At 73.1% G+C, this 172050-nt stretch carries 154 protein-coding genes, 1 tRNA gene, 3 pseudogenes and 1 riboswitch (1 of these 159 only partly in view); of the genes and pseudogenes, 91 read left to right on the plus strand and 67 right to left on the minus strand.

The genetic code is table 11. The features are described 5' to 3' along the window. A protein-coding gene (locus ACFC1X_RS02705) for a bifunctional sugar phosphate isomerase/epimerase/4-hydroxyphenylpyruvate dioxygenase family protein (RefSeq protein ID WP_376348125.1) crosses the window boundary here: on the plus strand, window positions 1-678 show its 3' end. Its footprint begins 1128 nt before the window's first position; only the last 678 of its 1806 coding nucleotides appear in the window; the start codon falls outside the window, past its left edge; it ends in the stop codon at window positions 676-678. Here the strand turns inward: ACFC1X_RS02705 and ACFC1X_RS02710 are convergent. The 7 genes from ACFC1X_RS02710 to tkt are packed head-to-tail and all read right to left on the minus strand — an operon-like array spanning window position 665 to window position 10722. Beyond that, a complete protein-coding gene (locus ACFC1X_RS02710; RefSeq protein WP_376348127.1) occupies window positions 665-2125 on the minus strand; it encodes a membrane-associated oxidoreductase in 1461 nt (486 codons plus the stop codon). The genes ACFC1X_RS02705 and ACFC1X_RS02710 overlap by 14 nt on opposite strands. A gap of 57 nt (window positions 2126-2182) precedes the next feature. Further along, window positions 2183-3064 carry a phosphogluconate dehydrogenase (NAD(+)-dependent, decarboxylating) gene (gnd, locus tag ACFC1X_RS02715; RefSeq protein WP_376348129.1) on the minus strand — a complete coding sequence of 294 codons (882 nt, stop codon included), beginning with the start codon at window positions 3062-3064 and terminating at the stop codon, window positions 2183-2185. 1 nt (window position 3065) lies between these two features. Then, complete coding sequence (gene pgi / locus ACFC1X_RS02720; protein WP_376348130.1) at window positions 3066-4754, minus strand: glucose-6-phosphate isomerase; 1689 nt, start codon at window positions 4752-4754, stop codon at window positions 3066-3068. After that, window positions 4747-5682 carry a glucose-6-phosphate dehydrogenase assembly protein OpcA gene (gene opcA, locus ACFC1X_RS02725; RefSeq protein ID WP_376348131.1) on the minus strand — a complete coding sequence of 312 codons (936 nt, stop codon included), beginning with the start codon at window positions 5680-5682 and terminating at the stop codon, window positions 4747-4749. The genes pgi and opcA overlap by 8 nt, the downstream gene beginning before the upstream one ends. Beyond that, window positions 5679-7457, minus strand: coding sequence for a glucose-6-phosphate dehydrogenase (zwf, locus tag ACFC1X_RS02730; RefSeq protein WP_376348132.1), 1779 nt, complete (start codon window positions 7455-7457; stop codon window positions 5679-5681). The genes opcA and zwf overlap by 4 nt, the downstream gene beginning before the upstream one ends. Then, on the minus strand, window positions 7454-8599 hold the full coding sequence (gene tal, locus ACFC1X_RS02735) for a transaldolase (RefSeq protein WP_376348133.1): 1146 nt from the start codon (window positions 8597-8599) through the stop codon (window positions 7454-7456). The genes zwf and tal overlap by 4 nt, the downstream gene beginning before the upstream one ends. Before the next feature lie 38 nt (window positions 8600-8637). Further along, entirely contained in the window at window positions 8638-10722 is a 2085-nt protein-coding gene (gene tkt, locus ACFC1X_RS02740; RefSeq protein ID WP_376348135.1) for a transketolase, read from the minus strand. Between the two features lie 157 nt (window positions 10723-10879). Here tkt and ACFC1X_RS02745 point away from each other — a divergent pair, with 157 nt between their 5' ends. Beyond that, window positions 10880-11797, plus strand: a complete 918-nt coding sequence (locus ACFC1X_RS02745; RefSeq protein ID WP_376348137.1) for an AraC family transcriptional regulator — start codon at window positions 10880-10882, stop codon at window positions 11795-11797. A 121-nt stretch (window positions 11798-11918) separates the two neighbouring features. Here ACFC1X_RS02745 and ACFC1X_RS02750 read toward each other — a convergent pair whose 3' ends face one another. Next, window positions 11919-12746, minus strand: coding sequence for an IclR family transcriptional regulator (locus ACFC1X_RS02750; protein ID WP_376348139.1), 828 nt, complete (start codon window positions 12744-12746; stop codon window positions 11919-11921). Between the two features lie 277 nt (window positions 12747-13023). On the opposite strand from ACFC1X_RS02750, the pseudogene ACFC1X_RS02755 reads away from it, so the two are divergent. Beyond that, window positions 13024-13339 (plus strand): annotated as a pseudogene (locus ACFC1X_RS02755) (6-phospho-beta-glucosidase); the annotation flags it as partial. Here ACFC1X_RS02755 and ACFC1X_RS02760 read toward each other — a convergent pair. Further along, entirely contained in the window at window positions 13336-14499 is a 1164-nt protein-coding gene (locus ACFC1X_RS02760; RefSeq protein WP_376348141.1) for an ATP-grasp domain-containing protein, read from the minus strand. The pseudogene ACFC1X_RS02755 and the gene ACFC1X_RS02760 sit on opposite strands and share 4 nt — an antisense overlap. Window positions 14500-14749: 250 nt before the next feature. Between ACFC1X_RS02760 and ACFC1X_RS02765 the strand changes: the two genes are divergently transcribed. After that, window positions 14750-15619, plus strand: a complete 870-nt coding sequence (locus ACFC1X_RS02765) for a metallophosphoesterase family protein (RefSeq protein ID WP_376348142.1) — start codon at window positions 14750-14752, stop codon at window positions 15617-15619. An 8-nt stretch (window positions 15620-15627) separates the two neighbouring features. Beyond that, entirely contained in the window at window positions 15628-16308 is a 681-nt protein-coding gene (locus ACFC1X_RS02770) for a 4'-phosphopantetheinyl transferase (protein ID WP_376348530.1), read from the plus strand. A 7-nt stretch (window positions 16309-16315) separates the two neighbouring features. On the opposite strand, the gene ACFC1X_RS02775 is transcribed toward ACFC1X_RS02770, so the two are convergent. The 3 genes from ACFC1X_RS02775 to ACFC1X_RS02785 form a co-directional block, all read right to left on the minus strand. Then, a complete protein-coding gene (locus tag ACFC1X_RS02775; protein WP_376348143.1) occupies window positions 16316-16555 on the minus strand; it encodes a hypothetical protein in 240 nt (79 codons plus the stop codon). A 138-nt stretch (window positions 16556-16693) separates the two neighbouring features. Further along, window positions 16694-17233, minus strand: a complete 540-nt coding sequence (locus ACFC1X_RS02780; RefSeq protein WP_376348532.1) for a toxin-antitoxin system, toxin component — start codon at window positions 17231-17233, stop codon at window positions 16694-16696. A gap of 43 nt (window positions 17234-17276) precedes the next feature. Beyond that, on the minus strand, window positions 17277-17933 hold the full coding sequence (locus tag ACFC1X_RS02785) for a helix-turn-helix domain-containing protein (protein WP_376348533.1): 657 nt from the start codon (window positions 17931-17933) through the stop codon (window positions 17277-17279). Window positions 17934-18164: 231 nt separating this feature from the next. On the opposite strand from ACFC1X_RS02785, the gene ACFC1X_RS02790 reads away from it, so the two are divergent. The 7 genes from ACFC1X_RS02790 (at window position 18165) to ACFC1X_RS02820 (ending at window position 24335) form a co-directional block, all read left to right on the plus strand. Further along, complete coding sequence (locus ACFC1X_RS02790) at window positions 18165-18827, plus strand: hypothetical protein (protein ID WP_376348145.1); 663 nt, start codon at window positions 18165-18167, stop codon at window positions 18825-18827. A 62-nt stretch (window positions 18828-18889) separates the two neighbouring features. Next, window positions 18890-20041, plus strand: coding sequence for an NAD(P)/FAD-dependent oxidoreductase (locus ACFC1X_RS02795; protein ID WP_376348146.1), 1152 nt, complete (start codon window positions 18890-18892; stop codon window positions 20039-20041). After that, window positions 20038-20337 carry a (2Fe-2S)-binding protein gene (locus tag ACFC1X_RS02800; protein WP_376348148.1) on the plus strand — a complete coding sequence of 100 codons (300 nt, stop codon included), beginning with the start codon at window positions 20038-20040 and terminating at the stop codon, window positions 20335-20337. The genes ACFC1X_RS02795 and ACFC1X_RS02800 overlap by 4 nt, the downstream gene beginning before the upstream one ends. Then, window positions 20327-21751 carry an FAD-dependent oxidoreductase gene (locus ACFC1X_RS02805; RefSeq protein WP_376348150.1) on the plus strand — a complete coding sequence of 475 codons (1425 nt, stop codon included), beginning with the start codon at window positions 20327-20329 and terminating at the stop codon, window positions 21749-21751. Before ACFC1X_RS02800 ends, ACFC1X_RS02805 begins: the two co-directional genes overlap by 11 nt. Beyond that, on the plus strand, window positions 21748-22638 hold the full coding sequence (locus ACFC1X_RS02810; protein ID WP_376348152.1) for a dihydrodipicolinate synthase family protein: 891 nt from the start codon (window positions 21748-21750) through the stop codon (window positions 22636-22638). The genes ACFC1X_RS02805 and ACFC1X_RS02810 overlap by 4 nt, the downstream gene beginning before the upstream one ends. Window positions 22639-22662: 24 nt before the next feature. After that, window positions 22663-23664 (plus strand): proline racemase family protein, encoded by a 1002-nt coding sequence (locus tag ACFC1X_RS02815; protein WP_376348154.1) that lies wholly within the window; start codon window positions 22663-22665, stop codon window positions 23662-23664. After that, window positions 23661-24335 carry a GntR family transcriptional regulator gene (locus ACFC1X_RS02820; protein ID WP_376348156.1) on the plus strand — a complete coding sequence of 225 codons (675 nt, stop codon included), beginning with the start codon at window positions 23661-23663 and terminating at the stop codon, window positions 24333-24335. The genes ACFC1X_RS02815 and ACFC1X_RS02820 overlap by 4 nt, the downstream gene beginning before the upstream one ends. On the opposite strand, the gene ACFC1X_RS02825 is transcribed toward ACFC1X_RS02820, so the two are convergent. From ACFC1X_RS02825 to ACFC1X_RS02840, 4 genes are read right to left on the minus strand one after another with little or no spacing between them, the layout of a single operon-like run. Continuing rightward, on the minus strand, window positions 24329-25135 hold the full coding sequence (locus ACFC1X_RS02825; RefSeq protein WP_376348157.1) for an ABC transporter ATP-binding protein: 807 nt from the start codon (window positions 25133-25135) through the stop codon (window positions 24329-24331). The two genes, ACFC1X_RS02820 and ACFC1X_RS02825, sit on opposite strands and share 7 nt — an antisense overlap. A 21-nt stretch (window positions 25136-25156) precedes the next feature. After that, window positions 25157-25936 (minus strand): ABC transporter permease, encoded by a 780-nt coding sequence (locus tag ACFC1X_RS02830; RefSeq protein WP_376348159.1) that lies wholly within the window; start codon window positions 25934-25936, stop codon window positions 25157-25159. Beyond that, window positions 25933-26706 (minus strand): ABC transporter permease, encoded by a 774-nt coding sequence (locus tag ACFC1X_RS02835; protein WP_376348161.1) that lies wholly within the window; start codon window positions 26704-26706, stop codon window positions 25933-25935. Before ACFC1X_RS02835 ends, ACFC1X_RS02830 begins: the two co-directional genes overlap by 4 nt. Then, window positions 26703-27674: an ABC transporter substrate-binding protein gene (locus tag ACFC1X_RS02840; RefSeq protein WP_376348163.1), complete on the minus strand. Its 972-nt coding sequence runs from the start codon at window positions 27672-27674 to the stop codon at window positions 26703-26705. The genes ACFC1X_RS02835 and ACFC1X_RS02840 overlap by 4 nt, the downstream gene beginning before the upstream one ends. A 247-nt stretch (window positions 27675-27921) precedes the next feature. On the opposite strand from ACFC1X_RS02840, the gene ACFC1X_RS02845 reads away from it, so the two are divergent. Further along, window positions 27922-28740: an IclR family transcriptional regulator C-terminal domain-containing protein gene (locus ACFC1X_RS02845; RefSeq protein WP_376348164.1), complete on the plus strand. Its 819-nt coding sequence runs from the start codon at window positions 27922-27924 to the stop codon at window positions 28738-28740. Here the strand turns inward: ACFC1X_RS02845 and ACFC1X_RS02850 are convergent. Genes ACFC1X_RS02850 through ACFC1X_RS02860 form a run of 3 tightly spaced genes read right to left on the minus strand, consistent with a single transcriptional unit; the run spans window position 28691 to window position 30863 of the window. Beyond that, window positions 28691-29629 (minus strand): PDR/VanB family oxidoreductase, encoded by a 939-nt coding sequence (locus ACFC1X_RS02850; protein ID WP_376348165.1) that lies wholly within the window; start codon window positions 29627-29629, stop codon window positions 28691-28693. The two genes, ACFC1X_RS02845 and ACFC1X_RS02850, sit on opposite strands and share 50 nt — an antisense overlap. Then, the gene (locus ACFC1X_RS02855) at window positions 29626-29796 is read right to left on the minus strand and encodes a hypothetical protein (RefSeq protein ID WP_376348167.1); all 171 of its coding nucleotides are present in this window, start codon (window positions 29794-29796) and stop codon (window positions 29626-29628) included. Before ACFC1X_RS02855 ends, ACFC1X_RS02850 begins: the two co-directional genes overlap by 4 nt. Then, complete coding sequence (locus ACFC1X_RS02860) at window positions 29793-30863, minus strand: Rieske 2Fe-2S domain-containing protein (protein ID WP_376348168.1); 1071 nt, start codon at window positions 30861-30863, stop codon at window positions 29793-29795. Before ACFC1X_RS02860 ends, ACFC1X_RS02855 begins: the two co-directional genes overlap by 4 nt. Window positions 30864-31085: 222 nt before the next feature. On the opposite strand from ACFC1X_RS02860, the gene lanKC reads away from it, so the two are divergent. The 4 genes from lanKC to ACFC1X_RS02880 all read left to right on the plus strand — a co-directional run bounded on the left by lanKC (window position 31086) and on the right by ACFC1X_RS02880 (window position 37692). Next, on the plus strand, window positions 31086-33695 hold the full coding sequence (gene lanKC / locus ACFC1X_RS02865; RefSeq protein WP_376348169.1) for a class III lanthionine synthetase LanKC: 2610 nt from the start codon (window positions 31086-31088) through the stop codon (window positions 33693-33695). A 34-nt stretch (window positions 33696-33729) separates the two neighbouring features. Beyond that, window positions 33730-33861, plus strand: a complete 132-nt coding sequence (locus tag ACFC1X_RS02870) for a SapB/AmfS family lanthipeptide (RefSeq protein ID WP_122620605.1) — start codon at window positions 33730-33732, stop codon at window positions 33859-33861. 160 nt (window positions 33862-34021) lie between these two features. Continuing rightward, a complete protein-coding gene (locus ACFC1X_RS02875; protein ID WP_376348172.1) occupies window positions 34022-35875 on the plus strand; it encodes an ABC transporter ATP-binding protein in 1854 nt (617 codons plus the stop codon). Continuing rightward, window positions 35875-37692 carry an ATP-binding cassette domain-containing protein gene (locus ACFC1X_RS02880; protein ID WP_376348173.1) on the plus strand — a complete coding sequence of 606 codons (1818 nt, stop codon included), beginning with the start codon at window positions 35875-35877 and terminating at the stop codon, window positions 37690-37692. The genes ACFC1X_RS02875 and ACFC1X_RS02880 overlap by 1 nt, the downstream gene beginning before the upstream one ends. A gap of 46 nt (window positions 37693-37738) precedes the next feature. On the opposite strand, the gene ACFC1X_RS02885 is transcribed toward ACFC1X_RS02880, so the two are convergent. Further along, window positions 37739-38344 (minus strand): LuxR C-terminal-related transcriptional regulator, encoded by a 606-nt coding sequence (locus tag ACFC1X_RS02885; RefSeq protein ID WP_376348174.1) that lies wholly within the window; start codon window positions 38342-38344, stop codon window positions 37739-37741. Between the two features lie 560 nt (window positions 38345-38904). Here ACFC1X_RS02885 and ACFC1X_RS02890 point away from each other — a divergent pair. After that, window positions 38905-39786, plus strand: a complete 882-nt coding sequence (locus ACFC1X_RS02890; RefSeq protein WP_376348176.1) for a DUF4132 domain-containing protein — start codon at window positions 38905-38907, stop codon at window positions 39784-39786. An 840-nt stretch (window positions 39787-40626) separates the two neighbouring features. Here the strand turns inward: ACFC1X_RS02890 and ACFC1X_RS02895 are convergent. After that, complete coding sequence (locus ACFC1X_RS02895) at window positions 40627-40968, minus strand: hypothetical protein (protein ID WP_376348177.1); 342 nt, start codon at window positions 40966-40968, stop codon at window positions 40627-40629. Between the two features lie 1193 nt (window positions 40969-42161). Here ACFC1X_RS02895 and ACFC1X_RS02900 point away from each other — a divergent pair. Further along, window positions 42162-44828 (plus strand): hypothetical protein, encoded by a 2667-nt coding sequence (locus tag ACFC1X_RS02900; protein WP_376348179.1) that lies wholly within the window; start codon window positions 42162-42164, stop codon window positions 44826-44828. Between the two features lie 39 nt (window positions 44829-44867). Here the strand turns inward: ACFC1X_RS02900 and ACFC1X_RS02905 are convergent, their stop codons facing one another. Beyond that, window positions 44868-46163, minus strand: coding sequence for an MFS transporter (locus ACFC1X_RS02905; protein WP_376348181.1), 1296 nt, complete (start codon window positions 46161-46163; stop codon window positions 44868-44870). A gap of 172 nt (window positions 46164-46335) precedes the next feature. Here ACFC1X_RS02905 and ACFC1X_RS02910 point away from each other — a divergent pair, with 172 nt between their 5' ends. Next, window positions 46336-48390, plus strand: a complete 2055-nt coding sequence (locus tag ACFC1X_RS02910) for a phosphocholine-specific phospholipase C (protein WP_376348182.1) — start codon at window positions 46336-46338, stop codon at window positions 48388-48390. Between the two features lie 154 nt (window positions 48391-48544). Here ACFC1X_RS02910 and ACFC1X_RS02915 read toward each other — a convergent pair whose 3' ends face one another. Together ACFC1X_RS02915 and ACFC1X_RS02920 are read right to left on the minus strand one after the other, a co-directional pair. Next, window positions 48545-49468 carry a hypothetical protein gene (locus ACFC1X_RS02915; RefSeq protein ID WP_376348183.1) on the minus strand — a complete coding sequence of 308 codons (924 nt, stop codon included), beginning with the start codon at window positions 49466-49468 and terminating at the stop codon, window positions 48545-48547. Then, on the minus strand, window positions 49465-50283 hold the full coding sequence (locus tag ACFC1X_RS02920; protein WP_376348184.1) for a phosphatase PAP2 family protein: 819 nt from the start codon (window positions 50281-50283) through the stop codon (window positions 49465-49467). The genes ACFC1X_RS02915 and ACFC1X_RS02920 overlap by 4 nt, the downstream gene beginning before the upstream one ends. A 130-nt stretch (window positions 50284-50413) precedes the next feature. Here ACFC1X_RS02920 and ACFC1X_RS02925 point away from each other — a divergent pair, with 130 nt between their 5' ends. Continuing rightward, entirely contained in the window at window positions 50414-51025 is a 612-nt protein-coding gene (locus ACFC1X_RS02925; protein ID WP_376348186.1) for a TetR/AcrR family transcriptional regulator, read from the plus strand. A 152-nt stretch (window positions 51026-51177) separates the two neighbouring features. On the opposite strand, the gene ACFC1X_RS02930 is transcribed toward ACFC1X_RS02925, so the two are convergent. After that, a complete protein-coding gene (locus tag ACFC1X_RS02930; protein ID WP_376348188.1) occupies window positions 51178-52191 on the minus strand; it encodes a DUF2510 domain-containing protein in 1014 nt (337 codons plus the stop codon). Window positions 52192-52477: 286 nt separating this feature from the next. Here ACFC1X_RS02930 and ACFC1X_RS02935 point away from each other — a divergent pair, with 286 nt between their 5' ends. Further along, window positions 52478-55156, plus strand: coding sequence for an AAA family ATPase (locus tag ACFC1X_RS02935; protein ID WP_376348190.1), 2679 nt, complete (start codon window positions 52478-52480; stop codon window positions 55154-55156). Between the two features lie 22 nt (window positions 55157-55178). Here ACFC1X_RS02935 and pcaD read toward each other — a convergent pair whose 3' ends face one another. Genes pcaD through ACFC1X_RS02970 form a run of 7 tightly spaced genes read right to left on the minus strand, consistent with a single transcriptional unit; the run spans window position 55179 to window position 61665 of the window. Then, window positions 55179-56294: a 3-oxoadipate enol-lactonase gene (pcaD, locus tag ACFC1X_RS02940; RefSeq protein ID WP_376348191.1), complete on the minus strand. Its 1116-nt coding sequence runs from the start codon at window positions 56292-56294 to the stop codon at window positions 55179-55181. 2 nt (window positions 56295-56296) lie between these two features. Further along, on the minus strand, window positions 56297-57643 hold the full coding sequence (gene pcaB, locus ACFC1X_RS02945) for a 3-carboxy-cis,cis-muconate cycloisomerase (protein ID WP_376348193.1): 1347 nt from the start codon (window positions 57641-57643) through the stop codon (window positions 56297-56299). Beyond that, a complete protein-coding gene (pcaG, locus tag ACFC1X_RS02950) occupies window positions 57640-58245 on the minus strand; it encodes a protocatechuate 3,4-dioxygenase subunit alpha (RefSeq protein ID WP_376348194.1) in 606 nt (201 codons plus the stop codon). The genes pcaB and pcaG overlap by 4 nt, the downstream gene beginning before the upstream one ends. Before the next feature lie 5 nt (window positions 58246-58250). Beyond that, window positions 58251-59024 carry a protocatechuate 3,4-dioxygenase subunit beta gene (pcaH, locus tag ACFC1X_RS02955; protein ID WP_376348195.1) on the minus strand — a complete coding sequence of 258 codons (774 nt, stop codon included), beginning with the start codon at window positions 59022-59024 and terminating at the stop codon, window positions 58251-58253. Between the two features lie 24 nt (window positions 59025-59048). Beyond that, entirely contained in the window at window positions 59049-60251 is a 1203-nt protein-coding gene (locus ACFC1X_RS02960; RefSeq protein ID WP_376348197.1) for a thiolase family protein, read from the minus strand. After that, on the minus strand, window positions 60248-60910 hold the full coding sequence (locus ACFC1X_RS02965; RefSeq protein ID WP_376348199.1) for a CoA transferase subunit B: 663 nt from the start codon (window positions 60908-60910) through the stop codon (window positions 60248-60250). Before ACFC1X_RS02965 ends, ACFC1X_RS02960 begins: the two co-directional genes overlap by 4 nt. Beyond that, the gene (locus tag ACFC1X_RS02970; RefSeq protein ID WP_352155944.1) at window positions 60910-61665 is read right to left on the minus strand and encodes a CoA transferase subunit A; all 756 of its coding nucleotides are present in this window, start codon (window positions 61663-61665) and stop codon (window positions 60910-60912) included. Before ACFC1X_RS02970 ends, ACFC1X_RS02965 begins: the two co-directional genes overlap by 1 nt. Before the next feature lie 195 nt (window positions 61666-61860). Between ACFC1X_RS02970 and ACFC1X_RS02975 the strand changes: the two genes are divergently transcribed. Then, a complete protein-coding gene (locus tag ACFC1X_RS02975; protein ID WP_125489850.1) occupies window positions 61861-62322 on the plus strand; it encodes a MarR family winged helix-turn-helix transcriptional regulator in 462 nt (153 codons plus the stop codon). A gap of 15 nt (window positions 62323-62337) precedes the next feature. Here ACFC1X_RS02975 and ACFC1X_RS02980 read toward each other — a convergent pair whose 3' ends face one another. Further along, window positions 62338-63366 carry a DUF3048 domain-containing protein gene (locus ACFC1X_RS02980; protein WP_376348201.1) on the minus strand — a complete coding sequence of 343 codons (1029 nt, stop codon included), beginning with the start codon at window positions 63364-63366 and terminating at the stop codon, window positions 62338-62340. Window positions 63367-63576: 210 nt separating this feature from the next. On the opposite strand from ACFC1X_RS02980, the gene ACFC1X_RS02985 reads away from it, so the two are divergent. Next, window positions 63577-64767, plus strand: coding sequence for a zinc-dependent alcohol dehydrogenase (locus tag ACFC1X_RS02985; protein WP_376348203.1), 1191 nt, complete (start codon window positions 63577-63579; stop codon window positions 64765-64767). 24 nt (window positions 64768-64791) lie between these two features. Here the strand turns inward: ACFC1X_RS02985 and ACFC1X_RS02990 are convergent, their stop codons facing one another. Then, window positions 64792-65859 carry an ATP-dependent DNA ligase gene (locus ACFC1X_RS02990; RefSeq protein ID WP_376348205.1) on the minus strand — a complete coding sequence of 356 codons (1068 nt, stop codon included), beginning with the start codon at window positions 65857-65859 and terminating at the stop codon, window positions 64792-64794. Window positions 65860-65933: 74 nt separating this feature from the next. Here ACFC1X_RS02990 and ligD point away from each other — a divergent pair, with 74 nt between their 5' ends. After that, window positions 65934-66974 (plus strand): non-homologous end-joining DNA ligase, encoded by a 1041-nt coding sequence (gene ligD / locus ACFC1X_RS02995; protein WP_376348207.1) that lies wholly within the window; start codon window positions 65934-65936, stop codon window positions 66972-66974. On the opposite strand, the gene ACFC1X_RS03000 is transcribed toward ligD, so the two are convergent. Beyond that, window positions 66961-69150, minus strand: coding sequence for an OmpL47-type beta-barrel domain-containing protein (locus tag ACFC1X_RS03000; RefSeq protein ID WP_376348535.1), 2190 nt, complete (start codon window positions 69148-69150; stop codon window positions 66961-66963). The genes ligD and ACFC1X_RS03000 overlap by 14 nt on opposite strands. 14 nt (window positions 69151-69164) lie before the next feature. After that, window positions 69165-71642, minus strand: coding sequence for a ThuA domain-containing protein (locus ACFC1X_RS03005; protein ID WP_376348210.1), 2478 nt, complete (start codon window positions 71640-71642; stop codon window positions 69165-69167). Between the two features lie 199 nt (window positions 71643-71841). On the opposite strand from ACFC1X_RS03005, the gene ACFC1X_RS03010 reads away from it, so the two are divergent. Both ACFC1X_RS03010 and ACFC1X_RS03015 read left to right on the plus strand, forming a co-directional pair. Continuing rightward, window positions 71842-72849, plus strand: a complete 1008-nt coding sequence (locus tag ACFC1X_RS03010; RefSeq protein ID WP_376348212.1) for a multicopper oxidase domain-containing protein — start codon at window positions 71842-71844, stop codon at window positions 72847-72849. 77 nt (window positions 72850-72926) lie between these two features. Then, the gene (locus ACFC1X_RS03015; protein WP_376348214.1) at window positions 72927-73973 is read left to right on the plus strand and encodes a LacI family DNA-binding transcriptional regulator; all 1047 of its coding nucleotides are present in this window, start codon (window positions 72927-72929) and stop codon (window positions 73971-73973) included. 270 nt (window positions 73974-74243) lie between these two features. Here the strand turns inward: ACFC1X_RS03015 and ACFC1X_RS03020 are convergent, their stop codons facing one another. After that, entirely contained in the window at window positions 74244-75029 is a 786-nt protein-coding gene (locus ACFC1X_RS03020) for a VOC family protein (RefSeq protein WP_376348216.1), read from the minus strand. Window positions 75030-75218: 189 nt separating this feature from the next. Between ACFC1X_RS03020 and ACFC1X_RS03025 the strand changes: the two genes are divergently transcribed. The 3 genes from ACFC1X_RS03025 (at window position 75219) to ACFC1X_RS03035 (ending at window position 78903) form a co-directional block, all read left to right on the plus strand. Next, window positions 75219-75464 (plus strand): WhiB family transcriptional regulator, encoded by a 246-nt coding sequence (locus ACFC1X_RS03025; protein WP_122620628.1) that lies wholly within the window; start codon window positions 75219-75221, stop codon window positions 75462-75464. Between the two features lie 74 nt (window positions 75465-75538). Next, window positions 75539-78577, plus strand: a complete 3039-nt coding sequence (locus tag ACFC1X_RS03030) for a hypothetical protein (protein ID WP_376348218.1) — start codon at window positions 75539-75541, stop codon at window positions 78575-78577. Then, window positions 78535-78903 (plus strand): hypothetical protein, encoded by a 369-nt coding sequence (locus ACFC1X_RS03035; RefSeq protein WP_376348220.1) that lies wholly within the window; start codon window positions 78535-78537, stop codon window positions 78901-78903. The genes ACFC1X_RS03030 and ACFC1X_RS03035 overlap by 43 nt, the downstream gene beginning before the upstream one ends. 48 nt (window positions 78904-78951) lie before the next feature. Here ACFC1X_RS03035 and ACFC1X_RS03040 read toward each other — a convergent pair whose 3' ends face one another. The 4 genes from ACFC1X_RS03040 to ACFC1X_RS03055 all read right to left on the minus strand — a co-directional run bounded on the left by ACFC1X_RS03040 (window position 78952) and on the right by ACFC1X_RS03055 (window position 84901). Then, complete coding sequence (locus ACFC1X_RS03040; protein ID WP_376348221.1) at window positions 78952-79926, minus strand: acyl-ACP desaturase; 975 nt, start codon at window positions 79924-79926, stop codon at window positions 78952-78954. Between the two features lie 207 nt (window positions 79927-80133). After that, window positions 80134-80910: a dimethylargininase gene (ddaH, locus tag ACFC1X_RS03045; protein ID WP_376348223.1), complete on the minus strand. Its 777-nt coding sequence runs from the start codon at window positions 80908-80910 to the stop codon at window positions 80134-80136. A gap of 96 nt (window positions 80911-81006) precedes the next feature. Then, on the minus strand, window positions 81007-83265 hold the full coding sequence (locus tag ACFC1X_RS03050) for an ATP-binding cassette domain-containing protein (RefSeq protein ID WP_376348225.1): 2259 nt from the start codon (window positions 83263-83265) through the stop codon (window positions 81007-81009). 10 nt (window positions 83266-83275) lie between these two features. Further along, window positions 83276-84901, minus strand: a complete 1626-nt coding sequence (locus tag ACFC1X_RS03055) for an ABC-F family ATP-binding cassette domain-containing protein (protein ID WP_376348226.1) — start codon at window positions 84899-84901, stop codon at window positions 83276-83278. Window positions 84902-85227: 326 nt separating this feature from the next. Here ACFC1X_RS03055 and ACFC1X_RS03060 point away from each other — a divergent pair, with 326 nt between their 5' ends. Next, window positions 85228-85911, plus strand: a complete 684-nt coding sequence (locus ACFC1X_RS03060; RefSeq protein ID WP_376348227.1) for a GPP34 family phosphoprotein — start codon at window positions 85228-85230, stop codon at window positions 85909-85911. A 36-nt stretch (window positions 85912-85947) separates the two neighbouring features. Here ACFC1X_RS03060 and ACFC1X_RS03065 read toward each other — a convergent pair whose 3' ends face one another. Continuing rightward, entirely contained in the window at window positions 85948-86364 is a 417-nt protein-coding gene (locus ACFC1X_RS03065; protein WP_161327022.1) for an SsgA family sporulation/cell division regulator, read from the minus strand. Between the two features lie 234 nt (window positions 86365-86598). On the opposite strand from ACFC1X_RS03065, the gene ACFC1X_RS03070 reads away from it, so the two are divergent. Together ACFC1X_RS03070 and ACFC1X_RS03075 are read left to right on the plus strand one after the other, a co-directional pair. Next, on the plus strand, window positions 86599-87735 hold the full coding sequence (locus ACFC1X_RS03070; RefSeq protein ID WP_376348229.1) for a WD40/YVTN/BNR-like repeat-containing protein: 1137 nt from the start codon (window positions 86599-86601) through the stop codon (window positions 87733-87735). A gap of 73 nt (window positions 87736-87808) precedes the next feature. Beyond that, window positions 87809-88138: a plasmid stabilization protein gene (locus tag ACFC1X_RS03075; RefSeq protein WP_376348231.1), complete on the plus strand. Its 330-nt coding sequence runs from the start codon at window positions 87809-87811 to the stop codon at window positions 88136-88138. 22 nt (window positions 88139-88160) lie between these two features. Here ACFC1X_RS03075 and ACFC1X_RS03080 read toward each other — a convergent pair whose 3' ends face one another. Then, window positions 88161-88457 carry a YciI family protein gene (locus ACFC1X_RS03080; RefSeq protein ID WP_376348232.1) on the minus strand — a complete coding sequence of 99 codons (297 nt, stop codon included), beginning with the start codon at window positions 88455-88457 and terminating at the stop codon, window positions 88161-88163. 42 nt (window positions 88458-88499) lie between these two features. Here ACFC1X_RS03080 and ACFC1X_RS03085 point away from each other — a divergent pair, with 42 nt between their 5' ends. Continuing rightward, window positions 88500-89201: an endonuclease V gene (locus tag ACFC1X_RS03085; RefSeq protein ID WP_376348234.1), complete on the plus strand. Its 702-nt coding sequence runs from the start codon at window positions 88500-88502 to the stop codon at window positions 89199-89201. Here ACFC1X_RS03085 and ACFC1X_RS03090 read toward each other — a convergent pair. Continuing rightward, a complete protein-coding gene (locus ACFC1X_RS03090) occupies window positions 89189-89383 on the minus strand; it encodes a hypothetical protein (protein ID WP_376348236.1) in 195 nt (64 codons plus the stop codon). The genes ACFC1X_RS03085 and ACFC1X_RS03090 overlap by 13 nt on opposite strands. 179 nt (window positions 89384-89562) lie before the next feature. On the opposite strand from ACFC1X_RS03090, the gene mmpA reads away from it, so the two are divergent. After that, on the plus strand, window positions 89563-89709 hold the full coding sequence (gene mmpA, locus ACFC1X_RS03095) for a morphogenic membrane protein MmpA (protein ID WP_376348238.1): 147 nt from the start codon (window positions 89563-89565) through the stop codon (window positions 89707-89709). A 28-nt stretch (window positions 89710-89737) separates the two neighbouring features. Here the strand turns inward: mmpA and ACFC1X_RS03100 are convergent, their stop codons facing one another. Next, complete coding sequence (locus ACFC1X_RS03100) at window positions 89738-90916, minus strand: saccharopine dehydrogenase family protein (RefSeq protein ID WP_376348240.1); 1179 nt, start codon at window positions 90914-90916, stop codon at window positions 89738-89740. Between the two features lie 112 nt (window positions 90917-91028). On the opposite strand from ACFC1X_RS03100, the gene ACFC1X_RS03105 reads away from it, so the two are divergent. From ACFC1X_RS03105 to ACFC1X_RS03120, 4 genes are all read left to right on the plus strand, one after another. Further along, a complete protein-coding gene (locus ACFC1X_RS03105) occupies window positions 91029-91415 on the plus strand; it encodes an MmcQ/YjbR family DNA-binding protein (protein ID WP_376348242.1) in 387 nt (128 codons plus the stop codon). A gap of 96 nt (window positions 91416-91511) precedes the next feature. Further along, on the plus strand, window positions 91512-92696 hold the full coding sequence (locus ACFC1X_RS03110) for a CaiB/BaiF CoA transferase family protein (RefSeq protein ID WP_376348243.1): 1185 nt from the start codon (window positions 91512-91514) through the stop codon (window positions 92694-92696). A gap of 11 nt (window positions 92697-92707) precedes the next feature. Beyond that, entirely contained in the window at window positions 92708-93922 is a 1215-nt protein-coding gene (locus tag ACFC1X_RS03115) for an acetyl-CoA C-acetyltransferase (protein ID WP_376348245.1), read from the plus strand. Between the two features lie 43 nt (window positions 93923-93965). Then, window positions 93966-96146 (plus strand): 3-hydroxyacyl-CoA dehydrogenase NAD-binding domain-containing protein, encoded by a 2181-nt coding sequence (locus ACFC1X_RS03120; protein WP_376348247.1) that lies wholly within the window; start codon window positions 93966-93968, stop codon window positions 96144-96146. An 8-nt stretch (window positions 96147-96154) separates the two neighbouring features. Here ACFC1X_RS03120 and ACFC1X_RS03125 read toward each other — a convergent pair whose 3' ends face one another. Then, window positions 96155-96895, minus strand: coding sequence for a MerR family transcriptional regulator (locus ACFC1X_RS03125; protein ID WP_376348248.1), 741 nt, complete (start codon window positions 96893-96895; stop codon window positions 96155-96157). A 237-nt stretch (window positions 96896-97132) separates the two neighbouring features. Here ACFC1X_RS03125 and ACFC1X_RS03130 point away from each other — a divergent pair, with 237 nt between their 5' ends. From ACFC1X_RS03130 to ACFC1X_RS03140, 3 genes and pseudogenes are all read left to right on the plus strand, one after another. Next, entirely contained in the window at window positions 97133-98605 is a 1473-nt protein-coding gene (locus ACFC1X_RS03130) for an amino acid permease (protein WP_376348249.1), read from the plus strand. Window positions 98606-98657: 52 nt separating this feature from the next. Continuing rightward, window positions 98658-98807 (plus strand): annotated as a pseudogene (locus tag ACFC1X_RS03135) (Appr-1-p processing protein); the annotation flags it as partial. 174 nt (window positions 98808-98981) lie between these two features. Then, window positions 98982-99317 (plus strand): annotated as a pseudogene (locus ACFC1X_RS03140) (Appr-1-p processing protein); the annotation flags it as partial. A gap of 43 nt (window positions 99318-99360) precedes the next feature. Here the strand turns inward: ACFC1X_RS03140 and ACFC1X_RS03145 are convergent. Further along, window positions 99361-100854: a M1 family metallopeptidase gene (locus tag ACFC1X_RS03145; RefSeq protein WP_376348251.1), complete on the minus strand. Its 1494-nt coding sequence runs from the start codon at window positions 100852-100854 to the stop codon at window positions 99361-99363. Window positions 100855-101017: 163 nt separating this feature from the next. Between ACFC1X_RS03145 and ACFC1X_RS03150 the strand changes: the two genes are divergently transcribed. The 3 genes from ACFC1X_RS03150 to ACFC1X_RS03160 all read left to right on the plus strand — a co-directional run bounded on the left by ACFC1X_RS03150 (window position 101018) and on the right by ACFC1X_RS03160 (window position 106070). After that, window positions 101018-102979, plus strand: a complete 1962-nt coding sequence (locus ACFC1X_RS03150; protein ID WP_376348253.1) for a Xaa-Pro dipeptidyl-peptidase — start codon at window positions 101018-101020, stop codon at window positions 102977-102979. Further along, window positions 102976-104259, plus strand: a complete 1284-nt coding sequence (locus ACFC1X_RS03155; RefSeq protein ID WP_376348254.1) for a M14 family metallocarboxypeptidase — start codon at window positions 102976-102978, stop codon at window positions 104257-104259. Before ACFC1X_RS03150 ends, ACFC1X_RS03155 begins: the two co-directional genes overlap by 4 nt. An 80-nt stretch (window positions 104260-104339) precedes the next feature. Continuing rightward, entirely contained in the window at window positions 104340-106070 is a 1731-nt protein-coding gene (locus tag ACFC1X_RS03160; RefSeq protein ID WP_376348255.1) for a BCCT family transporter, read from the plus strand. 51 nt (window positions 106071-106121) lie between these two features. Here ACFC1X_RS03160 and ACFC1X_RS03165 read toward each other — a convergent pair whose 3' ends face one another. Beyond that, window positions 106122-107075 carry an FAD-dependent oxidoreductase gene (locus tag ACFC1X_RS03165; protein WP_376348257.1) on the minus strand — a complete coding sequence of 318 codons (954 nt, stop codon included), beginning with the start codon at window positions 107073-107075 and terminating at the stop codon, window positions 106122-106124. 66 nt (window positions 107076-107141) lie between these two features. Here ACFC1X_RS03165 and ACFC1X_RS03170 point away from each other — a divergent pair, with 66 nt between their 5' ends. Both ACFC1X_RS03170 and ACFC1X_RS03175 read left to right on the plus strand, forming a co-directional pair. Beyond that, window positions 107142-108173: an oxidoreductase gene (locus ACFC1X_RS03170; protein WP_376348259.1), complete on the plus strand. Its 1032-nt coding sequence runs from the start codon at window positions 107142-107144 to the stop codon at window positions 108171-108173. A 35-nt stretch (window positions 108174-108208) separates the two neighbouring features. Then, a complete protein-coding gene (locus tag ACFC1X_RS03175; RefSeq protein ID WP_376348261.1) occupies window positions 108209-109855 on the plus strand; it encodes an ABC-F family ATP-binding cassette domain-containing protein in 1647 nt (548 codons plus the stop codon). 30 nt (window positions 109856-109885) lie between these two features. Here the strand turns inward: ACFC1X_RS03175 and ACFC1X_RS03180 are convergent, their stop codons facing one another. The 3 genes from ACFC1X_RS03180 to ACFC1X_RS03190 all read right to left on the minus strand — a co-directional run bounded on the left by ACFC1X_RS03180 (window position 109886) and on the right by ACFC1X_RS03190 (window position 113466). Further along, on the minus strand, window positions 109886-112228 hold the full coding sequence (locus ACFC1X_RS03180) for a Tex family protein (RefSeq protein WP_376348263.1): 2343 nt from the start codon (window positions 112226-112228) through the stop codon (window positions 109886-109888). A 143-nt stretch (window positions 112229-112371) separates the two neighbouring features. Further along, window positions 112372-112503 (minus strand): LPFR motif small protein, encoded by a 132-nt coding sequence (locus tag ACFC1X_RS03185; protein WP_277343337.1) that lies wholly within the window; start codon window positions 112501-112503, stop codon window positions 112372-112374. A 93-nt stretch (window positions 112504-112596) separates the two neighbouring features. Further along, a complete protein-coding gene (locus ACFC1X_RS03190; protein WP_376348265.1) occupies window positions 112597-113466 on the minus strand; it encodes a hypothetical protein in 870 nt (289 codons plus the stop codon). 112 nt (window positions 113467-113578) lie between these two features. Between ACFC1X_RS03190 and ACFC1X_RS03195 the strand changes: the two genes are divergently transcribed. Together ACFC1X_RS03195 and ACFC1X_RS03200 are read left to right on the plus strand one after the other, a co-directional pair. Then, window positions 113579-114538, plus strand: coding sequence for a GlxA family transcriptional regulator (locus ACFC1X_RS03195; protein ID WP_376348267.1), 960 nt, complete (start codon window positions 113579-113581; stop codon window positions 114536-114538). 50 nt (window positions 114539-114588) lie between these two features. Further along, window positions 114589-115224 carry a DJ-1/PfpI family protein gene (locus tag ACFC1X_RS03200; RefSeq protein WP_376348269.1) on the plus strand — a complete coding sequence of 212 codons (636 nt, stop codon included), beginning with the start codon at window positions 114589-114591 and terminating at the stop codon, window positions 115222-115224. On the opposite strand, the gene ACFC1X_RS03205 is transcribed toward ACFC1X_RS03200, so the two are convergent. Further along, window positions 115211-115966 (minus strand): enoyl-CoA hydratase/isomerase family protein, encoded by a 756-nt coding sequence (locus ACFC1X_RS03205; protein WP_376348271.1) that lies wholly within the window; start codon window positions 115964-115966, stop codon window positions 115211-115213. The genes ACFC1X_RS03200 and ACFC1X_RS03205 overlap by 14 nt on opposite strands. Window positions 115967-116171: 205 nt before the next feature. On the opposite strand from ACFC1X_RS03205, the gene ACFC1X_RS03210 reads away from it, so the two are divergent. Further along, a complete protein-coding gene (locus ACFC1X_RS03210; RefSeq protein WP_355831685.1) occupies window positions 116172-116624 on the plus strand; it encodes an ATP-binding protein in 453 nt (150 codons plus the stop codon). 3 nt (window positions 116625-116627) lie between these two features. Here ACFC1X_RS03210 and idi read toward each other — a convergent pair whose 3' ends face one another. Both idi and ACFC1X_RS03220 read right to left on the minus strand, forming a co-directional pair. Then, window positions 116628-117221, minus strand: a complete 594-nt coding sequence (gene idi / locus ACFC1X_RS03215) for an isopentenyl-diphosphate Delta-isomerase (RefSeq protein ID WP_376348273.1) — start codon at window positions 117219-117221, stop codon at window positions 116628-116630. Window positions 117222-117485: 264 nt separating this feature from the next. Then, entirely contained in the window at window positions 117486-118424 is a 939-nt protein-coding gene (locus ACFC1X_RS03220; RefSeq protein WP_376348275.1) for a cation diffusion facilitator family transporter, read from the minus strand. A gap of 477 nt (window positions 118425-118901) precedes the next feature. Here ACFC1X_RS03220 and ACFC1X_RS03225 point away from each other — a divergent pair, with 477 nt between their 5' ends. From ACFC1X_RS03225 to ACFC1X_RS03320, 20 genes are all read left to right on the plus strand, one after another. Continuing rightward, window positions 118902-120725 (plus strand): DUF5941 domain-containing protein, encoded by a 1824-nt coding sequence (locus ACFC1X_RS03225; protein ID WP_376348276.1) that lies wholly within the window; start codon window positions 118902-118904, stop codon window positions 120723-120725. After that, a complete protein-coding gene (locus ACFC1X_RS03230; RefSeq protein ID WP_122620666.1) occupies window positions 120722-121474 on the plus strand; it encodes a sugar phosphate nucleotidyltransferase in 753 nt (250 codons plus the stop codon). The genes ACFC1X_RS03225 and ACFC1X_RS03230 overlap by 4 nt, the downstream gene beginning before the upstream one ends. After that, window positions 121462-122523, plus strand: coding sequence for an iron-containing alcohol dehydrogenase family protein (locus ACFC1X_RS03235; RefSeq protein WP_376348278.1), 1062 nt, complete (start codon window positions 121462-121464; stop codon window positions 122521-122523). Before ACFC1X_RS03230 ends, ACFC1X_RS03235 begins: the two co-directional genes overlap by 13 nt. Then, window positions 122501-123280, plus strand: coding sequence for a CDP-alcohol phosphatidyltransferase family protein (locus tag ACFC1X_RS03240; RefSeq protein ID WP_376348279.1), 780 nt, complete (start codon window positions 122501-122503; stop codon window positions 123278-123280). The genes ACFC1X_RS03235 and ACFC1X_RS03240 overlap by 23 nt, the downstream gene beginning before the upstream one ends. A gap of 8 nt (window positions 123281-123288) precedes the next feature. Then, complete coding sequence (locus tag ACFC1X_RS03245) at window positions 123289-124161, plus strand: glycosyltransferase family 2 protein (protein WP_376348538.1); 873 nt, start codon at window positions 123289-123291, stop codon at window positions 124159-124161. 97 nt (window positions 124162-124258) lie between these two features. After that, window positions 124259-125188, plus strand: a complete 930-nt coding sequence (locus tag ACFC1X_RS03250) for an ABC transporter permease (RefSeq protein WP_376348280.1) — start codon at window positions 124259-124261, stop codon at window positions 125186-125188. Beyond that, on the plus strand, window positions 125181-125960 hold the full coding sequence (locus ACFC1X_RS03255; protein ID WP_376348282.1) for an ABC transporter ATP-binding protein: 780 nt from the start codon (window positions 125181-125183) through the stop codon (window positions 125958-125960). The genes ACFC1X_RS03250 and ACFC1X_RS03255 overlap by 8 nt, the downstream gene beginning before the upstream one ends. Window positions 125961-126218: 258 nt before the next feature. Further along, entirely contained in the window at window positions 126219-127133 is a 915-nt protein-coding gene (hpnC, locus tag ACFC1X_RS03260) for a squalene synthase HpnC (RefSeq protein WP_376348284.1), read from the plus strand. Further along, a complete protein-coding gene (hpnD, locus tag ACFC1X_RS03265) occupies window positions 127130-128080 on the plus strand; it encodes a presqualene diphosphate synthase HpnD (RefSeq protein WP_376348285.1) in 951 nt (316 codons plus the stop codon). The genes hpnC and hpnD overlap by 4 nt, the downstream gene beginning before the upstream one ends. Further along, window positions 128080-128238, plus strand: a complete 159-nt coding sequence (locus tag ACFC1X_RS03270; RefSeq protein ID WP_352155896.1) for a DUF6380 family protein — start codon at window positions 128080-128082, stop codon at window positions 128236-128238. The genes hpnD and ACFC1X_RS03270 overlap by 1 nt, the downstream gene beginning before the upstream one ends. Further along, window positions 128235-129671 carry a hydroxysqualene dehydroxylase HpnE gene (hpnE, locus tag ACFC1X_RS03275; RefSeq protein WP_376348287.1) on the plus strand — a complete coding sequence of 479 codons (1437 nt, stop codon included), beginning with the start codon at window positions 128235-128237 and terminating at the stop codon, window positions 129669-129671. The genes ACFC1X_RS03270 and hpnE overlap by 4 nt, the downstream gene beginning before the upstream one ends. After that, window positions 129668-130804, plus strand: a complete 1137-nt coding sequence (locus ACFC1X_RS03280) for a polyprenyl synthetase family protein (protein ID WP_376348289.1) — start codon at window positions 129668-129670, stop codon at window positions 130802-130804. The genes hpnE and ACFC1X_RS03280 overlap by 4 nt, the downstream gene beginning before the upstream one ends. Before the next feature lie 116 nt (window positions 130805-130920). Continuing rightward, complete coding sequence (shc, locus tag ACFC1X_RS03285; RefSeq protein ID WP_376348291.1) at window positions 130921-132978, plus strand: squalene--hopene cyclase; 2058 nt, start codon at window positions 130921-130923, stop codon at window positions 132976-132978. Beyond that, a complete protein-coding gene (locus tag ACFC1X_RS03290) occupies window positions 132978-133622 on the plus strand; it encodes a 1-hydroxy-2-methyl-2-butenyl 4-diphosphate reductase (protein ID WP_376348292.1) in 645 nt (214 codons plus the stop codon). Before shc ends, ACFC1X_RS03290 begins: the two co-directional genes overlap by 1 nt. Before the next feature lie 6 nt (window positions 133623-133628). After that, window positions 133629-134651, plus strand: coding sequence for an adenosyl-hopene transferase HpnH (gene hpnH, locus ACFC1X_RS03295; protein WP_376348293.1), 1023 nt, complete (start codon window positions 133629-133631; stop codon window positions 134649-134651). Between the two features lie 4 nt (window positions 134652-134655). Then, a complete protein-coding gene (gene ispG, locus ACFC1X_RS03300) occupies window positions 134656-135810 on the plus strand; it encodes a flavodoxin-dependent (E)-4-hydroxy-3-methylbut-2-enyl-diphosphate synthase (RefSeq protein WP_376348295.1) in 1155 nt (384 codons plus the stop codon). A gap of 27 nt (window positions 135811-135837) precedes the next feature. After that, complete coding sequence (gene dxs / locus ACFC1X_RS03305; protein WP_376348297.1) at window positions 135838-137766, plus strand: 1-deoxy-D-xylulose-5-phosphate synthase; 1929 nt, start codon at window positions 135838-135840, stop codon at window positions 137764-137766. After that, window positions 137767-139152, plus strand: a complete 1386-nt coding sequence (locus tag ACFC1X_RS03310) for an aspartate aminotransferase family protein (RefSeq protein ID WP_376348298.1) — start codon at window positions 137767-137769, stop codon at window positions 139150-139152. A 67-nt stretch (window positions 139153-139219) separates the two neighbouring features. Next, entirely contained in the window at window positions 139220-139837 is a 618-nt protein-coding gene (locus tag ACFC1X_RS03315) for a helix-turn-helix domain-containing protein (RefSeq protein ID WP_376348300.1), read from the plus strand. Then, on the plus strand, window positions 139834-139956 hold the full coding sequence (locus ACFC1X_RS03320) for a DUF6126 family protein (protein ID WP_376348302.1): 123 nt from the start codon (window positions 139834-139836) through the stop codon (window positions 139954-139956). The genes ACFC1X_RS03315 and ACFC1X_RS03320 overlap by 4 nt, the downstream gene beginning before the upstream one ends. Window positions 139957-140000: 44 nt before the next feature. Here ACFC1X_RS03320 and ACFC1X_RS03325 read toward each other — a convergent pair whose 3' ends face one another. Next, on the minus strand, window positions 140001-140798 hold the full coding sequence (locus ACFC1X_RS03325) for a tyrosine-protein phosphatase (RefSeq protein WP_376348304.1): 798 nt from the start codon (window positions 140796-140798) through the stop codon (window positions 140001-140003). Window positions 140799-141224: 426 nt separating this feature from the next. After that, a riboswitch (cyclic di-AMP (ydaO/yuaA leader) is annotated at window positions 141225-141381 on the plus strand. Between the two features lie 4 nt (window positions 141382-141385). On the opposite strand from ACFC1X_RS03325, the gene ACFC1X_RS03330 reads away from it, so the two are divergent. Next, window positions 141386-142330 (plus strand): peptidoglycan DD-metalloendopeptidase family protein, encoded by a 945-nt coding sequence (locus ACFC1X_RS03330; RefSeq protein ID WP_376348306.1) that lies wholly within the window; start codon window positions 141386-141388, stop codon window positions 142328-142330. Between the two features lie 205 nt (window positions 142331-142535). Beyond that, window positions 142536-143321 (plus strand): SGNH/GDSL hydrolase family protein, encoded by a 786-nt coding sequence (locus ACFC1X_RS03335; protein WP_376348540.1) that lies wholly within the window; start codon window positions 142536-142538, stop codon window positions 143319-143321. 55 nt (window positions 143322-143376) lie between these two features. Here the strand turns inward: ACFC1X_RS03335 and ACFC1X_RS03340 are convergent, their stop codons facing one another. Further along, window positions 143377-143997 (minus strand): TetR/AcrR family transcriptional regulator, encoded by a 621-nt coding sequence (locus ACFC1X_RS03340; RefSeq protein WP_376348308.1) that lies wholly within the window; start codon window positions 143995-143997, stop codon window positions 143377-143379. Between the two features lie 90 nt (window positions 143998-144087). On the opposite strand from ACFC1X_RS03340, the gene ACFC1X_RS03345 reads away from it, so the two are divergent. From ACFC1X_RS03345 to ACFC1X_RS03355, 3 genes are all read left to right on the plus strand, one after another. Next, on the plus strand, window positions 144088-145281 hold the full coding sequence (locus ACFC1X_RS03345) for an MBL fold metallo-hydrolase (RefSeq protein ID WP_376348310.1): 1194 nt from the start codon (window positions 144088-144090) through the stop codon (window positions 145279-145281). Window positions 145282-145470: 189 nt separating this feature from the next. Then, entirely contained in the window at window positions 145471-146982 is a 1512-nt protein-coding gene (locus ACFC1X_RS03350) for a SpoIIE family protein phosphatase (RefSeq protein ID WP_376348312.1), read from the plus strand. Then, window positions 146982-147527, plus strand: coding sequence for a DUF4240 domain-containing protein (locus ACFC1X_RS03355; RefSeq protein ID WP_376348314.1), 546 nt, complete (start codon window positions 146982-146984; stop codon window positions 147525-147527). The genes ACFC1X_RS03350 and ACFC1X_RS03355 overlap by 1 nt, the downstream gene beginning before the upstream one ends. Before the next feature lie 63 nt (window positions 147528-147590). Here ACFC1X_RS03355 and ACFC1X_RS03360 read toward each other — a convergent pair whose 3' ends face one another. Genes ACFC1X_RS03360 through ACFC1X_RS03370 form a run of 3 tightly spaced genes read right to left on the minus strand, consistent with a single transcriptional unit; the run spans window position 147591 to window position 149065 of the window. After that, window positions 147591-148223 carry a dihydrofolate reductase family protein gene (locus ACFC1X_RS03360; protein WP_376348316.1) on the minus strand — a complete coding sequence of 211 codons (633 nt, stop codon included), beginning with the start codon at window positions 148221-148223 and terminating at the stop codon, window positions 147591-147593. Continuing rightward, window positions 148223-148720 carry an SRPBCC family protein gene (locus tag ACFC1X_RS03365; protein ID WP_376348317.1) on the minus strand — a complete coding sequence of 166 codons (498 nt, stop codon included), beginning with the start codon at window positions 148718-148720 and terminating at the stop codon, window positions 148223-148225. Before ACFC1X_RS03365 ends, ACFC1X_RS03360 begins: the two co-directional genes overlap by 1 nt. A gap of 3 nt (window positions 148721-148723) precedes the next feature. Beyond that, entirely contained in the window at window positions 148724-149065 is a 342-nt protein-coding gene (locus tag ACFC1X_RS03370) for an ArsR/SmtB family transcription factor (protein WP_376348319.1), read from the minus strand. A 391-nt stretch (window positions 149066-149456) separates the two neighbouring features. Between ACFC1X_RS03370 and ACFC1X_RS03375 the strand changes: the two genes are divergently transcribed. The 13 genes from ACFC1X_RS03375 to ACFC1X_RS03435 all read left to right on the plus strand — a co-directional run bounded on the left by ACFC1X_RS03375 (window position 149457) and on the right by ACFC1X_RS03435 (window position 159903). Further along, a complete protein-coding gene (locus tag ACFC1X_RS03375; RefSeq protein ID WP_376348321.1) occupies window positions 149457-151343 on the plus strand; it encodes a sensor histidine kinase in 1887 nt (628 codons plus the stop codon). Window positions 151344-151384: 41 nt separating this feature from the next. Further along, complete coding sequence (locus ACFC1X_RS03380; RefSeq protein WP_122616453.1) at window positions 151385-151819, plus strand: roadblock/LC7 domain-containing protein; 435 nt, start codon at window positions 151385-151387, stop codon at window positions 151817-151819. A gap of 2 nt (window positions 151820-151821) precedes the next feature. Next, window positions 151822-152196: a DUF742 domain-containing protein gene (locus tag ACFC1X_RS03385; RefSeq protein WP_161332607.1), complete on the plus strand. Its 375-nt coding sequence runs from the start codon at window positions 151822-151824 to the stop codon at window positions 152194-152196. Beyond that, complete coding sequence (locus ACFC1X_RS03390; RefSeq protein WP_163015835.1) at window positions 152174-152803, plus strand: ATP/GTP-binding protein; 630 nt, start codon at window positions 152174-152176, stop codon at window positions 152801-152803. Before ACFC1X_RS03385 ends, ACFC1X_RS03390 begins: the two co-directional genes overlap by 23 nt. Further along, window positions 152800-153375 carry a GAF domain-containing protein gene (locus ACFC1X_RS03395; protein WP_365644345.1) on the plus strand — a complete coding sequence of 192 codons (576 nt, stop codon included), beginning with the start codon at window positions 152800-152802 and terminating at the stop codon, window positions 153373-153375. The genes ACFC1X_RS03390 and ACFC1X_RS03395 overlap by 4 nt, the downstream gene beginning before the upstream one ends. Before the next feature lie 176 nt (window positions 153376-153551). Next, window positions 153552-154580, plus strand: coding sequence for an L-threonine 3-dehydrogenase (gene tdh, locus ACFC1X_RS03400; RefSeq protein ID WP_376348323.1), 1029 nt, complete (start codon window positions 153552-153554; stop codon window positions 154578-154580). A gap of 41 nt (window positions 154581-154621) precedes the next feature. Beyond that, the gene (locus tag ACFC1X_RS03405; RefSeq protein WP_376348325.1) at window positions 154622-155815 is read left to right on the plus strand and encodes a glycine C-acetyltransferase; all 1194 of its coding nucleotides are present in this window, start codon (window positions 154622-154624) and stop codon (window positions 155813-155815) included. Between the two features lie 28 nt (window positions 155816-155843). Then, a complete protein-coding gene (locus tag ACFC1X_RS03410) occupies window positions 155844-156746 on the plus strand; it encodes a LysR family transcriptional regulator (protein ID WP_234960399.1) in 903 nt (300 codons plus the stop codon). 46 nt (window positions 156747-156792) lie between these two features. Beyond that, complete coding sequence (locus ACFC1X_RS03415) at window positions 156793-157371, plus strand: helix-turn-helix domain-containing protein (RefSeq protein WP_376348326.1); 579 nt, start codon at window positions 156793-156795, stop codon at window positions 157369-157371. Continuing rightward, window positions 157368-157901: a GNAT family N-acetyltransferase gene (locus ACFC1X_RS03420; protein ID WP_376348328.1), complete on the plus strand. Its 534-nt coding sequence runs from the start codon at window positions 157368-157370 to the stop codon at window positions 157899-157901. Before ACFC1X_RS03415 ends, ACFC1X_RS03420 begins: the two co-directional genes overlap by 4 nt. Before the next feature lie 30 nt (window positions 157902-157931). Further along, the gene (locus tag ACFC1X_RS03425) at window positions 157932-158291 is read left to right on the plus strand and encodes an MmcQ/YjbR family DNA-binding protein (protein ID WP_376348330.1); all 360 of its coding nucleotides are present in this window, start codon (window positions 157932-157934) and stop codon (window positions 158289-158291) included. A 119-nt stretch (window positions 158292-158410) separates the two neighbouring features. Further along, window positions 158411-159727: an MFS transporter gene (locus tag ACFC1X_RS03430; protein WP_376348332.1), complete on the plus strand. Its 1317-nt coding sequence runs from the start codon at window positions 158411-158413 to the stop codon at window positions 159725-159727. 102 nt (window positions 159728-159829) lie between these two features. After that, window positions 159830-159903 (plus strand) — tRNA-Pro (locus ACFC1X_RS03435). A gap of 87 nt (window positions 159904-159990) precedes the next feature. Here the strand turns inward: ACFC1X_RS03435 and ACFC1X_RS03440 are convergent. The 7 genes from ACFC1X_RS03440 to ACFC1X_RS03470 all read right to left on the minus strand — a co-directional run bounded on the left by ACFC1X_RS03440 (window position 159991) and on the right by ACFC1X_RS03470 (window position 166163). Continuing rightward, entirely contained in the window at window positions 159991-160518 is a 528-nt protein-coding gene (locus tag ACFC1X_RS03440; protein WP_007389077.1) for an NUDIX hydrolase family protein, read from the minus strand. 80 nt (window positions 160519-160598) lie between these two features. Then, a complete protein-coding gene (locus tag ACFC1X_RS03445) occupies window positions 160599-161744 on the minus strand; it encodes an amidohydrolase family protein (RefSeq protein WP_376348333.1) in 1146 nt (381 codons plus the stop codon). A gap of 1 nt (window position 161745) precedes the next feature. Beyond that, entirely contained in the window at window positions 161746-163146 is a 1401-nt protein-coding gene (locus ACFC1X_RS03450; protein ID WP_376348335.1) for a glutamine synthetase, read from the minus strand. Between the two features lie 165 nt (window positions 163147-163311). Continuing rightward, window positions 163312-164169 carry a hypothetical protein gene (locus ACFC1X_RS03455; protein ID WP_376348336.1) on the minus strand — a complete coding sequence of 286 codons (858 nt, stop codon included), beginning with the start codon at window positions 164167-164169 and terminating at the stop codon, window positions 163312-163314. A gap of 112 nt (window positions 164170-164281) precedes the next feature. Further along, window positions 164282-164932 carry an endonuclease gene (locus tag ACFC1X_RS03460; protein WP_376348338.1) on the minus strand — a complete coding sequence of 217 codons (651 nt, stop codon included), beginning with the start codon at window positions 164930-164932 and terminating at the stop codon, window positions 164282-164284. 2 nt (window positions 164933-164934) lie between these two features. Beyond that, window positions 164935-165267 (minus strand): DUF3140 domain-containing protein, encoded by a 333-nt coding sequence (locus ACFC1X_RS03465; protein WP_376348340.1) that lies wholly within the window; start codon window positions 165265-165267, stop codon window positions 164935-164937. A gap of 86 nt (window positions 165268-165353) precedes the next feature. Continuing rightward, on the minus strand, window positions 165354-166163 hold the full coding sequence (locus tag ACFC1X_RS03470; protein WP_376348542.1) for an alpha/beta hydrolase: 810 nt from the start codon (window positions 166161-166163) through the stop codon (window positions 165354-165356). A gap of 162 nt (window positions 166164-166325) precedes the next feature. Here ACFC1X_RS03470 and ACFC1X_RS03475 point away from each other — a divergent pair, with 162 nt between their 5' ends. The 3 genes from ACFC1X_RS03475 (at window position 166326) to ACFC1X_RS03485 (ending at window position 169960) form a co-directional block, all read left to right on the plus strand. Beyond that, the gene (locus ACFC1X_RS03475) at window positions 166326-167513 is read left to right on the plus strand and encodes a thiolase family protein (protein ID WP_376348341.1); all 1188 of its coding nucleotides are present in this window, start codon (window positions 166326-166328) and stop codon (window positions 167511-167513) included. Window positions 167514-167569: 56 nt separating this feature from the next. Beyond that, window positions 167570-169108 carry a long-chain fatty acid--CoA ligase gene (locus tag ACFC1X_RS03480; protein ID WP_376348342.1) on the plus strand — a complete coding sequence of 513 codons (1539 nt, stop codon included), beginning with the start codon at window positions 167570-167572 and terminating at the stop codon, window positions 169106-169108. Window positions 169109-169171: 63 nt separating this feature from the next. Continuing rightward, on the plus strand, window positions 169172-169960 hold the full coding sequence (locus tag ACFC1X_RS03485; RefSeq protein ID WP_376348344.1) for a sulfite exporter TauE/SafE family protein: 789 nt from the start codon (window positions 169172-169174) through the stop codon (window positions 169958-169960). Here ACFC1X_RS03485 and ACFC1X_RS03490 read toward each other — a convergent pair. Further along, on the minus strand, window positions 169887-171908 hold the full coding sequence (locus ACFC1X_RS03490; protein WP_376348345.1) for an MDR family MFS transporter: 2022 nt from the start codon (window positions 171906-171908) through the stop codon (window positions 169887-169889). The genes ACFC1X_RS03485 and ACFC1X_RS03490 overlap by 74 nt on opposite strands. Between the last annotated feature and the right edge of the window lie 142 nt (window positions 171909-172050).

Consider the following 172050-nt stretch of genomic DNA (forward strand, 5'->3'; position numbering starts at 1 on the left):
GCCCCGCTGGAGGCGGTGGCCGCGCCCGACGGCACGGAGCTGTTCTTCTGCGCCACCGGGCGCCCCGGGCTGCCCGACTGGCGGGCGGACTTCGAGGACACCGGGGCCGTGGCCGGGGCCGACGCCGCCTGGCGGGTCGACCACCTCTCCCTCACCCAGCCCTGGCACCAGTTCGACGAGGCGGCGCTCTTCCACCGCGGCGTCCTCGGACTGCGCCCGCAGGAGAGCGTGGACGTCGCCGACCCCTACGGACTGCTGCGCAGCCGCGCCGTCAGCACGGACGACGGCGCCGTCCGGATCGTCCTGACGGTCGGCGCGGCACCCGTCGACGACACCGCGCACGCCCAGCACATCGCCCTGGCCACCGACGACGTGGTCGCCGCCGCCCGCGCCTTCCGCGCCGCCGGCGGCTCGCTGCTGCCGATCCCCGCCAACTACTACGACGACCTCGCGGCCCGCTTCGAGTTCGCCGACGGCGAGCTGGAGACGTACCGGGAACTGGGCATCCTCTACGACCGCGACGCCCACGGGGAGTTCCGGCACTGCTACACCCGCACCGTCGGCCGGGTCTTCTTCGAACTCGTCCAGCGCGACGGCGGCCACCGCGGCTACGGCGCGGCCAACGCGCCGGTGCGGCTGGCCGCCCAGCACGCGGCGCGGGGCCTCACTGGCGGCTGACGGTGCGGGTCAGGCCGGTGATCACCGTCGTGGCCAGGATCCAGCCCGTGATGATCAGGACGTAGGACAGGGTCTGGTACCCGTTCTCGGGCGAGAAGGCGTTCTCCTGGCCGAAGGAGATCACCGGGAGCAGCAGGTCGAGCGTGTAGAACACCGGGTTGAAGTCGGGGGCCTCCTGCGGCTTGAGCGGCGGCGGGTGGTGCAGCCCGTACGCGACCGAGCCGACCGCCAGCAGCGACAGCAGCCAGCCGCCCGCGCGCAGCGGCCGGAAGCCGTAGCCGACCGTGACGTCCTGGAGGTGCCCCCACAGGCGGCCGTACCAGGGCAGGGTGCGGCGTCGCCGTCGCTGCTTGGCGAGCTGCACCAGCCGGGCCGCGTCGTCGTCGCCGATCCGGCGGTAGGCGGCGGTCAGCTGCTCGTAGGTGAAGGGGAGGTAGCTGTCGCCCATCTCCAGCATCGGCAGCCGCCGCTCGGCGGGCTCGTGCGGGATGAGCGACGTGTAGGTGAGGTCGTTGAGCTGGACCCAGTCCGCCACCACGTCCGGCTGGACGAACAGCACGTCCACCTGGGCGCGGCGCAGGTTGAGCGTGCCCCGCACCACCGGGCCCTCGCGCAGCCAGAGTTCACCGATCACGCAACTGCTGGCGCGCAGCGCGGTACCGCCGGGGTTGGCCAGCCGGGCGTGCGACAGGTCCAGCCGGCCGGGTATCCGCGCGCCGCGCAGCTCCAGCCGGCCCCGGACGTCCGCGTGCCGCATCAGCACGTCGGCCTCGGCCGTGAGGGTCTCGGCCTGGAGGGCGGTGCCGCCCGGCCGGTCGAGCACCGCGTCGGTGAGGTTGACCGTCCCGGTCACCCGGGCGCCGGTGAGGCGTACCTCGCCCCCGGCCCGCAGACCCGGCGCCCACAGGTCTGCCCCCAGTACGGCCTGGTTGAGCTGGAGTACGGGCCATTCGGCTTCCGGCGCGTGGATCCGCGTGCTCTCCAGGTACAGGCTGCCGGTGATCTCCGCCCCGCCGAGCCGCACCATCCCGTCGAACCGGGCGCGGGTCAGCCGCAGTACGCCGTCCACCCGCACGGCGTGCCCGATCAGGCCGGGCAGCACGGACTCGCTCAGGTTCAGCTCGCGCAGCCGCGCCGCGTCCAGCCTCGGCACGTCGTCGAAGTGGCAGTGCCGCAGCCGCACGGGGTGGTCGACCGTCGCGTTCCGCAGGTCCAGCCGTCCGGTGACGCGGGCGCCCGCCAGGCTCAGCGCGGCCACCTCGCCGTCCTCCTGGGGGCCGTCAAGGAGCAGGGCGCGCAACACCGCCGCCCGCACGGCCCGTTCGGGCCCCCAGGAGGCGCCGTCGGCGGGGTCCTCGTCGTCCGCGGCGCGGAAGTCCACGGCCGTGCCCGTGGCGAACGCCCGCCAGACGCGCGCCTCGGCCGGTGTCAGGTCGTTGATCTCCATCGCGGGGACTCTGACCCGAACCGGCCGGTCGCGTCAACGTGTTGCCGGCGCGGCGCGCTACTTCTTCGACGCCTCCACGGCGTGCCCGCCGAACTGGTTGCGCAGCGCGGCGACCATCTTCATCTGCGGCGAGTCGTCCTGCCGGGACGCGAACCGCGCGAAGAGGGAGGCCGTGATCGCCGGCAGCGGCACCGCGTTGTCGATGGCCGCCTCGACGGTCCAGCGGCCCTCGCCGGAGTCGTCCGCGTAGCCGCGCAGTTTCTCCAGGTGGTGGTCCTCGTCGAGGGCGTTGACGGCCAGGTCGAGGAGCCAGGAGCGGATCACGGTGCCGTCCTGCCAGGAGCGGAAGACCTCGCGGACGTTGTCCACGGAGTCGACCTTCTCCAGCAGCTCCCAGCCCTCGGCGTAGGCCTGCATCATGGCGTACTCGATGCCGTTGTGGACCATCTTGGAGAAGTGCCCGGCACCGACCTTGCCGGCGTGCACGAACCCGTACGGGCCGTCCGGCTTGAGCGCCTCGAAGATCGGCTTGAGGTCGTCGACGTGCTCCTTCTCGCCGCCGACCATCAGGGCGTAGCCGTTCTGCAGGCCCCACACACCGCCGGAGACGCCGGCGTCGACGAAGTTGACGCCGTGATGGCCCAGTTCCTCGGCGTGCTTCTCGTCGTCCGTCCAGCGGGAGTTGCCGCCGTCGATGACGGTGTCGCCGTGCCGGAGCAGCGTCCCCAGCTGGTCGATGACGTGCTGGGTGGCGGCGCCCGCCGGGACCATCACCCAGACCGCGCGCGGCCGGTCCAGCTGCTCGACCATGTCGACCAGGCTGTTCACGTCGGCCCGCTCGGGATTGGTGTCGTATCCGACGACGGTGTGGCCGGCGTTGCGCAGACGCTCGCGCATGTTGCCGCCCATCTTGCCGAGACCCACAAGACCGATCTGCATGTCAGTGCACTTCCTTCAGTTCGCGGTAGGCGGCCACCAGCGCGGCCGTGGACGGATCGAGGCCGGGTACGTCCGCCCCCTCGGTCAGGGCGGGTTCGACGCGCTTGGCGAGCACCTTGCCGAGTTCGACGCCCCACTGGTCGAAGGAGTCGATGTTCCAGATGGCGCCCTGTACGAACACCTTGTGCTCGTAGAGCGCGATCAGCTGGCCGAGGACGGACGGGGTCAGCTCGGTGGCCAGGACGGTGGTGGTGGGGTGGTTGCCGCGGAACGTCTTGTGCGGGACCAGTTCCTCCGGCACTCCCTCGGCGCGCACCTCGTCCGGGGTCTTGCCGAAGGCGAGGGCCTGGGTCTGGGCGAAGAAGTTGGCCATCAGCAGGTCGTGCTGGTCCTTGAGTCCGTCGCTCAGCTCGGCCACCGGCCGGGCGAAGCCGATGAAGTCCGCCGGGATCAGCTTGGTGCCCTGGTGGATCAGCTGGTAGTAGGCGTGCTGCCCGTTGGTGCCGGGCGTGCCCCAGACCACCGGCCCGGTCTGCCACTCGACCTCGCGGCCCTCGCGGTCGACGGACTTGCCGTTGGACTCCATGTCGAGCTGCTGGAGATAGGCGGTGAACTTCGACAGGTAGTGCGAGTACGGCAGCACCGCGTGCGACTGCGCGTCGAGGAAGTTGCCGTACCAGACGCCCAGCAGACCGAGGAGCAGCGGCGCGTTGGCCGGGGCCTCGGCGTTGCGGAAGTGCTCGTCGACGATGCGGAAGCCGTCGAGCATCTCCCGGAAGCGGTCCGGGCCGATGGCGATCATCAGGGACAGCCCGATCGCCGAGTCGTAGGAGTACCGGCCGCCGACCCAGTCCCAGAACTCGAACATGTTGGCCGTGTCGATGCCGAAGCCGGCGACCTTCTCCGCGTTCGTCGACAGCGCCACGAAGTGCTTCGCGACCGCCTTCTCTCCCCCACTCTCGACTTCGCTCGAGCGGGAGGTGCCCCCATCGTCGAACGCGTCCAGCAGCCAGGAGCGCGCCGACGTCGCGTTCGTGATCGTCTCGATCGTGGTGAACGTCTTGGACGCCACGATGAACAGCGTCTCGGCCGGGTCCAGGTCCCGCACCGCCTCGTGCAGGTCGGCGCCGTCCACGTTGGACACGAACCGGAAGGTCAGCGAGCGGTCGGTGAAGGCGCGCAGCGCCTCGTACGCCATCGCCGGACCGAGGTCGGAGCCGCCGATGCCGATGTTGACGACGTTGCGGATGCGCCGCCCGGTGTGACCGGTCCACTCGCCGGAACGGACCCGGTCCGCGAAGTCGGCCATCCGGTCGAGCACGGCGTGCACCTTGGGCACGACGTTCTCGCCGTCGACCTCGATCACCGCGTCCCGCGGGGCGCGCAGCGCGGTGTGCAGGACCGCCCGGTCCTCGGTGATGTTGATCCGCTCGCCGCGGAACATGGCGTCCCGCAGCCCGAACACGTCGGTGGCGGCGGCCAGGTCCTGGAGCAGGGCCAGCGTCTCGTCCGTGACGAGGTGCTTCGAGTAGTCGATGCGCAGGTCGCCGACGCGCACGACGTACCGCTCCGCCCGGCTCGGGTCGGCGGCGAACAGCTCGCGCAGGTCCGGTTGGGGCAGGACGTCCGTGCGGTGGTCCGCCAGCGCGGTCCACTCGGGCCGCCGGTTGAGCTTCGGGGAGTCAGACATGGACAGGGGTCTCCTTGCCGGCCTCGCCGCGCAGGGCGATGGCGTACATCTCGTCCGCGTCGAGGCGCCGTAGCTCCTCGGCGATGAGTTCGGAGGTGGGGCGCACCTTCAGCGCGAGGGAGCGCGGGGGCTGACCGGGCAGGGTCATCGTGGCGAGCGGGCCCTCCGGCCGGTCGATGACGATCTCGCCGTTCGCGGTGCCGAGCCGGACGGCCGTGACGACCGGGCCGTCGGTGACCACCCGGTCGACGGTGACGCCGAGGCGCGCCTCCAGCCAGCGGGCCAGCAGCTCGGCCGCCGGGTTGTCCGCCTCGGCCTCGACGACCGCCGAGGTCACCGGCACCCGCGCCTGGTCCAGCGCCGCGGCCAGCATGGACCGCCACAGCGTCAGCCGGGTCCAGGCCAGGTCGGTGTCGCCGGGCGCGTAGCAGCGGACCCGGCGCGCGAGGACCTCCATCGGCCGCTCGACCGCGTACAGGTCGGTGATCCTGCGCTGCGCCAGCGCGCCCAGCGGATCGCCCGCGGGGTCGTCCGGCGCGTCCACCGGCCACCACACGACGACCGGGGCGTCCGGCAGCAGCAGCGGCAGCACGACCGAGTCGGCGTGCTCGGACACCTCCCCGTACATGCGCAGGACGACGGTCTCACCGGTGCCGGCCTCGGAGCCGACCCGGACCTCCGCGTCGAGGTGCGAGCGGGTGCGGTCGCGCAGGTTGCGGGGGTGGCGCTTGATGACGACCAGGGTGCGCGAGGGGTGCTCGTGCGAGGCCTCCTCGGCCGCCTTGATCGCGTCGTAGGCGTTCTCCTCGTCGGTGACGATGACCAGCGTGAGCACCATGCCCACGGCCGGGGTGCCGATGGCCCGCCGGCCCTGCACCAGCGCCTTGTTGATCTTGCTTGCCGTGGTGTCGGTCAGGTCGATCCTCATGGCCTGCGCCAGCTCCGTCCGTCTCGTGCGAGCATCTCGTCGGCTTCCCGCGGTCCCCAGCCGCCCGAGTCGTACTGGGCGGGCCTGCCGTGCGCGCCCCAGTACCGCTCGATCGGGTCGAGGATCCGCCAGGACTCTTCCACTTCCTGGTGGCGCGGGAACAGGTTGGCGTCGCCCAGAAGGACGTCCAGGATCAGCCGTTCGTACGCCTCCGGGCTGGACTCCGTGAACGACTCGCCGTAGGCGAAGTCCATGGACACGTCCCGGATCTCCATCGACGTGCCCGGCACCTTGGAGCCGAAGCGCACCGTCATGCCCTCGTCCGGCTGGACGCGGATGACGATCGCGTTCTCGCCCAGCTCCTCCGTCGCGGTGGAGTCGAAGGGGGAGTGCGGGGCGCGCTGGAAGACGACCGCGATCTCCGTGACCCGGCGGCCCAGCCGCTTGCCGGTGCGCAGGTAGAACGGGACGCCCGCCCAGCGGCGGTTGTCGACGCCCAGCTTGATCGCCGCGTAGGTGTCGGTGGTGGAGGCCGGGTCGATGCCGTCCTCCTCCAGGTAGCCCGGCACCTGCGCGCCGCCCTGCCAGCCGCCCGCGTACTGCCCGCGCACGGTGTGGTCGCCGAGGTCCTCCGGCAGCCGTACCGCCTTCAGCACCTTCAGCTTCTCGGTGAGCAGCGACGCCGCGTCGAAGGAGGCGGGCTCCTCCATGGCGGTCAGCGCCATCAGCTGGAGCAGGTGGTTCTGGATGACGTCACGGGCGGCGCCGATGCCGTCGTAGTAGCCGGCCCGGCCGCCGATGCCGATGTCCTCGGCCATCGTGATCTGCACGTGGTCGACGTAGGACCGGTTCCAGATCGGCTCGTACATCTGGTTGGCGAAGCGCAGCGCCAGGATGTTCTGGACGGTCTCCTTGCCCAGGTAGTGGTCGATGCGGAAGACCTGCTCCGGGTCGAAGACCTCGTGCACCAGCGCGTTCAGGTCGCGGGCGCTGTCCAGGTCGTGCCCGAACGGCTTCTCGATCACCGCGCGCCGCCAGGAGCCCTCCGGGGCGTCGGTCAGTCCGTGCCTCTTGAGCTGCTGGACGACCTTCGGGAAGAACTTCGGCGGCACCGAGAGGTAGAAGGCGTAGTTGCCGCTGGTGCCGCGGGAGGCGTCCAGCTCGGCCACGGCCTTGCGCAGCTGTTCGAACGCGTCGTCGTCGTCGAAGTCGCCGGGGATGAACCGCATGCCCTCGGAGAGCTGCTGCCAGACCTCCTCGCGGAACGGCGTACGGGCGTGCTCCTTGACCGCGTCGTGCACGACCTCGGCGAAGTCCTGGTCCTCCCAGTCCCGGCGGGCGAAGCCGACCAGCGAGAAGCCGGGCGGCAGCAGGCCGCGGTTGGCCAGGTCGTACACGGCCGGCATCAGCTTGCGGCGCGAGAGGTCGCCGGTGACGCCGAAGATGACCAGCCCGGAGGGGCCCGCGATACGGGGGAGACGGCGGTCCTGCGGATCGCGCAGGGGGTTGCTCCAGTCGAGCGGTGCCACAGGCGTGACGGCCTTCGCGTCCGCCGCTTTCGCCTTCGCCCCCTTGGCGGCGCGGTCCGGCCCGTTCTTCTTCGCGCTCCGCGGCGCCTTGGCCGGCCCGGCCGTCTTCGCCGCCCCGGCGGCCCTGGACTCCTCGGCCTCCTCGGCGTGCAGCGGCCCCGCGGCCTCCCGGGCCGTGCGGGCCTCCTTGGCTTCCTTCGTCGCCTTGGTCTCGTGGACCGTCGTAGCGGGAAGCTCCTCGCTCATTCCCCGTCAACTCCCTTGCTGTCGAGGGACTTCGTCACGGCACCGAGCAGGTCCTGCCAGGCGTCCTCGAACTTGGCCACGCCCTCCTGCTCCAACTGCTCCACCACCTCGTCGTACGAGACGCCGAGCCGCTCCACGGCCGCGAGATCCGCCCGGGCCTGGGCGTACCCGCCGGTGACCGTGGAGCCCCGGACGTCGCCGTGATCGGCGGCGGCGTCCAGGGTGGCCTCCGGCATCGTGTTCACGGTGCCGGGAGCGACCAGCTCCTCCACGTACAGGGTGTCCCGGAATGCCGGGTCCTTCACCCCGGTCGACGCCCACAGGGGACGCTGGGGGTTGGCGCGGGCCCCGGCCAGGGCGGTGAAGCGGTCACCCGAGAAGACGTTCTCGTACGCCTCGTAGGCCAGTCGGGCGTTGGCCAGCGCCGCCTTCCCCCGCAGGGCGAGGGCCTCCTCCGTGCCCAGCAGCGTCAGGCGCTTGTCGATCTCGCTGTCGACGCGGGAGACGAAGAAGGAGGCGACGGAGTGAATGCCCGCCAGGTCGAGGCCGGCCGCCCGCGCCTTCTCCAGACCGGCGAGGTAGGCGTCCATGACCTCGCCGTAGCGCTCCAGGGAGAAGATCAGCGTGACGTTGACGCTGATCCCGGCGCCGATGACCTCGGTGATCGCCGGGAGACCGGCCCTGGTCGCCGGTATCTTGATCATCACGTTGGGGCGGTCGACCAGCCAGGCCAGCTGGCGGGCCTCGGCGATCGTGGCCCGCGTGTCGTGGGCGAGGCGCGGGTCGACCTCGATGGAGACCCGGCCGTCCCGCCCGCCGGTCGCGTCGTACACCTCGCGCAGCACGTCGGCGGCGGCGCGGACGTCGGCGGTGGTCATCATGCGGACCGCCTCGTCGACGGTGACGCCCCGGGTCGCCAGGTCGGCCAGCTGCTCCTCGTACCCCTCGCCGGAGCCGATGGCGGCCTGGAAGATCGACGGGTTGGTGGTCACGCCGACGACGTTCTTCGTCCTGATCAGCTCGGCGAGGTTGCCGGACTCGATCCGCCGCCGCGACAGGTCGTCCAGCCAGACGGAGACGCCCTGGTCGGCCAGGCGCTGCAGTGCTCCCGCGGTCGCGGTTGCTTCGGTCACAGTGATCATCTTCTCTTTCTGCGGTCGGACCGGTGGATCCGGTCGGCTCAGCCGCGGGCGGCGGCCAGGGATTCCCTGGCGGCGGCGGCCACGTGGTCGGCGGTGAAGCCGAACTCGGCGAACAGGGTCTCGGCGTCGGCGGAGGCGCCGAAGTGCTCCAGGGAGACGATGCGGCCCGCGTCCCCCACGTACTGGTGCCAGGTCAGACCGATCCCGGCCTCGACCGCGACACGGGCCCGCACGGACGGCGGCAGCACGCCCTCGCGGTACGCGCGCGGCTGCTCCTCGAACCACTCGACGGACGGCATCGACACCACCCGGGTGGGCGTGCCCTCCGCCTCCAGGGCCTCCCGCGCGGCCACGGCGAGCCGCACCTCGGAGCCGGTGGCGATCAGGACGACGTCCGGGGCGCCGGTGGACGCCTCGGCGAGGACGTAGCCGCCGCGTGCCGCGTCCGGGTTGGGCGCGTACGTCGGCACGCCCTGGCGGGTCAGGGCGAGGCCGTGCGGGGCCGGATGGGTGGAGTGCCGCCGGAGGATCTCGGCCCAGGCGGTCGCGGTCTCGTTGGCGTCGGCCGGGCGGACGACGTTCAGGCCGGGGATGGCGCGCAGCGCGGCCAGGTGCTCGACCGGCTGGTGGGTGGGGCCGTCCTCGCCCAGGCCGACGGAGTCGTGCGTCCACACGTAGGTCACCGGCAGCTGCATCAGCGCGGACATGCGCACCGCGTTGCGCATGTAGTCCGAGAAGACCAGGAAGGTGCCCCCGTAGACGCGGGTGTTGCCGTGCAGCGCGATGCCGTTCATCTCCGCGGCCATCGAGAACTCGCGGATGCCGAAGTGGATCGTGCGGCCGTACGGGTCGGCCTCCGGGAGGGGGTTGCCCTCGGGGAGGAAGGACGACTTCTTGTCGATCGTCGTGTTGTTCGACCCGGCCAGGTCGGCGGAGCCGCCCCACAGCTCGGGCAGCACCGGGCCGAGCGCCTGGAGCACCTTCCCGGACGCGGCGCGGGTGGCGACGGACTTGCCGGTCTCGAACACCGGCAGGGTGTCCTCCCAGCCCTCGGGCAGCCGGCCGGCGACCACACGGTCGAACAGCTCGGCACGCTCCGGCTGGTCGCCGCGCCACGTGGCGATCCGCTTGTCCCAGGCGGCGTGCGCCTCGGCGCCCCGGTCCAGGGCCTCGCGGGTGTGGGCCAGGACCTCGTCCGCGACCTCGAAGGACCGCTCCGGGTCGAAGCCGAGGACGCGCTTGGTGGCGGCGACCTCGTCCGTGCCGAGGGCGGAGCCGTGGGAGGCCTCGGTGTTCCGGGCGTTCGGGGCGGGCCAGGCGATGATGGTGCGCATGGCGATGATGGAGGGGCGCCCGGTCTCGGCCTTCGCCGCGGTGAGCGCCGCGTACAGCGCGTGCACGTCGACGTCGCCGTTCTCGGCGGGCTCGACGCGGTGCACGTGCCAGCCGTACGCCTCGTACCGCTTCAGCACGTCCTCGGAGAACGCGGTCGCCGTGTCGCCCTCGATGGAGATGTGGTTGTCGTCGTAGAGGAGGACGAGGTTGCCGAGCCGCTGGTGCCCGGCGAGCGAGGACGCCTCGGCGGAGACGCCCTCCTGGAGGTCGCCGTCGGAGACGATCGCCCAGACGGTGTGGTCGAAGGGGGACTCGCCCGCGGGCGCCGCGGGGTCGAACAGGCCGCGCTCGTAGCGGGCGGCCATCGCCATCCCCACCGCGTTGGCCACGCCCTGGCCGAGCGGTCCGGTCGTCGTCTCCACGCCCGCGGTGTGCCCGTACTCGGGGTGGCCGGGCGTCTTGGAGCCGTGCGTGCGGAAGGCCCTGAGGTCGTCCAGCTCCACCTCGTACCCGGCGAGGTAGAGCTGGGTGTAGAGGGTCAGCGACGTGTGGCCGGGGGAGAGGACGAAGCGGTCACGGCCGGTCCACTCCGGGTCGGCGGGGTCGTGCCGCATCACCTTCTGAAAGATCGTGTACGCCGCCGGGGCCAGGGCCATCGCCGTGCCCGGGTGTCCGTTCCCGACCTTCTGCACCGCATCGGCCGCCAGGACGCGGGCGGTGTCGACGGCACGCCGGTCGAGTTCGGTCCATGCGAAGCGGTCCGCGCTGTCCACTGTCTGCGTGCTCATCTTCAAGAAATCCTCGATCGGAGCTAGAGAACTGGTCTGACGCCTTCAAACTTAAAAGTCTGACTTTTGAGAGTGAAGGTCGTCCTGTGCCAGCCTGTGGTGAAACTGGGACACGCCCCGGCCCCGGGGCGCACGGGCGGGACGGCACGAGAAGGACATGGCGGACGAAAACGGCCAAGACGGCGACGGCAGCGGCGGCGACGGGATCAGAACGTTCCCCTTCCCGGTCGATCTCAGCCTCCTCGGCGTCGGTATGCAGATCGGTCCCATGGGCGCGGGCCGCACCTGGCACGCGCATGCCCCACTGCACCGCGTCCACCGCATCGACTTCCACGTCGTCATGCTCTTCACCGGCGGTCCGGCCCGGCACATGATCGACTTCACCGAGTACGAGGCCACGGCCGGCGATCTGCTGTGGATCCGGCCCGGACAGGTCCACCGCTTCTCCCCGGACAGCGAGTACCGCGGAACCGTGCTGACCATGCAGCCCGGCTTCCTGCCGCGCGCCACCGTGGAGGCCACCGGCCTCTACCGCTACGACCTGCCGCCCCTGCTCCGCCCCGACGAGGCGCGGCTCGCCGCCCTGACCGCCGCGCTCGGCCAACTCCGGCGCGAGTACGAGGACGCGACGACCCTGCCGCTCAGCCTGCACACCGCGGTACTGCGTCACACGCTCTCCGCGTTCCTGCTCCGCCTGGCCCATCTGGCGGTCAGCTCCGCCCAGGCGGCGCGCGAGGGGCGGGCGGACACACCCTGGGACACGACCTTCACCCTGTTCCGCGAGGCGGTCGAGCGGGGCTTCGCCACCAATCACAGCGTCAGCGCCTACGCCGACGCGCTCGGTTACTCCCGCCGCACCCTCGTCCGCGCGGTGCGCGCCGCCACCGGCGAGACGCCCAAGGGGTTCATCGACAAGCGCGTGGTCCTGGAGGCCAGACGGCTCCTCGCCCACACCGAGATGCCGATCGGCCGGGTCGGCGCGGCGGTCGGCTTCCCGGACGCGGCGAACTTCTCCAAGTTCTTCCAGCAGCACACGGACCAGACACCGGCGGCCTTCCGGGCGGAGCTGCGCTGAACCGGGCGACCGGGCTGGGTGCCGGCGTCCGGGCCGAGAAAGTCCGTGCCGAGCGCGGGAGTTCAGCCCGTGAACCTGGCGAACCTCGCGAATGCGTGCAACCGCTCGGGGCCCGTCCGGGTCACGAGGAGCGCGCGGGACCCTCCGTGCCACGGCCCCCCGCCGCGGCTTCCGGACGCCACCCCAGCGCCCGGGAGATCCCGCGCGCCGCCACCCGCACCGCCGGGACGAGCGTCGGCACCCGGGCACCGGCGTGCGGTACGACGACCGAGACGGCCGCGGTCACCGTCCCGTCGGGGCCGTACAGGGGAGCGGCCACCGACAGCGCGTCGTTGGTGACCTGACGGTCGCTCACCGCGGCGCCGGTGCGCCGCACCTCCGCCAGCACCCGGCGCAGCAGCCCCGGGTCGGTGATCGTGTACGGCGTGAAGGAGGCGAGCGGTCCCGCCCGGTACGCCTCCTGGAACTCCGGTTCGCCGTGCGCGAGCAGGGCGAGCCCGACCCCTGTGGCGTGCAGCGGCCAGCGGGCGCCGACGCGGATGTGCACACCGACCGACGAACGGCCGGCCAGCCACTCGATGTAGACGACCTCGCCGCCGTCCCGCACCGCCAGCTGCACGTTCTCGTGCGTCGCCTCGTACAGGTCCTCCAGGTACGGCAGCGCGACCTGCCGCAGCGCGAGGCCGCGCGGGGCGAGCGCGGCGATCTCCCACAGCCGCAGGCCCACGTGGTAGACGCCCGACGCGTCCCGCTCCAGCGCGCCCCACCGGGTCAGGGCACGCACCAGCCGGTGCGCGGTGGTCAGACTCAGCCCGGCCCGGCGGCTGATCTCCGTCAGGGACAGCGCCGGGTGCTCGTGATCGAAGGCGGCGAGCACGGAGAGCAGCCGTTCGGGCGCGGTGGGGGTGTGCTCGCCCGGGCGGGGCCGGGAGCGGGGGAGGGCGGTCATGGCCGGGCGTCCTCCGGAGGGGAGGGAAGGGGGGAGGGGGTGCGGGGTCGAGCGTACGGGGCCCGCCGGGGGCATGACAGGGGGGAGACGGAGGTGGGTAAGGGGTGTGTTTGTCGCCGTTCTTAGAGGGCGCCGGTGTCCCCGTGGGCACTCGGCCCCGGCGTTCGGTGAGCCGCCGGTCCCGGCGTGCCATGATCGGCGCGGCAGGTGGAGGTTCGGCCGGGTGAGGGAAGGTGTGGGTGTGACGCTGACGATTCTGGGTGGTGGCGGGCTCCGCGTCCTCAACGTCCGCGACCGCGGCACCCTGTCAGTCCTCGAGCCGACGCCGTGATCGAGGTTCCGTGCCTGGTCGACGCGGACGGCGCCCACCCGGTGGCCGTCGACCCGCTGCCCGGGCAGGCCACCGGCCTGGTCTGCGCGGTCAAGGCCGTCGAGCGGGAGGTGCTGGCGGCGGCCGACGCCGGGTCTCGTACGGCGGTGGTGCGCGCCGTCGCCCTGCACCCCCTCGTCGACTCGGTGAACGTCGCCGCCCCCTTGCCGACGGCTGCACCGCGGTCCACCCGGGGCCGGCGTACCTGCGGAAGGCCGCCTAGGCCGGAGCCCCCGCGGCCGGGTCCGGTGCGGAGACGCCCAGCGGGCGGGCGGACCGCGCGGCGCACGGGGCCGGCGCCATCGGGGCGGGCGCCTGGAGCGGCCCGGCGGCGAGGTCCGTGCGCTGCTGGGGCAGCGACACCGGCCGCAGTGGACGCGGGCCGGACACCACCGTGTAGTCCTGGCCGAGGAACGGCGGCTCCAGCTCGCCCGGGTCGTCGCCCAGGGCCAGCCGGACGGCCGCCCACGGCACGTTGACCCCGCACAGCGCCAGCTGGTGCAGCCCGCCGGCCGGTCGGGTGTTGACGTCCATCAGCACCGGACGGTCCCCGTACATCCGGAACTGCACGTTGGACAGGTGGTGCAGCCCGAAGGCCTCCGCGATCCGCCGCGCCGGCGCGAGCCACTGCTCGTGGAGCGTGAACCCGCGGCGGCGGCCGTTCTTGGTCCGGCCGACCGCGAGCCGCACCCGGTTGTCGGGGCCGGTGAGGCAGTCCACCGACACCTCCGGCTGTTCGAGCCGCGGCATCACCAGCCAGTCGACCGGCTCCTCGGCCGCCCGCAGCGCCTCGACGACCAGCGGCAGCGGAACGGACGGGCTCGGAAACCCGTTCAGGTGCGCGAGGGAGAAGGAGTCCCGGGTGACCATCCGGAAGCCCACGCCGCCCGCGCCGGAGGCCGGCTTGAAGCACGCCCGGTGACCGTGCGCCTCCAGCTCCTCCACCGCGAGGACGAGTTCGTCGGCCGTGCGGACCCGCCACCACGGCGGCACCGGCACGCCGATCGCGCGGACCGCCTCGTAGGCGATCACCTTGTCCTGGAAGACCGCCACCGCCTCCGGGGGCGGCGCGAGCAGCGCCGTACCGGCCGCCTCGAACTCGGCGCGGTGGGCCACGATCGCGGACTGGTGCAGCCGGGGCACGAACACGTCGATGCCGCGTCGCGCGCACTGGTCCAGGGCGTACTCGACGTAACCGGCCGGGGACAGACCCTCCGGCTCCAGGTCGGCGGTGTCCGCGGCGGCCAGCACCGGGGAGTCCGGGTCGCCGTGCGTGGCATGGATCTCGACGGCCCGGTCGGCGGGATTTCTGCGCAGCTGATCCATGAAGAAGACGTTCTCCGCGTACGTACGGTTGAGCCAGACGCGTACGGGAGAAACCATGCAAGCCGCCTTTCGGGGTTCGCGGGCAGGGCGAAGCGGGCCGTGCCCGGCCAGGGGGTTGGAGGGACACCGGGGCCGCTCTGCGGAAGGGAGAGTCGTGGCGGTGGTGTTGGGGCGATCATAGGGGTACCCGCGCCCCCGAGCGCAACGAGCGTCACACGGATGCTCCGGGCCGGGGCGGGCCGCTCTTGTGACGGGGTGGGGGATGTGATCTCGTGGCGTGGAAACGCGCACGCCGAAGGGGTGGGGGATGACGTCGACGTCCGGTGGCCGGGGGCAGCTGTGGGCCATCAGCGATCTGCACGTCGGATACGCGGAGAACCGGGCGCTGGTCGAGAAGATGCGGCCCGGCTCCGACGACGACTGGCTCCTGGTCGCCGGCGACGTCGCGGAGACCGTCGCCGACATCCGCTGGGCCCTCGGCACCCTCGCGGACCGCTTCCGCCGGGTCGTCTGGGCCCCCGGCAACCACGAACTGTGGACGCATCCCAAGGACCCGGTCACCCTGCGCGGCGTCGCCCGCTACGAGCACCTGGTCGAGGTCTGCCGTGAGCTGGGCGTGACCACACCCGAGGACCCCTACCCGGTGTGGGAGGGGGCGGGCGGTCCGGCGGTCGTCGCACCGCTGTTCCTGCTCTACGACTACTCGTTCCTGCCCGACGGGTGCGCCACCATGGACGAGGGGCTGGCGTACGCGCACGGCACCGGCGTCGTCTGCAACGACGAGTTCCTGCTGCACCCCGACCCGTATCCGAGCCGCGAGGCATGGTGCCGGGCGCGGGTCGCGGACACCGAGCGCAGACTGGCCGCGCTCCCCGCGGAACTCCCGACGGTCCTGGTCAACCACTACCCCCTGGACCGTCACCCCACCGACGTCCTGTGGTACCCCGAGTTCGCCATGTGGTGCGGCACCGACCGGACCGCCGACTGGCACCGCAGGTTCCGGGTCGCCACCATGGTCTACGGGCACCTGCACATCCCGCGGACCACCTGGCACGAGGGGGTCCGCTTCGAGGAGGTCTCGGTGGGCTATCCGCGCGAGTGGCGGGAGCGGACCGGTCCGCCGGGGCAACCGCGCCGCATCCTGCCGTCGCCGGCGTCCGAGGAGGTGTCCCCTTGACCGCTCCCCTGATCGAGGAACTGCTGCCCGACACGGTCGTGGTCGTGGAGGCGCGCGGCCTCGACGACACCGGGCACCTCCCCCTCCACCCGGAGGAGGAGCCGCTGATCGCACGGGCGGTCGCCAAGCGGCGGCGCGAGTACACCGTGGTCCGGTCCTGTGCGCGCCGGGCCATGGAGAAGCTCGGCGTGCCCCCGCAGCCCGTGCTCACCGGAGATCGCGGTGCGCCGCGCTGGCCGGCCGGGCTGACCGGGAGCATGACCCACTGCGACGGCTACTGCGCCGCCGCCCTGGTCCGCCTCACCGACCTGGCCTCCCTCGGCATCGACGCCGAACCCGACGGGCCCCTCCCGGACGGCGTCCTGGAGAGCGTGGCGCTGCCCGCCGAGGTGGAGCGGCTGCGGCTGCTGGCCGAGCGGGGGCCCGGCATCCACTGGGACCGGCTGCTGTTCAGCGCCAAGGAGTCGGTCTACAAGGCGTGGTTCCCCCTCACCGGGCTGTGGCTGGACTTCTCGGAGGCGGACATCGAGCTGACGGTGGACCCGGTCGATCCGCGCCGCGGCACCCTGCGCGCCGCCCTCCTCGTGCCGGGCCCGACGGTGGGCGGGCGGCGCGTGACCCACTTCGACGGCCGCTGGAACGCCCGCGACGGCCTGGTCGCCTCAGCGGTCACGGTGCCGCCCGCCTGAGAGGGCGTCAGGGGCGGGGGCACCAACTTCGCAGCAGCCGGAAGAACTCCTCCTCGTTCCCCGTCAGTCCCGCCGCCTCCAGGGCCCGGTCCGCCTCGGCGAGTACCGAGGGCGGGACGATCGGCGGGCGGGCGGTGCCGGGCGGTCCCGACGCGGTGTCGAAGCCGGCCCGCACCGTGTGCAGGAGGCGCAGATAGGCCTGCACGGCGGTGCGCTCGTGGTCGGTCAGTACGGTGGCGGTGGTCATCGCCCGGCTCTCCCCACAACGACGTCGGCGGTCACGTGCCCCCGCACGGCGGTGGCACCCTTCCAGCTTGCCGTCCACCACTGACAGTCCCGCCCGAGCCGCGCCCGCGCACCGGCCGGCACCGTCCGGCGGGGGCCGTCAGCCCAGGTAGCCGAGGGACGCGCCGATCCGCCCCGCCAGATGGTCCCGCTGCACCGGACCGCGCAGCGCCGAACCCGCCAGCCATGTCCGGCACTTGCTGGCCAGCAGCAGACCGAAGGCCTCCGCCTCCTTCTCCTCGGCGAGGTCGAAGTGGGAGCGCGCGGCGACCGCGCGCACGGTGGCCCGCAGCGCGTCCTCGTCCCGGTCCGCGCCGTCCCCGTCCAGCAGCCGGGCCGCCACCGTGGCGCCCTCGACGTGGTGCCCGCGGTGCCCGGCCTTCATGTGCCACAGCTCGTGCCCGAGGATGACCAACTGGTGTTCCGGCGCGGTGCGTTCCTCGACGACGACCAGGTCCCGGTCGGCCATGTCGAGCCACAGTCCGCTGGCGGTCCCGGGGGGAAAGGCGGCCATGCGGAACACCACGGGACGGCCCCGCCGCCTGCTCATCGCCTCGCACAGGGCCGCGTACAGCTCGGTGGGCCGCGCCGGTGCGGGAAGGGCCAGCTCCTCGACCAACTCGCCGCACAGGCGGCGCATCTCCTTGCCGATGCCCACGGTTCTCCCCACGCTCACGACAGGCTCACGACTCGGGCCGCTTGACGCTCTCCAGGAGCATGTCCAGCCACTCGGCGACCTTGTCGCGGTGCTGGTCGGTGGGCAGTTGGGCGGCGCGCCAGGCGATGCCGCGCACCCCGTGGTCCTGCAGCAGCCGCTCCAGCGGGTCGCCGGCGACGGCCGCCGCCCGCCGCTCCCGGTCGGCGAGCTGCTGGAGCAACTCCTGCTCGGTGTGCTGGAGGGCGCCCACGAGCGCCTCGGGGTCCTCGGCCGTGAGGAACCCGGCGTGCACCCGGAAGAAGCGCTGCAGGGCGTCGCAGTGCTCCATGGTCGGCCGCCGGTCGCCGTTGATGAGCGCGCCCGCCTGCTGCCGCGACATGCCGGCGCCGTCGGCGATCTCCTGCTGGGTGTACTTGCGGCCGTTCGGCTTCAGCCGGGTGCGGCGCAGCAGGTCGAGGCGTTGCAGGAAGCGCGTCTGCACATCGGGCTCACCCGCCGGCCGCCCGCCGAGCAGGGCGCCGACCACGGGCTCGGGGACGCCGGAGGCCGCGGACAGCCGGCCGACGTCGAAGACCTCGGCGTGCGGCACACCGAGCCGCTCCGCGAGCGCGGCGACCCGGGCGACTACGGCGGCCGGCGCGGTGGCCGGCATGGCGCCCGGATCCTCGAAGCCACCCGTCACCGACAGCTCCCCTATGTCTCTCACAGGCCTCACAGGCTTCTCACAAGCGGTTGCCGTGAACTCCCGGAGAGTAGCCTGCCGCTCGAACTCACATCCAGGTCTCGCCACAACTGTGGCCTATTTCAGCCGTCAACAGGCACGAAATGCCACGATAGTTGACACGCCTCGCGTCGGGGCACCAGGATCGGGACGCCGCGAGAAGGCCGCATAGGCAAGAGGGGTGACCTCCCGATGGCATTTCAGGCAGGAGGGCAGCGGCCGGCGCCGCCGCCCGGCCCCGCGACCCCCGAGACCCAGGCGTATCTCCAGGACTACACCGCCCTCCTGGAGGCCGTGCCCTTCCCTTCTCTCGTCGTCGACCACCGGTGGGACGTGGTGCTGGCCAACGGCGCCTTCCGGACACTCTTCCGGGGCGCCGGACCGCACCCGACGGCCATGCCGGACGACAACTTCCTGCGCTTCGTGCTGTTCCACCCGGACGCCGCCGAGGTCCTCGGCGAGCACGAGTCGAGCTGGTGCCTGCCCATGCTGGCGCACTTCGCCGCCGCCCTGGAGCGGTACGGCCACGACCCGGGGCTCCAGGCGGTGCGCCGCGACATCGCCCAGGACCCGATCATGGAGGCCGCCTACCGCCAGGGTCTGCCCCACTGGATCCGCGCCGTCGGCGCCCGGGCCGTCGAACACGACGGTGCCGTACGCCCGCTGCACCACCCCGACCCGCGCCGTGGCACCACCGAGTGCCGGGTCGTCGTCGAAACACCCCCGGCGCTGGAGGAGTTGGGGTACACCCGGCTGACGCTCGTCCTGCGCGAGCCGCGCCGCACCCCGCACCGCCCGATGCGCGCCCGCCGCGCCGCCGCCTCCCACCTGAGGGTCGTCCCCGTAGCCGAGTGAGCGGCGGTACGGCTGCCCGCGGCACTGTTCCCAGACAGTGTGGTGTGTGACATAGTACTGGCGTGACGGAGTCGCTGACCTGCGATGTCGTAGTGGTCGGAGCCGGGATGGTGGGCGCGGCCTGTGCCTTGTACGCCGCCCGCGAGGGGCTCGACGTGATCGTGGTGGACCGTGGCCACGTGGCCGGCGGTACCACCGGAGCGGGGGAGGGCAACCTCCTCGTCTCCGACAAGGAGCCCGGCCCCGAGCTGGACCTCGCCCTGCTCTCCGCCCGCCTGTGGACCGCGCTCGCCGGGGAACTGGGCCGGGAGGTCGAGTACGAGCCCAAGGGCGGAGTCGTCGTGGCCGCCACGCCCGAGGCGCTGACCGGCCTGGAGACGTTCGCCGCGGGCCAGCGGGCGGCCGGGGTGGAGGCGCTGTCCGTGCCCGCCGACCGGCTGCCCGACCTCGAACCCCATCTCGCCCCCGGCCTGGCGGGTGCCGTGCACTATCCGCAGGACGCCCAGGTCATGCCCGCCCTGGCCGCCGCCCACCTGCTGCGGGCGTCCGGCGCTCGGCTGCACACCGGCCGCACGGTGACCGGCGTCCTGCGCGCCCCGGACGGCGCGGTGCGCGGGGTGCGCACCGACCGGGGTGCGCTGCACGCCCCGGCGGTCGTGAACGCGGCCGGGCCGTGGGGCGGCGAAGTGGCCGCGCTGGCGGGCGTACGGCTGCCGGTCCTGCCCCGGCGCGGCTACGTCCTCGTCACCGAACCGCTGCCGCCCCGCGTACGGCACAAGGTGTACGCCGCGGACTACGTCGCCGACGTGGCCAGCGACTCGGCGGCCCTGCAGACCTCGCCGGTGGTCGAGGGGACCGCCGCCGGGCCGGTGCTCATCGGCGCCAGCCGGGAACGGGTCGGCTTCGACCGCTCCGTGTCCCTTCCGGCACTGCGGGCCCTGGCCTCCGGCGCGACCCGGCTCTTCCCCTTCCTCGCACGGGTACGGGCCCTGCGCGCGTACGCCGGGTTCCGGCCGTACCTGCCCGACCACCTGCCGGCCATCGGCCCCGACCCCAGGGTGCCCGGCCTCTACCACGCGTGCGGGCACGAGGGCGCCGGCATCGGCCTGTCCACCGGCACCGGGCACCTGATCGCCGGACTGCTCAGCGGCGCGCGGCCCGCCCTCGACCCGGCCCCGTTCCGCCCCGACCGCTTTCCCGAGGAGGTCCGGTGAATCCGCTGCGGCTGGTCCGGGCGCGGCCCGCGCCCCCCTTCACGGTCACCGTCGACGGCAGGCGGACCGAGGCGCTGCCCGGCCGGACGGTCGCCGCCGTGCTCTGGGCGGCCGGCGTCACCTCCTGGCGCACCACGCGGGGGTCGGGCCGCCCGCGCGGGGTGTTCTGCGGGATCGGGGTGTGCTTCGACTGCCTGGTCACCGTCAACGACCGCCCGAACCAGCGGGCCTGCCTGGTGCCGGTGCGGCCAGGCGACGTGATCCGCACCCAGGAGGGCACGGGCCATGCGGAGTGAACTCTTGGTCGTCGGGGCGGGTCCGGCCGGGCTCGCGGCGGCGCTGGCGGCGGACGCGCGAGGGGTACGGGTCACGGTCCTGGACGGCGCGGACGGGCCGGGCGGGCAGTACTTCCGGCAGCCCGCCGCCGAACTGCACGCCCGTCGGCCACGGGCGCTGCACCACCAGTGGCGCACCTGGGAGCGACTCCGGGACGGACTCGCCACCAGCGGCGTACGCGTCCTGACGGACCACCACGTCTGGTACGTGGAGGCGAGGTCCGGTGCGTTCACGGTGCACGCGCTGCTCGGCCCCGAGCAGGAGGAGCCGGCCGTCGTGCACGCCGACGCGGTGCTGCTCGCCACCGGCGGCCATGAACACGTCCTGCCCTTCCCCGGCTGGACCCTGCCCGGTGTGGTCACGGCCGGCGGCGCCCAGGCCATGCTCAAGGGCGGTCTCGTGGTGCCCGGACGGACCGCCGTCGTCGCCGGGACCGGGCCGCTGCTGCTGCCCGTGGCCACCGGTCTCGCGGCGGCCGGGGTGCGGGTCGCGGCGCTCGTGGAGTCGGCCGACCCGCGCCACGTCGCCCGGCAGGCCCGCGACCTGGCCGGCAAGTTCCCCGAGGCCGCCGGATACGCGGCCCGGCTGCTGCGCCACCGCGTCCGCCCCCGCACCCGGCACACCGTCGTCCGCGCCCACGGCGACGACCGCCTCACCGGTGTCACCGTCGCCGCCCTCGACCCCGACGGACGCGTGCGGCGCGGCACCGGACGGTACCTGCCCTGCGACACCCTGGCCGTCGGCCACGGCATGCTCCCGCAGACCGACCTCGCCGACGGGCTCGGCTGCCGCCCGGACGGACCGACGGTGGCCGTCGACGCCGAACAGCGCACCAGCGTCCCCGGCGTGTGGGCGGCGGGGGAGGCCACCGGGATCGGCGGCGCCCAACTCGCCCTCGCCGAGGGACACATCGCCGGACGCTCGATCGCCGCCCGGCTGCGCGGCACCGAGCCCGACCCCGCCGGATGGGCACCGGCCGCCAGGACCCGGACCCGGCTGCGGCGGTCCGCGGACGCCCTCGCCGCCGCCTTCACCCCACCCGCCGCCTGGCCCGGGCAGATCACCGACGACACGCTCGTCTGCCGCTGCGAGGAGGTCACCGCCGGTGCCGTCCGCGAGGCCGTCGAGGAGCTGGGCGCGGGCGACGTCCGCACCGTGAAGCTGCTGACCCGGGCCGGGATGGGCTGGTGCCAGGGCCGGATGTGCGGCGCCGCCGTCGGAGGCCTCGCCGGATGCGAACCCGGCCCCTCCCGGCGCGTCTTCGCCCGCCCCGTGCCGCTGGGCGTCCTCGCCCGCCCGGAACCCGAACCGCGAGAAGTAGCCCCCGAACCACGAGAAGAAGCCCCCGAACAGCCCGAGAGAGGACCCTCATGACCGACCACCGTCCCTGGCGCGGCGTCCTCGTCGCCACCGCGCTCCCGCTCCACGACGACCTCTCCGTCGACCACGACGCCTACGCCGAGCACTGCGCCTGGCTCGTCGCCAACGGCTGCGACGGCGTGGTGCCCAACGGCTCCCTCGGCGAGTACCAGGTGCTCACCCCCGAGGAGCGCGCCCGGGTCGTCGAGACCGCCGTCTCCGCGATCGGCGGGCAGCGCGTCATGCCCGGCGTCGCCGCCTACGGGTCCGCCGAGGCCCGCCGCTGGGCCGAGCAGGCGGGCGAGGCGGGCTGCGGGGCGGTGATGCTGCTGCCGCCCAACGCCTACCGCGCCGACGAGCGTTCCGTCGTCGCCCACTACGCCGAGGTCGCCCGGACCGGACTGCCGGTCGTCGCCTACAACAACCCCATCGACACCAAGGTCGACCTGGTGCCCGAGCTGCTGGCCCGACTGCACGGCGAGGGACACGTCCAAGGGGTCAAGGAGTTCTCCGGCGACGTCCGCCGGGCCTACCGCATCGCCGAACTCGCCCCCGACCTCGACCTGCTGGTCGGTGCCGACGACGTCCTGCTGGAGCTGGCGATCGCCGGGGCGAAGGGCTGGATCGCCGGATACCCCAACGCGCTGCCCGCCGCCTGCGTCGAGCTGTACCGCGCCGCCGTCGCCGGCGACCTCGCGACGGCCGAGCCCCTCTACCGCGAGCTGCATCCACTGCTGCGCTGGGACTCCAAGGTCGAGTTCGTCCAGGCCATCAAGGTCTCCATGGACCTGGCCGGACGCCGCGGCGGCCCCTGCCGGCCACCCCGCGTACCGCTGCTGCCCGCGCAGGAGGCCGCCGTCCGCGCCGCCACCGAGAAGGCCCTCGCGGCCGGACTGGCGTAGCGGAAGCGCCAGGAAGGGAGCACCATGCGCAGCAAGCTCGTCCTGCACGCCGTCGACTCGCACACCGAGGGCATGCCCACCCGGGTGATCACCGGCGGCATCGGCACCATCCCCGGCGCGACCATGAACGAACGGCGGCTGTACTTCCGCGAACACCGGGACGACGTCAAGCGGTTGCTGATGAACGAGCCGCGCGGGCACGCCGCCATGAGCGGTGCGATCCTCCAGCCGCCCACCCGGAGCGACTGCGACTGGGGCGTCGTCTACATCGAGGTCTCCGGCTACCTCCCCATGTGCGGCCACGGCACCATCGGCGTGGCGACCGTCCTGGTGGAGACCGGCATGGTCGAGGTCGTCGAACCCGTCACCACCATCCGCCTCGACACCCCCGCCGGGGTCGTCGTCGCCGAGGTCGCGGTGGAGGGCGGCGGGGCCAGGGCGGTCACCCTGCGGAACGTGCCGTCCTTCGCCGTCGGCCTCGACCGCGAGGTGACCCTGCCGGACGGCCGGACGGTGACGTACGACCTCGCCTACGGCGGGAACTTCTACGCGATCCTGCCGCTGGAGCGGCTCGGGCTCCCCTTCGACCGGTCCCGCAAGGACGACATCCTCGCCGCCGGTCTGTCCCTGATGGCGGCGATCAACGCCGAGGGCGAACCCGTACACCCCGACGACCCGTCCATCCACGGCTGCCACCATGTCCAGGTGACCGCACCCGACTCCACCGCCCGCCACTCCCGGCACGCCATGGTGATCCACCCCGGCTGGTTCGACCGCTCGCCCTGCGGCACCGGCACCAGCGCCCGCATGGCCCAGCTGCACGCCCGGGGTGAACTCCCGCCGCACACCGAGTTCGTGAACGAGTCCTTCATCGGCACCCGGTTCACCGGCCGCCTGCTCGGCACCACCGAGGTCGCCGGGCACCCGGCCGTCCTGCCCAGCTTCACCGGCCGCGCCTGGATCACCGGCACCGCCCAGTACCTGCTGGACCCCGAGGACCCCTTCCCGGCGGGGTTCGTGCTGTGAGCGCCACCGGTCCCGCGCTGCCCGTCCTCGGCGGCCGCAAGCCCAGCCACCGCGAGCGGGTCGTCGAGGCGCTGCGCGCCGCCCTGATCGCGGGCGAACTGCGCCCCGGCGAGGTCTACTCGGCGCCCGGCCTCGCCGCCCGCTTCGGCGTCTCCGCCACCCCCGTCCGGGAGGCGATGCTCGACCTGGTCAGGGAGGGCCTGGTCGACACCGTGCCCAACAAGGGGTTCCGGGTCACCGCCGTCTCCGAACGGCAGCTCGACGAGTACACCCACATCCGCTCGCTGATCGAGATCCCGACCACGACCGGGCTCGCCGCCACCGCCGACACCGTCGCCCTTCAGGCGCTGCGCCCGGTCGCCGAGGAGATCGTCACCTCCGCACTGGCCGGTGACCTCATCGCGTACGTCGACGCCGACCTCCGCTTCCACCTGGGCCTGCTGGAACTCGCGGGCAACGCCCACCTGGTGGAGGTCGTACGGGACCTGCGCCGCCGCTCCCGGCTGTACGGGCTGACCGCGCTGGTGGAACAGGGGCGGCTCCAGGCGTCGGCGGAGGAGCACCTGGAGATCCTCGACGCGCTGCTCGCCCGCGACGAAGAGGCCGTGCGCGCGGTGATGACACGGCACCTGGGACACGTACGAGGGCTGTGGGCGGCCCGGGGTCAGTGAGACGGCGGCGCGTCGGTCTTCACGGGACCGGGCGTCCCCCGCTTCGCCGCCTGGATCTGCTCGTACACATGGGTGCGCAGCTCGGCGAAGCGCGGAGAGGCCCGGGTGTGCACCTGGTCCCGCTCGGCCGGCAGGTCGACCTTGAGCTGCTCGCGCACGACCGTGGGGGAGGCGGACAGCACCACCACCCGTTCGCCCAGGTAGACGGCCTCGTCGATGTCGTGGGTGACGAACAGGACGGTGATCCCGCGCTCCCGCCACAGCCGCCGCACCAGGTCCTCCAGGTCGGCGCGGGTCTGCGCGTCGACCGCCGCGAACGGCTCGTCCATCAGCAGCACCCCGGGCTCGTACGCCAGCGCCCGCGCGATGGCCACCCGCTGCTGCATGCCCCCGGACAGCTGCCAGGGGTAGGCCCCGGCGGCGTCCGCGAGGCCGACCGAGGCCAGCGCGTCCGCGACCAGTTCCCGGCGCCGCGCCCGGCCCAGGTCCTTCTGTCTCAGGGGCAGTTCGACGTTCTCGCCGACCCGCATCCACGGGAAGAGGCTGCGCCCGTACTCCTGGAAGACGAACGCCATCCCGGGCGGCGGGCCGTCCACCCTCCGGCCCGCCAGGAACACCTCCCCGGCCGTCGGTTCGAGCAGCCCGCCCACACACTTCAGCAGCGTCGTCTTGCCGCAGCCCGATGGGCCGACCAGACAGACCAGTTCCCCCGCCGCCACGGTGAAGGTCAGGTCGCGCACCGCCTCGACGCGCCGCCCCGATCCCTCGTACACCTTCTTCAGGCCGCGTACGTCGAGCATGGACCGCCCTTTCGACAGACGTCACCGGGACCGCCGGGCGGCGGCGCGCAGGCCGTGGTACCAGCCCAGCGCCCGCCGTTCGACCAGCTGGAAGAGGACCGAGAGCACGAAACCGAGCAGACCGAGCAGCAGGATGCCGGTCCACATGCCGGGGATCGCGAAGGACCGCTGGAACTGCACGATGGTGAAGCCGAGCCCGTTGCTCGCCGCGAACATCTCGCTGATCACCATCAGGATGATGCCGATCGACAGCGCCTGCCGCAGACCCGCGAAGATCTGCGGGCTCGCCGCGCGCAGCACCACGTGCCGCAACCGCGCGACACCCGTGATGCCGTAGCACCGGGCGGTCTCCGCCATCACCGCGTCGACCGCCCGGACGCCCTCCACGGTGTTGAGCAGCACCGGCCAGACACAGCCGGCCGCGATGACGACGATCTTCATGGTGTCGCCGATGCCCGCGAACAGCATGATCACCGGCACCAGCACCGGCGGCGGCACCGCGCGCAGTAACTCCAGCACCGGCTCGCACACCGCCCGCACCCGCCGGTGGGAGCCGACCAGGGTGCCGACCGCCACGCCCACGACGGCCGCGAGCGCGTAGCCCGCCGCGAGCCTGAGGACGCTGGGCAGCACGTCACCGCGCCAGCGCTCGCCGGTCCACACCTCCGGGAAGGACTCCAGGATGGTGCGCAGCGGCGGCCAGTACACGTCCTCGCTGCCGGCCGAGGACACCCACCAGACGGCCACCAGGACCAGCGGCAGCGCGAGCGCGAACACCAGCCGCGTCAGCACCCGCCTCACACCGCCACCTCTCCGCGCACCGACTGGTGCCAGGCCAGCGCCCGCCGCTCCACCGACCGGGCCCCCACGTTGATCAGCAGCCCCAGCAGACCCGCCACGACGATCAGCGCGTACATCTCGGGCACCGCCTGCGAGGTCTGCGCGACGGCGATCCGGGCCCCGAGCCCCGGCGCGCCGATGACGAGTTCGGCGGTGATGGCGAGGATCAGCGCGACCGCGGCCGCCAGCCGCACCCCGGTCATCACGTACGGCAGCGCGGTCGGCCACAGCACGTGCCGGATCCGCGCCCAGGTCCCCAGACCGTAGGACCGCGCCGTCTCCTCGGCGACCGGGTCCACGTCCCGGACGCCGTACAGGACCTGGATCAGCACCTGCCAGAAGGCGGCGTACACGACCAGGAGCAGTACCGACCGCAGTCCGGTGCCGTACAGCAGCACCGCCAGCGGGATCAGCGCGACCGACGGGATCGGGCGCAGGAACTCGATCGTGGACGCCGTGGCCTCGCGCAGGTACGGCACTACGGAGAGGACCACGCCGGTGACGATCCCGGTGACGGCCGCGATCGCGAGGCCCAGCGCCCAGCCGGTGAGGGTGTCGCCGAGCGCCGTCCAGAAGGCGCCGTCCGCGACCTCGGTGCCGAGCGCGTCGGCGATGCGGCTGGTGGGCGGGAAGTACTCCTCCTTCACCAGGCCGAGCCGCGGCACCGCCTCGCCCAGCGCGAGGAAGGCCGCGAGCCCGGCCGCGCCGAGTACGGCGTTGCCGCCCCTCACGGCAGCAGCTCGTCCAGGTCCGGCGACTCCTTGAAGAGACCGTCCGCCTCGCCGAGCCGGGCCAGTTCCTCGATGGCGGCGCGGTTCGGCTCGGCCGGCCACTTCGGGAGGGTCACCTTCGCCAGCACGTCCGCCGGGATCTTGGTGTACGCGGTGACGATCTCGCGCACCTCGTCCGGGTGGGCGTCGGCGTAGGCGAGGGACTCGGCGGTGGCCTCCTGGAACTTCTTCACCACCTCCGGGTTCTCCTGGGCGTACCGCGTGGAGGTGAAGTACATGGCGACCGTGAGCTTCGGTGCGATGTCGATCATGGGGGAGGCGATCTCCCGGCCGCCCTGGCTCTTGACGGTGGCCAGCGCCGGTTCCACCACCATCGCCGCGTCGATCCGGCCGGCGTCGAGCGCGGCGGGCATCTGGTCGAAGGCCAGCTCCACCAGCTCCACCTCGTCCGGGTCGCCGCCCGCCTCGCGCACCGAGGCCCGCACCGCGGTCTCGTTGATGTTCTTCAGCGTGTTGATGGCGACCTTCTTGCCCTCCAGGTCCTTCGGCGACTTGACCGGGCTGTCGCCCTTGACGGTCAGCGCCTCGAAGTCCTTGCCCACCTCGCCGGTGGAGGCGATGCCGTTGGCCACCGCCTTCACGGGCACGTTGTTCGACTGGGCGATCATCAAGGACGTCATGTTGCTGAAGCCGAATTGAAACTGCCCGCTGACCACGCCGGGCACGATCGCCGCGCCGCCCTGCGCGCTGGAGAACGACAGCTTCAGCCCCCGCTCCTCGAAGAAGCCCTTCTTCTGACCCAGGTACAGGGGCGCGACATCGACGATCGGGATGAGGCCCACCTCGACCGAGGTGGTGGAGCCGGACGAGCCCGCCCCGTCCGGCCCCCCGGAGTCGTCGGACGAGCCGCACGCCGTCGCGGCGGTCAGGACGGACACGGCCGTGAGGCCGACGAACAGACGACGCATGGCTCCTCCTGTGGGACCGGACCAGGTACTCCGACAGGCTGTGCGCAGACAGCACGAACGTGCTCAGCGGGAACGTAGGGCCGCCGGGGAGCCCGGGTCAATGGGCTTGGCACGATGGGCCGTTGAGGATTCAACCGCGGCTCGTTGACACCGCGCGAGGCGCACTCATAGCGTGCGCAGCGCGTACGGTCGTTCGTGCAGTCCGTCCCGCCGCGCGGCTCGCCGTGCGGCCTTCGCCGGAGGCCAGATGTCCGAAGACGCGCCCCGCGCCCCGCACTTCGTGAAGTCCTTCGCACGCGGCCTGGCCGTCATCCGGGCCTTCGACGCCGACCATCCCGTCCTGACCCTGAGCGAGGTCGCCCGCGCCTGCGACCTGACCCGCGCCGCCGCCCGCCGCTTCCTGCTCACCCTGGCCGACCTCGGCTACGTCCACACCGACGGCCGGCGCTTCCGCCTCACCCCGCGGGTGCTGGAGCTGGGCTACTCCTATCTGGCGGGCTTCACCCTGGCGCAGATCGCCGAGCCGCACCTGGAGCAACTGGTGGCGCAGGTACGGGAGTCGTCCTCGCTGTGCGTCCTGGACGGCGACGACGTCGTGTACGTCGCCCGGGTCCCGACCAGCCGCATCATGACCGCGTCGATCACCGTGGGCACCCGCTTCCCGGCGCACGTGACCTCCGTGGGCCGGGTGATGCTCGCCGATCTGCCGGACGCCGAGATCGAGACCCGGCTGGCCCGAGCCGACCTGCGCCCGCACACCGCCCGCACCCTCGCCTCCGTGGACGCCCTGCGCGCCGAACTGCGCCGGGTGCGCCGCCAGGGGTACGCGCTGGTCGACCAGGAGCTGGAGGACGGCCTCAGATCCGTCGCCGCACCGGTGCGCGACCGGGACGGCGAGGTGCTGGCCGGGGTGAACATCGCGGTGCACGCCGGCCGCAACTCCCTGGAGTCGGTACGCCGCGACCTGCTGCCGCACCTCCTGGCGGCCGTCGCCCGGATCGACGCCGACCTGCGGATCACAGGTCCAGCACGAGCCGCCGGCCACGACACCGGGACACGCAGATGAGCATCGTCTCCCCGGCCGCCCGCTCCGCCTCGGTGAGCACCGAGTCCCGGTGCTCGGGCTCGCCCGCCACGACCTCGGTCTCACAGGTGCCGCAGGTGCCCTCCGTGCAGGAGAACAGCACCTCGACGCCGGCTCCGCGCACGGCGTCCAGGACCGACACGTCAGGCGGCACGGCGACGGTGCGACCGCTGCGGGCGAGCACCACCTCGAACCCCGCGTCCGGACCGGCCGGTTGCGCCTCCGCGGGGGAGAACCGCTCCACGCGCAGCCTCCCCGCCGGGCAGCGCTCCCCGACCGCGTCCAGCAGCGGACCGGGCCCGCAGCAGTAGACGAGGGTGTCCCCGGGCACGTCGTCGACCACCGGGGCGAGGGCCGGCCGCCCCGACTCGTCCTCGGGAACGAGCGTGACCCGGTCGCCGTACCGCTCCAGCTCACCGGTGAACGCCATGCTGTTCCGGGTGCGTCCGCCGTACAGCAGGCTCCACTCGGCGCCCGCCTCCTCGACGGCGGCCAGCATCGGCAGGATCGGGGTGATGCCGATGCCTCCGGCGACGAAGCGGTAGCGGCGGGCGGCCTCCAGGCGGAAGTGATTGCGCGGCCCGCGCACCCGCACCCGGTCGCCCACCGTCAACTCCTCGTGCACGTAGGCCGATCCGCCCCGCCCGGCGCGCTCGCGCAGCACCGCGATCCGCCACACCGTCCGGTCGGCCGGGTCGCCGCACAGCGAGTACTGCCGCTCCAGGTCCTGGCCGAGGACGACATCGACATGAGCGCCCGGCTGCCAGCGGGGCAGTTCCTCGCCCAGGGGGTGGCGCAGGGTCAGGGCGAGCACGCCTTCTGCCGCCACCTGCCGCTGCGTGACGACGAGTTCGGCCTCGTGCGAGGTCATGAGCCGCTGCCCATGGTTTGGTGCCCTCGCGGGTGCGCGAGCATCCACTCCCACATCGCGACCGGATCCTCCGCCGTGTGCTCGGCGCCGCAGTGACAGGTGCCGTGCAGGACGTCGGTGCCGGGCAGCCAGTCGACGCGGTAGACCTCGCCGGTGCGCGCGCTCACCGTGCCGCCCGCTCCGCCGGCCGCCCGCCCTCGTCGGCCAGCCGGGCCAGGATGCGGCGGGCGGCCAGGCCGCCGGTGTCGATGTTGATGCTCAGCTCCTGGTAGCCGGTCCGCTCGGTGCCGAGCGTGCGCTGGAGCAGGTTGAGCGCGTCCACGTCCTGCATGACGACCGTGTGGTTGTTCTTCCGCAGGAACTCGGTGACCTCGGCGTCGTCCGTCGCCCAGTCCCGGGAGACCGCCCAGAAGGCGTACACCTTTCCGTCCGCGGACGGCGTGATGGCGTAGGTGATCTCGGTGTGGAAGCCGTCCGGGTCGCCGCCGTCGGGCGCGGGCAGTACACCGGTCGGGGCGACCCTGCTGTGCAGCAGGTACAGGCAGGGCGCGTGGTACTCGATGTCCTGCCAGCGGTCGATGCGGCCCCGGACGCCGGTGGACTTCGCGTAGAACGGCGGGCACTCGGCGTCGTCCATGTGCCGGCTCACCCGGACGATCCCGGCGCCCTCGTCGACCTCCGTGGTGATCGGCGTCTCGGCGACCTCGGGCGTACCGATGTAGCCGCCGTGCAGGTACGTCTCGTGCGAGAGGTCGAGGAGGTTGTCGACCAGCAGGCCGTAGTCGGCGTCGATCGGTTCCATGCCGCGGACCGTGACCCAGCCGGGGGAGTCCAGGCGCCGGGCGCGCGGTATCGCCTCCGGGTCGGCCGCGGCGGGGTCGCCGATCCACACCCACACCAGGGAGTCCCGCTCGGCCACCGGGTAGGAGGCGACACGGGCGGTGCGCGGGACGCGTTTCTGGCCCGGCACGTACACGCAGGTGCCGGTCGGGTCGTAGGTGAAGCCGTGGTAGCCGCACACGATCCTGTCCCCGTCCAGCCGTGTCGGCGCCTCGGAGAGCGGAAAGCGGCGGTGCACACAGCGGTCGTGCAGGGCGACCGGGGCGCCGTCCCGCGTGCGGAAGAGGACCAGCGGCTCACCGAGGATCGTGCGTCCCAGCAACTCCCGTCCCACCTCGTGGCGGTGGGCGGCGACGTACCACTGGTTCCTCGCGAAGGCGGTCGTGTGCGGCATGGGCGCTCCCGTCGGCGTCGACGTCGTGTGGCTCACACCATGGCGACGTGCCCCCACCCCGGCAAGGAGCCCTTCCGCCCTGCGGAAACCTTCCACCCGGCCGCCCGTCCTGCGAAGTTACCCGTGCGTTCCGCACGTCGGAGTCATGACAGCGGTAACTGTGCGGGGCGGTACGCCGCGTGACAGCGTCATCCCCGTCAGCGACCGGCGGAGGGAGAAGGCGTGAACAAGGGCTATGCCGTCTACTGCGACGCGGATCCGTCCTTCTACGACGCTCCGCACCGCACGGCTCTGCGCGGCGGCACCCGGCACGCCCGGTACGCCGCGGCCTCCGCCCCCGTGCCGGCCGGGTGGCAGCGCAACGAGAGCGGGGACTGGCTCGCCCTGCGCCCGGTCGAGACCGACCTGCCGGACCAGGGGTGGAAGATCCACGTCTCCGCCTGCCTCGACAACGCCGAGTCCGTGCTGGAGCGCGTCCTGCGGCACTGCGTCGACGGCGGCACCGCCTTCAAGTTCGTGCCCAGCCGCTACCTGCTGCACCAGCGCAACGCCAAGTACGCGGACCGCGCCGGGAGCGGCAAGTTCATCACCGTGTACCCGGCGGACGAGGCGGACTTCGAACGGCTCGTGGGGGAGCTGTCCGACCTGCTGACGGGCGAACCCGGACCGCACATCCTCAGCGACCTGCGGATCGGCGACGGCCCCGTGCACGTCCGGTACGGCGGCTTCACCCGCCGCAACTGCTACGACGCGGACGGCGAGCTGCGGCCGGCCGTGACCGGCCCCGACGGCGTCCTGGTGCCCGACCTGCGCGGCCCGGTCTTCCGGGTGCCGGACTGGGTGACGCCGCCCGCCTTCCTGCGTCCGCACCTCGACGCCCGCTCCGCGGTGACCCTGGCCGAGCTGCCCTACACCATCGAGTCGGCGCTGCACTTCTCCAACGGCGGCGGTGTCTACCTCGCCCGGGACAGCCGCACCGGCGAGCAGGTCGTCCTCAAGGAGGCCCGTCCGCACGCCGGTCTCGCGGCCGACGGGGCCGACGCCGTGACCCGCCTGCACCGCGAACGCCGGGCGCTGGAAATGCTGTCGGGCCTCGGCTGCACGCCCGAGGTGCGCGACCACCTCACGATCGGGGAACACCACTTCCTCGTCCTGGAGTACCTCGACGGCAAGCCGCTCAACACGTTCTTCGCCCGCCGCCACCCGCTCATCGAGGCCGACCCGGACCAGCGAAGACTGGCCGAGTACACCGCCTGGGCCCTGGACATCCACGCGCGGGTGGAACGCGCCGTCCAGGACGTGCACGCCCGGGGCGTGGTCTTCAACGACCTGCATCTGTTCAACATCATGATCCGCGAGGACGACAGCATCGCCCTGCTGGACTTCGAGGCCGCCCACCACGTCGACGAACCGGGCCGGCAGATCGTGGCGAACCCGGCGTTCGTGGCCCCCGCCGACCGGCGGGGCGTGGCCGTGGACCGGTACGCGCTGGCGTGTCTGCGGCTCGCGCTCTTCCTCCCGCTCACCAGCCTGCTGGCGCTCGACCGGCGCAAGGCGGCCCACCTCGCCGACGTGGTGGCCGAACAGTTCCCGGTGGACCGGGCCTTCCTGGACGCGGCGGTCGACGAGATCACGGCCGGCGCCGACGGCGTCCCCGCGGTGCCACGGCCGGCCGGGCCGGTGGCGCCGGTCCGCCCGGACGACTGGCCCCGCAGCCGGGACTCGATCTCCGAGGCCGTCCGCGCGTCCGCGACGCCGTCCCGCACGGACCGCCTCTACCCCGGCGACATCGCGCAGTTCGCCACCGCCGGTGGCGGCCTCGCCTTCGGCCACGGAGCGGCGGGGGTGCTGTACGCCCTGGCCGAGAGCGGGGCGGGCAGGGACGAGGACGGGGAGCAGTGGCTGCTGGAGCGGACCAAGCAACCGCCCTCGGGCATGCCGCTCGGCTTCCACGACGGGCTCGCCGGAATCGCCTGGACCCTCGACCGCCTCGGCCACCGCGACCGGGCGCTCGACCTCGCCGAACTCCTCCTCGACCAGCCCCTGGACGACCTGGCACCCGACCTGCACAGCGGCACCGCCGGACTGGGCCTGGCCCTGGACTCGCTCGCCGCCACCACCGGGGAGACCGCGCTGCGCACGGTCGCCCTGCGCTGCGCCGACCTGGCGGCCGGCGGCACACGGACCACGGCGGAGAAGCCCGGCCGGACCCGCGCCGGGCTGCTGTACGGCGCCTCGGGACGCGCCCTGCTCTTCCTGCGGCTCTACGAGCGCACCCGGGACGGCGCCCTGCTCGACCTCGCCCGTGACGCGCTGCGCCAGGACCTCGCCCAATGCGTCCGCGGCGCGGGCGGCGCCCTCCAGGTCGACGAGGGCTGGCGCACCATGCCCTACCTGGGCGCGGGCAGCGTGGGCATCGGCATGGTCCTCGACGACTACCTGACGCACCGCGAGGACGAGGAGTTCGAGCGGTCGCGGAACGAGATCGTGGCCGCGGCCCAGGCCATGTTCTACGCCCAGCCGGGCCTCTACCGGGGCGTCGCCGGAATGGTGCTCCACCTCGGCCGCACCACGGCCACGGCACCCGGCACCGGCCCCGAGGCCCTGCGGCGCCAGCTCGACGCGCTGTCCTGGCACGCCATGTCCTACCGGGACCGGCTCGCCTTCCCCGGTGAGCAGATGATGCGACTGTCCATGGACCTCTCCACCGGAACGGCCGGATGCCTGCTGGCCGTCGCCTCAGTCCTCGGCGACGAGCCCGTCGGCCTGCCGTTCCTGCCGCCGCTGCGCACGAGCAGCGGCCCTCCGACTCGGCCCCGCCTGGGGTCGTGAAACAGCACACTGTTGCCGTACGAAGGGAAATGTCATGAACCTGTTTGACCTGCAGTCGATGGAGACCCCCAAGGACGAGGCCATGGGCGACGTCGAGACCGGCGGCAGCCGCGCGAGCCTGCTGCTCTGCGGCGACAGCAGCCTGAGCGTCACGACCTGTAACTGACGCCGGAGTTGACCGCCGCGGCGGCATGGTGAGCCGTGTCGCCCGGCACTGGCGCCCCGGGTTCCTCCCGGGGCGCCGACGCCTGCCCGCGCACCCCACGACCGTACGGGGTGCGCGACCGGTGTCCCGGCACGGTGGGACGGACGGAAGGTCTTGGCTGGTGCGAACGAGCAGGTCCCGGGCGCGGCGGGTGCCCGAGGCGCGGGACGGGACCGGCGCCGCGGGTCCCGGGCGCGCGCCGGAGGTACTGGTGCTGCTGTGCTCGGTCGTGGCCGCCCTGACGACGGTGGCCCAGCCGGTCGTCCTCGGCCACACTCTCGACTTGCTGCTGCGCGACGGCGCCGGCTACGACGACGCCGGCCCCTGGCTCGCACTGAGCGCCGGGCTGCTCCTGGGCGAACTGCTCCTCGACAGCCTGACCGCGCTGTTCACCGGAGGCTGCAACGCCGCATGGACGGCGTCCGTCCGCTCCCGGGCGCTCACCGGACTGCTGGGCGCCGTACCGGACCGCGTCCGGCCCTTTCCGCCGGGGGACGTCGGCACCCGCCTGACCCTCAACGCCGCCGACGCGGGCGGCGCCCCGGCGGCCCGGGCGGCGCTGGCCGCCTCGCTGGTCACCCCGCTGGGCGCCCTCGTGGCGCTGGCCTTCGTCGACGTGTGGGTGGCGGCCTGCGTGTGCGCCGGTCTGCCCGCCCTGGCCCTGGTGCTGCGGACCTTCGCCCGCGACACCGGCGCCTCGGTCGCCGCCTACCAGCGCACCCAGTCCAGGATCGCGTCGGGGCTGCTTGAGGCCCTGGAGGGCACGGCGACGATCGGTGCCGCGGGGACCGGTGACCGGGAACGCGCCCGGGTGCTGGCGCCGTTGGCGGAACTCGCCGCCCAGGGCCGGCACATGTGGGCCCTGCACGGACGGGCGCTGGGCAGGAGCAGTGTCCTGGTGCCGCTGCTGACCCTGGTCGCCACGGGCGTCGGCGGACTGAGGCTGGCCTCCGGGGACCTGAGCGTGGGGGAGCTGCTCGCCGCCGGCCGGTACGCACAGCTCACGGCCGGCGTCGGCGGGGCCGCGTCCCTGCTGGGCGCGATCGTGCGGGGCCGCGAGGCACGCAAGCGGACCCTGGAGCTGGAACGGCTGCCCGCGCTGTCCCACGGGACGGGGCACCTGCCCCCGACCGGCACGGGCGAACTCGAACTGCGCGGTGTGCGCGTGGTGCGCGACGGCAGAGAGGTGCTGCGCGCCGACCACGTGCGCGTGCCGGGCGGCAGCACGGTCGCGGTGGTCGGCCGCAGCGGTGCGGGCAAGACCGTCCTGGCGGCCGTGGCGGGGCGACTGATCGATCCCGACGAGGGCCAGGTGCTGCTGGACGGGGTCCGCCTCGACCGGCTGACGCGCGAGGCGCTGCGCACCGAGGTGGCGTTCGCCTTCGAACGCCCGGCACTGGGGGAGGGCACGGTCGCCGAAGCGGTCGCCTCCGGGGCACGCCGGGCGTCCCCCGGGCAGGTGAGGGCAGCGGCCCGAGCGGCAGGAGCCGACGGCTTCGTACGCCGGTTGCCGCACGGCTACGACACGCCGCTGGCGGGGGCACCGCTCTCCGGCGGGGAGCACCAGCGGCTCGGCCTGGCACGGGCGTTCGCGCAGGCCGGACGGCTCCTGGTGATGGACGACGCGACGTCGAGTCTGGACACCGCCACGGAACACGAGGTGAACCTCGCCCTGCGCCGCTCGGTGCGGCCCGGGACCAGGCTCGTGATCGCGCACCGCCCGTCCGTGGCGGCCCGGGCGGATCTGGTGCTCTGGCTGGAGGAGGGGGGCGTGCGGGCCGTCGGGACCCACCACGACCTGTGGCGGACGGAGGACTACCGGGCGGTCTTCGGTGCCGCCGGCGCCGCCGCCGCGGCGCCGCGCGTGGGGTCCGCCCGCCGACCCGAGACGGAGCCCGCGTCGAAGCCCGCGTCGGAGCCCCGGGCCGAACTCGCCTCCGAACCCGCTTCCGAGCCCGAGGAGGCACGGCCGTGATGTCCGCATCCGCAGAGGACCGCCGCGCGCCCGCGCCCGCACCGGCCGACGACGGGTCGGGGGCCCTGCGCCGTATCGCGCCGCCGGCGCGCCGCTTCCTGGCCCGGCGCAAGGGCGTGCTGGCGCGGCTCGGGCTCTGGTCACTGGTGGAGTCGGCGCAGGCGTTCCTGGTGGGTTTCGCCGTCGCCCACGCCGTCGACGAGGGCTTTCTCGCCGGTGACACGCGCCGGGGGCTGCTGTGGCTCGCGGCCGCCCTGGTCGCCGTACTGTCCGGCGCTCCGGTCGTGCGAGGCGTGTTCGCCCAGCTCGCCGGGTTGACGGAGCCGCTGCGGGACGGACTCGTGCGGCGTGCGGTCGACCGGTCCATGGCCCTGGCCGCCCTCGGCGGGCCCGGCGGAACGGACCGGGCGGCCGTCTCCCGGCTGACCAACCAGGTCGAGATCGCCCGCGACAGCTTCGCCGGTCTCGTCCTCACCCTGCGCTCGTTCGTCTTCACCGCCGCGGGAGCCCTGATCGGCCTGCTGTCCCTGCATCCGGCGCTGCTCGTGGTGGTCCTGCCGCCACTGGTGATCGGCCTCGCGCTGTTCCTGGCCACGCTGCGGCCCATGGCGGCGGCCCAACGCCGCGCCCTGGCCGCCGACGAGGCGCTCGGCGACCACGCGACCCGGTCACGTGCCGCCCTGCGCGACCTCACCGCCGGCGGGACCGGGCCCGAGACGGAGCGGCACGGCGCGGAACTGGTCGCCGAGGCCGCCGCGACGGCCCGGATCCTGGCCCGCTGGGCGGCGGTGCGCACGACGGCGCTCGGCGTCGCGGGCAACCTGCCCGTGCTCGCGTTGCTCGTGGCGGTGCCGTGGCTGCGCGGGCGAGGTGTGACGGCGGGAGCGCTGCTCGGCGCGTTCACCTACCTCGTGCAGTCCCTGCTGCCCGCCCTGCACACGCTGATGACCGCCCTGGGCGCGGCGGGCGCCCGGCTGCTCGTCGTCCTCGACCGGATCCTCGGCCCCGCGCCGGTGCAGGGGACCCCACCCGCGTCCGCCCACCGCTCACCCGCACCCTGCGGACCCCCGGCGCCCGGCGCCCGGCCGGCCCCGGCGGTGGAACTGCGGTCCGTCACCCTGTCCTACGGCGTCCGCGCCGATCCGGTGCTCGACTCGCTCGACCTGCGCGTCGCCCGGGGCGAACACCTCGCCGTCGTCGGACCGAGCGGCATCGGCAAGTCGACCCTCACCCGCCTCGTCGCGGGAACGCTCGCGCCGAGCGGCGGCGAGGTCCGGGTGGCCGGCCGGGCGGTGACCGGACGCGCCACCGCCGAACTCGCCGCCCTGCGCACGCTGGTCCCGCAGGAGGCGTACGTCTTCACCGGCACCGTCGGCGACAACCTCGCCTATCTCCGCCCGGACGCGGACCGGGCGGACCTCGACGCCGCCGTCCGGGAACTCGGGCTGCGGCCGCTGGTCGAGCGCCTGGGCGGGCTCGACGGTCCGGTGCGGCCCGCTGAACTGACCCACGCGGAGCGGCAACTCGTCGCGCTGGCCCGCGCGTACCTGTCGCCCGCCCCCCTGCTGCTGCTCGACGAGGCCACCTGCCACCTCGACCCGGCCGCGGAGGCCCGCGCGGAGGAGGCCCTGGCCCGGCGGCCGGGCACGCTGGTGGTGGTGGCGCACCGTCTGTCGTCGGCGGTCCGGGCCGACCGGGTGCTGGTGCTGGACGGCGTGGCCGCGGTGTGCGGCACGCACGAGGAGGTGCTGGACCGTTCGCCGCTCTACCGCGACCTCACGGGCCACTGGCACGGAGAGCCGCTGCCGCGGCGGTGACCGCGGACGTCCCCGCGGGCCGCGGCCGGCGGGTGGCGCGGCCGCGTCACGTCCAGCCGGCGCTCTGGACGATGCGTATCGCGTCGACCCGGTTGCGGGCGCCGACCTTCCGGATCGCCGTGGCCATGTAGTTGCGGACCGTTCCCCGCGACAGGTGCAGCCGGGCGGCGATCTCGGCGATCGGCGCCCCCTGGGAGGCCAGGGCGATCACGCCCAGTTCACGGGTGGTCAGCGGCATCTCCGAGCCCTTCAGCAGGGCCACGGTGAGGGTCTCGTCCAGGAAGCGGTCCCCCTTGGCGACCGTGTGCACCGCCGTGATCAGCCGGTGGGCCGGGGCGTTCTTGTCCACCAGCCCGAGCGCGCCCCCTTCGAACGCCCGGCGCAGCACCCCCGGCCGCTTGGCGGTCGTCAGGACGACGAGCCGGTCCCCGTACCGTCCCCGCAGGCGCTCCCCCCGTACGTCGTCCGGCCCCTGGAGGCACTCGCCGTCCACGACACACACGTCCGCCGGTAACGCCTCGGTGTCCGGCGCGTCGTTGTCCGGACAGAGCGCCGAGACCTCCAGTGTGTCGTCGGATCTGAGCAGTTGCGCCAACGCCGACCGCAGCAGCTCCTCGTCGTGCACCACGACCGTACGGACCATCTCCCCCACCCCTTGTCTCGGCCGTCTCGTTCGAACGGCCGATAGTCACTCGTCCCCGCGCCACGATGCCATCTGCCCTGATCTGTTCCGGTGGAACACGGAGCGTACGCACGTGCGAACGACACCCGAGTCAATTCGCCGTTGTCGGCGCCCCGTCAGGGGCGGAATCGCGGCCTCCGGACGAGCGAACAAGGCGGAGAACACACCAATCCGCACCCGGCCCCACTCCGTAGGGAATCCGGCCGTCCGCCGTCGTGCGCACGCCGCCGGCCCTGGCATCCTGGCCACGGTGGCACACCGCCCCCACGGAGCCGCCCCGCCCGCGAAACCGACCGAGTCGAACGGACGTCCGTTCGGACGGGAATCGGCCGGAAACCGTCGTCGACCAATCTGGCGCGAAATCCACCGCCCCGGTCGGGTGATTTCCCTTGACCGCTCGGCCCGTCGGTGCGCGCGGGGGACTGTCGGTGGGTGCCCCTAGTCTTTCGCCAACGTCACAGCGGGGCGCGCCGATCCGGGCCGCCGGACGCGCTGTGCCGTGTTCCCGGCAGCGGAGAGGCGAAGAACCCATGGGGTGGCTGGCAGCGGGCGACGAGTACGAAGTCGCCCTGGTGGAGGCCCGGGTGGTGGCCCGGTCGGCGGTGGCGGAGTCCCCGGACGCGCCGGAGGGGAAGCGGGAGAGGTCCCTGCCGGAGGAGATACGGGACCGGCCCGAGGTGCTCGAACTCCAGCGGTTCGCCGAATGGCTCGACCGGCACGCCGCCGAGTGCGTCGCCCAGGTCGACCGGTGGATGGTGTCCTCACTGCCGGTGCCGACGGGGCTGCTGGGACGGGTCTGGCCCGACGAGGCGTGGCGGGCGGCACTTCGGGACATCGTTGTCGTCGGCGACCACCCCGACGAGACCGGCTTCCTGCGCGACGCAGCCGAGTCGGGCGAGCTGCGGCTGGTCGGCCCGGACGGCGCGACCGTCCGCCTGGCACCGCGCACGGTGACCATGCCCCATCCCGTCCTCCTGCCCCGGCTGGAGGAACTGCGCCGGTTCGCGGCCGAGTCGGGCGTGGTCCAGGGCGTCGAGCAGATCCACCGCCGCACCTGGGCCAGGCCCGGCGGGAGCGGTACCACGGCCCACACGGTCACCGAGTTCGCGGGCGCCGAGTACCGCTCGTGGTTCCACCTCTCCTCCCGCGCCACCTCCCTCGGCTACCAGATCTCCGGCAGCAGCGTCGTGGACCGGATCCGGGACGCCGGACGGGTCGTCACCGCCTCCGTCGGCATGAGCGACCCCTTCACCGAGGAGAAGGCCTGGACCGGCGGCCTGGCCTGGAGCGTCGAGGACGGCCGACGTCACCTCCCCCTCGCCGAAGTCGGCCCCGTGGCCTGGTCCGAAGGCATGCGCATGGCCGCCGCCCTGCACGCCGGCCGCACCGCGACCCCGGACGGCGCCCAGTGAACGGCACGGCGGTACGCACCTCCACGAAAGGCACGAGAGCATGAGCGACGGCACCACCGAGGGCGGGACGACGGCGGAGGTGGCGGAGCTGCTCCGCGCCGGCGCCGTACTGCCGCCCGGCACCACCGGGGGCGGCGACCGGGCGGTGTCCGTCTTCACCCGGGCCTACCGGCATCCGGGCCTGGACGGCCGGACCGTCGTGCGGCTGATCGCCGAGGACCCGTCCGGGGACACCGGCGCCGCCTTCCTCGGACTCAGGCCCGAGGGCGAACCGGTGGAGGTCGGCATCGGGCAGCACCGGGCCATGGGCTTCCCCGAATGGGTCCTGGTCCGGCACCCCTCGGACGGCCATCTGGCCATGTCCCTGGTCGAGGAGATGAACAAGGTCGCGCGGACGGTGCGCTCCCGCGCCAAGAAGGCACGCGCCACGTACGAGTCGATCGGCGAGCGTCTCGCCGGTTCCGTGCCGCACTTCCTGCCGACCTTCTACGAGGAGGCCGGCCGGGTGTTCCTGGCGGCCGGCGAGCAGGCGTACGCCGCCCAGATGTTCGTCAACGCGCGCAAGGCCGAGACGGCACACGCGCTGCCGTTCGACGAGGCACGCATGGACGCGGTGTTCCCGGAGTTCGCCCTGGCCGACGCCGTGCCGACCAAGGCCCTGTCCGGTTACGCCAAGGGCCTGTCCTCCCGGGTGCCGGCCGCGACCGCGTTCCGGCACCTGCGCGGTCTGTTCACGCGGCTCGCGGCGCACGGACTGCCGCCGTCCAGCCCGGGCGCGGCCGACCTGCGCCGGCTGGCGAAGGCCGCCGCGGGCGGGAACGCGCGGGCGGAGGAGATCGCCTACCTGCGCGAGGTGCTGTCGCTGCCCGGCACCGTCAAGGCACCGCCCGGCTGGTGGAAGGCCCACCGGGCCGCACTGCTGGAACTGGCCGTGCGGGAGCCCGCCGTCCGCGGCACCCTGCTGGGACTGCTGCCCGCGGAGTGGGAGCAGGAGGACCTGCCCCAGTGGCTGGAGCTGCTGGAGAAGTCCGGCGCCACCGCCGGGCTGTGCGATGCCGCACTGCCCGCCGAGGAGCGTTCCCCCGAGGGCACGGCCGGCTGGGCGCGCAGGTTCCTCGCACTCTGCCGCGCCGACAGCCGGTCCCTCGCCCCGGTGGAGCTGTACCCGCTCGTCGACCGCATGGCCGGCACACTCCGGGCCGAACTCGAAGCCTGCGACGCCACGTTGCCGCCTCCCGTCGGCGACGTCGACCTCCTCGACCAGCTCCTGGCCCTGCGGATACCCGTCGCGGACCCCGACGGCCGCCCGGGGCTCGGCCTGAAGGACTGGGCGGCCCGCGACGAGCGACGCGACCTGCTCGCCCTGGCGGCCGACCCCCGATTCCGCACGGCCTTCCGGGAGGGCTGTCCCGCCCACGAGCGGGAGGACAAGGACCGGCGCACCGTCACCACCCTCGCCGAGTCGCCCGGCGGACGCCCCCTGCTGGCCGAGTGGGTGGCCGAGGCCGGCCGCGGGTACCTCACCGCCGAACTGGGCGGCTTCACCGGCTACCTGGAACCTCTCACGACCCTGAGATGGCTGCCGGGCGAGGTCCTGGCCACCGCCGAGCAGGCCGTACGCGACACCCTGGCCACCGGCATGGCCCCGGCCCTCGCACGCACCCTGCGCACCGGCATCCTGGACGAACTGGGCTGGCCCGCCTGGGACGAGGCGGTCGGCTCGCCCGAATCCCCGGAGGCGGCGCGCAGGACGCTGGTGGGTGACGCATGGCCCCACCTCATCGTCCTCAAGGGCGACCACGCCCAGGTGATCGGCGCGGAGGGCACGGTGCTCGACCACGAACTGCGCCTCCCGGACGGGGGCGACCGCTGGCGTCCCGACGTCCGCTACGTGGACGGCGGCCTGCTGGTCACCTGGTACGCCTTCTCCACGTCCAGCTCGCACGGCTACTGGCACGACGGCGCCCCCTCGTCACCGACGGCGGTGGACGGCGACGTCCGCTATTCCCACGCCTGCCAGGCGGACGGGAGCGGCGGGACCGGAGGGGGTAACGGCATGCCACCCGCCTCCCTCCCGCTCCCGGAGGGCGGCCGCGCCACCGGCCAGGGCATCCTGCGGCGGGGCGACACCCACGTCCCGCCCGGGCGGCTGGTGATCGGCGACGGCACCTCGTACTGGGTGTGGATCAAGGACTGGTCCGACGAGACCAACAGCGCCTGGCACGCGTACGACCCGTACGGCGACGCGGTGGGCGAGCGCGCCGCGCCGGACTGGTTCGGCGAGGGGCTGCGTGCCGCGCCGGAGGGCAGCACCCTCGGCACCGCCTGGCTGCTGCCCGCCCCCACGGGCCGTGCCGGGCCCGATGAGCGCCCCGGTGGACGGACTGCTCGGCTGGCGGGTGATCACGCTGCCCGACGGTTCGCGGCGGGGCGAGGACCTGGCCGGACGGTCGGTCGTCGTACCGCCCGGCGTGCGCAGGGACCCGGAGCACGCGCTGGTGTTCCCCGGCACCGACCGGCCCGTGAGCGTGCTGCGGTGGTCGGGCACCGACATCCGGCTGCTCGACGGCGACGGAAAGGTCCTCGCCGAGGTCACGCGCGGCCACACGGCCGGTCCGTTCAGCGCGGGCACCGCCCTGCTGCCGCCCCTGCGCTACTGGCACCTGCTCCAGCCCCGCGACCCGCAGGGCTCCGCGGCACTGCGCCAGGTCGGCGAGGACACCGCGGCGGAACTGCTCGCGGCGGCCGTCGCGGAGGCGCCCGGGGACGAGCCCGACGGCCGGGACGTGCTGCCCGGCCTGGTGCGCGGCCTGCTGCCGCGGGTCGGCCACGAGGCGCTGCGCGCGGGCATCGCCGGGGTGACGCGGTACGCCGCCGAGCTGCAGCGCGTCCTGGACGAGGCGCGCGCCCGGCTCGACGCCGCCGTGGCGGGCGACGCCCCACGGGAGGAGCCGGAGACCGTCGGCGACCTCCTGCTGGCCGCCGCGTTGAACGGCGTCGGCCTCACCGACGGCGAGCGCCGCTGGTACTACGACTTCGACCACCACCTCTTCGAACTGCCGGGCCTGCTCAACCCGTCCGCGCGGGGCAAGGCCGAACCGGCACCGGCGGGCCGGGCCCATCCCGACCTGCCCGGAAAGCCGTCGCTGGAGCGCCTCAACGCACTTGCCCTGCCCGACCTCCCGGCCGTCGTCGCCCTGCGGGCCGGCAGCGAGGTCACCGTGCCGGAGCACCGGCAGGCACTGGAGGCGTTCCTCGCGGAACTGGACGCGCAGCGCCTGACGGAACTGGACCCGGGCCACTGGCGCCGTGTCCGCCTGTGCCTGGACAGCGGCCTGTTCACCGGGCCCGACGCCGTGCAGGGCTACACCAGGACGACCGTGCTCGACCTGGCCGACGGCGCGTTCCTCGTCTTCCCCGACCGCTGGTACCAGTTCGTCCAGGAGTACGGCGCGCACGAGATCCCCGGCCGGCACTACGGCGCGCTCCACCACGACCCGACCGGCAGGTTCGAGACACCCGCCCCGTACACCCCGGTCTCCCAGGAACCGTTCGTGCCGGAGTTGACCCGGGCGCCCGGCTGGGCCGCCGCCTTCCGCGCCACGCTCGCGGAACGCGGCCCCGCACCCTGGTACCCGGCCGCCGCCGAGGAGTTCGCCCGGCTCACCGGCGTCACCCCGACCATGGCCCGGCTGGTGGTCGCCGGCCTGCCCCTCATCGACGACGTACGGGCGGCCGTACCCGCCGTGACGCTGAAGGCGATCGGGGTGAAGTCGGCCGACGCCCGCGTGGCCAAGGAGGAGCTGAGGGCCCTCGACGCGGGCGCCCGGCAGGCCGTCGTGGCGGCGCTGCTGCCCACCGACCCGTCCCGGCTGTGGACCCACGGCCCCGACGCCGCCCGCGCGGCCGAGGTCTGGAACGAGCGGCTGGGCCGGCGCACGCCCGTTCCCGAGGAGGTGGTGCACGACGCGGCCCGCACCGTGGAGCCCGTCGGCTGGGCACCGGCCGCCGCCCTGCGCGGCTTCGTCGACCTCGCCACCGAACCCCGGCTCACCCGGGACCTGACCTGGACCATCGGCCGCTACTACCCGCAGTCCGCCGAGCAGACACCCGGCTTCGACGGCCACGTCCTCAAGGGCGCGGTGGCGATGGCCGCGTGGCTCGCCCACCGGCTCCCGTCCGGCGACCCGGTCCGCGCCGTCCTGCCCGGCGTACTGACCGCGCTGCGCGCCCGGCTGGCCCATCCCGGGCTGCTGATCGGCCTGGACGGCAAGACCGACTGGGAGGCGTTCCGGCGGGCCGCGGGCGAACCGACGGAGACCGGTGACGACTTCGTCCGCTACGGCGCGGTCGTGCTGGGCACCGAGCGGTCCGAGTCCGACCCCGTCCCCGCCGTCCGTCCGGCCCTGCTGGACGCGGCCGGTCATGACCCGCACCTGGCGGCGCTCTTCACCGGGCAGCGGCCGAACGCGCAGCGGACCGCCCTGCGTCTGGTCCACGACGGCCCGTTCGCCGAACTGCTCGCCGACCCGGGCAACCCGGTGGCCGGCGAACGCGACCAGGGCGGCCTCTGGTGGCCGCAGGACCCGGCCCGGTCCGTGCCCTGCCTGGTCGCCGAGGTGGCCGCACGGCACGGCATCGGCGAGGACGCCGCCGTCCTCTACCTGATGCTGCTTGCCATGCCGGACCCCACCGACCGCAACACCGCGCGCTGGACCGGCTGGGGCACCGCCCGGCTGCGGGCCTCCCGCGCCGAACTCGCGGCCACCGACCTCGTACTGGAGGGCAGCCGCGCCAAGGCCGGACGCTCGCTGTTCCTGCCCGGCGGATGGACCCGGCTCGCCAACCCGCACCTCCCGCTGGAGCGGTGGAAGATGCCGCTGTACGGCCTGCTCGACGGCGAGTCGCCCGTCCTGGGCGTCGTCGTCCCCGCCCGTCCCGTGGCCGACGTGTACCGCGAGGCGTGGCGGCGGGTCGTGGCCGGTGAGGGCCCGCGGCCGGAGGACATGGAGGTGCCGCGACCGCGCGGGCGCCGGCGCTGAGTTCCGTCGAGGTCCGGGCGCCGGCGTCGTCCACCGGCGTCAGCGCTCCAGCTCCTTGTGCGCCGTCTCCGGCAGCCGCAGGTACACCAGCGAGGACAGCAGGCACAGGACAGCCACGTACCAGGGGAACAGCCCGGAATGGCCCAGGTCCTTGAAGAGCGTGCCCACGTACGGTGCCGTGCCGCCGAACAGGGCGACCGTGAGCGAGTAGGGGAAGCCGATCCCGGCCGCCCGCACCCGGGGCGGGAAGATCTCGGCGTTGACCGCGGCGCTGATGGAGGTGAAGCCGGTCAGCAGGATCATCCCGGCGCACTGCACCAGCAGCAGGACGGCGAAGGAGTCCCGCAGGGAGTGCAGCAGCGGCACGCTCAGCAGGGCGAACCCCACGCCGAAGAAGAGCAGCAGCGGGCGGCGCCCGAAGCGGTCGGAGAGCATGCCGCCCACCGGCTGGAGCAGCGCGAAGAAGGCCAGCGAGAGGGTGCCCGCGAGCAGCGCGTCCGACTTGGCGAGGCCCGTGTTGAGTTCGGCGTAGGTCGGCAGGTACGACGTCCAGGTGTAGTAGGCGATGGTGCCGCCCGCCGTGATGCCGCAGATCAGCAGCGACTCGCGCGGATGGCGGCGCAGCGCCTCGAACAGGCCGGGCCGCGGGGCCTGCCGCTGCTCCTCGCTGCGGGTCTCCTGCGCGCCCTGCCGGATCCAGAAACCGACCAGACTGAGCACCGCCCCGAGGACGAAGGGGACGCGCCAGCCCCAGCCGTTCATCCGCTCCTCGCTCAGCGTGTTCACCAGCACCGTCGCGACACCGGAGGCGACGAGCTGCCCGGCCGTCGTCGAGACGTACTGGAAGCTGGAGAACAGGCCGCGCCGCCCCGGCCCCGCCGACTCCACCAGGAAGGTCGTCGAGGCCGCGAACTCGCCGCCCACCGACAGCCCCTGGAGCAGCCGTGCGACCACCAGCACCACCGGGGCCAGCACACCGGCCGCCGCGTAGGTCGGGGTCAGGCCGACCAGCAGGCTGCTGCCGCCCATCAGCAGGATGGTGACCGTCAGCGCGGCGCGCCGTCCGCGCCGGTCGGCGATCGCGCCCATCAGCAGCCCGCCCACGGGCCGCATGAAGAAGCCCACGGCGAACACCGCGAACGTCGACAGCAGCGGCACCAGCGAGTTGTCCGCGCTCTCGGGAAAGACCTGGTCGGCGATGTACGTGGCCAGGAAGGTGTACGCGTACCAGTCGTACCACTCCACGGCGTTGCCCACCGAGGCGGCGAGGAGCTGGCGGACGGGCCGTCGGGCCGGGGGTGCTTCCGTGTGCATGCCTGTCATGATCGCGACCATCCCCGGGTGGCCGGCCCGGCACACCTCGCGTACCCACGACTTTCACACCGGCGCCACCGGACCCTTCCCTGACGTTTGCTGCTCCTGGAACACTCCTTTCGCGCGCAATCCGTCATCATCCGGCACCGTCCCGGCCGGTTGAACCCCCCAAGGCGAGAGGTCTCCCACCCCCATGCCAGACGTCAACCGCCGCAGGTTCCTCCAACTCGCTGGCGCCACCTCCGCGTTCAGTGCGCTGTCCGCGAGCATCGAGCGGGCCGCGGCGCTCCCGGCGAACCACCGTTCGGGGACGATCGAGGATGTCGAGCACATCGTCGTCCTGATGCAGGAGAACCGTTCTTTCGACCACTACTTCGGCAAGCTGCGCGGTGTCCGCGGCTTCGGCGACCCGCACCCGGTGACGCTGGGCAGCGGCCGGTCGGTGTGGCACCAGCCGGGCAGCGACGGCAAGGAGGTGCTGCCGTTCCACCCGGAGGCCGACGACCTCGGCATGCAGTTCCTCGAAGGGCTCCCGCACGGCTGGTCCGACGGCCAGGACGCCTACCACGACGCGAAGTACGACCGGTGGCTGCCCGCCAAGGGCACCACCACCATGGCGTACCTCACCCGAGAGGACATCCCCTTCCACTACGCGCTCGCCGACACCTTCACCGTCTGCGACGCCTACCACTGCTCCTTCATCGGCTCCACCGACCCCAACCGCTACTACCTGTGGTCGGGTCACACGGGCAACGACGGCACCGGCGGCGGGCCGGTCCTCGGCAACGACGAACTGGGCTACGACTGGACCACGTACCCGGAGCGGCTGGAGGCGGCCGGGATCTCCTGGAAGATCTACCAGGACATCGGCGACGGCCTGGACGCGGCCGGCCACTGGGGCTGGATCGACGACGCCTACCGCGGCAACTACGGCGACAACTCGCTGCTGTACTTCAACAAGTACCGCAACGCGAAGCCCGGCGACCCCCTGTACGACAAGGCGCGCACCGGCACCGACGCGAAGAGCGGCGAGGGGTACTTCGACCGGCTCCGCGCCGACGTCAAGGCGGACCGGCTGCCGAAGATCTCCTGGATCGCCGCGCCCGAGGCGTTCTCCGAGCACTCCAACTGGCCGTCGAACTACGGCGCCTGGTACATCTCCCAGGTCCTGGACGCGCTCACCGCCAACCCGGCGGTCTGGGCGAAGACCGCGCTGTTCATCACCTACGACGAGAACGACGGCTTCTTCGACCACCTGGTGCCGCCGCTGCCGCCGAAGTCCGCCGCGCAGGGCCGGTCCACCGTCGACGTCTCCCTCGACGTCTTCCAGGGCAGCGCCAGTCACCGCGAGGGCTTCTACGGGCTCGGCCCGCGCGTGCCCATGCTGGTCGTCTCGCCCTGGAGCAAGGGCGGATACGTCTGCTCCGAGACCTTCGACCACACCTCGGTCATCCGGTTCATGGAACGCCGCTTCGGCGTGCGCGAACCCCAGATCTCGCCGTGGCGGCGCGCCATCTGCGGCGACCTGACCAGCGCCTTCGACTTCTCGCGCAAGGACAGCCGCCCGGCCGCCCTGCCGGACACCGACGCCTACGAGCCGCCGGACCGCGAACGCCACCCCGACTACCGTCCGACGCCGCCCGCGGACCCGGACATGCCCCGGCAGGAGCGCGGCCGGCGCCCCACCCGCCCGCTGCGCTACGCCCCGCACGTGGACGGCGCCGTGGACGCCGCGGCCGGGAAGTTCACGCTCACCTTCGCCTCCGGCGCCGCGGCCGGTGCCGCCTTCCTCATCACCTCCGGCAACCGCACCGACGGCCCCTGGACGTACACCACCGGGGCCGGCAAGTCCGTCGCGGACACCTGGAACTCGGCGTACTCGAAGGGCTCGTACGACCTGACCGTGCACGGCCCCAACGGCTTCCTGCGCGTCTTCAAGGGCCCCAACAAGACCGCCGGACCCGAGGTCACCGCCCGGCACACCGGCGACGACGTCCGGCTGACCCTCACCAACAGCGGGACCTCGGTGGTCCGGCTGAAGGTCGAGAACGCGTACGGCGGCCGGAGCAAGACCCTCACCGTGCGTCCCGGCACCACCGTGCGCCACACCGTCGACCTGGAGCGGAGCCGACGCTGGTACGACCTGACCGTCACCTCCGCCTCCGACCCGGCGTACCTGCGCCGCTTCTCCGGCCACGTGGAGAACGGCCACCCCGGGCTGAGCGACCCGGCCCTCGCCACGGACTGACCCGGCCCGCCCTCAGAGCCGCGTGAGGTGCCCCGGCCCCGGCTGCCGGGGCACCAGTGTCTCTGCCGCGTCCGGCTCGGCGGGCGGCGCGGGCGGGCATGCCACGGGCGCCCGTGAGTGACCCGCGCTCGTCACGGACTGACCCGGCCCGGTCTCAGAGCCGCGTGAGGTGCCCCGGTCCCGGCTGCCGGGGCACCAGCGTCCCCGCCGCGTCCGGTTCCGGGGTCGGCACGGGAGGCGGGGTACGGGTGTCGGGCGGGTGTGGTGTCGCGCGGCTCAGCTGGATCACGCCGCAGGCGGCCAGCGCCGCACCGGTCAGGGCGAGGAGTACGCCGCCCGGGCCGCCGCGCAGCCGCTCGCCGAGCAGGGAGAGCCCGATCACCGCGGCGGCCACCGGATTGGCCAGTGTCACCACGGCGAGGGGGGCGCCCAGGCCGCCCCGGTACGCCGTCTGCGAGAGGAGCAGACCGCCTGCCGCGAAGGCCGCCACCAGCACCGCCACCCCGACGACCTGCGCGCTGAGCAGCGGGTCCGAGCGGTCCGTGACGGCGACCGTGACGGTCTGGGTGAGCGCCGAGGCGACCCCGGAGGCGATGCCGGACGCCGTCGCGTGCCGCAGCCCCGGCCGGGTGCCGGGCCACGCCAGCACACCGATCAGCGCGGCCGTCGCGCCGGACACCGCCAGCGCCTCGGCCACGCTCAGGGAGTCGTCGGGCGCGGGCCCCGACGCGGTGAGCAGCAGCGCGCCCAGCCCCAGCAGCGTCAGCCCGGTGCCCCGCCACTCGACGGCGCTCACCCGCCGGCCCGCCAGCCGCGCCCCGAGGGGCACCGCCGCGACCAGGGTGAGCGCCCCCAGCGGCTGCACCACGGTGAGGGGCCCGTACCGCAGGGCCACGACGTGCAGCAGCGCGGCCGACGCGTTGAGCGCGACCGACCACCACCAGGCACCGGACGCCAGCAGCCGGAGCATCCCCGCGCCGGCGCCGCGCGCGGCCAGCCGCTCCTGGGCGACGGCCGCGGCGGCGTAGGCGCACGCGGAGACCAGGGAGAGCAGGACGGCGACGAGAGCGGCGTTCATCGGGCCGCCCCGACCAGCTCGGGCCCGGCCGACGCCCGGCGCCGCGGCTGCGGCCGGCGCGGCGGCAGCGCGCACCGCGGCCGGTGCGGCGGGCGCAGCACCGCGAGCGCCAGACCGAGCAGCGCCGTGGCCGCGACCACGTCCAGCCAGTAGTGGTTCGCGGTGCCCACGATCACCAGCAGGGTCAGCAGCGGATGCAGCAGCCACAGCCACCGCAGCCGGGACCGGGTCGCGACGATCAGGCCGACCGCCAGCATCAGCGCCCAGCCGAAGTGCAGCGACGGCATCGCCGCGAACTGGTTCGACAGCTCGTCCGTGGCGGGCGGCCCGTACACCGAGGGGCCGTACACCCGGGCCGTGTCGACCATCCCGGCGGCGCCCAGCATGCGCGGGGGCGCGAGCGGGAACAGCAGGTGCAGCACCAGCGCCGCGCCGGTCACGGCGGCCAGCACCCGGCGCGCCCACACGTAGTGCGCGGGCCGTCGCAGGTAGAGCCAGACCAGGAAGGCCACGGTGGCCGGGAGGTGCACGGCGGCGTAGTAGGCGTTCGCCGAGTGGACCAGCGCGTCGCCGTGCAGGAGCAGGGACTGCACCGAGCCCTCGTCGGGCAGCCGCAGCGCCCGTTCCCCGTCCCACACCCGACGGGCGTTGCGGAAGGCCTCCGCCGTGTGTCCCGTCACCAGCCGCCGGCCGAACTTGTACACGAGGAAGAGCCCGGCCACGAGCAGCAGCTCACGGACGAGCGGCGGGCGCGCGGGCGTGCCCGGCACCGGCTGTGGAGGCTCCGCTCCGGCGGGCTCGCTGCGGGCGTTCATCCCCCGGCCTCTCATCGATACGACCTCGTTCCGATACGACAGTGTACCGATACGCTCGGGTACCGGTACACTGGCGTATCGATAGACACTCGAGGCACACTCGAGACACACCGGACGAGGAGCAGGGACCATGACGTCGCAGGCCGCGGACCGACCGGAAGCGGTCGGCGCCTCGCGCCGCTCCAAGCTCACGCCCGAGCGTGAGCAGGAGTTCTTCGACGCCGTGCTCGAACAGATCCGGGCCTGCGGGTACGACGCCGTCACCATGGAGGGCATCGCCGCCAGCACCAGGTGCAGCAAGTCCACGCTCTACCGGCAGTGGAAGACCAAGCCCCAGTTCGTGGCCGCCGCCCTGCGCTCCCACCGGCGGGTGCGCTTCGCCGGCATCGACAGCGGATCGCTCGCCGAGGACCTGCGCCAGGCGGCCCGCATCGCGGGGGAGTGGTCCGGCAAGGACACCCTCCTCCAGGCGCTCGGGCACGCGGTCATGCAGGACCCGGAGCTGCAGCGCGCACTGCGCGAGGCCCTGGTGGAACCGGAGATCGCCGCCCTGCGGGAGATCCTGCGGCGCGGGGTCGAGCGCGGCGAGGTCGACGCGGACCATCCGGCCCTGGAGTACGTGCCGGCGCAGATGTTCGGCGTGCTGCGGATGCGGCCCGTCGTCGAGGGCGAGTACGCCGACGCGGAGTACCTCGTCCGGTTCGTGGAGGCCGTCGTGCTCCCGGCGCTCGGCCTCCCCTGAGACCCAGGCCGCCGTCCATGGGATGACTGGACGGTGGTCTGCCCGCGCCGCACCGTGGGGACGGGGGCGGCGCGCACCCCCGGCCGGGCCGGGGCGCCCTCTGAGCGGAGGGGCGCCCCGCCCGGCCGATCAATGTGCGGGCCCGGGTCCGGTCAGACGTCCTGCCCGTTGCCGCCCCCGGCGGCGCCCGCCTCGATGCCCTTGGTGATCTCGTCGATCACGGCCTGCTTCTCCCCGACGTCGACGCCGAAGCGGACGACGACGATGCGCTGGGGATCGGCCGGCGAGGGGAAGGCGAGCGACTGGACGTACCCGTCGGCGCCCTTGGCGGTGACCGCCTGCCAGCGGACCAGGTAGCCCTTCTGCCCGGCGACCGTGACCGCCTTGGCCGCCAGTTCCTTGTGCGAGGTGATCCCGCCGTAGGACTTGCCGCCGTAGGATTCCTCGGCGTTCGCCTCGATGTCGGCCTTCGCGACCTCCTCCGCCGTGTCGCCCTTGGTGCGCAGCACCATCGCCGGGGCCGAGTAGGCGCCGCCCTTGGTGCACGTCTTGGCGGTGTCGCCGGGGCACTTGTAGCTGTCGTCGGACGTCACCGACGCGCCGACCTCCATCTGCTGCCCGGACCAGCCGTCCGGGATGGGCAGGGTGATCCCGCTCAGCCGGTCCGGCACCGACCCGCTGTCGATCGTCGGCGGCTCCGACTCGCCGGGCGAGTCCGGCGCGGGCGACTCGCCGCCCCCGCCGCCGTCTCCGCCGTCGCCGCCGCGCGAGTCGCCGAAGGGGTCGTCCTCGCCGGGGCCGCCCCGGTCCTGCTGCGAGGATCCCGCGCTGTCGCCGTCCGAGCCGTCCCCGGCCAGCGCGTACACGCCGACCCCGATGCCGGCCAGCACCGCAACCGCCGCCGCGACGGCTATGCCGGTACGCAGCCGTCGCCGCCGCGCGGAGGGCGGTTGCACGGGCATGCCCGGATAACCCTGGTGCACGGGGTACGGCCCCGGCGCCGCGACCGGCGCCGGAGGCTGCGCGGGAGGGGCCCACGCGGCGTCCTGCCCGGCGGGGCGGACCTGGTCCGTCCACGCCTTGCCGTCCCACCAGCGTTCGGTGGCGGGACCGTCCTGCTTCTGTCCGGGGTCCGGGTGCCACCCGGGAGGAGTCACCTGCGTCATGTGCACACCGTATGAGGCGTCGGTGAAAGCCGGATGAGAGGCCCGGCGACGATGTCCGCCGCATGTCCGCCGTAGGCCGCCCGCCGACCCGCCACCGCCCCGCGGCAGCGACGAGTTGACGCCGCCCGCCCGGTACCACCGCAGATGACGGGCCCGGCACGTCGTCCGGGCTTTACCCCATGTCACCCGTCACGGCAACTGCTCGCCGGACCACGCACCACGTGCCCGGCCGGAGGGCTAGGCTCAGTGCTCGTACGTCATTCGGGCGACTTGGGGAGGTAGCGGGATGACGGAGGTACGGCGGGCGGTCGCCGCCTCGGCCTCCCTCTGGGAGCGCGACGAGGAAGTCGCCACCATCACGCGGGCGGTCGACACCCTCTACGCCGACCGCTCGTCCCCCGGCCTGCTGCTGGAGGCGCGCGGCGAGGCCGGGGTGGGCAAGAGCGCGCTGCTCGCCGAGACCCGCCGCATCGCCGAGGCGCTCGGCTGCACCGTCTGGTCGGCACGCGGCGGCGAGACCCTCAGGTCCGTCCCCTTCAACGTCGTACGCCAACTCCTCCAGCCCGCACTGGTGTCGATGCTGCCCGAGGAGGCCCGCGAGTACCTCGGAGACTGGTACGACATCGCGGGCCCCGCCCTCGGCATAGCGGACCCCGGCGAGCGGCAGGCCGACCCGCAGGGCGTGTGCGACGGCCTGGTCGCCGCCGTGCGCCGCCTCGCCCGCCGGGAGTGGCCACTGGTGCTGCTGATCGACGACGCCCACTGGGCCGACCAGGAGACGCTGCGCTGGCTCGCCGCGCTCGCCGGACGGCTCGACGAGACCTCCGTGCTGATCGTCCTGGCCCGCCGCCCCGGCGACGTGAGCGGCGACAGCGCCCGCCACCTCGACGAGGCCGCCGCCGTGGGCCGGCCGCTCGCCCCGCTGAACGCCCTCACCCCCGACGCGACGGCCGGACTGACCCGCGCCACGCTGGGAGCCCACGCCGACGCCGCGTTCTGCCGCGAGGTGTGGGCCGTCACCGGCGGCAACCCCTACGAGACCGTCGAACTCCTCGCCAAGGTCCAGGACAGCGAACTGCAGCCGGTCGAGGCGGAGGCCGCCGAACTCCGTGCCCTGAACCGCTCCGCCCGCGGCGGCGGACTCGTCGCCCGCCTGGAACAACTCGGCGTCGACTCCACCCGGTTCGCCTGGGCCGCCGCCATCCTCGGCGGCGGCATCACCGTCGACATGGTGGCCCGCCTCGCCACCCTCGACCGCGCCGACGCCGCCCGCTGCGCCGAGCTGCTGTGCGACGCCCGCATCCTCGCCGCGACCGACCCCGTACCGGGCCAACCGGGCAGCGGCGACCTGGAGTTCGTCCATCCGCTGATCGCCACCGCCGTCTACAACTCCATCCCCGACGCGCTGCGCACGGCGATGCACGGCATAGCGGCCCAACTGGTCACCGACTCCGGCCTCGGCGCCGCGGCCGCCTCCCGCCACCTGCTCCAGGTCTATCCCGACGACGACCAGGAAGTCGTCGGGCAACTGCGCGAGGCCGCCCGGGAACACCTCGCCGTCGGAGCCCCGGACGCGGCCCGCCGCTGCCTGGAACGCGCGCTGCAGGAACCGCCGTTGCCCGACGCCCACGCGCGCGTGCTCTACGAGCTGGGCTGCGCCACCCTCCTCACCGCGCCCGCCACCACCATCGGCCACCTGCGCACCGCGCTCGCCATGCCCGGACTCGACGGCGAGCAGCGCGTCGACGCCGTCTTCCGGCTGTCCCAGGCCCTGCTCCACAACGACCAGCTGGAGGAGGCCGTCCGCACCGTCGAGGCGGAGGCCGCCCGCAACCCGGACCCGTCCGCGCGGCTGCGGCTCCAGGCCGTCCAGTACATGTGGGAGGGCATCCACGCGGGCGAGACGTCCTCGCCCCGCCGCTCCGCCCGCCTGGCCGAACTCGCCGCCACCTGCACCGGCCGCGACAACGCCGAACGCGCCCTGCTCATCCTGCGCGGCTTCGACGCCATGACGCACGGCGAGAGCGCCGAGGAGGTCGTCGAACTCTGCGACCGGGCCCTGGTCAACGGCCGCCTCGCACCCGGGCTCGGCTGGACCGACACCGAGTGGGGCCTGGAACTGCCCATGATGCTGGCCAGTTCGTACGCCTACGCCGACCGGCTCGACCGCGCCGAGGCACTGTTCACCGAGGCCCTGCGCGCCTACGAGACGGCCGGCTGGAGCGGCGGCCACCTCTCCCTCGCGCACGCCTACGTCGGCCTCGGCCACCGCAGGCGCGGCCGCCTCAAGGAGGCCGAGAAGTCGCTGCGCGAATCCCTGCGCATCGCCGAACGCGTCGGCCGCGGACTGCCGTTGTACTGGTCGGCGATCTGCAACCTGATCGACACCCTGCTCGCCCGCGGCCACGTCGCCGAGGCCCGGAGCCTCGCCGACCAGTACGGCTTCGCCCCGCCCTACCCGTCGACGATCGTGCTGCCCGACCCCCGCTCCGTGCGCGGCCGGCTGCTGCTGGCGACCGGCCGCACCGAGGAGGGCGTCAACGAGCTGGAGGCCGCCGAGAAGGCCGCCGCCGCCCGCGGCCGGCACAACCCGGTGGTGGTGCCGTGGGCGACCGAACTGGCCCGCGCCCTCGCCACCGAGGACCCCGGCCGCGCCGTCCGGCTGGCCAGTGACGCCCGCCGCCAGGCCGAGCGCTTCGGCACGGACACCGCCATAGGAGAGGCCCTGCGCTGCGCCGCCGCGCTGGAGACCGGCCAGCGCGCGGTCCGGCTCGCCGCCCAGGCCGTCACCTACCTGGAGGCCTCGCCCTGCCAGTACGAACACGCCGCCGCCCGCGTGGAGTACGGCATCGCGGCCCGCTCGGCGGCCGAGCTGAACCGGGGGCTCGCGCTGGCCGACTCGTGCGGCGCCGACGGGCTGGTGGCCCGGGCCCGCGAGGCGCTGGCGGTGGTACACGCGGGCTGACGGCCCGCCCCACCGGGGGACCTCACCCCGGGGTGCCGTCCTCCTCGGCCAGCACCCGCTGGGCCGTCGCGAACGCCGAGTTGGCCGCCGGCACCCCGCAGTACACCGCCGTCTGGAGCAGCACCGCACCGATCTCGTCCGGCGTCAGCCCGTTGCGCCGCGCCGCCCGCACGTGCATGGCCAGCTCCTCGTAGTGGCCGTGCGCGACCAGCGCGGTCAGCGTGACCAGGCTGCGCTCGCGCCGGGACAGCGTCTCGTCGGTCCAGATCTCGCCCCACGCGTAGCGCGAGATGAAGTCCTGGAAGCGGGCGGTGAACGGGGACTGGCGGGCCTGCGCCCGGTCCACGTGCGCGTCGCCCAGCACCTCGCGCCGTACCGCCATGCCCCGCCGGGCGTCACCGTCGAGATGCGCCCGCAGGGCGGTCAGCACCGCCTCCGGACGCTCGGCCGGCGCCAGGTGCGAGGCGCCGGGGATCTCCGTCAGCGTCGCTCCCGGCACCGCGTCGGCGATCTCCCGCAGATGCGCGGGCGGCGTGGCCGGGTCCTCGCGCCCGGCGATCAGCAGCGTCGGCGCGGTGATGTCGCCGAGCCGGTCCCGCAGGTCGAAGGCGGCCAGCGCGTCGCAGCAGGCGGCGTAGGCGCCGGGGTCGGCGTCCCGGTGGTCCCGGACCAGCCGCGGCACGGTGAACCCGGGGGTGAACCACCGGGCGTCCGCGCCGTCCGCCAGCCGCGCCAGCCCCTCCGCGCGCACCCGCGCGGCCCGCTCCTCCCACGGCTTCGCGCCGTTGAAGTGCGCCGACGAGCAGACGACCGCCAGCGACGACACCCGCTCCGGATGGTGCACGGCCAGGTGCAGACCCACCGCCCCGCCCAGCGACACCCCGGCGTAGGCGAAACGCTCCACCCCGAGCGAGTCGGCGAGAGCCAGCACCAGTTCGGCGAGGTCACCGACGGTGGCGCCCGGCCCGATGAGGTCCGCCGCCGAACCGCCGTGCCCGGGCAGGTCCCAGCGGATCACCCGGTGCCCCGTGGACAGCTCGGGCGCCACCGCGTCCCACAGGGCGTAGGAGGTGCCCAGCGAGGGCCCGAGCAGCAGCGGGGGTGCGGAGGAAGGGCCTTCGGTCAGGTGGTCGAGCATGGTCAACGTCGCTCCAGAGCACGGTCGGTCAGGGCTCCCGCGGAGCCGGTGTAACGGGCGGGGTCGGTGAGGGCGTCGAGGTCCAGATCCCGCAACTCCGGTACCTCGGCGAGCAGTTCGCGCAGCGTCCGGTCCTCGGCGTACGTGCGCGCCGCCAGCTCGGTGAGCAGCGCCCTGGCGCGGGACCGCCCGAGCACCGGCGTCAGTTCGGCGGCGAGCCGCTCGGACACGATCAGTCCGTGGGTGAGGCCGAGGTGCGCGCGCATCACGTCCGGCCGCACCCGGAGCCCCTCGGCCAGCTCGGCGGCGTCACGGGCCGCGCCGCCGGCCAGCCGCAGCAGGTCGCGCAGCGGCTCCCACTCGGCGTGCCAGGCGCCCGCCGGACGCTCGTCCTCGGCGGTCAGCGAGCCGTACAGCACCGCCGCGAGCTGCGGCGCCCGCCGGGCCGCCGCCGCGATCAGCGTGGACCGTACGGGGTTGGCCTTGTGCGGCATCGCCGAGGAGCCGCCGCCACCGCCCTCGGCGACCTCGCCGATCTCGGTGCGGGAGAGGGTCAGCACGTCGGCGGCGATCTTCCCGAGCGCCCCGGCGGCGAAGGTGAGGGCGCCGGCCAGGTCGGCGACCGGGGTGCGCAGCGTGTGCCACGGCAACAGCGGTGCCCGCAGGTCCAGTTCGCGGGCGTACGCCGCAGGAAGTGCCATGGGGTCCGGCGCGCCGTAGGCCCCGAAGGCGGCCAAGGTGCCCGCCGCGCCGCCGAGTTGCGCGGGCAGGGTGTCGCGTACGGCGGCGACGCGGTCCCGCGCGTCCAGGACCAGCGCGCGCCATCCGGCCGCCTTCAGCCCGAAGGTCGTCGGCACGGCGTGCTGGGTGAGCGTCCGGCCCGGCATCGCCGTGTCCCGGTGCCCGGCGGCCAGCAGGGCCAGCGCGCGTTCCGTCCGCGTGAGATCGGGGAGCAGCAGGTCCAGGGTGCGGGCGGCGACCAGCATCGTCGCCGTGTCCATGATGTCCTGGCTGGTCGCCCCCCGGTGCACGTACGGCCCGTACTCCTCACCGACCGCCTCGGTCAGGTCGGCCACCAGGGGGATGACCGGGTTGCCGCCGCTCCGGGCGCGTGCGGCCAGCGACCGTACGTCGAACCGGGCCGGATCACCGGCGGCCTCCGTCACCGCGGCCGCCGCCCCGGCGGGCGCCAGTCCCAGCGCGGCCTGGGCGCGGGTCAGGGCCGCCTCCGCGTCCAGCAGGGCCCGCAGATAGGCGCGGTCGCCGGTCGCCGACGCGGCCGGCGAGCCCGCCCGGCCGGGGGCGAGCAGGCTCGTGCCGGCATCGCCGGGATCCGCGGGTGATGTCACTGGAACTCCAGGAAGACCGTCTCGCCCTCGCCCTGAAGGCGGATGTCGAAACGGTACGTCCCACGGCCCTCGTCCGCCGCGACCAGCGTGTCGCGGCGCTCCGCCGGCACCCGGGCCAGCAGCGGGTCGGCGGCGAGCAGCGCATGGTCGTCCGGCAGGTAGATCCGGGTGTACAGGTGCACGAGGAGTCCGCGCGCGAACACGCACACGCTGACGCAGGGCGCGCTCCGCCCGCGAGCCCCGGGCCGCAGTGTCCGCGCGTACCAGTGGCCGTTCGCGTCGGTCTGGATCCGGCCGAAGCCGGTGAACTCCACGCCGTTGCGGCCCAGGAAGCCGCCGGAGGCGGGATCGCGCCGCATGGAGCCGTCGGCGGTCGGCGTCCTGCCCTCGGTGTCCGGACCCCACAGCTCCACGAGCGCGTCCGGCAGCGGGGCGCCCTCCCCGTCGTACACGTACCCGTGCACGGTGATCGTGTCCGGATGGCCGGCCGGCGCGATGTCCTCGCCGCCGGGGAAGGGCAGCGCGTACCCGTAGAACGGGCCGACCGTGTGCGACGGAGTGGGCAGGACCTGCCCCGGCTCGCTGGTGTCGATCTTCGTCATGGGGGTCAGCGTCCTTCTTCGATCCAGGTGGCGTTCGGGCCGTCGAGCACGATGTCCCAGTGGTAGCCGAGCGAGAACTCGGGCACGGACAGGTCGTGGTCGTACGTCGCGATCAGCCGCCGCCGGGCGGCGTCGTCGGTCACGGACTGGAGGATCGGGTCGTACGGGAACAGCGGGTCGTTCGGGAAGTACATCTGCGTCACGAGCCGCTGCGTGAACGCCGACCCGAACACCGAGAAGTGGATGTGCGCCGGACGCCAGGCGTTGACGTGGTTGCGCCACGGGTAGGGGCCGGGCTGCACGGTGGTGAAGCGGTAGCGGCCGTCGCCGTCGGAGAGGGTGCGGCCCACCCCGGTGAAGTTCGGGTCCAGCGGCGCGTCGTGCTGCTCGCGCTGGTGCGCGTACCGTCCCGCCGAGTTGGCCTGCCAGATCTCCACGAGCTGGCCGCGCACGGGCTTTCCGTTCCGGTCGAGCAGTCGGCCGGAGACGGTGATGCGCTCGCCGACCGGCTCCCCGGTGTGCTGCCGGGTCAGGTCGTTGTCGATCCCGGTGAGATCCCGCTCTCCGAAGGCGGGGGAGGACAGCTCCACCAGCTCCGGGTCCTGGCGGACGTCGATGGCGATCGGCGGCTGCTTCGGGTGGCGCAGCACCGAGGAGCGGTACGGGGCGTAGTCGCGGCGCGGGTGGTGCTCGACGGGCGCGCCGTCGGCGACCCGCTTCTCGTACGCGGCGTGCTCGGCCGCGATCTCCGCGTCGATGTCGTGCTGGGTGAGAGGCATGGGGATTCCCGTGGGTGACAGGGGCTAGCGGTCGAGGACAAGGGCCAGGCCTTGGCCGACACCGATGCAGAGGGTGGCGACGCCGGTGCCGCTGCCCTTGCGGGCCAGTTGGTGCGCGACGGTCCCGGCGAGGCGGGCACCGGAGGCGCCCAGCGGGTGGCCCAGCGCGATGGCTCCGCCCTGGGGGTTGAGGATCGCGGGGTCGAACTCCGGCCACTCGGCTTCGCAGCCGAGCACCTGGGCGGCGAAGGCCTCGTTGAGTTCGAGGACGTCCAGGTCGGCGAAGGTCCGCCCGGCCTTGGTCAGGGCGCGGTGCACGGCTTCGACGGGGGCGAGACCGAAGTAGTGCGGGTCGGTCGCCGAGACGCCGGTGGCGGAGATCCGGGCGAGCGGTTCGCGGCCGGTGGCCTTCAGGCCCTCCTCGTCGGTGAGGAGCAGGGCTGCCGCGCCGTCGTTGAGCGGCGAGGCGTTCCCCGCGGTGACGGTCCCGTCGGTCTTCCGGAACGACGGCTTGAGCTTCGCCATCGCCTCCAGTGAAGCGGTCGGGCGTACGCACTCGTCGGCGGCGAAGTCCACCGGGTCGCCCTTGCGCCGCTCCACCGGGACGGGCGCGAGTTCCGCGTCGAACAGGCCGTCGGCCTGGGCGCGGGCGGCCTTGTGGTGGGAGGCGAGGGCGTACTCGTCCTGCCGCTCGCGGGTGATCCCGTGCTTGTCGGCGATCAGTTCGGCCGACTCCCCGAGCGGGATCGTCCACTGCGGGTCCATCCTCGGGTTGACCATGCGCCAGCCCAGGGTGGTCGAGTACAGCTCGGTGTGCCCTGCGGGGAAGGGCCGGTCCGACTTGGGCAGGACGTACGGCGCCCGGGTCATCGACTCCACCCCGCCCGCGAGGGCGATCGAGGCGTCGCCGACGGCGATGGCGCGCGCGGCCTGGATCACGGCTTCGAGCCCGGAGGCGCACAGCCGGTTCACGGTGACGCCGGGGACGGTGGTGGGCAGGCCGGCCAGGAGGGCCGCCATGCGGGCGACGTTGCGGTTCTCCTCACCGGCGCCGTTGGCGTTGCCGAAGTACACGTCCTCGATCCGGGACGGGTCCAGGCCGGGGGTGCGGGCGAGGAGTTCACGGATCGCGTGCGCGGCCAGATCGTCGGGGCGTACGCCCGCCAGGCCGCCGTTGTACTTGCCGAACGGGGTGCGGACCGCGTCGACGACGTAGACGTCCTTCACTTCGCCTCCTCCGCGAGCGCCGGTTCCTCCGCCACGACGAGCGCGGCATCGGTCCTGGCGGTGATCTCTTCGACGCTCACGCCCGGCGCGGTCTCGACCAGGACCAGGCCGTCGGCAGTGACGTCGAGGACGCCGAGGTCGGTGATGATCCGGTCCACGCACGCCTTCCCGGTGAGGGGCAGCGCGCACTCCTGGAGGATCTTGGGCGAGCCGTCCTTGGCGGTGTGGGTCATCACCACGATCACGGTGCGGGCCCCGTGGACCAGGTCCATCGCCCCGCCTATCCCGGTGATCATCTTGCCCGGGACGGCCCAGTTGGCCAGGTCCCCGCCCGCCGACACCTGCATGGCCCCCAGTACGGCGACGTCGATGTGCCCGCCCCGGATCATGCCGAAGGACAGCGCGGAGTCGAAGAAGGCGGCGCCCGGCAGCACCGTCACCGTCTCCTTGCCCGCGTTGATCAGATCCGGGTCCACCTCGGCCTCGGTCGGGTAGCGGCCGGTGCCGAGGATGCCGTTCTCCGACTCCAGGGTGACCTCGACGCCCTCGGGGAGGTGGTTGGGGATCAGCGTCGGCAGGCCGATGCCGAGGTTGACGTACTGGCCGTCCTTCAGCTCCCGAGCCGCCCGCGCGGCCATCTCCTCACGCGTCCAGGCCATCAGGAACTCACCGTCCGCCGCTCGATCTTCTTCTCCGCCGCCTGCTCCGCCGTCAGCGCCACCACGCGCTGCACGAAGATGCCGGGCAGATGCACCTCGTCCGGGTCGATCCCGCCGGGCTCCACCAGCTCCTCCACCTCCGCGATCGTGACCCGCCCGGCCATCGCGGCCAGCGGGTTGAAGTTCCGGGACGACTTGGCGAACACCAGGTTCCCGTGCCGGTCGCCCTTGGCCGCCCGCACCAGCGCGAAGTCGGTACGGATGCCGCGCTCCAGTACGTACTCGGTCCCGTCGAACTCGCGGACCTCCTTGGGCGGGGAGGCCAGCGCGACCCCGCCGTCGCCGTCGTAGCGCCAGGGCAGACCGCCGTCGGCCACCTGGGTGCCGACGCCGGCCGGGGTGTAGAACGCGGGGATCCCGGCGCCTCCGGCCCGCAGCCGCTCGGCCAGCGTGCCCTGCGGGATCATCTCCACCTCCAGCTCCCCGCCGAGGTACTGGCGCGCGAACTCCTTGTTGGCGCCGATGTAGGACCCGGTCACGCGGGCGATCCGGCCGGCGGCCAGCAGCACCGCAAGACCGGACTCCATCGCTCCGCAGTTGTTGGAGACCACCGACAGGCCGTCGGTGCCGCGCTCGTACAGCGCCTGGATCAGTACGTTCGGCACACCGCTCAGCCCGAAGCCACCCACCGCGAGCGACGCGCCGTCGGGCACGTCGGCCACTGCCCCACCGGCCGTGGCCACCACCTTGTCCATCCGAGAAGCCCCATCTCTGACGCGAATTAATCAGGGCACTGAGTATTTCAGCGAGGTGTTCAACACGCTGCCATCGACCGGCCGAGGCGTCAAGGTCTGGAAAAGTACCCGGTAGATCGCTTGCTGAGGTGTCCGGCGGTTGGCGGCGGGCCGGGGTATCGTCAGTACACCTACGAAGTGACTACGGGAGAGCGCATGGCAGCGGTCGATCTGACCACCCATCCCGGACACCTGGCCCGGCGGCTCCAGCAGGCGCACTACCTGCTGTGGAACACGATGGTCTCCGAGGAGACCACCTCGCCGCAGTTCGCCGTCCTGAACGCCCTCGTCGCCGAGCCCGGCCTGGACCAGCGCACGGTGGGGGAGCGGGTGGGCCTGGACCGCTCCACCATCGCCGAGGTGATCAGCCGGCTGGGCCGCCGCGGGCTGCTCGACAAGGTCCGCGACCAGCAGGACGGCCGCCGGTTCCTGCTCCGGCTGACCGACGAGGGGCTGCGCGTCCACCGCAGGCTGAGCGTGCGGGTCGCCCGGATGAACCAGGTGTTCCTCGCCCCGCTCTCGCCCGACGAGCGGACCGCGTTCTTCGACCTGGTCCGCCGGGTCGCGGACGCCGCCGAGGGGCTGCGCAACCCGGAGTCGTCCGGGGTACCGGGCTGACGCGGGGCCGACGGCTCAGGAGCCGCCCGCGAAGACCACCCACACCTGGCCCTCGGCGAAGTTCAGCGCGGCGCCGTCGCGCGTGGTGAACTTCGTGCCGTCGGCGGCCGTGTCGCGCGTCCAGGTGGCGTCGTACGTCCGGCCGTCGCGCAGCACCTCCGCGCGGCCCGAGCCCACCGACTCGACGTAGGGGGAGTTGCTGCCGCGGAAGTCGCGGAAGGCGGAGTCGCGCACCGTCACGTGCTGCACGACGACCGTGGCCGGCGCCAGGCGTTCGCCGTCGGCCACGCCGGCCGGCGAGCCGTCCAGGGAGACCAGCCACCGGTCCCGGCTCTCCGACCAGGTGAAGGTGAAGCTCGTCGCGGGGTAACGCACGGTGCGGGAGGACTCCGCCCGGCCGCCCTCGGGCGCCTCGCCGAAGGTGAAGCCGGTGGTGAGGGCCCCGGCGCCCGCGGGTTCGGCCGACAGCTCGCCGGGCCGCAGGTAGAGGTTGTGCGGGGCCTGCCGGTCGTCGTTGCGGACGTAGGCCTCGGGTGCGTCGCCCGGTGTGACGGCACGCAGCGGAGCCTTCTCGATGAGCGGCAGCAGCTTGCTCTGGGCGCCGGAGAACGCCAGCGTCGGCCGGTCGAACTGGCGCAGCAGCTCCAGGTCGGACTCCCGGGCGCTGCGCACCGGCCCGACCTCCTCGGGCAGCTGGGTCGCGTAGAGCGCCATCAGCCGGCTCAGCCCGCCCTCCACCGGCTCCGCGTAGACGACGTCCGCGGCGTCCAGGCCGGTCTGGGGCCGGGCCTCGGGCGCGTTGTCGACCTTCACGGCGAGCACCGGGCCGGTGGCGGGTGCCGAGGTGTGCGACCGTTGCGGCTCCGGCGCCCGTCCGTTGTCGTTGCCGCCCGGCCCGGCCGTGCAGCCCGCGGCCAGCGCGACGGCCGCCGTCACGGTCACCAGCGCGGCTCCGCGTGCTCCGCGTGCTCCGTGTGCTCCGCGTGCGCGCCCCTCGCGCGTGCCGTGTGCGCGCGGGCTCCGTCCGTGCGTCCCTCGTCGCATCCCGACCATCCGTCCGCCCATCCCGTGTCATTGATTGTGCGCCTCTTGCAGCATTTAGTGCCATACCTGATCGAATCCGACAGGGCACACGGAACGAGGCAGATAATCCGCTGTTCGGCCGAAACCGTGGCCGGTTCAGTGACGAGGGGCCCGGGTACCCGGCCGAGACGCAGGAGCGCGACGCGCACGGCCACGGAGGGAGCCCGGGCGATGAAGGCAGTGACATGGCAGGGCAAGCGGGACGTCCGGGTCGAGGAGGTGCCCGACCCGCGGATCGAGGAACCGACCGACGCGGTCATCCGTGTCACCTCCTCGGGGCTGTGCGGCTCCGACCTGCACCTCTACGAAGTACTCACACCGTTCATGACACCGGGCGACATCCTCGGCCACGAGCCGATGGGCATCGTCGAGGAGGTCGGGTCCGAGGTGACCGGCCTGAAGCCGGGCGACCGGGTCGTGGTGCCGTTCCAGATCGCGTGCGGGCACTGCTACATGTGCGGCAGCGGCCTGCCGACCCAGTGCGAGACCACCCAGGTCACCGGCGAGGGCATGGGCGCCCCGCTGTTCGGCTACACCCGGCTGTACGGGGCGGTGCCCGGCGGTCAGGCCGAGTACCTGCGCGTACCGCAGGCCCAGTTCGGGCCGATCAAGGTGCCCGAGGGTCCGGCCGACGACCGCTTCGTCTACCTCTCCGACGTGCTGCCCACCGCCTGGCAGGCGGTCGCCTACGCCGACATACCCAAGGGCGGCAGCATCGCCGTGCTCGGTCTCGGCCCGATCGGCGACATGGCCTGCCGGATCGCGCTGCTCAAGGGCGCCGGCCGGGTCTTCGGCGTGGACCTCGTGCCGGAGCGGCTGCGGCGCGCCCGCGAGCGGGGCGTGGAGACCTTCGACCTGCGGGCCTTCGACAACGAGAAGGAACTGGTCGCCGCGATGCACGAGGAGACCGGCGGCCGCGGTCCCGACGCCGTGATCGACGCGGTCGGCACCGAGGCGCACGGCGGGACCGTGGCCAAGCTGGTCCAGCAGGCCGCCGCGGTGATGCCCCGGTCCATCGGCGGCCCGCTCGCGGAGCGGTTCAGCATCGACCGGCTCGCCGCCCTGTACACCGCGATCGAACTGGTCCGCCGCGGCGGCACCATCTCGCTCTCGGGCGTGTACGGGGGCACGGCCGACCCGATGCCGCTGCTGACCATGTTCGACAAGCAGCTCCAGCTGCGCATGGGACAGGCCAACGTACGCCGCTGGAGCGACGAGATCCTCCCCCACCTGACCGACGAGGACCCGCTCGGCGTCGACGACTTCGCCACCCACCGGGTGCCGCTGGCGGACGCGCCGCACGCGTACGAGATGTTCCAGAAGAAGCAGGACGGCGCGGTCAAGGTGCTCATGAAGCCGTGAGCGCCGGTGCCCGGGAAGGAGCCCTCACGGTCCGCCGAGGATCTCCGCGAGGTCGTAGCGGACCGGCTCCTCCAGCTGGGCGTAGGTGCAGCTCTCCGGCGTCCGGTCCGGGCGCCAGCGGCGGAAGCGGGCCGTGTGCCGGAAGCGCGCCCCGTTCTCCATGTGGTCGTACGCCACCTCGACGACCCGCTCCGGCCTGAGCGGCATCCAGGACAGGTCCTTCTTGCCCGACCAGCGGCTCGGTGCGCCCGGCAGCCGCGCCCCCTCGTGCGCCGACTCCTCCGCCCAGGCGGCCCACGGATGGCCCTGCGCGTCGTCCATGCGCAGCGGCTCCAGCTCCTCCACCAGCTCCGCCCGGCGCTTCATGGTGAAGGCGGCGCTCACCCCCACGTGCTGGAGGACGCCCCGGTCGTCGTACAGACCGAGCAGCAGCGAGCCGACCACGGGGCCGCTCTTGTGCAGGCGGTATCCGGCGACGACCACGTCCGCCGTCCGCTCGTGCTTGATCTTGTACATGGCCCGCTCGTCCTGCCGGTACCCCAGGTCGAGCGGCTTGGCGACCACCCCGTCGAGCCCCGCGCCCTCGTACCGCTCGAACCACTGCCGGGCCACCTCGATGTCGTCCGTCGCCGGTGCCACGTGCACGGGCGGCGTCACCCCGGACAGCGCCCGCACCAGCAGCGCCCGCCGGTCGGCCAGCCCCACGTCGAGCAGGGACTCGTCGTCCAGGGCCAGCAGGTCGAAGGCGACCAGCGAGGCCGGCGTCCGCTCGGCCAGCATCCGCACCCGGGAGTCCGCCGGATGGATCCGCTCGGTCAGCGCGTCGAAGTCCAGATGCCCCTCCCGCGCGATCACGATCTCCCCGTCCACCACGCACCGCTCCGGCAACCGCTCCCGCACCGCCACCACCAGCTCCGGAAAATACCTGGTCAACGGCTTACCGGTACGACTCCCCAGCTCCACATCGTCCCCGTCCCGGAACACGATCGCCCGAAACCCGTCCCACTTGGCCTCGTAGTGCATCCCCGACGGAATCTTCGCCACGGACTTGGCGAGCATCGGCTTCACGGGCGGCATGACGGGAAGGCGCATGGTCCGACTGTAGGAGCGCGGTGCCGTCCCCGCCTGATATGCGAAGCCAAGGCCGTGCGCCTACCGTGGCTCGCATGGCGGAAGCGGTGGAACTGGAGGCGGGTGGCCGGAGCGTGCGGCTGTCCAGCCCGGGGAAGGTGTTCTTCCCGGAGCGGGGCTACACCAAGCTCGACGTGGCCCGGTACTACCAGGCGGTGGCCCCCGGCATCCTGCGCGCCCTGCGCGACCGCCCCACCACCCTGCAGCGCTACCCGGACGGGGTCGGCGGCGAGTGGTTCTACCAGAAGCGCGCGCCCAAGGGCATGCCCGACTGGATCCCGACCGCGCACATCACCTTCCCCAGCGGCCGCAGCGCCGACGAGATGTGCCCCACCGAGGAGGCGGCGGTCCTGTGGGCCGCCCAGTACGGCACCCTCACCTTCCACCCCTGGCCGGTGCGGCGCGCCGACGTCGACCACCCCGACGAACTGCGCATCGACCTCGACCCGCAGCCCGGCACCGACTACGACGACGCCGCCCGCGCCGCCCACGAACTGCGCGCGGTACTGGAGGAGTTCGGCGGACTGCGCGGCTGGCCCAAGACCTCGGGCGGGCGCGGCATCCACGTCTTCGTGCCGATCAAGCCGCGCTGGACCTTCACCCAGGTGCGGCGCGCCGCCATCGCCGTCGGCCGCGAGATGGAGCGGCGGATGCCGGACCGGGTGACCATCAAGTGGTGGAAGGAGGAGCGCGGCGAGCGCATCTTCATCGACTACAACCAGACCGCCCGCGACCGCACCATCGCCTCCGCCTACTCGGTGCGCCCCCGCCCCAACGCCCCGGTCTCCGCTCCGCTGACCTGGGACGAGGTGGGCGTCGCGCACCCGCAGGACTTCGACATCACGACCATGCCCGCGCGCTTCGCCGAACTCGGCGACGTGCACGCGGGCATGGACGATCAGCGGTACTCCCTCGACGCCCTGCTCGAACTGGCGACGAAGGACGAGCACGACCACGGGCTCGGCGACCTGCCGTACCCGCCCGAGTATCCGAAGATGCCGGGGGAGCCCAGCCGGGTACAGCCGAGCCGGGCCAGGAAGCACGCTCCCGGCCCGGACGGGCCTACAACTCCTTGATCCGGACGTCCCGGTACGAGACGACGTCCGTCGTGCCGTGCACCTGGAGTCCGACGTAACCGGAGGCGAACCGCCGCCCGTCCGTGCCCGGGTCGTCCGAGCGCGGCGGGGTGAAGTCCTGGCCGCCGGTGTTGTCGAACTCGTTGATCAGCACGCCGTTGCGGAACACGGAGTAGTGCTGGTCGACCACGCGGATCTCGTAGTCGTTCCAGGTGCCCTTCTCCGTCACCCCCGCACCGGCCAGACCCACCCGGTCGAAGCCGTAGAGCGAGCCGGTCTTGTACATGTCGCCGGTGGGGCCGTCGAAGACCTGCACCTCGTGGCCGTACTTGATGGCGACCCACTCCGGCCGGGACTCCTCCGGGTGGTCGTGCACCTGCGGGAAGCGCACGAACACGCCGCCGTTGGTGTTGGCGGTCCCCGCCGCGTCGTCCCGCCACTGGAGCTTCAGCGAGAAGTCGCCGTACTTGCGCTCGGGGAACCACAGCATGCCCATACCCGGCGTGGTGGTGCTGGAGGTGATCGACCCGTCCGCGTTCAGCCCGAACGAACCGCCGCCCACCTGCTGCCACTTGGCGAAGGACGCCTGGGTGCCGTCGAGGATGGTGCGGTAGCCCTCGGTCTGGCCGGGCTTGCCGATCCCGGACTGGCGGGCGGCCTTGTTGATCGCCTTGACCTCCCGGTTGTCGACGACCCCCTCGTCCCGGAGCGTGTCCAGCACCTCACGCACGTGCTTGAGGAAGAGCTGCTGGGACGACCACTCCTTCTCGTCCTCGATCATCTCGTTGATCCGGCACCGGTTGTTGGTGACCCGGTTCGGCACACCGGTGTCCACCGTGCCGACGATCACCGTCTGGCGCTCGTCGAACTCCGGGCAGGGCGGACCCGGAACCTGGCCCGCCACCACCGTGAAGCTCACCGTCACCGGCTCGGAGGTGTTGCCGGCCTTGTCGCTCGCCCGGTACGCCACGGTGTGCCGGCCGACGCGGTCGACGACCACGGGAGCGGAGTACGCCAGGTAGGGCCCGGCGTCCAGCGAGTACTCGACACCGGCGACGCCGGAGCCGCCCTCGTCCGTGGCGTTGACGGTCACCTTCGCGCTGCCGACGTACGCGCCGTCGGAGTTCTTGGTGCCGTCCACGGTCGCGCCGGTCACCGGCGGGGTGGTGTCCTGAGGGGGAGCGGCGACCACGGTGAAGGCGACGCTCTTCTCCGCGGCGGCGTTGCCCGCCTTGTCGGTGGCCCGGTAGCGGACCGTGTGCTCGCCGACCTCGTGCACCATGACGGGCGCGGTGTACGCCTGCCAGGCGCCGTCGCCGACGGCGTACTCGATGGTGTTGACGCCGGAACCGGTGTCGGAGGCGGTGACGGTCACCGTCGCCATGTCGATGTAGGCGCCGTCGGGGTTCTTCTCACCGCTGACCGTCGCCGAGGTCTCCGGCGCGGTCGTGTCGTCGGTGTCGGGGGCGACCACCGTGAAGTCGACGCTCTTCTCGGCGGCCGCGTTGCCCGCCTTGTCGAACGCCCGGTAGCGCACCGTGTGATCGCCGACCTGGTCGACCACGACCGGCGTGGTGTACGGCTGCCAGGCGCCGTCCGCCCCGATCGCGTACTCGACCCGGTCGACGCCGGAGCCGCCGTCCTCGTCGGTGGCGGCGACGGTCACGCTCGCCGAACCGACGTACTGCCCGTCGGCGTTCTGCGTGCCGCCCACCTCGGCCGAGGTCTCGGGCGCGGTGGTGTCGTCGCCACCGCCGCCCTCGGTCACGGTGAGCACGCCCGTCATCTGGCCGTGCCCGGGGATCGTGCAGTGGTACTTGTACTTGCCTGGGGTCAGGGTGACCTCGGCGGTGTGCTTGCCGCCCTGGGCGTCGCCCGGGTTGGCGAGGATGTTGAGCTGGACGTCGCTGTTGTACTCCGGGTCGCTGGTGATGAACGTCAGCGTGTGCGGCATGCCGGTGGTGTTGCCGGTGGCCTCACTGTTCTCGAAGACGATCGTGGCCGGTCCGGCCACCGCCGTCTCCGGCGCGGACGTGTACTTGGTGATGTCGTCGCCGGCGGTCCAGGTCAGGACCTGGTCGGCCGCCTCGGCCCGCGGAGCCGGCCGCCCGTCCTGGGCGGACGCCGTCTGCAGTCCGAGCATCATCAGCAGGCCGGCCAGCAGCGCGGCCCACATTCTTCGTTGGCGTATCACTCGGTCCTCCTGGCCAGCTGTCCGGCGGCCGGCGTCGGGCCGCCGCCCTCGTAGGTGACCCGCCACAGCGCCGACTTGGCGTCCGAGGTGAAGAAGCCGCGGCCGTAGTCGAGGACGTACAGCGCGCCGTCCGGGCCGAACTTCCAGCCCATCAGGTTCTTGATGCCGTCGTTGCCGACCGGCACGATCTTCTTCAGGGACTCCGAGTGCACCGGCAGACCGCCGTCGCCCTGGGTCTTCGGGTCCATCAGCACGGCGTTGCGCGGCTGGTCGGAGTCGTAGAAGTCACCGACGAACCACTTGCCGTCCCAGTACGCGGGCCACTTGGTCGCACTGGTGCTGTCCGCGTCGTAGCGGTAGACCGGGCCGTTCATCGCGGCCTGGCCGCCGCCCTTGAGCCAGGGCAGCTTGTAGGTGGCCTCGTCCTGCTTGTACGACGGGATCCCGTTCTCGTCGCGCGGGAAGTCGGGGCCGCCGCCCTGCGGCGAGTACCAGATGTTGTTGCCGGTCACCGGCGGCAGGTTGACCAGGCCGTCGTTGTTCGGCGACTCGTTCTTCGGGGCGTCGCAGTCGTACCAGCCCAGCGGCTTCGACGGGTCCGGCAGGTTCCGGTCCCGGTACGGCTGCTTGTTGCCCATGCAGTACGGCCAGCCCCGGTTGCTCGCCTTGGTGATGGTGGCGAACGTGTCGTACTTCGCGGGGCCCCACGTCGGCGAGGGAGCGCCGGCGTCCGGGCCGACCCACCCGGCGTAGAGGATGTCGGTCGCCTTGTCGACGGAGATGCGCGCCGGGTTGCGGACGCCCATCACATAGATCTCGCCCCGCGTCTTGCCACCGCCCTCGGCGGTCTCCTCGCCGGTGAAGAGGTTGCCCTCGGGGAGCGTGTAGGTCCCGTCCGGCTCCGGGTGGATGCGCAGGATCTTGCCGTTGAGGTTGTTGGTGTTGCCGGCGGTGCGGCGCGCGTCGGCGAAGGACACGCCCTTGAAGTTGGGCTGCGGGTTGTTGCCGGAGTAACCGTCGCTGAAACCACTGGAGTTGTTGTCACCGGTGGCGATGTACAGGTTCCCCTTGGAGTCCCAGGCCATCCCGCCGCCCGCGTGGCAGCAGCTGTGGATCTGCACCGGCCACTTCAGCAGCACCTTCTCGCTGCCCAGGTCCAGCTTGTTGGTCGCCTGGTCGAGGGTGAAGCGCGAGACGCGCCGCTCGGCCATGTGGGTCTCGCGGTTGATCTCGGAGTGCGGCGTGTAGTGCAGGTACACCCAGCCGTTCTCGCTGAACCGCGGGTCCAGCTCGATGCCGAGCAGGCCCTCCTCGACCTTGATCAGCTCGTCGCCGCCGCCCTTGTTGCCGAAGATGGTCAGGGCACCGGCGAGGGTGACCTTCTTGGTCTTCGGGTCCCAGACGTGGATCTCGCCCTTGCCCTTGCCGATGTTCGGGTCGTTCCAGTCGGTGACCACGGGCTGGGAGGAGTCGGCGCCACCGCGGCCGATGTAGAACACCCGCCCGTCGGGGGCGGTGACCAGGCCGTGCGGTTCGCCGATCTGGTCGTTCTGGCCCGGCTGGTTGGGCTGGGTCAGCCGCTCGGCCTTGTAGTTGCCGGTGATGGTGGCCTTGCAGTCGGCCTGCGACAGCCGCGACGTCCACAGCAGGGCGCCGCGCAGGTGGGAGCGGAACTCCGTCTCGTCGTACGACGACACCGTGCCGCCCATGCCGGTGTAGAAGGACCGGCCGCCGTCGTAGTCCCGGCACCAGCTGACGGGGTGGTCCCAGCCGTTGGCGCTCTCCCCGGGCGCGTACGTCGACTCGCGCACCCGGGCGACGGTGTGCACGTCACCGGACGGGTTCTTCTGCCAGTTGAGCCACTCGTCGGGCCGCTTCCACTCCGCCGGCAGGTCCTTGGTGGCCGGATGACGCCGGTCGCCGACCTCGACGGTGGCCCGCTGGACCTTGGTGGGGCTGGAGGCGGCGGGACGCGCGCCGACCAGACCGGTGAACCAGTCCGAGTACGGCTCCGCGCGGGCCGCGTCGTGGACGCCGACGAACCCGCCGCCGGCCTCCATGTACGCCTCCAGGCCCGCCTCCTGCGCCGGATCGAGGACGTCGCCGCCCCCGGTCAGGAACACGATCGCGTTGAAGCGGCCGAGCTTCTTCTCGTTGGTGAAGACGTCGGCGTTGTCCGTGGCCTGGACCTGGAAGCGCTCCTTCTGCGGGCCGGACAGCCCGATCCGCTCGATGGCCGCGATCCCGGCGTTCACGACCGGCGACTCGTCACCGGCCGCGGCGGAACCGTAGAACACCAGCACACGTACGTTGGAGCCGCCCGGGGGCGACTTGATCGACATCGTTGTCAGGGACGGATCCGGCGCCGGACGTGCGCTGGCGGTCGGGCCAGCCAGCAGTCCCGCGGCGACGAAACCGGCGGTGGCGAACGCCGCCCATCCTCTTCTTCTCGCGCTCAACCCTCTTAAGGGCATGGGCACCTCCTCGGTCACGGCAGCAGCGCCAAGGAAGCTAGACCTCTTTGCGTGGTTCGCCAATAGGTATGACCGGGATCCAACGAACTTTGTCCTGAGTGTGGATAAACGCGGCGCCAACCGGTACGGTCCCACAGGCTCATCACAGCCAATCAGTACTACGGCTCCGCAAATTCCGTATCAGCGTGGGGAGTTCGGCATGGACAGGCGAGGTTTCAACCGACGGGTACTGCTGGGCGGCGCGGCCGTCGCGACATCGTTGTCCATCGCTCCGGAGACCGCGGGCGCCGCCGGTGAGGCCAAGGGCGTGACCGCGAAGACGGCGCGGGCCGGGGGCGAGGTGAGACACATCAAGATGTACGCCGAGAAGCTGGCGGACGGTCAGATGGGCTACGGCTTCGAGAAGGGCAAGGCGTCCGTCCCCGGACCGCTGATCGAGCTGAACGAGGGCGACACGCTGCATATCGAGTTCACCAACACCATGGACGTGCGGGCCAGCCTGCACGTGCACGGCCTGGACTACGAGATCTCCAGCGACGGCACGGCGATGAACAAGAGCGACGTCGAGCCCGGCGGCACCCGCACCTACACCTGGCGCACCCACAAGCCGGGCCGCCGCGCGGACGGCACCTGGCGCTCGGGCAGCGCGGGCTACTGGCACTACCACGACCACGTGGTCGGCACCGAGCACGGCACGGGCGGCATCCGCAACGGCCTCTACGGTCCGGTGATCGTGCGCCGCAAGGGCGACGTCCTGCCGGACGCCACGCACACCATCGTCTTCAACGACATGCTCATCAACAACCAGAAGCCCCACACCGGTCCCAACTTCGAGGCCACCGTGGGCGATCGCGTCGAGATCGTCATGATCACGCACGGCGAGTACTACCACACCTTCCACATGCACGGTCACCGCTGGGCCGACAACCGCACCGGCATGCTCACCGGTCCCGACGATCCCACCCAGGTCATCGACAACAAGATCACCGGCCCGGCGGACTCCTTCGGCTTCCAGATCATCGCGGGGGAGGGGGTGGGCGCGGGCGCGTGGATGTACCACTGCCACGTGCAGAGCCACTCCGACATGGGGATGGTGGGGCTGTTCCTGGTGAAGAAGACCGACGGCACCATCCCGGGGTACGACCCGCACGAGCATGCCCACGGGGGCGGCGAGCAGACCGCGAAGGCTCCCGAGCACCACCACTGAGGGCCGCCCCGAGCGCCCTCTTCCCGTCCGGCGGCTGCGGCTATCCTGAGCCGCAGCCGCCGACGAGGAGCCCTCACGTGAGCGAGACAGTGCCCCGCCCCACGCTGGAGGCCGTGGCCGAGCGGGCCGGGGTCTCGCGGGCCACCGTGTCCCGCGTGGTCAACGGGGCGCACGGGGTGCGCGACGCGCTGGCCGAGCGGGTCCGGCGCGCGGTGGAGGAACTCGGCTACGTGCCCAACCAGGCCGCCCGCAGCCTGGTGACCCGACGGCACGACGCCGTCGCCGTCGTGGCCGCCGAACCGGAGACCCGGGTCTTCGCCGACCCCTACTTCGCCCAGCAGTTGCGTGGCATCAGCAAGGAACTGACGGCCCACGACAACCAGTTGGTGCTGCTGCTCATCGAGGGCCGCGAGGACCACGCCCGCGTCGGCCGCTACCTGTCCGGCGGCCACGTCGACGGCGCCCTCGTCTTCTCCCTGCACCTTCACGACCCGCTGCCCGGCCTCGTACGCAGGGCCGGGGTGCCGACCGTGTTCGGCGGGCGCCCCGACTGGGAGGACGGGCGGGACGACGTGGTCTACGTCGACAGCGACAACCGCGGCGGTGCCCGCGCGGCCGTCCGCCACCTGGCCGGCCTCGGCCGCACCCGGATCGCGCACATCACCGGCCCGCTCGACCAGACCTCCGCCGCCGACCGGCTGGCCGGCTTCCGCGACGTCCGGGCCGCCGCCGACCCCGGGCTGGTCGCGCACGGCGACTTCACCCCGGGCGGCGGCGAACGGGCGATGCGGGAGCTCCTCGACCGCTGCCCGGACCTGGACGCCGTGTTCGCGGCCAACGACCTCACCGCCGCCGGTGCCCTGCGGGTGCTGCGCGAGCGCGGGCGGCGGGTGCCGGACGACGTGGCGGTGGTGGGCTTCGACGACATGCTGCCCGTAGCCGAACAGACCGACCCGCCCCTGACCACCGTCCGCCAGGACATCGAGGAGATGGGCCGCCTGATGGCCCGCCTCCTCCTGCGCGGCCCGGCCCCCCGCACGGCCACCCCGGAATCCGCCGACCCGGACCCCGGCACGTCCGGCGTCATCCTGCCGACCACGCTGGTCCACCGCGCCAGCGCGTGAGCACGCGGGTCCGGCGCCCGTCTTGCCCTCCGGGGGCTCATTTCGGCACCGGGGACCCGGCGTCGACTACGCCTGATGGCCCGCCTCCCCCTACGCGGCCCGGACTCACGCACGGGCACTGACGCTCCGGAATCCGCCGACCCGGACCCCGGCACGTCCGGCGTCATCCTGCCGACCACGCTGGTCCACCGCGCCAGCGCGTGAGCACACGGACCCGGCGCCCGTCTTGCCTCCGGGGTCTCCTTCGGTACCGGGGACCCGGCGTCGTCCCTAGGCCTGCCGCGGCAGGGGCCTGAGTACCGCGAAGCGGGCGCCGGACGGGTCGGTGATGCGGGCGACGCGGCCGACGTCCTCGATGTCCGTCGCGGCCATCGGCACCGTGCCGCCCAGCTCCCGGGCCCGGGCGACCGCGGTGTCCGTGTCGTCCACCGCGAAGTACGGCAGCCAGCCGGTCTCCGTCGGCTCCGGGTCGTCGGCGAGCGGGACGACACCGCCGAACATGGCGTCCTCGCCCTCCCCGCCGGGGTTGACCGAGGTGTAGGAGCCACCCGGGAAGGACACCGCCGAGGTCTCCAGCCCCAGGACGTTCTGGTAGTACGCGGCGGCGGCCGCGACGTCCGCCGTGTGCAGCTCGACCCAGCACAGGGCGCCGCTCTCGCCGACCACGCCCAGACCGGGGAGCCGCGCCGGCTGCCAGACGCCGAACGGCAGCCCGGCCCGGTCGGCGAGGATCGCCATGGTGCCCTGGTCCATCACCTCCATCGGTTGCGCGAGGACACCTCCGCGGGCCTGCTCGGAGGCCTTGGCGGTGGCCCGGGCGTCCGGCGTCTGGAAGTACACCGTCCAGGACGGCGGGCCCTGCTCGGACGTGGTCTCCATGCCGCCGGCCGCGATCCGGCCGTCCAGCTCGAAGAAGCCGTAGCCGCCGGCCTCCGGGCCCGCCGATCGGAACCGCCAGCCGAAGAGGCCGCCGTAGAAGGCGGCGGAGGCGTCGAAGTCGGTCGTGCCGACGTCGACCCAGTTCGGAGCGCCGGTGACGAAACGGGTGGTGAGCATGATCGCCCTCCTCGGAAGGGTCCCGTTGCCTGTACTGCCGAGTCTTCCACCGACCACCCGCCCCCGCTTCCGCGCGCCGCCGTGCGCCGCCGCACGCGACGGAGGACCATCTGAACGGGTGAGGGGTCCGCCGGCGGCGTTGATCCGGCGTTGATGGAATGTTTTTCGCCGCCCGGCACGCTCCTGTCCATGCACATCGAGACGATCGCCACGCCGGACCTCGACTGGCAGGAGGAGGCGTTGTGCGCACAGACCGGAGCCGAGTTCTTCTTCCCCGAGCCCGGCAGTTCCGTACGGGACGCGAAGCGGATCTGCGCCCTCTGCCCCATCCGCTCGGCCTGCCTGGACTTCGCGCTGAGCAATGACGAGCGCTTCGGCGTCTGGGGCGGACTGTCGGAGAAGGAACGGCTGGAACTGCGCCGCGCCACCCACTGAGCGCGGCCCCCGGTCCGGCCGCCCGCACCGGTAATTCGCTGTGCCGCGCCCGCCCCGGCGGGCAGAATCCCGGCATGGCACGAACCGCGGTCCAGCACGAGGCCGACAGTCTGCTGCACGCCCTCGACCCGCTCGCCCACCCGACGCGCATGCGCGAACTCGTCGTGCGCGCGGGCGAGTCGGACGACCCACGGTCCCTGCTCGCCGAGCTGGAGACGCGCGGCGCGTACGGACGCCGGCTCGCCGTCGTCGCCGCGTCCGCCGCGCGCGACACCGGGTGGATCGCGGACCGGATCGCCGACCCCGACCCCTACGTGCGCGGCCACGCCCTGCGCGTCGCCGACAGCCTGGGCGTGCCGGACACCGCGTTCGAGGCGGCCCTCGCCGACGCCCCCGAGGCGGCCCGCCGCGCCCTGCTGCGCGCCGTCGTGGCCGGCGGACGCACCGCCCTCGCCGACCGGCTGGTCGACACGCTGCGCCGCGACCGGGGCGACACCGAGGCCACCCGCCTGCTGCCGGGCTGCACCGCGCCGACGGTCGCCCGGCTGCTGCCCGGACTGCTCTACGCGGTGCGGGCCTGGTCGCCCCTGGCCAAGCGGCACCGCGCGGCCCTCTTCGAGGCCCTGGAGCGGGAGCTGACCGCGCTGCCCGAGGCCCTGCGCGACACCTGGTGGCGCCGGTACGCGCACCCGGCGGCCGTCCTCGCGCCCACCGAACCCGCGCGGGTGCTGCGGCTGCTGGAGGAGTACGGGCCGAGCCGGCTGCCGCACGAACTGCTCGGCGCGCTCACCGCGTTCGCCGCGGCGGACCCCCGGCGGACGCTGCGCCTGCTCCCCACGCCCGCCTGGACCGCCGTCACCGGCGTGCACCGGCTGGGACGCACGGTCCTGTACCGGCTGACCCGGCACGACTCGCCCGAACTCGTCGCCTACGCCCGGATCCTGCTGCCCTACGGCGACCTGCCGCGGCTGCTCAAGGCGCTCCCGCCCGCCCGGCGCCCCGCCCTGTGCGAGGCCGTCCGCGAGGGGCGGGGAGCCGGCGGCGCCGTCCTGGTCGACGAGCCGCTCCTGGAGGTGCTGCCGCGCCCGCACGCCGCCCGGGAGGCCCGGGAGGCCGCCGCACGCGCGCGTGCCGCAGGCGCCGGCGCGTACACGGTCCTGGTCGCCGAGTCCTTCCTCCCGGTGGCCGAGGTCCACGACCGGCTGCTGGCGGCCACCGGGCACCCCGACGCCGACGACCGCGCCCACGCCTGGCGCCTGCTGATCCGCAACGCCGCCCGCTCCGGCGACCCGGCCGCCGTCACCGCCGTACTGCGGGACATGGCCCGGCTGGCCAACGAACAGGACCCCGTGCGCTCCGCCGCGCTGCGGGCGGCGGGCGCCGTCCCGGCCGCTCTGTTCAGCGAGGAGGCCGCCGACCTCCTGGACCGCGTCGCCACCGACGCCGTCGCGGCCCGCGACTCCTCGCCCGAGACCCGCCGCCTGCTCGGCACCCTCGCCCTCGGCATCCTGCGCGAGCACGCGGCCGGCGGCACGCGCGAGCTGGTGAACTGGGCGCTGCGCACCCTCGTACGGATATCCGGCACCACCGGCGGCGCCGACCTCGGCCGCCTCGACCGCACCCTGCGGCGCGGCCAGGAACACCAGGTGTACGAGGCGCTGCGCCCGTGGATCGAGGCCGGGGCCGAGAAGTCCGACTACGGCCTCGTCTTCGCCCTCGCCCGCGCGGTGGGCGCCCGCGCCGCCGGGATGCCGGAACTCCAGGACCTGCTCTGGCAGGCCGTCCGCTACGGCAACGACACGACCGCGCGCACCGCGATCGGCCTCTGGCTCGAACCACCCGCCACCCGCGACGAACGCGCGGCCCGCGTCCTCGCCCACGAGCCGTCGGCGGCCGTGCTCGCGCCGGTGCGCGACGTGCTCGTGCGGCGCCGCACCGACCTGCTCGACCCGCTGCTCGCCGAGACGCCGCCGTACGGCCGGTTCCTCACCAAGGGCACCCGCTGGTCGCTCCCGGTGGGCGCGTACGAGGTGAGCCGGTGGGTGCCGCGCCAGCAGCTCGCCCTGCTGCGCCGGTGCGCCGCGCGGGCGGCCGACGCCGGACTGCCGCTGCACGCGCGGGCCACGGCCCTGACCCGGGCCGCCGCGGTGCCCGACGGGGGCGCCGACCTCCTGCGCCGCTGGACCGGATCGGCGGAGGTCGTCCTCGCTGAGGCCGCGCTCGCCGCCCTGGCCGGGACCGACCGGGCCGCCGAGTCACTGCCCGAGCTGCTGGCCCACGCGGGCGGCGACCGGGCCCGCGTCGCCGTGTACGCGGTCACCCGGGCGTCCCGGCAGGCGCGGCCGTCGGTCCTCGCCGGCCACTTGCGGGACGTGCTGCGGGCGCCGGACGCCAAGGTGACCAGCCGCAAGGAGGCCGTCCGCCTCGCCGCGGTCCGGCTCCCCGTGCCGGACGCCGCGGCCCTGATCGCCGAGGTGTACGCCCGGCCGGGCACCCACCCGGACGTCCGCGCCGCCTGCGTCGCCTTCACCGGCGGGCTGCTGGGGCACGAGGAGGTCTGGGAGCTGCTGCACGACGCGGCGGGCGGTGCGCCGGTCCTGCGGGCCGCCCTGCTGCGGGCCCTGCCGCTGAACCTGCCCGAGGCCCACCGCGCCCGCTACGCGGCCCTGGTGCGCGACGTGGCCGCCGACTCCGCCGCCGACTCGGCCACCGCGATCCTCGCCTTCCAGGCGCTGGCCCGCTGGGCCCCCTGGTCGGCCGAGGCGCCCGGCGTACTGGCCGGGGCCGTCACGGACCTCGCCAACCGCGGGACCTGGGCCTCCGCCGCCAACGCCCTGATCGGCGCGGCCTCGAGCGCCCCGCACGGTCTCACCGGACTGCTGGACGCCCTGACCACGCTGGCCGGGAGGGAGGACGGCGACGGCAGCGACGCGGGGGAGACCCGGGACCGGCCGTCCCGCCGCCGGATCGAGGCCCTCGTCGCCGGACTCGACACGGGATTCCAGCGCCCCGAGGCGGTCCGCCCGGCCGCCCTGGCCGCGGCCGAGCTGCTGTCCCGTACGACGCCCACGTGGCCCGGGCCGCCGTGCTCGCGGCGCACCACGTCGACCTGAGCGCCGTACCGCCGCGCCTGGACCGGGTGGCCGACCTGGCGGGACCCGACCGCCCGGCGCTCGCGGCGCGGGTCGCGGGCGCCCTGCGCGAACGCCTGGAGACCCGGGAACAGCCGGGCGACTCCGCGGTACTGCTCGCCGAGGCCCGGACGCTGGCCGAGCACGGCGGTCACGCCCGCGGGCTGATGGCCGTGGCCGTCACCGGCGCCCTCGGCGACCGCGAGGACTGGCCCGCCCCCTGGCGCGCCGTGCTGCGTGCCCTGCGCCGCCACCCCGTCCCCGACGTACGCGACGCGGCACTGGAGGAGACGACGGCCTACGAGTGACGGACCCGGGCCGCGGTCGGCGTCGTCGCCACCGACTCTGTCGGCCGGTCAGCCCGCCGCGCGGGCCGCCATCCGGGCCTTGCGTGCCGCCAGCTTCTCGTCGAACTTGGAGGCCTCGGCGTCCAGCCCGCCCATGTAGAGACCCAGTTCCTCCTGGGCCCGCACACCCTCCGGGCCGAGTCCGTCGATCTCCAGGACCTTCAGGAAGCGCAGCACGGGCTGGATCACGTCGTCGTGGTGGATGCGCAGGTTGTAGACCTCGCCGATCGCCATCTGCGCGGCGGCCCGCTCGAAGCCGGGCATGCCGTGACCGGGCATCCGGAAGTTGACGACCACGTCCCGCACGGCCTGCATCGTCAGGTCGGGCGCGATCTCGAAGGCAGCCTTGAGCAGGTTCCGGTAGAAGACCATGTGCAGGTTCTCGTCGGTCGCGATGCGGGCCAGCATGCGGTCGCAGACCGGGTCGCCGGACTGGTGGCCGGTGTTGCGGTGCGAGATGCGGGTGGCCAGCTCCTGGAAGGAGACGTAGGCCACCGAGTGCAGCATCGAGTGCCGGTTGTCCGACTCGAAGCCCTCGCTCATGTGGGCCATGCGGAACTGCTCCAGCTTGTCCGGGTCGACCGCGCGGGAGGCGAGCAGGTAGTCGCGCATGACGATGCCGTGCCGGCCCTCCTCGGCGGTCCAGCGGTGCACCCAGGTGCCCCAGGCACCGTCACGGCCGAAGAGGCTGGCGATCTCGTGGTGGTAGCTGGGGAGGTTGTCCTCCGTCAGCAGGTTCACCACCAGGGCGATCCGTCCGATCTCGGTGACCTTGGACTGCTCCTTGTCCCAGGCCTCGCCGTCCTCGAAGAATCCCGGGAAGTTCCGGCCGTCGGTCCACGGCACGTACTCGTGCGGCATCCAGTCCTTGGTGACCTTCAGGTGCCGGTTGAGCTCGGTCTCGACCACTTCCTCCAGCGCGTACAGCAGCCGGGCGTCGGTCCAGTCGGCGGAGGAGCCGAGGTGCGGGGAGACGATCGTCACGGAGAACTCCAGGGGACGTGCGACAGTGCGGAGCGGCCGGCGAGCGGTGCCGGGAACCTACGGGATCGTAGGCTACGAAACCGTAGGTTACGAGGGCGTAGGTTAAACGCACTGTAAAGGTCGCTGATCAGCCCGGGTCCACGCGGGGTGCGACAAGGCACCGAGACACGCAGGTCCCGGGGCCGGACGGGTGACCTACCGGCGAGTTCACGCGTACAGCTCCCGCAGCCGGACCGAGAGGCATGTCACACAGCCCTCGAGCTTCTCGAACTCGCCGATGTCGACGAGTACGGGCTCGTGGCCGAGGTCGGCCAGCAGCTCCGCCGTCTTCGGCGCGCTCGCCGCCATCAGCAGCTTGTCCCCGCCGAGCAGCACCACGTGCGCCCCGGACTCCTCCGGCACCGGCAGGAAGCGCGGGTAGAGCGACGGCACGTCGGTCTGCGGGATGTGCCCGATCACCGTGCCGTCCGGCAGCGCGGTCACCGCCGACTTCAGGTGCAGCACCCTGCTCACCGGCACGGCGACGACCCGGGCGCCCAGCGGCTCGAACGCGGCCCGCACCTGCCGCACCCCGGCCGCGTTGGTGCGCCCGCCGCGCCCGACGTAGATCGTGTCGCCGATCTTCAGGACGTCGCCGCCGTCCAGCGTGCCGGGCTCCCAGACCCAGTTGACCGAGCAGCCGAGCCGGGCCACGGCCTCCTCGACGCCGGCCGTCTCCGCCCGCCGGGACTCCGCGCCGGGCCGCGTGATCAGGGCGACGTTGCGGTACATGACGACCGCGTCCTCGACGAACACCGAGTCGGGGCAGTCGTCGGCGGGGTCCACCTCCAGCGTCTCCCAGCCGTTCGCCGCCAGCGCCTCGACGTAGGCGTCCCACTGCTCGACCGCCAGGGCGTGGTCGACCGGCTCCCGCTCGACGTGGGTCACCAGGCCTTCGGCGAGCCTGGGGCCGGGGCGGCGGACGAGGGCCTTCTTGCTGGGCACGCGGGGCCTTCCGTATCGGCGCTGTCGGGTCCGGCGCCCGTGGTCCGGCGCCGGTTCGCCATCATGCAGCGGGGACGCGTGCCGACGGAACCCCCGTCAGCCGCTCGTAGCCCTCCTGAGATGCTCCGCCGTACTGGAGCCGCGGGCGGCGAGCAGGTCCCGCGGGGTGCCTTCGAAGATCACCCGGCCACCGTCCCGGCCGCCGTCGGGGCCGAGGTCCACGACCCAGTCGGCGTGCGCGACCACGTCCAGGTTGTGCTCCACGACCACCACCGTGTTGCCGGTGTCGACCAGCCGGTCCAGCAGCGCGAGCAGCCCCTGGACGTCCGACATGTGCAGTCCGGTGGTCGGCTCGTCCAGCACGTACACGGCGCCGGTGCGGTGCAGCCGGGTGGCGAGCTTGATGCGCTGCCGCTCACCGCCGGAGAGCGTCGAGAGCGGCTGGCCGAGGGTGAGGTAGGTGAGGCCGACGTCGTGCAGGGCGCGCAGCCGCCGCCGCAGGCCCGGGTCGGCGAAGAAGTCCAGGGCCTGGCCCGCCGTCATCGCCAGCACGTCGGCGACCGACCTCCCGCCGACCGTCAGCCGCAGCACCTCCTCCCGGAAGCGCCGCCCCTCGCAGTCGTGGCAGGTGGTCGTCACGGGGTCCATGAACGCGAGGTCGGTGTGGATGACCCCGCGGCCCTCGCAGGTGGCGCACGCGCCCGCCGAGTTGAAGCTGAAGAAGCCCGGCTCGGTGCCCGTCTCCCGCGCGAAGAGCTTCCGTACCGTGTCCATGATCCCGAGGTAGGTCGCCGGGGTGGACCGCGCGGAGACGCCGATGGCCGACTGGTCGACGACCACGGCGTCCGGGTGGGCGGCGGTCAGCTCCGCGACCAGCGTGCTCTTGCCCGACCCGGCGACCCCGGTGACCGCGGTGAGCACCCCGGTCGGGAAGGCGACCGTCACGTCCCGCAGGTTGTGCCGGCCGGCGCCCTTCACCCACAGCTGCCCGTCCGCCTTCCGCGGGTCCGCCTTCACCGCCGTACGGCGGCCCAGGCACCGCCCGGTGAGGGTGTCCGACGCGGCCAGCTCGCCCGGCGTCCCCTCGAACACCACCCGGCCGCCGTCGGCGCCGGCCCGCGGTCCCATGTCGACCACGTGGTCCGCCAGCGCGATGACGTCCGGGTCGTGCTCGACGACCAGCACGGTGTTGCCCTTGTCGCGCAGCCGCAGCAGCAGGTCGCCCAGGCGCCCGACGTCGCGCGGGTGCAGGCCGACGCTGGGCTCGTCGAAGATGTACGTCATCCCGGTCAGGCTGGAGCCGAGGTGCCGCACGGTCTTCAGCCGCTGCCCCTCGCCGCCGGACAGCGTGGAGGTCTCCCGGTCGAGGCTGAGATAGCCGAGGCCGATCGCCTCGACCCGCTCCAGCGCCGCGACGGCGGCACCGGCGACCGGCAGCGCCACCGGGTCGTCGATCCGCTTCAGTACGGTGATCAGGTCGGTGACCTGCATGGCGGAGCAGTCGGCGATGGAGTGCCCGTCGATCCGGGCCGCGAGCGCCGCCGCGTTCAGCCGGGCCCCGCCGCACTCGGGGCAGGCGCCCTCCACCAGGAACCCCCGTACGAGGTCCCTGGTCTTCTCGCTCATGCCCGACAGGTCCCGCTTGAGGTAGAGCCGCTCGAAGCGGTCGGCGAGCCCCTCGTACTCGGTGGTCCAGGTGCCGCCCGAGCCGTTGACGGTGACCTTGCTGCCGGGCCGCCCGCGCATCAGGAAGGCGCGCTCGGCGTCCGTGAAGTCGCCGACCGGGCGGTCCGGGTCCAGCTCGTCGGAGTTGGTGTACGCCTGCCCCTGCCAGGTCCCGGCCGCGAACGGCGGGAAGCGGACCGCCCCGTCGGCCAGCGACCTGGCGGGGTCGAGGATCCGGTCCCAGTCGGGCCGCACCGTGCGGCCCAGGCCGTCGCAGCCGGGGCACATGCCCGACGGGTCGTTGAACGAGTACGCCGTCGCCCCTCCGGCGCTGGGGGTGCCGTGCCGGGAGAACAGCACCCGCAGCACCGAGTGGATGTCGGTCATCGTGCCGACCGTGGACCGCGAGTGGCCGCCCACCGGCCGCTGGTCGACGACGATCGCGGGGGAGAGGTCCTCCAGGGCGTCCGCGTGCGGCCGCTCGTACTTGGGCAGCCGGTTGCGCACGAACCAGGTGAACGTCTCGTTCAGCTGGCGCCGCGACTCGACCGCGATGGTGTCGAAGACGACCGACGACTTCCCCGACCCCGAAACGCCGGTGAACACGGTCAGCCGGCCCTTCGGGATGCGGAGGGTGACGTCCTGGAGGTTGTTCTCCCTGGCTCCGGTGATGGTGATGAACTCGCTCATGCGAGTGACGCTAGGCGGGATACCCGACAGCTTCTGGCTGGATTTCCCGCAGTTCTCCCTCCTCGAACAGCAGCCAGCGGGTGATGCCCAGCGACTCCAGGAACGGCATGTCGTGGCTGGCCACGATCAGCGCCCCCTCGTAGGACTCCAGCGCGGTGGTGAGCTGCCGCACGCTCGCCATGTCCAGGTTGTTCGTCGGCTCGTCCAGCATCAGCAGCTGCGGCGCGGGCTCGGCCAGCATCAGCGCGGCCAGCGCCGCCCGGAACCGTTCGCCGCCGGAGAGCGTCGCCGCCTTCTGGTCGGCGCGGGCGCCCCGGAACAGGAAGCGGGCCAGCCGCGCCCGGATCCGGTTGTTGGTGGCGCCCGGCGCGAACCGGGCCACGTTCTCGGCGACGGTCAGCTCCCCGTCGAGGACGTCGAGGCGCTGGGGCAGGAACCGCAGCGGCACGTGCGCCGTCGCCTCGCCCGCCACCGGCGCCAGCTCCCCGGCGACCGTGCGCAGCAGCGTGGTCTTGCCCGCGCCGTTGCGCCCGATCAGCGCGATCCGCTCGGGACCGTGCAGATCGAAGCCGCCCTCCACCCGAGCGCCGTACCGGAGTTCCAGTTCGCGCAGGGTGAGCACGGCCCGGCCCGGTGGTACGGCCGTGTAGGGCAGGTCGACGCGGATCTCGTCGTCGTCCCGCACGGCCTCCACCGCGTCGTCGAGGCGCTCCCTGGCCTCGGCGAGCTTCTCCTCGTGCATGATGCGGTGCTTGCCCGCGGACTCCTGCGCCGCGCGCTTGCGCGCCCCCATGACGATCTTCGGTTCGCGTTTCTGGTCCCACATCTTCTGGCCGTACCGCTTGCGGCGGGCCAGTTTGACCTGGGCGTCGGCCAGTTCCCGCTTCTGCTTGCGCAGGTCGGACTCGGCGACCCGCACCATGCGCTCGGCCGCCTCCTGCTCCACGGCCAGGGCCTCCTCGTACGCCGAGAGGTTCCCGCCGTACCAGGTGATGCCGCCGGACCGCAGGTCGGCGATCTGGTCGACCAGTTCCAGCAGTTCCCGGTCGTGGCTGACCACGACCATGACGCCGGGCCAGGAGGTGACGGCGGCGTACAGGCGCCTGCGGGCGTACAGGTCGAGGTTGTTGGTGGGCTCGTCCAGGAGCAGGACGTCGGGCCGGCGCAGCAGCAGCGCGGCCAGCCGCAGCAGCACCGACTCGCCGCCCGAGACCTCGCCGACGGTGCGGTCGAGCCCCACGTGGCCGAGCCCGAGTTCGCCGAGGGTGGCGAGGGCGCGCTCCTCGACGTCCCAGTCGTCGCCGACCGCCTCGAAGTGCTCCTCGGCCACGTCGCCCGCCTCGATGGCGTGCAGCGCGGCCCGGCGCGCGGCGATGCCGAGCGCCTCGTCGACCCGCAGCGCGGTGTCGAGGGTGACGTTCTGCGGCAGACAGCCGACCTCGCCGGAGACGCGGACGGTGCCGTCGGCGGGCGTGAGCTGCCCGGCGATCAGCTTCAACAGGGTCGACTTGCCCGCCCCGTTGACGCCGACGAGCCCGGTCCTGCCGGGGCCGAACGCGGTGTCGAGTCCCTCGAAGACGGGCGTGCCGTCGGGCCAGGCGAAGGACAGGGACGTACAAGTGATGGATGTAGACATACGGGTCTCCGCGGTTGCTTGAAGCCGTCAGGGGCAAACGCGTATCGAGACACCGGAGGGCGGCGACCGCCGTCGGACGAGAGAAGGAGGAGCCCCGGGGGAGTGCCGGGCATGAAAAAAGCCCTGCTCCGCGAAGGGACGGCTCGAACGCCGAGGTCGCACGCTGCGTACACACACGTGAGGTGTGTCGCGGTGTCTCAGGACCTCAGACGAGCAACGTCCTTCTCCAATCGGCGGCAACAGAAGCGATATACACCGTACGAGGGACCGGGTGCGCTGTCAACGTATTTCCGCGGACCCGCTCCCACGGCCCCGAGGAGGCCCCCGTGCCCAACGGCCCGCTCTCACTGCCGGCCCGGCTCTGCCTGCTGTCCTGGGACCCCACGAGGTCCGGCGCCGCGGACACCGCCCGGGTCCACCACCTGGTGCGCGCCGGCGCGCTCACCGAACTGGCCCGGCGCGGCCTGCTCACCGACGACGACGGCATCGCCACCCCCGTCGACCTGGACTCCCGCACCGGGGACGCGGTCCTCGACGGGCTCCTCGAGCTGGTCCGCGAGTCGCTGCCGCACCGGTGGCGGACGTGGGTCGCGCTGCACGCGCGGGTCACCTTCGACGCCGTCCGGGAGCAACTGGTGGCCGAGGGCTACCTGCGGGCCGAGAAGAAGCGCGTGCTCGGGGTGTTCCCGTCCGTGGAGCACGTCCTGGCGCGCCCGGCCGTGGCGAAGGCGCTCCGCGAGGAGACGCGGGAGGTGCTGGAGGGCCGGATTCCGGCCGGGGAGGTGTCCGAGCGCGACGCGGCCGCGGCCGTGCTCGTCGCCGCCGCGGCACCCGGCGTCCCGGCCGGCACCGGACCCGGCGCGGCCGACGATGGGCGCGGCAAGGAGCGCATCGCCGAACTGACCGAGCGGGGCGGGGCGGCGGCACCCGGGCTGCGGAAGATCGTGGGAGAGGTCTGGGGCGCGGTGAGCGCGGAGAGCGCCCGGGCCGTGGCGTCGTCGGGGCGCTGAGGTCGGGGCGCTGAGGAGGGCCGGGGCGGCGGCCGGTCAGCAGCTGCCGCGCATCAGCTCCGCCAGGTCGTGCTCCAGGTCCAGGTGGAGGTGCTCCATGCCGACGGGCACCAGCTCGCCCGTGGCCGCCAGGAACCGGCGCAGCTCGCCCGAACGCACGTGGATCACGGCGGTGCCCTCGGGCGCGTGGAACTCCAGGACGGTGCGGTCGTACCCGTACGGGCGCACCCGCACGTCGCCGTGGCCGTCCGGCTCCCGCATCCCCGCGATGAGCAGCTCGCGGGAGAAGGTCCAGCAGACCTCCACGCCCTCCAGGGTGGCCGGGGCCGGGAAGGTCATGCGGACGGCGAAGGGGTCGCCGCGGTCGTAGTGCAGGGTGGCGGGAATGCTCGGCATGCGCGGTGCGGCGGCGACGAGACGCGCCTCGACCGGCTGCTCGATGACGGTGGACAACGCCTTGCTCCCTCGTGACGGCTGGACGGGCTCTCGGGGTGGTGCGGGCCGGGCACTTGAAGAGACGTTGGAAACAGCCGATCCGTGCACACGAGCATCGAGTGACCTCTGTCACCGCGTTCATGCACCGGCGTGACACGGCTCTCCTCGCCCGCCCCGTACGGCACTTGCGCCACGCGCCTGCCGGGCAGGTCCTCTGGACGGCGCACCCCCGGTGGGCTAGCTTCGCCCGCCATGAGGCGCTTGGGAAGCACGCGACGCACGGTACGGCCGATTCGAACCGCTCGCGGGCGCACGGGGCGTAGGGCGCTCGCGGGGGCGGTCTGCGCGGCGGCGCTGGCCGCGCTGACGACCGTACCGGCGCAGGCCGGTCAGCCGTCGCACGAGGAGCGGAACCGGCCGCACTGGGAACTCAAGGACACCGGGGCGCCCGAGGCCCGGTTCCGGGGGCTCGCCGCCGTCAGCCGGCACACCGCCTGGCTGGCCGGTTCCGGGGGCACCGTCCTGCGCACCACCGACGGCGGCGACACCTGGCGCGACGTCTCCCCGCCGGGCGCCGGCGACCTGGAGTTCCGGGACGTCGAGGCGTTCGACGCCCGCCGCGCCGTGGTCCTGGCCATCGGTGAGGGCGAGGCGTCCCGGGTCTACCGCACCGCCGACGGCGGAGCCACCTGGACGGAGTCCTTCCGCAACACCGACGCGCGGGCCTTCTACGACTGCCTCACCTTCTTCGACTCCCGGCACGGACTCGCCATGAGCGACCCGGTGGACGGGAAGTTCCGCATCCTGTCCACCCGCGACGGCGGCCGCTCCTGGAAGGTGCTGCCGGACCGGGGCATGCCGGCCGCGCAGGACGGCGAGGCCGGGTTCGCGGCCAGTGGCCAGTGCCTGGTCTCCTCCGGTCCGAGGGACGTGTGGCTGGCCACCGGCGGGGCCGCACGCGCGCGTGTGCTGCACTCCGCCGACCGGGGGCTGACCTGGACGGCCACCGACGCGCCGATCCCGGCGGGCGACCCGGCGCGGGGCGTCTTCGCCCTCGCCTTCCGCGACCGGGCCCACGGCCTCGCGGTCGGCGGCGACTACCGCCCCGACCAGGGTTCACCGCGGGCGGCGGCACGGACCGCGGACGCCGGCCGCACCTGGCGGCCCGCCGACCGGCCGCCGCCGGCATACCGTTCCGGCGTCGCCTGGCTGCCGCACAGCCGCACCGCCGCCCTCGCGGTCGGCCCCACCGGCACCGACCTCACCACGGACGGCGGCCGCACCTGGCGCACCGTCGACACCGGCTCCTACGACACCGTGGACTGCACTCCCGACCTGGGCTGTTGGGCCGCGGGCGAGCAGGGCCGGGCCGCCCGCCTGGAGTGGTGACGCCGGGCGGGGTGGGGTGTGGGTCCGCGATGTGGGGTACCCGCTCGCCGAACGTGAGAGGAAGTGAGCGGACATGCCGCGCGGTTCCAGCCCCAAACGGGAACGCCAGTACGAGCACATCAAGGACAGTGCCGAGGACCGCGGCGAGAGCACCGGCCGCGCCAAGGAGATCGCGGCCCGGACGGTCAACAAGGAGCGCGCCCGGTCGGGCGAGTCGAAGACCGCCAGCCGCACGTCCACCCGGGACATGTCGTCGGGCAAGCGGGGCGGGCAACGGTCGGGCCGGGGCCAGGGGCCGCAGGGTCCCACCTACGACCAGCTCTACGAGGAGGCCAAGCGCCGCAACGTGCACGGCCGTTCGAACATGAACAAGGGCGAGCTGCGCCAAGCGCTCGGCAAGTGAGGCAAGTGGTCCGTACCGCCCTCTAGGCGAGCGTCTCCCGGTACGGCTCCAGCGCCGGGGCCGTCTTCGTGGCGACGAACTCCGTGACGCGGTACGCGCACACGCCGGCCCGGACGAACGGGTCGCCCGCGGTGATCTCCTCGATCCGCGCACGGTCCTCCGCGACGGCGATGATCACCCCGCCGTCGCGGGGCTCCTTGCGCCCGGACGCCAGGAACACACCCTGCCCGTACAGCGCGTCCAGCCAGGCCACGTGGTCCGGCAGGACGGCGTCGACGGCTTCGAGCGGGGCGGTGTAGGACAGCTCCAGTACGAACATGATCGCGAGCCTACTGCGGGCTCCCCTAGGCTTGCCCCCACCATGACGCCCGTGACCGTGCAGATCCCCGCCGACTGGCCCGCGACCGAGGAGCGGGCGCGCGCCGTCCAGGACGGACTGCGCGCGCGGGTCGTCCTCGACGAGACCGGCCCGCCGCCCGGTACGGGCACGGTGACCGGCGTCGACGTGGCCTACGACGACGAGCGGGACGTGGTCGCGGCGGCGGCCGTCGTGCTGGACGCCGCGACCCTCGCCGTCGTCGCCGAGGCCACCGCCGTCGGGCGGATCTCCTTCCCCTACGTGCCGGGCCTGCTCGCCTTCCGGGAGATCCCGACCGTCCGCGCCGCGCTGGACGCCCTGCCGTGCCCGCCCGGCCTGGTCGTCTGCGACGGATACGGCCTGGCCCACCCGCGCCGCTTCGGCCTCGCCAGCCACCTGGGCGTGCTCACCGGCCTGCCCACCATCGGCGTGGCGAAGAACCCCTTCACCTTCACGTACGACGAGCCGGCCGCCCCGCGCGGCAGTACGTCCCCGCTGCTCGCCGGTGCCGAGGAGGTCGGGCGCGCGGTGCGTACGCGCGACGCCGTGAAGCCGGTCTTCGTCTCCGTCGGCCACCGGGTGAGCCTCGACAACGCCTGCGCGCACACGCTGGCCCTGGCCCCCGCCTTCCGTCTGCCGGAGACCACCCGCAGGGCCGACGCCCTGTGCCGCGCGGCGCTGCGGGCCGCCGCCTACCCGGCCTGACCCTCGACGCTCCAGCGGCCCACCTCCTGGTACGCCGAGTCGTAGACCGCCGAACCGTCGCCGGGCCGCAGCGCGTAGTGGTGCAGGTTGCCGCCCCAGTAGCGCAGGATGCGCTGCAGCTCGCCCGTGGGGTCCTGGGCGACCGCGCCCTCGTCCATGGTGACTTCGAGAAGGAACTTCATACCCTCAAGGGTTTCATTGAACTTCCCATGGGGACTTCGGCCGCGTCACACCGGTCGTGCCGGTCGAGACGGGCGGGAAAGTTTCAAACGGGGGACAGGGCGGCTGCGCCGGACCACCCACGTCGTCTGAGTATCCGTACGGATGTGCCGTCACCTGCCGTCCCGGCAGGCTGGACCGCATGACGACACGCCGGACACCCGAGTACTCCGCCCGCCCCGGCCGCCCCGTCGGCCGGACCGCCCTCGCGGGGCTGGCGCTGGCGGTGGTGGCGGGGCTGGCCTGGGTCGGCGGAATGATCTACACGATCGTCGGCTGGACGGGATGATCCGCGCCATCGCCGGACGAGGGGTTCCTCAGTGGGTCGCGGCCACCCGGAAGCGGATGCCCGCCGCCACCAGCCGCTCGGTCAGCGCGTCGCCCATCGCGACGGCCGTGGTGACCTGGCCGGACGTCGGCGGCAGTTCGTCGAGGGCGAGGCAGAGCGCCGCCTCGGCGAACATCTTCGCCGTCTCGTCGTAACCGGGGTCGCCGCCCGCGACCTCCGTGAACACCTTGCGCCCGCCCCCTTCGCCGACGAAGCGGACCGAGAACCAGCTCTTGGCGCGCTTCTCGGCGCTCGGGCCGTCACCCGGCTTGAGCCGCCCGGACAGCCACCGCCGCGCGGGCGGCACCTGAGCCGCCGCCAGCAGCGCGCCCACGGCCGCCACGCCGCCCACCGCCACCGGAAGATGCCGGACGGCCGCGTAGTGGCGGTAGCGGAAGTCGGGGCCGTAGCGGTCCAGGGCCTTCGCGGAGCGCCGTACGACCTGCGCGTCGATGGTCGGCAGCGGCAGCGCCCAGGCCCCCACCTCACCGGCGAACCGCGGCGCGCCCGTCGGCGTCACCGCGCGGCGGCCCACCAGACGCGGTTCGTGCCGCCGGCGTTCCACGGCCGCGGACCGCAGCTGCCGCCCGCGCGCGAACTGGCCGAGCGCGGAGGCGAAGGTGCCGCCGGAGAAGGTCGCGTCGACGCTCACGAAGCCGTCCACGGTGAGCGGCACACCCTCCGGCAGCTGCCGCACGGTGAAGTACACGCCCAGGTCGTGCGGGATCGAGTCGAAACCGCAGGCGTGCACCAGGCGGGCGCCGGTCTCCCGCGCGCGGGCGTCGTGGCGCACATAGGTCAGGTCCACGAACTCCGGCTCGCCGGTGAGGTCGAGGTAGTCCGTGCCGCTGTCCGCGCAGGCGGCGGCCAGGGCGTCGCCGTACTGGACGTAGGGGCCGACCGTCGTGGCCACCACGCGCGCCTGTCCGGCGAGTTCGCGCAGCGAGTCCGGATCGGACACGTCCGCCCGCAGCACGCCGGTGTCCGGCGCGCCCGGCAGCCGGTCGCGCAGCCGGCGCAGCTTCTCCTCGCCGCGGCCGGCGATCGCCCAGCGCAGCCCCTCGGGGGCGTGCGCGGCGAGATACCGCGCGGTCAGTTCTCCGACGAACCCCGTCGCTCCGAAGAGCACGATGTCGTACGGCCGGTCGGCCTTTTTCAGCCTGCTCATGACATCCCTTCGTCACCCGGCGGCAATGCCCGGGTCCGCAGCACGCGCCGTTGCCGGTGGCTGAGGCTAGCGTGAGGAGGGTGGAGTCCGTCGACGACCCCGGAGGCATCGCGTGGCCGTGCCCAGGAGTGCCCTGAAAAAATGGGAGAAAGTCCGTGAGTTCGCCCTCGGCATGCCGGACGCCGTGGAGGAGTTCCCGTGGGGCGAGTCCGTCGCGAAGGTCAACAAGAAGGTGTTCGTCTTCCTCGGCGTGACCGACGGCAGCTACCCCCTGGGCATCACCCTCAAGCTCACGGGCGAGGAGGCGCACGCCCATGCCCTGTCCTGTCCCGGCGCCGAACCCGCGGGGTACGGCCTGGGCAGATCGGGCTGGGTCAGCATCCCGCTGCAGGAGCAGGGTGCCCCCGCCGCCGGGCTGCTCTGCGACTGGGTGGAGGAGAGCTACCGCACCGTGGCTCCCCGCCGGCTGGCTGCGCAGCTGGACGCCCGCGGCGCATAATGGGCTAAGCGCTTGCTCGTCCGGGTCTTGTGCCCAGTGGAACACGTTCTTAGCATCACTGGTGTTACATCGGTTGTGTCACAGAGCGGGGATGCGATGTCGAAAGCCAGGACACCGGCCCGGACCACGGGCGAGGGCCCGCTCTCCGGTGTGCGCGTGGTCGAACTGGCCGGCATCGGCCCAGGGCCGTTCGCGGCGATGCTCCTCGCCGACCTCGGCGCCGACGTCGTACGCGTCGACCGCCCCGGCGGCCCGGGACTCGGCGTCGACCCGGCCCACGACGTCACCAACCGCAACAAGCGTTCCGTGCTCGTCGACCTCAAGGCGCCGGACGGCCCCGAGCGGGTCCTCGCCCTCGCCGAACGCGCCGACGTGCTGATCGAGGGCTACCGCCCGGGCGTCGCCGAACGGCTCGGCGTGGGCCCCGAGCCCTGCCACGCCCGCAACCCGCGCCTCGTGTACGGCAGGATGACCGGCTGGGGCCAGGAGGGCCCGCTCGCCGAACGCGCCGGCCACGACATCGGGTACATCGCGCTCACCGGCACCCTCGGCATGATCGGCGACCCCGGCCGCCCGCCCGCCGTCCCCGCCAACCTCCTGGGCGACTACGCCGGCGGCTCCCTCTACCTGGTCGTCGGAGTCCTCGCCGCCCTGCACCACGCGCGCGCGACGGGCACCGGCCAGGTGGTGGACGCCGCGATCGTCGACGGCACCGCCCACCTCTCCTCGATGATCCACGGCATGCTCGCCGCCGGCGCCTGGCAGGACCGGCGCGGCGCCAACCTCCTCGACGGCGGCTGCCCCTTCTACGGCACCTACGAGACCGCCGACGGCCGGCACATGGCGGTCGGCGCCCTGGAGCAGCGCTTCTACACCGAGTTCATGGACCTGCTCGGCATCCCCGCCCTGGCGCCCGCCCGCGACGACCCGGCCCGCTGGCCCGAACTGCGCGCGGCCGTCGCCGACCGGTTCGCGTCCCGCACCCGCGACGAGTGGACGTCCGTGTTCGCCGACTCCGACGCCTGCGTGGCCCCCGTCCTCACGCTGCGCGAGGCACCGCACCACCCCCACCTCGCCGCCCGCTCCACCTTCACCGACCACGACGGCCTCACCCAGCCGGCCCCCGCACCCCGCTTCTCCGCGACCCCCACCGCCGTCCGCACCGGGCCCGTGCTGCCCGGCGCCGACACCGACGCCGTGGCCCGCGACTGGGACCTGCCCCGCGAGGGCGGACCGACTCGTGTCCCTCACCCGAACAGCCCTGTGAAGAACCCTCAGTGAAAGGCCTGCCAGTGACCACCGAAGCGTACGTGTACGACGCGATCCGCACCCCGCGCGGACGCGGCAAGGCGAACGGCGCCCTGCACGGCACGAAGCCCGTCGACCTGGTCGTCGGCCTCATCCACGAGATCCGCGCCCGCTTCCCAGACCTGGACCCCGCCGCGGTCGACGACGTCGTCCTCGGCGTCGTCGGTCCCGTCGGCGACCAGGGCTCCGACATCGCCCGCATCGCCGCCATCGCCGCGGGACTGCCGGACACCGTGGCCGGCGTCCAGGAGAACCGCTTCTGCGCCTCGGGCCTGGAGGCCGTCAACCTGGCCGCCGCCAAGGTGCGTTCCGGCTGGGAGGACCTGGTCCTCGCGGGCGGCGTCGAGTCCATGTCCCGCGTGCCGATGGCCTCGGACGGCGGCGCCTGGTTCAACGACCCGATGACCAACCTCGCCACCAACTTCGTGCCGCAGGGCATCGGCGCCGACCTGATCGCCACCATCGAGGGCTTCTCCCGCCGCGACGTGGACGAGTACGCGGCCCTCTCCCAGGAGCGCGCGGCCACCGCCTGGAAGGACGGCCGCTTCGAGCGCTCCGTCGTCCCCGTGCGGGACCGCGCCGGCCTCACCGTCCTCGACCACGACGAGCACCCGCGCCCCGGCACCACCGCCGACTCCCTCGCGGGCCTCAAGCCGTCCTTCGCCGACATCGGCGAACTCGGTGGTTTCGACGCCGTCGCGCTGCAGAAGTACCACTGGGTCGAGAAGATCGACCACGTCCACCACGCGGGCAACTCCTCCGGCATCGTGGACGGCGCCTCCCTGGTCGCCATCGGCTCCCAGGAGGTCGGCGACCGCTACGGCCTGCGCCCGCGCGCCCGGATCGTCTCGGCCGCCGTGTCCGGCTCCGAGCCCACCATCATGCTCACCGGCCCCGCCCCGGCCACCCGCAAGGCGCTCGCCAAGGCCGGGCTCACCATCGACGACATCGACCTGGTCGAGATCAACGAGGCGTTCGCCGCGGTGGTCCTGCGCTTCGTCAAGGACATGGGCCTGTCCCTCGACAAGGTCAACGTCAACGGCGGCGCCATCGCGCTCGGCCACCCCCTCGGCGCCACCGGCGCGATGATCCTCGGCACGCTCGTGGACGAACTGGAGCGCCAGGACAAGCGCTACGGCCTTGCCACCCTGTGCGTGGGCGGCGGCATGGGCATCGCCACCATCGTCGAGCGCGTCTGACCCCCTCCCGACGGATACGACGGATCACCTGGAGCACACCCTCATGAGCACCGAGCCCACCACCATCCGCTGGGAGCAGGACGACACCGGCGTCGTCACCCTCGTCCTCGACGACCCCGGCCAGTCCGCCAACACCATGAACCAGGCGTTCCGCGGGTCCCTCGCGGCGATCACCGACCGCCTGGAGGCCGAGAAGGACTCGATCCGCGGCATCATCGTCACCTCGGCCAAGAAGACCTTCTTCGCCGGCGGCGACCTGCGCGACCTGATCCGCGTCACCCCGGAGACCGCCCAGGACCTCTTCGACGGCGGCATGGCCATCAAGCGCGACCTGCGCCGCATCGAGACCCTCGGCAAGCCCGTCGTCGCCGCCATGAACGGCGCGGCCCTCGGCGGCGGTTACGAGATCGCCCTCGCCTGCCACCACCGCGTCGCCCTCGACGCCCCCGGCTCCAAGATCGGCTGCCCCGAGGTCACCCTCGGCCTGCTCCCCGGCGGCGGCGGAGTCGTCCGCACCGTCCGCATGCTCGGCATCACCGACGCGCTGCTCAAGGTGCTCCTCCAGGGCACCCAGTACAACCCGCGCCGCGCCCAGGAGAACGGCCTGGTCGACGAGGTCGCCGACAGCCGCGAGGACATGCTCGCGAAGGCCCGCGCCTTCATCGACGCCAACCCGGAGTCCGCGCAGCCCTGGGACAGGCCCGGCTACCGCATCCCCGGCGGCACGCCGTCGCACCCGAAGTTCGCGGCCAACCTGCCCGCCTTCCCCGCCAACCTGCGCAAGCAGACGGCCGGCGCCCCCTACCCGGCGCCGCGCAACATCATGGCCGCCGCCGTCGAGGGCTCCCAGGTCGACTTCGAGACCGCCCAGGTCATCGAGGCCCGCTACTTCGTCGAACTGGCCGCCGGACAGACCTCGAAGAACATGATCCAGGCGTTCTTCTTCGACCTCCAGGCCGTCAACTCCGGCGCCAACCGCCCGCGCGGCATCGAGCCCCGGAAGGTCACCAAGGTGGCCGTCCTCGGCGCCGGCATGATGGGCGCCGGCATCGCCTACTCGTGCGCACGCGCGGGCATCGACGTCGTCCTCAAGGACGTCGCCCTGGAGGCGGCCGTCAAGGGCAAGGGCTACTCCGAGAAGCTGTGCGCCAAGGCCGTCGCCAAGGGGCGCACCACCCAGGAGAAGGCCGACGCGCTCCTCGCCCGGATCACGCCGACCGCCGAGGCCGCCGACCTCGCCGGGTGCGACGCGGTCATCGAGGCCGTCTTCGAGGACACCTCGCTCAAGCACAAGGTCTTCCAGGAGATCGAGAGCGTCGTCGCCCCCGACGCGCTCCTCTGCTCCAACACCTCGACGCTGCCCATCACGGCGCTGGCCGAGGGCGTCGAGCGCCAGGTGGACTTCATCGGGCTGCACTTCTTCTCGCCGGTCGACAAGATGCCGCTCGTCGAGATCATCAAGGGCGAGCGGACCGGCGACGAGGCGCTCGCGCGCGCCTTCGACCTGGTCCGGCAGATCAACAAGACGCCGATCGTCGTCAACGACTCGCGCGGCTTCTTCACCTCCCGGGTCATCGGCCACTTCATCAACGAGGGCGTGGCGATGGTCGGCGAGGGCGTCGAGCCCGCCTCCGTCGAGCAGGCGGCGGCCCAGGCGGGCTACCCCGCCAAGGTGCTCTCCCTGATGGACGAGCTGACGCTCACCCTCCCGCGGAAGATCCGCAAGGAGACCAGGCGGGCCGTGGAGGAGGCCGGCGGCACCTGGACCGCACACCCCGCCGAGGCCGTCATCGACCGCATGGTCGACGAGTTCGAGCGCCCCGGCCGCAGCGGCGGCGCCGGGTTCTACGAGTACGGCGAGGACGGGAAGCGCGCGGCCCTCTGGACGGGCCTGCGGGAGCACTTCACCAAGCCCGGGTACGAGATCCCGTTCAGGGACATGCAGGAGCGCATGCTCTTCTCGGAGGCCCTCGACACGGTCCGGCTCCTGGAGGAGGGTGTCCTAACCTCGGTCGCCGACGCCAACATCGGCTCCATCCTCGGCATCGGCTTCCCCGGCTGGACCGGCGGCATCCTGCAGTACATCAACGGCTACGAGGGCGGCCTGCCCGGCTTCGTGGCCCGCGCGCGTGAGCTGGCCGACCGCTACGGCGAGCGCTTCACCCCGCCCGCGCTGCTGGTGGAGAAGGCGGACAACGGGGAGGTCTTCACCGACGGCCGCTGAGGAGCGCCTCAGCCCGGGGCGGCGCGGTCCTCCTCGCCGCCCCCGTCGATCCACTCCCGGATCTCCTCCCGCAGCGACCGCTGGAAGGTGGTCAGCAGCGCCTGCACGACGAGCGGGTGCATGTGCGCGGACAGGGACCGCACGTCCCGCGCCCCGCTCTCGGCGACCGCGTCGCGCAGCAGCCGCGACAGGTCCCGCGCGGCGGCGCGGGAGTGCTCCAGGAGAGCGGTGCGGGCGGCGAGCACCGTCTCGGGGGAGAAGGGCACGTCGAGCAGTTCGACACCGAGCCGGAGCAGCCCGGTGTCGACCCGGTACAGGTCGCCGTCCGGGGCGTCCGCGTCCCGGACGACCACGTCCATCGCCGCCAGCCGGTCCACCTCCTCGTCGGTCAGCGGCCGGCCGGCGCGCCGGTCCAGTTCCCCGCGCGTGACGCTCTCCACCGTCTCCGGCGCCCAGGAGGCCACCACCGCGCGGTGCAGCGCCAGGTCGTGCTCGCTCAGGTCGGGCGGCAGCTGCCCCAGGTACCGCTCGATCGCGGCCAGGGTCATGCCCCGGTGCTGCAATTCCTCGATCAGCGCCAGCCGGGCCAGGTGCTCCCGGCCGTAGTGCCCCACCCGGCGCGCCCCGATCACCGGCGGCGGCAGCAGCCCCTTGGTGCCGTAGAAGCGGACCGTGCGCACGGTGACGCCGGCCCGCGCGGCCAGCTCGTCGATCGTGAGGGTCGGCTCCCCGGCGTCGGTCGTCGTCATGTGCAGCAGTATCGCTGTCTCACCAGTGCTGTGAAACCTCTTGCGCACCAGGTGGAGACCGCCGACGGATCTTGTGAGAAGTCACGCTGTGTGACATGAGCCACCGCATGTCCACGCAGCGTCGTGGGAAGGTGCCGACTTGGTCTGTGCCGCGTCAAGGGTGGTGCGGGCCCGAGACACAGGTACGGACGACTCGGGCGGCACCCCGCCCGAGCGCACCAGAGAGTGGAACCACCCGTGAGCAAGGACGCCGTCGACACGGCACAGGTCGCCGCCCATCCCCAGGCGACCGGGACCATCCCCGCGGACGCGGGCGACGCCGGATACAGCAAGGGCCTCAAGGCCCGTCACGTCAACATGATCGCGATCGGCGGCGCGATCGGCACCGGCCTCTTCCTCGGCGCCGGCGGCCGCCTGCGCGACGCGGGCCCGGCGCTCGCGATCGCCTACCTCGTCGCAGGCGTCTTCGCCTTCTTCGTCGTCAGAGCCCTCGGCGAACTCGTGCTCTACCGGCCCTCCTCCGGGTCCTTCGTGTCGTACGCGCGCGAGTTCCTCGGTGAGAAGGGCGCCTACGTCGCCGGCTGGATGTACTTCCTGAACTGGTCGACCACCGGCATCGCCGACATCACCGCGATCGCGCTGTACACGCACTACTGGAGTATGTTCACGAGCATCCCGCAATGGGTGCTCGCCCTGATCGCCCTCGCGGTGGTCCTGGCCGTCAACCTCATCTCGGTCCGGATCTTCGGCGAGATGGAGTTCTGGTTCGCGATCATCAAGGTCGCCACCCTCATCGGCTTCATGCTGATCGGCATCTTCCTGCTGGCCACCCAGCACGACGTGGGCGGCCAGACCCCGGGCGTCAGCATGATCACCGACCACGGCGGCATGCTCCCGCACGGCGTGATGCCCGTGGTCCTCGTCATGCAGGGCGTGATCTTCTCCTACGCGGCCCTGGAACTGGTCGGCGTCGCGGCCGGCGAGACCGCCGAGCCGGAGAAGATCGTCCCCCGCGCGGTGAACTCGATCATGTGGCGCGTCGCCCTGTTCTACGTCGGCTCGGTCGTCCTGCTGGCGCTGCTGCTGCCCAGCTCGGTCTACTCGGGCGACCAGAGCCCCTTCGTCACCGTCCTGTCGAAGATCGGCGTCCCCGCCGCCGGCGACGTGATGAACCTCGTCGTCCTCACCGCGGCGATGTCGTCCCTGAACTCCGGGCTGTACTCCACCGGCCGCATCCTGCGCTCCATGGCGATGTCCGGCTCCGCGCCCCGGTTCACCGGCGTGATGAGCCGCAGCCAGGTGCCGTACGGCGGCATCCTGCTGACCTGCGCGGTCTGCGTCCTCGGCGTCGGCCTGAACTTCCTGGTGCCGAACAAGGCCTTCGAGATCGTGCTGAACGTCGCCTCGCTGGGCATCATCAGCACCTGGGTGATCATCATGATCTGTCACCTGGTCTTCGTCCGCCGGGCACGCGCGGGCCTGGTCGAGCGCCCGCACTTCCGCCTGCCGGGCAGCCCGGTCACCGAGATCGTCACGATCGCCTTCCTGCTGGCCGTGATCGTCCTGATGTGGAACGACCACGAGGTCGGCCGCAAGACCGTGCTGCTCGTGCCCGTGATCGCGGTGATGCTCGTGGCGGGCTGGTTCGGCGTCCGGCGCCGGGTGGCGCAGAACGCCGAACTGCAGAAGCTGGGCGGGCCCACCGGGTAGCGGGAAACCTCGGGCCACCGCCGCTGTCAGTGGTGGCCTCTACGGTGGCGTCATGTCGGAGATCAGCTATGTCCGGGGTGACGCCACCGTTCCGTCGGTCAAGGGCGTCAAGGTGATCGCCCATGTCTGCAACGACCTCGGGGGCTGGGGCAAAGGCTTCGTCCTGGCCCTGTCCCGCCGCTGGCCGGAGCCGGAGGCGGCTAGGGCCTGTCTGACCATTCCCGTCTGCCTCGCGACGCCATGCACGCACTCTCGCCGCACCGGGCGCAGAGCCAAGTACATCCAGTACGAGGCTCTACGCCCGGCACGCCGAGAGCACGCACCTGACGCCGCGAGGCCGCCCTCCGGGCGACGACGGGAATGGTCAGACAGGCCCTACCGCGCCTGGCACCGCGACCGCGCGTCCAACGACTTCGGGCTGGGCGCGGCCCAGTTCGTCCAGGTCGAGCGGTACGTCTGGGTGGCCAACCTGATCGGCCAGCGCGGCACGAGGACCGGCAGCAAGGGCGCCCCCGTGCGCTACGAGGCGATCGACACGGCGCTCGGCCGCCTCGCCGACAAGGCGGCCGAGCTGGACGCGTCCGTGCACATGCCCCGCATCGGCTGCGGCCTGGCCGGCGGCAAGTGGTCCCGGGTCGAACCGCTCGTCACCGGCCGTCTGGCCCGGCGCGGCATACCCGTGACCGTCTACGACCACGGGGACGCCGCCTGAGGCCCGCCCGCCGACAGCGCTGGGGCCGTCGGCGGCCGGGACCTCAGTGCTCGTGCACGTCGTTCGTCGCGGCGATCTTCCGCCACGACCGGGGCTGCGCCGGCGTGTCCGAGGCCGGCGCGACGGAGGCCGCGCGCGCCGCCGGGGCGTCCGGCCTCGACGGCTGGAACAGCCACGTGTCGAACAGCGCGGCCAGCGGCTTGCCGGAGACCTCCTCGGCGTACCGCTGGAAGTCGGCGACCGACGCGTTGCCGTGGGCGTACCGCGCGGGCCACCCCTTGAGGACGGCGAAGAAGTCCTCGTCCCCGATCTCGTTGCGCAGCGCCTGGACGGCGAGCGCGCCCCGGTCGTAGACGGCGAGGTCGAACTGGTTCTCCGGCCCGGGGTCACCGGGCCGCACCGTCCAGAACGGGTCGTCGGCCGGGTGCGAGGCGTACGTGTAGTCGGCCAGTCCCTGCGCCGTGCCCTCGCCCTCGTGCTCGGACCACAGCCACTGGGCGTACCGCGCGAAGCCCTCGTTGATCCAGATGTCCTTCCAGCCGCGCACGGACACCAGGTCGCCGTACCACTGGTGGGCCAGCTCGTGCACGACCACGGACACGTTCGACCCGTTCGCGAACTGCCGCGGGCTGTAGAACGGCCGGGTCTGCGTCTCCAGCGCGTACCCGGTGTCCGTGTTCGGCACGTACCCGCCGAGCGCGTTGTAGGGGTACGGCCCGAAGTAGCCGGTCAGCCAGTCCGCGATCTCCCCGGTCCGCTCCACGCTGGCCCGCGCCGCGCCGTCGTTGGCGCCGAGGTCCTTGCTGTAGGCGTTGACGACGGGGATACCGCTCTCGGTGGTCCCGGTGGTGAGGTCGAACCTCCCGACCGCCAGCGTGGCGAGATACGTGGCCTGCGGCTTGTCGGAGCGCCAGTTCCAGCGGGTCCAGCCGAGCCGTGAACTCTTCGACTGGAGCGTCCCGTTGGAGATGGCCTGGGTGCCGTCCGGCACCTGCACGGACACGTCGTAGGTGGCCTTGTCCAGCGGGTGGTCGTTGCTGGGGAACCACCAGGCCGCGGCCTCGGGCTCGTTCGCGGCGACGCCGCCGTCCGGGGTGCGGTGCCAGCTGGTGAAGCCGAACGCCTCCTTCGTGGACGGCACGCCGCTGTAGCGGACGACCACGGTGAGGGCCGTGCCCTTGTCCAGCGGCTTCGCCGGGGTGATCTCCAGCTCCTGCTCGCCCGAGGTCGTGAACGACGCCTTCGCGCCGTTCACCCGTACCTCGCCGACGTCCAGCAGGAAGTCCAGGTTGAACCGCGACAGGTCCTCGGTGGTGCGGGCCAGGATCGTCGCCGTCCCCTCCAGCCGGTCCGTGGCCGGCTGGTACTTCAGGCGCAGGTCGTAGTGGGAGACGTCGTATCCGCCGTTGCCGTAGGCCGGGTAGTAGGGGTCGCCGATGCCCGGAGCGCCGGGGGAGTGGGCCGCCGCCGACGCCGGGATCACCAGCATGAGGGAGGCGGCGCCCAGTGCGCCCGGCACGATGATTCTGCGGTGCACGAAAGCTCCAAGTCGTAGGGGCACGAAGTCTGTTCGCAGCCTATTCAGCCCCTGTGGACACCGTCATGTCCACGGCCACCCCTGTCACACGATCGCCATCCGGCCGTCATCAGTCACCCGTTGCCCTCTTCTGCGCGGGAGTTGACCGATGTACCGTCCGCGCATGCCGATACGCACGCGCTTCACGATCTGGAGACCGCTCGCGACGGCGGCCACGGCCGCACTCCTGGCAACCTTCCTCACGCCCGCCGCGACGGCGCACCCCGCACCGCGGCAGAGCGAACCCGTCTACTCCTACGCGAACGCCGTTCGCGAGGCCGTCTGGGTGGACACCGGGTACGACGGGGACGGCGACGGCGAGGACGACCGCGTCGCCGTCGACATCGTCCGCCCGCGCGAACCCGCCCAGCGGGGCCGGAAGATCCCCGTCATCATGGACGCCAGCCCGTACTACTCCTGCTGCGGGCGGGGCAACGAGAGCCAGAAGAAGACGTACGACGCCGACGGCGACGTAGACCAGATGCCGCTGTACTACGACAACTACTTCGTGCCCCGCGGCTACGCCTTCGTAGGCGTCGACCTGGCCGGCACCAACCGCTCCGACGGCTGCGTCGACGTCGGCGGACGCTCCGACGTCCGGTCCGCGAAGGCCGTCGTGGACTGGCTGAACGGCCGCGCGAAGGCGTACACCACCCGCACCGGCGGCGAGCGCGCCAAGGCGAGCTGGACCAACGGCAAGACCGGCATGATCGGCAAGAGCTGGGACGGCACCATCGCCAACGGCGTGGCCGCGACCGGCGTCGAGGGCCTGGAGACCATCGTCCCGATCGCCGCCATCTCCTCCTGGTACGACTACTACTTCAGCCAGGGCGCCCCGCTCTACGACTCCGGTCCTGACTGGCTCTCCGACTACGTCAACAGCCCCGACGCCCGCGCCAAGTGCGACGCCGTCCAGCAGAAGCTGATCGACGGAGCCCCGCGCTCCGGCGACCGGACCCGGCTGTGGACCGAGCGCGACTACGTGAAGGCCGCGAGCAAGGTGAAGGCCAGCGTCTTCCTCGTCCACGGCATGCAGGACCTCAACGTCCGCATGCAGCACGTCGGCCCGTGGTGGAACGCCCTCGCGAAGCACGGCGTCGACCGCAAGATCTGGCTCTCCCAGACCGGTCACGTCGACCCCTTCGACTTCCGCCGCGCCGACTGGGTCGACACCCTGCACCGCTGGTTCGACCACGAACTCCTCGGCCACGACAACGGCATCGACCGCGAGCCCATGGCCGACATCGAACGCCGGCCCGACCAGTGGGAGACGTCGCGGACCTGGCCGCCGCGCACCACGGCCACCACGACCCTGCGCCCGGCCGACGGCGCGCGACCCGGCGTCGGCACCCTCGGCCTGCACCGCGACCGCGGCACCGAGACCTTCACCGACGACCCCGCGCTGAGTGAGAGCGACTGGGCCGCGCACATCGACGCGTCCACGCCGGGCAAGGCCGGCTTCGTCACCGGCCCGCTCACCCGCGACCTGCGCCTGTCCGGCACCTCCGAGGTCACCGTCACCGCACGGTCCAGCACCCCGACCGCCCACCTGTCCGCCGTACTCGTCGACCTCGGCCCCGACACCATCCGCGACTACGCGGCCGAGGGCGAGGGCATCACCACGCTCACCGACCGCACCTGCTGGGGACCGCGGACCGCGGGCGACAGCTCCTGCTACCTGGAGACGGCCGCGAAGACCATCGACGTCGAACACACCGTCGTCAGCCGCGGCTGGGCCGACCTCGGCAACCACGCCTCCGCGTGGCACGGCCGCCCGCTCACCCCGGGCAAGGCGTACACCATGACGCTCGACCTGGCGGCCACCGACCACGTCGTCCCGGCCGGCCACCGTCTCGCCCTGATCGTCGCGGGCACCGACAAGGGCCTCATCGACCCGCCCGCCGACACGCCGACACTCACCCTGGACCTCTCCCGAACGTCGGCCCGCGTACCGTTCGTCGGCGGCCCCGACGCCTTCGCCCGGGCCACCGCGGGCACGGCCGGCGCCACCGCGGCACCCACCCCCCTCGACGGTGTGAACGCGCCGCCGGACACGACCCACCGCGTCCCGAAGGGAGCCCGATGAACCGGCTGCGCACCCTCACCGTGACCACCGCGGCCCTCGCCGCGTCCCTCCTCACCGCACCCGCCCACGCCGCCGACGCCGCGCACCACCCGCCCCGCACCGGCTTCGAGCTGAGCAACGGCGCCCGCTGGACCACCCAGGCGGAGGAGCGGGCGCTGCTGGCCGCCGCCGACCGCGCGAGCGGCCGGGTCGACGTCGACCGCATCGGCACCACGAAGCAGGACCGGCCGCTGCGCCTCGTCACCCTCGGCAGGCCCGCCGCGCCGAACACGGTGCTCCTCGTGTGCAGCCAGCACGGCGACGAGCCCTCCGGCCGCGAGGCGTGCCTGTCCACGGTCCGCGACCTGGCCTACGCCACCGACCGCCGGACCCGGCACTTCCTGGACCGCACCACCGTGCTCGTGCTGCCCACCGCCAACCCCGACGGCCGGGCCGCCGACACCCGCGGCAACAGCGACGGCGTCGACATCAACCGCGACCACCTCGCCCTGCAGACCGCCGAGGCCCGCGCCCTGGCCGCCGTCGTCCGCGACCGGCGCCCCGACGTCCTCTACGACCTGCACGAGTACGGCGCCACACCCCCGTACTACGACAAGGACCTCTTCGACCTCTGGCCCCGCAACCTCAATGCCCACCCGCGGGTCCACGACGAGGCCCGCACCCTGTCCGGGGCGTACGTCCGCCCCGCCGCCGGGGAAGCGGGATACTCGACCGGCACCTACGGCATCTGGACCGACCCGGTCACCGGCGACCCGATCAAGCAGACCGCCGGTGACGGCCAGGAACGCATCCTGCGGAACATGTCCGGCGTGAAACACTCGGTCGGCCTGCTCATCGAGAGCCGCGTCGACGCGCTCACCGACGCCGAGCAGGCGGACCCCGCCCTGAACAACCGGCGCCGCGTGCACTCCCAGCTCGCGGCGCTCGACGGCATGTTCCGTTTCGCGGACCGGCGGCGCGGACAGGTCGAGGCGGCCACCGACGCCGCCCGCCGGGCCGGCCGCACCGACACCGGGCCCGTGTACGTCGGCGGCGCGGACAACGACCCGGCCGAACCCGCCGAGGTGATCCAGGACCCGCCCTGCGGCTACCGGCTGACACTTGCCCAGTACAAGGACATTCGGGACGAGCTTGCCCTGCACGGTGTACAAGTGCGTTCGAACGGGGAGAAGGGCGCCTACGTATCGTTGCGCCAGCCGCTGCGCGCCCTCGTGCCGCTGCTCCTCGACGAGCGGGCGACCTACCACCTGACGGCGGGTGAACCCGACACCCGCTGCTGAGGAGGTGAGTTCCGCGTCGCACGTGGTAAGGGCGTAGCGGAGGACTATTCTCAGCCTCACCGACTTGAAAGGTGCCGTCTGTGACGCAGGACCCGAGTGACAAGGAACAGCACGAAAGAGGGACACTACCGGGGTCCGAGGCGGGCCTGCCGGGGCACGAGCACAAGCCCCAGACCGACCGCGTCGTCTTCGGCGTCACCGCGGCCCTGACCCTGGCCTTCGTCGTCTGGGGCGCGGCCGGCACCGATTCGCTGGAGGACGCCTCCGGCACCATGCTCAGCGGTCTGATGCACAACGGCGGCTGGGCGTTCGTGCTGGCCGCCTCCGGGTTCGTCGTCTTCGCCCTCTGGCTCGCGGCCAGCCGGTACGGCCGCATCCACCTCGGAGCCGAGGGCGAAGAGCCCGAGTTCAAGACCGTGTCCTGGATCGCCATGATGTTCAGTGCCGGCATGGGCATCGGCCTGATGTTCTGGGGCGTGAGCGAGCCGCTGGCCCACTTCGACACGGCCCCGCCCGGCACCGACCCCGCCGACACCGGCGACCGCATGACGACGGCCATGGCCACCACCCTGTTCCACTGGACGCTCCACCCGTGGGCGATCTACGCGGTGGTCGGTCTCGGCATCGCCTACAGCACGTTCCGCAGGCGCCGCCGGCAGACCATCAGCGCGGTCTTCACACCGCTCATCGGGGAGAAGCACGCCAACGGCGTGAGCGGCCGGGTCATCGACATCCTGGCCATCATCGCGACGGTCTTCGGCTCCGCGGCCTCCCTCGGCCTCGGCGCGCTCCAGATCGGCTCGGGCGTGGAGCAGCTCGACTGGATGGACAAGGTCAGCACCGGACTGCTGGTCGGCATCATCGCGGTGCTGACGGTGGCGTTCGTGGCCTCCGCCATCTCCGGCGTCGAGAAGGGCATCCAGTGGCTGTCCAACACCAACATGGTGCTGGCACTGCTCCTGGCCGTGTTCGTCTTCGTGGCGGGCCCGACCATCCTCATCCTCGACCTGCTGCCGACCTCGGTCTTCGGCTACCTCGGCGACCTGCCCGCGATGGCGGGCCGCACGGAGATCAGCGGTGGCGAGGGCGTCGCGGACTGGCTGGGCAGCTGGACGGTCTTCTACTGGGCGTGGTGGATCTCCTGGACGCCCTTCGTCGGCATGTTCATCGCCCGCATCAGCCGGGGCCGGACCATCCGCCAGTTCATCGGCGGTGTCATCCTCGTCCCCAGCACGGTCAGCCTGATCTGGTTCGCGATCTTCGGCGGCTCGGCGATGAGGCTCCAGGAGCAGAACCGGCTCGGCGACGTGACGACCCCGGAGGGCAGGCTCTTCGCCGTGCTCCAGGAGTACCCCATCGCCACGGCCACCAGCCTGCTGGTGATGATCCTGGTCGCCATCTTCTTCGTCTCGGGCGCCGACGCGGCCTCCATCGTGATGGGCACCCTCTCGCAGAAGGGCGCACTCGAACCCAGCCGCTGGGCGGTCGTGTTCTGGGGCGTCGTGACCGGAGCGGTCGCCGCCATCATGCTCCTGGTGGGCAGCGGCGAGGGAGACGCGCTCACCGGTCTGCAGAACCTGACGATCCTGGCGGCGGCACCATTCGTCGTCGTGATGATCTTCATGTGCGTCGCGCTCATGCGCGACCTGCGCCGCGACCCCCTCATCGTGCGCGGCGAGATGGCCTCCGAAGCCGTCGAACTGGCCGTCATCGAGGGACACAAGCGGTACGAGGGCGAGTACGAGATCCGCATCGGACCCGGTGCCGGAACGGACGTGGAGGGCGACCCGATCGGCGAGCACCACCACTGACCGAGCGCGAGACCGAGGGCGGGCCCCGCACGGGGCCCGCCCCCGCCCGTGTCAGGGGGTGGCCAGCCCGGCCGCCTCCTGCGCGCAGCCCCAGGCCACCGTCACACCGGCGCCGCCGTGGCCGTAGTTGTGCACCAGCAGCCGCCCGTCCGGCAGCGTCTCGCGCTCCAGCCGTACCGCGTCCCGGGCCGGCCGCAGCCCCACCAGGTGCCCGAGCACCCGCGCCCCGGCGATCTCGGGCCGCAGCGCCGCGCACCGCCGCACGATCGCTTCGGCGACCAGGGGATCCGGATCGGTGGACCAGGCGTCCTCCTCGGCCGTGCCGCCCAGCAGGAGCCGGCCGGGCTGCGGCAGGAAGTACGTCGTCTCCCCGGAGTCCGCGTCGGCCGAGACCAGCCAGGTCCGGATGCCGGGGTTCTCCACGACGACCAGTTGCCCGCGCACCGGACGCACGGCCGGGTCCGGCACCAGCTCCCGGGCGCCGAGGCCCGTGCAGTTCACCACGACCGGCGCGTCGGCCTCGGTCAGTGAGGCCACCGGGCGCCTCTCCACCACACCGCCCGCCGCCACCAGCCGCTCCCGCAGCCACGGCAGATGAGTCGACATGTCGATGAGCGGCAGCCGCGCCCACAGCCCGGGCCCCGCGTACTCCTCGGCCCGCGCCGCGCGCAGCCCCGGCAGCCGGGCCGCCGCCCACGCGCCCACGTCTTCGGGGCGGGTCTCGCCGAGCACCCCCTCGACCATGCGTACGCCGGTCTCCGCGGGCCGCGCCGCCAGCCCCTCGTACACGTCCAGGGAGCGCAGCGCCCACGCCTGCGCCAGCGCGACCGGCTCGATCCGGTACGGCCACCACAGCCCGCCCGCGACCACCGAGGTGGTCCGCTCGACGGGGTCCCGCGTCCACAGCCGCACCCGCCTGCCGCGCTCGGCGAGCACGACGGCCGTCGTCAGCCCGGTCACCCCGCCGCCGACCACGACGACTTCGTCATCCAGTTCGGTTTCCACACGGGGACGTTAGCGGAATGCCCGATGCCGGGCTCGGAGCGGCCCCGGCCCGGGAATACTCACCGCATGGCTGCCGAGTACACGACCTTCGGTCTGGCCCCGGCGACGCGCGCCGGTGCTGTCCGCGCCGACGGCGACGTCCAGGTCCACCGCGACTTCGTGGACTTCGTCGTCGACGGACGGCCCCTCCTGTTCCGGCTCTCCGACCTGGACGCCGTCTCCCCGCTCGCTTCCGACGTGCCGCCCGCGATCTTCGCCGCACAGGTGCGCGGCCTGCTCCTGGAGACCGAGGCGCCACTGCCCGGCGGCCGCTACGTGATCTACGGCTGCCCCGAGTGCGAGGACCTGGGCTGCGGCGCGGTGACCGCCGTCATCCTGCGGGACGGCGACGACTTCGTCTGGCGGGACTTCGCCTGGCAGACCGGCGACCACGCCGACCTGGAACGCAACTCCTACCAGGGCATCGGCCCCTACCGCTTCGCGGGCGCCGAGTACCGCGCCGCCCTCGCCGCCCTGCTCGACGGCCCCGCCCGGTCCCGCCGCCGGGTCCTGCTCATCGACGCCCGCACCGCCCTCCTGGCCAGGCCGGCCGCCGCGCTGCGCGCCATCGGCATCGGCGCCGACATCACCCAGGACGCCGGTGCCGTCCCCGCCGACGAGCTGCGCACCTACGGCGCCGTCGCCTTCGGACGCGCGGTCACCGAGGAGGCGCGGGCCGCCGTGCGCCGGGCCTTCGCGGACGCCGGCGCGGACGTGGCCGAGGTCGACGGGCTCGCCCCGATCGTCCCGCTGCTCGTCGCCCAGATCGAACACGCCCTGGACCGCGGACCGGCCGAGCGGCGCCGCCTGACCCGCCTCACCGCCACCCGCGACGCCGCGGAGGTCGAGGTCACCTCGGCCTGCCGGGTACGGCTCACCGCGTACCGCCTCGACCGGCTCCACCGCACCCACGTCCACGAGGTCTTCGACGGCGTCCTCGAACCGGGCGGCCACCGGCTGGCGCTGGACGCGAGGGCGGTGAAGGGGGAGGCCTTCGTGGTGGCGCGGGCCTCGGGAAGCGTGCTGGTGACGGCGGTGAGGCACGCGAAACCGGGCTGATCCGTTCCCGCGACGCCGTTAGGATCGTGGGCCTGATGACTGCCACCCTCGTCGCCAAGAACCTCGCCGCCGGCCACGGCGACCGCTCCCTGTTCACCGGGCTCGACCTCGTCGTCGCACCCGGCGACGTGATCGGCCTCGTCGGGGCCAACGGCGCGGGCAAGTCCACCCTCCTGCGGATGCTCGCCGGGCTGACCGCGCCGGAACAGGGCGAACTGCGCCTGTCCCCGCCGACCGCCACCGTCGGTCACCTCCCGCAGGAGCCGGAGCGCCGCCCCGGCGAGACCGTCCGGGGCTTCCTGTCCCGCCGTACCGGCGTCACCGAGGCCCAGCGCGCCATGGACGAGGCCACCCAGGCCCTGGTCGACGGAGCCCCCGGCGCCGACGACGCCTACGCCACCAGCCTGGAGCGCTGGCTCTCCCTGGGCGGCGCCGACCTCGACGAGCGCGCCGAGGAAACCGCCGACGCACTGGGCCTCACGGTCGGCCTCGACCAGCCGATGACCTCGCTGTCCGGCGGCCAGGCGGCCCGGGCGGGTCTCGCCTCCCTCCTCCTGTCCCGCTACGACGTCTTCCTGCTCGACGAGCCGACCAACGACCTCGACCTGGACGGCCTGGAGCGCCTCGAACGCTTCGTCACCGGCCTGCGCGCCGGCACCGTCGTCGTCAGCCACGACCGCGAGTTCCTCACCCGCACCGTCACCAAGGTCCTGGAACTCGACCTGGCCCAGCGGCAGATCAACCTCTACGGCGGCGGCTACGAGGCCTACCTGGAGGAGCGGGACGTCTCCCGGCGGCACGCCCGCGACGAGTACGAGGAGTACGCCGACAAGCGGGCCGCCCTCCAGGACCGGGCCCAGACGCAGCGCTCCTGGATGGACAAGGGCGTCAAGAACGCCCGGCGCAAGGCGGGCAACGACAACGACAAGATCGGCCGCAAGTTCCGCAGCGAGGCCAGCGAGAAGCAGGCCGCCAAGGCCCGCCAGACCCAGCGCATGATCGAACGCCTGGAGGTCGTGGAGGAGCCGCGCAAGGAGTGGGACCTGCGCATGGAGATCGCCTCGGCGCCCCGCTCGGGCGCGGTCGTGGCCACCCTGCGCGACGCCGAGGTGCGGCGCGGCGGGTTCGTCCTCGGCCCGGTCTCCCTCCAGGTCGACTGGGCGGACCGGGTGGCGGTGACCGGGGCGAACGGCGCGGGCAAGTCCACGCTGCTCGGTGCCCTCCTGGGCCGGGTCCCGCTCGACGCCGGACACGCGGCGCTCGGCTCCGGCGTCCTGCTGGGCGAGGTCGACCAGGCCCGCGAGCTGTTCCACGGGCCCGAGACCCTGCTGGACGCCTTCCGCACCGGTGTCCCCGGGACCGAACCGGCGGACATCCGCACCCTCCTGGCCAAGTTCGGCCTCAAGGCGGACCACGTCATGCGCGCGGCGTCGACCCTCTCACCCGGCGAGCGCACCAGGGCGGCCCTCGCCCTGCTCCAGGGCCGGGGTGTCAACCTCCTGGTCCTGGACGAGCCGACCAACCACCTCGACCTGCCGGCCATCGAGCAGCTGGAGTCGGCCCTCGACGCCTACGAGGGCACGCTCCTGCTGATCACCCACGACCGCCGCATGCTGGACGCGGTCCGGGTGACGCGCCGCCTGGAGGTGGCGGACGGCAAGGTGACGGAGACGTCGGCCTGAGCGGCCCGCCCCCGCCACCACACCGGGGGCCTACGCCAGCCCGGCCCGCCGCAGCGCGTCGGCCATCGCCCCGTTGGACGGAGCGGGCGCGGCCGACGACCGGCCCTTGCCGCCACCACCCCCGCCGGAGCCCTGTCGCTGCTGCCGCTGCCTGGGCGGCCTGCTGCCCCCGCGCTCCTTCTTCTGCTCGCCCTGCGGGGCGGCCTCGTCGTCGAGCCGCATCGTCAACGAGATCCGCTTGCGCGGAATGTCGACGTCCAGCACCTTGACCTTGACGATGTCGCCGGGCTTCGCCACGTCCCGCGGGTCCTTCACGAACGTCTTCGACATCGCGGACACGTGCACCAGCCCGTCCTGGTGCACACCGACGTCCACGAACGCGCCGAACGCGGCGACGTTGGTGACGACACCCTCCAGCACCATCCCGGACGACAGGTCGGAGAGCTTCTCCACGCCCTCCTTGAAGGTGGCCGTCTTGAAGGCGGGCCGCGGGTCGCGCCCGGGCTTCTCCAGCTCGCGCAGGATGTCGGTGACCGTCGGCAGACCGAACGTCTCGTCCACGAAGTCAGCCGGCCTCAGCGACCGCAGCACCGACGTGTTGCCGACCAGGCCGGCCACTGCCTGCCCGGCGGTCTTCACCATCCGGCGCACCACCGGGTACGCCTCGGGGTGCACGCTGGACGCGTCCAGCGGGTCGCTGCCGCCGCGGATCCGCAGGAAGCCCGCGCACTGCTCGTACGCCTTGGGCCCGAGCCGCGAGACCTTCTTCAGCTCGGTCCGGGACGTGAACGGACCGTTCGCGTCGCGGTGCGAGACGATGTTCTCGGCGAGGCCGGAGGTGATGCCGGAGACGCGGGAGAGCAGCGGGGCGGACGCCGTGTTCACGTCCACGCCCACGCCGTTCACACAGTCCTCGACCACCGCGTCCAGGGAGCGCGACAGCTTCACCTCGGACAGGTCGTGCTGGTACTGGCCCACGCCGATGGACTTCGGGTCGATCTTCACCAGCTCGGCCAGCGGGTCCTGGAGCCGCCGGGCGATCGACACGGCGCCGCGCAGCGAGACGTCCATGTCCGGCAGCTCCTGCGAGGCGAAGGCGGAGGCCGAGTACACGGAGGCACCGGCCTCGGACACCATCACCTTGGTGAGCTTCAGCTCGGGGTGCTTGGTGATCAGCTCCCCGGCGAGCTTGTCGGTCTCGCGGGACGCCGTGCCGTTGCCGATGGCGACCAGGTCGACGGAGTGCTCCTTGGCGAGCCGGGCCAGCTTGGCGATCGCCTCGTCCCACCGGTTGGCGGGGACGTGCGGGTGGATCACGTCGGTGGCGACGACCTTGCCGGTGGCGTCGACCACGGCGACCTTCACCCCCGTACGGAAGCCGGGGTCCAGGCCCAGCGTCGCGCGGGTGCCCGCCGGGGCGGCCAGCAGCAGGTCGCGCAGGTTCGCCGCGAAGACGTTCACCGCCTCGTCCTCGGCGGCCGTGCGCAGGCGCAGCCTGAGGTCGATGCCGAGGTGCACCAGGATGCGGGTGCGCCAGGCCCAGCGGACGGTGTCCGAGAGCCACTTGTCGGCGGGCCGGCCGCGGTCGGCGATCCCGAACCGGTTCGCGACGATGCCCTCGTACGAGGACGGTCCGTCGCTCGCCTCCTCGGGCTCCAGGACGAGGTCGAGCACGTCCTCCTTCTCGCCGCGCAGCATGGCGAGGACGCGGTGCGAGGGGAGCGCGGTGAACGGCTCGGCGAAGTCGAAGTAGTCGGCGAACTTGGCGCCGGGCTCCTCCTTGCCGTCCTTGACCTTGGCGGCGAGCCGTCCGCGCCCCCACATCCGCTCACGCAGCTCACCGATCAGGTCGGCGTCCTCCGAGAACTTCTCGGTGAGGATCGACCGGGCGCCGTCGAGGGCGGCCTGGGTGTCCGCCACGCCCTTGCCGGCGTCGACGAACGCGCCCGCCGCGGCGTGCGGATCGACGGACGGGTCGCCCAGCAGGCCCTCGGCCAGCGGCTCCAGACCCGCCTCCCGCGCGATCTGCGCCTTGGTGCGCCGCTTCGGCTTGAACGGCAGGTAGACGTCCTCCAGGCGCGCCTTGGTCTCCGCCGTGCGGATGCGCGCCTCCAGCTCCTCGGTGAGCTTGCCCTGCTCGCGCACCGAGTCGAGGATCGCGGTCCGCCGCTCCTCCAGCTCACGCAGATAGCGCAGCCGCTCCTCGAGCGTGCGCAACTGCGCGTCGTCGAGCATCTCGGTCGCTTCCTTGCGGTAGCGGGCGATGAAGGGCACCGTCGAGCCGCCGTCGAGCAGCTCCACCGCGGCCTTCACCTGCCGCTCCCGCACGCCGAGCTCCTCGGCGATCCTGCTCTCGATGGACCCTACTGCCATGGACCCGCTGGACCCGGGTGTCGTCACGATCCCGTACCGCCTTCTCACTGAGGTTGCGCGGCAATTGTGGCAGGTGGCACCGACAATCGGGGATCAGGGCGTCGTCCGGGCCGGTCGGAACCGCCCCCACACCGGGCGGGTGATCAGGCCTTGCGGCCGCGGGCCGAGGACGACGCCCCGCCGAAGAGCCGGGCCAGGGCCCGGAAGGGAAGCGTCACCACGGTGGCGACTGCGCCACCGATCTGGCGCAGCACGTCTGCGATGGCACGGAACACGAGAAGCCCCTTTCGTTTCCCGGCCCTGTGGCCGGGAGGTACGGGTACCTCCGAACCGGCCCGCCATGCCTGTGTGCGTGCCCGGGCGTGTCCTCAGCCCTTGCCGAAGAGGTCCGCGGGGTAGGCGCCCGCGCCGAGTGCCGTGCGCGCGAAGGGCGTTGCGAGTTCCGTCAGACGTGCCACGCCCTCCGCGCCGAGGTGCGCGTAGGGCGCGGTGTCGAGCCGGTCCGTCTCCCGCTCGACCTCGTCGCGCAGCTCCGCCCCGCGCTCGGTCAGCTCGCCGGCGTCGTCGATCAGCCCGCGTCCGCGCAGCCGTTCCCTCGCGGCGTCCCACTCCTCCTGGGTCCAGCCGCGGGTGGACAGGACCCACTTCGGGGCCATGCCGCGGCCGGTCGCGGTGTGCGTCACCAGCGCCTCCAGACCGTCCAGGTCCGCGGCCAGCAGCGCGGCGAGGTGGCCGTCGCCCCGGTACTCGCGCAGCAGGGTCGCCGCGTGCCAGAACGCCAGGTGCGGCGCCTCGGGCACCGGCAGGTCCGCGTGCGCCGAGTAGAGCGGACGGCCGCCGCGCGAGCAGCCCTCGGCGGCACGCAGGGCCAGCTCGGCCGCCTCCGCCATCTCCGCCGAGGCCAGGACCGGCTCGCCCAGCAGACGGCGCAGCGTCGCGTCGACGGCACGCGAGCGCGCCGCCAGGGCCTGCTCCGGCGTGACCGTCTCCCAGACGGCGGGCACGTGCCGGGCGACCAGCTCGTACTTGTAGTTGTAGAAGGCCGCCGTCACCGTGCCGGCCCCGGCCGCGCCCAGCGCGGCGGCGCGCACCGCGAAGTTGACGGCCCGGGGGTCGGTGACCCCGAGGGCGGCCAGTTCCCGGCCGGTGTCGGGGGAGAAGTAGTGCGTCGAGTGCAGCGAGTTGAGCGTGTTGTGGCAGCGGCGTGCGGCGCGGGAGTCGATGGCGGCAGTTGTCATGCCACGCACGTTACCAACCGCTCAGTACGTTCTCCACGGGTGAGCGCGCATGGCAGGAAAGGTGGGGTGCTCGTCATTGCGGCCATTGCCGAGGTGGGCGAAGAATCGGGGCATGGCGCAGCGAACCGTCCTCGTCGTCCTCTTCGACCAGGTCCAGAGCCTCGATGTCACCGGCCCCGTGGAGGTCTTCGCGGGCGCCGAGCGGCACACCCCCGGGACGTACCGCATCAGCACCGCCTCACTGGACGGCGCTCCCGTGCGCACGTCCAGCGGTCTGACCGTCGTACCAGACCGGTCGCTCGCCGACGCGCCGGACCCGGACACCCTGGTCGTGCCCGGCGGACAGGGCACCCGGAGTCCCGACCCCCGCCTGACCGACTGGCTGCGCGCACACGGACCGCACGTCCGGCGCCTGGTCTCCGTCTGCACCGGGGCGGCCCTGCTCGCCGGGGCGGGCCTCCTGGACGGCCGCCGCGCCACCACCCACTGGGCCTACTGCGACCGCCTCGCCCGCGAGCACCCGGCGGTGGACGTCGACCCCGACCCGATCTACGTCCGCGACGGGCACGTCGCCACGTCCGCGGGCGTCACCTCCGGCATCGACCTCGCCCTCGCCCTGGTGGAGGAGGACCTCGGCCGCGACACCGCCCTGACCATCGCCCGCCATCTGGTGGTGTTCCTGCGCCGCCCCGGCAACCAGGCCCAGTTCAGCGCCCAGCTCGCCGCCCAGACCGCGTGCCGGGAGCCGCTGCGGGAACTCCAGCAGTGGATCACCGAACACCCCGGCGCCGATCTGGGCGTGGAGACCCTCGCCGCCAGGGCCGGCCTCTCGCCGCGCCACTTCGCCCGCGCCTTCCGGGCGGAGACCGGCACGACGCCCGGCCGCTACGTCGACCGCATCCGGCTGGAACACGCCCGCCGGCTGTTGGAGGACACCGGCGACGGAGTCGAGCAGGTCTCCCGGGCCAGCGGCTACGGCACCCCGGAGGCCATGCGCCGCGCCTTCGTCAAGGCCCTCGGCGCCTCACCGGCGGAGTACCGCCGCCGCTTCCGTCCCGCGCCGGCCCACTGAGGCCCACCCGCGCGCACCGGCACCCGCCGACCGACCGCGAAAGGAACCCCGTGCAGATCGCCATCGTCCTCTTCGACCGCTTCACCGCCCTGGACGCCGTGGGCCCGTACGAGACCCTGGGCCGCCTCCCCGACGCGGAGACCGTCTTCGTCGCCGAACGGACCGGCCCCGTGCGCAACGAGACCGGCAACCTCGCGCTCACGGCCGACCGCACCCTGGCCGACGTACCCAGTCCCGACATCGTCGTCGTCCCCGGCGGGCCCGGGCAGACCCCGCAGATGGAGAACGAGACCCTCCTGGACTGGCTGCGCACCGCCGACGCCACCAGCACCTGGACCACGTCCGTGTGCACCGGCTCCCTGCTGCTGGCCGCCGCCGGGCTGCTGCGCGGGCGCCGCGCCACCTCGCACTGGCTGGCCCTGGAGCACCTCACGCGCTTCGGCGCCGAGCCGACCGGGGAGCGGGTGGTCACCGACGGCAAGTACGTCACCGCGGCCGGCGTCTCCTCCGGCATCGACATGGGTCTGACGCTGCTCGGCCGGATCGCCGGCGACGACCACGCGCGGGCGGTCCAGCTGATGACCGAGTACGACCCCCAGCCACCCTACGACGCCGGGTCCCCGGAGAAGGCGCCCGCGCACCTCGTGGCGGAGCTGCGCGACCGGAGCCGCTTCATCCCCGAGTAGGGGCGCTCCAGCCGAACCGCGGCGTGCGGCGCTCCAGGAAGGCGGCGACCCCCTCGGCGGTGTCGCCGCTGCCGCGTGCCTGCTCGGCCCAGTGGGCGTCCCGGTCCGTGCGCCCGTTCGCGAACTCCTTCGCCGCGGCCTGCGTCAGCGGCGAGCGGGAGGCCAGGACGCGGGTGAACTCCGCGACCCGCTTGTCCAGCTCGCCCTCCGGCAGCACCTCGTCGACCAGGCCGGTGCGCAGGGCCCGCGCCGCGTCGATCAACTCCCCGCTGAACAGCAGGTACTTCGCGGTCGCCGGACCCGTCAGCGCGACCAGCCGCCGGGTCGCGGACGCCGGATACACCACGCCGAGCTTGGCCGGGGTCACGCCGAACAGCGCCGACTCCTCGGCGAAGCGCAGGTCGCAGGCGGCCGCCAACTGGGCCCCGCCGCCGACGCAGTGACCGCGGACCGCCGCGAGCGTCGGCTTGGGGAACGCGGCGAGCGCCTCCTCGGCGAGCACCGCCAGCCGCTGCGCCCGCTCGGGCGACTCCCGCAGCGTCGAGATGTCGGCGCCCGCGCAGAACGTCCCGCCCTCACCGGTGAGCACCAGCACCCGCACCGCCGGATCCGCGGCCAGGCCGTCGAGCAGCGGCGGCAGCGCGCGCCACATCGCCGCCGTCATGGCGTTGCGCTTGGCCGGGTGGTGGACGACGACGGTGGCGACCGAGTCGGCGACCCCGTGCAGCAGCTGCGGCTCCATGGGCCGGATGCTATCCGGCGACCCTCCCGGTCCGAGCGGGCGGGCAAGCGGGGACAGGAACGGTCCCAGGAGCGACCGTGTCTTCCGCAGGCGGTCAGAACCGCTCGATACCTGCTGACTTGTGTTCAGTCCTGTGGTGCGGAGCGACGCGTTACCAACACTCAGGGGTGTGGTGACTATCGAGCCCAAGGGTGGCGACCGGACGATGGACGAGACCGGGCCCGCCGGGCCGCTGCCGTACGAAGGGGTCTGGCGGTTCACCGCCCCCGCGGTGGACGCCTCCGTGCCGCAGGCCCGGCACGCCGTGCGGGACCTCCTGGTGCGCCAGGGCGTGCCGGTCTCCGACGACGTGACCCAGGCGCTGCTGCTGATCGTCTCGGAGCTGGTCACGAACGCGGTCCGGCACGCGGCGGTGCTGTCCCCGGTGCTCGCCGTCGAGGTCGCCGTCGGGCCCGAGTGGGTGCGGGTGGCCGTGGAGGACGACCACCCCTACCGCCCGACCGCCCTGGAGACCGACTACGGGCGGACGGGCGGGCGCGGGTTGCTGCTGGTCCGCGAGCTGACCCGGGAGTCGGGCGGAGCCTGCGACGTGGTCCACACGGCGACCGGCGGCAAGGTGATCTGGGCCGCGCTGCCGCTCAAGCACGCCCTGCCGTAGGTCTCACCAGCCGGCCGAGGGGCCCGTCAGCTCGCGGACGGCCGGACGGGCGGCGTCCAGCACGGTCATGAACCACGCCGAGAAGGTGTCCCGCCCGTGCCGCTCGGACAGCTCGGCCGGCGAGACGAAGGACGTCCCGGCGACCTCCTCGGGGTCCGGCCGCGGCTCCGCCTGGACCAGGCCGACGAACAGGTGGTTGTACTCCTGCTCGACCAGCCCGGAGGCCGGGTCGGGGTGGTTGTAGCGCACCGTGCCGGCCTCGGCGAGCAGGGACGGCGACACGCCCAGCTCCTCGTACGTCCGCCGGGCCGCCGCCGCGAACGGCGCCTCTCCGGGATAGGGGTGACCGCAGCACGTGTTGGACCACACACCGGGGGAGTGGTACTTGCCGAGCGCTCGCTGCTGGATCAGCAGCCGGCCCCGCTCGTCGAAGAGGAACACGGAGAAGGCGCGGTGCAGCTGCCCAGGTGGCTGGTGCGCGGAGAGCTTCTCCGCGGTGCCGATCGTCACGCCGTTCTCGTCGACCAGTTCCAGCAAAATCGCGTCTGCGGTGCCGTTCGACGAACTGTGCGTCGCGGTGGCAGGAGTGATCGGCATACCCATCCTTCACATCGGTCCTCGCGCCCCAAGTGTGCCGTACGAATCCGGCACTCCCGGGACTTACCGGCGTACCCGCATGTCCCAGGCGCCGTCGCGGGAGGGGCCCGATGGGTGATCGTGCCCGGCAGCGACGTCCGGGAACCTCCGCGGCCTGACCGTGAGGGGTGGCACGGGGGCACCGGGAGCGACCGCACGGCGGACCGGGGCCCTCGACGGCGCGTTTCCGCGCGCACGCGCCCCCGGACCCTCAGCGCTGTGCCCTCAGTGGCACAGGCGCGCCTCGTGCTCGGCGTGCCCGCCGGGTTCCAGCTGGAAGGTGCAGTGCTCCACGTCGAAGTGGTCGCCGAGGCAGCCCTGCAACTCGTGCAGCATCTTCTCGTGGCCGATCGCGCTCAGCGTCTCGCCGCTCACCACCACGTGCGCCGACAGCACCGGCAGGCCCGAGGTGATCGTCCAGGCGTGCAGGTCGTGCACGTCCTCGACGCCGTCCAGCGCCAGTATGTGGGCGCGCACCTCGCCGATGTCCACACCCTTGGGGGCCGCCTCCAGGAGCACGTCCAGGGTCTCGCGCAGCAGCCGCAGCGTGCGCGGCACGATCATCAGACCGATGACCAGCGACGCGATCGGGTCGGCCGGCTGCCAGCCCGTGGCCAGGATCACCAGCGCCGAGACGATCACCGCGAGGGACCCCAGCGCGTCGGCCGCCACCTCCAGGAAGGCGCCGCGCACATTGAGGCTGTCCTTCTGGCCGCGCATCAGCAGCGACAGCGACACCACGTTCGCCACCAGGCCGATCGCGCCGAAGACGACGGTCAGCCCGCCCTGGGTGCCGGCGGGTGTGACGAACCGCTCGATCGCCTCGTACAGCACGTACCCGCCCACCCCGAGCAGCAGCAGACAGTTGGCCAGGGCGGCGAGGATCTCGGCGCGGGCGTAGCCGAAGGTCCGCCGGTCACTGGCCGGCCTGCTCGCGAAGTGCACGGCCAGCAGCGCCATGCCCAGTCCCAGGGCATCCGTCGCCATGTGCGCCGCGTCGGCGATCAGGGCCAGCGAGTCGGCCAGCACCCCGCCGACGATCTCGACGACCATGACGGTGAGGGTGATCCCCAGCGCCACCCGCAGCCTGCCGCGGTACGCGGCCGTCGCCGTCCCGCCGGCCGGCGCCCCGTGCGCGTGCCCGTGATCGTGCCCAGCCCCCATGAGAAAGCCGCCTCCCTGTCTGTCCGGCGTCCGGCGCCCGGCCTCCGGATCACAGTCAACTACGGGTAGGGGGTATCCGGCAACGCGGCACTGAACACCGTTGTCATGTGCCCTGACCTGCGTAAACGTTACGCAGGTCAGAGGGTGGGCGACACTCGGGAGGCCCGTCTGCGCCAGTTGGCCGAACGGCCGGCGCGCGGGCCGGCCTGACCCTCCGCGAACACCCGCGGACACTGAGCGATGTCCGTGATGCCCGGTCTGGGAGCGCGGTTTGTGAGCGGGGGCCCGAATCCACGATGATGATCGCGGCAAAGGCGGGTGCAAGCGGCGCCGACCGACTGTGAAACGGGCGGTGAACACGGCGTTCCCGGCATCCGATAGCCTCTGCCGACACGCCGCCCGGGTGCCACCGGCACGGGCGTCCCACCATGCACAGGCCCGGCGTTCCAGGCACCGGGCACCAGGGAGTGAGTTCGGTTGCCGACCGCCATCCTCACCGGTCAGCCGGTCCCCGGTTCGTCGATCGAGAGCGAACTGCGGTCCCTGGGCTTCGACGTGCAGCACGCCTCCGGCGCCGCCGACACCGAGACGCTGCTGGCCCGCGTCCCGGCCACGGACCGGGTCGCCGTCGTCGACGCCCGCTTCGTGGGCCACCCGCACGCCCTGCGCCTCGGCCTCACCGACCCGCGCTTCCCGCTCGCCGCCGTCCCGGGCGCGGTGACCGCCCGCCCCGACGGCCGCCAGGCGCTGACCCGGGCGATGGCCCGCGAGAACTCCGCGGGCGGCGGCACGGCCGTCGCCGTGGACAACCTCGCCGACCGGATCACCGCCGCCCTCGACGCCGACGGCGCCGCCGTGCACCGCCCCGAACTGGGCAGCCTCGTCGCCGCCGTCCCCGCCGACCCGCAGGCCCGCAACGAGGCCCGGCAGGCGGTCGCCGCCGTCGACGACGAGGCCGTACGCCTGAAGTCGGCGGTCAAGGCCCGCGACGGCTTCGTCACCACCTTCGCCATCAGCCCCTACTCCCGCTACATCGCCCGCTGGTGCGCCCGGCGCGGACTGACCCCCAACCAGGTCACCACCGCCTCGCTGCTCACCGCGCTGATAGCGGCCGGCTGCGCGGCCACCGGCACCCGCGCCGGCTTCGTCGCCGCCGGCGTCCTGCTGATCGCGTCCTTCGTCCTCGACTGCACCGACGGACAGCTCGCCCGCTACTCCCTGCAGTACTCCACGCTCGGCGCCTGGCTGGACGCCACCTTCGACCGCGCCAAGGAGTACGCCTACTACGCGGGCCTGGCCCTCGGAGCCGCCCGCGGCGGCGACGACGTGTGGGCCCTCGCGCTCGGCGCGATGGTCCTCCAGGCCTGCCGGCACGTCGTCGACTTCTCGTTCAACGAGGCGAATGTCGACAGCACGGCCGCCGCCAACACCAGCCCCACCGCCGCCCTCTCCGACCGGCTCGACAGCGTCGGCTGGACGGTCTGGCTCCGCCGCATGATCGTCCTGCCCATCGGCGAGCGCTGGGCCATGATCGCCGTCCTGACCGCGGTCGCCACCCCCCGGATCACGTTCTACGCGCTGCTGATCGGCTGCGCCTTCGCCGCGACGTACACCACGGCGGGCCGGGTCCTGCGCTCGCTGACCAGGAAGGCGACGCGGACCGACCGGGCCGCGAAGGCGCTGGCCGACCTCGCCGACTCCGGCCCGCTCGGCGAGGCCGGCGCCAAGGGCCTCGCGAAGACCGCCCGCCGGCTCCCCGGCTTCACCGCTCCCGCGCTCGCCCTGCTCGGCGGCCTCGCCGTCGTCGCGACGGCCGCCTTCACCGACTTCGGCGGCCCCTGGCCGCTCCTCGGCGCGATCGTCTACGTGCTGACCTCCGCCCTGGCCGTCGCCCGCCCCCTCAAGGGCGCCCTCGACTGGCTCGTCCCGCCGTTCTTCCGGGCCGCCGAGTACGGCACCGTCCTGGCACTGGCGGCGAACGCCGACGTGAACGGGGCGCTTCCGGCGGCTTTCGGGCTGGTGGCCGCGGTCGCCTACCATCACTACGACACGGTCTACCGCATCCGCGGCGACGCGGGCGCGTCGCCGCAGTGGCTGGTGCGGACGACCGGGGGGCACGAGGGCCGCACGCTGGTGATCACCGCGCTGGCCGTGCTGCTCACCGCCACACAGTTCAAGGTCGCGCTCACGGTCCTCGCCGTGGCCGTGGCACTCGTGGTGCTCGTGGAGAGCATCCGCTTCTGGGTCGCCGCCCACAAGGTCGGCGCACCCGCCGTACACGACGAAGGAGAACCCGCATGATCGGCCTCGTGCTGGCGGCCGGCGCCGGACGCCGTCTGCGCCCCTACACCGACACCCTGCCCAAGGCACTGGTCCCGGTCGGCCCCGAGGGTGCGGAGGACAGCATCACGGTGCTGGACCTGACGCTGGCGAACTTCGCCGAGGTCGGCCTGACCGAGGTCGGGATCATCGTCGGCTACCGCAAGGAAGCCGTGTACGACCGCAAGGAGGCGCTGGAGCAGAAGTACGGCGTCAAGCTCACCCTCATCGACAACGACAAGGCCGAGGAGTGGAACAACGCCTACTCCCTGTGGTGCGGCCGTGACGCCCTCAAGGACGGCGTGATCCTCGCCAACGGCGACACCGTGCACCCGGTCTCCGTCGAGAAGACCCTGCTCGCCGCCCGCGGCGACGGCAAGAAGATCATCCTCGCCCTCGACACGGTGAAGAACCTCGCCGAGGAGGAGATGAAGGTCGTCGTCGACCCCGACAAGGGCGTCCAGCGCATCACCAAGCTGATGGACCCGGCCGAGGCGACCGGCGAGTACATCGGCGTCACCCTCATCGAGGGCGATGCCGCCGCCGACCTGGCCGACGCACTGAAGGCCACCTTCGAGCGCGACCCGCAGCTGTACTACGAGGACGGCTACCAGGAGCTGGTCAACCGCGGCTTCAAGATCGACGTGGCGCCGATCGGCGACCTCAAGTGGGTCGAGATCGACAACCACGACGACCTCGCCAAGGGCCGGGAGATCGCGTGCCAGTACTGACGAGGCTCATCCCGTCGCCGGTGGTCGTGGACATCCGCGCGGGTGCCCTCGACGACCTGGGAGGTGTGCTCGCCGACGAGCGCATCTCCCACTCGGGCAAGCTCGCCGTCGCCGTCAGCGGCGGTTCCGGTGCCCGGCTGCGTGAGCGCGTCACTCCTTCCCTGCCCGGCGCCGACTGGTTCGAGGTCGGCGGCGGCACCCTGGACGACGCGATCAAGCTGGCCGGCGCCATGAAGGGCGGCCACTACGACGCGGTCGTGGGCCTCGGCGGCGGCAAGATCATCGACTGTGCCAAGTTCGCCGCGGCGCGCATCGGCCTCCCGCTGGTCGCCGTGCCCACGAACCTCGCGCACGACGGTCTATGCTCGCCGGTCGCCACCCTGGACAACGACGCGGGCCGCGGCTCCTACGGCGTGCCGAACCCGATCGCGGTCGTCATCGACCTGGACGTCATCCGCGCGGCCCCGGCCCGCTTCGTGCGCGCCGGCATCGGTGACGCCGTCTCCAACGTCTCCGCGATCGCGGACTGGGAGCTGGCCAACCGGGTCAAGGGCGAGCGGATCGACGGCCTGGCCGCCGCGATGGCCCGCCAGGCGGGCGAGGCCGTGCTCCGGCATCCGGGCGGCATCGGGGACAACGAGTTCCTCCAGGTGCTGGCCGAGGCGCTGGTGCTCAGCGGTATCGCCATGTCGGTGTCGGGCGACTCGCGGCCGTCCTCGGGCGCCTGCCACGAGATCAACCACGCCCTCGACCTGCTCTTCCCCACCCGCGCCGCCGCCCACGGCGAGCAGTGCGGACTGGGCGCGGCCTTCGCGATGTACCTGCGCGGGGCCCACGAGGAGTCCGCTCACATGGCCGGGGTGCTGCGCCGGCACGGGCTGCCGGTGCTGCCGGAGGAGATCGGCTTCACACCCCAGGAGTTCTTCCGGGCCGTGGAGTACGCCCCCCAGACCCGGCCCGGCCGCTACACGATCCTCGAGCACCTCGACCTGAAAACCGACCAGATCAAGGACCTGTACGCCGACTATGTCAAGGCCATCGGTAGCTGAACTACGTCCGGTCGTCCATCCCGCGGGGGTCAAGGACCGGCGCAGCGGTGAGCACTGGGCGGGACGCCTCTACATGCGCGAGGTCTCGCTGCGGATCGACCGCTACCTGGTGAACACCAGGATCACGCCCAACCAGCTCACGTACCTGATGACCGTCTGCGGCGTGCTCGCGGCCCCGGCCCTGCTGGTGCCGGGGATCACGGGCGCCGTGCTCGGCGTCGTCGCGGTCCAGCTCTACCTGCTGCTGGACTGCGTCGACGGCGAGATCGCCCGCTGGCGCAAGCAGTACTCGCTCGCCGGCGTCTACCTGGACCGGGTCGGCGCCTACCTGACCGACGCCGCGGTCCTGGTCGGCCTCGGCCTGCGCGCCGCCGACGTGTTCGGCACCGGGCGGATCGACTGGCTGTGGGCCTTCCTCGGCACGCTGGCCGCGCTCGGCGCCATCCTGATCAAGGCCGAGACGGACCTCGTCGGGGTCGCCCGGCACCAGACGGGCAAGGAGCCGGTCCAGGAGGCCGCCTCCGAGCCGCGCTCCTCCGGCATGGCGCTGGCCCGCCGGGCCGCCGGGGCGCTCAAGTTCCACCGGCTGATCCTCGGCATCGAGGCGTCCCTGCTGATCCTCGTCCTCGCGATCGTCGACGAGAGCCGCGGCGACCTCTTCTTCACCCGCCTCGGCACCGCCGTACTCGCCGGCATCGCGCTGCTGCAGACCCTGCTGCACCTGGTGTCCATCCTCGCCTCCAGCAGGCTGAAGTGAGCGGCCCCATGAAGGTCGGCGCGGTCATCATCACGATGGGCAACCGTCCCGAGGAGCTGCGGGCCCTGATCGACTCGGTCGCCAAGCAGGACGGCGACCCGGTCCAGGTCGTCGTCGTCGGCAACGGCTCGCCCGTCCCGGAGGTGCCGGACGGCGTGCGCACCGTCGAGCTGCCCGAGAACCTGGGCATCCCCGGCGGCCGCAACGTCGGCATCGAGGCCTTCGGACCGGGCGGGAGCGACGTCGACATCCTGCTCTTCCTCGACGACGACGGCCTGCTCGCCCGCGCCGACACCGCCGAGCTGTGCCGCGAGGCGTTCGCGGCCGACGACGAGCTGGGCATCGTCAGCTTCCGCATCGCCGACCCGGACACCGGCGAGACCCAGCGGCGGCACGTCCCCCGGCTGCGCGCCTCCGACCCGATGCGCTCCTCCCGGGTGACCACCTTCCTCGGCGGCGCCAACGCCGTGCGCACCCGCGTCCTCACCCAGGTCGGCGGCCTCCCGGACGCGTTCTTCTACGCCCACGAGGAGACCGACCTGGCCTGGCGGGCGCTCGACGCGGGCTGGATGATCGACTACCGGTCCGACATGGTGCTCAACCACCCGACGACCGCCCCCTCCCGGCACGCGGTCTACCACCGCATGGTCGCCCGCAACCGCGTCTGGCTCGCCCGCCGCAACCTGCCCGCGCTCCTGGTCCCGGTCTACCTGGGCGTCTGGATGCTGCTCACCTTGCTGCGCCGCCCTTCGCGACCTGCGCTGAAGGCCTGGTTCGGCGGCTTCCGGGAAGGCTGGGCGACCCCGTGCGGTCCCCGCCGGCCCATGCGGTGGCGTACGGTGTGGCGCCTGACCCGGCTGGGCCGCCCTCCGGTGATCTGACAAGCTCGTACCCGAGAGCGTCCCGGCCCCGACCGGGGCCGACAGGTCCGTGCCAGGCCCGCGCGGCCGAGCATTCCGAAGACGAAAGTATCCACCAGTGAGTGAGACAACGCACGACGGCACGGTCGCCATGACCAAGCCCGTGGCGCCCGACGAGGGCCTCCCACCGGCCCGGCTCGCCGCCAAGTACGGGCTGTCCGTGAGCGGTGCCCGGCCGTCCCTCGTGGAGTACGTCCGTCAGCTCTGGGGCCGGCGGCACTTCATCCTCGCCTTCTCCCAGGCGAAGCTGACCGCCCAGTACAGCCAGGCCAAGCTCGGCCAGCTGTGGCAGGTGGCCACTCCGCTGCTCAACGCGCTCGTCTACTTCCTGATCTTCGGCCTGATCCTGGACGCGGGCAAGGGCATGCCGAAGGACGTGTACATCCCGTTCCTGGTGACGGGTGTGTTCGTCTTCACCTTCACCCAGTCCTCGGCCATGGCGGGCGTCCGCGCGATCTCCGGCAACCTCGGCCTGGTGCGCGCGCTGCACTTCCCGCGTGCCTCGCTGCCGATCTCGTTCGCGCTGCAGCAGCTCCAGCAGCTGCTGGCCTCGATGATCGTGATGTTCGCGGTGGTGATCGGGTTCGGCAGCTACCCGTCGCTGTCCTGGCTGCTGGTGGTGCCGGCGCTCGTCCTGCAGTTCCTCTTCAACGTGGGCCTGGCGCTGATCGTCGCCCGTATGGGGGCCAAGACCCCGGACCTGGCCCAGCTGATGCCGTTCATCATGCGGACCTGGATGTACGGCTCGGGTGTCATGTTCTCCATTCCGATCATGCTGGCGGATCAGCCGACCTGGCTCGCCGACGTGCTCCAGTGGAACCCGGCCGCCGTCTACATGGATCTGATCCGCTTCGCGCTGATCGACGGGTACGGCCGCGAGCACCTGCCGCCGCACGTGTGGGCGGTCGGGCTCGGCTGGGCCGTGGCCCTCGCCGTGGGCGGCTTCGTGTACTTCTGGAAGGCGGAGGAGAGGTACGGCCGTGGCTGAGCAGCAGCAGGGCGAGCGGGTGCCGACGGTCATCGCGGACGAACTGCACATCGTCTACCGGGTCAACGGCGCCAAGACCGGCAAGGGCAGCGCGACCGCGGCCCTGAGCAGGATCATCAAGCGCGGCGAGGACCGGGGCGTGCGCAAGGTGCACGCCGTGCGGGGCGTCTCCTTCACCGCCTACCGGGGCGAGGCCATCGGCCTCATCGGTTCCAACGGCTCCGGCAAGTCGACGCTGCTGCGGGCCATCGCCGGCCTGCTGCCCGCCGAGCGCGGCAAGGTCTACACGGACGGCCAGCCCTCGCTGCTCGGCGTGAACGCGGCCCTGATGAACGACCTGACCGGCGAGCGGAACGTCATCCTCGGTGGCCTGGCCATGGGCATGACCCGCGAGCAGATCAAGGAGCGCTACCAGGACATCGTCGACTTCTCCGGGATCAACGAGAAGGGCGACTTCATCACCCTGCCGATGCGCACCTACTCGTCCGGCATGTCCGCCCGGCTGCGCTTCTCCATCGCCGCCGCGAAGGACCACGACGTCCTGATGATCGACGAGGCGCTGGCCACCGGCGACCGCAAGTTCCAGACGCGCTCCGAGGAGCGCATCCGGGAGCTGAAGAAGGAAGCGGGCACCGTCTTCCTGGTCAGCCACAACAACAAGTCCATCCGCGACACCTGCAACCGCGTCCTGTGGCTGGAGCGCGGCGAACTGCGCATGGACGGCCCGACGGACGAGGTGCTCAAGGAGTACGAGAAGTTCACGGGCAAGTAGCCCCCGGCGTGTGCAAAGGAACCGTCAACTCCTGGTGTTCTCAGGAATCTTGAAGTGAATCGGTGTGTTGTTGTGATGCGCCGAGCACCCCGCGGGAAGTCCGTGAGTTGTACAACGTAAGCTGGACCGGTCCTGAAACGCGGCACATGGGGCGATAATGCCCGACATCCTCCACCGGGCCTGCCCGCGGGCGGCCGGGCGGCGTGTCCGAAATAGTGTGTATTGGGTCGGCAGTGTAGAACGGGAGATGTGACGGCAATGGCTACGGAAACTCCCCAGCTCCCCGAAGCGTGCGCCGTCGACGCGGAGCGCGGCACCCTGGCCAAGGCCGCCGACGAGAACTTCCCCGTGGCCCCCTTCTTCCTGCCGCGCGACTGGCGCACCGACCTCATGGCCGTGTACGGCTTCGCCCGCCTCGTCGACGACATCGGCGACGGCGACCTCGCGCCGGGCGGCGCCGACGCCCGCCTCCTCGGCGTCCCCGACGACCGCGCCGACGACCGCGTGCTGATGCTGGACGCCTTCGAGGAGGACCTGCACCGGGTCTTCGACGGCACCCCCCGCCACCCGCTGCTGCGCCGCCTGCGGCCCACCGTCCGCCGCCGCTCGCTGACCCCCGCGCCCTTCCTCGGGCTGATCGCCGCCAACCGTCAGGACCAGCTCGTACGGCGGTACGAGACCTACGACGACCTCCTCGCCTACTGCGAGCTGTCCGCCAACCCGGTCGGCCACCTCGTCCTCGCCGTCACCGGCACCGCCACGCCCGAGCGGATCCGCCGCTCCGACGCCGTCTGCACCGCCCTGCAGATCGTCGAGCACCTCCAGGACGTCGCCGAGGACCTCGGCCGGGACCGGATCTACCTGCCCGCCGAGGACATGAAGCGCTTCCACGTCCAGGAGGCGGACCTCGCCGCGCCCACCGCCAACGCGTCGGTGCGCGCCCTGCTCGCGTACGAGGCCCGGCGCGCCCACGACCTGCTGGACGAGGGCGCCCCCTTGGTCGGCAGCGTCCACGGCAGGCTGCGTCTGCTGCTCGCGGGGTTCGTGGCCGGGGGAAGGGCCGCCCTGCGGGCGATCGCCGACGCGGATCACGACGTACTTCCCGGCCCGCCCAAGCCCGGCAAGCTCCGGTTGCTGCGCGAGACGGGCCTGGCCCTGCGAGGAGAGGGGTGATCGGGACCGTGGACTCGTCAGCGAACATGCCGGCGCCGGTGCTCGCCGCCTACAGCTACTGCGAGGCCGTCACCGGTCAGCAGGCACGCAACTTCGCCTACGGCATCCGGCTGCTGCCCACGCCGAAGCGACGGGCCATGTCGGCGCTGTACGCGTTCTCGCGCCGCGTCGACGACATCGGCGACGGGGCGCTGGCGGACGACGTCAAGGTCGCCCGACTGGACGAGACCCGGGCGGTGCTCGCCCGGATCCACGACGGCGCGGTCGACGAGGACGACACCGACCCGGTCGCCGTCGCCCTCGCCCACGCCGCGCGCGCCTTCCCGATCCCGCTCGACGGCCTCGACGAACTGATCGACGGCGTCCAGATGGACGTACGCGGCGAGACCTACGAGACCTGGGACGACCTGCGGACCTACTGCCGCTGTGTCGCGGGCGCCATCGGACGACTCTCCCTCGGCGTGTTCGGCACCGAACCGGGGGCGCACGGAGCCGACCGCGCGCCCGAGTACGCCGACACGCTCGGCCTCGCACTCCAGCTCACCAACATCCTGCGGGACGTCCGCGAGGACGCCGAGGGCGGACGCACCTACCTGCCCGCCGACGACCTCGCCAAGTTCGGCTGCTCGGCCGGGTTCAAGGGGCCGACGCCCCCCGCGGGCTCCGACTTCACGGGCCTCGTGCACTTCGAGGTGCGCCGGGCCCGCGCCCTGTTCGCCGAGGGCTACCGGCTGCTCCCCATGCTCGACCGGCGCAGCGGGGCCTGCGTGGCCGCCATGGCCGGCATCTACCGCCGGCTCCTCGACCGCATCGAGCGCGACCCGGAGGCCGTGCTGCGCGGCCGCGTCTCGCTCCCGGGCCGCGAGAAGGCGTACGTCGCCGTGCGCGGCCTGTCCGGCCTTGACACCCGGCACGTCACCCGCCGGACCGTCAGGAGGCGCGCCTGATGGACACACCCGGCACACGCGACACGCCGGCCCCGGATCGGACCACCGCCGTGCACCGGTGGGCAACCCTCCGGTGGCGGTCGGCGTCCCTGACTGAGACGGTCGGCCGTACGCCGTTCAAACACCACGGCGACCGGACAGGGAAGGGCGCACGATGACGCACGCCAACGGCACGCGTGACGGGGGGCAGGTCGCGGACGTCACCGCCCTCCGTCCCGGCGCGCACGCCGTGGTGGTCGGCGGCGGCCTCGCCGGGGTGACCTCCGCGCTCGCGCTCGCCGACGCCGGCGTGCGCGTCACCCTGTTCGAAGGGCGGCCCCGCCTGGGCGGGCTCGCCTTCTCCTTCCGGCGCGGCGACCTCACCGTCGACAACGGCCAGCACGTCTACCTGCGCTGCTGCACCGCCTACCGCTGGTTCCTCGACCGCATCGGCGGCACCGCGCTCGCGCCCGTGCAGGACCGCCTCGACGTGCCCGTCCTCGACGTGGCGAGGCCCGAGGGACGCCGGCTCGGCAGACTGCGCCGCGACGAGCTGCCCGTCCCCCTGCACCTGGGGCGCAGCCTCGCGACGTACCCCCATCTCTCGCTCGCCGAGCGCGCCGGGGTCGGGCGGGCCGCGCTCGCGCTCAAAGGGCTCGACCTCGCCGATCCGGCCCTGGACACCCAGGACTTCGGCAGCTGGCTGACCGCGCACGGTCAGTCGGCGCGTGCCGTCGAGGCCCTGTGGGACCTGGTCGGGGTCGCCACCCTCAACGCGGTCGCGGGCGACGCCTCACTGGGGCTCGCCGCGATGGTGTTCAAGACCGGTCTGCTGTCCGACCCGGGCGCGGCCGACATCGGCTGGGCCCGCGTCCCGCTGGGTGAACTGCACGACCGGCTGGCCCGCGGGGCGCTCGACGCCGCGGGCGTGCGCACCGAGGTCCGTACCCGCGTCACCTCCCTCCGTGCGAACGAGAACGGCGGCTGGAGCGTTCAGGTTCCCGACGAGACGCTCGACGCCGACGCGGTCGTCCTCGCCGTACCGCAGCGCGAGGCGCACGACCTGCTGCCGGACGGCGCCCTCGACGCCCCGGAGAACCTGCTGGAGATCGGCACCGCGCCGATCCTCAACATCCACGTGATCTACGACCGCAAGGTGCTCGCCACGCCGTTCCTCACGGCGCTCGGCACCCCGGTGCAGTGGGTGTTCGACCGTACCGAGGCCTCCGGGCTGAAGGAGGGTCAGTACCTGGCGCTGTCGCAGTCGACCGCGCAGCACGAGATCGACGAGCCCGTGGCCACGTTGCGCGAGCGGTACCTGCCCGAACTGGAGCGGCTGCTGCCGCGCAGCCGCGGTGCCGGGGTGAAGGACTTCTTCGTGACCAGGGAGCGCACCGCCACGTTCGCCCCCGCCCCCGGCGTCGGCCGCCTCCGGCCCGGCGCCCGCACCAAGGCACCCGGCCTCTACCTGGCCGGAGCGTGGACCGCCACCGGGTGGCCCGCGACCATGGAGAGTGCGGTTCGCAGCGGTGTCGGAGCGGCGGGCGCCGCTCTGGGCGCCCTGGGCCGGTCCCGCGGACTCCTTCCCGATTTCTTCGAGGAGGCGGCATGAGAGCCGACCCGCGCGGGGCCGACTCCCGCACTCCCGGTACCGCAACTGGAGGAAAGACTGTGCCCACCGCGCCCCCCGGCCCGAAGGCCGCTCCGAGGACCACGGTGGACGTGACCGCGCTGCTGGAGCGCGGCCGGACCCTGGCCACGCCGGTCCTGCGGGCGGCCGTCGACCGCCTTGCGCCTCCCATGGACACCGTCGCCGCCTACCACTTCGGCTGGATCGACGCCCAGGGCAACCCCGCGGACGGCGACGGCGGCAAGGCCGTCCGTCCCGCGCTCGCCGTGCTCTCCGCCGAGGTCACCGGCGCCGCGCCCGAGGTGGGCGTGCCCGGCGCGGTGGCCGTGGAGCTGGTGCACAACTTCTCCCTGCTGCACGACGACCTGATGGACGGCGACGAGCAGCGCCGCCATCGCGACACCGTCTGGAAGGTGCACGGCCCCGCCCAGGCCATCCTGGTCGGCGACGCCCTCTTCGCCCTCGCCAACGAGGTGCTGCTCGAACTGGGCACCGTCGAGGCCGGCCGCGCCACCCGCCGCCTCACCGGCGCCACCCGCGCCCTGATCGACGGCCAGGCCCAGGACATCTCCTACGAGCACCGCGACCGCGTCAGCGTGGAGGAGTGCCTGGAGATGGAGGGCAACAAGACCGGCGCCCTGCTCGCCTCCGCCAGCTCCATCGGCGCGGTGCTCGGCGGCGCCGACGAGCGCACCGCCGACACCCTGGAGAAGTACGGCTACCACCTGGGCCTCGCCTTCCAGGCCGTCGACGACCTGCTCGGCATCTGGGGCGACCCGGAGGCGACCGGCAAGCAGACCTGGAGCGACCTGCGCCAGCGCAAGAAGTCCCTCCCGGTCGTCGCCGCCCTCGCGGCGGGCGGCCCGGCCTCCGAACGGCTCGGCGAGATCCTCGCGGCCGACGCCAAGGCCAGTGACTTCGCGAACTTCTCCGAGGAGGAGTTCGCGGCCCGCGCCGCCCTCATCGAGGAGGCGGGCGGGCGCGAGTGGACCGCCGACGAGGCGCGCCGCCAGCACACCATCGCCATCGAAGCCCTCGACGCCGTCGACATGCCCGAGCGGGTGCGGGACCGGTTCGCGGCGCTCGCCGACTTCGTCGTCGTACGAAAGAGATGATCACTATCGGTCGAATAGCCCTCGCGTAGTCGCCGGCCGGTGTCCTCGACGGACAGGCACCGGCCGACGGCGGACCCAAGCAGAGCACCGTATGCACACTGCACGAAGGGGAAGCCATGACAGCGACGACCGACGGAAGCACCGGGGCGGCCCTGAAGCCCCTCGCGCCCTCGGCCAGCGAAACCGACATCACCGTCCCCGCCGCGGCGGCCGGGGTACCAGAAGCCGCCGCCCGCGCCACCCGGCGCGCCACGGACTTCCTGCTCTCCCGGCAGGACGCCCAGGGCTGGTGGAAGGGCGACCTCGAAACCAACGTCACGATGGACGCCGAGGACCTGCTGCTGCGTCAGTTCCTCGGCATCCAGGACGAGGAGACCACCCGCGCCGCCGCCCTGTTCGTCCGCGGCGAGCAGCGCGAGGACGGCGCCTGGGCCACCTTCTACGGCGGCCCCGGCGACCTGTCCGCCACCATCGAGGCCTACGTCGCCCTCCGCCTGGCCGGCGACGCCCCCGACGCGCCGCACATGGCGAAGGCGTCGGAGTGGGTCCGCGGCCGCGGCGGCATCGCGGCCTCCCGCGTCTTCACCCGGATCTGGCTCGCCCTCTTCGGCTGGTGGAAGTGGGACGACCTGCCGGAGCTCCCGCCGGAACTCGTCTACTTCCCCACCTGGGTACCGCTCAACATCTACGACTTCGGCTGCTGGGCCCGGCAGACCATCGTGCCGCTCACGATCGTCTCGGCGAAGCGGCCGGTGCGTCCCGCCCCCTTCCCGCTGGACGAACTGCACACCGACCCGGCCCTCCCCAACCCCCCGCGGCCCCTGGCACCGGCGGCGAGCTGGGACGGCGCCTTCCAGCGCATCGACAAGGCACTGCACGCCTACCGCAAGGTCGCCCCGCGCCGGCTGCGCCGGGCCGCCATGAACACCGCCGCCCGCTGGATCATCGAGCGCCAGGAGAACGACGGCTGCTGGGGCGGCATCCAGCCGCCGGCCGTGTACTCGGTCATCGCGCTGTACCTGCTCGGCTACGACCTCGAACACCCCGTGATGCGCGCCGGCCTGGAGTCGCTGGACCGTTTCGCCGTGTGGCGCGAGGACGGCGCCCGGATGATCGAGGCCTGCCAGTCCCCGGTGTGGGACACCTGCCTGGCCACCATCGCGCTGGCCGACGCGGGGGTGCCCGCCGACCACCCGCAGCTGGTGAAGGCCGCCGACTGGATGCTCGGCGAGCAGATCGTCCGCCCCGGCGACTGGTCGGTGAAACGGCCCGGCCTCCCGCCCGGCGGCTGGGCCTTCGAGTTCCACAACGACAACTACCCCGACATCGACGACACCGCCGAGGTGGTCCTCGCGCTGCGCCGGGTCAGCCACCACGACCCGGAACGGGTGGAGAAGGCCATCGGCCGCGGGGTGCGCTGGAACCTCGGCATGCAGTCGAAGAACGGCGCCTGGGGCGCGTTCGACGTCGACAACACCAGCCCCTTCCCCAACCGGCTGCCGTTCTGCGACTTCGGCGAGGTCATCGACCCGCCGTCGGCGGACGTCACCGCGCACGTCGTCGAGAGCCTCGCCGTCGAGGGGCTCGCCCACGACCCGCGCACCCGGCGCGGCATCCAGTGGCTGCTCGCCGAACAGGAGCAGGACGGCTCGTGGTTCGGCCGCTGGGGCGTCAACTACGTCTACGGCACCGGCTCCGTCGTCCCCGCCCTCACCGCCGCCGGGCTCCCCGCCTCGCACCCGGCGATCCGCCGCGCGGTGACCTGGCTGGAGTCCGTCCAGAACGACGACGGCGGCTGGGGCGAGGACCTGCGCTCCTACCGGTACGTCAAGGAGTGGAGCGGCCGGGGCGCCTCGACCGCCTCGCAGACGGCGTGGGCGCTGATGGCCCTGCTCGCGGCGGGGGAGCGGGAGTCCGGCGCGGTGGAACGCGGCATCGCCTGGCTCGCCGCCACCCAGCGCGAGGACGGCTCCTGGGACGAGCCGTACTTCACCGGCACCGGCTTCCCCTGGGACTTCTCCATCAACTACCACCTCTACCGCCAGGTCTTCCCGCTCACCGCGCTCGGCCGGTACGTCCACGGGGAGCCCTTCGCCGAGAAGAAGCCACGCCCGGCCCCGGTGGCCGAGCGGCCCGCGGACGCGATGTCCACGGCCGAGGTGAAGGGCGGCTGATGAACCCGCGGCCCGGCCCGTCGTCCCCGCTGCTGATCGCCTGCGCGCTCGGCATCGAGCACCTCGCCCTGCGCACCGGCGACCGCGGTGGCGCGGGCGGGCCGGTCACCGTCCTGCGTACCGGCATGGGCCCCCGGGCCGCCGAGCGTTCGGTCGCCCGGGTCCTGGCCGACCCGGCGCTCGGCTCCGCCGCCGTGCTCGCCACGGGCTTCTGCGCGGGACTCGCCCCCGGCATGCACCCCGGCGACCTGGTCGTCGCCGAGGAGACCCGGGACCCGCGCTCCACCGTCGCCTGCGTCGGCACCGACCGGCTCGTCAAGGAACTCGCGCGAGCCGTGCCGGGCCGCACCGTCCACACCGGGCCGCTGACCGGCTCGGACCACGTCGTCCGCGGCCCCGAACGCGCCGACCTGCTCGCGACCGGCGCCATCGCCGTCGACATGGAGTCCGCGGCCACGCTCCTGAGCGCCGTACGGGCGGGCGAGCGCCCCGTTGCGGCCGTTCGTGTGGTCGTGGACGCTCCGGAACACGAACTCGTCCGGATCGGCACCGTGCGCGGTGGAATATCAGCCTTCCGCGTTCTTCGATCCGTTCTTCCCGCATTTTTCGAATGGCACCGTTCTTTGCTGCTCCCCCGGAGGTGAGCCCAGATGGCCATGCCGCTGCGCCAGTCCATCAAGGTCGCTACATACCTGGCCGAACAGAAGATCCGCCGACGGGACAAGTTCCCGCTCATCGTGGAGCTGGAGCCGCTCTTCGCCTGCAACCTGAAGTGCGAGGGGTGCGGGAAGATCCAGCACCCGGCCGGGGTGCTCAAGCAGCGCATGCCGGTCGCGCAGGCCGTCGGGGCGGTGCTCGAATCCGGAGCGCCGATGGTCTCCATCGCCGGCGGCGAACCCCTGATGCACCCGCAGATCGACGAGATCGTGCGGCAGTTGGTGGCCAAGCGGAAGTACGTCTTCCTCTGCACCAACGCGCTGCTCATGCGCAAGAAGATGGACAAGTTCAAGCCCTCTCCCTACTTCGCCTTCGCGGTGCACATCGACGGCCTGCGCGAGCGGCACGACGAGTCCGTGGCGAAGGAGGGCGTGTTCGACGAGGCCGTGGAGGCCATCAAGGAGGCCAAGCGGCGAGGCTTCCGGGTCACCACCAACTCGACCTTCTTCAACACCGACACCCCGCAGACCATCGTCGAGGTGCTCAACTTCCTCAACGACGACCTCAAGGTCGACGAGATGATGATCTCGCCCGCCTACGCCTACGAGAAGGCGCCCGACCAGGAGCACTTCCTGGGCGTGGAGCAGACCCGCGAGCTGTTCAAGAAGGCCTTCTCGGGCGGCAACCGGGCCCGCTGGCGGCTCAACCACTCGCCCCTGTTCCTCGACTTCCTGGAGGGCAAGGTCGACTTCCCCTGCACCGCCTGGGCGATCCCGAACTACTCCCTGTTCGGCTGGCAGCGGCCCTGCTACCTGATGAGCGACGGATACGTGCCCACGTACCGGGAGCTGATCGAGGAGACCGACTGGGACAAGTACGGCCGCGGCAAGGACCCGCGCTGCGCCAACTGCATGGCGCACTGCGGCTACGAGCCGACCGCCGTCCTGGCCACCATGGGCTCCCTCAAGGAGTCCCTGCGCGCCATGCGCGACACCGTCTCCTCGAACCGGGAGTGACGTCGTGACCGCCATCTCCCTCGGGCTCCCCGAGGTACCGGTCCGGCCGATCGCCGAGCGGCGCGTGTCGCGGCGGATCCAGGTCGGGCCGGTGGCCGTCGGGGGCGGCGCCCCGGTGTCGGTGCAGTCGATGACGACGACGCGTACGTCGGACATCGGCGCGACGTTGCAACAGATCGCCGAGCTGACCGCGTCCGGCTGCGAGATCGTGCGGGTGGCCTGTCCGACGCAGGACGACGCGGACGCCCTTTCGGTGATCGCGCGGAAGTCGCAGATCCCGGTGATCGCCGACATCCACTTCCAGCCCAAGTACGTGTTCGCCGCGATCGAGGCGGGCTGCGCGGCGGTGCGCGTCAACCCGGGCAACATCAAGCAGTTCGACGACAAGGTGCGCGAGATCGCCAAGGCGGCCCGCGATCACGGCACGCCGATCCGCATCGGTGTGAACGCGGGCTCGCTGGACCGCCGGCTGCTGCAGAAGTACGGCAGGGCGACCCCCGAGGCGCTCGCCGAGTCGGCGCTGTGGGAGGCGTCCCTCTTCGAGGAGCACGACTTCCGGGACATCAAGATCTCGGTGAAGCACAACGACCCGGTCGTGATGGTCGAGGCCTACCGGCAGCTCGCCGCCCAGTGCGACTACCCGCTGCACCTCGGTGTGACGGAGGCCGGCCCCGCCTTCCAGGGCACGATCAAGTCGGCGGTCGCCTTCGGCGCGCTGCTCTCCCAGGGCATCGGCGACACCATCCGAGTCTCGCTGTCCGCCCCGCCGGTCGAGGAGATCAAGGTCGGCATCCAGATCCTCCAGTCGCTGGGGCTGCGGGAACGCCGGCTGGAGATCGTTTCGTGCCCGTCCTGCGGCCGCGCCCAGGTCGACGTGTACAAGCTGGCCGAGGAGGTCACCGCCGGTCTTGACGGCATGGAGGTGCCGCTGCGCGTCGCCGTCATGGGCTGCGTCGTCAACGGCCCCGGCGAGGCCCGTGAGGCCGACCTCGGCGTCGCCTCCGGCAACGGCAAGGGGCAGATCTTCGTCAAGGGCGAGGTCGTCAAGACCGTCCCCGAGTCGAAGATCGTGGAGACCCTCGTCGAGGAGGCGATGAGGATCGCCGAGCAGATGGAGAAGGACGGCGCGTCGGGGGAGCCGGCCGTCACCGTGAGCTGATCAGCACGGACCGAAGGGGGCCCGAGCGTGACGATTCTGGAGAACATCCGGGGACCACGCGACCTGAAGGCGCTGTCCGAGGCGGAACTCGGTGAACTGTCCGACGAGATACGTGACTTCCTGGTGCACGCGGTCGCCCGCACCGGCGGTCACCTCGGACCCAACCTGGGGGTGGTGGAACTCACCGTCGCCCTGCACCGGGTCTTCGAGTCGCCGGCCGACCGCATCCTGTGGGACACCGGCCACCAGAGCTACGTACACAAACTCCTGACCGGGCGTCAGGACTTCTCGAAACTTCGCGGCAAGGGCGGCCTGTCCGGCTACCCGTCCCGCGAGGAGTCCGAGCACGACGTCATCGAGAACAGCCACGCCTCCACCGTGCTCGGCTGGGCGGACGGCCTCGCCAAGGCCCGCGACGTGCGGGGAGAGCGCGGCCACGTCGTCGCCGTCATCGGCGACGGCGCGCTCACCGGCGGCATGGCCTGGGAGGCCCTGAACAACATCGCGGCCGCCAGGGACCGGCCGCTCATCGTCGTGGTCAACGACAACGAACGCTCGTACGCGCCGACCATCGGCGGCCTCGCCAACCACCTCGCGACGCTGCGCACGACCGACGGCTACGAGCGGATGCTGGCCTGGGGCAAGGACGTGCTCCACCGCACGCCGGTGGTCGGCCACACCGTCTACGAGGCCCTGCACGGCGCCAAGAAGGGGTTCAAGGACGCCTTCGCCCCGCAGGGACTCTTCGAGGACCTGGGGCTGAAGTACCTCGGCCCGATCGACGGACACGACCTCGGGGCCGTCGAGTCGGCGCTGCGGCGCGCGAAACGCTTCCACGGGCCGGTGCTGGTGCACTGCCTCACAGAGAAGGGCCGGGGCTACGAACCCGCCCTGCGCGACGAGGAGGACCACTTCCACACCGTCGGCGCGATGGACCCGCTCACCTGCGCACCGCTCGGCCCCGCGGGCGGGCCGTCCTGGACCTCCGTGTTCGGCGAGGAGATGCTGCGGATCGGAGCGGAGCGCGACGACGTCGTGGCGATCACCGCGGCCATGCTGCACCCGGTCGGCCTGGCACCCTTCGCCGAACGGTTCCCCGACCGGGTCTGGGACGTCGGTATCGCCGAACAGCACGCCGCCGTGTCCGCCGCCGGCCTCGCCACGGGCGGACTCCACCCGGTCGTCGCCGTCTACGCCACCTTCCTCAACCGCGCCTTCGACCAACTGCTGATGGACGTGGCGCTGCACCGCTGCGGGGTCACCTTCGTCCTGGACCGGGCCGGCGTCACCGGCACCGACGGGCCCTCGCACAACGGCATGTGGGACATGTCCGTCCTCCAGGTCGTCCCCGGGCTGCGCATCGCCGCCCCGCGCGACGCCGGCCAGCTGCGTGCCCAGCTGCGCGAGGCGGTCGCCGTCGAGGACGCGCCGACCCTGGTGCGCTTCCCGAAGGAGTCCGTCGGGCCCGCCGTACCCGCCGTCGGCCGGGTCGGCGGCATGGACGTCCTGCACGCCGCGGACCGTCCCGAGGTGCTGCTGGTGGCCGTCGGTGTGATGGCGCCCGTCTGCCTCGGGGCCGCGGACCTGCTCGAAGCCCGCGGCATCGGCTGCACCGTCGTCGACCCGCGCTGGGTCAAACCCGTCGACCCGGAGCTGGCCCCGCTGGCGGTCCGGCACCGCCTGGTCGCCGTCGTCGAGGACAACAGCAGGGCGGCCGGGGTCGGTTCGGCGGTGGCGCTGGCCCTCGGCGACGCCGAGGCCGACGTGCCCGTACGCCGCTTCGGCATCCCCGACCAGTTCCTCGCCCACGCCAAGCGTGCCGAGGTGCTCGCGGACATCGGCCTCACCCCGGTCGACATCGCCGGCCGGATCAGCGCGAGCCTGGCCGTCGGGCGGCGCGCGGTGGAAACCCCCGGGGACGGACGGAACGTCATGCCAGCGCAAGGAGAGAACTGAATGACCAAGGAGTTCGACCTCGCCGCGCTCTTGGCCGAGCGCGGAGCCGAGCGGTACGAGCTGCACGCCAGGCACCTCAACCACCAGCTGCCGCGCATGCTGCACACCATCGGCTTCGACAAGGTCTACGAGCGGGCCGATGGCGCGCACTTCTGGGACGCCGACGGCAACGACTACCTGGACATGCTCGCCGGGTTCGCGGTGATGGGCCTGGGGCGCCACCACCCGGTCGTCCGCAAGGCGCTGCACGACGTCCTCGACGCCTCGCTGGCCGACCTGACCCGCTTCGACTGCCCGCCGCTGCCCGGGCTCCTGGCCGAGAGGCTGCTCTCCTACAGCCCGCACCTGGACCGGGTCTTCTTCGGCAACAGCGGGACCGAGGCGGTGGAGACCGCGCTCAAGTTCGCCCGGTACGCCACCGGCAGGCCGAGGATCCTGTATTGTACCCACGCCTTCCACGGACTGACCACCGGCTCGCTCTCCGTCAACGGCGAGGACGGGTTCCGCAAGGGCTTCGCGCCGCTGCTGCCCGACACCGCGGTCCCGCTCGGCGACCTGGACGCCCTGGCGCGCGAGCTGCGGCACGGAGACGTGGCCGCGCTCATCGTGGAGCCGATCCAGGGCAAGGGCGTGCACGAGGCCCCGCCCGGCTACCTGCGGGCCGCGCAGGACCTGCTCCACCGGCACAAGGCACTGCTGATCGCCGACGAGGTGCAGACGGGCCTGGGCAGGACCGGGAAGTTCTACGCCTTCCAGCACGAGGACGGCGTCGAGCCCGACCTGGTCTGCGTGGCCAAGGCGCTGTCCGGCGGCTACGTGCCGGTGGGCGCCACCCTGGGCAAGGACTGGATCTTCCAGAAGGTGTACTCCTCGATGGACCGCGTGCAGGTCCACTCGGCGAGCTTCGGGTCCAACGCGCAGGCCATGGCGGCCGGGCTCGCCGTGCTCTCGGTGATGGAGAACGAGGAGATCGTGGCGAACGCCGCCGCGATGGGGGAGCGGCTGAAGTCCCGGCTGGCGGCGCTGGTGGACCGCTACGAGCTGCTCGCCGACGTCCGGGGCCGCGGGCTGATGATCGGCATCGAGTTCGGCCGGCCGCGGTCCCTGAAGCTGCGCAGCCGCTGGACCATGCTCCAGGCCGCCCGGAAGGGCCTGTTCGCGCAGATGGTGGTGGTGCCGCTGCTGCAGCGGCACCGGATCCTCACCCAGGTCTCCGGAGACCACCTGGAGGTGATCAAACTGATCCCGCCCCTGATCATCGACACCGCCGACGCGGACCGGTTCGTCGACGCCTTCACCGAGGTGATGGACGACGCGCACAATGGGGGCGGCCTGATGTGGGACTTCGGCAAGACCCTGGTCAAGCAGGCGGTGGCGCACCGCTGAGCGTTTGTGTCTCAGAGGCAAGAAACTTGCCCGGCGGGCAAGCCTCGGGCTGAATGGAGCCATGAGCATGAGCTCCTCCGAGACCGGACCGGCCGACGGGGCGGTCGCCGCCGTCGCGCCCCAGCTGCGTGAGCTGCGGCGGCGGGCCGCCCTGACCCTGGAGGCGGCGGCCCGCGCGGCCGGGCTGTCGCCCGCCCACCTCTCCCGCCTGGAGACCGGGCAGCGCCAGCCCTCGCTGCCGATGCTGCTCGCCCTCGCCCGCGTCTACGGTACGACCGTCGCCGAGCTGCTCGGGGAGACGGCCGCGGACCGGGACGCCGTGGTGCGGGCCGCCGACATGGAGCCGACCGTCGCGGGCGGCTGGACGTACCGGCGGGCGGGGGCGCCGGGCCGGGGCATGCAGGCCCTGCGCGTCCAGGTGCCGTACGGCTCGCAGGGCGACATCGTGCGGGTGCACCCCGGCGAGGAGTGGCTGCACGTGCTCAGGGGCCGCCTGCGGCTGCGCCTGGGGGACACCGAGCACCGGCTCGGCGTGGGGGACGGCGCCCACTTCGACTCGCTGACCCCGCACCGGATCGCCGCGCAGGATCCCGAAGGGGTCGAGCTGCTCTTCGTCCACACCCTGCTGCAGAGCCCGACGGCCGCGCTGTGCCTCGGCCCGACGACCCCCGGGGAGACGTCGTGAGGTCCATGGAGGAGAAGTTCCCGCGGGCCCTGTGGGTGCGGCTGCTCATCTACATCGCCCTGGGGCACGTCTTCGGCGGCTTCCTCTACCTGCTCTTCGAGGTGGGCGCCCGCCGCTAGCGGCCGTGCGGATCAGTGCCGTGCCGAATCAGGGACGTACCGGGTCAGTCCAGCATCCGCTCGCGCAGCCGCTCCCGGGTCGCCGGGGTGAGGTGCAGGCCCTGCTCCAGGTAGGCGTCGACGCCGCCCCAGGTCTCCTCGACGGTGTCGAAGGCCGCCGCCAGGTACTCGGCGCGCGCGTCGAACAGGGGGCTGAGCAGCTCCATGACCTCGGGGGAGTAGGCCGAGGCGGCGGAGCTGCCGCGGCGCACCTTGTAGCGGCGGTGCGTGGCGTTCGACTTGAGGTAGTCGTCGAGGACGGCGTCGCGCTCGACGCCGAGCGCGAGCAGCGTGACCGCGATCGACAGGCCCGCGCGGTCCTTGCCGGCCGCGCAGTGCATCAGGGCGGGGACGCTGTCCTCGGCGAGCGCGTGCAGCACCCGGGAGTGCTCCGCCGTGCGCTCCGTGATGATCGTGCGGTAGGACGCGATCATCCGGTGGGCGCCCTTGCCGTCGGCCAGGATCTCGTGCAGCTGGTCGAGGTCGCCGTCGCGGACCATCTTCCAGAACTCGGCGCCGTCCGCCGGGTCGCTCAGCGGCAGGTTCACATTGCGGACGCCCGGCAGCTCGACGTCCGGGCCTTCCAGCTTCTGGTCGGCCGCGTTGCGGAAGTCGAAGATGGTGTGCAGGCCGAGGGTGGCCAGGAAGGCGGCGTCCTCCCCGGTGGCGTGCGCCAGGTGGCCGCTGCGGAACAGCACGCCCTGCCGCACCCGTCGCCCGTCCGCGGCCGGCAGTCCGCCGACGTCCCGGAAATTGCGCACACCGGTCAGCTCGGGTTCGGTCGACGGGACCTGCTGCGTCACGGGGACTCCTCCCACTCCGCCCCGCCGACGCTGCTCGGCGGCGGGCTCGCCTCGACGATACGGCATCCCCTGTCTGCGCCAATGAGTTGTCCACAGGGCATTAAGGGCGGCCTCGGGCCTTCTGTCCGAATTGACGCCTTAATTCCAACTGGCGCTGAAATGCGAAAGGGTGGAGAAGTGGCGCGTGAGCAGCGTCATATCCGTAACCGTGCGTCGCCCGTCATGTCCACGTAATCAAGCCGGTTTTCAAGGACGTTCGCTCGAAATGCCATTCCCCGAATCGACGGAGTGTGACCGGATATTCCCGTAAAGGATCAATCGGAACACCTTCCGGCGGAACCCTTCGCTTGTCCGGGTGCGTCTTGGTCCCTTACGTTCACCACCGATCCGGACGGACGCCTAATCCTGCCGCCGACCGGAGCCCACTCTCATCCACCACCCGTACCGGCAGGAGCGGGGGACCCACAGGTACGAATGCCTGTTCCGGTTCCCGGAACGGCTTGGGGTGAAGCCGCGTTTCGGCGCGGCCGGGCATCTCCAGCCCGAACCCGACAGCTCACCTCGCAGGCGCCGGAGAGGAATTCGCCATGCCCGCGAAGGGTAAGCACCGCCGTACCAGGGCCATGCGCCTGACCCGCACCATCGCCGTCGCCGGAACCGGTGGCGCCGCGCTCGCGCTCCCGCTGATCGGGGCCGCCGGCGCCAACGCCGCCCCCGCGCACTCCGTTTCCGAGCAGTCCGTGCAGTCCATTCCGACGACGGCGAAGAAGGCCGCCGCGAATGGCGCCGAGAAGAACTCGGACGCGCGGACCTACACCGTCAAGAGCGGCGACTACCTCTCGCGGATCGCCGACGAGCAGAACGTCGACGGCGGCTGGAAGAAGCTGTACGAGGACAACCGCGAGGCCGTCGGTTCGGACCCGTCGCTGATCCACCCCGGCCTCAAGCTCTCGGTCGGCGCCAAGGCCGCCCAGCCGAAGGCCCCGTCCGCCGCCCAGTCGGAGAAGCCGGCCGCCGAGAAGCCCGCCGCCGAGAAGCCGGCCGAGGCGGAGAAGCCCGCCGCCAAGCCGGCCGAGAAGTCCACGGACGCCGAGCAGGCCTCCGCCTCGGACGCCGGCACCAGCAGCGGCTACACCTCCCCCGTCGCGGGCGGCACCGTCGGTACCCCGTACCACCAGTCCGGCAGCATGTGGTCCAGCGGCTACCACACCGGCACCGACTTCGTCGTCCCGACCGGCACCCCGCTCAAGGCCGTCGGCGCGGGCACCGTCGTCTCCGCCGGCCCCGGCGGTGCGTACGGCAACCAGGTCGTCATCCAGCTCGCCGACGGCCACTACGCCCAGTACGCCCACCTCTCCTCCCTCTCCGTCTCCGCCGGCCAGTCGGTGACGGCGGGCCAGCAGGTCGGCCTCTCGGGTGCCACCGGCAACGTGACCGGTCCGCACCTGCACTTCGAGATCCGCACCACGCCGGACTACGGGTCGGACATCGACCCGGTCGCGTTCCTGCGCTCGCACGGCGTCTCTCTCTGACGCACGGCCAGGGCGCAGCCCCCACGCCACCGAAGGCCGGACCCCGATCCCCGGGTCCGGCCTTCGGTGTATTCCGGAATTGACCAAGCCTTTAGGCGTGGCCTTTCTCACCGACCGTCAATCCCTTCCTACGGTCGCGTAGGTCACATTCCAAGGTGAATCATGGCCCGATGTGGCAGACGATTCGAAGAATGACAGCAGAGCAGTGATCGGGTCGTACGTGGCGCTGGGGGACAGCTTCACCGAGGGCGTCGGCGACCGCGGCCCCGACGGGGCGTTCGTCGGCTGGGCCGACCGATTCGCCGTACTGCTCGCGGACCGGCGCCCCGAGGGCGACTTCACCTACGCCAACCTCGCCGTGCGCGGCAGGCTGCTCGACCAGATCGCGGCCGAACAGGTCCCGCGAGTCGCCGAACTCGCGCCGGACCTCGTCTCGTTCGCGGCCGGCGGCAACGACATCCTGCGGCCCGGCACCGATCCCGACGAGGTCGCCGAGCGGTTCGAGCGGGCGGTGGCCGCGCTCGCCGAAGCGGCCGGCACCGTTCTCGTGACGACCGGGTTCGACACCCGCGGCGTGCCCGTGCTCAGGCATCTGCGCGGCAAGATCGCCACGTACAACGGACACGTCCGCGCCATCGCCGACCGGTACGGCTGCCCGGTGCTCGACCTCTGGTCGCTCCGCAGCGTCCAGGACCGCCGGGCGTGGGACGCCGACCGCCTGCACCTGTCGCCGGAGGGCCACACGCGGGTGGCGCTGCGCGCCGGACAGGCCCTCGGCCTGCCCGTGCCGGCCGACCCCGACCAGTCCTGGCCGCCGCTGCCGTACCGCGGGGCGCTGGACGTGCGCCGGGACAACGTGCACTGGGCGCGCGAGTACCTGGTGCCGTGGATCGGACGCCGGCTGCGCGGCCAGTCCTCGGGCGACCACGTGACCGCCAAGGGGGCGCTGTCGCCGGACGACATCAAGACGCGGATCGCCTCGGTGGCGTGACGGCGTCGTGCGGGCGGGCCGGTCGCGGACGGGGCGCGGCGGGGGCAGCGGTGGGTCAGCGGCGGGGGTCGCCCAACGCCTCCCGCGGCAGGCCCAGTTCCCGGGCGAGCGCCTCGTCCGTCCACTCCCGCGCCCGGGCCCGCGACACCGTGCCCGTGTACGACGTCAGTTGCACGGCGAGCCCGTCGAGCAGCGCCGTCAGCCGCAGGGCCGCGCCCTCGGGGTCCGGGCAGGGGAACTCCCCGGCGGCCACCCCCTCGGCGATGACCTCGGCGATCGCGGCCTTCCACCGGCGGTCCAGTTCCCGCGTGACGTCCCGCAGCGTGGGCTCGCGCAGCGCCGCCGCCCAGCCCTCGATCCACAGCCGCCAGCCCTTGGCCGGCCCCGTCGGGGCGTACCACCGCACAGCGGCCCGCAGGCGGCGCAGCGCCGACGTACGGCGGCCGAGCAGTCCGCGCAGATGAGCCAGATCGTCCTCGGCGGCACGGGCGAAGGCGGCGGCGACCAGCTTCTCCTTCGTGGAGAAGTGGTAGAGCACCAACGCGTTGCTCACCCCGAGCGCGGACGCCACGTCGGCGATCCGCAGCGCCGCCACACCCCGCGCCGATATCTGCTCGACGGCCGCGCGCAGCAACTCCTCGCGCCGCTCGGCCACACTCAACCGGACTCTCACCACGCACCGTCCCCCCAAGCTCCGGACACGATCAGTCGGTGTCACACGAGACGACCATAATGAGAGCCTGACCTACTCCACCTGGAGGTTACCGTGGCCGGATTCCGTTCCCCGAGCTCCGGGCTCCGCACGCCCCGGCCCGCGGCCTTCGGCGCGGACCCGACCGGTGAGCGCATGGCGCGCATCCGCAGATCGCCGCACTTCCGTGACGGCGTCTTCCAGAACCCCGGCGGCACCGCCCGGACCCGGCCCTCCGGATCGGCCCGTGAGTTCGCCAAGATCTACTTCGACCGGGAGTCCCGGCTCCGCCGCGCCCCCCGGGGCCCGATCCCGGTGCACGCCACCACCCTCGCCGACCTCGCCCGGCCGCCCGCCACCGGACTGCGGCTGACCTGGATGGGGCACTCCAGCGTGCTCGCCGAGATCGACGGGCGGCGGGTGCTCTTCGACCCCGTGTGGGGCGAGCGCTGCTCCCCGTTCCCCTTCGCCGGGCCCAAGCGGCTGCACCCGGTCCCGGCCCCCCTGGCCGCCCTCGGCCCGGTCGACGTCGTCGTGATCTCCCACGACCACTACGACCACCTGGACATGCCCACGATCAAGGCGCTGACCGGCACGGACACCCTGTTCGCCGTGCCGCTCGGGGTCGGCGCCCACCTCGAACACTGGGGCGTGCCCGCCGACCGGCTGCGGGAGCTGGACTGGCACGAGTCGACGCGCGTCGCCGGCCTCACCCTGACCGCGACCCCGGCCCGCCACTTCTGCGGGCGCGGGCTGCGCAACACCCAGCACACCCTCTGGGCGTCGTGGGTCGTCGCCGGGGAGGAGCACCGCGTCTACCACAGCGGGGACACGGGTTACTTCGACGGCTTCCGGGACATCGGCGCCGCGCACGGCCCCTTCGACGCCACGATGATCCAGCTCGGCGCGTACTCCCGGTTCTGGCCAGACATCCACATGACGCCCGCCGAAGGGATGCAGGCTCATCTCGACCTCCAGGGAGGCGCTCCGGCCGGGGTGCTGCTGCCGATCCACTGGGGGACGTTCAATCTCGCGCCGCATGCGTGGGCGGAGCCGGGGGAGTGGACGAAGGACGCGGCCGAGGAGGTTGGCCAGGCGGCGGCCTTCCCGAGGCCGGGTGAGCCGTTCGAACCGGCGGGGGAGGTGCCGGTGGAGGCGTGGTGGCGGGCGGTGTCGGAACCGATCGCGAGCCCGTGGCGGCGTCCGCGGACGGTTGAGGGTGTGCCCGCGACGAGCAAGGGTGATCTCGACCTCGCCGGTGACCGGTGACATCTTCCGGTGCCTTGTCCCGGCCGACGTGATGTCGGCGGAGGGACATGGTCACGCTTCGCAGCCGGAGCAGGCGCGCCGGTGGCGGAGGGAGGACCATGGAGTGGCGGGGCCACTGACGCCGGCGCGCGGTCCGCTTCGGTAGACGACACCCGACCGTCCGGTCACTGGCCGGAAGGAGTTCTGGGCATGGGTACGACCGAACCGTTCCGGGAGGACCCTGGGACGCCGGGTGCCAGGGCGTCGAGGCCGGGAGGCCTGCTGGATGTACTGAACGTCGCCGCGGTCCTGCTCGATGCCGAAGGCAGGGTCGATCTGTGGAGCCCGCAGGCCGAGATCCTCTTCGGCTACAGCGCCGAGGAGGCCCTGGGCCGGTACGCGGCCGACCTGCTGATCGAAAAGGAGCACCTGGACACCGTCCTGGCGCTGTTTGCCCAGGTCATGGAGGACGGCGAGAGCTGGGCAGGGGTCTTTCCCGTCCGGCACAAGGACGGCAGCGTGCGCCCGGTGGAGTTCCGGAACATGCGGTTGCAGGACGACCAGCGCGACTACTGGGCCCTGGGGCTGGCCGCGGACCAGGCGACGGTGCGGCAGATGGAGCGGGACCTGTCGCTGTCCGCACAGCTGGTGTCCCAGTCGCCGATCGGACTGGGCATGCTGGACACCGATCTGCGGTACATCTCCGTGAATCCCGCGGAGGAGCGGATGAACGGTGTGCCGGCCGCCGAGCACCTCGGGCGCCACGTCCACGAGGTGCTGCCCTTCCTCGACGAGTCCTTCGAGGCGGCCATGCGTGGAGTACTGGCCACCGGGACCCCGGTCCTGGACCAGTACACCGTGGGCCGCACCGCGGCCGACCCGGACCACGACCACGCCTGGTCGGTCTCCTTCTACCGGCTCGAATCCCCCAACGGGAAGGTGCTGGGCGTGGCCACCTCCAGCGTCGACGTCACCGACCGGTACCGGGCCGTGGAGGAGCAGCGCCGCACCGCCCTCACGCTCCAACGCAGCCTTCTGCCCCACCCGCCTCCACAACGGCCGGGCCTCGACGTCGCCTACCGCTACCGCCCCGCCCAGGCCACCATCGAGATCGGCGGCGACTGGTTCGACGTCATCCCCTTGAGCAGCGACAAAACCGCCCTCGTCGTCGGCGACGTCATGGGCAGCGGTGTCGGGGCCGCAGCATCCATGGGGCAGCTGCGCACCGCCACCAGAACCCTGGCCGATCTCGATCTGCCCCCCGCCCAGGTCCTGAACCACCTCGACCACATCACCGACGGTCTCGGCACCCTCGCGACCTGCGTCTACGCCGTCTTCGACCCCCACACCGCGCAGTGCCACATCTCCCTGGCCGGCCACCTGCCACCGGTCCACTGCCACGCAGACGGTGCCCACGAACTGCTCGACCTGCCCACCGGCGCCCCCCTGGGCGGCTGCGGCATCTCCTTCGCCACCACCTCGATCGGCTTCCGGCCGGGTGACCAGCTCGTCCTCTACACCGACGGCCTGGTCGAGACCCGCGACCAGCCCATCGACGCCCGCCTGGAAGCCCTCCTCGACGTCCTCGCCGTCCTCCCCGGCCACTCGCTGGACGCCACCTGCGACCTCCTGCTGAACAGCCTGCGCCACAGCGGAGACCGCGACGACGTGGCCCTGCTCATCGCCCAGGCCGCGCGACCCGGGCCTGGAATGATGGGGTGATGCGCGCGGCCCGGCTCCTCTCCCTCGTCCTCCTGCTGCAGAACCGGGGCAGGCTGACGGCTGGTGAGCTCGCCGAGGAGCTGGGTGTCTCGGTGCGGACCGTCTATCGGGACATCGACTCTCTGAGCGGCGCGGGCATTCCGGTCTACGGCGACGGCGGGCACGGCGGCGGTTACCAGCTGCTGGACGGCTACCGGACCCGGCTCACCGGGCTGCACGCCGACGAGGCCGAGTCCCTGTTCCTGGCCGGGCTGCCGGGCGCCGCGGACGACCTGGGGCGGCCACCGGTGCGTACCGCCTCGCTGCTGGCCTCCTGGCCGGTCGAGGAGATCGTCGCAGCTGAGCAGGTGCTGTGGGAGCTGATGGTTGACTCCTACACCAATCCTCTCTGGGCCGCTGCCTACATCGCCAACGGTGGGTGCTCTGACGACGGCTTCGACTACTTCCGCGGCTGGCTGATCGCTCAGGGCCGTGGAGTCTTCGAGCGCGCGGTCACCGACCCCGATGCCCTGGCAGAACGCTTGGCAGCTCTCTATCCGGAGTGAGCGGAAGCTCGCAGCGCGTCTCGGCTGACGCGTACGCGACTCCTCGATATTCGGTTGGCGCGGCTACCGTCGTCGTACGGCGTAGGTCAGGTGTGTCACCCGTGACGACGGCTCGGAGCGGAGCTGGTCCAGCGCGATCCTGGACGGGTCGATGCCCTCGAACAGGCGGATTCCGGAGCCGAACAGCACGGGTGACAGGGCGATCGAGAACTCGTCGATCAGGCCGGCGTTGAGGTACTCGAGGATCGTCGCGCCGCCGCCCGCGATGCGGACGTCGCGGTTGCCGGCGGCTTCGCGGGCCTGGTCGAGCGTGGCCTCGATGCCGTCGTTGACGAAGTGGAACGTGGTCCCGCCCGGGCGCTCCCAGGGGTCACGCCTGGTGTGCGTCACGACGAAGACCGGCGTGTGGAACGGCGCCTCCTCCGGCCACATCTGCTCTCCGGCGTCGAACATGCGCTTGCCCATGACGCTCGCGCCGGTGCGCTCGAACGTCGCCCGCGCGACGTCGTTGTCGAGCCCTTCCTCGCCGCCTCCGCCCAGCTTCAGGTTCTCCCGGAAGAACCGCGTCGGGAAGATCCACTGTTGCAGCTCCATCCACTGCCGCCCCATCAACTCCTCCGGGGACTCGGGCGCGATGAACCCGTCCAGCGACATCGACACGCTGAAGAAAACCTTCCCGGACACCTTCCCGGCCATCAGTCCTCCGCCCCCTTCCGGGCGATCTCGGCGACGTAGGCCGCCAGGTTGCTCAGGGTCTGCCGGCCGCCCTCGATCGCCTTGTACTTCTCGACCGCCCGGTCGCGCAGTTCCTTGGTGGGAAACACCGTGCGCATCACGATCCGGGTCTGCTCGCCGTCCGGCGCGAAGGTCAGGACCGTCTCGAAGGCGTCCGGGTCGTCGCGGGACTCACCGTGCAGCAGCGCGATCCGCTCCGGCGGGGCGATCCGCAGCCAGCGGATCCACTCGGGGTAGTCGGTTCCGTCCGGCCCGTGCAGCACGAAGTTCCACTCCCCGCCCTCGCGGAACTCGAAGGACCGCGTGGTGGTGGTGAACCCCTCCGGACCCCACCATCGCGACAGGTGCCGGACCTCGGTGAACGCCTCGAACACCAGCTCCCTCGGGGCGTCGACGATCCGGGAGATCACGATCTCCCGGTCGGCCGCCGCGCCTGTTTCCTGCCTTGCCGCTGCCATCGGTCAGTCCTCCTGCCGTGTCTGCTTCAGGTCCTGCACGTAGGCGTCCAGCCGGTCGAAACTCTCGTTCCAGAACCGCTCGAATCCGCCGGCCCACTCGTGGACCGGCCGCAGCCCGCGGGCGTCCAGGCCGTAGAGGCGCTGCTTGCCCGCCCCGCGGACCCGCACCAGCCCCACCTCCCGGAGCACCCGCAGGTGCTTGGACGCCCCCGGCTGGGTCATCCCCAACTCCCGCGCCAGGTCGGTCACCGGCCGCTCACCCGCCCGCAGCAGGGCCAGGATGTCCCGGCGCTGCGGCTCGGCGATCGCGTTGAAGACGTCCGACGTCGTCGCTGCTCGTGCCATGGCCCTCATCATATTCCTATATCGGCATATGACAAGCGCCGGGGGAGTGCGGGGGGCGGGGGTCAGGTATTCGGTTACCGACAGTGACAGATTCTGATCGAGTCCGACCGGTCTTCCGCCCTTCCGGAACGGGTGCTTCACCGGCTTATCGGGCTGTCGTACGAGGGCTCATACCAGAGCAGGACGTTGCCCGGGGGACTTTGGCAACTGCCCACCGCACATGAGGGGCAGGCGACTACTGTCAGTGTCCGTCGGGCGACGTAGGGCCGGGTCCCCCGGTCCGGTCGTTCGACGCAGCGATGACGCGTGCCCGCGTGCCGTCGCCTGCCCGCGTGGCACTTCCGTCACCACGCGCGAGCACCCAGACCGACGGACCAGTACGAGGACCCCGATGTCTCACCTCCGCGCCCCGGCCGCGCGAGCAGACCGCCGCGAGGGCGGGCGGCACGGCCGGCCGGCCCCCCGCACCGCCGCCGCGCTGCCCGAGACCCACATACGGCCCCAACTCCTGCGTCTCGCCGTGCTGCCGCCGGTCGCGGTCGCCCTCAGCGGCTGCGCGGTCGTCCTGTTCACCGTCCGCTCCACCGGCATCCGGCCCGGCCCCGTCCTGTGGGCCGTGGTCGCCGGCGCCGTCTCGGTGGCCGCCGCGGCCGTCGTCATCGCCGCCGTCGCCGCCGACCGCGCCGCCCGCTCCGTGCACGAACGCGTCGGCGCGCTGCGCCGCGGCACCGCACGCCAGGAGGGCGACCTGCGGGCCGTGGTCGAGGCGCTGCGCCGCGGCGAGCCGCCGCCCCGGCGCAAACCGCGCGGCGGGCCGCCCGACGACGCCGACGACTTCGAACTGCTCGCCGCCGACCTCTCCCGCGCCCACGACGGCGCCGTCACCGCCGTCGTCCGGGCCGCCCAGCTCTCCAGCCAGGCGGGCAGCGAACAGAAGCTGGAGGTCTTCGTCAACCTCGCCCGGCGCCTCCAGTCGCTGGTGCACCGCGAGATCTCCATCCTGGACGAGCTGGAGAACGAGATCGAGGACCCCGACCTCCTCAAGGGCCTCTTCCACGTCGACCACCTCGCCACCCGCATCCGCCGCCACGCGGAGAACCTCGCCGTGCTCGGCGGCGCCGTCTCCCGCCGGCAGTGGAGCAACCCGGTGGACATGACCGAGGTGCTCCGCTCGGCCATCGCCGAGGTCGAGCAGTACTCCCGGGTCCGGCTGGTGCCGCCGATCGACGGCACCCTGCGCGGCCACGCCGTCGCCGACGTCATCCACCTGCTGGCCGAACTCGTCGAGAACGCCACCCTGTTCTCCGCCCCGCAGACCCAGGTGCTGATGCGGGCCAGCCTCGTCACCTCGGGCCTCGCCGTCGAGGTCGAGGACCGCGGACTCGGCATGCCCACCGCCGAGCAGGCCCGGATGAACGCCCTGCTCGCCGACCCCGACCAGGTCAACGTCGCCCACCTGCTGGCGGACGGCCGCATCGGCCTGTTCGTCGTCTCCCAGCTCGCCAAGCGGCACGGCATCACCGTCCGGCTGCAGACCAACATCTACGGCGGTGTCCAGGCCGTACTGGTGGTCCCGCAGGCTCTGCTGGGCACGGAACCCGGCAGGATCCCCGGCGGCACGGCCCGCCCGGCGGAGGCAGCCGCCGCCGAACCGGTCCCCGTACCGCCGCCCCGGCAGCAGCCACCGCCCATGGCACCGACGGCACCGACGGTTCCGGCGGCCCCCGCCGCGGCGCCGACGACCGCCGTACAGGCCGCCGTCGCACCCTCCACGACCGCGCCCGCGGTGCCCCGCCCCGCCCGGGGCCGCACCGCCGCCGAAGGCGAACCCCTGCCGCTGCCCGTGCGCGGTACGCGGCAGAACCGGCCCACCCCGGCCGCCGCCGTCCCCGGCGTACGCCCCGATGAGCGCGGTGTCATCGCGGAACACGCGGCCACCCCGCCCGTCCCGCGCCACAGCGCGGTCCGCGGCACCATGGGCAAACCCCAACTGCCCCGCCGCCGCGCCCAGGAGCACCTCGCACCCCAACTGCGCGGCGGCCCGGCACCGCGCCAGGAACCCGAGCGGTACACCGGTCACGACCCCGGCCTGATGGCGGCCTTCCAGCGGGGCATCGGCCTCGCCGAATCCCAGCAGCACCGGGAGCCCACCTCCCTGGAGCCGGTCCGCACGGACCCGATCCACACGGACTCCGTCCACACGGCGCCCGCCCCCACCGCGCCACCCCACCCGGCCGCACCGCACCTGGAGCCGACCCCCCGGGACCAGTCCGGATGAACGCCCCCACAGATCTTCGTACCCCAAGGAGTCGATCCACCATGGCGAGCGATGCGCCGACCGGCCAAGTGTCCGACCTCGACTGGCTGATGAGCGGCCTCGTGCAGCGCGTTCCGCACACGAGCAGCGCGGTGCTCCTGTCCTGCGACGGCCTGGTGAAGTCCGTCCACGGTCTCGACGCCGACAGCGCCGACCACATGGCGGCCCTGGCCTCCGGCCTGTACTCCCTCGGCCGCAGCGCCGGCGTCCGCTTCGGCGACGGCGGGGACGTACGGCAGGTCGTCGTCGAACTCGACTCGACGCTGCTCTTCGTCACCACCGCCGGATCCGGCACCTGCCTCGCCGTCCTGGCCGGCCGGGAGGCCGACGCCGCCGTGCTCGGCTACGAGATGGCCATGCTGGTCAAGAGCGTCCGCCCCTACCTGGCCACCGCGCCCCGGCAGCACGCCGTCGAACCACCGGCGATGAGGCCTTGAGGGTGGCCGCGGCCGGCGACGGGCCCTGGCTCGACGACGCCGCCGGACGGCTGGTGCGCCCCTTCACCGTCAGCAACGGCCGTACCCGGCCCACCGTCGCGCTCGACCTGATGTCCCAGGTGATGGCCACGGGGACGACCCCCCTGGGCTACCTCGGACCCGAGCACACGCAGGTACTCGACCTGTGCCGGGCGCCGCTCCCCGTCGCCGAACTCGCCGCGCACCTGCGGCTTCCGGTGGCGGTCACCAAGGTGCTGCTCTCGGACCTCGTCGACTGCGGCGCGCTGACCACCAAACCCCCCGCCGCGTTCCACCACAACCCCACGGACCGGGCCCTTCTGGAGGCAGTGCTCGATGGACTACGACGACAGCTCTGACCACGTCCACGGCGAAGGCGCCGACCCGTTCCCCACCGCCCTGAAGATCCTCGTGGCGGGCGGATTCGGCGTCGGCAAGACGACCTTCGTCGGCGCCGTCAGCGAGATCGCGCCGCTGAGCACGGAGGAACTGCTCACCACGGTCAGCGCCGCGACCGACAACCTCGACGGAATCGAGAACAAACTCGAAACGACCGTGGCCATGGACTTCGGCCGCATCACCCTCGACCCCGCGCACGTCCTGTACCTGTTCGGCACGCCCGGCCAGGAACGCTTCTGGTTCATGTGGGACGAACTGTGCGAGGGCGCGCTCGGGGCCGTGATCATCGCTGACACCCGCCGGCTGGAGGAGTCCTTCGCCGCCGTCGACTTCTTCGAGGAACGCGGCCTCGGCTTCATCGTCGCGATCAACGAGTTCGACGGCTCCCACCGCTACGACCCCGAGGAGGTGCGCGCCGCCATGGACCTGCACCCCGAGATCCCCATCGTCCGCTGCGACGCCCGGATCTCCAGCTCCGGTGTGCAGACCCTGCTCACCCTCGTACGCCATCTCATCGCCCACACGCCGGCCCCCACCACGGGGTACGGCGCCGGAGCCCGCCCATGACCTACGACCCGCCGCGCCCGGCCGGACGCCTGCTGCTCACCCCCGAGGACCGGGAGGCCCCCGCCCGGGTACGACGGCTGCGCCTGCTCGGTCTGGTGGAACGCCCCGACCCCGCACTCGACACCTTCGCCGCGCACCTCGCCGGCCTCGCCGAGGCCCCGTACGGGATGGTCAACTTCCTGGTCGAGGGCGGGCAGTTCTTCGCGGGCCTGCGGGTCCCCGACATCCCGCCGGTGACCCGGGGGGACGGGACCAGCCCGGAGTTCGGCCGCGTCCAGCCCCGCGACCACGGCTTCTGCCCGCACGTGGTGGTCCGGCGCAAGGCCCTCGTCCTGGAGGACGTGCGCGACTACCCGCGCTTCGCCGGCAACCCGGTCGTCGACGAGTTCGGCATCCGCTCCTACCTCGGCGCCCCGCTCATCGACAGCACGGGCACCGTCCTGGGCACGGTCTCCGCCGCCGACGTAAGGCCCCGGACCTGGGGCACGGCGGGCCTGGCGACGATCAAGTCGACGGCGGCCGACCTCGTACGCCGCATCGAGCGCAGCGCGCAGGACGGGCTCCCGCTGTGAGAACGCGGGGCGGCGGGCGGGCGGCGTGAAGGAAAGCTGCGGCCGGGCTTAAGAAAGGCTCGATGGACCCGGGGCGGTGTCGTACGGCAGATTGCAGTGCGATCCCCCTCCCCTCCCCGGACGCGGGCCGCTTCGGCGTGCGCGACCCCGGGGTCTCACCGTCAGGAGCCGTAGCGTTGAAGGCGCTGGTCAAGGAGAAGGCGGAGCCCGGTCTGTGGCTCGCGGACGTGCCCGAGCCCGTCGTCGGGCCCGGTGACGTCCTCATCAAGGTGCTGCGCACCGGCATCTGCGGCACCGACCTGCACATCCGGGCCTGGGACGGCTGGGCGCAGCAGGCCATCAGCACCCCACTCGTCGTCGGGCACGAGTTCGTCGGCGAGGTCGTCGAGACCGGCCGGGACGTCACCGAGGTCAAGGTGGGCGACCGGGTCAGCGGCGAAGGGCACCTGGTGTGCGGCAAGTGCCGCAACTGCCTGGCCGGCCGGCGCCACCTGTGCCGCGCCACCGTCGGGCTCGGCGTCGGCCGGGACGGGGCGTTCGCCGAGTACGTCGCCCTGCCCGCCACCAACGTCTGGGTGCACCGCGTCCCCGTCGACCTCGACGTCGCCGCGATCTTCGACCCGTTCGGCAACGCCGTGCACACCGCCCTGTCCTTCCCGCTGGTCGGCGAGGACGTCCTGATCACCGGCGCCGGACCGATCGGCCTGATGGCCGCCGCCGTCGCCCGGCACGCCGGGGCACGCAACGTCGTGATCACCGACGTCAGCCAGGAGCGCTTGGACCTGGCGCTCAAGGTCGGGGTGAGTCTCGCCCTGGACGTCTCGAAGGCCACCATCGCCGACGGGCAGCGCGAACTCGGCCTGCGCGAGGGCTTCGACATCGGCCTGGAGATGTCCGGCCGCCCCGAGGCCATGCGCGACATGATCGCCAACATGACGCACGGCGGCCGGATCGCCATGCTCGGCCTGCCCGCCGAGGAGTTCCCCGTCGACTGGGCGCGGATCGTCACCTCGATGATCACCGTCAAGGGCATCTACGGCCGCGAGATGTTCGAGACCTGGTACGCCATGTCGGTGCTGCTCGAAGGCGGCCTCGACCTCGCCCCCGTGATCACCGGCCGGTACTCCCACCGCGACTTCGAGGCCGCCTTCGCCGACGCCGCGAGCGGCCGGGGCGGCAAGGTCATCCTCGACTGGACCGCGTGAGCCACCGCGCCCACACGTACGTACTCCTAGGAGCTTCTGAGATGTTCGACTCCGTGCGCGACGACCTGCGCGCCACCCTCGACGAGATCCGCGCCGCCGGTCTGCACAAGCCCGAGCGCGTGATCGGCACCCCCCAGTCGGCGACGGTGAACGTCACCGCGGGCGGCCGCCCCGGCGAGGTCCTCAACTTCTGCGCCAACAACTACCTCGGCCTCGCCGACCACCCCGAGGTCGTCGCCGCCGCCCACGAGGCGCTGGACCGCTGGGGCTACGGCATGGCCTCCGTCCGCTTCATCTGCGGCACCCAGGAGGTGCACAAGGAACTGGAGGGCAGGCTCTCCGCGTTCCTCGGCCAGGAGGACACGATCCTCTACTCCTCCTGCTTCGACGCCAACGGCGGCGTCTTCGAGACCCTCCTCGGCCCCGAGGACGCGGTGATCTCCGACGCCCTCAACCACGCCTCGATCATCGACGGCATCCGCCTCAGCAAGGCCAAGCGGCTGCGCTACGCCAACCGCGACATGGCCGACCTGGAGGCCCAGCTCAAGGCCGCCGGCGACGCCCGGCGCAAGCTGATCGTCACCGACGGCGTCTTCTCCATGGACGGCTACGTCGCCCCGCTCGACGAGATCTGCGACCTCGCCGACCGCTACGGCGCCATGGTCATGGTCGACGACTCGCACGCCGTGGGCTTCGTCGGCCCCGGCGGCCGCGGCACCCCCGAGCTGCACGGCGTCATGGACCGCGTCGACATCATCACCGGCACCCTCGGCAAGGCCCTCGGCGGCGCCTCCGGCGGCTACGTCGCCGCCCGCGCGGAGATCGTCGCCCTGCTGCGCCAGCGGTCCCGGCCCTACCTCTTCTCCAACACCCTCGCCCCGGTCATCGCCGCCGCCTCCCTGAAGGTCATCGACCTGCTGGAGTCGGCCGACGACCTGCGCGTCCGGCTCGCCGAGAACACCGCCCTCTTCCGGAGCCGGATGACCGAGGAGGGCTTCGACATCCTCCCCGGCGACCACGCCATCGCCCCGGTGATGATCGGCGACGCCTCCGAGGCGGGCCGCATGGCCGAGCTGCTCCTTGAGCGCGGCGTCTACGTCATCGGCTTCTCGTACCCGGTCGTGCCGCAGGGGCAGGCCCGCATCCGCGTACAGCTCTCCGCGGCGCACTCCACGGCCGACGTGAACCGCGCGGTGGACGCCTTCGTCGCGGCGCGGGAGCAGCTCGCCGCCTGAACGCCGGTGACCTGAGAGAATCGATCCCGTGATCGAAGCGCGGCGGCTGCACATCCTCCGAGCGGTGGCGGACCACCGCACCGTGACGGCGGCTGCCGCCGCGCTGTACCTCACCCCGTCCGCGGTCTCCCAGCAGCTGGCCGCGCTGGAGCAGGAGACCGGTCACCGCCTGGTCGAGCGCGGCGCCAAGGGCGTACGGCTGACCCCGGCGGGCGAGATCCTGCTGAGCCACACCAACGCCGTCCTCGCCCAGCTGGAGCGGGCCGAGGCCGAACTCGCCGCCTACGGCTCGGGCGCCGCCGGCACCGTCACCGTCGCCTCCTTCGCGACCGGCATCGCCCTGGTCGTCGCGCCCGCGCTGGCCCGCCTCGCCGAGACCGCGCCCGGCATCCGCATCCGCGTCCAGGACGCCGAGGGCGACGCCAGCCTGCCGATGGTCCTGGACCGGCAGGTCGACGTGGCCGTCGCCGTCGAGTACCGCGGGGCGCCGCCCGCCGACGACCCGCGGCTGACCCACGTCCCGCTGTACGCCGAGCCCTTCGACGCGGTCGTCCCGGTGGCCCACCGCCTCGCCGGCGCCGACGAGGTCCCGCTCGCGGAGCTGGCCAAGGACCCCTGGATCGGCCCCTACCCGGGCAACCCGTGCCACGACGTCGTCGTGCTGGCCTGCGAGAGCGCCGGGTTCCAGCCCCGCATGGAGCACTCCTCGGACGACTTCCGCGCGGTGGTCTCGCTCGCCGCGGCCGACGCGGGTGTCGCGCTGGTCCCGCGCTCGGCGCTGCACGGCACCGACCTGACCGGCGTGGTCGTCCGCCCGGTCGACGGGGTCGCGCCCACCCGCCGGGTCTTCGCGGCCGTACGCCGTGGGGCCGAGGAGCACCCGCTGATCCGGCCGGTCCTGGACGCGCTCGACGAGGTGGCCCGGGCGTGAGGCTTCCGTAACGTGGTCGTCTCATATCCGGGATAGCGTCCCTGATATGAGAGACGACGACGGGGCTCCCGACCTCGTGGATGCCCGGCTCGCCGCCCGCCTCGCCGAGCTGCGGGCCGAGCACGGCTGGTCGCTGGGGGAGCTGGCGGAGCGCAGCGGAGTGAGCCGGTCCACGCTGTCCCGGGCCGAGCGCGCGGAGACCAGCCCCACCGCCGCCCAGCTGAACCGCCTGTGCGCGGTCTACGGCCGGACCATGTCCCGGCTGCTCGGCGAGGTCGAGGCGGAACCCGCGCTGCTGGTACGGGCCGACGAGCAGCCCCGGTGGGAGGACAGGGCCGCCGGCTTCGTGCGCCGCTCGGTCTCCCCGCCGCACGCCGGACTGCGCGGCGAACTGGTCGAGGGACGGCTCGCCCCCGGCGCCGACATCGCCTACGACCGGCCGCCCGTCCCCGGCCTCGAACAGCACGTCTGGGTGCTGGCCGGCGCGCTGGAGGTGACCAACCAGGACGTCGCGCACCACCTCGGCACCGGGGACTGCCTGCGGATGCGGGTCTGGGGGCCGACCAGGTTCCGCTGCGCGGGCCCGGAGGAGACGCGTTACGTGCTGGCGGTGGTGCTGCCGTGATCGTCAGCCGCGTCGACGAGCACCGACTGGCCGCGCTGCTGGAGGAGTTGGCGGACCTGCTGACCGACGTCGTGGACGGCGGCGCGTCGGTCGGCTTCCTCGCGCCGCTGGAACGCGATCCGGCGCTCGCATGGTGGCGGACCAGGGTCCGCGCGGTGGCCGCCGGGGAGCTGGCCGTCTGGGTGGCGCATGAGGGGGAGCGGGTGTGCGGGACCGTGAGCCTCGCCCTCCCCGACAAGCCCAACAGCCGCCACCGCGCCGAGCTGGTCAAGCTCATGGTGTCCCGCGCGGTCCGCGGCCGGGGCGTGGGACGGAGGCTGCTGACGGCCGCCGAGGAGTCGGCCGCCGCGGCCGGCCTCACCCTGCTCCACCTGGACACCGAGACCGGCAGCCCCGCCGAACACCTCTACTGCTCCGCCGGGTGGACCCGGGCCGGCACCATCCCCGGCTACGCGGCGGACCCGGGCGGCGAGCCGCGGCCGACGACGCTCTACTACAAGCAGGTCGGCGGCCCCTCCGCCGCCGGGTGATTGTCAGTGGCGGCGGATAGCGTGCCTGGCATGCCGGACGCAGAAGACGTACGCCGTGTCGCCCTGTCCCTGCCGGACACCACGGAGAAGATCGCCTGGAGCATGCCCACGTTCCGGGTCGCGGGGAAGATGTTCGCCACGCTGCCCGAGGACGAGACCTCCATCGCGGTGCGCTGCCCCAAGGAGGAGCGCGACGAACTGGTGCTGGCCGAGCCCGGGAAGTTCTGGATCGCCGGTCACGAGGCGCAGTTCGCCTGGGTCCGGGCCCGGCTCGCGGCGCTGGAGGGCGAGGACGAACTGCGCGACATCCTCGCCGACTCCTGGCGCCAGGCGGCCCCGACCCGCCTCCTGGAGGCCCATCCACGACTGGGGCTGCCGGCTGGGGGCTAGAAAATCCCTCGGGCGTTGTCGGTGCCGCGTGGCATGATCCGGGGACACGCGTGGCAGCCGGGGCCGGAGGGGGGCTCCGGCTGTCGGACGTACGGGGCGGGCGGGGAGGGGAGCGCGGGATGGCCGGGACGGCCTCGCAGTCCACGCACGAGGCGGCGACGGCGGCGCGAGCCGTCTGGTCGCGGGACTTCGCGCTGTTCTTCGCCGCGCGGGCCATCGCCCGGCTGGGCGACACCATGCTGCCCGTCGCGCTCGCCGCCGGTCTGCTGCAGCACGGGTACGGGGCGGGCGCGGTCGGCCTCGCCATGGCCTCGACCGCCGCCGCCTTCGCCGGACTGGTCGTCTTCGGCGGAGTCCTCGCGGACCGCTTCAGCACCCGCAGGCTGATGATCGGCGCGGACCTGGTGCGGCTCGGCACCCAGGCGCTGGCCGCCGGCCTCTTCTTCTCCGGACACGTCGTGCTCTGGCAGATCTGCGCCATCGGGTTCGTCAACGGTGTCGCGAGCGCCGTCTTCCAGCCCGGCGTCGCCAGCACCGTGCCCCGCCTGGCCGCAGACATCCAGGGCGCGAACGGCGCGATACGCGTCGCCGAGTCCGCCGCCCAGCTCGCCGGTCCCGCCGTGGCCGGCCTCCTGGTCGGCTTCGCCTCACCCGGCGGGGTCTTCGCCGCCCACGCCACCACGTACGCGGTCAGCGCCGGGTGCCTGCTGCTGCTCAGGCTGCCTCCGCTCGCCCCGGGCGCCCGGACCGCGACCGGCCCGCGCACGAAGGCCTTCCGCGCCGACCTCGTCGAGGGCTGGCACGAATTCCGCTCCCGCCGGTGGCTGTGGGGTGTCATCGCCGTCTGGTGCGTCTACATGATCGCCGTCTGGGGCCCGACGGTCCCCCTCGTGGCCACCGAGGTGGTCCAGGAGCACGGCGCACGCGCCTACGGCCTGGTCAACTCCGCCCTGGGCGCCGGCACCGTCGTCGGCGGCCTCGTCGCGCTGCGGCTGCGGCCCCGCCGCATGCTCCGCGCCGGGGCGATCGCCCTCGTCGGCTTCGCCGCCTTCCCGGCGAGCGTCGGCGCCGGGCTCGACGTCCCCGCGATGGCCGCGGGGGCCGCCGTCGCCGGGGCCGGTATGTCCTTCTGGGGCGTGATGTGGGCGACCACCGTGCAGACCCAGGTGCCGCCCGACGTGCTCAACCGCATCCACGCCTACGACGTCGCGGGCTCGCTCGCGATGATGCCCGTCGGCCAGGCCCTCGCCGGGCCCGCCGCCTCGGCCCTCGGCGCCGACCACGTGCTGCTCGTCTCCGGCGCGACCAGCTTCGCCGTGTGCGCGGCCCTGCTCCTGATACCGGCGGTGCGCGGCCTGGTACGGGTCGACGCGGCCACGGCCGGCTCGCGGCGGACGGCGCGGAAGGCCGAGCGGTCCCGGGCCGAGAAGTGCTGACCGCGGTGCCCGCGCCGGAAAAGCGATGCGCAACCACGGGCCCGAGTGCGGTATGGTTTTCCTGCGCGTTCGGCCGGGGGAAACCCCAGGTCAGATGGGCAACGGGACGTGGCGCAGCTTGGTAGCGCACTTGACTGGGGGTCAAGGGGTCGCAGGTTCAAATCCTGTCGTCCCGACACGGCGAAGGGCCTTCGCGGACAGCAGTCCGCGAAGGCCCTTTTCGCGTGCGGGCGAGGTGGCGGCCGCACGCCGCCACCCGCGCCTCAGTCCACGCAGCCCACATGCGCCAGCGCCTGCTTCAGCAGCACCCCGTGCCCGCCCGGCATCTCGCTGCGCACCGCCTCGGACAGGGCTTCGCGCGGGTCGAACCAGACCAGGTCCAGCGCGTCCTGCCGGGGCCGGCAGTCACCGGCGACCGGCACTACGTAGGCCAGCGATACCGCGTGCTGCCGGGGGTCGTGGTACGGCGTCACACCGTGCGTCGGGAAGTACTCGGCCACCGTGAACGGCTGGAGCGAGGACGGCACCCGGGGCAGCGCCACCGGGCCCAGGTCCTTCTCCAGGTGGCGCAGGAGGGCGTCCCGGACCCGCTCGTGGTGGAGCACCCGGCCGGAGACCAGCGTCCGGCTGACCGTCCCGTCCGGGCCGATGCGCAGGAGCAGGCCGACGCTGGTGACTTCGCCGCTGTCGTCGACGCGGACGGGCACCGCCTCGACGTACAGGATCGGCATGCGGGCACGTGCCATCTCCAGCTCGTCGGTCGTCAGCCAGCCCGGCGTGGTTTCGGTCATGTCAGACATCGCTTGATCATACTTTCAGCCGTTCCTGCTTCCCGGGCGGCGCTCCGGGACTGTGACCGGTCCCACGCCGCTCAGCCGTCGTCCATCGGGCCCCTGGGCAGCCGGTAGACCCGGCGGGCGTTGTCCCGGCCCGCCCAGCGCGCCAGGCGCAGCGCGTCCGGAAGGGCCAGTTCGTCGGCGTCCAGCCGCTCCTGGAGCAGCCCCGCCAGTCCCCGCCGGAACGCGACCGCCCCGAGGTGATGGAACTCGGCCACACCATAGGCGTCGGAGCTGTACAGCAGCTTGCGGAACGGGGTGATCTCCGTCGCCTCCGCGAGGATCGCGCCCGCCCGCGCGGGGCCGACGTGGTGCAGGGTGAGGCCCACGTCGAGGTACACGCGCTCGAAGACCGCCGAGAGGTACGCCGCCTGGCGCTGGTAGGGCCAGCAGTGCAGCAGCAGGACCGGGATCGTGCCCGCGGTCAGGTGCAGCCAGTCGGTCAGCAGGGTCGGGTCCACGCGGTGCATGCGGATGTCGCTGTCGCCGAACCCGGTGTGCAGCTGCAGGGGCAGCCCGAGGTCCACCGCGGTCCACAGCAGGTGCCGGACGAGCACCGGGTCGTCGAGCCGGCCGCCGCGCGCGAGCCACCGCCGGGCCGCCCCCGTGACCTCCTCGGGCGAGGGACGGGCCGGGTCCAGGCCGAAACCCGTCCGGTAGGCCGCCACCGACTTGACACCCACCACGCCCGGCCGCCGCACCGCCTCCCACGCGGCCGTGCGGAACGCCTCCGCGTACGCGTCCGGCTCGACACCGCCCGCCGCCACCGCCTCCGCGACCTGCTCGAGTCGCACCACCTCGTACGCCGTGGCGTCCGCGGCGCGCGCCAGCTCGGCCGGCCCGGTCACCCGGTGCGGGGCGTAGCCCGTGTCCACGCAGAACACGCCCGTGCCCGCGGCCCGCAGGAACCGCCGGTTCACCTCGGCCGCGCCCAGTTCCGCCCGCCGGGCCAGGTACACGTCCGCGGGCGCGTGGCGCGGCAGGTCCAGCAGGGGAGCGCAGTGGCGGCGCACGGCGAGGCCGACGGGGCTGTCGAAGGGGGACACGCCGGGCCACCGCTCGCCCTCGGTGAGGAGGGACTCGAAGCCCTCGCGGTCCAGGTCACCGGTGACGGCGCCGTGGCAGTGGTGGTCCACCAGCTCCAGCGCGGCGAGGCTCTCGTGGACGGGTCCGCCGGCCATGTCAGTACTTCCAGCGGTAGGCCGCCGCCACCCGGTCGTCGTCGAGCCCGTCGACCGCGTCGATCTCCCCCTGCCGTACGGCGGTCACGGCGTCGGCCAGCACCGGCCCCAGCGCGGTCCGCAGCACGTCGTCCGCGCGGAACGCCGCCACCGACTCGGCGAGGGAGACCGGCAGCCGGCGCACGCCCCGGGCCGCCGCGTCGGCGGGGTCCAGCCGGGCAGGGTCGCCGGTGATCTCCTCGGGCAGCGGCGCGGACGACGCGAGACCGTCCAGTCCGGCGGCGATCACCGAGGCGAGCGCGAGATACGGGTTGGCGGCCAGGTCGACCGGCTTCACCTCCAGGTTCGCCGCGCGGCCGTGCTCCCCGGTGCTCCCGGTGACGATCCGCAGGGCCGCCTCCCGGGTCTCCCGGCCCCAGGCGGTGAAGACGCCCGCCCACTGCGAGGGGCGGAGCCGCAGATGGCTGGCCGGGCTCGGCGCGGTCATCGCGGTGAGCGCCGGCAGGTGGCCCAGCACCCCGGCCACGAAGGACTCGGCCTCGGCGGTCATGCCGTACCGGCCGGTGCCGCCGGCGTGCAGGTTGGTCCCGTCCCGCCAGGCGGAGAGGTGGAGGTGCCCGCCGTTGCCGACGCCCCGCCCGAGGACCGCCGGGGCGAAGGAGACCCGCAGCCCGTGCCGCTGGGCCACGGCCCGGATCGTCTGCCGCACCAGCACGCTGCGGTCGGCCGCCGCCACCGGGTCGAGGGCGCCCACCGAGACCTCGAACTGCCCCGCCGCGTACTCGGGATGCAGCTGCTCCACGTCCACGCCCTGGGCCGCGAGCGCCGCCAGCAGGTCGGCCGCGCAGTCGCTGAGCCCGATCTGCCGGGCGGCCCCGTACGCCGGTCCCGACACCGCGGGGACGAAGGCGTCGTCGTCGGCGTCGCCCCGGCCCACCGACCACTCGATCTCGATCGCGGCCTTGAACCGGACGCCGTACCGCTCGGCGGCGTGCGCCACGGTCCGGCGCAGGACGGTGCGCGCGCACGCCGGGTGCGGCCCGCCCTCCTGCGTGATCCGGTCGACCGGCGCCCACGCCCAGCCGGGCTGCGCCGCCAGCACGGTCAGCCGGTCCAGGTCGGGGTGGAGGCGCAGATCGCCGTCGGGGGAGCCGAGGACGTCCGTGGCGACGATCGAGTCGTCCGCCAGGAACGTGTCGAACACCGGGGACATGCCCACGCCCCACGCGGCGGCCGAGGCGAGCCGCGCGGTGGGCACGGTCTTCACCCGGGCGATCCCCGCCGTGTCGATGTACGCCAGCACCACGCCGTGCACGCCCTGGCCGGACAGCTCACCGCTCAGCGCGGTGGCCCGCTCGGTCTCGCCCGGACGCCCGCCGGGCACGGGGTCGCTCTCGCTCACGTCTCGGGCTCCTTCGCGCGTGCGCCGTCCGCCGCCCACCATTGTGCCGTCGGGTGATCACGCTGTCCGGGTTTCGCCGGATCCGTGCACACGGCACCGCCCCGCGCCGTGTCGGCGGACGCGGGGCGGGGCGGGGCGGGGCGGGGGAGGGTGCGGGAGTCGGGGTCAGGTCATGGGGGTGGGCTGCGGGGAGGGCGTCCCGCCGTCCAGGACGGTCTTCAGGCGGTCGGTGCCCTGCCGCACCCCCTGCTCGACGGCGTCCGCCTGGTCGCCCTCGAGGCCGCCGCCGGTCACGGTCAGGGCGGAGGTGCCGACCCGTACGACGGCCACGTCCAGGCTGAGCGTGGCCGGACTGCCGCCGGTGGACCCCTGCACGGTCACGTGCAGGCCCTCACGGGCGTCGCCCACCTCGGGCACCGACGCCTCGGTCACCTGTACCGTGCGCTTCTCGCCCTCGGAGTCGGTCGCGGTGAACTGGTCGCACTTCTGGGGCAGGGTGTCCATCCACTCCAGTCGGTCGTCCAGTCCGCCGCGGTCGTAGCCGGCCACCTGGTCCAGGAGGCGGGAGTCGCCCTGCTCGAAGCCGGTGACCGCCGACGGACCCGACGGCTCGCCCAGCAGCTTCTCGCCGTAGAGCCCGTCGAGGAGTTCCTGGCAGTCCGAGGCGTCCGTCCTGGCGGTGAGGAAGTCGGACACGTCGACCTCGCCGACGAGCATCTGGTCGCGCCACTTGTCCGCGTCCTGGACCTGGTTCCAGTCGCCCTCCAGGTCGCCCTCGGTGAGCAGCGCGGCCTTCGCGCCGGACTCGGTGAGGGTGGGCGTGGGGGTCCTGGGGGATCCGGTGGGCTGTGCCGCGGGGGCCCGCTCGGCGGCGGGGGAGGCGGACCGCGCCCGTTCCGCGGCGGTGTCCGAGGCCGTGCCCGACCCGGCGGCGTCGTCCGAGCAGGCCGCGGTGGTCAGCAGCGCGCCCGCCGCCAGGGCGGAGGCCACCAGGCGGGCGGGGCGGGACGGTCGACGGCTCATCGCGGGATGCCTCCTGGGACGGGAACGGTGTCCTCAGCGCATCACCGCGGCCGCGGGCCCACCAGCGCACGGGGTTGTTCGGGTGACGTGACCCGGGGCCGGGCGGCAGGGCTCAGCCCGCGCGTTCCAGGGTGTCCTCGGCGACGTCCTTGTCCACCGCCGCGCGCACCAGCGCGGCCGCGAGGACGGCCGGTTCCGTCGTCCCGGCGAGGCCCAGCAGCCGGTCCGGGTCGGACGGCAGACCGAGGCGTTCCGCGCCCTGGAGGGCCTTGCGGTCCAGGGTCGGGCCCGCCTCCGGCCAGACGAGCTGGGCCTCGCGCAGGAAGATGTCCACGCCGGTCGGACCCACCCCGGGAAACTCCCGGAGCAGCCGCCGTACTTCGGAGAGGTCGCGGTCCGCCTCCTCGCGGAGCCGGCGCAGGTCACCGCCCCACCGCTCGGTCAGCCGTTCGGCGGCCTCGCCGAGCTGGGTGGCGGTGCGCTCGTCGTAGCGCCGGTAGCCGCCCCGGCCGAGGGCGTCCACCCGATCCTGCCAGTCGGCGTCGGCCATGCGCCGCGGGTTCCGCAGCCCCGCGTCGTACAGGGCGCGGGCGGTGGCCACCGCGATCGAGCCGCGGATGCGGGCGCTCAGCAGGTGGGACAGGACCAGCAGCCGGTACAGCGGCTGCGGGGTGTCCTTGAGCCGGATGCCCGCCTCTTCGGCGTACGTCTGCCCGTGCGCGTCGACGAGCGCGCGCACGATCCGCCGCTGGCCGGTGCTCACGGCTAGGGCTTCAGCGGGTCGTGGCCGACCGTCATCAGCCGGTGCCGGAGCGCGGTGTCGTCGGACTTGGGCTCGTTCTCCAGGTCCGCCTGGGCCGTCACGGTGTCCACGACCTCGCGCATCGCGCCCAGGTCGTCCTCCGTGAGGTCGGTGCGCCGCTTCTGGAGGATCGACAGGACGTGCCGCCCGAGCGGCGGTCCCGCGTCGTCCGGCAGCGGCTCGGTCAGCTCACCGGAGTCGCGTACCCGGAGCCAGTCCGCGAGTTCCGCGGAGGTCATGTTCACCACGCGGTGGAAGTCCGCCCACAGCGCGTCGAGTTCGAGGGCGTCGGCCATGAGGTGCCCCTCAGATCGTTGTGCGTACGTGCCTACGTGCGCAGGCGCGGGTGCCCGAGGGGCGGAGCGGCAAACGCGCCGCCCGGTCAGCGGGCGAGCACGCCGTCCAGGAAGCGGGTGACGTCGGCGAAGACCTCGGCGCGGTTGGTCTCGTTGAACAGCTCGTGCCGGGCGCCCGGATAGATCCGCTCGGTGAGGTCGCCGCCGCTCAGCGCTTCGACGCCCGGGCGGCTGCCCGGCAGCGGCACCAGCCGGTCGTCGTCCCCGTGCACCCACAGCAGGGGCAGCGGGCCGACGTCGCCGTCCTCGGCCACCTTCCCCAGGGTCCGCACGAAGGCCTCCAGGGTCGGCCGCTTCATCGGGCCGTGCCAGACCAGCGGGTCCGCCGCGTACGCCGCGCCGACCGCCGGGTCCCGGGAGAGCGAGGCGGGGCTGATCGGGATGTCGGGGATCTCCGGCAGGGCGAGCAGCCGGCGCGGCAGCTCCCAGTCGCCGATGACCGGCCCGGACAGCACCAGCGCGGTCATCCCGCCGGGGTGGCGCTGGGCGTAGCGGGAGGCGATCAGGCCGCCCATGGAGTGGCCGATCACGACGAACGGGAGGTCCGGGTGGGCGGCACGGGCCCGTGCGGCCACGGAGTGCACGTCGGTGACCACGTCCTCGAAGTCCTCGACCAGCACCCGCTCGCCGTCGGACCGGCCGTGTCCGGTGTGGTCGACGCCCCAGACCGCCGCGCCGTGTCCGGCCAGGACGCCGGCCACCTCCTCGTAGCGCCCGACGTGCTCGCCGTAGCCGTGCACCAGCAGCGCCACGTACCTGGGCCGGTCCGCGGGCCACTCGCGGGCGGTGATCCGTCCCCGTGTTCCGGTCAGGTCGTGTGCGCGGGCCTCGGCCATGGCTCCTCCGGCTGCGTCGGTGAAGGTCACCGGAGGATCTTCCCAGGGAGCCGTCCGGCGGTCTATAGTCCAAAACTAGCAGTGCTAATTAATGTCGGATGCCCCTCGTCCGGCGGCGGCGTGCCGTCCGGCGACCGGGCGACGACGGTCAGGAGTCCCCTCGTGCGTCCCGTCCACTTCGCGGCCGCCCGCCGCACCCCGATCGGCAAGCTGCGCGGCGCCCTGTCGTCCGTGCGGCCCGACGACCTCGCCGCCGCCGTGATCCGGGGCCTGGTCGCCGACGTGCCCGCGCTCGATCCCGCCCGTATCGACGACGTGTACTGGGGCGCCGCCAACCAGGCCGGCGAGGACAACCGCAACGTCGCCCGGATGGCCGCCCTCCTCGCGGGCCTGCCCGAGTCCGTCCCGGGCGCCACCGTCAACCGGCTGTGCGCCTCTGGCCTGGAGGCCGTCACCACCGCCGCCCGCACCGTCGCCGCGGGCGAGGCGGACGTCGTGCTCGCGGGCGGCTCCGAGTCGATGAGCCGCGCCCCCTTCGTGCTGCCCCGCCCCGACGAGGCGCTGCCGCACCGCATCGAGACCGTCGACACCCGGCTCGGCTGGCGCCTGGTCAACCCGGCGATGAAGGACCTGCACGGACTGCTGGCGATGGGCGAGACCGCCGAGGAGGTCGCCGGGCGGTACGGCATCCCGCGCGAGCGCCAGGACGAGTTCGCCCTGCGCAGCCACCACCTCGCAGCCGAGGCCCGCAAGAACGGCTGCTTCGACGACGAGATCCTCCCGGTCGAGCGCCCCGACGGCGTGGTCGTCGACGCCGACGAATGCGTCCGCGAGGACACCTCGCTGGAGAAGCTGGGCCGCCTCAAGCCCGTCTTCCGTCCCGGCGGCACGGTCACCGCGGGCAACGCCTCCCCGATGAACGACGGCGCCGCCGGACTCCTCCTGGTCAGCGAGGAGGCCCTGAACGACCTGGGCCTCGAGTCCCTGGGCCGCTACGTCGCCGGCGGCTCGGCCGGCGTCCACCCGGACGTCATGGGCATCGGCCCGGTCCCCGCCACCCGCAAGGTCCTCGCCCGGGCCGGCTGGAGCGTCGACGACCTGGCCGAGGCCGAGTTCAACGAGGCGTTCGCCGCCCAGGCCCTCGCCTGCGTCGACCAGCTCGGCATCGACCCCGGCCTGGTCAACCCCACCGGCGGCGCCATCGCGCTGGGCCACCCGCTCGGCTGCTCCGGCGCCCGCATCCTCACCACCCTGCTCCACCGCATGCGCCGTACGGGAGCGGCCCGCGGGCTGGCCACCATGTGCGTCGGCGTGGGGCAGGGCAGCGCGGTGCTCGTCGAACGGCACTAGCCGTACGTACGCCGCACCCCCTCGCAGAGCCGCAGCAAGGAACGGAGCAACACCCCATGGCAACCCTCTCCGTCGCCGCCATCCTCGCCGAGAACGCCCGGCGCCGTCCCGACAAGGAGGCGCTGGTCGAGGGCGACCTGCGGCTCTCCTTCGCCGAGGTGTGGCGGCGGGCGCGGGCGCAGGCCGGCGCGCTGACCGGCCTCGGCGTCCGGCCGGGGGACCGGGTCGCGCTGATGGCGCCGAACACCGCCGACTTCCCGCAGGCGTACTACGCGATCGCCGCCGCCGGTGGCGTCGTCGTGCCCGTGCACCTGCTGCTGTCGGCCGAAGAGGTCGAGCACGTGCTGCGCGACAGCGGCGCGACCCTGCTGCTGTGCCATCCCGCCCAGGCCGGGACGGGCACGGCCGCCGCGCGGGAGGCGGGCGTACGGGTGATCACCCTCGGCGACGAGTTCGGCAAGCTCGCCGCCGACGCCGAGCCGCTGCCGACGTACGTCACCCGCGACGCCGACGACCCGGCCGTGGTCTTCTACACCAGCGGCACCACCGGTGTCCCCAAGGGCGCGGTGCTCAGCCACTTCAATCTGGTGATGAACGCGACCGTCAACGCCTTCGACGCCAACGACATCCGGCCCGACGACATCGCGCTCGGCGCGCTGCCGCTGTTCCACGCCTTCGGCCAGACCGTCTCCCTCAACTCGACCTGGCGGGCGGGGGCCACCCTCGTCCTGCTGCCCCGCTTCGACGCGGCGCGCGCGATCGAGCTGATGGTCGAGGAGAAGGTCAACACCTTCCACGGGGTGCCGACCATGTTCGTCGCCCTCGCCGCCGCGGCGGGCGACGCCGACGCCCTGCCCGATCTGCGGGTGTGCGTCTCCGGCGGCGCCTCGCTGCCGGTGGCGGTGCTGGAGCGGTTCGAGGCGGCGTTCGGCGCGCGCGTCCACGAGGGGTACGGGCTGTCGGAGACCTCGCCCGCGGCGGCCGTGAACCAGCCCGTGTTCGGGACCAGGCCCGGCACCATCGGCCACCCGCTGTGGGGCGTGGACGTGGAGATCGCCCACGCGGACGTCGAGGGCCGTGTCGTCCTGCTGCCGCCCGGTGAGCTGGGCGAGGTCGTCGTACGCGGCCACAACGTCTTCTCCGGCTACCTCGGCCGCCCGGAGGCCACCGCCGAGGCGCTGGTCGACGGCTGGTTCCGCACCGGGGACCTCGGCACCAAGGACGACGAGGGCTTCCTCCGCATCGTCGACCGGAAGAAGGACGTCATCATCCGGGGCGGCTACAACGTCTACCCGCGGGAGGTCGAGGAGGTGCTGATGCGCCACCCCGGCATCGCGCAGGTCGCCGTCATCGGCCTCCCGGACGAACTCCACGGCGAGGAGGTGTGTGCCGTCGTCGTCCCCGAGCCGGGCGCGGCACCGGACGCGGCCGGGATCACCGAGTGGTCCAAGGGGCACCTCGGCCGGTACAAGTACCCGCGCCGGGTGGAGTTCGCGGACGCGCTGCCGCTCGGGCCGAGCATGAAGGTGCTGAAGCGGGAACTGCGGGCCCGCTACGTGGACCACGCCCAGCATCAGGGGCAGACGGCCCGCTAAGGACCGACTGGCGAGACGGTGCTTACGCGGACCGGTTGAGTGCGCATAGCATCAGTGGCCGCAATGGACACGATGACGCTCTGGCACCTCACCGGCTGGGAGTTCGCCGCACTCGCCTTCGCGGCCCTGCTCGTCGGCTTCTCCAAGACCGCCGTGAGCGGGGCCAACACGGTCAGTCTCGCGATCTTCGCCGCGGTCCTGCCCGCCCGCGCCTCCACCGGCATCCTGCTGCCCGTCCTGATCGCCGGGGACGTCCTGGCCGTCCTCACCTACCGGCGGCACGCGCACTGGCCCACGCTGTGGCGGCTGTTCCCCGCCGTGGGGGTCGGCGTGGCCGTGGGCACCCTGTTCCTGGTGTGGGCGGACGACGCGGTCGTCCGGACCTCGATCGGCGTGATCCTGCTGCTCATGGCCGGGGTGACGGTGTGGCGCCGGAGACAGGCCGACGCGTCCGACGCGTCCGAGGCCTCCGAACAGGACCGGACGGCCTCGCGGGCCGGCCGGGTCAAGGCCCGTTCGTACGGCGTCCTCGGCGGCTTCACCACGATGGTCGCCAACGCGGGCGGCCCGGTGATGTCGATGTACCTGCTCTCCGCGGGCTTCCGCAAGCTCGGCTTCCTGGGCACGTCGGCGTTCTTCTTCCTGATCGTCAACGTCTCCAAGGTGCCCTTCAGCGCCGGCCTCGGCCTGATCGACGGCCGCTCACTGCTCCTAGACGCCGTGCTGGTCGTGTTCGTGGTGCCCGGCGCGTTCCTCGGCAAGTGGGCGGTCAACCGGATCAACCAACGCCTGTTCGAGCGTCTGGTGATCGCGGCGACGATCGTGGGCGGTCTGCAGCTCCTGCTGGTGTGACGCGCCGCGGCAGGCCGTTGCTCAGGTCCTCGACCAGCAGGCGCTTGGCGATGGCGTCGACGGCGGCGCGCAGGTCGGTATCGGTGGGCCGCCCGATGTCCTGCTCCACCCGGCTCTCCAGCCAGGTGGCCCACGCCCGCCCGATGACCAGCGCCTCACGGGCGCCCGCGTCGGTGTGGGAGAGCAGGGAGCCGTGGCGGGTCAGGAAGCCCTCCTCCACCATCCGCTCGAAGACCGGCAGCAGCACCTCGGGCGGCATCCGGCGGCGGGCGGCGATCAGGCCCAGGCTGGCGTGCCCGACCAGGCGCGTGAACAGCTCGACCTGCATGACGGCCCAGGCGCCCGCGACGTCGAGCCGGGTGTCGCTGTCCGCGATGATCCGCCGCGCGGTGTCCAGCTCCGTACCGCCGATGATCTTTCCGACGGACGCCTCCAGGGTCCGCCTGCTGTTGGCGTCGTGCGGTGAGGCGAAGCCCTCGCCCATGTCGGTGGAGCCCGCGCGGGCGCTGTCGCGCAGCTGGACCTGCTTGAGGAACAGGGCGACGAGGAAGCCGACCGCCGCGACCGGCACCGTCCACAGGAACACCGTCTGGATGGTGTCCGCGTACGCCCCGACGATCGGCGCCGACGTCTGCGGAGGCAGCCCGTGCACGCCCTCCGGACTGGTCGCCGCCCGGCCGATCGCCGACGGATCGGCGGCGCCCGTCCGCGCGGCCTCGGCGACACCGTCCCGCAGGTTGGGGCCCAGCGCGTTGGCGTAGATCGTGCCGAACACGGCGGTGCCGAAGGAGCTGCCCAGGGTGCGGAAGAAGGTGACGCCGGAGGTCGCGGTGCCGAGGTCGGCGTAGTCGACGGTGTTCTGTACGGCGATGGTCAGCACCTGCATCGACAGGCCGATGCCCGTGCCCAGCACGAACATGTACAGCGACTCCAGGCCGGCGCCGGTCGCCGGACCCATCAGCGACATCAGGTACAGGCCGACGCCCATCACCAGCGTCCCCGCGATCGGGAACAGCCGGTACCGTCCGGTCCGGCTGACGACGGTCCCGCTGAAGACCGAGGCGATCAGCAGCCCCGCAACCATCGGCAGCGTCCGCACACCTGAGACGGTGGCCGAGTCGCCGTCGACGTACTGGAGATAGGTCGGCAGGTACGTCAGCGCGCCGAGCATCGCGAAGCCGACGATGAAGCTGAGGATCGAGCACACCGTGAACACCGGGTTGGCGAACAGCCGCATCGGCAGCATCGGTTCGGCCGCCCGGGTCTCCACCAGGCAGAACAGGGCGAGCGCGACCAGCCCGCCCGCGAACAGGCCCAGGATCACGCCCGAACCCCACGCGTACTCGTTGCCGCCCCAGCTGGTCGCCAGGATCAGCGCGCTGGCGCCCACCGCGACCAGCGCGATGCCCAGATAGTCGATGACCGGCCGGACGGCCGACTTCACCACCGGGATGGTGCGGGCGGCGGCGATCACGACGACGATCGCGATGGGCACGTTGACGTAGAACGCCCAGCGCCAGGAGAGATGGTCGGTGAACAGCCCGCCCAGCAGCGGGCCGATGACCGTCGCGACGCCGAACACCGCGCCGATGGCGCCCTGGTACTTGCCGCGCTCCCGCAGCGGGATGACGTCCGCGATCAACGCCATCGACGTCACCATCAGGCCGCCCGCACCGATGCCCTGCATCGCCCGCCACGTGATCAGCAGCGGCATGTTCGTGGCCAGCCCGCACAGGAACGACCCCGTGATGAACACGACCGCCGAGACCTGGAAGACCACCTTGCGGCCGAACAGGTCGCCGAACTTGCCGACCAGCACCGTCGCCACGGTCTCCGCGAGCAGGTACGACGTCACCACCCACGACATGTGCGAGGCGCCGCCCAGGTCCGAGACGATCGTCGGCAGCGCGGGGCCCGCGGTGGGCTGGTGCAGCGCGGGCCGCAGCATCCCCGCCAAGTTAGTGTCGAAGAAGACGGTAAGGCGCCGCCCGTCCACCACGGGGGGGGGGGGGGCGGCGGGGCCCGCGGGGGCGGCGTGTGTGGTGTCGTGTCGTGGGTTGGTGGGGGGTTTGTTGGGGGGTGTGTCGGTG

The sequence above is a fragment of the Streptomyces sp. NPDC056128 genome (genome assembly GCF_042263835.1).
Taxonomy (GTDB): domain Bacteria; phylum Actinomycetota; class Actinomycetes; order Streptomycetales; family Streptomycetaceae; genus Streptomyces.

Excerpts from the sequence above, each read along its gene's own strand:
- ACFC1X_RS02710 (WP_376348127.1), bottom strand. The coding sequence starts at position 2,125 with ATGGAGATCAACGACCTGACACCGGCCGAGGCGCGCGTCTGGCGGGCG.
- gnd (WP_376348129.1), bottom strand. The coding sequence starts at position 3,064 with ATGCAGATCGGTCTTGTGGGTCTCGGCAAGATGGGCGGCAACATGCGC.
- pgi (WP_376348130.1), bottom strand. The coding sequence starts at position 4,754 with ATGTCTGACTCCCCGAAGCTCAACCGGCGGCCCGAGTGGACCGCGCTG.
- opcA (WP_376348131.1), bottom strand. The coding sequence starts at position 5,682 with ATGAGGATCGACCTGACCGACACCACGGCAAGCAAGATCAACAAGGCG.
- zwf (WP_376348132.1), bottom strand. The coding sequence starts at position 7,457 with ATGAGCGAGGAGCTTCCCGCTACGACGGTCCACGAGACCAAGGCGACG.
- tal (WP_376348133.1), bottom strand. The coding sequence starts at position 8,599 with ATGATCACTGTGACCGAAGCAACCGCGACCGCGGGAGCACTGCAGCGC.
- tkt (WP_376348135.1), bottom strand. The coding sequence starts at position 10,722 with ATGAGCACGCAGACAGTGGACAGCGCGGACCGCTTCGCATGGACCGAA.
- ACFC1X_RS02745 (WP_376348137.1), top strand. The coding sequence starts at position 10,880 with ATGGCGGACGAAAACGGCCAAGACGGCGACGGCAGCGGCGGCGACGGG.
- ACFC1X_RS02750 (WP_376348139.1), bottom strand. The coding sequence starts at position 12,746 with ATGACCGCCCTCCCCCGCTCCCGGCCCCGCCCGGGCGAGCACACCCCC.
- ACFC1X_RS02760 (WP_376348141.1), bottom strand. The coding sequence starts at position 14,499 with ATGGTTTCTCCCGTACGCGTCTGGCTCAACCGTACGTACGCGGAGAAC.
- ACFC1X_RS02765 (WP_376348142.1), top strand. The coding sequence starts at position 14,750 with ATGACGTCGACGTCCGGTGGCCGGGGGCAGCTGTGGGCCATCAGCGAT.
- ACFC1X_RS02775 (WP_376348143.1), bottom strand. The coding sequence starts at position 16,555 with ATGACCACCGCCACCGTACTGACCGACCACGAGCGCACCGCCGTGCAG.
- ACFC1X_RS02780 (WP_376348532.1), bottom strand. The coding sequence starts at position 17,233 with ATGCGCCGCCTGTGCGGCGAGTTGGTCGAGGAGCTGGCCCTTCCCGCA.
- ACFC1X_RS02790 (WP_376348145.1), top strand. The coding sequence starts at position 18,165 with ATGGCATTTCAGGCAGGAGGGCAGCGGCCGGCGCCGCCGCCCGGCCCC.
- ACFC1X_RS02805 (WP_376348150.1), top strand. The coding sequence starts at position 20,327 with ATGCGGAGTGAACTCTTGGTCGTCGGGGCGGGTCCGGCCGGGCTCGCG.
- ACFC1X_RS02810 (WP_376348152.1), top strand. The coding sequence starts at position 21,748 with ATGACCGACCACCGTCCCTGGCGCGGCGTCCTCGTCGCCACCGCGCTC.
- ACFC1X_RS02815 (WP_376348154.1), top strand. The coding sequence starts at position 22,663 with ATGCGCAGCAAGCTCGTCCTGCACGCCGTCGACTCGCACACCGAGGGC.
- ACFC1X_RS02825 (WP_376348157.1), bottom strand. The coding sequence starts at position 25,135 with ATGCTCGACGTACGCGGCCTGAAGAAGGTGTACGAGGGATCGGGGCGG.
- ACFC1X_RS02840 (WP_376348163.1), bottom strand. The coding sequence starts at position 27,674 with ATGCGTCGTCTGTTCGTCGGCCTCACGGCCGTGTCCGTCCTGACCGCC.
- ACFC1X_RS02845 (WP_376348164.1), top strand. The coding sequence starts at position 27,922 with ATGTCCGAAGACGCGCCCCGCGCCCCGCACTTCGTGAAGTCCTTCGCA.
- ACFC1X_RS02850 (WP_376348165.1), bottom strand. The coding sequence starts at position 29,629 with ATGACCTCGCACGAGGCCGAACTCGTCGTCACGCAGCGGCAGGTGGCG.
- ACFC1X_RS02860 (WP_376348168.1), bottom strand. The coding sequence starts at position 30,863 with ATGCCGCACACGACCGCCTTCGCGAGGAACCAGTGGTACGTCGCCGCC.
- ACFC1X_RS02870 (WP_122620605.1), top strand. The coding sequence starts at position 33,730 with ATGAACCTGTTTGACCTGCAGTCGATGGAGACCCCCAAGGACGAGGCC.
- ACFC1X_RS02880 (WP_376348173.1), top strand. The coding sequence starts at position 35,875 with ATGTCCGCATCCGCAGAGGACCGCCGCGCGCCCGCGCCCGCACCGGCC.
- ACFC1X_RS02890 (WP_376348176.1), top strand. The coding sequence starts at position 38,905 with ATGGGGTGGCTGGCAGCGGGCGACGAGTACGAAGTCGCCCTGGTGGAG.
- ACFC1X_RS02895 (WP_376348177.1), bottom strand. The coding sequence starts at position 40,968 with ATGCGGTCGACGAGCGGGTACAGCTCCACCGGGGCGAGGGACCGGCTG.
- ACFC1X_RS02905 (WP_376348181.1), bottom strand. The coding sequence starts at position 46,163 with ATGGTCGCGATCATGACAGGCATGCACACGGAAGCACCCCCGGCCCGA.
- ACFC1X_RS02910 (WP_376348182.1), top strand. The coding sequence starts at position 46,336 with ATGCCAGACGTCAACCGCCGCAGGTTCCTCCAACTCGCTGGCGCCACC.
- ACFC1X_RS02915 (WP_376348183.1), bottom strand. The coding sequence starts at position 49,468 with ATGAACGCCGCTCTCGTCGCCGTCCTGCTCTCCCTGGTCTCCGCGTGC.
- ACFC1X_RS02920 (WP_376348184.1), bottom strand. The coding sequence starts at position 50,283 with ATGAACGCCCGCAGCGAGCCCGCCGGAGCGGAGCCTCCACAGCCGGTG.
- ACFC1X_RS02925 (WP_376348186.1), top strand. The coding sequence starts at position 50,414 with ATGACGTCGCAGGCCGCGGACCGACCGGAAGCGGTCGGCGCCTCGCGC.
- ACFC1X_RS02930 (WP_376348188.1), bottom strand. The coding sequence starts at position 52,191 with ATGACGCAGGTGACTCCTCCCGGGTGGCACCCGGACCCCGGACAGAAG.
- ACFC1X_RS02935 (WP_376348190.1), top strand. The coding sequence starts at position 52,478 with ATGACGGAGGTACGGCGGGCGGTCGCCGCCTCGGCCTCCCTCTGGGAG.
- pcaD (WP_376348191.1), bottom strand. The coding sequence starts at position 56,294 with ATGCTCGACCACCTGACCGAAGGCCCTTCCTCCGCACCCCCGCTGCTG.
- pcaG (WP_376348194.1), bottom strand. The coding sequence starts at position 58,245 with ATGACGAAGATCGACACCAGCGAGCCGGGGCAGGTCCTGCCCACTCCG.
- pcaH (WP_376348195.1), bottom strand. The coding sequence starts at position 59,024 with ATGCCTCTCACCCAGCACGACATCGACGCGGAGATCGCGGCCGAGCAC.
- ACFC1X_RS02965 (WP_376348199.1), bottom strand. The coding sequence starts at position 60,910 with ATGGCCTGGACGCGTGAGGAGATGGCCGCGCGGGCGGCTCGGGAGCTG.
- ACFC1X_RS02970 (WP_352155944.1), bottom strand. The coding sequence starts at position 61,665 with ATGGACAAGGTGGTGGCCACGGCCGGTGGGGCAGTGGCCGACGTGCCC.
- ACFC1X_RS02975 (WP_125489850.1), top strand. The coding sequence starts at position 61,861 with ATGGCAGCGGTCGATCTGACCACCCATCCCGGACACCTGGCCCGGCGG.
- ACFC1X_RS02980 (WP_376348201.1), bottom strand. The coding sequence starts at position 63,366 with ATGCGACGAGGGACGCACGGACGGAGCCCGCGCGCACACGGCACGCGC.
- ACFC1X_RS02985 (WP_376348203.1), top strand. The coding sequence starts at position 63,577 with ATGAAGGCAGTGACATGGCAGGGCAAGCGGGACGTCCGGGTCGAGGAG.
- ACFC1X_RS02990 (WP_376348205.1), bottom strand. The coding sequence starts at position 65,859 with ATGCGCCTTCCCGTCATGCCGCCCGTGAAGCCGATGCTCGCCAAGTCC.
- ligD (WP_376348207.1), top strand. The coding sequence starts at position 65,934 with ATGGCGGAAGCGGTGGAACTGGAGGCGGGTGGCCGGAGCGTGCGGCTG.
- ACFC1X_RS03000 (WP_376348535.1), bottom strand. The coding sequence starts at position 69,150 with ATGTGGGCCGCGCTGCTGGCCGGCCTGCTGATGATGCTCGGACTGCAG.
- ACFC1X_RS03005 (WP_376348210.1), bottom strand. The coding sequence starts at position 71,642 with ATGCCCTTAAGAGGGTTGAGCGCGAGAAGAAGAGGATGGGCGGCGTTC.
- ACFC1X_RS03010 (WP_376348212.1), top strand. The coding sequence starts at position 71,842 with ATGGACAGGCGAGGTTTCAACCGACGGGTACTGCTGGGCGGCGCGGCC.
- ACFC1X_RS03020 (WP_376348216.1), bottom strand. The coding sequence starts at position 75,029 with ATGCTCACCACCCGTTTCGTCACCGGCGCTCCGAACTGGGTCGACGTC.
- ACFC1X_RS03025 (WP_122620628.1), top strand. The coding sequence starts at position 75,219 with ATGCACATCGAGACGATCGCCACGCCGGACCTCGACTGGCAGGAGGAG.
- ACFC1X_RS03030 (WP_376348218.1), top strand. The coding sequence starts at position 75,539 with ATGGCACGAACCGCGGTCCAGCACGAGGCCGACAGTCTGCTGCACGCC.
- ACFC1X_RS03050 (WP_376348225.1), bottom strand. The coding sequence starts at position 83,265 with ATGAGCGAGTTCATCACCATCACCGGAGCCAGGGAGAACAACCTCCAG.
- ACFC1X_RS03055 (WP_376348226.1), bottom strand. The coding sequence starts at position 84,901 with ATGTCTACATCCATCACTTGTACGTCCCTGTCCTTCGCCTGGCCCGAC.
- ACFC1X_RS03070 (WP_376348229.1), top strand. The coding sequence starts at position 86,599 with ATGAGGCGCTTGGGAAGCACGCGACGCACGGTACGGCCGATTCGAACC.
- ACFC1X_RS03075 (WP_376348231.1), top strand. The coding sequence starts at position 87,809 with ATGCCGCGCGGTTCCAGCCCCAAACGGGAACGCCAGTACGAGCACATC.
- ACFC1X_RS03080 (WP_376348232.1), bottom strand. The coding sequence starts at position 88,457 with ATGTTCGTACTGGAGCTGTCCTACACCGCCCCGCTCGAAGCCGTCGAC.
- ACFC1X_RS03085 (WP_376348234.1), top strand. The coding sequence starts at position 88,500 with ATGACGCCCGTGACCGTGCAGATCCCCGCCGACTGGCCCGCGACCGAG.
- ACFC1X_RS03090 (WP_376348236.1), bottom strand. The coding sequence starts at position 89,383 with ATGAAGTTCCTTCTCGAAGTCACCATGGACGAGGGCGCGGTCGCCCAG.
- mmpA (WP_376348238.1), top strand. The coding sequence starts at position 89,563 with ATGACGACACGCCGGACACCCGAGTACTCCGCCCGCCCCGGCCGCCCC.
- ACFC1X_RS03100 (WP_376348240.1), bottom strand. The coding sequence starts at position 90,916 with ATGAGCAGGCTGAAAAAGGCCGACCGGCCGTACGACATCGTGCTCTTC.
- ACFC1X_RS03110 (WP_376348243.1), top strand. The coding sequence starts at position 91,512 with ATGTCGAAAGCCAGGACACCGGCCCGGACCACGGGCGAGGGCCCGCTC.
- ACFC1X_RS03120 (WP_376348247.1), top strand. The coding sequence starts at position 93,966 with ATGAGCACCGAGCCCACCACCATCCGCTGGGAGCAGGACGACACCGGC.
- ACFC1X_RS03125 (WP_376348248.1), bottom strand. The coding sequence starts at position 96,895 with ATGACGACGACCGACGCCGGGGAGCCGACCCTCACGATCGACGAGCTG.
- ACFC1X_RS03150 (WP_376348253.1), top strand. The coding sequence starts at position 101,018 with ATGCCGATACGCACGCGCTTCACGATCTGGAGACCGCTCGCGACGGCG.
- ACFC1X_RS03155 (WP_376348254.1), top strand. The coding sequence starts at position 102,976 with ATGAACCGGCTGCGCACCCTCACCGTGACCACCGCGGCCCTCGCCGCG.
- ACFC1X_RS03170 (WP_376348259.1), top strand. The coding sequence starts at position 107,142 with ATGGCTGCCGAGTACACGACCTTCGGTCTGGCCCCGGCGACGCGCGCC.
- ACFC1X_RS03175 (WP_376348261.1), top strand. The coding sequence starts at position 108,209 with ATGACTGCCACCCTCGTCGCCAAGAACCTCGCCGCCGGCCACGGCGAC.
- ACFC1X_RS03180 (WP_376348263.1), bottom strand. The coding sequence starts at position 112,228 with ATGGCAGTAGGGTCCATCGAGAGCAGGATCGCCGAGGAGCTCGGCGTG.
- ACFC1X_RS03190 (WP_376348265.1), bottom strand. The coding sequence starts at position 113,466 with ATGACAACTGCCGCCATCGACTCCCGCGCCGCACGCCGCTGCCACAAC.
- ACFC1X_RS03195 (WP_376348267.1), top strand. The coding sequence starts at position 113,579 with ATGGCGCAGCGAACCGTCCTCGTCGTCCTCTTCGACCAGGTCCAGAGC.
- ACFC1X_RS03205 (WP_376348271.1), bottom strand. The coding sequence starts at position 115,966 with ATGGAGCCGCAGCTGCTGCACGGGGTCGCCGACTCGGTCGCCACCGTC.
- ACFC1X_RS03210 (WP_355831685.1), top strand. The coding sequence starts at position 116,172 with ATGGACGAGACCGGGCCCGCCGGGCCGCTGCCGTACGAAGGGGTCTGG.
- idi (WP_376348273.1), bottom strand. The coding sequence starts at position 117,221 with ATGCCGATCACTCCTGCCACCGCGACGCACAGTTCGTCGAACGGCACC.
- ACFC1X_RS03220 (WP_376348275.1), bottom strand. The coding sequence starts at position 118,424 with ATGGGGGCTGGGCACGATCACGGGCACGCGCACGGGGCGCCGGCCGGC.
- ACFC1X_RS03230 (WP_122620666.1), top strand. The coding sequence starts at position 120,722 with ATGATCGGCCTCGTGCTGGCGGCCGGCGCCGGACGCCGTCTGCGCCCC.
- ACFC1X_RS03240 (WP_376348279.1), top strand. The coding sequence starts at position 122,501 with ATGTCAAGGCCATCGGTAGCTGAACTACGTCCGGTCGTCCATCCCGCG.
- ACFC1X_RS03245 (WP_376348538.1), top strand. The coding sequence starts at position 123,289 with ATGAAGGTCGGCGCGGTCATCATCACGATGGGCAACCGTCCCGAGGAG.
- hpnC (WP_376348284.1), top strand. The coding sequence starts at position 126,219 with ATGGCTACGGAAACTCCCCAGCTCCCCGAAGCGTGCGCCGTCGACGCG.
- ACFC1X_RS03270 (WP_352155896.1), top strand. The coding sequence starts at position 128,080 with ATGGACACACCCGGCACACGCGACACGCCGGCCCCGGATCGGACCACC.
- hpnE (WP_376348287.1), top strand. The coding sequence starts at position 128,235 with ATGACGCACGCCAACGGCACGCGTGACGGGGGGCAGGTCGCGGACGTC.
- ACFC1X_RS03280 (WP_376348289.1), top strand. The coding sequence starts at position 129,668 with ATGAGAGCCGACCCGCGCGGGGCCGACTCCCGCACTCCCGGTACCGCA.
- shc (WP_376348291.1), top strand. The coding sequence starts at position 130,921 with ATGACAGCGACGACCGACGGAAGCACCGGGGCGGCCCTGAAGCCCCTC.
- ACFC1X_RS03290 (WP_376348292.1), top strand. The coding sequence starts at position 132,978 with ATGAACCCGCGGCCCGGCCCGTCGTCCCCGCTGCTGATCGCCTGCGCG.
- hpnH (WP_376348293.1), top strand. The coding sequence starts at position 133,629 with ATGGCCATGCCGCTGCGCCAGTCCATCAAGGTCGCTACATACCTGGCC.
- ACFC1X_RS03310 (WP_376348298.1), top strand. The coding sequence starts at position 137,767 with ATGACCAAGGAGTTCGACCTCGCCGCGCTCTTGGCCGAGCGCGGAGCC.
- ACFC1X_RS03315 (WP_376348300.1), top strand. The coding sequence starts at position 139,220 with ATGAGCTCCTCCGAGACCGGACCGGCCGACGGGGCGGTCGCCGCCGTC.
- ACFC1X_RS03330 (WP_376348306.1), top strand. The coding sequence starts at position 141,386 with ATGCCCGCGAAGGGTAAGCACCGCCGTACCAGGGCCATGCGCCTGACC.
- ACFC1X_RS03350 (WP_376348312.1), top strand. The coding sequence starts at position 145,471 with ATGGGTACGACCGAACCGTTCCGGGAGGACCCTGGGACGCCGGGTGCC.
- ACFC1X_RS03355 (WP_376348314.1), top strand. The coding sequence starts at position 146,982 with ATGCGCGCGGCCCGGCTCCTCTCCCTCGTCCTCCTGCTGCAGAACCGG.
- ACFC1X_RS03360 (WP_376348316.1), bottom strand. The coding sequence starts at position 148,223 with ATGGCCGGGAAGGTGTCCGGGAAGGTTTTCTTCAGCGTGTCGATGTCG.
- ACFC1X_RS03365 (WP_376348317.1), bottom strand. The coding sequence starts at position 148,720 with ATGGCAGCGGCAAGGCAGGAAACAGGCGCGGCGGCCGACCGGGAGATC.
- ACFC1X_RS03370 (WP_376348319.1), bottom strand. The coding sequence starts at position 149,065 with ATGGCACGAGCAGCGACGACGTCGGACGTCTTCAACGCGATCGCCGAG.
- ACFC1X_RS03375 (WP_376348321.1), top strand. The coding sequence starts at position 149,457 with ATGTCTCACCTCCGCGCCCCGGCCGCGCGAGCAGACCGCCGCGAGGGC.
- ACFC1X_RS03380 (WP_122616453.1), top strand. The coding sequence starts at position 151,385 with ATGGCGAGCGATGCGCCGACCGGCCAAGTGTCCGACCTCGACTGGCTG.
- ACFC1X_RS03390 (WP_163015835.1), top strand. The coding sequence starts at position 152,174 with ATGGACTACGACGACAGCTCTGACCACGTCCACGGCGAAGGCGCCGAC.
- ACFC1X_RS03395 (WP_365644345.1), top strand. The coding sequence starts at position 152,800 with ATGACCTACGACCCGCCGCGCCCGGCCGGACGCCTGCTGCTCACCCCC.
- ACFC1X_RS03405 (WP_376348325.1), top strand. The coding sequence starts at position 154,622 with ATGTTCGACTCCGTGCGCGACGACCTGCGCGCCACCCTCGACGAGATC.
- ACFC1X_RS03415 (WP_376348326.1), top strand. The coding sequence starts at position 156,793 with ATGAGAGACGACGACGGGGCTCCCGACCTCGTGGATGCCCGGCTCGCC.
- ACFC1X_RS03425 (WP_376348330.1), top strand. The coding sequence starts at position 157,932 with ATGCCGGACGCAGAAGACGTACGCCGTGTCGCCCTGTCCCTGCCGGAC.
- ACFC1X_RS03430 (WP_376348332.1), top strand. The coding sequence starts at position 158,411 with ATGGCCGGGACGGCCTCGCAGTCCACGCACGAGGCGGCGACGGCGGCG.
- ACFC1X_RS03440 (WP_007389077.1), bottom strand. The coding sequence starts at position 160,518 with ATGACCGAAACCACGCCGGGCTGGCTGACGACCGACGAGCTGGAGATG.
- ACFC1X_RS03445 (WP_376348333.1), bottom strand. The coding sequence starts at position 161,744 with ATGGCCGGCGGACCCGTCCACGAGAGCCTCGCCGCGCTGGAGCTGGTG.
- ACFC1X_RS03455 (WP_376348336.1), bottom strand. The coding sequence starts at position 164,169 with ATGAGCCGTCGACCGTCCCGCCCCGCCCGCCTGGTGGCCTCCGCCCTG.
- ACFC1X_RS03465 (WP_376348340.1), bottom strand. The coding sequence starts at position 165,267 with ATGGCCGACGCCCTCGAACTCGACGCGCTGTGGGCGGACTTCCACCGC.
- ACFC1X_RS03470 (WP_376348542.1), bottom strand. The coding sequence starts at position 166,163 with ATGGCCGAGGCCCGCGCACACGACCTGACCGGAACACGGGGACGGATC.
- ACFC1X_RS03480 (WP_376348342.1), top strand. The coding sequence starts at position 167,570 with ATGGCAACCCTCTCCGTCGCCGCCATCCTCGCCGAGAACGCCCGGCGC.
- ACFC1X_RS03485 (WP_376348344.1), top strand. The coding sequence starts at position 169,172 with ATGGACACGATGACGCTCTGGCACCTCACCGGCTGGGAGTTCGCCGCA.
- ACFC1X_RS03490 (WP_376348345.1), bottom strand. The coding sequence starts at position 171,908 with ATGCTGCGGCCCGCGCTGCACCAGCCCACCGCGGGCCCCGCGCTGCCG.